This window comes from Labrys sp. LIt4, from assembly GCF_017813775.1.
GTDB lineage: Bacteria > Pseudomonadota > Alphaproteobacteria > Rhizobiales > Labraceae > Labrys > Labrys okinawensis_A.
Window position 1 is genome coordinate 1 of sequence record NZ_JAGIPY010000002.1, and the last position, 230,686, is coordinate 230,686.

At 64.4% G+C, this 230,686-nt stretch carries 200 protein-coding genes, 1 tRNA gene, 1 pseudogene, 1 riboswitch and 1 other annotated feature (1 of these 204 cut by a window edge); of the genes and pseudogenes, 121 read left to right on the plus strand and 81 right to left on the minus strand.

All coding sequences use genetic code 11. The features are described from left to right. Positions 1-199: 199 nt before the first annotated feature. Both J8I29_RS02985 and msrB read right to left on the minus strand, forming a co-directional pair. The gene (locus J8I29_RS02985) at positions 200-2,317 is read right to left on the minus strand and encodes a S9 family peptidase (RefSeq protein WP_209430590.1); all 2,118 of its coding nucleotides are present in this window, start codon (positions 2,315-2,317) and stop codon (positions 200-202) included. A 4-nt stretch (positions 2,318-2,321) separates the two neighbouring features. Next, entirely contained in the window at positions 2,322-2,729 is a 408-nt protein-coding gene (gene msrB / locus J8I29_RS02990) for a peptide-methionine (R)-S-oxide reductase MsrB (protein WP_245443319.1), read from the minus strand. Positions 2,730-3,385: 656 nt separating this feature from the next. On the opposite strand from msrB, the gene J8I29_RS02995 reads away from it, so the two are divergent. Then, a complete protein-coding gene (locus J8I29_RS02995) occupies positions 3,386-3,805 on the plus strand; it encodes a MucR family transcriptional regulator (RefSeq protein ID WP_068288823.1) in 420 nt (139 codons plus the stop codon). Positions 3,806-3,928: 123 nt separating this feature from the next. Here J8I29_RS02995 and J8I29_RS03000 read toward each other — a convergent pair whose 3' ends face one another. After that, positions 3,929-4,348, minus strand: coding sequence for a SufE family protein (locus J8I29_RS03000; RefSeq protein WP_105861732.1), 420 nt, complete (start codon positions 4,346-4,348; stop codon positions 3,929-3,931). A 41-nt stretch (positions 4,349-4,389) separates the two neighbouring features. Further along, positions 4,390-4,689, minus strand: coding sequence for a hypothetical protein (locus tag J8I29_RS03005; RefSeq protein WP_105861733.1), 300 nt, complete (start codon positions 4,687-4,689; stop codon positions 4,390-4,392). 353 nt (positions 4,690-5,042) lie between these two features. On the opposite strand from J8I29_RS03005, the gene J8I29_RS03010 reads away from it, so the two are divergent. The 5 genes from J8I29_RS03010 (at position 5,043) to J8I29_RS03030 (ending at position 8,715) form a co-directional block, all read left to right on the plus strand. Further along, a complete protein-coding gene (locus J8I29_RS03010) occupies positions 5,043-6,791 on the plus strand; it encodes a PAS domain-containing sensor histidine kinase (RefSeq protein ID WP_209430591.1) in 1,749 nt (582 codons plus the stop codon). Beyond that, positions 6,784-7,572, plus strand: a complete 789-nt coding sequence (locus tag J8I29_RS03015) for a peptidoglycan-binding protein (protein WP_209430592.1) — start codon at positions 6,784-6,786, stop codon at positions 7,570-7,572. Before J8I29_RS03010 ends, J8I29_RS03015 begins: the two co-directional genes overlap by 8 nt. Beyond that, positions 7,569-7,919, plus strand: coding sequence for a DUF1491 family protein (locus tag J8I29_RS03020; RefSeq protein ID WP_105861736.1), 351 nt, complete (start codon positions 7,569-7,571; stop codon positions 7,917-7,919). The genes J8I29_RS03015 and J8I29_RS03020 overlap by 4 nt, the downstream gene beginning before the upstream one ends. Positions 7,920-8,261: 342 nt before the next feature. Continuing rightward, positions 8,262-8,453 (plus strand): hypothetical protein, encoded by a 192-nt coding sequence (locus J8I29_RS03025; protein WP_105861737.1) that lies wholly within the window; start codon positions 8,262-8,264, stop codon positions 8,451-8,453. Between the two features lie 115 nt (positions 8,454-8,568). Next, the gene (locus J8I29_RS03030; RefSeq protein ID WP_348535984.1) at positions 8,569-8,715 is read left to right on the plus strand and encodes an ADP-ribosylglycohydrolase family protein; all 147 of its coding nucleotides are present in this window, start codon (positions 8,569-8,571) and stop codon (positions 8,713-8,715) included. Between the two features lie 101 nt (positions 8,716-8,816). Here J8I29_RS03030 and J8I29_RS03035 read toward each other — a convergent pair whose 3' ends face one another. The 3 genes from J8I29_RS03035 to J8I29_RS03045 are packed head-to-tail and all read right to left on the minus strand — an operon-like array spanning position 8,817 to position 12,141. Next, positions 8,817-9,344 carry a DUF1254 domain-containing protein gene (locus J8I29_RS03035; RefSeq protein ID WP_209430593.1) on the minus strand — a complete coding sequence of 176 codons (528 nt, stop codon included), beginning with the start codon at positions 9,342-9,344 and terminating at the stop codon, positions 8,817-8,819. Beyond that, the gene (locus tag J8I29_RS03040; protein WP_209430594.1) at positions 9,341-9,952 is read right to left on the minus strand and encodes a DUF1214 domain-containing protein; all 612 of its coding nucleotides are present in this window, start codon (positions 9,950-9,952) and stop codon (positions 9,341-9,343) included. Before J8I29_RS03040 ends, J8I29_RS03035 begins: the two co-directional genes overlap by 4 nt. Then, positions 9,949-12,141 (minus strand): PBP1A family penicillin-binding protein, encoded by a 2,193-nt coding sequence (locus tag J8I29_RS03045; RefSeq protein ID WP_209430595.1) that lies wholly within the window; start codon positions 12,139-12,141, stop codon positions 9,949-9,951. Before J8I29_RS03045 ends, J8I29_RS03040 begins: the two co-directional genes overlap by 4 nt. 214 nt (positions 12,142-12,355) lie before the next feature. Between J8I29_RS03045 and J8I29_RS03050 the strand changes: the two genes are divergently transcribed. The 3 genes from J8I29_RS03050 to J8I29_RS03060 all read left to right on the plus strand — a co-directional run bounded on the left by J8I29_RS03050 (position 12,356) and on the right by J8I29_RS03060 (position 13,938). Next, positions 12,356-12,811 carry a VOC family protein gene (locus J8I29_RS03050; RefSeq protein ID WP_245196627.1) on the plus strand — a complete coding sequence of 152 codons (456 nt, stop codon included), beginning with the start codon at positions 12,356-12,358 and terminating at the stop codon, positions 12,809-12,811. Positions 12,812-12,883: 72 nt separating this feature from the next. Further along, positions 12,884-13,363: a YcgN family cysteine cluster protein gene (locus tag J8I29_RS03055; protein ID WP_105861742.1), complete on the plus strand. Its 480-nt coding sequence runs from the start codon at positions 12,884-12,886 to the stop codon at positions 13,361-13,363. Between the two features lie 416 nt (positions 13,364-13,779). Continuing rightward, positions 13,780-13,938 carry a hypothetical protein gene (locus J8I29_RS03060; protein ID WP_181161094.1) on the plus strand — a complete coding sequence of 53 codons (159 nt, stop codon included), beginning with the start codon at positions 13,780-13,782 and terminating at the stop codon, positions 13,936-13,938. A 214-nt stretch (positions 13,939-14,152) separates the two neighbouring features. On the opposite strand, the gene J8I29_RS03065 is transcribed toward J8I29_RS03060, so the two are convergent. Both J8I29_RS03065 and J8I29_RS03070 read right to left on the minus strand, forming a co-directional pair. After that, positions 14,153-14,941, minus strand: coding sequence for a trypsin-like serine protease (locus J8I29_RS03065; protein WP_181161095.1), 789 nt, complete (start codon positions 14,939-14,941; stop codon positions 14,153-14,155). A gap of 103 nt (positions 14,942-15,044) precedes the next feature. Further along, a complete protein-coding gene (locus J8I29_RS03070; protein ID WP_105861744.1) occupies positions 15,045-15,899 on the minus strand; it encodes a trypsin-like serine protease in 855 nt (284 codons plus the stop codon). 196 nt (positions 15,900-16,095) lie between these two features. Between J8I29_RS03070 and J8I29_RS03075 the strand changes: the two genes are divergently transcribed. The 14 genes from J8I29_RS03075 to J8I29_RS03140 all read left to right on the plus strand — a co-directional run bounded on the left by J8I29_RS03075 (position 16,096) and on the right by J8I29_RS03140 (position 31,391). Beyond that, positions 16,096-16,386: a PepSY domain-containing protein gene (locus J8I29_RS03075; RefSeq protein ID WP_146126870.1), complete on the plus strand. Its 291-nt coding sequence runs from the start codon at positions 16,096-16,098 to the stop codon at positions 16,384-16,386. 10 nt (positions 16,387-16,396) lie between these two features. Beyond that, positions 16,397-17,071, plus strand: a complete 675-nt coding sequence (locus J8I29_RS03080) for a response regulator transcription factor (RefSeq protein WP_105861746.1) — start codon at positions 16,397-16,399, stop codon at positions 17,069-17,071. After that, positions 17,068-18,492 carry a sensor histidine kinase gene (locus tag J8I29_RS03085; RefSeq protein WP_209430596.1) on the plus strand — a complete coding sequence of 475 codons (1,425 nt, stop codon included), beginning with the start codon at positions 17,068-17,070 and terminating at the stop codon, positions 18,490-18,492. The genes J8I29_RS03080 and J8I29_RS03085 overlap by 4 nt, the downstream gene beginning before the upstream one ends. 271 nt (positions 18,493-18,763) lie before the next feature. Beyond that, positions 18,764-19,162, plus strand: a complete 399-nt coding sequence (locus tag J8I29_RS03090; protein WP_105861748.1) for a hypothetical protein — start codon at positions 18,764-18,766, stop codon at positions 19,160-19,162. A 209-nt stretch (positions 19,163-19,371) separates the two neighbouring features. Continuing rightward, entirely contained in the window at positions 19,372-20,499 is a 1,128-nt protein-coding gene (gene ccmI / locus J8I29_RS03095) for a c-type cytochrome biogenesis protein CcmI (protein ID WP_105861749.1), read from the plus strand. Next, a complete protein-coding gene (ccmE, locus tag J8I29_RS03100; RefSeq protein WP_105861750.1) occupies positions 20,496-20,951 on the plus strand; it encodes a cytochrome c maturation protein CcmE in 456 nt (151 codons plus the stop codon). Before ccmI ends, ccmE begins: the two co-directional genes overlap by 4 nt. Next, complete coding sequence (locus J8I29_RS03105; RefSeq protein ID WP_209430597.1) at positions 20,948-22,933, plus strand: heme lyase CcmF/NrfE family subunit; 1,986 nt, start codon at positions 20,948-20,950, stop codon at positions 22,931-22,933. The genes ccmE and J8I29_RS03105 overlap by 4 nt, the downstream gene beginning before the upstream one ends. 3 nt (positions 22,934-22,936) lie before the next feature. Further along, positions 22,937-23,395, plus strand: a complete 459-nt coding sequence (locus J8I29_RS03110) for a cytochrome c-type biogenesis protein (protein WP_209430598.1) — start codon at positions 22,937-22,939, stop codon at positions 23,393-23,395. Between the two features lie 237 nt (positions 23,396-23,632). After that, a complete protein-coding gene (locus J8I29_RS03115; RefSeq protein ID WP_245196629.1) occupies positions 23,633-25,153 on the plus strand; it encodes a Do family serine endopeptidase in 1,521 nt (506 codons plus the stop codon). Positions 25,154-25,398: 245 nt separating this feature from the next. After that, entirely contained in the window at positions 25,399-26,079 is a 681-nt protein-coding gene (locus J8I29_RS03120) for a response regulator transcription factor (protein ID WP_105861754.1), read from the plus strand. A gap of 174 nt (positions 26,080-26,253) precedes the next feature. Continuing rightward, positions 26,254-27,702: an ATP-binding protein gene (locus J8I29_RS03125; RefSeq protein WP_105861979.1), complete on the plus strand. Its 1,449-nt coding sequence runs from the start codon at positions 26,254-26,256 to the stop codon at positions 27,700-27,702. Positions 27,703-27,840: 138 nt separating this feature from the next. Next, entirely contained in the window at positions 27,841-30,738 is a 2,898-nt protein-coding gene (locus J8I29_RS03130) for a bifunctional [glutamine synthetase] adenylyltransferase/[glutamine synthetase]-adenylyl-L-tyrosine phosphorylase (RefSeq protein WP_209430599.1), read from the plus strand. Positions 30,739-30,870: 132 nt separating this feature from the next. After that, entirely contained in the window at positions 30,871-31,176 is a 306-nt protein-coding gene (gene clpS / locus J8I29_RS03135; protein WP_105861756.1) for an ATP-dependent Clp protease adapter ClpS, read from the plus strand. Next, positions 31,173-31,391 (plus strand): hypothetical protein, encoded by a 219-nt coding sequence (locus J8I29_RS03140; protein ID WP_105861757.1) that lies wholly within the window; start codon positions 31,173-31,175, stop codon positions 31,389-31,391. Before clpS ends, J8I29_RS03140 begins: the two co-directional genes overlap by 4 nt. Before the next feature lie 37 nt (positions 31,392-31,428). On the opposite strand, the gene J8I29_RS03145 is transcribed toward J8I29_RS03140, so the two are convergent. The 5 genes from J8I29_RS03145 to recQ all read right to left on the minus strand — a co-directional run bounded on the left by J8I29_RS03145 (position 31,429) and on the right by recQ (position 43,088). After that, positions 31,429-33,720, minus strand: a complete 2,292-nt coding sequence (locus J8I29_RS03145) for an ATP-binding protein (RefSeq protein ID WP_209430600.1) — start codon at positions 33,718-33,720, stop codon at positions 31,429-31,431. A 360-nt stretch (positions 33,721-34,080) separates the two neighbouring features. Continuing rightward, complete coding sequence (gene pepN / locus J8I29_RS03150) at positions 34,081-36,702, minus strand: aminopeptidase N (RefSeq protein ID WP_209430601.1); 2,622 nt, start codon at positions 36,700-36,702, stop codon at positions 34,081-34,083. A 183-nt stretch (positions 36,703-36,885) separates the two neighbouring features. Next, the gene (locus J8I29_RS03155; RefSeq protein WP_209430602.1) at positions 36,886-37,452 is read right to left on the minus strand and encodes a TetR/AcrR family transcriptional regulator; all 567 of its coding nucleotides are present in this window, start codon (positions 37,450-37,452) and stop codon (positions 36,886-36,888) included. Beyond that, positions 37,445-41,098 (minus strand): acyl-[ACP]--phospholipid O-acyltransferase, encoded by a 3,654-nt coding sequence (locus J8I29_RS03160; RefSeq protein ID WP_209430603.1) that lies wholly within the window; start codon positions 41,096-41,098, stop codon positions 37,445-37,447. Before J8I29_RS03160 ends, J8I29_RS03155 begins: the two co-directional genes overlap by 8 nt. A 178-nt stretch (positions 41,099-41,276) precedes the next feature. Continuing rightward, complete coding sequence (recQ, locus tag J8I29_RS03165; RefSeq protein WP_245196630.1) at positions 41,277-43,088, minus strand: DNA helicase RecQ; 1,812 nt, start codon at positions 43,086-43,088, stop codon at positions 41,277-41,279. Positions 43,089-43,399: 311 nt separating this feature from the next. Between recQ and J8I29_RS03170 the strand changes: the two genes are divergently transcribed. The 7 genes from J8I29_RS03170 to greA all read left to right on the plus strand — a co-directional run bounded on the left by J8I29_RS03170 (position 43,400) and on the right by greA (position 50,292). Beyond that, the gene (locus tag J8I29_RS03170) at positions 43,400-44,389 is read left to right on the plus strand and encodes a GTP-binding protein (protein WP_209430605.1); all 990 of its coding nucleotides are present in this window, start codon (positions 43,400-43,402) and stop codon (positions 44,387-44,389) included. 70 nt (positions 44,390-44,459) lie between these two features. After that, a riboswitch (cobalamin riboswitch) is annotated at positions 44,460-44,689 on the plus strand. A gap of 273 nt (positions 44,690-44,962) precedes the next feature. Then, the gene (locus J8I29_RS03175) at positions 44,963-45,937 is read left to right on the plus strand and encodes an ABC transporter substrate-binding protein (protein WP_209430914.1); all 975 of its coding nucleotides are present in this window, start codon (positions 44,963-44,965) and stop codon (positions 45,935-45,937) included. 1 nt (position 45,938) lies between these two features. Then, complete coding sequence (locus J8I29_RS03180; RefSeq protein ID WP_209430606.1) at positions 45,939-46,961, plus strand: iron ABC transporter permease; 1,023 nt, start codon at positions 45,939-45,941, stop codon at positions 46,959-46,961. Next, entirely contained in the window at positions 46,958-47,761 is an 804-nt protein-coding gene (locus tag J8I29_RS03185; RefSeq protein WP_209430607.1) for an ABC transporter ATP-binding protein, read from the plus strand. The genes J8I29_RS03180 and J8I29_RS03185 overlap by 4 nt, the downstream gene beginning before the upstream one ends. 34 nt (positions 47,762-47,795) lie before the next feature. Continuing rightward, positions 47,796-48,575 carry a methyltransferase domain-containing protein gene (locus tag J8I29_RS03190; RefSeq protein WP_348535975.1) on the plus strand — a complete coding sequence of 260 codons (780 nt, stop codon included), beginning with the start codon at positions 47,796-47,798 and terminating at the stop codon, positions 48,573-48,575. Positions 48,576-48,807: 232 nt separating this feature from the next. Then, a complete protein-coding gene (tal, locus tag J8I29_RS03195; RefSeq protein WP_209430609.1) occupies positions 48,808-49,782 on the plus strand; it encodes a transaldolase in 975 nt (324 codons plus the stop codon). A 24-nt stretch (positions 49,783-49,806) separates the two neighbouring features. Further along, positions 49,807-50,292 (plus strand): transcription elongation factor GreA, encoded by a 486-nt coding sequence (gene greA, locus J8I29_RS03200; RefSeq protein WP_209430610.1) that lies wholly within the window; start codon positions 49,807-49,809, stop codon positions 50,290-50,292. 276 nt (positions 50,293-50,568) lie between these two features. On the opposite strand, the gene bfr is transcribed toward greA, so the two are convergent. Then, complete coding sequence (gene bfr / locus J8I29_RS03205; RefSeq protein ID WP_105861768.1) at positions 50,569-51,051, minus strand: bacterioferritin; 483 nt, start codon at positions 51,049-51,051, stop codon at positions 50,569-50,571. Between the two features lie 272 nt (positions 51,052-51,323). On the opposite strand from bfr, the gene J8I29_RS03210 reads away from it, so the two are divergent. From J8I29_RS03210 to J8I29_RS03235, 6 genes are all read left to right on the plus strand, one after another. Beyond that, positions 51,324-51,593: a (2Fe-2S)-binding protein gene (locus J8I29_RS03210; RefSeq protein ID WP_105861769.1), complete on the plus strand. Its 270-nt coding sequence runs from the start codon at positions 51,324-51,326 to the stop codon at positions 51,591-51,593. Between the two features lie 145 nt (positions 51,594-51,738). Further along, entirely contained in the window at positions 51,739-52,266 is a 528-nt protein-coding gene (locus J8I29_RS03215) for an RNA polymerase sigma factor (protein ID WP_105861770.1), read from the plus strand. Then, positions 52,263-53,096, plus strand: a complete 834-nt coding sequence (locus J8I29_RS03220) for an anti-sigma factor (RefSeq protein WP_209430611.1) — start codon at positions 52,263-52,265, stop codon at positions 53,094-53,096. Before J8I29_RS03215 ends, J8I29_RS03220 begins: the two co-directional genes overlap by 4 nt. Positions 53,097-53,298: 202 nt before the next feature. Continuing rightward, the gene (locus J8I29_RS03225) at positions 53,299-54,648 is read left to right on the plus strand and encodes an NAD(P)-dependent oxidoreductase (protein WP_209430612.1); all 1,350 of its coding nucleotides are present in this window, start codon (positions 53,299-53,301) and stop codon (positions 54,646-54,648) included. A gap of 11 nt (positions 54,649-54,659) precedes the next feature. Beyond that, positions 54,660-55,979, plus strand: coding sequence for an NAD-dependent dihydropyrimidine dehydrogenase subunit PreA (preA, locus tag J8I29_RS03230; RefSeq protein WP_209430613.1), 1,320 nt, complete (start codon positions 54,660-54,662; stop codon positions 55,977-55,979). Positions 55,980-56,155: 176 nt separating this feature from the next. Further along, entirely contained in the window at positions 56,156-56,830 is a 675-nt protein-coding gene (locus tag J8I29_RS03235; protein WP_209430614.1) for a 4Fe-4S dicluster domain-containing protein, read from the plus strand. Between the two features lie 13 nt (positions 56,831-56,843). On the opposite strand, the gene phhA is transcribed toward J8I29_RS03235, so the two are convergent. From phhA to J8I29_RS03250, 3 genes are all read right to left on the minus strand, one after another. Further along, a complete protein-coding gene (gene phhA, locus J8I29_RS03240; RefSeq protein WP_245196631.1) occupies positions 56,844-57,716 on the minus strand; it encodes a phenylalanine 4-monooxygenase in 873 nt (290 codons plus the stop codon). Positions 57,717-58,042: 326 nt separating this feature from the next. Beyond that, positions 58,043-58,687, minus strand: coding sequence for an HTH-type transcriptional regulator RutR (gene rutR, locus J8I29_RS03245; RefSeq protein WP_105861775.1), 645 nt, complete (start codon positions 58,685-58,687; stop codon positions 58,043-58,045). 38 nt (positions 58,688-58,725) lie between these two features. Further along, on the minus strand, positions 58,726-59,277 hold the full coding sequence (locus J8I29_RS03250; RefSeq protein ID WP_181161097.1) for a cupin domain-containing protein: 552 nt from the start codon (positions 59,275-59,277) through the stop codon (positions 58,726-58,728). Positions 59,278-59,560: 283 nt separating this feature from the next. On the opposite strand from J8I29_RS03250, the gene J8I29_RS03255 reads away from it, so the two are divergent. Then, positions 59,561-60,886: an aspartate aminotransferase family protein gene (locus tag J8I29_RS03255; RefSeq protein ID WP_209430616.1), complete on the plus strand. Its 1,326-nt coding sequence runs from the start codon at positions 59,561-59,563 to the stop codon at positions 60,884-60,886. Between the two features lie 202 nt (positions 60,887-61,088). After that, entirely contained in the window at positions 61,089-62,585 is a 1,497-nt protein-coding gene (locus J8I29_RS03260) for a CoA-acylating methylmalonate-semialdehyde dehydrogenase (RefSeq protein ID WP_209430617.1), read from the plus strand. A 112-nt stretch (positions 62,586-62,697) separates the two neighbouring features. Here J8I29_RS03260 and J8I29_RS03265 read toward each other — a convergent pair whose 3' ends face one another. From J8I29_RS03265 to J8I29_RS03300, 8 genes are all read right to left on the minus strand, one after another. Next, positions 62,698-63,471, minus strand: a complete 774-nt coding sequence (locus tag J8I29_RS03265) for an enoyl-CoA hydratase (protein ID WP_105861779.1) — start codon at positions 63,469-63,471, stop codon at positions 62,698-62,700. A gap of 9 nt (positions 63,472-63,480) precedes the next feature. Continuing rightward, positions 63,481-64,368: a 3-hydroxyisobutyrate dehydrogenase gene (mmsB, locus tag J8I29_RS03270; protein ID WP_209430618.1), complete on the minus strand. Its 888-nt coding sequence runs from the start codon at positions 64,366-64,368 to the stop codon at positions 63,481-63,483. Positions 64,369-64,425: 57 nt separating this feature from the next. Then, positions 64,426-65,490 carry an enoyl-CoA hydratase/isomerase family protein gene (locus J8I29_RS03275; protein ID WP_209430619.1) on the minus strand — a complete coding sequence of 355 codons (1,065 nt, stop codon included), beginning with the start codon at positions 65,488-65,490 and terminating at the stop codon, positions 64,426-64,428. Continuing rightward, entirely contained in the window at positions 65,490-66,632 is a 1,143-nt protein-coding gene (locus J8I29_RS03280; protein WP_209430620.1) for an isobutyryl-CoA dehydrogenase, read from the minus strand. Before J8I29_RS03280 ends, J8I29_RS03275 begins: the two co-directional genes overlap by 1 nt. 167 nt (positions 66,633-66,799) lie before the next feature. Continuing rightward, complete coding sequence (locus tag J8I29_RS03285) at positions 66,800-68,296, minus strand: CoA-acylating methylmalonate-semialdehyde dehydrogenase (protein ID WP_209430621.1); 1,497 nt, start codon at positions 68,294-68,296, stop codon at positions 66,800-66,802. A gap of 132 nt (positions 68,297-68,428) precedes the next feature. Beyond that, positions 68,429-70,150 (minus strand): AMP-binding protein, encoded by a 1,722-nt coding sequence (locus J8I29_RS03290; protein ID WP_209430622.1) that lies wholly within the window; start codon positions 70,148-70,150, stop codon positions 68,429-68,431. A 73-nt stretch (positions 70,151-70,223) separates the two neighbouring features. Further along, positions 70,224-71,414, minus strand: a complete 1,191-nt coding sequence (locus J8I29_RS03295; protein WP_209430915.1) for an acetyl-CoA C-acyltransferase — start codon at positions 71,412-71,414, stop codon at positions 70,224-70,226. A gap of 54 nt (positions 71,415-71,468) precedes the next feature. Beyond that, the gene (locus J8I29_RS03300) at positions 71,469-72,236 is read right to left on the minus strand and encodes an SDR family NAD(P)-dependent oxidoreductase (protein ID WP_209430916.1); all 768 of its coding nucleotides are present in this window, start codon (positions 72,234-72,236) and stop codon (positions 71,469-71,471) included. 299 nt (positions 72,237-72,535) lie between these two features. Between J8I29_RS03300 and J8I29_RS03305 the strand changes: the two genes are divergently transcribed. After that, positions 72,536-73,525, plus strand: a complete 990-nt coding sequence (locus tag J8I29_RS03305; RefSeq protein WP_209430623.1) for an AraC family transcriptional regulator — start codon at positions 72,536-72,538, stop codon at positions 73,523-73,525. Between the two features lie 132 nt (positions 73,526-73,657). Then, positions 73,658-74,995 carry an APC family permease gene (locus J8I29_RS03310; protein WP_209430624.1) on the plus strand — a complete coding sequence of 446 codons (1,338 nt, stop codon included), beginning with the start codon at positions 73,658-73,660 and terminating at the stop codon, positions 74,993-74,995. 11 nt (positions 74,996-75,006) lie between these two features. On the opposite strand, the gene J8I29_RS03315 is transcribed toward J8I29_RS03310, so the two are convergent. Next, on the minus strand, positions 75,007-75,777 hold the full coding sequence (locus J8I29_RS03315) for a helix-turn-helix transcriptional regulator (RefSeq protein WP_209430625.1): 771 nt from the start codon (positions 75,775-75,777) through the stop codon (positions 75,007-75,009). Between the two features lie 95 nt (positions 75,778-75,872). Between J8I29_RS03315 and J8I29_RS03320 the strand changes: the two genes are divergently transcribed. Beyond that, complete coding sequence (locus J8I29_RS03320; RefSeq protein WP_209430626.1) at positions 75,873-77,288, plus strand: amidase; 1,416 nt, start codon at positions 75,873-75,875, stop codon at positions 77,286-77,288. Between the two features lie 93 nt (positions 77,289-77,381). On the opposite strand, the gene J8I29_RS03325 is transcribed toward J8I29_RS03320, so the two are convergent. From J8I29_RS03325 to J8I29_RS03345, 5 genes are all read right to left on the minus strand, one after another. Then, entirely contained in the window at positions 77,382-78,998 is a 1,617-nt protein-coding gene (locus tag J8I29_RS03325; protein ID WP_209430627.1) for a phosphoenolpyruvate carboxykinase, read from the minus strand. A 319-nt stretch (positions 78,999-79,317) separates the two neighbouring features. Next, the gene (locus J8I29_RS03330; protein WP_209430628.1) at positions 79,318-79,977 is read right to left on the minus strand and encodes a dihydrofolate reductase family protein; all 660 of its coding nucleotides are present in this window, start codon (positions 79,975-79,977) and stop codon (positions 79,318-79,320) included. Positions 79,978-80,127: 150 nt separating this feature from the next. After that, entirely contained in the window at positions 80,128-80,661 is a 534-nt protein-coding gene (locus tag J8I29_RS03335) for a MarR family transcriptional regulator (RefSeq protein WP_209430629.1), read from the minus strand. Positions 80,662-80,711: 50 nt separating this feature from the next. Continuing rightward, the gene (locus tag J8I29_RS03340; protein ID WP_209430630.1) at positions 80,712-81,167 is read right to left on the minus strand and encodes a hypothetical protein; all 456 of its coding nucleotides are present in this window, start codon (positions 81,165-81,167) and stop codon (positions 80,712-80,714) included. A gap of 132 nt (positions 81,168-81,299) precedes the next feature. Next, positions 81,300-81,926 (minus strand): GAD-like domain-containing protein, encoded by a 627-nt coding sequence (locus J8I29_RS03345; RefSeq protein WP_209430631.1) that lies wholly within the window; start codon positions 81,924-81,926, stop codon positions 81,300-81,302. A gap of 452 nt (positions 81,927-82,378) precedes the next feature. On the opposite strand from J8I29_RS03345, the gene J8I29_RS03350 reads away from it, so the two are divergent. From J8I29_RS03350 to J8I29_RS03385, 8 genes and pseudogenes are all read left to right on the plus strand, one after another. Then, positions 82,379-83,215 carry an ABC transporter ATP-binding protein gene (locus J8I29_RS03350; RefSeq protein ID WP_209430632.1) on the plus strand — a complete coding sequence of 279 codons (837 nt, stop codon included), beginning with the start codon at positions 82,379-82,381 and terminating at the stop codon, positions 83,213-83,215. Then, positions 83,205-84,134 carry an ABC transporter permease gene (locus J8I29_RS03355; RefSeq protein ID WP_209430633.1) on the plus strand — a complete coding sequence of 310 codons (930 nt, stop codon included), beginning with the start codon at positions 83,205-83,207 and terminating at the stop codon, positions 84,132-84,134. The genes J8I29_RS03350 and J8I29_RS03355 overlap by 11 nt, the downstream gene beginning before the upstream one ends. Positions 84,135-84,493: 359 nt before the next feature. Beyond that, positions 84,494-85,249: pseudogene (locus J8I29_RS03360) on the plus strand (ABC transporter permease); the annotation flags it as partial. 32 nt (positions 85,250-85,281) lie between these two features. Further along, positions 85,282-86,280, plus strand: a complete 999-nt coding sequence (locus tag J8I29_RS03365; protein ID WP_105861796.1) for an ABC transporter substrate-binding protein — start codon at positions 85,282-85,284, stop codon at positions 86,278-86,280. Positions 86,281-86,500: 220 nt separating this feature from the next. Continuing rightward, a complete protein-coding gene (gene hydA, locus J8I29_RS03370; protein ID WP_105861797.1) occupies positions 86,501-87,955 on the plus strand; it encodes a dihydropyrimidinase in 1,455 nt (484 codons plus the stop codon). Between the two features lie 259 nt (positions 87,956-88,214). Continuing rightward, positions 88,215-88,811, plus strand: a complete 597-nt coding sequence (locus tag J8I29_RS03375) for a DUF1349 domain-containing protein (protein ID WP_245196632.1) — start codon at positions 88,215-88,217, stop codon at positions 88,809-88,811. 18 nt (positions 88,812-88,829) lie between these two features. After that, a complete protein-coding gene (locus tag J8I29_RS03380; RefSeq protein WP_105861799.1) occupies positions 88,830-90,071 on the plus strand; it encodes a Zn-dependent hydrolase in 1,242 nt (413 codons plus the stop codon). Positions 90,072-90,263: 192 nt separating this feature from the next. Then, entirely contained in the window at positions 90,264-90,722 is a 459-nt protein-coding gene (locus tag J8I29_RS03385; protein WP_105861800.1) for a thioesterase domain-containing protein, read from the plus strand. A gap of 25 nt (positions 90,723-90,747) precedes the next feature. Here the strand turns inward: J8I29_RS03385 and J8I29_RS03390 are convergent, their stop codons facing one another. The 3 genes from J8I29_RS03390 to J8I29_RS03400 form a co-directional block, all read right to left on the minus strand. After that, on the minus strand, positions 90,748-91,536 hold the full coding sequence (locus J8I29_RS03390) for a DUF4239 domain-containing protein (protein ID WP_209430635.1): 789 nt from the start codon (positions 91,534-91,536) through the stop codon (positions 90,748-90,750). 23 nt (positions 91,537-91,559) lie between these two features. Further along, positions 91,560-92,750, minus strand: coding sequence for a M23 family metallopeptidase (locus tag J8I29_RS30245; RefSeq protein ID WP_209430636.1), 1,191 nt, complete (start codon positions 92,748-92,750; stop codon positions 91,560-91,562). Between the two features lie 153 nt (positions 92,751-92,903). Continuing rightward, the gene (locus J8I29_RS03400) at positions 92,904-93,890 is read right to left on the minus strand and encodes an aldo/keto reductase (protein WP_209430637.1); all 987 of its coding nucleotides are present in this window, start codon (positions 93,888-93,890) and stop codon (positions 92,904-92,906) included. A 144-nt stretch (positions 93,891-94,034) separates the two neighbouring features. Between J8I29_RS03400 and J8I29_RS03405 the strand changes: the two genes are divergently transcribed. Further along, on the plus strand, positions 94,035-94,952 hold the full coding sequence (locus tag J8I29_RS03405) for a LysR family transcriptional regulator (protein WP_105861803.1): 918 nt from the start codon (positions 94,035-94,037) through the stop codon (positions 94,950-94,952). 13 nt (positions 94,953-94,965) lie between these two features. Here J8I29_RS03405 and J8I29_RS03410 read toward each other — a convergent pair whose 3' ends face one another. Genes J8I29_RS03410 through J8I29_RS03420 form a run of 3 tightly spaced genes read right to left on the minus strand, consistent with a single transcriptional unit; the run spans position 94,966 to position 99,215 of the window. Continuing rightward, a complete protein-coding gene (locus J8I29_RS03410) occupies positions 94,966-95,934 on the minus strand; it encodes a threo-3-hydroxy-L-aspartate ammonia-lyase (RefSeq protein WP_209430638.1) in 969 nt (322 codons plus the stop codon). Continuing rightward, the gene (locus J8I29_RS03415) at positions 95,931-98,012 is read right to left on the minus strand and encodes a prolyl oligopeptidase family serine peptidase (protein ID WP_209430639.1); all 2,082 of its coding nucleotides are present in this window, start codon (positions 98,010-98,012) and stop codon (positions 95,931-95,933) included. Before J8I29_RS03415 ends, J8I29_RS03410 begins: the two co-directional genes overlap by 4 nt. A gap of 42 nt (positions 98,013-98,054) precedes the next feature. Further along, entirely contained in the window at positions 98,055-99,215 is a 1,161-nt protein-coding gene (locus J8I29_RS03420) for a M20 aminoacylase family protein (RefSeq protein WP_209430640.1), read from the minus strand. A 365-nt stretch (positions 99,216-99,580) separates the two neighbouring features. Between J8I29_RS03420 and pgi the strand changes: the two genes are divergently transcribed. The 3 genes from pgi (at position 99,581) to J8I29_RS03435 (ending at position 103,974) form a co-directional block, all read left to right on the plus strand. Continuing rightward, complete coding sequence (pgi, locus tag J8I29_RS03425) at positions 99,581-101,218, plus strand: glucose-6-phosphate isomerase (RefSeq protein WP_209430641.1); 1,638 nt, start codon at positions 99,581-99,583, stop codon at positions 101,216-101,218. A 1,011-nt stretch (positions 101,219-102,229) separates the two neighbouring features. Next, a complete protein-coding gene (locus J8I29_RS03430) occupies positions 102,230-102,517 on the plus strand; it encodes a hypothetical protein (protein WP_209430642.1) in 288 nt (95 codons plus the stop codon). A 371-nt stretch (positions 102,518-102,888) separates the two neighbouring features. Continuing rightward, positions 102,889-103,974, plus strand: a complete 1,086-nt coding sequence (locus J8I29_RS03435; RefSeq protein WP_209430643.1) for a dipeptidase — start codon at positions 102,889-102,891, stop codon at positions 103,972-103,974. Positions 103,975-104,199: 225 nt separating this feature from the next. Here J8I29_RS03435 and J8I29_RS03440 read toward each other — a convergent pair whose 3' ends face one another. The 15 genes from J8I29_RS03440 to J8I29_RS03510 all read right to left on the minus strand — a co-directional run bounded on the left by J8I29_RS03440 (position 104,200) and on the right by J8I29_RS03510 (position 125,014). Next, positions 104,200-104,934 (minus strand): hypothetical protein, encoded by a 735-nt coding sequence (locus J8I29_RS03440; protein ID WP_209430644.1) that lies wholly within the window; start codon positions 104,932-104,934, stop codon positions 104,200-104,202. Between the two features lie 10 nt (positions 104,935-104,944). Continuing rightward, entirely contained in the window at positions 104,945-108,241 is a 3,297-nt protein-coding gene (locus tag J8I29_RS03445; protein WP_280869769.1) for an error-prone DNA polymerase, read from the minus strand. A 107-nt stretch (positions 108,242-108,348) separates the two neighbouring features. Beyond that, positions 108,349-110,067, minus strand: coding sequence for a DNA polymerase Y family protein (locus J8I29_RS03450; RefSeq protein WP_209430646.1), 1,719 nt, complete (start codon positions 110,065-110,067; stop codon positions 108,349-108,351). After that, complete coding sequence (locus J8I29_RS03455; RefSeq protein WP_209430647.1) at positions 109,982-110,674, minus strand: ImuA protein; 693 nt, start codon at positions 110,672-110,674, stop codon at positions 109,982-109,984. Before J8I29_RS03455 ends, J8I29_RS03450 begins: the two co-directional genes overlap by 86 nt. 356 nt (positions 110,675-111,030) lie before the next feature. Then, positions 111,031-112,515: a SulP family inorganic anion transporter gene (locus J8I29_RS03460; RefSeq protein WP_209430648.1), complete on the minus strand. Its 1,485-nt coding sequence runs from the start codon at positions 112,513-112,515 to the stop codon at positions 111,031-111,033. A 69-nt stretch (positions 112,516-112,584) separates the two neighbouring features. Further along, positions 112,585-112,640: a sequence feature (sul1 is cis-regulatory element that is thought to sense ions involved in sulfur or methionine metabolism; They are found in Alphaproteobacteria), on the minus strand. Positions 112,641-112,751: 111 nt separating this feature from the next. Continuing rightward, the gene (locus J8I29_RS03465) at positions 112,752-113,696 is read right to left on the minus strand and encodes an ABC transporter permease (protein ID WP_209430649.1); all 945 of its coding nucleotides are present in this window, start codon (positions 113,694-113,696) and stop codon (positions 112,752-112,754) included. Continuing rightward, a complete protein-coding gene (locus J8I29_RS03470; protein WP_209430650.1) occupies positions 113,693-114,748 on the minus strand; it encodes an ABC transporter permease in 1,056 nt (351 codons plus the stop codon). Before J8I29_RS03470 ends, J8I29_RS03465 begins: the two co-directional genes overlap by 4 nt. After that, on the minus strand, positions 114,748-116,256 hold the full coding sequence (locus J8I29_RS03475) for an ABC transporter ATP-binding protein (RefSeq protein WP_245196633.1): 1,509 nt from the start codon (positions 116,254-116,256) through the stop codon (positions 114,748-114,750). Before J8I29_RS03475 ends, J8I29_RS03470 begins: the two co-directional genes overlap by 1 nt. Positions 116,257-116,446: 190 nt before the next feature. After that, positions 116,447-117,493, minus strand: a complete 1,047-nt coding sequence (locus J8I29_RS03480) for a BMP family protein (protein ID WP_209430651.1) — start codon at positions 117,491-117,493, stop codon at positions 116,447-116,449. Positions 117,494-117,715: 222 nt separating this feature from the next. Beyond that, the gene (locus tag J8I29_RS03485; protein WP_209430652.1) at positions 117,716-119,011 is read right to left on the minus strand and encodes an amidohydrolase family protein; all 1,296 of its coding nucleotides are present in this window, start codon (positions 119,009-119,011) and stop codon (positions 117,716-117,718) included. Positions 119,012-119,275: 264 nt separating this feature from the next. Next, entirely contained in the window at positions 119,276-120,196 is a 921-nt protein-coding gene (locus J8I29_RS03490; RefSeq protein ID WP_209430653.1) for an ABC transporter permease, read from the minus strand. Further along, complete coding sequence (locus J8I29_RS03495; RefSeq protein ID WP_209430654.1) at positions 120,196-121,263, minus strand: ABC transporter permease; 1,068 nt, start codon at positions 121,261-121,263, stop codon at positions 120,196-120,198. The genes J8I29_RS03490 and J8I29_RS03495 overlap by 1 nt, the downstream gene beginning before the upstream one ends. Then, positions 121,253-122,785, minus strand: coding sequence for an ABC transporter ATP-binding protein (locus J8I29_RS03500; RefSeq protein ID WP_209430655.1), 1,533 nt, complete (start codon positions 122,783-122,785; stop codon positions 121,253-121,255). Before J8I29_RS03500 ends, J8I29_RS03495 begins: the two co-directional genes overlap by 11 nt. 301 nt (positions 122,786-123,086) lie before the next feature. Continuing rightward, on the minus strand, positions 123,087-124,181 hold the full coding sequence (locus J8I29_RS03505) for a BMP family ABC transporter substrate-binding protein (RefSeq protein WP_209430656.1): 1,095 nt from the start codon (positions 124,179-124,181) through the stop codon (positions 123,087-123,089). A 62-nt stretch (positions 124,182-124,243) separates the two neighbouring features. Then, positions 124,244-125,014, minus strand: a complete 771-nt coding sequence (locus J8I29_RS03510) for a GntR family transcriptional regulator (RefSeq protein ID WP_105861824.1) — start codon at positions 125,012-125,014, stop codon at positions 124,244-124,246. 195 nt (positions 125,015-125,209) lie between these two features. Between J8I29_RS03510 and J8I29_RS03515 the strand changes: the two genes are divergently transcribed. The 6 genes from J8I29_RS03515 (at position 125,210) to J8I29_RS03540 (ending at position 131,428) form a co-directional block, all read left to right on the plus strand. Next, positions 125,210-126,076, plus strand: a complete 867-nt coding sequence (locus tag J8I29_RS03515; RefSeq protein WP_209430657.1) for an aromatic ring-hydroxylating dioxygenase subunit alpha — start codon at positions 125,210-125,212, stop codon at positions 126,074-126,076. A 44-nt stretch (positions 126,077-126,120) separates the two neighbouring features. After that, a complete protein-coding gene (locus J8I29_RS03520; protein WP_209430658.1) occupies positions 126,121-127,026 on the plus strand; it encodes an aromatic ring-hydroxylating dioxygenase subunit alpha in 906 nt (301 codons plus the stop codon). Positions 127,027-127,049: 23 nt separating this feature from the next. Beyond that, positions 127,050-128,816 (plus strand): Rieske 2Fe-2S domain-containing protein, encoded by a 1,767-nt coding sequence (locus J8I29_RS03525; protein ID WP_209430659.1) that lies wholly within the window; start codon positions 127,050-127,052, stop codon positions 128,814-128,816. Between the two features lie 144 nt (positions 128,817-128,960). Further along, complete coding sequence (locus J8I29_RS03530; RefSeq protein WP_105861987.1) at positions 128,961-129,608, plus strand: glutathione S-transferase; 648 nt, start codon at positions 128,961-128,963, stop codon at positions 129,606-129,608. 119 nt (positions 129,609-129,727) lie between these two features. Continuing rightward, positions 129,728-130,714: a tRNA dihydrouridine(20/20a) synthase DusA gene (dusA, locus tag J8I29_RS03535; RefSeq protein ID WP_209430660.1), complete on the plus strand. Its 987-nt coding sequence runs from the start codon at positions 129,728-129,730 to the stop codon at positions 130,712-130,714. Positions 130,715-130,825: 111 nt separating this feature from the next. Beyond that, complete coding sequence (locus J8I29_RS03540; protein WP_209430661.1) at positions 130,826-131,428, plus strand: hypothetical protein; 603 nt, start codon at positions 130,826-130,828, stop codon at positions 131,426-131,428. A gap of 89 nt (positions 131,429-131,517) precedes the next feature. Here J8I29_RS03540 and J8I29_RS03545 read toward each other — a convergent pair whose 3' ends face one another. The 3 genes from J8I29_RS03545 to cobT form a co-directional block, all read right to left on the minus strand. After that, positions 131,518-132,276 (minus strand): MBL fold metallo-hydrolase, encoded by a 759-nt coding sequence (locus J8I29_RS03545; protein WP_209430662.1) that lies wholly within the window; start codon positions 132,274-132,276, stop codon positions 131,518-131,520. A 351-nt stretch (positions 132,277-132,627) separates the two neighbouring features. Next, on the minus strand, positions 132,628-132,927 hold the full coding sequence (locus tag J8I29_RS03550) for a porin (RefSeq protein ID WP_209430663.1): 300 nt from the start codon (positions 132,925-132,927) through the stop codon (positions 132,628-132,630). Positions 132,928-133,165: 238 nt separating this feature from the next. Further along, a complete protein-coding gene (gene cobT, locus J8I29_RS03555; RefSeq protein ID WP_209430664.1) occupies positions 133,166-134,191 on the minus strand; it encodes a nicotinate-nucleotide--dimethylbenzimidazole phosphoribosyltransferase in 1,026 nt (341 codons plus the stop codon). Between the two features lie 173 nt (positions 134,192-134,364). Here cobT and cobS point away from each other — a divergent pair, with 173 nt between their 5' ends. From cobS to cml, 6 genes are all read left to right on the plus strand, one after another. Continuing rightward, on the plus strand, positions 134,365-135,171 hold the full coding sequence (gene cobS / locus J8I29_RS03560; protein WP_245196636.1) for an adenosylcobinamide-GDP ribazoletransferase: 807 nt from the start codon (positions 134,365-134,367) through the stop codon (positions 135,169-135,171). A 35-nt stretch (positions 135,172-135,206) separates the two neighbouring features. Beyond that, complete coding sequence (locus J8I29_RS03565) at positions 135,207-135,455, plus strand: DUF1289 domain-containing protein (protein WP_209430665.1); 249 nt, start codon at positions 135,207-135,209, stop codon at positions 135,453-135,455. A gap of 81 nt (positions 135,456-135,536) precedes the next feature. Next, entirely contained in the window at positions 135,537-136,322 is a 786-nt protein-coding gene (locus J8I29_RS03570) for a transporter substrate-binding domain-containing protein (protein WP_105861834.1), read from the plus strand. A gap of 44 nt (positions 136,323-136,366) precedes the next feature. Then, complete coding sequence (locus tag J8I29_RS03575) at positions 136,367-137,242, plus strand: NAD(P)-dependent oxidoreductase (protein ID WP_209430666.1); 876 nt, start codon at positions 136,367-136,369, stop codon at positions 137,240-137,242. 27 nt (positions 137,243-137,269) lie between these two features. Next, positions 137,270-137,605: a hypothetical protein gene (locus tag J8I29_RS03580; protein ID WP_209430667.1), complete on the plus strand. Its 336-nt coding sequence runs from the start codon at positions 137,270-137,272 to the stop codon at positions 137,603-137,605. A 241-nt stretch (positions 137,606-137,846) separates the two neighbouring features. Further along, positions 137,847-139,067: a CmlA/FloR family chloramphenicol efflux MFS transporter gene (cml, locus tag J8I29_RS03585; protein WP_209430668.1), complete on the plus strand. Its 1,221-nt coding sequence runs from the start codon at positions 137,847-137,849 to the stop codon at positions 139,065-139,067. A 257-nt stretch (positions 139,068-139,324) separates the two neighbouring features. Here the strand turns inward: cml and J8I29_RS03590 are convergent, their stop codons facing one another. The 6 genes from J8I29_RS03590 to moaA all read right to left on the minus strand — a co-directional run bounded on the left by J8I29_RS03590 (position 139,325) and on the right by moaA (position 144,837). After that, complete coding sequence (locus J8I29_RS03590) at positions 139,325-139,537, minus strand: hypothetical protein (RefSeq protein WP_105861838.1); 213 nt, start codon at positions 139,535-139,537, stop codon at positions 139,325-139,327. Between the two features lie 89 nt (positions 139,538-139,626). Next, on the minus strand, positions 139,627-140,412 hold the full coding sequence (locus J8I29_RS03595; RefSeq protein ID WP_209430669.1) for an enoyl-CoA hydratase-related protein: 786 nt from the start codon (positions 140,410-140,412) through the stop codon (positions 139,627-139,629). Positions 140,413-140,426: 14 nt separating this feature from the next. Further along, positions 140,427-141,356 carry a DMT family transporter gene (locus J8I29_RS03600; protein WP_209430670.1) on the minus strand — a complete coding sequence of 310 codons (930 nt, stop codon included), beginning with the start codon at positions 141,354-141,356 and terminating at the stop codon, positions 140,427-140,429. Continuing rightward, positions 141,356-142,240, minus strand: coding sequence for a DMT family transporter (locus J8I29_RS03605; protein ID WP_280869774.1), 885 nt, complete (start codon positions 142,238-142,240; stop codon positions 141,356-141,358). The genes J8I29_RS03600 and J8I29_RS03605 overlap by 1 nt, the downstream gene beginning before the upstream one ends. Positions 142,241-142,353: 113 nt before the next feature. Continuing rightward, entirely contained in the window at positions 142,354-143,484 is a 1,131-nt protein-coding gene (solA, locus tag J8I29_RS03610) for an N-methyl-L-tryptophan oxidase (protein WP_209430672.1), read from the minus strand. A gap of 345 nt (positions 143,485-143,829) precedes the next feature. Then, complete coding sequence (gene moaA, locus J8I29_RS03615) at positions 143,830-144,837, minus strand: GTP 3',8-cyclase MoaA (protein ID WP_105861843.1); 1,008 nt, start codon at positions 144,835-144,837, stop codon at positions 143,830-143,832. Between the two features lie 314 nt (positions 144,838-145,151). On the opposite strand from moaA, the gene J8I29_RS03620 reads away from it, so the two are divergent. Further along, a complete protein-coding gene (locus J8I29_RS03620) occupies positions 145,152-145,535 on the plus strand; it encodes a DUF971 domain-containing protein (RefSeq protein ID WP_245443326.1) in 384 nt (127 codons plus the stop codon). A gap of 160 nt (positions 145,536-145,695) precedes the next feature. Here the strand turns inward: J8I29_RS03620 and J8I29_RS03625 are convergent, their stop codons facing one another. Together J8I29_RS03625 and J8I29_RS03630 are read right to left on the minus strand one after the other, a co-directional pair. After that, positions 145,696-146,280 (minus strand): L,D-transpeptidase, encoded by a 585-nt coding sequence (locus J8I29_RS03625; RefSeq protein WP_209430673.1) that lies wholly within the window; start codon positions 146,278-146,280, stop codon positions 145,696-145,698. 182 nt (positions 146,281-146,462) lie between these two features. Beyond that, positions 146,463-147,206, minus strand: a complete 744-nt coding sequence (locus tag J8I29_RS03630; RefSeq protein ID WP_209430674.1) for a 3-oxoacyl-ACP reductase family protein — start codon at positions 147,204-147,206, stop codon at positions 146,463-146,465. A gap of 79 nt (positions 147,207-147,285) precedes the next feature. On the opposite strand from J8I29_RS03630, the gene J8I29_RS03635 reads away from it, so the two are divergent. Beyond that, complete coding sequence (locus J8I29_RS03635) at positions 147,286-147,618, plus strand: helix-turn-helix domain-containing protein (protein WP_209430675.1); 333 nt, start codon at positions 147,286-147,288, stop codon at positions 147,616-147,618. 101 nt (positions 147,619-147,719) lie between these two features. Beyond that, entirely contained in the window at positions 147,720-148,121 is a 402-nt protein-coding gene (locus tag J8I29_RS03640; protein WP_209430676.1) for a rhodanese-like domain-containing protein, read from the plus strand. Positions 148,122-148,233: 112 nt separating this feature from the next. On the opposite strand, the gene J8I29_RS03645 is transcribed toward J8I29_RS03640, so the two are convergent. Beyond that, complete coding sequence (locus J8I29_RS03645) at positions 148,234-149,004, minus strand: helix-turn-helix transcriptional regulator (protein ID WP_348535976.1); 771 nt, start codon at positions 149,002-149,004, stop codon at positions 148,234-148,236. A 232-nt stretch (positions 149,005-149,236) separates the two neighbouring features. On the opposite strand from J8I29_RS03645, the gene J8I29_RS03650 reads away from it, so the two are divergent. From J8I29_RS03650 to J8I29_RS03715, 14 genes are all read left to right on the plus strand, one after another. Then, positions 149,237-151,492: a marine proteobacterial sortase target protein gene (locus J8I29_RS03650; protein WP_245196638.1), complete on the plus strand. Its 2,256-nt coding sequence runs from the start codon at positions 149,237-149,239 to the stop codon at positions 151,490-151,492. Between the two features lie 74 nt (positions 151,493-151,566). After that, entirely contained in the window at positions 151,567-152,109 is a 543-nt protein-coding gene (locus tag J8I29_RS03655) for a class GN sortase (RefSeq protein ID WP_209430920.1), read from the plus strand. A 75-nt stretch (positions 152,110-152,184) separates the two neighbouring features. Continuing rightward, complete coding sequence (locus J8I29_RS03660) at positions 152,185-152,967, plus strand: DeoR/GlpR family DNA-binding transcription regulator (protein ID WP_105861850.1); 783 nt, start codon at positions 152,185-152,187, stop codon at positions 152,965-152,967. 386 nt (positions 152,968-153,353) lie between these two features. Next, on the plus strand, positions 153,354-154,862 hold the full coding sequence (locus J8I29_RS03665) for a sugar ABC transporter ATP-binding protein (RefSeq protein ID WP_209430679.1): 1,509 nt from the start codon (positions 153,354-153,356) through the stop codon (positions 154,860-154,862). Continuing rightward, positions 154,862-155,857 carry an ABC transporter permease gene (locus tag J8I29_RS03670; RefSeq protein WP_209430680.1) on the plus strand — a complete coding sequence of 332 codons (996 nt, stop codon included), beginning with the start codon at positions 154,862-154,864 and terminating at the stop codon, positions 155,855-155,857. The genes J8I29_RS03665 and J8I29_RS03670 overlap by 1 nt, the downstream gene beginning before the upstream one ends. 12 nt (positions 155,858-155,869) lie before the next feature. Further along, complete coding sequence (locus tag J8I29_RS03675) at positions 155,870-156,838, plus strand: ABC transporter permease (RefSeq protein ID WP_209430681.1); 969 nt, start codon at positions 155,870-155,872, stop codon at positions 156,836-156,838. Between the two features lie 161 nt (positions 156,839-156,999). Then, positions 157,000-158,103, plus strand: a complete 1,104-nt coding sequence (locus J8I29_RS03680) for a substrate-binding domain-containing protein (protein ID WP_105861854.1) — start codon at positions 157,000-157,002, stop codon at positions 158,101-158,103. 227 nt (positions 158,104-158,330) lie between these two features. Next, positions 158,331-159,377: an ADP-ribosylglycohydrolase family protein gene (locus tag J8I29_RS03685; protein ID WP_209430682.1), complete on the plus strand. Its 1,047-nt coding sequence runs from the start codon at positions 158,331-158,333 to the stop codon at positions 159,375-159,377. Then, the gene (locus J8I29_RS03690) at positions 159,374-160,345 is read left to right on the plus strand and encodes a PfkB family carbohydrate kinase (RefSeq protein ID WP_209430683.1); all 972 of its coding nucleotides are present in this window, start codon (positions 159,374-159,376) and stop codon (positions 160,343-160,345) included. Before J8I29_RS03685 ends, J8I29_RS03690 begins: the two co-directional genes overlap by 4 nt. A gap of 86 nt (positions 160,346-160,431) precedes the next feature. Then, positions 160,432-161,496, plus strand: coding sequence for an extracellular solute-binding protein (locus J8I29_RS03695; RefSeq protein ID WP_209430684.1), 1,065 nt, complete (start codon positions 160,432-160,434; stop codon positions 161,494-161,496). Positions 161,497-161,904: 408 nt separating this feature from the next. Then, the gene (locus J8I29_RS03700) at positions 161,905-162,672 is read left to right on the plus strand and encodes an ABC transporter permease (protein WP_245196696.1); all 768 of its coding nucleotides are present in this window, start codon (positions 161,905-161,907) and stop codon (positions 162,670-162,672) included. A gap of 9 nt (positions 162,673-162,681) precedes the next feature. Then, positions 162,682-163,461, plus strand: coding sequence for an ABC transporter permease (locus tag J8I29_RS03705; protein WP_209430685.1), 780 nt, complete (start codon positions 162,682-162,684; stop codon positions 163,459-163,461). Next, entirely contained in the window at positions 163,448-164,503 is a 1,056-nt protein-coding gene (locus J8I29_RS03710; RefSeq protein WP_209430686.1) for an ABC transporter ATP-binding protein, read from the plus strand. The genes J8I29_RS03705 and J8I29_RS03710 overlap by 14 nt, the downstream gene beginning before the upstream one ends. A gap of 2 nt (positions 164,504-164,505) precedes the next feature. Next, positions 164,506-166,743: a trehalase family glycosidase gene (locus J8I29_RS03715; protein ID WP_209430687.1), complete on the plus strand. Its 2,238-nt coding sequence runs from the start codon at positions 164,506-164,508 to the stop codon at positions 166,741-166,743. Between the two features lie 83 nt (positions 166,744-166,826). Here J8I29_RS03715 and J8I29_RS03720 read toward each other — a convergent pair whose 3' ends face one another. The 3 genes from J8I29_RS03720 to J8I29_RS03730 all read right to left on the minus strand — a co-directional run bounded on the left by J8I29_RS03720 (position 166,827) and on the right by J8I29_RS03730 (position 170,968). Further along, on the minus strand, positions 166,827-168,686 hold the full coding sequence (locus J8I29_RS03720; RefSeq protein ID WP_209430688.1) for an ABC transporter ATP-binding protein: 1,860 nt from the start codon (positions 168,684-168,686) through the stop codon (positions 166,827-166,829). A 177-nt stretch (positions 168,687-168,863) separates the two neighbouring features. Then, positions 168,864-170,153, minus strand: a complete 1,290-nt coding sequence (locus J8I29_RS03725) for a DUF4147 domain-containing protein (protein WP_209430689.1) — start codon at positions 170,151-170,153, stop codon at positions 168,864-168,866. Positions 170,154-170,344: 191 nt separating this feature from the next. Further along, positions 170,345-170,968: an ABATE domain-containing protein gene (locus J8I29_RS03730; protein WP_209430690.1), complete on the minus strand. Its 624-nt coding sequence runs from the start codon at positions 170,966-170,968 to the stop codon at positions 170,345-170,347. A 97-nt stretch (positions 170,969-171,065) separates the two neighbouring features. Between J8I29_RS03730 and J8I29_RS03735 the strand changes: the two genes are divergently transcribed. Next, positions 171,066-171,998 carry an EamA family transporter gene (locus tag J8I29_RS03735; protein WP_209430691.1) on the plus strand — a complete coding sequence of 311 codons (933 nt, stop codon included), beginning with the start codon at positions 171,066-171,068 and terminating at the stop codon, positions 171,996-171,998. 270 nt (positions 171,999-172,268) lie between these two features. Here J8I29_RS03735 and J8I29_RS03740 read toward each other — a convergent pair whose 3' ends face one another. The 3 genes from J8I29_RS03740 to J8I29_RS03750 form a co-directional block, all read right to left on the minus strand. After that, positions 172,269-172,544, minus strand: coding sequence for a hypothetical protein (locus tag J8I29_RS03740; RefSeq protein ID WP_146126877.1), 276 nt, complete (start codon positions 172,542-172,544; stop codon positions 172,269-172,271). 193 nt (positions 172,545-172,737) lie between these two features. Continuing rightward, positions 172,738-172,812, minus strand: a tRNA-Val gene (locus J8I29_RS03745). A gap of 14 nt (positions 172,813-172,826) precedes the next feature. Then, on the minus strand, positions 172,827-173,525 hold the full coding sequence (locus J8I29_RS03750) for an HAD family hydrolase (protein ID WP_105861864.1): 699 nt from the start codon (positions 173,523-173,525) through the stop codon (positions 172,827-172,829). Between the two features lie 196 nt (positions 173,526-173,721). On the opposite strand from J8I29_RS03750, the gene J8I29_RS03755 reads away from it, so the two are divergent. From J8I29_RS03755 to J8I29_RS03850, 20 genes are all read left to right on the plus strand, one after another. After that, positions 173,722-174,075 (plus strand): hypothetical protein, encoded by a 354-nt coding sequence (locus J8I29_RS03755; protein WP_105861865.1) that lies wholly within the window; start codon positions 173,722-173,724, stop codon positions 174,073-174,075. A gap of 225 nt (positions 174,076-174,300) precedes the next feature. Beyond that, a complete protein-coding gene (rpiA, locus tag J8I29_RS03760; protein WP_209430922.1) occupies positions 174,301-174,999 on the plus strand; it encodes a ribose-5-phosphate isomerase RpiA in 699 nt (232 codons plus the stop codon). A gap of 20 nt (positions 175,000-175,019) precedes the next feature. Then, the gene (locus tag J8I29_RS03765) at positions 175,020-175,661 is read left to right on the plus strand and encodes a DUF2059 domain-containing protein (protein WP_209430692.1); all 642 of its coding nucleotides are present in this window, start codon (positions 175,020-175,022) and stop codon (positions 175,659-175,661) included. Positions 175,662-175,890: 229 nt separating this feature from the next. Then, the gene (gor, locus tag J8I29_RS03770; RefSeq protein WP_209430693.1) at positions 175,891-177,261 is read left to right on the plus strand and encodes a glutathione-disulfide reductase; all 1,371 of its coding nucleotides are present in this window, start codon (positions 175,891-175,893) and stop codon (positions 177,259-177,261) included. A 116-nt stretch (positions 177,262-177,377) separates the two neighbouring features. Then, positions 177,378-178,580, plus strand: coding sequence for a tetratricopeptide repeat protein (locus J8I29_RS03775; RefSeq protein WP_209430694.1), 1,203 nt, complete (start codon positions 177,378-177,380; stop codon positions 178,578-178,580). A gap of 258 nt (positions 178,581-178,838) precedes the next feature. Further along, positions 178,839-180,224, plus strand: a complete 1,386-nt coding sequence (locus J8I29_RS03780) for a 3-deoxy-7-phosphoheptulonate synthase class II (protein WP_209430695.1) — start codon at positions 178,839-178,841, stop codon at positions 180,222-180,224. A 198-nt stretch (positions 180,225-180,422) separates the two neighbouring features. After that, positions 180,423-181,319 carry a metallophosphoesterase gene (locus tag J8I29_RS03785; RefSeq protein ID WP_209430696.1) on the plus strand — a complete coding sequence of 299 codons (897 nt, stop codon included), beginning with the start codon at positions 180,423-180,425 and terminating at the stop codon, positions 181,317-181,319. A 132-nt stretch (positions 181,320-181,451) separates the two neighbouring features. Continuing rightward, a complete protein-coding gene (locus J8I29_RS03790; RefSeq protein ID WP_209430697.1) occupies positions 181,452-182,315 on the plus strand; it encodes a metallophosphoesterase in 864 nt (287 codons plus the stop codon). Between the two features lie 72 nt (positions 182,316-182,387). After that, complete coding sequence (locus tag J8I29_RS03795; RefSeq protein WP_209430698.1) at positions 182,388-183,986, plus strand: GMC family oxidoreductase N-terminal domain-containing protein; 1,599 nt, start codon at positions 182,388-182,390, stop codon at positions 183,984-183,986. Between the two features lie 136 nt (positions 183,987-184,122). Next, positions 184,123-185,043: a polyphosphate kinase 2 gene (gene ppk2, locus J8I29_RS03800; protein ID WP_105861874.1), complete on the plus strand. Its 921-nt coding sequence runs from the start codon at positions 184,123-184,125 to the stop codon at positions 185,041-185,043. Between the two features lie 178 nt (positions 185,044-185,221). Continuing rightward, a complete protein-coding gene (locus J8I29_RS03805) occupies positions 185,222-186,418 on the plus strand; it encodes a glycine C-acetyltransferase (RefSeq protein WP_209430699.1) in 1,197 nt (398 codons plus the stop codon). 64 nt (positions 186,419-186,482) lie between these two features. Then, entirely contained in the window at positions 186,483-186,737 is a 255-nt protein-coding gene (locus tag J8I29_RS03810; protein WP_209430700.1) for a type II toxin-antitoxin system Phd/YefM family antitoxin, read from the plus strand. Continuing rightward, positions 186,737-187,150: a type II toxin-antitoxin system VapC family toxin gene (locus J8I29_RS03815; protein WP_209430923.1), complete on the plus strand. Its 414-nt coding sequence runs from the start codon at positions 186,737-186,739 to the stop codon at positions 187,148-187,150. Before J8I29_RS03810 ends, J8I29_RS03815 begins: the two co-directional genes overlap by 1 nt. Before the next feature lie 9 nt (positions 187,151-187,159). Continuing rightward, positions 187,160-188,188, plus strand: coding sequence for an L-threonine 3-dehydrogenase (gene tdh, locus J8I29_RS03820; protein ID WP_209430701.1), 1,029 nt, complete (start codon positions 187,160-187,162; stop codon positions 188,186-188,188). Positions 188,189-188,361: 173 nt separating this feature from the next. Continuing rightward, complete coding sequence (gene chvE / locus J8I29_RS03825; protein WP_209430702.1) at positions 188,362-189,426, plus strand: multiple monosaccharide ABC transporter substrate-binding protein; 1,065 nt, start codon at positions 188,362-188,364, stop codon at positions 189,424-189,426. Between the two features lie 345 nt (positions 189,427-189,771). After that, positions 189,772-190,836: a multiple monosaccharide ABC transporter substrate-binding protein gene (chvE, locus tag J8I29_RS03830; protein WP_105861880.1), complete on the plus strand. Its 1,065-nt coding sequence runs from the start codon at positions 189,772-189,774 to the stop codon at positions 190,834-190,836. Between the two features lie 79 nt (positions 190,837-190,915). Continuing rightward, positions 190,916-192,445, plus strand: a complete 1,530-nt coding sequence (gene mmsA, locus J8I29_RS03835) for a multiple monosaccharide ABC transporter ATP-binding protein (protein ID WP_105861881.1) — start codon at positions 190,916-190,918, stop codon at positions 192,443-192,445. 2 nt (positions 192,446-192,447) lie between these two features. After that, entirely contained in the window at positions 192,448-193,650 is a 1,203-nt protein-coding gene (gene mmsB / locus J8I29_RS03840) for a multiple monosaccharide ABC transporter permease (protein WP_280869775.1), read from the plus strand. 135 nt (positions 193,651-193,785) lie between these two features. Then, complete coding sequence (locus J8I29_RS03845) at positions 193,786-194,133, plus strand: diacylglycerol kinase (RefSeq protein WP_209430703.1); 348 nt, start codon at positions 193,786-193,788, stop codon at positions 194,131-194,133. 37 nt (positions 194,134-194,170) lie between these two features. After that, positions 194,171-195,907: an NAD+ synthase gene (locus J8I29_RS03850; RefSeq protein ID WP_209430704.1), complete on the plus strand. Its 1,737-nt coding sequence runs from the start codon at positions 194,171-194,173 to the stop codon at positions 195,905-195,907. Positions 195,908-195,995: 88 nt separating this feature from the next. Here the strand turns inward: J8I29_RS03850 and gcvA are convergent, their stop codons facing one another. Continuing rightward, positions 195,996-196,922, minus strand: coding sequence for a transcriptional regulator GcvA (gene gcvA, locus J8I29_RS03855; RefSeq protein WP_105861885.1), 927 nt, complete (start codon positions 196,920-196,922; stop codon positions 195,996-195,998). Positions 196,923-197,049: 127 nt separating this feature from the next. Between gcvA and J8I29_RS03860 the strand changes: the two genes are divergently transcribed. Both J8I29_RS03860 and J8I29_RS03865 read left to right on the plus strand, forming a co-directional pair. Continuing rightward, positions 197,050-197,754, plus strand: coding sequence for an SDR family oxidoreductase (locus tag J8I29_RS03860; protein ID WP_209430705.1), 705 nt, complete (start codon positions 197,050-197,052; stop codon positions 197,752-197,754). A gap of 191 nt (positions 197,755-197,945) precedes the next feature. After that, positions 197,946-198,464: a DUF2059 domain-containing protein gene (locus J8I29_RS03865; RefSeq protein ID WP_209430706.1), complete on the plus strand. Its 519-nt coding sequence runs from the start codon at positions 197,946-197,948 to the stop codon at positions 198,462-198,464. A 40-nt stretch (positions 198,465-198,504) separates the two neighbouring features. Here J8I29_RS03865 and J8I29_RS03870 read toward each other — a convergent pair whose 3' ends face one another. Together J8I29_RS03870 and J8I29_RS03875 are read right to left on the minus strand one after the other, a co-directional pair. Continuing rightward, a complete protein-coding gene (locus tag J8I29_RS03870; protein ID WP_348535977.1) occupies positions 198,505-200,466 on the minus strand; it encodes an FAD-dependent oxidoreductase in 1,962 nt (653 codons plus the stop codon). 176 nt (positions 200,467-200,642) lie between these two features. Then, positions 200,643-201,476: a MipA/OmpV family protein gene (locus tag J8I29_RS03875; protein ID WP_105861888.1), complete on the minus strand. Its 834-nt coding sequence runs from the start codon at positions 201,474-201,476 to the stop codon at positions 200,643-200,645. Positions 201,477-201,837: 361 nt separating this feature from the next. Between J8I29_RS03875 and gltX the strand changes: the two genes are divergently transcribed. From gltX to J8I29_RS03890, 3 genes are all read left to right on the plus strand, one after another. Beyond that, a complete protein-coding gene (gene gltX, locus J8I29_RS03880) occupies positions 201,838-203,166 on the plus strand; it encodes a glutamate--tRNA ligase (RefSeq protein ID WP_209430707.1) in 1,329 nt (442 codons plus the stop codon). 82 nt (positions 203,167-203,248) lie between these two features. Further along, positions 203,249-204,097 carry a hypothetical protein gene (locus J8I29_RS03885; RefSeq protein ID WP_209430708.1) on the plus strand — a complete coding sequence of 283 codons (849 nt, stop codon included), beginning with the start codon at positions 203,249-203,251 and terminating at the stop codon, positions 204,095-204,097. Positions 204,098-204,273: 176 nt separating this feature from the next. Continuing rightward, positions 204,274-204,741 (plus strand): CreA family protein, encoded by a 468-nt coding sequence (locus J8I29_RS03890; RefSeq protein ID WP_245196700.1) that lies wholly within the window; start codon positions 204,274-204,276, stop codon positions 204,739-204,741. 66 nt (positions 204,742-204,807) lie between these two features. Here the strand turns inward: J8I29_RS03890 and J8I29_RS03895 are convergent, their stop codons facing one another. Beyond that, on the minus strand, positions 204,808-205,110 hold the full coding sequence (locus tag J8I29_RS03895) for a hypothetical protein (protein ID WP_105861892.1): 303 nt from the start codon (positions 205,108-205,110) through the stop codon (positions 204,808-204,810). A 373-nt stretch (positions 205,111-205,483) separates the two neighbouring features. Here J8I29_RS03895 and cysS point away from each other — a divergent pair, with 373 nt between their 5' ends. Genes cysS through cimA form a run of 3 tightly spaced genes read left to right on the plus strand, consistent with a single transcriptional unit; the run spans position 205,484 to position 209,042 of the window. Then, the gene (gene cysS, locus J8I29_RS03900) at positions 205,484-206,926 is read left to right on the plus strand and encodes a cysteine--tRNA ligase (RefSeq protein ID WP_209430709.1); all 1,443 of its coding nucleotides are present in this window, start codon (positions 205,484-205,486) and stop codon (positions 206,924-206,926) included. Continuing rightward, positions 206,926-207,450, plus strand: coding sequence for a GNAT family N-acetyltransferase (locus J8I29_RS03905; protein ID WP_245196639.1), 525 nt, complete (start codon positions 206,926-206,928; stop codon positions 207,448-207,450). Before cysS ends, J8I29_RS03905 begins: the two co-directional genes overlap by 1 nt. Then, complete coding sequence (gene cimA, locus J8I29_RS03910) at positions 207,447-209,042, plus strand: citramalate synthase (protein WP_209430710.1); 1,596 nt, start codon at positions 207,447-207,449, stop codon at positions 209,040-209,042. The genes J8I29_RS03905 and cimA overlap by 4 nt, the downstream gene beginning before the upstream one ends. A gap of 37 nt (positions 209,043-209,079) precedes the next feature. On the opposite strand, the gene J8I29_RS03915 is transcribed toward cimA, so the two are convergent. The 3 genes from J8I29_RS03915 to J8I29_RS03925 all read right to left on the minus strand — a co-directional run bounded on the left by J8I29_RS03915 (position 209,080) and on the right by J8I29_RS03925 (position 210,933). Then, a complete protein-coding gene (locus J8I29_RS03915; RefSeq protein ID WP_209430711.1) occupies positions 209,080-209,664 on the minus strand; it encodes a YceI family protein in 585 nt (194 codons plus the stop codon). 186 nt (positions 209,665-209,850) lie between these two features. Further along, positions 209,851-210,453 (minus strand): TIGR00730 family Rossman fold protein, encoded by a 603-nt coding sequence (locus J8I29_RS03920; protein ID WP_105861896.1) that lies wholly within the window; start codon positions 210,451-210,453, stop codon positions 209,851-209,853. A 258-nt stretch (positions 210,454-210,711) separates the two neighbouring features. Continuing rightward, positions 210,712-210,933 (minus strand): hypothetical protein, encoded by a 222-nt coding sequence (locus tag J8I29_RS03925; protein ID WP_146126879.1) that lies wholly within the window; start codon positions 210,931-210,933, stop codon positions 210,712-210,714. A 193-nt stretch (positions 210,934-211,126) separates the two neighbouring features. Here J8I29_RS03925 and J8I29_RS03930 point away from each other — a divergent pair, with 193 nt between their 5' ends. The 5 genes from J8I29_RS03930 to J8I29_RS03950 all read left to right on the plus strand — a co-directional run bounded on the left by J8I29_RS03930 (position 211,127) and on the right by J8I29_RS03950 (position 223,108). Then, the gene (locus tag J8I29_RS03930) at positions 211,127-212,875 is read left to right on the plus strand and encodes a LysM peptidoglycan-binding domain-containing protein (protein WP_209430712.1); all 1,749 of its coding nucleotides are present in this window, start codon (positions 211,127-211,129) and stop codon (positions 212,873-212,875) included. Positions 212,876-213,125: 250 nt separating this feature from the next. Then, a complete protein-coding gene (locus tag J8I29_RS03935) occupies positions 213,126-215,042 on the plus strand; it encodes an ABC transporter ATP-binding protein/permease (RefSeq protein WP_209430713.1) in 1,917 nt (638 codons plus the stop codon). 197 nt (positions 215,043-215,239) lie between these two features. After that, complete coding sequence (locus tag J8I29_RS03940) at positions 215,240-216,337, plus strand: TRAP transporter substrate-binding protein (protein ID WP_105861898.1); 1,098 nt, start codon at positions 215,240-215,242, stop codon at positions 216,335-216,337. A 511-nt stretch (positions 216,338-216,848) separates the two neighbouring features. Continuing rightward, positions 216,849-218,804, plus strand: coding sequence for an autotransporter assembly complex family protein (locus tag J8I29_RS03945; protein WP_209430714.1), 1,956 nt, complete (start codon positions 216,849-216,851; stop codon positions 218,802-218,804). After that, positions 218,804-223,108: a translocation/assembly module TamB domain-containing protein gene (locus tag J8I29_RS03950; RefSeq protein ID WP_209430715.1), complete on the plus strand. Its 4,305-nt coding sequence runs from the start codon at positions 218,804-218,806 to the stop codon at positions 223,106-223,108. Before J8I29_RS03945 ends, J8I29_RS03950 begins: the two co-directional genes overlap by 1 nt. Positions 223,109-223,426: 318 nt before the next feature. On the opposite strand, the gene J8I29_RS03955 is transcribed toward J8I29_RS03950, so the two are convergent. From J8I29_RS03955 to J8I29_RS03965, 3 genes are read right to left on the minus strand one after another with little or no spacing between them, the layout of a single operon-like run. Further along, the gene (locus tag J8I29_RS03955) at positions 223,427-224,179 is read right to left on the minus strand and encodes a glucose 1-dehydrogenase (RefSeq protein ID WP_209430716.1); all 753 of its coding nucleotides are present in this window, start codon (positions 224,177-224,179) and stop codon (positions 223,427-223,429) included. Positions 224,180-224,239: 60 nt separating this feature from the next. Further along, positions 224,240-224,758 (minus strand): molybdopterin-guanine dinucleotide biosynthesis protein B, encoded by a 519-nt coding sequence (gene mobB / locus J8I29_RS03960; protein WP_209430927.1) that lies wholly within the window; start codon positions 224,756-224,758, stop codon positions 224,240-224,242. Beyond that, on the minus strand, positions 224,758-225,024 hold the full coding sequence (locus tag J8I29_RS03965) for a sulfurtransferase TusA family protein (protein ID WP_105861902.1): 267 nt from the start codon (positions 225,022-225,024) through the stop codon (positions 224,758-224,760). Before J8I29_RS03965 ends, mobB begins: the two co-directional genes overlap by 1 nt. Positions 225,025-225,233: 209 nt before the next feature. Here J8I29_RS03965 and mobA point away from each other — a divergent pair, with 209 nt between their 5' ends. The 5 genes from mobA to J8I29_RS03990 form a co-directional block, all read left to right on the plus strand. Beyond that, positions 225,234-225,854 (plus strand): molybdenum cofactor guanylyltransferase MobA, encoded by a 621-nt coding sequence (gene mobA, locus J8I29_RS03970; protein WP_209430717.1) that lies wholly within the window; start codon positions 225,234-225,236, stop codon positions 225,852-225,854. A gap of 251 nt (positions 225,855-226,105) precedes the next feature. Beyond that, entirely contained in the window at positions 226,106-227,851 is a 1,746-nt protein-coding gene (locus J8I29_RS03975) for an ABC transporter ATP-binding protein (protein WP_209430718.1), read from the plus strand. Positions 227,852-227,865: 14 nt separating this feature from the next. After that, complete coding sequence (locus J8I29_RS03980; RefSeq protein ID WP_105861905.1) at positions 227,866-228,528, plus strand: HAD-IA family hydrolase; 663 nt, start codon at positions 227,866-227,868, stop codon at positions 228,526-228,528. Between the two features lie 98 nt (positions 228,529-228,626). After that, positions 228,627-230,036, plus strand: coding sequence for an SWIM zinc finger family protein (locus tag J8I29_RS03985; protein WP_209430719.1), 1,410 nt, complete (start codon positions 228,627-228,629; stop codon positions 230,034-230,036). Positions 230,037-230,040: 4 nt separating this feature from the next. Further along, on the plus strand, positions 230,041-230,686 hold the start of the coding sequence (locus tag J8I29_RS03990) for a DUF5691 domain-containing protein (protein ID WP_209430720.1). Its footprint extends 797 nt past the window's final position; the window shows 646 of its 1,443 coding nt (coding positions 1-646); its start codon is at positions 230,041-230,043; its stop codon lies beyond the right edge, outside the window.

Genomic DNA, 230,686 nt, shown 5'->3' on the forward strand with positions numbered 1-230,686 from the left:
ATCACGCCTTGCATTACAATGCAAATTGCCGGAAATCGCCGTCCACACCGACAAAATCCGGCAAACGCGAATACTTGTCTGGCTAAAAAACTAACGCTGAATCAGCAGCTTGCGAGTTCTTCACGGACGACGATTTTATGCAAGCCGGATCGAGCCGCCCGGGCCCGGCAAAATCGTGCTTGCCGGGCCCGGCGCCAGATCACGCCGCTCCCATCTTCTGAAGGGCGAAGGCCTGGACCAGGGCCACTTCCTTCAGCCGTTCGAAGCGCCCGGAAGCCCCGCCATGGCCCGAATCCATATTGACCTTGAAGATCACCGGGTTGCCCTGGGGGTTCATCTCGCGTAGCCGCGCCACCCACTTGGCCGGTTCCCAATAGGTCACGCGCGGATCGGTCAGGCCGGCGAGGGCCAGAATCGGCGGATAGGGGCGGGTGGCCACGTTGTCGACCGGACTGTAGGAAAGAATGGTCCGGAAGGCGGCCTCGTCTTCGATCGGATTGCCCCATTCGGGCCATTCCGGCGGGGTGAGGGGCAGGCTGTCATCGAGCATGGTGGTGAGCACGTCGACGAAGGGAACCTCCGCGACGATGGCGCCGAACAGGTCGGGAGCGAGATTGGCGACGGCGCCCATCAGCATGCCGCCGGCCGAGCCGCCATGGGCGACGATCCTTTTGCGGGCGGTGAAGCCACGCTCGGCCAGGTAGCTGCCGGCCGCGATGAAGTCCTGGAAGGTGTTGGGCTTCTTGGCAAGCTTGCCTTCGCGATACCAGCGCCAGCCCTTCTCGGTGCCGCCGCGGATATGGGCGATGGCATAGACGAAGCCGCGATCCACCAACGACAGCGCATTGGTGGAAAACTGGGCCGGCATCGACAGGCCATAGGCACCATAGCCGTAGAGCAGCAGGGGAGCCGAACCGTCCAGGGCCGTTTCCTTGCGGTAGAGCAGGCTGATCGGCACGCTTTCACCATCGGCCGTCGGGGCGAAGACCCGGCGGGTGACATAGAGCGCCGGGTCGTGCCCGGACGGCACCTCCTGGCGCTTGCGCAGGACCCTCTCGCGGGAGCGCATGTCATAGTCATAGGTTTCGGCCGGCGTGGTCATCGAGGAATAGACGAAGCGGATCCGGTCGGTTTCGAATTCCATGCCGCCGTCGAGCGAGAGCGAATAGGCTTCCTCGGCAAAGTCGATGGCGTGTTCCTCGCCGCTCGACAAAGACCGGATCACGATGCGCGGCAAGCCGTCCTCGCGCTCGAGCCGGACCAGCCAGTCGGCCAGCAGCACGATGTCGAGGATATAGCGGCCCGGCTTGTGCGGAATGAGATCGCGCCAGGACATCTGAGCCGAAGTTGTCTGCACCGGCGCCGCCAGAGGCGCGGTCATGATGCGAAAATCCTCGGCATCGTCGAAATTGGTCAGGATCAGCAGCTGATCCCTCCCGTCCGGCAGCGGGCGATGCTCGATCTCATATTGCACGCCTTCCTGGCGCGCGGCGATCAGATGCACGTGGCTGTCGGCATCGTCGAGATAGATCACCCGCACTTCCGAGGTTTCATGGTCATGGATGTCGATGATCGCCAGGCGGCGCGACTGGGTCTGCGACAGGCCGACGAACATGCCGGCATCGGCCTCTTCATAGATCAGGCGGTCGGCACTGGCCGGAGTTCCCAGAAGATGCAGCCATACACTGGAGGCGCGATGGTTCTCGTCCAGCCTTACATAGTAGAAACCCGAACCGTCCGAGAGCCAGACGGCCCCACCTTCCGTATCGGAAATGGTATCGGCCAGCATTACGCCTTTCGAGGTATCGAGCAGGTGTGTCGTATGGAACTCCGAGCCGTTCTCGTCGCAGCTCCAGGCGATCAGTCGATGGTCGGGCGAGGGGGCAAAGCCGCCAAAGGCGAAGAAGCTCTTGTCCTTTGCCAGGGCGTCGCCGTCCAGAAGCAGCGCTTCCTCGCCACCGTCTCGCGGGCGCCGGCAGAACAGACGGTGCTGCCCGCCCTGTCGGAAACGCGAATAGTACTCGAACGGCCCGTCCGGTGAAGGCACCGAGGAATCGTCAGCCTTGATTCTCCCTTTGAGCTCTTCGAACAGCACCGCCCGCAGTTGCTCGCCACCAGCGAGCTGGGCGTCGGCGTAGCGATTTTCCTGCTCGAGATGGGCCCTGATGTCGGCAGGCAACGCCGAGCCGTCGCGCAGCACCTCCTGCCAATTGTCTGCCCGCAGCCAGGCATAGTCATCCTGTAACGAAATACCATGGACGACGCGTTTGACTGGCCGCTTTTCGGCAATAGGCGGCAGAATCGAAGGTGTAGTCACCGTGTCATGCCTTCTGGTCGGGTGTGAACTTCATGGCATGGCCATTGATGCAATAGCGCAGGCCCGTGGGAGGCGGGCCGTCCGGGAAGACATGGCCGAGATGGGCATCGCAGGCGGCACAGCGGATCTCGATACGGCGCATGCCGTAGGACCGGTCCTCCAACTCGACTACGGCATCCGCGCGCACGGGCTCGAAATAGCTTGGCCAACCACAACCCGAATCGAACTTCGTGTCGGACCGGAACAATTCCTCACCGCAACAGACGCAGGAATAGGTGCCCTTTTCTTTGGAGTTCCAGAACGGTCCGGTAAAAGCGCGTTCCGTGCCGCGTTCGCGGGTAATGTGGTATTGTTCTGGAGAGAGAAGCGTCCGCCATTCCGCCTCTGTTTTGTTAACTTTCTTGTTTGGCACAATTGTCTCCCAATATTTTGCCGCAAAGGGATGCTATCGAAACGATAGACATACTTTGCGACTGATTCGACGAGCCGAGCGTTTGAAGACTATTCAGTTCGTCGTAAATAGGGGGTGGGGCGACAGTTCGCAATTCAGTGTCGTGTTGAATTCCGCGGCGAGCTTGCAAATTTGCATTTGCTGTTTGTCGGGGGTGCCAATTGTCGCAAGGGAAGTCGGCCTACTTCTAGACCTTTCTCAGGGGCGCCGGATCGGTGGCCGCCGCAGCAATGCTGCGTAATGGCCTGATCATGCGTGCCTTTCTACAATTGCAGTCTGTGGTCATGCCTGAGGTGACCTATCCGCTCGTCAGTGCAGATCAGATAGTCCGATCGGGTGTTGCAGTACCCATTTGTGATAGGGGCGCGTCTTACGTAGGCGGTTGCATGTTTTCACGGCAATAATCAAATGCGGCATAGTGCAAAATTCATGCTTGTCTTGCAAAAGATCTTGATTGATAAGATTTGAGAGTTTACATCAGTGCGCAATTCGAAATTCGCGATTCCAATGTTGCGAAGCGGATGTATGGCCTGCACTGCTGTTAATGAATGGCGCGGCAGCGTAGCCGGTGGTGAACATTTAGTTAAATCAGACCAAAAAAAGAAAGTCGATTTACCATGAGCGACGGATCCAACAACACCAACTTCATCGAGCTCGCGGCGGACATCGTCTCGGCCTATGTCAGCAACAATTCGGTTGCTGCGTCGGACCTGCCCGGCTTGATCAATGAGGTCCATGGTGCTCTTCAGCGCATCACCAGCGGCGTACAGGAAGTGCCGGCCGAAGCTCCCAAGCCGGCGGTTCCGATCAAGAAGTCGGTGACGGCTGACTACATCATCTGCCTCGAGGACGGTAAGAAGTTCAAGTCCCTGAAGCGTCATCTGCGCACGCAATACAATATCTCGCCGGAGGAATACCGCGAGAAGTGGGCTCTGCCGGCCGATTATCCGATGGTCGCCCCCAACTATGCTCAGGCCCGTTCCAATCTGGCCAAGCAGATGGGCCTCGGCCAGCAGCGCCGCCGCAAGGGCCGGTAATTTCGCCACGGCGATGCCGGAACGACAACAAGAGCCGGATGCCGCGCATCCGGCTCTTGTTGTTTGAAGTATCCAGGATGTGTCGCCAGTTAAGCTTGGAGCAGGATGTTCGCGGCAGGAACGTCAGGTGGTGACCAGGACCTGGCGGGCATCGCTGCGAATGCGCTCGACGAAAGATTTCAGCCCGTTGGAACGCTGCGGCGTGAGATGTTCCTCGAGCTGCAGGTTGCGGAAGACATCGAGCGCGTCGATGGCCAGAATCTCCGAGGCGGTATGGCCGGAATAGACGGCGACCAGGATCGCCAGGAGGCCGCGCACGATGAAGGCATCGCTGTCGCACTGAAAACTGGCGTGCCCTTCTTTCCAATGGGTCACGAGCCAGACCTGGCTGACGCAGCCCTGCACCTTGTTGGCCGTCGTCCGCGCCTCGTCGGGCAGCGGCTCGAGCGTCTTGCCGAGCTCGATCAGGTACCGATAGCGGTCTTCCCAATCGTCCAGGATCTCGAAATTCTCGATGATGGCGGCGATGTCTTGCGTGCTCATCCCTCTCATATAGGGGAGATGCCGGCGAAGACAAAGCCTTCTCAGGGAATGACCGGGCGTGGCGGCGGCAGCGCGGTGAAACGCTGGGTCGCAGGTGCTGGAGCGGCGGCGCCGTCATTCGGGCCGGCCAGCAGACCGGTGAGCTGCCTCGCGCCGGCCAGGCCGGCCGCGCATTGCTGGGGACTTGCGGCACAATAGGACAAGGCGGCGCCGACGGCCCTGTCGGCCAGGGCGCCCGCCGACAGACCTGCCGAGGCCTGCTTGTCGTGCTGGGCCGGCGGCGCCGGCAGCAGCAGGGCGACCACGGCAAGCCAGAACATCATGCGCAGGATGAAGAACACGTCATCGGCTCCCGATCGATGGCTAATTCTAGCATGGGCACCAGCGACAGGAGCGTGACGGACCGCACAGCAGGCGGCAAAGTGAAGGGATGGTTAACGCCTGAGCGGGTCTTGGTGAGGAATTGTTCACCATGTTTGGCACTTGCCCCGCCAAGAGGCCTTTCCGGGCGCAGGAACGGCCTGCCAAGCCCATTCTCTTAGGGTTCGTTTAAAGGACGCCCTGCCATGGTCGACGGGTCATATAGGGAGCGCGGCCGCAGGGCCGTGCCGGGGCGTTGCGTCAGTTCGATTGGTTCATATCCGCCAAGGCATCCGTCGACCGCTTGGTCCACGGGTCGGCGAAACACGATCCCTTGACAGCGGCCCGCCATGGTGCCTTCGTCGCCATGCTGCTCGGCGCGGCGCTGTTCGGCCTGACGCTGGTGCCACCTTTCCTGGCTTTCTCAGGAGGACCGAGCCTCGGTGTCGGCGGTGTCATGGTGCTGGTCGCCGCCCTGCTCGCCATCGTCTGGCGCCTGTCCGTCACCGGTCGTCTCGACGTTGCGGCTCTGCTGACTGTCCTTGCCGTATGCGGTTTCGCCGGCATTGTCGCCCGCCACAGCGGAGGACACAGCGCCAGCGCCTATGCGCTTCTCGCTGTCGCTCCTGCCCTCCCCCTGCTGACGGGCGCACGCAACATCGTGATCCGCGCCATCGTGCTGGCCGGTGTTACCGCCATGGCGATCGCCCTGGCCGGAACGAAAATGGCGCCGCCCCCCAGCCTTGGCGCGCGCTTCCTGGATGGACTGGGCGTGGTGCTCGCCCTCGCGGCGGTCGGCGGCATCGTGCTGATGGAATTGCGGCTGCGGCGCTACGACCGTCAGCTCGTCAAGTCTGGCGAAGCTCGTTATACCCTGCTGGCGGAGAACATCAGCGACCTCGTGACCCGGCACGGCAAGCGCGGCCAGGTCGTCTACGCTTCGCCCGCCTCCCAGGCACTGTTCGGCGCCGAACCCTCCGAACTGCTCGGCCAGGGCCTGTTCGACTATGTGCATATCGCCGACCGGCCTGCTTATCTCTCCGCCCTCTCCAGCGCGGAGATGGATGGCCTTGCCTCGACGGTGGAATTCCGGCTGCGCCGCAAGGGGGAGGGGGCTCCCGTCTTCCTGTGGGTGGAAATGCGCTGCCGGCCGCTGGGCGAGGACGAGGATCGCCAGACCGTCGCCGTCATGCAGGACATCACCGATCGCAAGGCCTATGAGCACCAGCTCATCGACGCCAAGATCGAGGCCGAGAAGGCCAATGCCGCCAAGAGCCGCTTCCTGGCCACGATGAGCCATGAGTTGCGCACGCCCCTCAATGCCATCATTGGTTTTTCGGAGCTGATGCTGAACGAGGAAATGATGAAGCTGTCGGCGGAACGGCGGCATGAATATGCCGGCCTGATCCATGACAGCGGCCATCATCTCCTGTCGATGGTCAACGGCATCCTCGACATGTCGAAGATCGAGAGCGGCAGCTTCGAGCTGGTGCCCGAATCCTTCCAGCTCCGCGATCTCATCGAGAATTGCCGCAATATTCTGCTGCTTAAGGCGCAGGAGCTCGGCATCTCCCTGGAGACCGCCATCGCACCCGACATGCCGCCGATCATCGCGGACAAGCGCGCCTGCCGCCAGATCTATCTCAACCTGATGTCCAACGCGCTCAAATTCACCAAGCGCGGCGGCCATGTCACCATCGGCGCGCGCCAGGAGAAATATGGCGTCGCCCTCTTCGTCGCCGATGACGGCGTGGGCGTGGCGCGCGAGGACGTGCCGCGCCTCGGCGAAGCTTTCTTCCAGTCCACGGCCGGCAAGCCGTCCAAGGATTACGAACGGACTTATGAGGGGACGGGCCTCGGCCTCTCCGTCGTCAAGGGCCTTGCCCAGCTGCATGGCGGGCGCATGGAGGTCGACAGTCTGATCGGTCACGGCACCACCGTGACGGTGCAGCTGCCCTCCGATTGCGAGAGCGAAGCCTCGCGCCGGGCCTTTGCCAGCGGTGCCACTATTGAAACGCTGCCGGTACGGCCGGCGGTCCAAGATCATTTCATCGAAGAAGAATTGGGGAAGAAGCGTGCGTGAAGCGTTAGCCCGTTCCGATCGCGATTTTCTGCTGTCGGATAAGGTCGAAGAGGCCCCCTCGCGTTATGTCGGTATCGTCAGGGTGATCCTGCAGCGGCCTGCCGAAGTCGCGGGACTGGCGGTCATGGGCGGCCTCAGCCTTGCGATCCTGGTCAATGCCCTGGTTCTGCAAAACGGCACGCATACCTCCCCCTTCATCGCCCAGCGCGGTTCGGCTTCCTCGGCTCCCGCCGTTCCGGCGGCGCCTGGGGCGGACGTGCGCGGGGCCGGCGATAGCGCGTCCCAGGATGCGATTGCCGTGCTGCGCGACATTCAGCTCGCCTTGGCCGAGCGCGGGCTCTATGACGGCCTGGCCGACGGTGTCCTCGGGCCCAAGACCACCGCGGCGATCCGCTCCTTCCAGCAGCATAATGGCATGCCGGTCGACGGCCAGCCCAGCGCGGCGCTGCTCACCAAGATCATCGCCAGTTCCAGTCCGCTGCTCACCACCGATCCCAATGCTGCCGAAGCGCCTCCGGCTCCCCCCGTCGACCAGATCGCCGCGCTGATCAATGGCGAGCAGCCGGCCCCGGCCGGCCCACAGCCCGACAAGCGCGTGCTCGGGGTCGAAAAAGCCCTGGCCAAGCAGGGCTATGGTCCCTTGAAGGTCGACGGCTTCATGGCGAGCGACACGCGCAACGCCATCTCTCGCTTCGAGAAGGATCGCGGATTGCCGGTAACCGGTCAGATCTCGACGCGGCTGCTGCAGGAATTGGCCCGTTCCGGTACCAAGGTGGAATGAGCGCCCGGCTCAAATCCAGCCTGTTCGTGGCGGCCTATCTCCGCCGTGCCATGGCGGAAGGCGCCTTCGCCGCGCTGCGCCAGCGCGGCTCGGAGGAGGCCGGGGCCATTTTCGTCAAGATCGACCATCTCGACGGCACCGCCGCGCTATACGGCCCGGCGCCGCAATCGCTCATCACCGAGGATGACGGTGTGCGCCGTTTTGTCCGGATCACCCCGCCGGGCGCCACGCCGCTGGATGCGGAGACGCGGCTGCAGCGCGAATTCCGCTTCGATCCCGACCTTTGGGTTATCGAGGCGGAAGACCGTCAGGGCCGGCATTTTCTAGACCTCGCCGAGGAAAGCTGAACCGGGCATTGTTCGAATTGCCATTCGGCAATGTATCAAAACGTGATTCCGCAACGGGGGCCTTTGGGTGCATAGTCTGGCCCGGACGGGCGATGGTACCTTGCCGGGCGACCATACCCGAAAGACCTACGCCTATTTTGTTGGGCGCCTTTTGCCCCAAAAGGGCCAATTGGCCGTATTATCGCGGCCGGATGTGCAAAATCGCACACCGAAGTCACGCCGCAGCGACGGCGGCCGGCGTTTAGTGCGTATGTACACAGACTGTTAACTTTCCTTACCTGCTAATGACCGCAAAACGAACGGAGTTCCGATTTCTGGTGCAATCTGCTGATAGGTCCCGCCATGAGCATCGTCCTGCATTTTCCCAAAGAGCCCAAAGCCCCGCGCCCTCCGAGTGAACAGGAGGCCCGGGAGCATAGTGCAGAAATCCTGTTCTTCACCGGCGTGCGCATCGAGCGCCACGTGGAAGATGATCGTCAGTCGCCCCAGCCGCGTCGTGGCGCCGGTGGTGGCAAGCGCCATCGCAAGGCGTGAGTTTCAGCGACGAAATCGGCTGAGCCGAGGGCGTTCTCCTCGGACTTGCCATCGGTGATGCGTTGGGCATCACGCTCGAATTTTCAGGCCGCGACAGCCAGAGCCCCTGACCGATATCGTCTGCGGCGGGCCATTAGCCCTTCCGGCCGGAGCCTGGACCGACGACACCTCCATGGCGCTTTGCCTGGCGGCGAGCCTTCAGCAGCATAAACAATTCGATCCCCGGGATTGCATGAACCGTTTCGTCAATGGCTGGCGATAGGGTGTCCGGGCGCGACCGGCGAGCGCTTCGGTGACCGGGGGCGCGCTCGCGTTGTGACCTGTCCGGCAACGCCGCCGTCCTGCAGGTGCTGGCCGACAGCCTCAGCGGCAGCTCGCTGGTTCCAGCCCTCGTTCCACATCGGCTTGCTGTGTCGGCTCTGGCACGAGCGCGCGCACCACGATCAGGCCCGTCGGCTCGGGGGCCTGGAGACGCAGGGCGACCGGCAGGTCCGGACCTTGCTTGGCCCTGATCTCGGCAAGTTGCGCCAGTGTGAACAAGGTCATGTCCAGAGCGCCGTTCGCGCCAGCCCGGTCGGTCAGCGTGTAGAAATTGAGGCCTGCCGGCGTATAGAAGGACACTGAGAGAAAGCCGGCATTCAGCGGCACATGCACATGGACCGGCCCACCGGCCAGGTCGTAACGGCAGAAGGCCGTGACGATGGCCGGGTCGGGCAAGGGCAGAGGGGTCTTGTCGGCGGTCAGAATGACGAAACGCCCGAGCGGGGCGATGGCGCTCGCACGCTGGAAGCCGGTCTGCCCGCTGAGGCGGGGCAGGGCGACGATCGTGGTCAGATGCACCACAAGGCCGATGAGCAGACCCGCAAGCGTCCATAACAGCCAGCGGATCACGGTGTGCCTCCAGCCGTGCAGTCCAGCCGTTCGACCGCGGGGACGGCGATGGTCCGGCCGGCGCCGAATTCCGTGGCGAGGCCCGTCGAGACAGGGCTGTCATAAAGGCGCAGGACCAGGCTCATCGGTCCAGGGGTACTCGGCAGCCAATTGCCGGGCTGACTGTCGGGCGCCACGGTGACGCTTACCCGGCCTTCCCAGCCCCTCAGAACGGAGGAACTGGTGAAGCCGGCCCGGTTGCTGGGATTGCTTACCAGCCGGTCGGCTCGATCATAGAGGGTGAGAGTCCACCAGCGCGCTTGGGGCAGCATGGCCGAAAGGCGATAGCGGCAGGCGCCATCGAGGGCTCGGCCGGTCGAATCTTTCCGGGCGGTGAAGGCAAGGCCCTCGCCGGGGCCGAGCGGCAGGTCCCCACTACGGGCGATCCGGGCGAGGCTGTAGCGATCGGCTCCGAGAGGATCTGCAAGGGGCCAAGCCGTCCAGGGCCCGAAGCGCAGGGCGCCGAGCTGAAAATCGGACCCTGTCGCCCACCAGGTGACACCGAGCCCCAGCGCGCCCCCGAGGCCAAGGGCATAGACCAGCCCCATGATCGAGGAGAAACCTTTCATTCGATCGCCGACACCGGCGCGGGGTGGCGCATCTGGGCCGCCTGCTTAGCAGGGGGGCGATCGGCCTGCTCGACCAAGGTGGCGACATCCCGCAGGATCTGCGTGGCGTTGCGGGTGAGGACAGGCGGCGCCGCAGGAGCCGGCTGGGCTGGGTCCGCGACACCGGGCGCCGGCGGTTCCGCCTTGCCGGGCTGTTGCTGTCCCGGCGGGAAGGGGGCAACCCCGGGGATCGGCCGGATCTCCACGCCCTGATGAGCGACGGCCATCACCTGCTGCCAGGTCATGGCCGGAAGAGAACCGCCGGTCATCTCCTCGGTGGGCTGGAAATTGTCATTGCCGTACCAGACACCGCCGACAAAGTTGCCGGTGAAGCCCATGAACCAGGCGTCGCGATAGGAATTGGTGGTGCCCGTCTTGCCGGCCACCTTGATGCCGGGCAATTGGGCCCGCTTGGCCGTGCCGTTTTCGACGACGCTGTTGAGCATGCCGTTCATGTCGGCGATGACCTTGGGGTCGATGACGACCGGATCCTCGCGGGCGGGATCGAATTTCCGGAGAAGGTCGCCCTTGGCATTGCGGATCTCCAGCGCCGCATGAGGAGGCGCCTTGTGCCCGCCGGACGAGAAGACGCCATAAGCGCCGGTCATCTCCAGGAGATTGACGGCCTCCACTCCGATCGGCAAGGCCCAGGACTCCTTGAGATCCGTCTCGATGCCCATGGTTTTGGCCGTCTCGATGATCATGCGCCGGCCATCGGCGGCGCTCTTGCTGAGGGCCAGGGAAATCTTGACCGGGATGACGTTGACCGAGCGGGTGATGGCCTGTGTCAATGTGATCGGGCCGGAGAATTTGTGGCCGAAATTCTGGGGGCACCAGTTTCGGATGCAGACCGGCGAATCCACCACGATGGATTTGGGCGTGAAGCCGTTCATGAGGGCAGTGGCATAGACGAAGGGCTTGAAGGAGGAGCCGGGTTGGCGCAGGGCATCCGTGGCCCGGTTGAACTGGCTCTGGCTGTAGTCGCGCCCGCCCACCATGGCGCGCACCGCTCCGTCCGGCTCCATGATCACGATGGCGCCCTGATGCACGTTGTAGTCTTTGCCGTATTGGCGCAGATTCGATTCCAGGACGATTTCCGCGCTCGCCTGGATGACGGGATCCAGCGCCGTGCGCACCACGAACACGGATTCGTTGCCCAGGACGCCGTCATCGGCGAGATCGGCGATCTCGCCATAGGCCCAATCGAGATAGTAGTCGGGCGCCTTCTCGCGGGCCCGGTCGACCGGCGTGGCCGGGTTGCGGCGGGCACCGGAAACCTGGCCCTCGGTCATGAAGCCGGCGTCGACCAGATTGCTGAGAACCTGATTGGCGCGCCCGCGTGCTGCCGCGAGGTTGTTGGTCGGCGCGTATTTGGTCGGCGCCTTGAACAGGCCGGCCAGCATGGCGGCTTCCGCGAGGGAAACGTCGCGTACCGATTTGCCGAAATAATATTGCGCGGCCGCCTCGATGCCGAAGGCGCCGCCGCCCATATAGGCGCGGTCGAGATAGAGCTTGAGAATCTCGTCCTTGCTCAAATGCCCCTCGAGCCAGAGCGCCAGATAAGCTTCGCGGATCTTGCGTTCCAGCGTGCGCTGGTTGGAGAGGAAGAGATTCTTGGCAAGCTGCTGGGTGATCGAGGAGCCCCCCTGCACCACGCCGCTCGCCTGGCTGTTGACGGTAAGGGCGCGCAGGGTGCCGATGACATCGATGCCGAAATGATCGTAAAAGCGCCGGTCCTCGGTGGCGAGCACGGCCTTGATGACGTAATCGGGCATGTCGGCCAGCGCCACGCTGTCATTGCTGCGGATGCCGCGTTGGCCGACGAAATTGCCATAGCGATCTTCGAAGGTGACGGCGATGTCGGCGCGGCGCAGCCAGTCGTCGCCGATCTGGCGGATCGCGGGCTGCATCAGCATCAGGCCGAAGATCATACCGGCCGTGCCCAGCGTCAGTCCCTCGCAGCCGACTTCTACCAGCAGCCGGCGCCAGCCCGAGACCTGAAATCTGTTCGAGATGTCGGAGCCGCGCTCGATCCCGGCCCGTACCTTCTGCCACGACGCGTAGACGGCGTTGTCGAGCCACGAGTCCAGCCGAAGGGCGGCGCGGCTCAGGCGCTTTCGAAAGGACGGCTCTGGCTTGCGTTCAGGCACGATGAAACCAACCGATACGCGAAAGACGTCAGGACGGTCAGTCTAACCCCCGGTTGCCGATCCTGAAAGACCTGCAATTTCCCCCTCATGATTTTCCATCCGCATGGCAAACAACATAACTTCCGGAATTAATTTCTCGTCCCTGTCGGATCCGGTCGTGCTGCATCGTCCTTGGGGCAGGTCCACGAAACGTGCCCATGAGGAGGAAGAGACCATGGCTGAAATCGCCCCGCACGGCATGAACGTCCTGTCGCCGCACCTGATCTGCGACGGCGCCGCCGCCGCCATCGAATTCTACAAGAAGGCTTTTGGCGCCGAAGAGATGATCCGCCTGCCCGGACCCGACGGCAAGCTGATGCATGCCTCGATCAAGGTCTGCGGCAGTTCGGTCATGCTGGTCGACGCGAACAAGCAATGGGGCCTGCTATCGCCCAAGATGCTCAACGGCACCCCCGTGACCATCCATCTCTTCGTCGCCGATGTCGATGCGTTCGTCGCCCGCGCGGTCGACGCGGGAGCCGAGGTGGCGATGCCGGTGCAGGACATGTTCTGGGGCGACCGCTACGGCGTGATCAAGGATCCCTTCGGGCATCATTGGTCGATTGCAACCCATCAGCGCGATCTCACCGTCGAGGAAATCCAGGAAGGCATGCGCAAGATGGGCGGCTGAAGGGCCTTGCTCCGGCGGCGCAGGCCTTCACGAAGGGTGACTCGGGCCGGCTGTTCCGCTATTGCAACGGCGATGGAACAGCCCTCGAAGCCCTTCTGGAAAACCAAGCCGCTGGAGGCACTCTCGCCGGAGGAGTGGGAGAGCCTTTGCGACGGGTGCGGGCGCTGCTGCCTGGTCAAGCTGGAGGAAGAGGAAACCGGCGATACCTATTTTACCGATGTCGCCTGTTTCATGCTCGAATGCCACAGCTGCCAATGCTCCGACTACGAGCATCGCAAGCGTCATGTTCCCGATTGCGTCACGCTGACGCCCGAACTGGTGCGCACCATCGATTGGCTGCCGCCGACCTGTGCCTATCGCTTGGTCGCTGACGGCGAGGATCTCTATTGGTGGCATCCCTTGGTTTCGGGCGACCCCGATACCGTGCACCAAGCCAAGGTCTCGGTTCGCGGCAAGGTCAAGGCTGACGACAAACAGGTGGGCGAGGGCGAGTGGGAAGAGCATGTGGTGCGCTGGCCCGCGCGCGTCCCCAAGGCGGCCCGCAGACGCTGAAGCCGGTATAGTCGCCGACGTCGCGCTGCCGAGCCTGAAAGTGGGGTGAGCCAGCGCCGATCACTTGCGGCGCGGCAGGCTGACCCATTGCCGAACATCGCTGTGAAGACATTCCGGGAATTGCCCTACTCGGGCAGCATTCCAGCAACACAGCGCGATTATCTTCACTTCACTCGAAAGGAGTTGCGGGATGGAAACGCTTGTCGACATCGGCTCTGCTGCCGTGCTCATGATCCTGGCGGGCATGATCTTGCATGTTGCCCTGTCCATGCCGGTTTGAGGCCGCACAAATACTAAGTTTACTCTTTGGTAAACATATTTTGCGGCGAGAAGGCGCCTGTGCGTTTTCGCACAGAATGGATGCGTGCCTCTGTTCGAAATAGAACGTGTTGAACATCAGATTCGGGGGAAGATTGATGACACGCGCGCAACTGGTTCTCGATCGTCCCGAGCGGCTGGCTGGCTTCGGCCGGGTGAATCCCTCGGCGGCTGGCCGGCATCTCAGTTTTGCGATCTCGACTCTCTCCTTCGTCGTGATCGCCTCCTCGGCCTTGTTTCTCGCCTCGTTCTTCTAAAGCGTTTTGCGATTTGGCAGAATTGCCAGGAATCGCAAAGACGCGTCGAACCAAAAGGTTGGAGCAAACAGGCCTTTCCGTCTAAACGGGCTTTGCTCGGGAGAGTGCAATTTCTCCGAAGGCGTTTTCTTGATCGAAGAGGTATCAACTTTTCCGGAAAACGCTCCAAGCATCGCGGCGCGTTTTCTCTTTGGATGCCGAGAGCCGCCTGATTCTACTGAAAGCGCACGGGCGAGCCGGCCCTGTCGGCCATGGTCTCGATGAAGGAGCGATAGGCCGAGACTGCTGTGACGGCGGTGATCGTGCCGCAATCGCGCCCCTTGCCGCCCATCACGGCCGAGATCACCCCGACCAGCACATAGTTTCCGCCCTGGCGCTGGAACACCGGTCCACCCGAATCCCCCCGGCAGATGCCATTGTTGTTGATGGTGCGCCGGGTCGCCTTGTGGTCGATCAGAAAGAGCTGGTGGGATTTGCTGTCGATCTGGTCCAGCATGTCGAAGCGCCGTTCGCGCAGCTTGCCGGCGCTGCTGACGACGCGATCGCGGCTCATGCCGAAACCGGCAACCTGCACGTCGACGAAGCTGCCGTCATCGGCGATGCGCGAGGCCAGCGGCACCGGCACCAGCCAATCCGGAAATTCGTGCTCCACCCGGATCAGGGCGATGTCGTTGATCGCCGCCGAGGTGCCGAGCGCCGTCACATCGAATTGGGGATGGATCGCCACCTGCGTTGCCTCGGCAAAGCGGAAGCGGAACTGGGTGTCGAGGGCTCGGATGCGATAGTCGCCATGGCCGCTCAGGAAGCAGTGGGCGGCCGTGAGCACCAGCTTGCGGGAAATTACCGTGCCGCTGCATTTGGTACCGCTCGGCCCCGTGATCTGCACGACATGGCTGCGGACGCCGGTGGGATCGGTGACGTCGCGGCCGCCCTTGATCGCCAAGGCTGGCATGGTGAGGGCCACGAAGGACATGACAGCAACGGCGAGGCGGATTTTCATCATGGCTAAGCTGTAGAGCATTTCCAACCAAAACCAAATTGTTGCACGCCCTCGCCGATTCTCGGGCTTCATTGCAGGAATTTGCCGGGTTTCGAGTTTTCCAGGGTCACGGCAAGGACGCGCCCATCCGTGCCGCATTGCTACGAATCCAGGGCAGGGCGGTGCCGAGCAGGGCGACGCCCGTCATGCCGCCGCAGCCTCGCCCGCTATTGGCTCCTACGGCCGAGGCCAGCACACCCACAAGCATGCCCTCGCGCAGCACCGGACCACCCGAATCGCCCTGGCAGGCGCCGCCGACGCCGCTGCTCTCGCGCAGGCGCAATTGCACCTTCGAGATGGGTGGGGCTCCCTCCAGCGCGATCTCGCGGAGGACGCCGCCGCTCTTGCCGGCGTTCTGGGCGGTCAGGCCGAAACCGGCGACGCGGTAAACTCCTCCCGCAATCCCTGCTTCGGCGACAAGGGGAAGGGGAGCGTAGCCGGCCAGCGGCGCATCGAGCTTCACCAGAGCAAGGTCGATGGTGAAATGCCGCCTGTCATAGGCCTTGGCATCGAATTGAGGGTGGATCGCCACGCTGCCGAGCTGCGACAGCACCGGCTTGCCGGCCTGATACGTCAGCAGGCGGTAATTGGCTCCCTTGCGTACGCAATGGCCCGCCGTCAGCAGAAGGTCGGAGGCGATGACGCTGGCCGAGCAGAAACTGCCGCGATCGGAGACGATCATCACGACATGGCGGGCCATATCGGCGGCTGCCGGCGCGCCGCCGACGATGGCACGGGCCGGTTGCGCGGATAAGAGAGCCATGGCCAGTGCGAAAAGGCCGGCGACGAACGAGCGCAAGGCCCGGCGCGACGTCGGCGTCAGCATGAGCGACCGGTCGGACGCATGCGCGAGCCAGCCGCGGTCTGCCACATTGATGTGGCGCTTCTTCTGGCGAAAGGCAGGATTGAGCATTACGTTCATGCCGTGTTCAGTGGCTCTGCAGAATGATGATGGGCCGAATCGAGGGGAATTGCGGCGAAATCTAGAGCAAGGCGCGTCGGGCGGAAATGCTGCCTTGTTCCAACACCTTGTTTCGGCGCGTTTTTGGATTTTTTGCAGGAGGCGAGCTATCGCAGAACGCTATAGCAAAAGGATGAGAATGGGGCGGATATCCTCCTTGGCCATGGCCGTTGCTCTGGGACTTGGGTGGTTTGGCGCAGTGCAGCCGGCTATGGCTGCCTGCGTCAGCCTCAGCGAGGCGCGCCCGCTTGTGAAGGCTGGTACCATAGTGCCTCTTATTTCAGCATTGGGAGCGGCGCGACGTGCTGTAAAGGGAGAGATGATTGACGGGAATTTGTGTGGAGATCCGGGCAATTACCGCTATGTCGTCACATTTCTGGGGACCGATGGGCGGGTGATAAGAGCGACGATCAACGCCAAGACCGGCGAAGTCGTTGGTGTGAAGTAAAGGAATACCGATGCGACTTCTCGTGGTCGAGGACGATCAGGATCTCAACCGCCAACTCGTCAAGGCGCTTGAGGAGGCCGGCTACGCCGTTGACCGGGCTTTCGACGGTGAGGAAGGCCACTTTCTCGGCGATACCGAGCCCTATGATGCCGTGGTGCTCGATGTGGGCCTGCCCAAGCTTGACGGTATCACCGTTCTCGATCGCTGGCGCCGTTCCGGCAAGGTGATGCCGGTGCTGATCCTCACCGCCCGGGACCGCTGGTCCGACAAGGTGATGGGCTTCGATTCGGGCGCGGACGACTACGTGGCCAAGCCCTTCCACATGGAGGAAGTGCTGGCCCGCCTGCGCGCTCTGATCCGTCGCACCACCGGCCATGCCACCAACGAACTCGTCTGCGGCCCCGTTCGCCTCGACGCCCGTGCCGGCCGCGTGGTGGTCGATGGCAATCCGATCAAGCTCACCTCGCATGAATATCGGTTGCTGGCCTATCTGATGCACTATACCGGACGCGTCGTGTCGCGCACCGAACTGGTCGAACATCTCTACGACCAGGATTTCGATCGTGATTCAAACACGATCGAGGTGTTCGTCGGTCGCCTGCGCAAGAAATTGGGTGTGGACGTGATCCAGACCGTGCGCGGCATGGGCTATATCCTCACGCCGCCGGACTCCATGCGCGTATGACCACGCGTTCGCTGGCCTTCCGCCTCTTCGTCGCCGCCGCGGCCTGGGTGGTGGTGGTGCTGGTGGTGGCGGGCGTGGTGCTTTCGTCCGTCTACCAGCATGCGACCGAACGCTCCTTCGACGAACGCCTCCACGTCTATCTCAAGACCCTGGTGGCCGATATCGCCGGCGCGGATGTGGGGGATCGCACGGCGCCCGGCGCCATGGGCGAGCCGCGGTTCGAGCTGCCGCTGTCAGGCTGGTACTGGCAGATCAGTCGCCTCGACAAGCCGGCGTCCAACGGGTCCAAATCCCTGTTCGAGGCCACCCTGCCGAGCCTCGAAGACCAGAGCACGCCCGGCGAGCCCAGTGGCGTGCGCGAGGGCTATATCAAGGGCCCGGACGATCGCCGGCTGCGTGCGGTCGAGCGCCTGATCGATCTCGGGGAGGACGGGCGCTACAGGGTGACCCTGGCGGGCCCCGCCGACGAGATCGACAGTGCTATTTCCGACTTTCAATATTCGCTGCTGTGGACCTTTACCGCTCTTGGCGTCGGGCTGCTTGCCGCCATCCTGCTGCAGGTGCGCTTCGGCCTCAGGCCGCTTTCGCGCATCAGCGGCGCGCTGGCCCGCATGCGTACCGGCGAGGCAGCCAAGCTGCCGCCCGACCTGCCGGACGAGATCGTGCCTCTCGCGCGCGAGCTGGATGCGCTGGTCGATGCCAACAGGGAGGTGGTCGAGCGCGCCCGCACCCATGTCGGCAACCTCGCCCATGCCCTGAAGACGCCGCTGTCGGTCATCGCCAACGAGGCGGGCACGGCGCCGGCGAGCCCACTGGCCGAACAGGTGAGCCGGCAGGTCGCCGTAATGCGCAAGCAGATCGATCATCACCTCCAGCGTGCGCGCATCGCCGCCGCCGTCAGCGTGGTCGGAACGGTGACCGAGATCGTGCCGGTGATCGAGGGACTGGTGCGGGCCATGGAGAAGATCCATGCCGCCAAGCGCCTGAAGATCAAGGTGCAGCTCGATCCCGCGCTACGCTTTCGCGGTGAAAAGCAGGATATCGAGGAGATGACGGGTAATCTCATCGACAATGCCTGCAAATGGGCGATCGGCGAGGTGATGATCAAGGCCGAAGTGTTTCATCTCGACGGCGTCCTGTTCGCCCGCATCATCATCGACGATGACGGGCCGGGCCTGTCGCCCGAGAAGCGTGCCGAGGCGGTGCAGCGTGGCAAGCGGCTCGACGAAACCAAGCCCGGCACCGGCCTCGGCCTTGCCATCGTACAGGATCTCGTCTCGCTCTATGGCGGTCGCTTCAGTCTCGACGAGGCGCCGATCGGCGGTCTGCGGGCCATTCTCGATATTCCCGCTCTGCAGGGGGCCACGCCGTCGTCGCGTGCCCGGCCCCCCTCGCGGAGCGGAGAAGGGGCGACGGTATAGACGCCCGGCGATTCAAAGCGGGCATCGAGGCGGGATCACTTTCTCGTAACGCGTGGAACAGCAGTGCCTTGCGACACCGTGAGACGGTTGGCGCGCGGCATTTTTGCGTGTAAGGCTGCCCGCGGCACCCGCTCAAAGCGTTTTGCGATTTGACGGGAGCATCTAGAATCGCAAAGACGCTCAGGCCAATCGGTTGGATCGGCCTGAAACAGGGAGTTGGAGCAAACAGGCGTTCGTTCATGAATGCTTCTTGCTTTGGGTCAGGGGTCCTATGACAAAATCGATCGTCAAGCTGTTCGGCCTGGCTGTGGTGGCGTTGCCGCTGGCAGGATGCGGACTTACCGGCTCGACCACCCAGCCGACTGTTGCTGCCGCGCCGCCCACGCCGGCCACCAGCAATTCGCCGATCCTCGACGGCCTCGATCCGGCCGATCGTGCCCGGGCCGAGCAGGCTCGCCGCACGGCCCTGGACGGCAAGGCCAAGGTCAGCGTCGATTGGAAGAGCGACAGCAACGCCACCACTCACGGCAGCGTCGTCGCCGGCCCGCTGCAGAACCAGGGCGCGGCCCCGTGCCGGCAATATTCCCAGACCGTCTACAAGGACGGCGTGCCGGCCGTCGCCCGTTCGACGGCGTGCCGGCAGCCCGATGGCGTTTGGGTCAACAGCTGAGGCGTTTTGCGGCGGGGTGCGACGGCCAGAAATCGCGGTGACACGTCGAGACGACAAACCGGAGCAAAGAGATGTTCGGTCATGAACCCACCGTGCTCCGGCGAGATTTGGGCGGACAGGGGCGCTGTCCGCGACAAATCGGTGACAATGCGTCGCTGCGCGCCTGAAACGCCCAAATTAGGCCTTATGGCCAGCGCAAGAGACCTCGAATGCTCCTTTGGATAGCCCTGGCCGCCATGACCGGCCTTGCAGCACTGGCATTGCTGTGGCCGCTGGCGCAGCGCGGCAGCGCCGCGACGCCGCAGGCATCCGATGTCGCCATCTACAAGGACCAACTGGCCGAGATCGATCGCGATCTGGAGCGCGGGCTGATCGCCAGGAGCGAGGCACAGGCCGCCCGCATCGAGGTCTCCCGCCGCCTCATCGAGGCCGATGAGGGAGAGAAGGCGGAGAAGGGCCGGCAACCGGCCGGGCAGGCCTCCATCGGGCGGCGCAGGCTTGCCGCGGCTATCGTCCTGGTCGCAGTTCCCCTGCTCAGCCTCGGGCTCTATGCCTATCTCGGCTCGCCCTCGAGCCCCGACCAGCCTCTGGCCGCCCGCTTGGACGGCAATATCGAGAACGCCTCCCTCGATGAATTGGTGGCTCGGGTGGAAGCCAAGCTGGCGGAGAATCCGGAAGATGGCCGCGGCTGGGACTTGATGGCCCAGATCTATCTGCGCCAGCAGCGTTTCGAGGATGCCAAGCAGGCCTATGCCAATGCGCTGCGGCTGCTGGGATCGACTGCCGAGCGCGAAGCCAATTTCGGCGTCGCCATCGTCGCCGCCGCCGACCGCATGGTGACGGCGGACGCCAAGGCCGCCTTCCAGCGGGCCCTCAAGCTCGATCCCAAGGAATTCCGCTCGGCCTATTTCCTCGGCCTCGCCAAGGAGCAGGACGGCGACAAGAAGGGCGCGGTCGAGGCCTGGCAGGCCCTGATCCCCGATAATCCCAATGCCGCGGACTTTCTGAGGCAGGAAATCGCCAGGGTCGGCGGGCAGCCGCAGGCAGCCCCCGATATGGCTGCGCGCGGCCCTTCGCAGGACGATGTCAAGGCCGCCCAGGCGATGACGCCGGAGGAGCGCGGCAAAATGATCCAGGGCATGGTGTCCGGGCTGTCCGAGCGGTTAAAATCACAAGGGGGCAGCCCCGAGGAATGGATGAAGCTGATCAAGGCCTATAGCGTGCTCGGACAGGCGGACAATGCCCGTACTGCACTTGCCGATGCCCGCAAGGCCCTGGCCAATTCGCCCGACGCCATCAGGCAGATGGACGAGCTTTCGAAGGCACTGGGTTTATGACGCGCAAGGGCAGACGTCTGGCGATGATCGGCGCGGCCGGTATGGTCCTCGCGGTTGCGGTGGGCCTGGTGCTGTTCAGCCTGGGCGGCACCATGTCTTATTTCGCCGGCCCGAGCGACATCGTCGGCAAGCAGACCACGCCGGGCCAGCGCTGGCGGCTGGGCGGGCTGGTGGAGCAGGGCTCCCTGCAGCGTGGCAGCGCGTCCGAGATCTCCTTTACGGTGACCGACACCAACAAGTCGATCAAGGTCGTCTATTCGGGTATCGTGCCCGATCTCTTCCGCGAGGGGCAGGGCGTGGTGGCCGAGGGCGTGGTCGACAGCGCAGGCGTCTTCCAGGCCGATACGCTACTGGCCAAGCATGACGAGAAATACATGCCCAAGGAAGTGGCGGACGCGCTGAAGGCGCAAGGCCATTGGGAAGAGGGCGGCGCCTACGGGAAGAAGCCATGATCGTCGAAGCCGGCCATTACGCACTCGTCCTCGCGCTGACGCTCGCCGTGATTCAGTCGGTGCTGCCGCTGTGGGGCGCCCGCGCGGGCGACCTCGGCCTGATGCGCATCGGCACCAGTTCGGCCCTGTTCCAGCTTCTCTTCGTCGCCGTGGCGTTCGGCGTGCTGACCCATGCCTATATCAGCTCGGATTTCTCGCTCGCCAACGTGTTCGAGAATTCCCATTCGGCCAAGCCGCTGCTCTACAAGATTACCGGCGTGTGGGGAAACCATGAGGGCTCAATGCTGCTCTGGGTCCTCATCCTGGCCTTTTTCGGCGCTTTGGTGGCGGCTTTCGGTCGAAACCTGCCGCCGACCATGAAGGCCACCGTGCTGGCGGTGCAGGCCTGGATCAGCACGGCCTTCCTGCTCTTCATCCTGCTGACCTCCAATCCCTTCAACCGCTTGGCGCCGGCGCCGATGCAGGGGCAGGATCTCAACCCGATCCTGCAGGATATCGGCCTCGCCATCCATCCGCCGCTGCTTTATCTCGGCTATGTCGGCTTCTCCATCGCCTTTGCCTTCGCCGCCGCGGCGCTGATCGAGGGGCGCATCGATGCCGCGTGGGCACGCTGGGTACGGCCCTGGATCCTGCTGGCCTGGATCTTCCTGACGCTGGGCATCGCCATGGGTTCATACTGGGCCTATTACGAGCTGGGCTGGGGCGGCTGGTGGTTCTGGGATCCGGTCGAGAACGCCTCGCTGATGCCCTGGCTCGCCGGCACGGCCCTTCTCCACTCCGCCCTGGTGATGGAAAAGCGCAACGCCCTTAAGGTGTGGACGATCCTGCTGGCCATCCTCACCTTCTCGCTCTCCCTGCTCGGGACCTTCCTGGTGCGTTCGGGCGTGCTCACCTCCGTGCATGCATTCGCCACCGATCCCCGGCGCGGCGTGTTCATGCTGGCGATCCTGGTGCTGTTCATCGGCGGCGGCCTCAGCCTGTTTGCCTGGCGGGCTTCCGCCTTGAAGCAGGGCGGCATCTTCGCGCCGATCTCGCGCGAGGGCGCGCTGATCCTCAACAATCTCCTGCTGACGGTGAGCTGCTTTGCCGTGTTCATCGGCACGCTTTACCCGCTGGCGCTGGAGGCACTGACGGGCGGCAAGGTGTCGGTCGGTCCCCCCTTCTTCGATCTCACCTTCGGGCCGCTGATGCTCGCGGTGCTGGTGGTGATGCCGTTCGGGCCGTTCCTGGCCTGGAAGCGCGGTGACCTGGCGGGCGCCATGCAGCGCCTGGGCGCTGCGATCGGCCTCGCCATCCTGGCCGCGCTGGTGACGTTGTGGCTCAAGCAGGGCGGGCCGGTGCTGGCGCCGATCGGTGCGGGCCTCGCCTTCTTCATCATGGCGGGGGCGGTGGTCGAGATAGCCGGGCGCATCAAGCTGTTCCGCGAGCCGCTGGGATCCAGCCTGCGCCGGGCGAAGGGCCTGCCGCGTTCGGCCTTCGGCACGGCCTTCGCCCATTTCGGCGTCGGCGTGACGTTGATGGGCATCGTCGCCGCCTCGGCCTGGCAGTCGGAAACCATCGTCGCGATGAAGCCGGGTGACACCGCCACCTTCGGGCGCTTCCAGGCCACCTATGTCGGCGCGGTGCCCAAGCGCGGCTCGAACTACACGGCCACAGAGGCGAAATTCGTGATCCGTCGCGACGGTGTCGAGATCGGCCGGATTTCGTCCTCCAAGCGCTTCTACCCGGCGCGCCAGATGCCGGTGACGGAAACGGGCATCAGCACCCATGGTTTCGACCAGATCTATATCGGTCTCGGCGACAATCTGCCTGACGGCGCCATTGCGGCGCGGCTCTACGACAAGCCTCTGATCACCTTGATCTGGCTCGGTTGCCTGATCATGGCGTTCGGCGGCCTGCTATCGCTGTCGGACCGCCGCTTGCGCGTCGGAGCACCCAAGCCGGCGCGCCGGCTTGGCCAGACCATGCAGCCGGCCGAGTAGGCCATGGTGAAACGCTTCCTCCTCGCCTGTCTTTTCGGCCTCATGGTGCTGCCGGCCCTGGCGGTGCAGCCGGACGAGGTTCTGCCCGACCCGGCCCTCGAGGCGCGTGCCCGCGCGCTGTCGGCACAGTTGCGCTGCATGGTCTGCCAGAATGAATCGATCGACGATTCGAACGCCTCGCTCGCCAAGGATCTGCGCATCCTCGTGCGCGAGCGCCTGAAGGCCGGCGACAGTGACGCTGAGGTCAAGGACTTCCTGGTTGCCCGCTATGGCGATTTCATCCTCTTGAAGCCACCTCTGGAATGGCGAACGCTCGCTCTGTGGTCGGGGCCACCGGCATTGTTGCTGCTGGGCGGTATCGCCATCTTCCTGTCGACGCGGCGTCGGCAGGCTGCCTCTCCCGCACCGCTCAGTTCGGATGAGCAGGCCAGGATCGACGATATTCTGGGGCGGGACGGCTGAGGCGTTTCGGATTCAGCGACGACAGCCGCTTGCCAAGGTATCGCCATGGCGTGGAACGAGCATCGAAACATGCTCCCATGCGGGAAAAGTGCGTCTTACTAAAGAGTAATCCGGCGGAAAAAGAGCCGTAATGTTGGTCAGGGCATTGTCACCGGCAACGGCGCTGAATGGGGGCGCTGAAGCAAAGGCGACCGGCCTTTCTCAACGTAAGGCCGAGTCATTATGGAGCCTATCACGATGAATTCATCCGATCATGACATCAAGCCGAAGGCCGGCATTCTCGCCCGGCGCCGCACGCGCCTGCTGGCCGCCGTGTTCGGCCTCGGCGTCGCCGGCGCGGTTGCCGGCAACTTCGTGGTCATGCCATCCGTCACGCCGGCTTTCGCGCAGACGCAGAGCCAGGTCGCCCAACCGGGCTTTGCTGATATCGTGCAGAAGGTGCGGCCTGCCGTCGTTTCCATCAAGGTCAAGACCGAAACCAATGCCAGCGTTTCGGACGACGACAATGACGGGATGCCGGCCAATCCGTTCGAGTTCTTCTTCAATGGCCCTGGCGGCGGCAACATGCAGCCCGGCCGGCCTCGCAAGCAGTTCGGCATGGCGCTGGGCTCGGGCTTCTTCATCTCGGCTGACGGCTATGTCGTGACCAACAATCACGTCGTCGACCACGCCAAGGAAGTCGATGTCGTCACCGATGGCGGCAAGACCTATACGGCGAAGGTGATCGGCGTCGACCCGAAGACGGATCTGGCCCTGCTCAAGGTCCAGGACGATGCCGGCAAATTCCCCTTTGTCGAACTCGAAATGCAGAACGAGCCGCGCGTGGGTGATTGGGTCCTGGCGGTCGGCAATCCCTACGGCCTGGGCGGCACCGTGACCGCTGGCATCGTCTCGGCGCGTGGCCGCGATCTCAACAACTCGACCTATAACGACTTCCTGCAGATCGACGCTCCCGTCAATCGCGGCAATTCGGGCGGCCCGACCTTCGATCTCTCCGGCCGCGTGATTGGCGTGAACACGGCGATCTACTCGCCCTCCGGCGGTTCGATCGGCATCGGCTTTGCTATTCCGGCCGAGACCGTCTCGCGGGTGGTCTCGCAGCTCAAGGCGGATGGCCAGGTGACGCGTGGCTATATCGGCGTGCAGATCCAGCCGGTCACCCAGGATATCGCCGACTCGATCGGCCTGAAGAAGGCTTCGGGCGCCCTGATCGCCGACGTCACCAGGAACGGTCCTGCCGCCAAGGCCGGCCTGCAGTCGGGTGATGCCATCACGGCCGTCAACGGCAAGGAAGTCAGCGACTCCCGTGAGCTTGCCCGTGCCATCGCCGATGTGAAGCCAGGCGAGACCGCCGACCTGACCGTCTGGCGGGACGGCAAGGAGCAGAGCATCAAGGTGGAGACCAGCAAGCTGCCGGGCGACAAGCAACTTGCCGATGCGCGTTCACAGGGCGATGACGACACGGGCGGCAAGAGCTCGCTTGCGAATCTGGGCGTTGAGCTCGCGCCGGCCGCCGCCGTTGCTGGCGCCGGCAAGGCCGGTGTGGTCGTGACCGATGTCGATCCGGGTAGCCCCGCGGCCGAATCGCTGCGTCCGGGCGACGTCATCCTCGACATTGCCGGCAAGCCGGTCAGCAATGTGCGCGAGGTCCGGGAGATTCTCTCCAGCGCCAGAGCCGACTCCAAGCGTACCGTGCTGCTGCGCGTGAAGAACAATGACGGCCTGCACTTTGTCGCCCTGCCGATCGGCAAGGCCTGATCCGAGGTGAAGCACCGGTGCGGCTGCCCGTCACGGGCGGTCGCATCGGCCTTTTGGCCCGATCCTGGCCACCTCCGATCCTGTTCACTTCGGCCGGAGGGGATCGGGATTGGGGGTGCATTCTTGAAAACATCAGCGTGAATGCTGCGGGCGCGGATCATTGCGCCCTATGAGGTGACCTTGAAATGTGGCAAAGCTCGTCTCAGACGCCTTCAACTCAAAACGTGAATGAGTCTGAAACCAAAATGCGTATTCTGATCGTCGAGGACGACCGCGACGCAGCTGCCTACCTGGTCAAGGCCTTCTCGGAAGCGGGACATGTCGCGGATCATGCCGCCGATGGCTTGAGCGGCTATGCCATGGCCAAGGACGGCCCCTATGACGTGCTGATCGTCGATCGCATGCTGCCCAAGCTCGATGGCCTTTCGATGATCTCCCGCCTGCGCCTCGAAGGCACGCAGACACCGGCCCTGATCCTGTCCGCGCTGGGCGAGGTCGATGACAGGGTCAAGGGCCTGCGCGCCGGTGGCGACGACTATCTGCCCAAGCCCTATGCCTTCTCCGAACTCCTGGCTCGTGTGGAGGTGCTGTCGCGCCGGCGGCCCGGCAAAGGCGAGGAGACGGTCTATCGGGTCGGCGATCTCGAACTCGACCGCCTGTCCCATGTGGTCAAGCGGGCAGGGGAGGAGATCGACCTCCAGCCCCGCGAATTCCGGCTGCTCGAATATCTGATGAAGAATGCCGGCCAGGTGGTGACGCGCACCATGCTGCTCGAACATGTCTGGGACTACCATTTCGACCCCGGCACCAATGTCATCGACGTTCATGTGTCGCGCCTGCGCTCCAAGCTCGACAAGGGCTTCGACAAGCCGTTGCTGCACACCATTCGCGGGGCGGGGTATATGATCCGCGACAGTGCGAAATAAGTGGTCATCCCGGACAAGCGGCATCACAAGCGATGCGGCGCGGATCCGGGGCCGCAAGATTGTGATCCGGGACGGCAAGACTGTGATACGCAATATCAGCGCGATCCCGCGTCTGCGGAGCGGCATTGCATGCCGTAGCGCGCGCGGGATGACATCGTTTCGGAAAGATTGGCCGTGACCGGACTGCGGAAATTGATCCGAACCACGGCCTTCAAGCTGATGGCCGCCTATCTGCTGGTCTTCACGCTGTTCGCGGCCTCGCTGCTGGGCTATTTCTTCTGGAATGCGCAGCGTCTGCTCGGCTCGCAGATCAGCAATTCCATCAATGCCGAGATCAACAGCCTCAGTGACGAATATGCCCAGGGCGGCGTGATGCTGCTGGCCTCCACCATCGAGGCCCGTACCCGCCGGCCTGGCTCGCTGCTCTACCTGCTCACCACGCCGCAGGGGGAAGCGCTCGTCGGCAATGTCAGCGAACTGCCCGATGGCGTGCTCGACAAGCCGGGTCTCAGCAATATTCCCTACCGTCGCGACGACGGCGGCAAGGCAGGCCCGCGTACGGCGCTGGTGCGCGTTTTTGCCTTGCAGGACGGCTACAAGCTGCTGGTCGGCCTGGATCTCGACGAGCAGAGCCGCGTGCGTGCGATCATGTTCAACGCGGCGCTGTGGTCAGTCGGCCTGATCATGCTGCTGGGCGTGGCCGGCGGCTGGTTCGTGGCGCGGCGAGTGCTGCATCGCCTCGATGATATCAACGCGACCAGCCGTTCCATCATGGATGGCGACCTCGGCCGCCGCCTCAAGGTCGCCGGGACGGACGATGAATTCGACCGGCTGGCCTCGACGACCAATGCCATGCTGGATCGCATCCAGGAACTGATGGCGGGCCTCAAGGAAGTTTCCGACAACATCGCCCATGATCTCAAGACGCCGTTGACACGCCTGCGCAATCACGCCGAGGAAGCGTTGCGAACGGCGAAGGACGAGGATGCCTATCGCGCCGCGCTCGACCGTACCATCGAGGAGTCGGAGGGGCTCATCGGCACCTTCAACGCCCTCCTGATGATCGCGCGGGCGGAGGGCGGCCGTATCGACGGGGCGCTCAGCGAGTTTGACGTCGCCGAGGCCGTGCACGCGGTGGCGGAGCTCTACGAACCCGTTGCCGAGGAGAGCGGTGCCAGGATCGTGGTGGCGGCGAAGTCGCCCTTGCTGTTGCGCGGCAATCGGGAACTGGTCAGCCAGGCGCTGGCCAATCTCATCGACAATGCCCTCAAATACAGCCCCAAGGAGGAAGGCGGGCCGGCCGGCGACGTGACGATCGCGGCCGAGAAGCGCGAAGGACGCGTCATTCTCAGCGTGGCCGACCATGGCGCCGGTATTCCCCAGGCCGACCGGCAGAGGGTGCTGGAGCGCTTCGTGCGGCTGGAATCGAGCCGCACGCGCCCCGGGTCCGGCCTTGGCCTGGCGCTCGTCTCCGCCATGGTGAAGCTGCATGGCGGCACTATCCGTCTGGAGGACAACCAGCCGGGTTTGCGCGTGGTGCTGGAACTGCCCGACAGGCCTACCGAGGAGCCGACCCCATCCAAGCTCGCCCTGCGTCGCCCCGGTCTGCGTGTTCGCTCCTGAACCGAACACCCGTTTCGAGGCATGCAGGATCGTGATGCCGGCGTCCGAAGCCGGCCATTTGCGCATGCGGATCGTTTGGGCCAATGCTATCGCGAAGGAACGACACCAAGAGCGTGAAAGCAGGGCGAGGCGACGACGATGATTCCCATTGAAGACAAACGTCGCGTCAAAGCTCGCTTCGCCGATCTGGCGCAGGCGCTGGATCCGGGGGCCCAACCGGCCGTGGCCGCGGCGATGGAAGGCGGGGCGGGTCATGCCGTGCTGGCCGGGCTCGCCACCGCTTCGCCCTTCCTGTGGGGCCTGGCCCTGGCCGATCCCGCCCGCCTGGAACGCATTCTGGCAGGCACCCCCGCAGCCGTGCTCGAAGAGGCGATCGCCCGTGCCAGGGCGCAGTGCAGCGCCGCAGCCGATATGGCCGAGGCCATGCGGGCGCTGCGGCTGCTCAAGCAGGAAGCGGCCTTGCTGATCGGCATCGCCGATCTCGGCTGCGTCTGGCGCCTTGCCGAGGTCACGGCCGCCCTGACTCGCGTGGCCGATGAAAGTGCGACGCTGGCTTTGCGTTTCCTGCTGCGCGAGGCAATTGCCGCAGGCCGCTTCCTGCCGCCCGATCCTGAAAATCCCGACCGGGATTGCGGCCTCGTGGCATTGGCGATGGGCAAGCAGGGGGCGTTCGAGCTCAATTATTCATCCGATATCGACATGATCGTTCTCTACGATCCCGAAACGGCGCCCCTGCGCGACGGGCTGGAGCCGGCGCCCTTTTTCGTGCGTCTGACGCAGGGGCTGGTCAAGCTGTTGTCCGAGCGCACGGCCGATGGCTATGTCTTCCGGGTGGACCTGCGTCTGCGACCCGATCCTGGGGCCACCGCGATCGCGATCTCGCTTCCCGCCGCCTATGGCTATTATGAAAGCGTCGGGCAGAACTGGGAGCGGGCGGCGATGATCAAGGCGCGGCCCTGCGCCGGTGACATCGCGCTGGGCGAGCGCTTCCTCGCCGGGCTGGTGCCCTTCATCTGGCGGCGTCATCTCGATTATGCCGCCATTGCCGATGTGCATGCCATGAAGCGGCAGATCCACGCCCATAAGGGCCATGAGGCCATCGCCGTTGCCGGACATAATCTCAAGCTCGGTCGCGGCGGCATCCGGGAGATCGAGTTCTTCGTGCAGACCCAGCAACTCATCGCCGGCGGCCGCAATCCCGATCTGCGCGGACGCGGCACCGTCGCCATGCTCGCCGCCCTGCAGGAAGCCCGCTGGATCACGCCCGAGGCACGCGACGAACTGACGGAGGCCTATGACTTTCTGCGCGGGCTCGAGCATCGCCTGCAAATGATGGCTGACGAGCAGACCCATAGCCTGCCGGCGGAGAAACAGGCGCTCGTGGAGTTTGCCCGCTTTGCCGGTTATGCCGATGTCGAAGCCCTTTCAAAGGCGCTGATCGCCCGCCTGGAGACTGTCCAGCGGCATTATGCCCGCCTGTTCGAGGCCTCGGCGCCGCTCGCCAGCGATGTCGGCAGCCTGGTTTTCACCGGCAAGGAGAATGATCCTGAGACGCTGAAGACCCTGGAGCGCCTGGGCTATGCCTCGCCGTCGCAGGTGGCGGAGATGATCCGTGGCTGGCATCATGGGCGCTACCCCGCCATGCGCTCGGCCAAGGCGCGCGAGGATCTCACCGAGCTCACGCCCGCCTTGCTGCAGGCGCTGGCCAAGGAGGGCCGGCCCGACAAGGCTCTGTTCGTGTTCGACGGGCTGCTCGCCCGTATGCCGTCGGGCTACCAGCTCTTTTCGATCCTGCGCAACAACGCCAAGCTGTTTTCCGTGCTTGCGCGCGTGCTCGGCGTAGCGCCGCGCCTCGCCGAGGTGCTGGTGCGGCGTCCCCACGCGCTGGACGGCCTGCTCGATCATGGCGCCGAGGGAGATGACGCTCAGGCCTGGATCGATTCTCGCCTCGCCGGCGCGCTGGCGACGGGCGAGAGCTATGAGGACAAGCTCGACCTGGTGCGGATCTTCGTGCGCGAGCGCATTTTCGTGCTCGGCGCGCGCCTGCTGTCCGGGGAGCTCGATCCCCTGCTGGTCGGCGAGCAGATCACCGCCCTGGCACAGGCGGTGGTCAGGGCCTTGCTCGACCTCGTCATCGCCGAGCTGAAGCAGGCTCATGGCAGCCCGCCTGGCGCCCGCGTCGGCATCCTCGCCATGGGCAAGTTCGGCGGGCGGGAGCTGACCTCATCCTCCGATCTCGATCTGATCGTGCTCTATGACCACGATCCCGATGCCATTGAAACGGACGGGCCGCGCGCGATCGCGCCTTCCGTTTGGTTCGCCAGGCTGACCCAGAGGCTGATCGCCGCGCTCTCGGCTCCGACGGGAGAAGGGACGGCCTTCTCCGTCGACATGCGGCTGCGCCCCTCCGGGCAGAAAGGGCCGGTCGCCATCCATATCGACGGGTTCAGGGAATACCAGCTCAAGGAAGCCTGGACCTGGGAGCATATGGCGATGACGCGGGCGCGCATCGTGGCGGGGGATGCCGAATTCGGGCGGCTGATCGAGGAAACGATCGCCGGGATCCTCGCCGTCGAGCGTGAGCCCCGCAAGATTCTCACGGACGTCGCGGAGATGCGGGCCTTGCTCGAAAGCGAGAAGGGCGGGCGCGGGTCCTGGGACCTGAAGAATGCGCCGGGCGGCCTGGTGGATATCGAATTCATCGCTCAGACCCTGCAGCTCCTGCATGCGGCCGAGCATCCCGGCATGCTCGATGTCAATACCGGCAGGGCCCTCGACAAGGCTTTGGAAGCCGGAGTGCTCACCAAGACGGCGCATCGGCGTCTCCTCGAAGCCTGGCGGCTCTATACGGCTCTCTCCCAGGTGATCCGTTTTTGCGTCGGCGGCACTCTCGATCCGGACAAGACCTCCGAGAGCGGCAAGATCCTGCTCAGCCGCGTGGCCGACTGCAGCGATTTCGACGAACTCAACGCCGTCATCGGCGTGACGCAGACGCAGGTGCGGGATGTCTTCAGACAGATCGTCGGAGGGACGTAGGCCTGCTGCCCGGGGGCGCCGCCCCTTCATCCCCGCCCTCCTCCGAGCGGGCTCGATTTTACCGCCGGGACGTGGAAGAATATCGTCGATCATCGCTCCCGCCTGGGAGCCGTCATTGGGAGATTTCTGCCAATGAGTGACACCGACCTTCGCCCTCGGACGAGGACCGACCGGAAGACCCAGCGGCCGCGGCTGCACAAGGTCATCCTGGTCAATGACGACTATACGCCCCGGGAATTCGTCGTGGTCGTGCTCAAGGCCGAATTTCGCATGAACGAGTCACAGGCTTACCGCGTTATGCTTACCGCCCATCAAAGAGGCGTCTGCGTGGTGGCCGTGTTCGCGCGCGACATTGCCGAGACGAAGGCTACCCGAGCGACGGAGATGGCGCGCAGCCAGGGCTATCCCCTGTTGTTCACGACGGAGCCGGAAGAATGAGCACGCCTCGCACGACACAGTCCTATGATGCCGAGATCGCGATCATCCGCGAGAACATCCGCCAGTTGATGGAGCAGGCGGCGGCATCTTCGGGAGCCGCCAACGAGGACCTCCTGGCCGACCGCATCGCGGCCCAGGAGGCCCGGCTGGCAGCGCTGCAGCAGCAGATGGATGGCGCGCGCGGAGCCGGTGAGGGAAGCAGCGGCCAAGCCTGACCGGGTAGAAGCTGGCCGAGGCGGTTGGGCAGCGATGTCAGTGCAGCAAGGCTGCCGATGCAGCCCGTGTCGGTACGGACCGCATCAGGACAGGCGTGGCCGGTTCGACCGCCGGACGCGTCGCTTCGACCGGCAGCACCACCATGACGACGGTGCCGACGCCCAGGGAGGAGCGAATACGGATTGAGCCGCCATGCAGCTCCGCCAGCGATTTTGCGATGGAAAGGCCGAGGCCCGATCCCTTATGCGTCTTGGTGAACTGGGTCTGGACCTGCTCGAAAGGCCGGCCCAGTTTGCCGATCGCCTCCGCCGGTATGCCGATGCCTGAATCCTCGACATAGAGGGCGATCCGCTCGCCGTGCTGACGGATGCGCACGCCGATCCTGCCCCCCTCCGGCGTGAACTTGATGGCATTGGACAGAAGATTGTTCATGATCAGGCGCAGGGCGCGGCGATCGGCCTGCAGGTTGACGCCATTGCTCCAAGAGGGGTGGAGGCTGAGCTTCTTGGCTTCCGCCTCCGGGCGGATAGATCGCAGAAGATCGCCGAGCAGCCTGTCGGCCGCCACCAGTTCGCGTTGCAGCGTGACCTCGCCCGCCTCGATCTTCGACATTTCGAGGATGTCATCCACGAAGTTCAGGAGATAGCGCCCGCTGTCGTTGATGTCCTTGCAATAGCCGACATAGCGCGGCTGGCCGAGCGCGCCGAAGGTGCCGTTTTCCATCAATTCGGAAAAGCCGATGATGGCATTGAGCGGTGTGCGCAGCTCATGGCTCATATTGGCGAGGAATTCCGATTTGGCCCGGTTGGCGGACTCGGCCTTGATCTTCTCCTCGGCATATTTTTCCGCGAGCTCGGCCAATTCTTGGGTCTGGCGTTCGAGGACCTGCCGGGAACGCTTGAGGTCGGCAATCATGCCGATCAGGCTGCGCTCGCTGTCCATCAGCCGGGTCTGCTGTTCCTTCAGCGAGGTGATGTCGGTGCCGACGGAGACATAACCACCATCCTTGGTGCGCCGTTCGTTGATGGTGAGCCAGCGGCCATCCTGGAGCTGGGCTTCGAAGGTGCGCGCCCCCCGCTCGATCGGGGCGTTGGGGGACATGTTGGTGCGCACCACCGGTTGGGAGCCGGCCTCGACGATGGCGCTGTAATGGGTGCCGGGACGGACCAGGCCATCCGGCAGATTATGCAGGGCCTGGAATTTGGAATTGCAGATCACCAGGCGGTTGCCGGCGTCCCACAGGACGAAAGCTTCCGAGATGGTCTCGATGGCGTCCCGCAGGCGCAGATCCGCCCGCTTGGTGTGCTCTGCGAAGCGGCGCTCCTCGGTCTCGTCGACGACGATGCCGATCAGCCGCTTATTGCCCTGCGGGCCGTAGACCAGCTCGCCGCGCACGCGCACGAAGATCCATTCCCCATTGGCGCAGCGCATGCGGAAGCGCCGGTCGATGGCAAGCGGTGGGTCCTTGGCCAGCAACTCGGCGGAGAGGGAGCGCAAGCCGCCATCGTCGATATGAATGAGCCGATCGATGTCGCTGTGGACGAGAAGATCGTCCTGCGGCTCATAGCCGAGCAGATGGAACATCGAATCCGACCAGAACACGCGCCCGGCTTCGAGATCCCAGTCCCACAGGCCCGAACGCCCGCGGCTGAGCGCGGTTTCCAGGCGGTTGCGCACATTGTTGTAGATGTCGTCGGCCCGGCGCGCCCGCGAGGCCTGCCAGTAATAGGCGAAGCCCAGGATCAGCAGCACGCCGCCGGTCGTGGTGGTGAAGACGAGCAGACGACCGCTCAGGGCGTACCAGCCCTCCAGGATATCGTCGATCGGCCTGGCCGCGACGATGCGCAGGCTTTCGCTGGTGCCGATCGAGGCAAGCATGGCGGTGCCGCCGACCGTGACGGTCGACCGGCCGCTGACGCGATCGCCGATTGCACCGATCAGGCCGGCGACATCGCCATTGTCGTTGACCAGGCGCCCCTGCGGCGTGATCACCGCAAGAAGGGTGTGCTCGGGAGCGGTGATCGCGGCACGGGTCGGCACCCGGCCGCTCTGGGCGACGATTGCGCTCAGCTGCGCCGCGGCGGCCGAGACGATGAGATCGAGGTTGCGCCCGGCATCCTGCATGGCTTGCCGGCGGCTGTCCCGGGCCTGGATGAAGGCGGCGAGGGCAATGACGGTGAGAAAGGCGATGATCAGCAAGGGCACGGCCTTGCGCAGGATCGGTTCAAGTCCGATCAGTCGCCGATAGGTTGGACAGACCAGTGTCTTCGCAAGGCCCCGGATCCCCGGCGCGCGCAAAGACGCATGTGTCGCGTTTGCACGCGCCATTGCTTAGCCCTTCCAGCCTTATCTGAGAATTTGCGATAGGGCAGATGGTCATCACCGCCCCCGAATCGATAAGGCTATAAGAATCAACCTTCACGTGATTTGTCTAGAGTCGCCGTGAACACTTTTTTAATTATTTGTGTCCGTTTGCGGCTGAAAAGCGAAGAATTCGCGCCCGATTCAAGACAAAATCTTGATCGTTCGGCTACATCTATGGGGATGAAAACTCACCGCCACAAGATATGGTGGGATGCGGCTGCTTTTCGTCGGATGCAGCCTATGAATGCTTCCCTAGAGGCACCAGTACTCTCGATTGCAACGGTCCGCAGGAGCCGAGCCGATCGCATAGTTGCAATGATTGCTTCATGCAAGTGATCTTTGCGCGATGTCGGCAACGTCGCGCGACAATCCCGGGCGCCTTGCGATATCGCGCAAGGTCGCCGCCGCCAGGGTGCGCCTGCCCTGCTCGAGGGAGCGCCAGGTCTTGAACGCGACGAGGAGCCGGGCTGCCAATTGCGGGTTCTTCGGGTCGATGGCCAGGATGATGTCGGCAACGAAGCGATAGCCTTCGCCGTCGGGGCGATTGAACTGCGTCTGATTGGCGGAACAGAACGTGCCGATCAAGGCCCTGACGCGATTGGGATTTTGCAGGGAGAAGGCAGGATCGTGCATGAGTTCCTTGACGCGGTCCAGTGTGGCTTCGAGCGGCAGCATTGCTTGCACGCCCATCCATTTGTCGATGACCAGCGGATCGTCGTCGTAGCGTTGGCGGAAATTGCGCAGGGCCCGCTCGCCGGCCGGCGTGGCGGAAAGGGCCAGCGTGGCCAGCGCCGCCATTTCGTCGGTCATGTTGTCGGCGTTGTCGAATTGCGTTGTGGCTGCGTTGAGCGCCTGCGATGTGCCGCCGGCGCAGACCAGATCGAGTGCTCCGTTACGCAGGGAGCGTCGTCCCGCATCGGCCGCCTGGGGCGAATAGGGGCCCGGCACCGTCATGATTTCGATCGTGTGCAGCAATTCGGCCTGCAGTTCGCGGGCCAGCGTCTGCCGCAGGATCGAGCGAGCTTGATAGACCGCCTGGGGATCGACATCACTGCCGATCTCGCGGGCGATGTCGGTCTCGCTGGGCAAAGCGAGGGAGAGTGCGGTGAAGGCCGGATCGGCGGCTCCCGCGGCAAGGAGGCCGCGGACGGCCGCGATGAAGCGCGGGTCGACCGGCGTCGCCGGGTTTTTGACCAGCCGCAGCAGCAGCTTGAGTGCGTAGCTCTGGGAGGCCTGCCAGCGATTGAAGGGGTCGCTGTCGGCCTTGAGCAAAGTGAGCAGGGCCTCCTCGTCGAGCGTAACCGTGAGCTTGACCGGGGCCGAGAAGCCGCGCAACAGCGAGGGAACGGGGGCTTGGCGTACATTGCCGAACACGTAATTGCGCTCGGATTCGGCCAGGGCCACCAGACCGTCGAAGGGCTTGCCGTCGAGCGTGACGGGAAGATCGCCCTCCTCGCCGACAAGGCCGAGGCGGATCGGAAACAGCATGGGCTGCTTGTTGGGCTGCCCCGGTGTCGGCGGCAGAATCTGCTTCAGGCTGAGGTGGTAGGTGCCGGCCTGTTCGTCCCACCGTCCTTCGGCGCGGATCTCCGGCGTGCCCGACTGCTTGTACCAGAGCATGAACTGGCCGAGGTCGCGGCGGCTTGCCTCGGCGAAGCAGGTCAGGAAATCCTCGATGGTGACCGCTTGCCCGTCATGGCGCCGGAAATAGAGGTCCATGCCGGCGGCGAAGGCGTCATCGCCGATCAGGGTCTTGAGCATGCGCACGACCTCGGCGCCCTTCTCATAGACCGTGGCGGTATAGAAGTTGTTGATCTCGTTGTAGATTTCGGGGCGGACCGGATGGGCGAGGGGGCCGCCGTCCTCGGAGAATTGCTGGCTGCGCAGGAGCTTGACGTCATTGATGCGCTTGACGGGGCGCGAGCGCTGGTCGGAAGAGAATTCCTGGTCACGGAAGACCGTCAGGCCCTCCTTGAGGCAGAGCTGGAACCAGTCGCGACAGGTGATGCGGTTGCCGGTCCAGTTGTGGAAATATTCATGCGCGATAATGGCTTCAACGGCCGCGAAGTCGCTGTCCGTGGCCGTCTGGGGCAGGGCCAGCACGTATTTGTCGTTGAAGATATTGAGGCCCTTGTTCTCCATGGCGCCCATGTTGAAGTCGGACACGGCGACGATCATGAAGATATCGAGATCATATTCGCGGCCAAAGGCTTCCTCGTCCCAGCGCATGGAACGCTTGAGGGAATCCATGGCATAGGCGCAGCGATCTTCCTTGCCATGCTCGACATAGATCTCCAGCCGCACCTGTCGCCCGGAACGCGTGGTGAAGCTGTCCGCCACCATGGCGAGATCGCCGGCGACCATGGCGAAGAGGTAGGAAGGTTTCGGGAAGGGGTCGTGCCAGACGGCGTAATGGCGCCCGCCCTCCAGCGAGCCATGCTCGATCCGGTTGCCGTTGGCGAGCAGGACCGGTGCCTCCTGGAACGAGGCCTCGATCCTCGTGGTGTAGACCGCCAGCACGTCCGGCCTGTCGAGGAAATAAGTGATGCGCCGGAAGCCTTCGGCCTCGCATTGGGTGCAATAGGCCGAGTTGGAGCGGTAGAGCCCCATCAATTGGGTATTGGCAGACGGATCGAGGCGCGTCTCGATCGCCAGCGTGAAAGGCTCGGCGGGCGGCTGGTGAAGACTGAAACCATTGGGCGAAACCGAATAGGCTTCCGATGGCAGCGACACGCCGTCGAGCCAGGCCTCCTCGAAGACGAGGCTGTCGCCGTCGAGCTTCAAGGCTTCCGTTTCCGTGCTCTGCGGGTTACGTCGCAGCGTCAGGGTGGAAACGATGCGGGTCTGTGTCCGCTCGAGCCGGATGTCCAGATGCACCGTGTCGATCAGGAAGGCGGGGACCCGGTAATCGGCGAGGCGAACGGGTTCCAGGGCAGCTTCGGTCATAGGGGCTTCATTCCGGCAGGGACAATCTGAATCGTCTGTGCCTGCCATCATGGCGGATGTCCGGCCCGCGCCGCAACCCGGGCATTTTCCCATGGCGCGATATGATCCTCCATGATGTCGGGTCAATGTCGTGCCGGCCTCTTCTCCCAATCGCAAGATCGATCGGCTTTTCTCGAGACTGCCTTAGCCGACCACCGCAAGAATGGCCTTGGCCAGGTCCGGCGCGCGGTGGCGCAGCGGCCCTTGCAGCCTGCCATACAAGGTGAAGATGGCGGGCTGGGCGACGATGCCCAGCGCCATCGCCGTCAGCAGGTCGGCATCACGTTCGGGGATGTCGCCCCGGCGCATGGCGTCGGAGAAAATCGAGCGCACCGCCTCCACCACATTCTTTGCTGCTTCGTTGGGCACTTCCGCCAGATGAGTGTGCTGTGAAAGCAACAGGAAGGCGAAGAGGGCGCGATCCTCGTCGAACAAGGTGCAGAATACCTCGACGATGCGCCCGATCTTGGTGTCGAATTCGGCGTGGGCCTGATCCGCCGCGAGGATGTCACCGGCAAGCCTGGCATAGCCATCGAGGAAGAGGGAGCGCGACAGGGCATCCTTGGATGGGAAGTGGCGGTAGAGGGCAGCCTCCGCCACGCCCACGGCACCCGCGATGTCGCGGATCGAGGTCCCCGCCACGCCCTTCTGGGCAAACAGGCGCAGGGCCTCGGTCACGATCTTCGCGCGGGTCTTCGATCCGTCACGCATGGTTCCCGCCCGCTTCGTCTTGGATGGCCTTGGCCGGAGGCGGCACTTCCGGTTCGGCGGCCGTGTCGGCGAGGGCGTGGGAAGCGCCGGCGGAACGATCCGGTGCGGCAAGCGGGGCCGGCGGCGGCCGGTGGGCCTCCGGCTCGGCGCCATTGCCCTGCGCAGGAGGCGGCGCGGAGGGCTTGGGCGGATCGGGCAAGTCCGGCAGCGGGGCCGGCGGGGTGACCTTGGCCTCACCGGCGCCGGCATTGGCCTGGCGCTCCTTCAGCATCTTATTAAGGCCGACATAATCGGTCTTGCCGGTGCCCATCACCGGCATGGCGTCGATGATCATGATCTCCGAGGGGATCATCAACTCGGCGGCATGCTTGTAGCGCAGATGCGCGATCACGTCGGCGCGGTTGGCCTGCTTGTGCGGCGTGACCAGCACCAGGCGCTCGCCCTTGCGCGGATCGGGCGTGGCCAGCACGGCGACCGGGCTCTCCGGCCACAGGTCGGCAAGCATCGCCTCGACCGCGGCGAGCGAAACCATCTCGCCGCCGATCTTGGCGAAGCGCTTGGCCCGGCCCTTGATGGCGATGAAGCCCTGCGGATCGATGGTGACGATGTCGCCGGTGTCGTACCAGCCTCCTTCGGGCGCGGCGATTTCGCCGGGACGATCGGCCTTGAGATAGCCGAGCATCACGTTGGGGCCGCGCACATGCAGGCGCCCGCCTTCCTCGATGCCGGGGACCTCCTCCAGCCGCGTCTCCATGTCCGGCAGAGCCCGGCCGACGGTGCCGTTCTTATTGAACATCGGCGTGTTCAGGGCCAGTATCGGCGAGGTCTCGGTGACGCCATAGCCCTCCAGGATGCGCAGGCCGAACTTCTCGTTATAGGCCCGCCGCGTCTCTGCCTTCACAGGTTCGGCACCGGCCACGACATAGCGCAGCGAGCGGAAGTCGTAGGGATTTGCCATTTTGGCATAGCCGGCGAGGAAGGTATCCGTGCCGAACAACGCGGTGGCGTTGGTGCCGTAGATCAGCTCAGGGATGATGCGGTAGTGCAGCGGGGTCGGGTAGAGGTAGAGCCTGACGCCGTTGACCAGCGGCAGGATCATGCCGCCGGTCAGGCCGAAGGAATGGAAGACCGGCAGCGCGTTGAAGACGATGTCGCCGGGGCCGAAGTCGATGCGGGCACCGACCTGAGCGATGTTGGACAGGATGTTGCTGTGCGACAGCACCACACCCTTCGGCGCGCCCTCCGAGCCCGAGGTGAACAGGACGGCGGCGGGGGCGCCCGGGCCGGGCTTTGCATGGGCGCGCCCGGCGCCGAGGAGACCCCTCAGCTTGTCGGCGGTGCCGACCCCGGCGCGCACGTCCTCCAGCCAGACGAAGCGGACATGCGCCTCCATCGCGGCCACGACATCGCCGAGCCGGCCTTTCTCCACGAAGGCGCGGGACGACAGCACCGTCTTCACCTGCGCGGTCTTGCAGGCCGAGATCAGGTTGGCCTGGCCGGCCGAGAAGTTCAGCATGGCCGGGATACGGCCTGTCGACTGCAGGGCGAAGAAGGTGACCGCGACGGCATTGGCGTTGGGCAGGAGCACGCCGACATGCTCCCCCGGCGCGGTAAAGTCTACGAATTTGCGCCCGAGCACGTTGATGCCGATCAAGAGGCGCTTATAGGTGAGGGTGCCGCTGACCGGATCCTCCAGCACCACCCGCTTGCGGCCATATTTGTCGGCAGCCGCCACAAGGGCCCTGAAGAGATCGGTGTCGACGGAACTCGTTTTGTAGATGAGATCCGACATCACGTCGTAGAGGGCAGCGCCGGCGGCCTGGCGGCGCTTCTTGCCGCGCAGGTCCTCGTCGATGGTGAGGCGCGTGGGCTCGGTGAAGGTCACCGTCACCTTGGGGAACCAGCGGCGCGACACCTTGTTGGCGTCGAGCCTGGTGAAGGGCGTACGCTCCAGGCCGTCGATGCGCATGGGCACGATGTCGGCATGCGACTTGTCGGCGATCAGGCCGGCGCCGTCATAGACCTTCATCAGTGCGCCGGTGACGGTAAGGCGTCCCTCGGGGAAGATCACCAGGGTCTCGCCGGCCTTCACCGCATTGATCAGCCCACGCGTCGCCATCGGCTTGGTCGGGTCGAGCGGGTAGGCCCGGCAGATCTTCAGGAAGGGCTTGACCCACCAGGCCTTGGCGATGGTGTGGTCGATGGCGAATACGGGATCCTTGTCGAGCAGAGCCAGGACGAGGCCGGCATCGAGGAAGCTGACATGGTTGATCGCGATGATGCGATGGGGGGTCGGCGTCTCCAGGTTCTCGATGCCCTTGACCTCGAGCCGATAGAGCAGCCGGTAGAGCAGCAGGATGAAGTCGCGGAACCGGCTCATCGGCAGCACATAGAGCAGGACGATGCCGGCGATGATGTTGAGGATGGCGATGCCAAGGAAGGCCGTCGGGGTGGTCAGTCCGAATTGGGCCTGCAACAGGGACAGGCCGCCAGCACCCGCCACCATGAAAATGGCGGTGATGACATTGCCACCGGCGATGACGCGAGCACGTTCATCCTTGGGAGCCCAGTGCTGCACGGCGGCATAGGCGGGAACGATGAACAGACCTGCGGCAACGGCCGTCAGGATCAGCACGATCGTGGTCTGGATGCCGTTGGCGCTGGCAAGGTAGCTCGCGATGCTCAAGGGCACCTCAGAGCGCGTGGTTGCGAAGGCGATCAAGGCCACGACGAGGCAGAACACGCCCATCAGGATGCAGCCGATCGGCGAGAGCAGCAGGATGATGCGGCCGGCGGCGAGACGGGCTGCCAGGATCGAGCCGAGAGCAATGCCAATCGAGAAAGCGGTGAAGAACAGCGAGTTCACCGTATTATCGCCGCCGATGACGTCGTGGGCGAGCGAGGTCGTCAAAGACAGGATGACAATGCCGATCAGCCAGAACCAGGCGACGGCGAGGGAGCCGATCAGGAGCTTGCGGTCGTCTGCGACCAGACGAACCAGCTGATAGCTGGAGCGTACGATGTTCCAGTCCACCTTGAGGTCTGGCGCCGCTTGGCCGGTCGGTGGAATAGCGCGGGCGAACCACCAGCAGGCCACGGCGATCACGACCATGACGCCGGCCACCAGGGGGCTGGGCAGATCGGGCGCCACGATATTGGCGCCGAGCGTGCCGATCAGGATCGAAAGGAAGGTGCCGGCCTCGATCAGGCCGTTGCCGGCAGGCAATTCCTCTGGGGCGAGATGGTCGGGCAGGATGCCGTATTTGACCGGTGTGAACAGGGTACCCAGGACGCCCATCGCCAACATGCTAAAGAGCAATACGGGAACCGAATGCATTGCGAAGCCGACGGCAGCGATGGCAATGATGACGATCTCGACCAGCTTGATGCGCTGCGCCACCACGGCCTTGTCGTAGCGATCGGCCATTTGGCCCGCCAGACCGGACAGGAGCAGCCCTGGCGCCACCAGCAGGGCGCTCGCCAGCGAGACCAGGCTGTTGCTGCCTTCCATCGGGGCCGTCTGGGCTATGCCGTAAACAGCCAGGACGATGAGGGCCTGCTTGATGAAATTGTCATTGAAGGCGCTGAAGAACTGGCTCCAGAACAGGGGCCAGAAGCGGCGGGCGGACATCAGCGATGCGAGCATCGGCTTGGGTTCCTGGATGGGCGCGTGGCGGCGCGGGAGAATCGCATTTTAAGTTAGCGTTCGTTCACTAACTTAAAATATATGGTAAACCGCGTCAAGAAGAGGATGGTTTGCCGATATCGGCATGTGCGCCGTGGCACAACCGAAGGGCGATCGCCGGCTTGGCCGCGCGGGCAGATTATCCTTCACGCCGGATGACGTCCAGAAACAGGCTGCCATAGCGTTCGAGCTTGGCCTGGCCGACACCGGGCAGGGCCAGAAATTCGGACAGGCTGCCCGGGCGTTCGCTCGCCATGGCGCGGAGCGTGGTGTCGGCGAAGATCATGTAGGGCGGCACGCTCTGTTCGCGGGCGAGCCGGCTGCGCTCGGCCCGAAGGGCGGCGAACAGGGCGCCGTCGCGTTCCGACATCTCGATCTCGCCGCGCCGGGCGCGTTTTGCCTCGGTGCTCTTGCGCGGCCGGTCCCGGCGGAAGATGATCTGCCGCTCGCCCTTGAACACGGCCCGCGCCTCCTCGGCCAGGATCAGGGCGCCATGGGCCTCGTGGTCGACATTGACCAGGCCGGCCGCGGTAAGCTGGCGCAGCACCGATTGCCAGGTGCGCGCCTCGATATCCTTGCCGGCCCCGAAGACGGGCTGGTTGTCGTGGCCGAAACGCTGGACCTTCTCGGTGACTCTGCCGGTGAGCACATCGATGATGTGGGCGGCGCCGAACATCTGGCCGGTGCGGTAGATCGCAGCCATCGCCTTGACGGCGGCATCGGTGCCGTCCCAGCTCTCGACCGGCGAAAGGCAGGTATCGCAATTGCCGCAGCGGCCGGGATGGGCCTCGCCGAAATGGGCCAGGATAGCCTTGCGCCGGCATTCGACGGTTTCGCAGATGCCGAGCAGGGCGTTGAGCTTGCCGAGTTCGACCCGCTTCACCGTCTCCGGTGCGTTGCCTTCCTGGATCATGCGGCGGCGCTGGACCACGTCGGCCATGCCGTAGCTCATCCAGGCATCCGAGGGCAGGCCGTCGCGTCCGGCCCGGCCCGTCTCCTGGTAATAGGCTTCCACCGAGGCCGGAATGTCGAGATGGGCGACATAGCGCACGTCCGGCTTGTCGATGCCCATGCCGAAGGCGACGGTGGCGACCAGGCAGAGGCCTTCTTGCTCGAGGAAGGCGTCCTGGTTGGCGCTGCGAACACCGGCTTCCAGGCCGGCATGATAGGGCAAGGCGCGGATGCCTTGCTCGTTCAGCCACTGCGCCGTTTCCTCGACCTTGGCGCGCGACAGGCAATAGACGATGCCGCTATCGCCCTTGTGGCCGGCAAGGAAGGCCAGCAATTGCCGGCGGGCATTGTCTCGCTCGACGATGGCATAGCTGATATTGGGCCGGTCGAAGCTGGTGGCGAAGACTTCGGCCTCATTCAGACCGAGTCGCTCGATGATGTCGGCGCGGGTGACCGGATCGGCCGTGGCGGTGAGGGCGATGCGCGGCACGCCGGGAAAGGACGCGGCGAGGCCGCCGAGCTCGCGATATTCGGGCCGGAAGTCGTGGCCCCACTGGCTGACGCAATGGGCCTCGTCGATGGCGAAGAGCGCGATGTCGGCATCGGCGATCAGCGATTGGAAGCCTTGCGTCGCCACGCGTTCGGGGGCGACGTAGAGCAGGTCGAGCTGGCCGTCCATCAGCGAGCGGCGGACCTTGTAGGCCTCCTCGCGCGACAGCGACGAATTGAGCGCCGCGGCGCGCACGCCGGCCTGCTTGAGGGCTTCGACCTGATCGCGCATCAGAGCGATCAGCGGCGAGACCACGATGCCGACGCCGCGCCGGCACAGGGCCGGGATCTGGTAGCACAGCGATTTGCCCGCTCCCGTCGGGAACAGCACCACCGCATCGCCGCCCCCGGTGACATGGCGCACCACCGCCTCCTGCTGGCCACGAAAAGCCGCGTAGCCAAATACGCTGTTGAGGACGGCGAGAGGATCTCGGGGAGATGAGAGGGTCATGCCTGCAGGATGCGCCTTCGATGCCTGATTCCATTCCATGGCGTTCGGTGAGGCTTACCCGACCAGGCTCGTGATTCGAAAATCTCTGGCATTGGATTCCTCCGCCGCCAGGCAATTCCGGTGGAATAATCTCGTTCGTCTGAGCGAACTCCGCTTCTGAGCGAGGATGCCGGCGGCTCCTGCGACGGAACTGAAGGGCTTGCTTGCGATCCCATAAGTTATGTTATAACATTTCATATAGATGGAAACTCAGTCGACCGCCATGGCATCGACATGCCCGTTTTCGCAATGGATCAAGGAATTCCGACATCATGAAGCCCGCGCCGCAAACCCCCGTCACCGTCCTCACCGGCTATCTCGGGGCAGGCAAGACCACGCTTCTCAACCGCATCCTCACCGAAAGCCACGGCAGTAGATATGCCGTCATCGTCAACGAGTTCGGCGAAGTCGGCATCGACAATGACCTCGTCGTCGATACGGACGAGGAAATCTTCGAGATGAACAATGGCTGCATCTGCTGCACGGTGCGCGGCGATCTCATTCGCATCATCGAGGGCCTGATGCGCCGGCGCGACCGCTTCGATGCCATCCTGATCGAGACGACGGGGCTGGCCGACCCCGCGCCGGTTGCCCAGACCTTTTTCGTCGACGACGACGTGCGCGCCAAGACCCGGCTCGATTCGATCGTCACGGTGGTGGACGCCCGCCATCTGCTCGGTGAGATCGAGAAGGCGCATGAGGCCCAGGAGCAGCTCGCCTTTGCCGATACGATCCTGCTCAACAAGATCGATCTGGTTTCACAGGAGGAGCTCGAACGGGTGGTGAAGCGGATCCGACGCATCAATCCCACCGCCAGCCTCCACGAAACGCGCCGCTGCGATATTGCCCTCTACAAGGTGCTCGGCCGCGGCGCCTTCGACCTCGACCGTATCCTCGAAGCCGAGCCCGATTTCCTCGAGGGCTTCCATGAGCACGAGCATGACGACCATGTCGGCAGCTTTGCCCTCGTGTCGCGAGAGCCGCTCGACCCAGGCAAATTCATGCCCTGGCTCAACACGATCGTGCAGCAATTCGGCACCGACATGCTGCGCATGAAGGGCATCGTCGCCTTCGACGGCGATCCCCAGCGCTTCGTCGTCCAGGGCGTGCATATGCTGCTCGAAGGCGATCATCAGCGCCCCTGGAAGCCCGGGGAGGAGCGCAGGAGCCGTCTGGTCTTCATCGGCCGCAATCTGCCGAGGGAGGTAATCGAGGAGGGTTTCCTGGCCTGCCGGATACCGGTGACGGAAGACGCGGGCTGAATCGGAAGGGCAGGGGCCGGCAGAGGCTGTTGCCCGCTGCATATTCGCTTGACCGCGCCGGCAACCCCCCGGTAACTGTGGCGTCGACGGTTCCCGTCGGATGCGAGTCCGACGGGAGTAATAGGGAACACGGTCCGGCTTTCTCCAAGCCCATGCCGTGGCTGCCCCCGCAACTGTAGGCGGAGTGCCGAGCATCCTCGTGGCGCGAAGAGCGCCATGCCACTGTGGGTCACCATGGGAAGGCAGAGGCAAGGCCTGTATCCGCGAGCCAGGAAACCTGCCGTCATCTCGATCAATCCCATGTCACGGGCGGGGATGCCCGGAACAGGAGACAATGTGACGTATCTTCCCGTCGTGTCGGGCCCTCGCCCGCCTGTTCCCTCCGCTTCGCACGACCGCGCCCTCCGCCACACCAGGGCCTGAGGACCATTCGCTGTCTTCGGCCTCTGCCGGAGGCGGCTGCTCCCCCCAATCGCGAACCGAGAGAACGTCATGACCTTTTCAACGAGCAAGGCCTGGAGCAAGGCCTGCTGGTCCAGCTTCGCCGCTCTGCTTGCCACTGGCCTCGGCCTGATGCTGGGCAACGACCCGGCGGCCGCTCAAGCGACGAAATATCCCCTCAAGCTCACCAATTGCGGCCGCACCGTCACCTTCGACCAGGCGCCCCGCCGCGCCGTATCCGTTGGCCAGAGCAGCACGGAGGTGCTCTATGTGCTCGGCCTTGCCGACAAGGTCGTCGGAACGGCGGTCTGGTTCGGCCCGGTGCTGCCCGGCTATGAGGAAGCCAATGCCAGGGTTCCGCGCCTGGCCGACAATGATCCGAGCTTCGAGAGCGTGATCGCCAAGAAGCCGGACCTCGTCACGGCCCAGTTCCAATGGCATGTCGGACCCAGCGGCATCGTCGGCAAACCGCAACAGTTCGAGGAACTGGGCATTCCCACCTATGTTTCGCCTGCCGATTGCGTCGGCAAGGACAATTCGGGTGGGGGCGACGGCACGCGCGGTACCCTCTTCACCATGGATCTGGTCTATCAGGAGATCACCGAACTCGCTGAGATCTTCGACGTGCAGGAGCGTGGGGCGAAAGTCGTCGCGGACCTGAGGGCGCGCGAGGAAGCCGCCCGCCGCAAGATCGCCGCCGGCGACGGCAAGGTCTCCGCGGCCTTCTGGTTCTCGAGCGCCAAGGTCGATGTCGATCCCTATATGGCCGGCAAGAACAGCGTGCCGGGCTATATCATGTCCGTGCTCGGTGTCCGCAACGTCGTGGAGAGCGAGGAGGAATGGCCGAGCGTCGGCTGGGAGACCATTGCCAAGGCCGATCCCACCATCATCGTCGCCGGCCGGATGGACCGTCGCCGCTATCCCGCGGACGATATCGCCGTGAAGCTGAATTTCCTCGAGACGGATCCGGTGGCGAGCCTGATGCCGGCGGTCAGGCAGGGACATGTCGTGGAGATGGATGTCCAGGCCATGCAGCCGAGCATCCGCATCGTCGACGGCATCGAAATGCTCGCCGATGCGATCCAGCGTTTCGGTCTGAAGCGCTGAGATGAATCACGCTGTCACACGAATGCTGGCGATCGGATTACTGGCGCTTGCCGTGCTCGTCCTGGCGCTCTGGCTGGGCGCCGCCATCGGGGAGACGGCCATTCCGATGGATGTCGTGGCCAAGACGGCCGCCAACCGCCTGTGGAGCGCCGGTTATGCTCTCGATCGCATCGATGAAGGCATCGTGTGGAACTACAGGCTGAGCCGTGCCGTGGTGGCTGCCTGCTGCGGCGCTGCCCTGGCGCTTTCGGGTGCTGTGCTGCAGTCGCTGCTGCGCAACGTGCTGGCGGACCCCTATGTGCTCGGCATCTCGGCCGGGGCGTCGACGGGAGCGGTCGGGGTTGTCATCCTCGGCCTCGGTGCCGGCATTCTGAGCCTGCCGGCCGGTGCTTTTCTCGGCGCGCTGACGGCCTTCAGCTTCGTCGCTGTGCTGGCGATGCGCTCGGGCCGCGGCACCGGCGCGGTGATCCTGGCTGGTGTCGCCGGATCCCAGCTCTTCAATGCTCTGACCTCCTTCATCGTCACCAAGGCTGCCAATGCCGAACAGGCGCGCGGCATCATGTTCTGGCTGCTGGGCAATCTCTCGGGCGTGCGCTGGCCGGATGTCTGGCTGGCCCTGCCGGTCACGGCCGTGGGGCTGCTGGTGTGCCTGTGGCACGCTCGCGCGCTCGATGCCTTCACCTTCGGCACCGAATCGGCGGCCTCCCTCGGCATTTCCGTCCGGCGTGCCTATGTCGTGCTCGTCGGCGTCGCGGCAATGATGACGGCGGTGATGGTGAGCATCGTCGGATCCATCGGCTTTGTCGGCCTGGTGATTCCGCATGCGGCCCGGATGGTGGTGGGCGTGCGCCATGGACGCCTGCTGCCGGCCAGCGCCTTGATCGGCGCGGTGTTCATGATCATCGCCGACATTTTGTCCCGGATCATCATCCCCGGCCAGGTCCTGCCGATCGGCGTAATCACGGCCCTGGTCGGTGCGCCGGCCTTCGCTCTCATTCTCAGCCAAAGAAAGGCGACGACATGAGCCTGTCGGCGCATAAGCTGTCCTGGTCGGCAGGCGGGGCCTCGATCCTGCACGGGGTGTCGCTGGAGGTTCGTCCCGGCGAGTTGCTGGGTATCATCGGTCCCAACGGCTCGGGCAAGACCAGCCTGATGTCCCTGCTGGCAGGTATCCGCCGTCCCCAGGGTGGCGAGGTGTTGCTCTCGGGCCAGCCGCTCCACGGACTCGCCCGTCGCGAGGTCGCGCGCCGCATCGCCCTGGTCGAGCAGCAGGCGGAGACGGCCGAGCGCATCACCGCCCGCCAGGCCGTCGAACTCGGACGGACGCCGCATCTGGGCGCCTTTTCGCCCTGGTCCGGCAAGGACGACATCATCGTCGACCAGGCGCTGGAGGAGGTGGCCATGACCGGTCTCGCCGGCCGCTTGTGGCACACGCTTTCCGGCGGTGAGCGCCAGCGCCTCCACATCGCCCGTGCCCTGGCGCAGCAACCGGAGATCCTGCTTCTCGACGAGCCTACCAACCATCTCGATATCGGCCATCAGATCGGTCTGCTGCATCTGGTGCATCGCCAGAACCTTACCGTCGTGGCGGCCCTGCATGACCTCAATCATGCGGCGATGTTCTGCGACCGGGTCGCACTGATGCAGGCCGGACGGATCGAGGCGATAGGTCCTCCGGCGGAGGTGCTGACGGCGGCGCGCATCCAGTCGGTCTTCGGGGTTACCGCCGAAGTCGTCCGCGATGGCACCGGCGGCTGCTTTATCCGCTATCGGCATCCGGACCTGCCGGCACCGCGGCCGGGCTGGATCGCGGCGGCGTCGTGACACGCATCCGCCAATAGACGGGGAGAGCCTCCAGGTGACGAGCACCGACGCTGCGAATTACGATCTCAAGGAAGAGATCCGCGATTATTGGTCGAAGCGGTCGGAAACCTTCGACCGCGCCTTCGGCCACCATATTCCCGAGGGACCGGAATTCGAGGCCTGGGCCGCGGCGATCCGCGATCATCTCGGCATCGAACCGCGCCGGATTCTCGATCTTGCCTGCGGCACGGGCGAGATCACCAAACTGCTGCTGGCGCTCGGCCACGACGTGACGGCCCTGGATTTCTCCGAGGCGATGCTGGCGGTAGCCCGGCGCAAGCATGCCGGGCGACAGCGCCTGCGCTTTCGTCTGGCCGACGCCGAGAACACCATGGAGCCGGAGAACGCCTATGATGCCATCGTCTGCCGGCATCTGGTCTGGACGCTGACCGAGCCGCAGAAGGCCTTTGCCGATTGGCATCGCGTGCTGAAGCCGGGCGGCAGATTGCTATTCTTCGACGGAGACTGGGCGAAACCCACGCGGATCGGCCGGATGGCATCCGGGCTCATTGCCCTGATCGACCGGCTTGCCGGCGCAGATCCCTATTACGACGGCGCGATGAGCGAACGCCATGCCCGCATCATGGAGCGGTTGCCTTTCGGCGGGGGCTTGCGAAGCACCGATCTCCTCCCGCTCCTGCAAGAGGCCGGCTTCAAGGATGTGGTGATCTCGTCGCATCGGCCGATCGCCGCGGCCCAGAGGCGCCAGGCGGATGTCCGAAACCGGCTGCGCACCTATCTTTACCAGCGCTTCATCATCTGCTGCCGCAAATGATCTGCGGGCTGTCTCCGCCTTGCATCCCCAGGGTAACGGAACCATATCCCTCAAAGCAGCCTGGAGGACCGCCCGAGGCCCGTTCGAGGTAGCGAAACTCCACGGCGCAACATGCTTCCGCCACCCGGTGGCCGAGCAGAAAAACAAGCACGATAACTGATGACGTCGCCGGGGCTGGGGTCTATGGTCCGTGACGGGACGCTATCAAGCTCTGTGAACAAGGACGTGAGATATGGCTTCGAAACTCGAACAATTGCGCGCCATGACGGTCGTCGTCGCCGATACCGGCGATATCGACTCGATCAAGGCGCTCAAGCCGGTCGATTGCACCACCAATCCGAGCCTGCTGCTCAAGGCCGCCGAGATGCCGGCCTATGACCATTTGATCGCGGAAGCCGTGAGCTGGGGCAGCAAGCAGGGCGGCAGCAAGGAAGGCACCGTCGCAGCCATCGCCGACCGTCTTGCCGTTTCCTTTGGCGCGGAGCTGACCAAGCTCGTTCCCGGCCGCGTCTCCACCGAAGTCGACGCCGATCTATCCTTCGATACGCAGGCGACCATCGCCAAGGCGCATGCCATCATCGCCGACTACAAGTCCCGCGGAATCGAGCGCGATCGCATCCTGATCAAGATCGCCTCCACCTGGGAAGGTATCCGGGCGGCCGAAGTGCTGCAGAAGGAAGGCATCGACTGCAACCTGACCCTGCTGTTCTCCAAGGCCCAGGCCGTGGCCTGCGGCGATGCCGGCGTGTTCCTGATCTCGCCCTTCGTCGGCCGCATTCTCGACTGGCATGTGAAGAATGAGGGCCGTACCTTCACGCCGGAGGAAGATCCGGGCGTGCTTTCGGTCCGCGGCATCTACGCCGATTACAAGGCGCGCGGCATCAAGACGGTGGTGATGGGCGCTTCGTTCCGCTCCACCGGCGAGATCGAGGCGCTGGCGGGCTGCGACCGCCTGACCATCGCACCGAACCTGCTGCAGGCCCTCGACGCGGACCAGGGTACGCTGGAGCGCAAGCTGTCGCCCGACAACCACGCCTCGGCGCCGACCACCGGCAAGATCGACGAGCGTGCCTTCCGCTGGGCGATGAACGAGGATGCGATGGCGACCGAGAAGCTCGCCGAAGGTATTCGCGGCTTCGCCAAGGATCTCGGCAAGCTGCGCACGCTCATTGCCAAGCGCGTCGAGGGCACGGCCCAAGCCGCATGATTCTGGCTGCCTGACTGTCGCAACGTGAGCCGGGCTTTTACCCAGGATGGCCAGGAAGGGGAGGACGCTCAGGTCCTTCCCGAGCGGCCGATTTCGATCGAGCGCAATCTCGTGACGGCGCGAGGCCTTGCCATGATCGAGGCCGAGCTCAAACAGGCGCGTTCGCTTTTCGCCAGGGCCGAAGCGGCCGGGGATCGAATCGCCATGGGCAATGCCTCGCGCGACATTCGCTACTGGGCCGCTCGGCGCGCCTCGGCAGAACTGGTGACACCTTCCGCCGCCGATGACGGCATTCGCTTCGGCATGGCCATCACGCTGCATTATCCCGACGGGCGCGAAAGGATCTGGCGCATCGTCGGCGAAGACGAGGCCGACGCTGCCCTTGGGCGTATCAGCCACGTCTCGCCCCTGGCACGGGCGCTGTTCGGCAAGGATGTCGGGGATGTCGTCCGCGTCGGGCCGCAGGAGGCAGAGATCGTCGAGATCGACAGGACGCCGGAAGTGCCCTGATTCAGGTTTCCCACTCTTCTACCCGATCGAATTCCAGAACGGCGAATTGCGGGGCATCGAGGATGGCCAGATTACGGGCAACACGCTGGCTCTTATAAGCGCCGTAATAGAGTTCATGGACGGCGACGGCTGGGAGTGCGAATCTGCCGGACGGTGTTGTCGCAGCGGTGCCTATAGCCCGTACAGGCGCTGTGCAGGAGGCAGGGTGCCATAGTGCCGGCCAAAGAAGAATGGCGGCCATCGGCCGCCATTTTCGGATATGCGCAGGGAATGCGATTATTCCTCGGAGAAGCCGCCGAGATGGCTCTGCGAGTAGTTCTGGATGCCGAGGCGCTCGACCAGGTCGAGCTGCGTCTCCAGGAAGTCGATATGGCCTTCCTCGTCGGTCATCAGTTCCTTGAACAGGTTCTCGGAGACGAAATCCTTGACGGTGCGGCAATATTCCGCGGCTTCCTGATAGAGGGCCCGGGCCTCGCGCTCGGCGGCGAGATCGCACTCGAGAACTTCCTTCACCGTTTGGCCGATCCGCAGCGGATCGAGCGTCTGCATGTTCGGGAAGCCTTCCAGGAAGAGGATGCGGGAGGTCAGCTTGTCGGCATGCTGCATCTCCTCGATCGATTCGGCGCGCCACTTCTTGGCAAGGCCCAGCAGGCCCCAATTGTCGAAGATCCGGTAATGCAGCCAATATTGATTGATTGCGGTCAGTTCGCTCCGCAACGCCTTGTTGAGATAGTCGATGACCTTCTTGTCGCCCTTCATGAGCGTTTCTCCGTACTTGGTGGACTGAAACCACATTAGAAGAATTCTAAATTTAGGCAAGCCCCGATGGCGGCAAATTTGTCCGGGGGTATTTTGCCGGGCAGGGGGCGGTACAGGCCCATCCACGATCGCCTCAGGCGCTCCCAGTTTATTCTTGTTCTAAACTACTGATTTATAACGATTCTATTGTTGTGTCGGGCCATTGACAAGCCGGGCGCGTCCGTCCACATCACTTCCGTCACTGCCTTTGCTCGAACCCAAGATCGCTGCGAATGATCGTCTGTTCCTGCCGTGTTTTGACCGATGAGGATTTCACCAGCACGCTCGCGACCGAGCAGCCGGGCTGTCCGCGTTCGGCTGCGGAGGCTTATCGCTGCCTGGGCTGCGGACCCGAATGCGGCCGCTGCCTGATCACCGTGCGTCAGATCCTTGCCGATGCGCGCGCGGCAGCGCGCTGCCATGACTGCACCGAGGATTGTGCCCTGCGCGATATGGTCGAGGCGGCCAATACCGACGAAATCCTGCTGGATGCCGCCGAATAGGCCGTTTTGCCGGCGGCAAGACCAGACCTTCGCTGCGACGGTATTCGCATTCCTCTTTATCCCCTCTTCGTGACCCGTTTCTCACGATTGCGTTTCGCGTCAGCCGCGCCACAATAATGCCGCGCCATGTCGGCATAGGCGATTCATGCCCCAGTCAGGTGATCAGGATGTTCGAACCGGCCTAGCCGCGCATCTCGTGGCGCTGTGGCGGTTCGGGCTGGTGCTGTCGGGCAGCGGACAGTCGGCGGAGGAACTGGTCCAGGCAACCTGCTTGAGGGCACTCGAGCGCTCGCATCAGTTCATACCGGGAACCCGGCTCGACCGTTGGCTGTTCGCCATCGAGCGCTCGATCTGGCTCAACGAGGTCCGGGCGAACAAGGTTCGCAATCCCGTCGAACTCGACGAGGCGGAGGCGGCCCTGTCTTTCGACGGCGAACGGCAGTTTCAAACGAATATTCTGGCTGCTCAGGTGTTGAGACAAGTGCAGGCTTTGCCTGCAGCGCTGCGCGAAACCGTCTTTCTGGTCTATGGAGAGGGTCTCAGTTATGCCGAGGCGGCCGAGATGCTGGCCGTGCCGATCGGCACCGTCATGAGCCGTCTTGCCTCGGCCCGCCTCAGGCTCGCGCATCTGAACAGGGATACGCCGGAAGGCGCTTCGGGGGAGGCATCATGAGTGTGGAAGAGATGGGACCCGATGACGCCATCCTCGTGGCCTTCCTCGATGATGCGTTGTCGCCCGAGGAACGTGCGAGCCTGAAAACCCGTCTGGCCCGGGAACCGGAATTGAAGGCGAGGCTGGATGCCCTCGCGGGCGGCTCCCTGCCGTTCAGACAAAGCTATGACGCCCTGGCGGCGCATGCGCCGCAGGCGCGGCTCAAGGCTATTCTTGCGGCAAGCCAGGCGGCAATTCCGGCCTCGACGGCCAACGACAACCAGAAACGTTCCGGCTGGCGCGTATCGCCGGCGGCTGTGGCGGCGGCGCTCGCCTTGTTCGTTCTCGGCGCTGGCATCGGCCATTATCTGCCGCCCGGCCTCTGGCCATTTCCCTCGGGACAGCACGGTGATCATGACGGGCCGGATGCCTGGCGTTCCACCGTGGCGGAATATTGGGGGCTGACCACGTCGCAGACACTCGACTGGATGCCGAACGACGTCTCCACCGCACAGCGCGACCTTGCCGCCGCGACCCGCCGGCTCGGCTTCCCGCTGACGCCCGACAAGATCAGCCTGCCCGCCCAGGAGCTCAAGCGCGTCGAGCTCTTCCACTACGACAATGCGCCGCTCGTCGAGATTGCCTATCTGGATGAACTGACCGGGCCGCTTGCCTTCTGCATCTATGCCAACAATCCCGGCACGGTGACGCCGCCGACGCTCGAGCAGCGCAAGGGCTTCAACGTGGTGTTCTGGTCGGATGCCGAACGCTCCTACATGCTGATCGGCCATGGACCGGACGAGATCATGCAAAAGCTCGCCGCGATGCTGGCAAAGCAGATCGCGGCGTGATCGGGGGCGGGTCTGCAGGCCCGCCTGCCTTCTTGTCTCGGGCGGCGGTTCCACGCCGCTTTGAACACCAGCCCCCAAAAAACTTGCCAAGCTGGCGAGACAAGCGGATTCTTACTCTGGAGCCGTTCAAAACTGTGATTGACAGTGACTCCTTCTTTTGATCAACTGGTAAAAAATAAAGAGCCAAATACCAGAGGTTCAGATGACTGCACGATCCGACATTGCGCGGGGCCGTCTCGATTCCGCCACGCTTGCCAGCAATTTCTCAGATCTTCATCCCGCCTTCGACAGGCATGAAGCACGGGTTGCCGCCGAGCGCTGCCTGTTCTGCTATGATGCTCCCTGCGTAAAGGCCTGCCCGACTTCGATCGACATCCCGCTGTTCATCCGCGAGATCATGACGGGCAATACGGTTGGCGCGGCCCGGACCATCCTGGAATCCAACATCATGGGCGGCATGTGCGCCCGTGTCTGCCCCACCGAGACATTGTGCGAGGAAGCCTGCGTCAAGGAGACCTCCGAGGGCAGGGCGGTCGAGATCGGCAATCTGCAGCGCTATGCAACCGACGAACTCTTCGCCAAGGGCCGGCAATTGTTCAAACGCGGCGCCCCCACCGGCAAGCGTGTCGCCATAGTAGGCGCCGGCCCGGCCGGTCTCTCATGCGCCCACAAGCTGGCAACGCTTGGTCATGAAGTGGTGGTCTTCGAGGCACGCGAGAAGGCGGGCGGCCTCAACGAATATGGCATCGCCGCCTATAAGAGCACCGGCGATTTTGCCCAGGCCGAGGTCGACTACATCACCGCCATCGGCGGCATCACCATCGACTATGGCAAGCGGCTCGGGCGCGACATCGAACTCTCGGATCTTGCCAGGCAATTCGACGCCGTCTTCCTCGGCATGGGGCTGGGCGATACCAACGATCTCGGCCTGGAAGAGGGCATCGAGGGCGTGATCGACGCCGTCGATTACATCGCGGACCTCCGCCAGGCCACCAACCTCGCCGATTTGCCGGTCGGCCGCCGCATCGTGGTGATCGGCGGCGGTATGACCGCCATCGATATCGCCTCGCAGACCAAGCGCCTGGGCGCGGAAAGCGTGACCATCGCCTATCGCCGCGGGCAGCCGCAGATGAATGCCTCCGATTACGAGCAGGAGGTCGCCCAGACCGATGGCGTGCTCATCCGCCACTGGCTCAAGCCCGTGCGGCTGCACGCCGAGGATGGCAAGCTGGTGGCCGTCGAGCTCGAATATACAGTGGAACAGGATGGGCTGCTCGCGGGCACAGGCGAAACCGTCAGGCTCGAATGCGACCAGCTTTTCACGGCGATCGGCCAGTCCTTCCTGCCAGGAGAGGTGAACGGCGTGCCGCTTGCGCTGGAAAAAGGGCGGATTGCCGTCGATGCCCAGCGGCGAACCTCGGTCCCCGGCATCTGGGCCGGCGGCGATTGTGTCGCTGGCGGCAAGGATCTGACGGTGGCCGCGGTGGAGGACGGCAAGCAGGCCGCTCTCTCGATCGATCTAGCTCTGAAGTCCCAAGCGAAAGCGGCGTGAGGAGGAACGACATGGCCGATCTCAGCACCAACTTTCTGGGCATCAAGTCTCCCAACCCATTCTGGCTGGCCTCCGCGCCGCCGACTGACAAGGAATACAACGTCGTCCGCGCCTTCAAGGCGGGCTGGGGCGGCGTGGTCTGGAAGACGCTCGGCGAGCAGGGCCCGCCGGTGGTCAACGTCAATGGCCCGCGCTACGGCGCCTGGCACAGCCAGGACCGCCGCGTGATGGGCTTTAACAATATCGAGCTCATCACCGACCGGCCGCTCGAGGTCAATCTGCGCGAGATCAAGCAGGTCAAGCGCGACTGGAAGGACCGGGCGCTGATCGTCTCCCTGATGGTGCCTTGCGAAGAGAATGCGTGGAAGTCGATCCTGCCCTTCGTCGAGGACACCGAGGCCGACGGCATCGAGCTGAATTTCGGCTGTCCGCACGGCATGTCGGAGCGCGGCATGGGCTCGGCCGTCGGGCAGGTGCCCGAATATGTCGAGATGGTCGCGCGCTGGTGCAAGCAATATACCCGCATGCCGGTGATCGTGAAGCTGACGCCCAATATCACCGACGTGCGCAAGCCCGCCGAGGCGGCCAAGCGCGGCGGGGCTGACGCTGTATCGCTGATCAACACCATCAACTCCATCGTCTCGGTCGACATCGACAATATGCGCCCCTGGCCGAATACCGATGGTTTCGGCACCCATGGCGGCTATTGCGGCCCGGCGGTGAAGCCGATCGCGCTCAGCATGGTCTCGGAGATCGCCCGGGCGGAGGCGACGCGGGGTCTGCCGATCTCCGGCATCGGCGGCATCGAGACCTGGCGTGACGCCGTGGAATATATGGCGCTGGGCTGCGGCACGGTGCAGGTTTGCACCGCCGCCATGGTCTATGGCTTCAAGGTGGTGCAGGAGATGATCTCCGGCCTGTCCGACTGGATGGACGAGAAGGGCTATACCTCTGTCGACCAGTTCGTCGGCAAGGCCATTCCGCGTGTCACCGACTGGCAACACCTCAACCTCGACTATGTGGTCAAGGCCCATATCGACCAGGATGCCTGCATCAAATGCGGCCGCTGCCACATCGCCTGCGAGGATACGTCCCACCAGGCCATCACCAACATGGTCGACGGCGTGCGCAAGTTCGAGGTGATCGAGGAAGAGTGCGTCGGCTGCAATCTGTGCGCCGTGGTCTGCCCGATCGAGGACTGCATCACGCTCGAACCGGTGACCTCCGGGGTCGACAAGCGCACCGGCAGGCCGGTGGGCGGGCATCGCACCTGGAAGGAGCATCCCAACAATCCGGCCGTGCATGCCAAGGCGACCGAACCGGCGGAGTAAGGCGGGGGAAGCACGCCTCGTAGCGATATGAGGCACGGTGTGCCGATCTCCAGATCGGCATGCTGGAAAGCGAGTGTTTGCCTGCCGAGGATGCCGATCTGGAGATCGGCACACCAATCCTGTATTTATCCCGCAAGGTCATGTGGGCGAGATGCCCGTCAATCCGGGCAATCCGCGTGAAGCTAGCCGATCTTTCCCGCTATGCCGAAGCCGCCGGCCTCTCGGTGAGGGGGGCCTTTCATCCGAGGCCCGAGGACGGTGTACCGTCGCGCGACACCGAGCCCGTCGGAACGCTGGTACTGCTCGGCTGGGCCGGCGGGCGGCATTGGCCCAGCTTTGCGGCTTCGCCCGAGGCTGCGGATGGCGCGCCCCATCCATTGGATCGCTGGTCCGAGCGGGTGATCGGCGCGATGGCAAAGGAGTTCGGCGCCGCGGCCCTCTATCCCTTCGGCGGCCCGCCCTATTGGCCATTCCAGCGCTGGGCACAGCGCGGCGACAACGTCTTTGCCTCGCCGCTCGGCATGTATGTCCACCCGGTGCATGGGCTGTGGCACAGCTATCGCGGTGCCCTCTGTTTTACGCAGAGGCTGGACCTGCCCCCAAAGGAAATCCAGGCCCACCCCTGCGAGAGCTGTGCGGCCAAGCCCTGCCTGGACACCTGCCCGGTCGGCGCCTTCACGACGGCGGGTTACGATGTCGAACGCTGCGCCGCTCATGTGCGCTCCGCCGAGGGCGCGGCCTGCCGGCAAGGCGGCTGCCTCGCGCGGCGGGCCTGCCCGGTCGCTCCGAGGCAGGCTTATGGCGCCGAGGAGGCGGGCTTTTATATGAAAGCTTTCCTGGCGGCGCATTGACCGGAGGACCGCTCTATTTCAGCTTCTCCTTGGTCTTGGGAAAATCGCGCCAATAGTCGCCGCTGCCCCGGCGCAGCACGTCGTCCTCGGGCCGGATCTCGAAGGGGGACAGCGTCGGCTTCTCCCGCAATTGGGCGAACAGGGCCGGTGCGTCGATCCCCTTGAGCAGGTCGAAGAGCTCTTCGAAACGATCGATCACGAAATAGCTCGCCTGGAAATCGTCGATGTAATAGCCGGTCCTGGCAACCCTGTCGAAATCGAAGCGCAAATGATGGGCCGAGGCATCGCCGACGGCATATTTCGCCTCGCCGAAGGAGGAGACGATGCCCGCCCCATAGATGCGGATGCCCTCGGGCTTGCGGATCAGGCCGAACTCGATGGTGTACCAGTTGAGGCGGGCGAGGAATTTCACGCCCCTGTTGTCGATCGCCTCAAGGCCGATGCGGCCATATTCGTTCATGTAATCGGCATAGGCCGGATTGGTGAGCAGCGGCACATGGCCGAAGACGTCGTGAAAGATGTCGGGCTCTTCCAGATAATCGAGCTGCGCGCGCGTGCGGATAAAGGTGCCGGCCGGAAAGCGCCGGCTTGCCAGCATCTCGAAGAAGGGGCGGGAGGCGATGAGGCCGGGCACGGCTACCACCTCCCAGCCGGTGGCCCTTCGCAGCCTTTCGTTCATGCGCTCGAAATTGGGTATGCCTGTCTCATCGATACCCAGTGTCGTCAGGCCATCCAGATATTCCTGCGCGACATGGCCCTTCAGGGCCGCGAGCTGGCGCTTGAAGAGAATCGACCAGGTCTCGTGGTCTTCCCTGGTATAGCGATCCCAATCCTGCGGGATGATGCATTGCTCGATCGTCTGAGCATTCAGTATGGCGTGTCCCATCATGTCCTCCCAAAAGCGTTTTGGGATTTCTTGGAATCACCAAGAATCGCAAAGACGCGTCGGAACGAGGGGCTAGAGCAAACGCGCCTGAACGTGCTTTGCTCTAGGGGATGACCCCTCCATCCATATGGGGTGATGATAGCACGCCTGCCAGGACGACACGCAATTTCTCTGGGTTGTGTTTTGTCTCTAACGCTTTGTTCTGGCGTGTTTTATTGCCGGAAAAGCCAGCGCGGCTTTCTGAAAATTGCTCTGGCACGAAAGGCGGGCATTGGCTTGGGACATCGCAGGAATGCCGGCCCGTTCGATGTCGGCGGGAGCCGCGCTCAGCGCTCTGCCAGCACGCCGCGCAGGATCGTTTCAGTCAGCGTCTTCAGCGTTTCCTCGTAGAAGGCCTCGTCGTTGAGGTCCTTGCCGGTGAGAACGCTGATCTGCGTGGCGAAATCGGCATAATGCTGGGTGGTCGCCCAGATCATGAAGAGCAGGTGATAGGGCTCGATCGGCCGCAGCTTCCCCTCGGCGATCCAGCGCTGGATGATGACCGATTTCTGCCGGACGGTGTCGGTAAGATCCGTCGCCAGCACTTTCTTGAGATGCGGCGCGCCCTGCATGATCTCCATGGCGAAGAGACGGGAGGATTCCGGATAGAGCCGCGAGCATTTGAGCTTGTGCTCGATATAGGATGTCAGCGCCGCGACCGGGCCGCGCGTGGCATCGAGTTCCTTCAGCGGCGTGACCCAGACTTCCAGCGTGCGGGTGAGCACCGCCTCGTAGAGGGCGTCCTTGGTGCGGAAATAATAGAGGAGATTGGTCTTCGACATGCCGGCGGCTTCGGCGACCTGGTCGATACGGGTGCCGCGCAGGCCGTGTTTCGAGAAGGCCGAAAGGGCGCTGTCGAGGATCTTGTCGATATTGGCCAGGCCGAGCTTGGTCTTGTTGCGTTGCCGGCCGGCCTCTCCTCCCTCTGGCATGAGCGCTTCCTGCTTCGTTGTTCCCATTCCTTCATGGCTCAGAAGCTTGGCGGTGTGCAAGCCGATATCAGCTCACAGGGCGTGTCGCCGACATTGCGAAAACGATGAGGCTCCCGGCTGTCGAAATAATAGGCGTCGCCGGGGCCGAGCACGGCCATGTCTTCACCCACGGTAACTTCGAGCTGGCCGCGAATGATGATGCCGCATTCCTCGCCCTGGTGATGCAGCAGCACTTTGCCGGAATCGGCGCCGGGCTGGTAGCGTTCGGAGATCATCTGCAGGGCGCGCCCGCGCAGGTCCGAGCCGACCTGGCGATAGGAGACGCGCCCGCGGCCGATCTCCATCAGCTCGCCGGAGCGATAGAACACCTTGCGGCCGGGATTGGCGTCGAGGGCGAAGAATTCCGCCAGGCCGATCGGCAAGGCGTCGAGCACCCGCTTGAGCGCGCCGACGGAGGGGTTCACCGCATTCGATTCCATCAGCGAGATGGTGGCGTTGGAGATGCCGGCGCGCTTGGCGAGCTGGCGCTGCGACAATCCGCGCGCCTCGCGCACGCGCCGCAGCAGCGAACCCAAATCGACGTTCTGCATGATGGCGTCCTTCATCCAGCCCTGTTTAGAATGTTAAATATCACGAACGCTGCGGGCAATTCCACTTTGCATTCAATGTGCCGGAATTCACGAACCTAACGCTTGTTGTTGATCGTTCGTTCCGGAACAGAAACTGCGGTAGAAACGGCGCTCGAAATAGGAATGATGCTGCTGCAACAAAGAGTTGGCATAATTTCCAAATTCAAGGCAAAGCTATTGCCAGCATAATGAGCCGGGCCTCCCGCCAGCCTTCGGGACCCCGGCAGCTTCCGGAGAGATCTCGATGAACGCCCCGATCCGCGTGACCAACAACCTCGAAGCGTTCTGGATGCCGTTTACGGCTAACAGACAGTTCAAGTCCAACCCGCGCATGTTCGTCGCGGCTAAGGACATGCACTACACCACGGCCGATGGCCGTCAGGTGCTGGACGGTACGGCGGGTCTGTGGTGCTGCAATGCCGGCCATGGCCGGCCCAAGATCACCGAGGCGGTCCAGAAGCAGGTGGCTGAACTCGATTACGCGCCGGCCTTCCAGATGGGCCACCCCGCCGCCTTCGAACTCGCCTCCCGCCTGGTCCAGCTCACGCCCCAGGGCATCGATCATGTCTTCTTCGCCAATTCCGGTTCGGAAGCCGTCGACAGCGCGCTCAAGATCGCGCTCGCCTATCACCGCGCCCGCGGCGAAGGGCAGCGCTTCCGCCTGATCGGCCGCGAGCGCGGCTATCACGGCGTGGGCTTCGGCGGCATTTCGGTGGGCGGCATCGTTTCCAACCGCAAGATGTTCGGCACGCTGCTCACCGGCGTCGACCACATCCGCCACACCCATGACCTCACGCGCAATGCCTTCTCCCGCGGCCTGCCCGAGCATGGCGCCGAATATGCCGAGGATCTGGAACGGGTGATCGCCCTGCATGATCCTTCCACCATCGCGGCCGTGATCATCGAGCCGATCGCCGGCTCCACCGGCGTGCTGCTGCCGCCCAAGGGCTATCTCGAGCGCATCCGCGCCATCTGCGACAAGCACGGCATCCTCCTGATCTTTGACGAGGTCATCACCGGTTTCGGCCGTCTCGGCGCGCCCTTCGCCGCCGACTATTTCGGCGTGACCCCCGACATGATGACGGTGGCCAAGGGCATCACCTCCGGCGTGATTCCGATGGGTGCGGTCTTCGCCAAGAAGGAGATCTACGATGCCTTCATGACCGGGCCGGAGCACCTGATCGAGCTCTTCCACGGCTACACCTATTCGGCCAATCCGGTAGCCTGCGCCGCCGCGCTCGGCACGCTCGACACCTATGCCGAGGAAGGCCTGCTGACCCGCGCTGCCGATCTCGCCTCCTACTGGGAGGACGCGGTGCATTCGCTCAAGGGCCTGCCGCACGTCATCGACATCCGCAATCTCGGCCTGATCGGCGCCATCGAACTCGAGCCGATCGCCGGCCAGCCCACCAAACGCGCCTTCTCCGCCTTCCTGAAGGCCTATGAGAAGGGCCTGCTGATCCGCACCACCGGCGACATCATCGCCCTGTCGCCGCCGCTGATCATTTCCAAGGCGCAGATCGACCAACTGATCACGACGCTCGGCGACGTCTTGAAGACGCTGGATTGATGCTCTTGACCCTCCCCTGGAGGGGGAGGGTCGACGCGTAGCGTCGGGGTGGGGTGGCCTTCCCTGCTCCGACGCGATGCGTCAATTCTCGATCGCAAGATCACCCCACCCCGGACTTCGTCCGACCCTCCCCCTCCAGGGGAGGGTAAGATGTTTCGCTTCCCAAGGCGCGCAGCAAGACAGACTCCTTCAGAGGAAACCCATGGCCCGTATCGACAACCTGATCGGCGGCAAGCAGACCGCCACCACCAGCGGACGCTTCGCGCCCGTGTTCAATCCCGCCACCGGCGAGCAGAGCGGCGAACTCGGCCTGTCCTCGACCGCGGATGTCGATGCCGCCGTGCAGGCCGCCAAGAAGGCCTTCCCCGCCTGGTCGACCACGGCGCCGCTCAAGCGCGCCCGCTACATGTTCAAGTTCAAGGAACTGCTTGAAGCCAATGCCGACAGGATCGCCCAGGCGATCTCGGCCGAGCACGGCAAGACCCATTCCGACGCGCTCGGCGAGGTGCAGCGCGGCATCGAGGTCGTCGAATTCGCCTGCGGCATCCCGCATCTGCTCGCCGGCGAGTTCAGCCGCAATGTCGGCCCCGCCATCGACACCCACAATGACCGCCAGCCGCTCGGTGTCGTCGCCGGCATCACGCCCTTCAACTTCCCCGCCATGGTGCCGCTATGGATGTATCCGGTGGCGATCGCGGCCGGCAACACCTTCGTCCTCAAGCCGTCCGAGCGCGATCCCTCCGCCGCGCTGGTGGTGGCGCAGCTTCTCCTCGACACCGGCCTGCCGGAAGGCGTGCTCAACGTCGTCAATGGCGACAAGGAAGCCGTCGACGCGCTGCTGCATCATCCCGACGTCAAGGCCATCAGCTTCGTCGGCTCGACCCCGATCGCCCAGTACATCTATGCGACGGCCGCTGCCAACGGCAAGCGCTGCCAGGCTCTCGGCGGCGCCAAGAACCACATGGTGGTGATGCCGGATGCCGACATGGACCAGGCCGCCGACGCGCTGGTCTCCGCCGCCTACGGCTCGGCCGGCGAGCGCTGCATGGCCATCTCGGTGGCCGTGCCGATCGGCGACAAGACCGCCGATATCCTGGTCGAGCACCTGCTGCCGCGCATCAACAAGCTCAAGGTCGGCCCCGCCGCCGATCCGCAGGCCGAGATGGGGCCGCTGGTCACCAAGCAGCACCAGGAGAAGGTGCTCGGCTATATCGATGCCGGCGTGAAGGAAGGCGCCAAGCTGGTGGTCGACGGCCGCGGCCTCAAGCTGCAGGGCTATGAGAACGGCTATTTCGTCGGCGCCACTTTGTTCGATCACGTCAGCGAAGAGATGTCGATCTACAAGGAGGAGATCTTCGGGCCGGTGCTCTCGATGGTGCGCGCACGCGACTACGCCCATGCCACCAAGATGATCAACGACCATGAATATGGCAACGGCACCGCCATCTTCACGCGTGACGGCGATGCGGCGCGGGCCTTTGCCGACGGCATCGAGGTCGGCATGGTCGGCGTCAACGTGCCGCTGCCGGTGCCGGTGGCCTACCACTCCTTCGGCGGCTGGAAGCGCTCGCTGTTCGGCGACCACTCGATTTACGGCATGGAGGGCGTACGTTTCTACACTCGCCTGAAGACCGTGACCGCCCGCTGGCCGACCGGTATCCGCTCGGGCGTGAACCTCAACTTCCCCTCGACGAACTGAGGGGAGTCATATTCCCGGGTGCGCGGGGGCATCCTGCCCGCATCTTCCTAAACCCCGAACGCACTGTTTGCGGAGGGGAAGAGCGGGCAGGATGCCCGCGCACCCGGAGAAACTACCCCCGGTTGAACTGTGCGGGGCGCTTTTCCACGAAGGCGGCCATGCCTTCCTTCTGGTCTTCGGTCGAGAACAGGGCCTGGAAGACGCGGCGCTCGAAGGTGAGGCCGCTGGCGAGCGGCAGCTCATAGGCCTGGTTGATCGCCTCCTTCATCACCATGCTCGCCGTCAGCGACATGCTCGCGATGGTCTGCGCCGTCTTCACCGCGTCCTCGACAAGATCGGCGGCCGGAACGACGCGCGAGGCGAGGCCGCAGCGCTCGGCCTCGGCGGCGTCCATCATGCGGCCGGTCAGGCACAGTTCCATCGCCTTGGACTTGCCGATCGAGCGAACCAGCCTCTGGCTGCCGCCCATGCCGGGGATGACGCCGAGCTTGATCTCGGGCTGGCCGAATTTGGCGGTATCGGCGGCCAGGATGAAGTCACACATTAGGGCAAGCTCGCAGCCGCCACCCAAAGCATAGCCGGCTACGGCAGCGATCTTCGGCTTGCGGGAAGCCGCGAAATGGTTCCATTCCGAGAACCAGTCGCTGCTGTGCATGTCGACGAAGCTCTGGGCCTGCATCTCCTTGATGTCAGCGCCGGCGGCAAAGGCCTTGGCGGAGCCGGTGATCACCAGGCAGCCGATGGAGGGATCGGCATCCGCCGCCTGGGTGGCTGCCAGGAGTTCGCCGGCCAGCTTGCGGTTGAGCGCGTTGAGGGCCTCGGGCCGGTTAAGCGTGATCAGCAACACGCGACCGCGCTGTTCGGTGATGATGGTCTCATAGGTCATGTCTGGTCCTCAATGCTTGCCGCGCAGCAGCCGGATGATGGCGGAGAAATCCTCGGTGCCATGGCCGAGGCCGTCGAACAGGGAATAGAGCTGGGCCGCTTCGGCGCCAAGCGGTGTGTTGGCGCCCACCGCATTGGCTGCCGCCTGGGCGAGCTTGAGATCCTTGAGCATCAGCGCAGCGGCAAATCCCGGCTTGTAGTCGTTGTTGGCGGGTGAAGTCGGTACCGGCCCCGGCACCGGGCAATAGCTGGTGAGGGACCAGCATTGGCCGGAGGAGGTCGAGGCCACGTCGTAGAGCGCCTGCTGCGACAGGCCGAGCTTTTCGCCGAGCGCGAAGGCCTCGCAAACGCCGATCATCGAAATGCCGAGGATCATGTTGTTGCAGATCTTGGCGGCCTGACCGGCGCCGGGGGTGCCGCAATGCACCACGCGCTTGCCCATCACATTGAGCAGGGGCTCGGCTCGGGCAAAGGCCTCGCCGGTGCCGCCGACCATGAAGGTCAGCGTGCCGGCCTTGGCGCCGCCCACGCCGCCGGAGACGGGAGCGTCAACGGCGGCGAGCTTTCGCGCGGCGGCGATGTCATGGGCCTTGCGGGCGCTGTCGACATCGATGGTGGAGCTGTCGATCAGCAGCGTGCCATCCGGTACGAGGCTGGCCAGCTCAGACCACACCTTCAGCACATGAGCGCCAGCCGGCAGCATGGTGACCACGGCGTCGGCCTCCTTGACCGCCTCGGCGGCGGAGGAGGCAATGGTCACGCCATCGGCGCGTGCACTGTCGAGCGAGGCCTGGGACAGATCGAAGCCGCGCACCTCGTGCCCGGCCTTGACCAGATTGGCGGCCATCGGCCCACCCATATTGCCGAGACCAATGAAACCTATCTTGCTGCTGGCCATTGGGGACTCCTTTGCGAGAATGCGATCGGGATGGGTGCGGTGCGCATCAGCATGCGCTCAGGGAAACACCCGATCTGTGACCGGCTGGATCCAGGCCTCGATGTCGCGGTCATCCACTTCGGCGAGGCTCGGCGGTGACCAGCGCGGGTTGCGATCCTTGTCGATGATCGCCGCCCGCACGCCCTCGTAGAAGTCATGGCCCTGCGCCACGGCAACCGCGGCGGCGAATTCGCGCTCCAGGCATTCTTCCAGCCCGCTCGCCTCGCGGGCGAGACGGACCAGGCGGAAGGTGAGCTTGAGGCTGGTCGGTGATTTCGAAGCAATGATGTCGCGCGCCTTCATCGCGAAGGACGAGCCATCCGCGTCAAGGGCCTGCAGGATGGTTTCGACGGAGGAGCCGGCAAAGCATTGGTCGATCAGGGCGCGATGCTCGGCAAGGCGAGCGGGTTCGGGGCGTATGGCGTGCTTGCCGAGCAAGGCGCGGATGGCCTCATTGCCGGTTCCCGGCGTCAGCTGCGCCAACGCCTCGATCAGGGCGGGGATGCTGCCCAGCGGGATCTGGAGGTCGGCCAGGCCGGCATAGATCGCATCTGCCGCGCCGATGGTCTCGCCGGTGAGGGCGAGATAGGTGCCGATCTCGCCCGGCGCATGGGCGAGCAGCCAGGTGCCGCCGACATCCGGCACGAAGCCGATGCCGACTTCCGGCATGGCGATGCGGCTGCGCTCGGTGACGATGCGGTGGGCGCCATGCGCCGACAGGCCGATGCCGCCGCCCATGGTGATGCCGTCCATCACGGCCAGATAGGGCTTGGAAAAGCGGGCGATGCGGGCATTGACGCGATATTCGTCGCGCCAGAATTTCGCTCCCGTGCCGTTGGGCGTGCGCTCGCCCTCATAGAGGGCGCGGATGTCGCCGCCGGCGCACAGGCCGCGCTCGCCTTCCCCCGTCAGCAGCACGGCGGCGATGGCTGCATCCTTCTCGAAGGCGTCCAGGGCCGGCGCGATCAGATGCACCATGTCGCGGGTGAGGCTGTTCATCGCCTTGGGGCGATTGAGCCGGATGCGACCGAGCGAGCCCTTACGTTCGACGATGATTTCAGGAAGCGTTTCCACTGCTGTCATCAGCGGCTCCCCAGCAGGGCACGGGCAATGATCACACGCATGATTTCGTTGGTTCCCTCCAGAATCTGATGCACCCTGAGATCCCTGACGATCTTCTCGACGCCGTATTCGCTCAAGTAGCCATAGCCACCGTGAAGCTGCAGTGCCTGATTGGCAACCTCGAAACCGGCATCGGTGACGAAGCGCTTGGCCATGGCGCAAAAGCGCGTCGCCTCGGGGCTCTTGGCATCGAGGGCGCTCGCGGCCCGCCAGAGGAAGGTGCGCGCCACCTCCAGTTCCGTCGCCATGTCGGCAAGGCGAAACTGCAGGGCCTGGAAATCCGAGATCTTGCGTCCGAAGGCTTTTCGCTCACCCATATAGGCGATTGCCTTGTCGAGGGCGGCCTGGGCGCCGCCGAGCGAGCAGGCGGCGATGTTGAGGCGGCCGCCATCGAGCGCCGCCATGGCGATGCGAAAGCCCTGGCCTTCTTCGGCGATGCGGTTGGCCGCCGGGACCCGGACATTCTCGAATATCACCGCGCGGGTCGGCTGGGCATGCCAGCCCATCTTCTTCTCGCTCGCACCGAAGGAAAGGCCGGGCGTATCCTTGGGCACGATGAAGGTAGAGATGCCCTTGGGGCCTTCCCCTCCGGTGCGGGCCATCACGATGTAGAGATCGCTGGCACCGGCACCGGAAATGAACTGTTTCTGGCCATTGAGGATGTAGTGATCGCCGTCGCGCACGGCCCGGGTGGCGAGGGATCCGGCATCGGAACCGACGCCGGGCTCGGTGAGGCAGTAGCTGGCGATCGTCTCCATTTTCGTCATGGCCGGCAACCATTGGCTGCGCTGTTCGGGTGAGCCATAGGCGTCGACGATCCAGGCGCACATATTGTGGATCGACAGGAAGGAGGCGATGGCCGGACACCCCGACGACAAGGCTTCGAAGATCAGCGCCGCGTCGAGCCGGGTGAGGCCGGAGCCACCCACGTCCTCACGCACATAGATCGCGGCCATGCCGAGGTCTGCCGCCGCCTTGAGCGTGTCGAGGGGGAAATGCCTGTTCTGGTCCCATTCGAGGGCATGCGGGGCGATCGCCTCCGCCGCAAAGCCGGCGGCCATTTCCCGGATGGCTGTTTGTTCGTCGCTGAGTTCGAAGTCCATGGTGGTCGCCTATCTTTACCCTCCCCTCGATGGGGAGGGTCGACGCGCAGCGTCGGGGTGGGGTGATGGTCTTGACCGGTGTGGTTCCCACCCCACCCCGGCCTTTCAGGCCGACCCCTCGCACGTCCGCAGGACGTGCGGACATCGAGGGGAGGGTAGAGATTGCCTCACCGCATCGTCGGGATCGAGAAGTCGGCGCCGCTCTTGATGCCGCTCGGCCAGCGCGAGGTCACCGTCTTGGTCTTGGTATAGAAGCGGATCGAATCCGGCCCATGCTGGTTGAGGTCGCCGAAGCCCGAGCGCTTCCAGCCGCCGAAGGTGTGATAGGCGATCGGCACCGGGATCGGCACGTTGATGCCGACCATGCCGACATTGACCCTGGCGGCAAAGTCGCGGGCGGCATCGCCGTCGCGCGTGAAAATGGCGACGCCATTGCCGTAGGAATGCTTTGTCGGCAAAGCAAGTGCTTCCTCGTAGGTGTCTGCCCGCACGACGGAGAGCACCGGCCCGAAGATCTCCTCCTTGTAAATCGTCATCTCGGGCTTGACCTCGTCGAACAGGCAGCCGCCCATGAAGAAGCCGTTCTCATAGCCTTGCAGGCGGAAATTGCGGCCGTCGACGGCCAGCTTGGCGCCTTCGTTGACACCGATCTCGACATAGCGCTTGACGCGCTCCACCGCCTCGCGGGTGACCAGCGGCCCGTAATCGGCGGAGCCATCGTTGGAGGGGCCGATCTTCAGCGATTCCACCCGCGGGATCAGCCTTTCCATCAGCGCATCGCCCGTGGCCTTGGTGACGGGAACGGCGACGGAGATCGCCATGCAACGCTCGCCCGCCGAACCGTAGCCGGCGCCGATCAGGGCATCGACGACCTGGTCCATGTCGGCATCGGGCATGACGATGGCGTGGTTCTTGGCGCCGCCGAAACACTGAGCCCGCTTGCCGGTCTGGGCGGCGCGGACATAGATGTATTCGGCGATCGGGGTGGAGCCGACGAAGCCCACGGCCCGGATGTCCTCGTCGTCGAGAATCGCGTCGACCGCTTCCTTGTCGCCATTGACGACATTGAAGACGCCTGCCGGCAGGCCGGCCTCGACGAAGAGCTCGGCGATGCGGATCGGCACGGAAGGATCGCGTTCGGATGGCTTGAGGATGAAGGCGTTGCCACAGGCGAGCGCCGGCGCGCATTTCCACAGGGGGATCATCGCCGGGAAATTGAAGGGCGTGATGCCGGCGACGACGCCGAGCGGCTGGCGCAGGGAATAGACGTCGATGCCGGTGCCGGCGCTCTCGGTATATTCGCCCTTGAGCAGATGCGGCACGCCGACGGCGAATTCCACCACTTCGAGGCCGCGCTGGATGTCGCCCTTGGCATCCGGCACCGTCTTGCCGTGCTCGCTCGCCAGGAGCTCGGCCAGACTGTCATGCTCGTCACGCATCAATTCGAGGAAGCGCATCAGCACGCGGGCGCGGCGCTGCGGGTTCCACCCTGCCCAGACAAGCTGCGCCTCGCGGGCGTTCTCGACAGCCGCCCGAATTTCCGCCGTGCTGGCGAGCGCCACCTTGGCCTGCACATCCCCGGTGGTGGGATTGAACACGTCAGCAAAACGGCCGCTGGTGCCCTCGACACGCTTGCCGGCGATGAAATGTCCGATCTGTCGCATGGCTGTATCCTTTGTCGTGGTTTGAATATTTCCCGGGTGCGCGGACGTCTCGTCCGCTCTTGGAAACGTCGCGCTTACAGAAGGGAAGAGCGGACGGGACGTCCGCGCACCCGAAACGCCGTCGCCGCAACCCTATGCCCGCTTCCTCTCCGATGCCATCTCCGGGAAGTCGGTCTCGGCGAACTCGATACCCCGGAACGCACTTTGCGTATCGCCTTCCACTTCCAGCCGGCGCAGCTGCACCCGCCGGATCTTGCCGGAGATGGTCTTGGGCAGCTCGGTGACGAACTCGATGCGGCGGACGCGTTTGAAAGGGGCGAGACGCTCATTGGTATAGCGAAAGATCGACAGGGCCGTCTCCCGTGACGGTTTGGCTGCGCCGACCAGCAGCACATAGGCCTTGGGGATCGACAGGCGGATGGCATCGGCCACCGGCACAATGGCGGCCTCGGCCACCGACTCGTGTTCGATCAATACGCTTTCGAGCTCGAAGGGGCTGATGCGGTAATCGGAGGATTTGAAGACGTCGTCGGCGCGGCCGACGAAGGTGAGGTATCCTTCTTCGTCGACAAAGGCGACGTCACCGGTGCGGTACACCTCCTCTTCCAAGCCCCGCAGCTTGCCGTCGGTCCCCTGATAGCCTTGCATCAGACCGGCCGGTCTATTGCCGCCGAGCGGCAGGCAGACCTCGCCTTCCGTGGCAGGCTTGCCATCGGCATCGAGCACGCGGATGTCGTAGCCGGGGAGGGGACGGCCCATGGCGCCGACCTTGATCGGCTGTCCCGGCGAATTGGCGATCTGGGCCGTGGTTTCGGTCTGGCCATAGCCGTCGCGGATGGTCAGCCCCCAGGCGTCCCGCACCCGCTCGATCACTTCCGGATTGAGCGGCTCGCCGGCGCCACACACTTCGCGCAGCGAAACCTTGTAGGCGGCGAGATCCTCCTGGATCAGCAGCCGCCAGACGGTCGGTGGCGAGCAGAGCGTGGTGACCTCGCAGCGTTCGAGTTCGCGCAGCAGCACCTTGGCGCTGAACTGCGGCTGGTTGATCACCAGCACCGTGGCGCCGGCGTTCCAGGGCGCGAAGAACGAGCTCCAGGCGTGTTTGGCCCAGCCGGGCGACGACACGTTGAGGTGGATGTCGCCGGGCTGCAGGCCGAGCCAGTACATGGTCGAGAGCGCGCCGATCGGATAGCTGCGCTGGGAATGGCGCACCAGCTTGGGCTTGGCGGTGGTGCCGGAGGTGAAATAGAGCAGCAGCGGATCGTGCGAATGGGTCGGGCTATCCGGCGTGAAGATGGCAGGCTGGTCGAAAGCCTCGGCATAGGCGATCCAGCCGGCCTCACCCCCTGGGCCGACGACGATGCGTTTCACCTCCGGGGGCGCCACGCTCTCGCATTTGGCGAGCTGGTCGCGTTCGGCGACGATGGCGCGGGCCTTGCCGCGGTCGAAACGATCGGCGAGCTCGTCCGGGGTGAGCAGCGTCGTGGCCGGAATGAGGATCAGGCCGAGCTTGATCGCCGCCAGCGTCGTCTCCCAGATCGCGGGCACGTTGCCGAGCAGCACCAGGACGTGATCGCCGCGTTTCAGGCCCTGGGCGCGCAGGAAGTTCGCCACCTGGTTGGAGCGCCGGCTGAGCTCGGCGAAGCTGAGACGGGTCTCGGTTCCGGTGGCTGTGTCGACGATCCAAAGGGCCGTGCGGTCCCGGCTGTCGGGAGCGGTGGCGAGCTCGGCGTCGAACCAGTCCAGCGCCCAGTTGAAGCCGGCCCCGTCGGGCCAGCGGAAGCCGGCGCGGGCCGTCTCGTAGTCGGTGCGATGCTTGAGCAGAAAGTCACGAGCTTGCCGAAAATCGGGCATGAAGGTTTCCTCGCTTGCCGAGCACAATGAAAGTGCCGTTATTTTCGTTGATCGTTCAGCCGTCCTTCCTCGTTCAGACCAGCCGCTCCACCGCCATGGCCGTCGCCTCGCCGCCGCCGATGCACAGGCTGGCGACGCCGCGCTTCAGCCCATGGCTTTCGAGGGCAGCCAGCAGCGTCACCAGCACGCGCGCACCGGAAGCGCCGATCGGATGGCCGAGGGCGCAGGCACCGCCATGCACGTTGACCTTGTCCGAAGGCAGGCCGAGATCCCGCATGGCCGCCATGGTCACCACGGCGAAAGCCTCGTTGATTTCGAAAAGGTCGACTTCCTCGGCCGTCCATCCCGTGCGCTCGAACAATTTACGTATGGCGCCGATCGGGGCGGTGGCGAAGCGGTTCGGCTCCTGGGCGTGGCTGGCATGGCCGACGATGGCAGCAAGCGGCGTCAGACCGCGCTTTTCCGCCTGCGAGCGGCGCATCAGCACCAGGGCGGCGGCGCCATCGGAGATGGAGCTGGAATTGGCCGCCGTCACCGTGCCGCCCTCGCGGAAGGCCGGCTTCAGCGTCGGGATCTTGTCGGGACGAGCCTTGCCCGGCTGCTCGTCGACGCCGACGACCTGCTCGGTCTTGCCCGTGCCGACGGTCACGGGCACGATCTCGCTGTCGAAACGTCCGTCGCGAATGGCGGCCTGGGCCCGGCTCAACGATTGCAGTGCAAATTCATCCTGCGCCTGGCGGGTGAATTGATAGGCTTCGGCACAATCCTCGGCGAAGGTGCCCATCAGGCGGCCCTTCTCATAGGCATCCTCGAGCCCGTCCAGGAACATATGGTCCTTCACGCTGCCATGCCCCATGCGGTAGCCACTGCGCGCGCGGTCAAGCAGATAGGGCGCGTTGGTCATGCTCTCCATGCCGCCGGCCACCACCACGCCGGCGGTGCCGGCGGCGATCAGGTCATGGCCTAGCATGGCGGCCTGCATGCCCGAACCGCACATCTTGTTGACGGTGGTGGCGGGCGTCGAAATCGGCAGGCCCGCACCGAGGGCGGCCTGGCGGGCCGGTGCCTGGCCCTGGCCGGCGGCGAGCACGCAGCCGAACACGATTTCCTCGACCGTTTCGGCAGGCAGCCCGGCCCGGGACACCGCAGCCGAGATGGCGGCCGCGCCGAGGCGAGCCGCTGGCAGGCTGGAAAAGGCTCCCTGAAAACCGCCGAGCGGCGTACGCGCGGAACCGACGATCACGACCGGGTCATTCATCTCCAGGTCCCTTTCTGTAAAAGAAGATTTTACGCCGATTTCGGCGTTGTGTGTGGCCGATCAGCGCGGCGCCATGCGCAAGGCGCCGTCGAGCCGGATGATCTCGCCGTTGAGCATGCGGTTTTCGACGATATGGCAAACCAGGGCGGCAAACTCCTCGGGATGGCCGAGGCGGGGAGGGAAGGGAACGGTCGCACCCAGCGACGTCCTGACTTCCTCCGGCATGGCCTGCATCATCGGGGTCTCGAACACGCCGGGCGCCACCGCGACGACACGGATGCCGAAGCGGGCGAGTTCGCGCGCTGCAGGCAAAGTGAGGCTGGCGACGCCGCCCTTGGAGGCGGCATAGGCGGCCTGGCCAATCTGGCCGTCATAGGCTGCGATCGAGGCGGTATTGACGATGACGCCACGCTCGCCGTCCTCGCCCGGCGCGTTGGCAGCGATCGCCCGGGCGGCGAGACGCGTCATGTTGAAGGTGCCGACGAGATTGATCTGGATGGTACGGGCGAAGCGCTCGAGATCATGGGGACCATCACGCCCGACGATACGTTCACTGGGGGCGACGCCGGCGCAGTTGACGAGAGCGTCGAGCCTGCCGAAGGCTTCGAGGGCGGCGCCGACAGCGGCCTGTCCATCCTCGGCGCTGGCCACGTCGGTGCGCTGGAAACGTGCAGCGCTGCCGAGTGCCGCAGCGGCTTTCTCGCCGGCTTCGGCATTGAGATCGCAGAGCAGGACCCGCCCGCCGCGGCTCACCAACTCGGCTGCCGCCGCATGGCCGAGCCCGGACGCTCCACCAGTCACAAGGAAGACGCGATCTTGGATCTGCACGGCGCGGAACTCTCCCCATTCGGCACGTTGATTGCCGTTGTCGTTGGCAACGATACTACGCACGTCGGTGGTGGCTTTCGATGACCCTTCATGTTTAAAAGCGTGATCGGTTTTGCCATATCGGAGGTCATGAGCGTGGAGGGATTAGCTCGCCGGCACAATTCGTGGCTCAAGGGGCCATCATCCCCGGCCGAGCGCAGCGACTCGAGCTCTGGCCGCCGTATCCCTTTCCCGTTACCTGCGATGGTGCCCGGGATGATATTTCCCCGGCATTTTCGGCTGCGTTCGGGGCGAACTGCATGATCGGTGTCGGCTTCATCCAGGATACTCTGGATCCTCTGCGGCGAGGGGGCTTCGACCTCGGCCCGGCGCTGGATGCCGGGGGCTTCAGCGAGAGCGATCTCGATCTGCCGGAGTTTCGCCTTTCAGCCGAACAATATGGCCGCCTGTGGCTGCGCATCGCCCAGATCATGAGTTGCGAATATTTCGGCTTCGGCGCCCGGCCGATGGCGCCGGGCAGTTTCGCCATGCTCTGCCATGCGGTGATCTCCAGCCAGACGCTGGAACACGCGGTCCGGCGCAGCCTGCGCTTTCTCAATCTGGTGCTGGGGGAGCCCAAGGGTGAGCTGGTGATCGAGGACACCTCGGCCAGCGTGATCCTGCGAGAGAGTTCACCGCCCCGGCCGGCCTTTGCCTACCGCACCTATTTCCTGCTGCTGCATGGTATCGTCTGCTGGCTGGTCAAACGCCGGCTCGAGATCCGCGAACTGCATTTTCGAGGCCCCCTTCCGAAAGGCCGGGAAGACCATCGCGATTTCTTCGGCACCGCCATCCGCTTCGACCGGCCGCAGACCGTGCTGGTCTTTGACCGCGAACTGCTGTCGTTGAAGGTGCGCCAGACCGAGAAAACACTGCAGGGCTTCATCACCGGGGCGCCGGCCAACATATTGGGGCGCTATCGCTATGATCGCGGCGCCGCCGCTGCCACGCGGCGCCTGCTGCGAGACCTCCCGCCTTCCGAGTGGCCTTCCTTTACCGAGATGGCCGTGAAGCTGAACCTGTCCGAGCCAACATTGCGGCGTCATTTGGCCGGCGACGGCGAGAGTTTCTCCGAAATCAAGGAGGAGATCCGCCGCAAGCTGGCCCTGGACTGGCTGCTCCGGACGGACAAGCCGGTCGGTCAGGTCGCCGCCGATCTCGGCTATACCGAGCCCAGCGCCTTCCACCGCGCCTTCCACAAATGGGCCGGCATGAGCCCGGGCGCATTCCGCCGTTCTCGCGCGAAATGACCGCCGGGCCGCCGGTTCCGTCATAACTCCTTGGGGTTATTGTTCGATCGTCGGCATGGGCACAAGCTCCCCTGTGACAAAGAGAGAACGGCTGCCGGCAGGCCGGTGGACCGTCACCAGGGGAGAGCGGCAATGCAAGATGTGAAGTTGGATAGGGCCTTGGGCCTGTGGTCGGTGGTGTTATTCGGCCTGGCCTATATGACGCCGATGATCGTCTTCGGCACGTTCGGGCCGCTGGCGACGGCGAGCCAGGGCACCACGGCGATGTCCTATCTGCTGGCCTCCGGCGCCATCCTGCTCACTGCCCTCAGCTATGGCGTGATGTCTCGGGTCTATCCCGTGGCCGGCTCCGCCTACACCTATGCGCGCCGATCGTTGAGTTCCGGCGTCGGTTTCCTGGTCGGCTGGGCCGTGCTGCTCGATTATTTCTTCCTGCCCATGGTGATCTGGCTGATCGGCGCGGCCTATCTGTCCTCCGCCTTTCCCGCCGTGCCGACCTGGGTCTGGATCGTCGCCTTCATCCTCACCACGACCGTGATCAACATCCTCGGCATCGCCTTCGCGAGCCGGGTGAATTTCGTGCTGATGCTGGTGCAGCTCGCCGTCGTCGTCGCCTTCGTGCTGCTGGCGGCCCGCTATGTCGCCGCCGCGGACGGGGCCGGCGGCCTGGCGGCAGCGGCGCCTTTCTTCCAGGCCAATGTGCCCTTTTCCGCCTCGGTCGCGGGGGCTGCCATCGCCGCCTATTCCTTCCTCGGTTTCGATGCCGTTTCCACGCTGACGGAGGAGACCAGGGAGGCCGGGCGCACGATTCCCAAGGCCATCCTGATCGTCGCCATGGCCGGTGGCGCCATCTTCGTGGCAGCGGGCTATGTGATCCAGCTCGCCCATCCCGGCTTCGAGTTCGCCTCCGTCGATGCTGCCGGCAATGAGATCGCCCAGAAGATCGGCGGCGATTTCTTCGTCGTGATCTTCCTCGCGACGCTGGTGCTGGCGCAATTCAGCTCGGGCCTGGCCGCGCAGGCCAGTGTCGGTCGGCTGCTCTATGCCATGGGGCGCGACAACGTGCTGCCCGGCAGCCTGTTCGCCCGCCTGCATCCGAAATGGCAGACGCCCCTTGTCAACCTGCTTCTCGTCGGCCTGGTCGGGCTGGCCGCCATCTGGATGGATGTCACCACCTCCACCTCCTTCATCAATTTCGGAGCCTTCCTGGCCTTCACGGCGGTCAATCTCTCGGTGATCGCCCTCTATCTGCGCGGCCACGAAGGCGTCAGGCCGCTGGGTGCGCTGATGGGGGTGGTCCTGCCGGCCGTCGCGGCGGCCTGCGACCTCTATCTGCTCTTCAATCTCGATGCCCACGCCAAATGGCTCGGCCTGATCTGGCTGGCGCTGGGAGCGGCCTATCTGGCTTATCTGACCCGCCTGTTCAGCCAGGCGCCACCCGAGATGGATTTCGTGGAGGAGGCGGCCTGAGCAGGCGCTGGTCAGGCTGCGGTGGATTGCCCCGCCAGGAACAGGCGGAACAGCTGCCCCTGGCTCGATATCTTCAGCTTTGCGTAGATGTGGCGGCGATGCACCTTGATCGTTTCTGGGGACAGCGAGAGCACGGCGCCGATCGAGAGGCTCGAATGCCCCTTCAGGATCAGTGCCACGATTTCCCGCTCGCGAGGCGTCAGCAGGGGATGGGCGATGGCGGCCGATGGGAGCGCCTCGCCGGAGGGAGAGGGCGGCCGGGCCGTTCGCCAGTGCCTCTCCGCCAGCCGGCAGACGAGCTGGGCGACATCGCCGAACTGCTCGATCTGGCGGCGGCGGAATGGCGGGCTGGCGCCGAGGCGGCTGATCGAGAGCACGCCGACGTGCCCGTCGCCGAGATCGAGCACGAAGCCGATCTCATCGCGGATCGTGGTCGCGGCGTAATGCACCCTGTAATATTCGGACAGCCTGAAATGGTCGGGTGCCAAATCCTGCATGACGATCAGGGACGCGGCGCCGTTCCCCCGGACGGCATCATAGAACGGGTCGAGCACATAGGCGCCCGCCAGATATTGCTCGACGATGATGCCGCGATCCACGAGGTCGGACGGGTTGTGGAGATCATGCGCGCGCCCATCCGGCGTGTAGCGAAAGCCGTTCATCATCTCGAAAGGGGCGATCAGGCGCAGGACCCCCTGCAGTGCCGCGGGAAAGCCCGGCGAGCCTATGGCATCGACGGCCTGGGCGAGGAGGTGGTTCCAGCCCTGGAATGGTGGTGGCATGGCGCTCGCTCCGACCTTCTCGGACAGGCAGATGGTTCGGTTGCCAACCCTATGCGCCCGCACCGGGCCGGCAACAAGCCGGAATGGAGAAGACGATGAATATAGCCGGCATGCGATCATCCCCAACGCATCCGCTCGACCTGCCCGCCTGCGCGATTGCCGACGGCATTCTCCGCCAGCGGTTCCGGGCCGTAGACGTGGTCGCGGAAGCCCTGCGCCGGGCTGAGGCATGCCAGCCCGAATTGAATGCCTTCACAGTGCTGCGGCGCGATCGCGCGCTGGCCGCGGCCAGGCGGGCGGATGAAGCCGCCAGGGCCGGACAATGTCTGGGAGCCCTGCACGGCGTGCCTTTCGCCGCCAAGGACATGACGCCGACAGCCGGCGACCTCACCACATTGGGTTCCTGGACGAGCGGAGATCCGGTTCCCGCCGAAAGCGCCCTGTGCATCCGGCGGCTGGAGGGGGCCGGAGGCATTTTGATCGGCAAGACCACCACGCCGGAATTCGCATTTTCCAGCTTCACGCAGAGCCCGCGCTGGGGGGTGACACGCAACCCCTGGGACCCCGAACGTACGAGCGGCGGGTCCTCCGGCGGATCGGCCGTGGCCGTGGCCATGGGCGTGGTACCCATGGCGGAGGGCACCGATATGGGAGGCTCCGTACGTATCCCCGCCGCCTTCTGCGGCGTGGTGGGCTTCAAGCCGAGCCTTGGGCGCATCCCGATGACGATTCTGCCCAGCGTTTTCGACAATATCTCCCATTTCGGGCCGCTCGCCCGCAGCGTCGAAGACGCCATTGCCTTCATGGCGGCGACGGTCGGGTCGAGCGACGAGGATATCATGTCCCTGCCGCTCCCCTTCGACTTCGTGAGGGCGCGCAAGGCGGGCCTCATCGGCCGGCGTTTCGCTTTCTCGCTCGACCTCGGCTTCTATGCCGTCGAACCGGCGGTGGAGAGAGCCATTCGCGGCGCGGTGGAAGATCTTCGCGGGGCGGGCGCCGTGGTCGACGAGATCCCGATCGGCTGGAGCCGGGCTGTCGTCGATCAATGGTTCGACATCTGGTGCGTGTTCATGTCGGCCTATTTCGGAGACCGGCTCGCCGCAGGGCGTGAGCGCATGGACCCATCGGTGGTGGCGATGATGGAAAAGGGCCTCATCATGGATGCCACCTATTACAAGCGCATCGAATTGCTGCGCACCCGGATGTGGCGCGATATGGCCAAGCTGTTCGAGAGCTATGACGCCCTGCTGTGCCCGACTTGCGCCATCACGGCGCCCCCGGCAGGGCTGACCGACGACGACTTTGCCGAGAGCCTGCCGGACGGTCGCCTGAAGGGACTGGACATGACATGCCCCTTCAACCTCCTGCCGCAATGCCCGGCTCTCTCTCTCCCGATCCATCCGGCCGGGGCTCTGCCGGTCGGGCTGCAGATCGTCGGGCGGCGCTATGCGGACGAGGATGTTCTCGCCATCGCACTGGGCGCGGAAAAAATCATGGCGAGGCGGCGCTAGACCGTGAAAGCGGCGGCCCGGTGGAGCCGCCGCTTGGTAGGTCATAGCCGCATTGTTTTCCGCCGATAATCGAGTTCTTTTCGGCGCGACGGTTTAGCTGCCGAGCGCGACGCTCATGGTCGTTTCGTCGGCCGCCACCTCGAACTGTTTGAAGTTCTCGGTGAACATGCCCACCAGCCTGCGGGCCTGGTTCTCATAGGCGGCCTTGTCGGCCCAGGATTTGAAGGGATCGAGCACATGGCTCGGCACGCCCTCCACTGACGTCGGCACCTGGAAGCCGAAATGCCGGTCGGTGCGGAACTTGGCCCTGTCGAGGCTGCCGTCGAGGGCGGCATTGAGGAGGGTGCGGGTCCATTTGATCGGCATGCGGCGCCCGGTGCCGTAGGCACCGCCCGTCCAGCCGGTGTTGACGAGCCAGCAGGAGACCTGGTGCTTGTCGATCAATTCCTTCAGGAGCCGGGCATATTCGACCGGATGGCGCGGCATGAAGGGGGCGCCGAAGCAGGTCGAAAAGGTCGGCTGCGGCTCGGTCACGCCGCGTTCCGTGCCGGCGAGTTTGGCCGTGAAGCCCGAGAGGAAGTGGTAGATGGCCTGCTCAGGCGTGAGACGGGCGATGGGCGGCATCACGCCGAAGGCGTCCGCCGTCAGCATCACCACCGTTCCGGGATGGCCTGCCGCGCTGGTCGGCGAGGCATTCTCGATGAAATGCAGCGGATAGGCGGCGCGGGTGTTCTCGGTCTTGCGGCCGTCGGTGAAATCGAGCTTGCGCGTGATCGGATTGATCGAGACATTTTCGAGGACCGCCCCGAAGCGCTGGGAGGCGGCAAAGATCTGCGGCTCGGCCTGCTTGTCGAGATTGATGGTCTTGGCGTAGCAGCCGCCCTCGAAATTGAAGATGCCGTTCGGGCCCCAGCCATGCTCGTCGTCACCGATGAGCGAACGGTCGGGCGAGGCCGAAAGCGTGGTCTTGCCGGTGCCCGAGAGCCCGAAGAACAGGGCCGAAACGCTGCTGGGGCCGACATTGGCCGAGCAATGCATCGGCATCACGCCGCGTGCGGGCAGGATGTAGTTGAGATAGGAAAACACCGACTTCTTCATTTCGCCGGCATAGGCCGTGCCGCCGATCAGGACGACGCCGCGGGTGAAATCACAGGCGATCACCGTCTCCGAGCGCAGGCCGTATTTGGCCGGGTCGGCCTTGAAGCTGGGCATGTCGATGATGGTGAGGTCGGGATAGAAGCCGGCCAGTTCATCGGCGGAGGGACGGATCAGGAGGTTGCGGATGAACAGGCTGTGCCAGGCGACCTCGGTATAGACCTTGACCTTGATGCCGTTATCCTCGTCGGCGCCGGCATGCAGGTCCTGCACGAAGAGCTGCTTTTCCGTCGCGTGCCAGAGCATGTCGGCCAGCAGGGTATCGAAGGCGCCGCGTGAGATCGCGTTGTTGTTGGCCCACCAGATGCTGTCCTCGGTCTCGCGCTCGCGGACGATGTACTTGTCCTTCGGGGAACGGCCTGTGTGGCTGCCGGTGTCGACGACCAGGGCGCCGCCGGGGCTGAGCAGGCCTTCGCCGCGGCGAATCGCGACCTCGATCAGAGAGGGTTCATCGAGATTGGCGTGGAGCGCGCCGAGATTGTTGAACTGGATCGGCTCGATCTCGTCCTTGGCTCCGCCTTCCACAACATGAAGTTTCATATCACGCCTCCTCATATTTTGCCGGTCTCTGGGCTCATGGCCCGGCCCTGTTCTCGCGGGCAGCACCGCAACAATCGTTCATCGCCGCTTCGACAGGCGGCGGGGGCGGCTGCTTCCCATCCAAATGCGACCTTAGCACGGCAAACCCGTCGACGGTCATGCGAATGTTGCGGCGACATGCATCGGCGACAAAATCATGGCTGGCATCGGTATTGTTATGACAAATGACGGCAGAACGGCGCTCGCGGAAAGTTCCGCGAACGCCTCCAATCTGCCTAATACTTTGAGAGATCGTTGTGATTTCCGGCTGCACCCGCCCGGGGAGCCGAAAAACCTAGCCTTCGCGCTTCATGCGCTCGCGACGTTTGAGTTCCGCCGGGCTCGGCTCGGCCAGCTCGAAGGTGCCGATCGGCACCGGGCCGGCCGGCTCATAGGTGGCGATCACCACCCCGGTGCTCGAAACGTCGTGGCTGGTCAGTTTCAGCGCACCGGAAGGGGTGCCGGTGCCGAACAGGCGCTTGCCCTTGCCGAGCACGACCGGGAATGTCATCACGAAAAGCCGGTCGATCAGGCCGGCGGCCAGCAACTGCGGGTAGAGCGTCGTGCTGCCCTGGATCAGGATGTCGGGCCCGTCGCCTTGCTTCACTGTTTTGACGGCGTCGATACTGCCGAGGCGATGGCTATTGTGCCATTCGAAAGGCTCGCTGCCATGCGTGACCACATATTTGTTGGCGTTGGTGAAGGCCGGTCCGATCGGGTCTTCCGGCCCGACGAAAGGCCAGTGGGCCGCGAAGATCTCATAGGTCTTGCGCCCGAGCAGCAGGTCGAAGGGACCGCCGAACAGGCCACCCATCGCGGCACCCATCTTGTCGTCCCAGAAGGTGACCGTCCAGCCGCCGAACTCGAAGCCGCCCGTCGGGTCTTCCGGTGGGCCGCCAGGGGCCTGCATCACCCCATCGAGAGATTGGAATACACCGCCGATGATCTTGCGCATGATCGTCTCCTCCTGCTGATCTGCATTGGAATGCGGCCCCCGCTCGTCGCCGCATCGTTCGCTTGTCCAAGGACGGCGGGCCATGCCTGGTGCCGACATTGCGAGCGATATTTCGCCCTGCCGGCGGGACCGGCTGTTCCGGCGGCCTGGTCAGGAGCGGCCGCTGCCCCGGCCCGTATGGCGTTTCGGCGGTGATGGGGCGTCGAGCAGGGATCGGCGGTATTCGACGGCCAGTTCGGTGCTGCGCTTCAGAAAATCGGCAATGATCTCGAGCTCGTGCGCCTCGAAAGTCGACCAGAGCCCGAACATCCTCTCCTGCAGGCCGAGATAGACCGCTTTGATCGGTTCGATCGCATCTTGCCGGGCACGGACCAGGACACGTCTGCGGTCCTTGGGATCGTCGAAGCGCTCGACATAGCCGGCGGCGGTCAGACGATCGATCAGGGCGGTGACGGAGCCAGAGGTAAGCCCCGTCGCCTTGGCGAGCTCTCCGGCGGAAGCGGTCTCGTGCATGACGATCAGATCGAGGACTTCGAGGTCGGTCTGGTTGAGACCGAAACGGTCGGCGACGGTCTTGCTGGTGATCACACTCTGGGCGCCCATGGTGCGCGTCGCCCTGCCGACCTCCTCGACCAGAGCCCGATGCGAAGGCTGAGCGTTCCGGTTGTCCGGCCTCGCAGCCATTGTCCTGCCTCCTCTGCTGCCTATCGCGGACTCATAGGGAAGCAGCCGCTTCAAGCATGGGCACAAGCCAGGCCGAAGGCGGCCATGGCGGCTCCGCAGGTGACGAGGTCGAGCGGCAGGCGGCAGAAGCTGCGATGCGTCCAGCGCGTCGCCTGTTCCACGGTGATCGCAGTCGTTTCGCTTTTTTCGAAGACGAGTGCCTTGGGAATGAAGTCGAAAGCCGACCACAGGCGCATGGCGCCATGGCTGACGACGGCGATGATCAGAGCCGTCCGCACATCGGCGACGGACCAGCTCGCGACGAGTGCCGCGAGCAGCATGAGCTCGAAGGTGACATGGGCAGGGATCCAGAAGCGCCGGCGCGAAATTCCGCCGGCGCGAGGCTGAATGATGTCCGGCCGCTTGGGCCAAGCCGGATCGACGACACTGACTTCGTACCAGCCACCGCCGAAGCTCGCAAATGCCAGGCCGCAAACCAGGCCGGTGGTGACTTCGACCGCGCTCATCCGCCATCTCTCGTCTCGATCCTCATTATCTTGACAGTCAAAATACTTGATTGTCAAGATAATGAGGATCGAGGGAGACGTCGCGCGGCATGTCCGGCTTCGGCGGCCGATAGTGGCGGCGCGTAATCGCCCTCATTTCCCGGGTGATGGCGGAGAGGGCGCCAACTGCAGCAGGATGTCCTGATGGACGCTGCAATCGCCGTGGCCGATGGATTGCCGGGTCGCCTGGCCGCCGAGGACGAGAGCCGGCACGAAATAGAAACATTCTCCCGGGCCGAGTCGCCGCTCACTCATGGAGGTGTAGAGGCTGTAATAGGTCCGAGGCTCTTCCTGCAGGAAGTTCTTGAGGTCGCCGGCGAAGAAGCCGTCCATCGACCAGGTGATGGCGGCGCTGTTGCGATGATGGATGCTCAGAAAGACGACGTCGCTGGCATATTTCCAATCGGCTGGCAGCCCCTTCTCGACAGCCTTCTGCCGAAGGTCGCGGAAATAGATCAGATCGCCGAAAGCGGTGCGGGCGATCGGAATTCGCGTCGGGTCGGGTTGTTTGAGCAGGAGCCAGCGTGCCAGCATCGCTTCTTGATCGCGCGGATCGAAAAACGTGATGAAGCCGTCGCCGAAGGAACCGATACCGACCGTCTGCCAGAACTCGATCAATGTGGGGTGGGCATGCTCCTTCAGCTTGGCCGGAAGCTCGCCGAACAAGGGACGCACATCGGCGTCGGGGGGAAAATCCTTCAGGAAGGCTTGCAGGTCCATCGGTCTTTCCTGGGCGAAGCTCTGCCCATTGCTATAGAGCGCTCCCAAGAGAAGGAGCAGGGTTGCCAAGATGCGCATTGCGTGGACGGGCCCACCAGGATTGTCGGTTCGAATCTGCCGCAACGGAAATGGTTGGGCAAGGGCTGGGAGCCGCACCTTAAATCTCTTCCAAATGGGGTTGCCTATTTTTTGTCCATAAGGTCAATATTGCTGCCAGCCGCGAGGGCAATCCCGGTCGGGCCGGAGAGCGGTTGAGAGCGGGGACTGCTTCGCTTTTTTTGTTCGCCGGCGTTCCTTGCCGCGGTTTGAAATATTCCAACCGGGGCAGCGAACCGGTAACGTGATAAAATAGAGACTCCCATCGCGGTGGCACGATCATTGCTGTGAACGGGAGCGAGCAGGGCGGAACGGTTCACCGTATCCGCCGGGGACGAACCAGAGGTAGGGCCGGCATGCAGGTTGAGGGCGTGGATCGGAAGCTTGGTGCCGCGAGGGAACGAACGGCCGCCAGCGAACCCGTGATTGCGGTCGAGGATCTTTCCTTGACCTTCGATACCGGCGACGGGCCGGTCTATGCGCTCTCCAAGGTCAATCTCACCGTCAATGAAGGCGATTTCGTTTCCTTCATCGGCCCCTCCGGCTGCGGCAAGACCACTTTGCTGCGCGTCATCGCCGATCTCGAACGCCAGACCTCCGGCTCGATCAAGGTGAACGGGCTGACGCCGGAACAGGCGCGGCTCGGGCGGCATTACGGCTATGTCTTCCAGGCGCCGGCGCTCTACCCCTGGCGCACCATCGAGCGCAACGTCATGCTGCCGTTGGAAGTGATGGGATTTCCTGCCGACGAACGCAGGGAGAGGGCGGCCCGCAATCTCGAACTGGTCAATCTCAAGGGCTTCGAGAAGAAGTTTCCCTGGCAATTGTCCGGCGGCATGCAGCAGCGCGCCTCGATCGCGAGGGCGCTCTCCTTCGATCCCAAGCTGATGCTGATGGACGAGCCGTTCGGAGCGCTCGACGAGATCGTCCGCGACAAGCTCAACGACCAGCTGCTGCATCTGTGGCGGACCACCAGGAAGACGGTGGTGTTCGTCACCCATTCCATTCCCGAGGCGGTGTACCTCTCCACCAAGATCGTGGTGATGTCGCCCAGGCCCGGCCGCATCATCGACATCATCGACTGCGATTTCCCGCGCGACCGCACGCTGGACATCCGCGAGACGCCTGAATTCCTCGAAGTGGCCCACCGCGTGCGCGACGGCCTCAGGGCAGGGCACTCCTATGACGACTGAGGTGCTCGTTGCCCGTACCGCCCCCTCGCTGTGGAGCCGCCTGATGACCGGCAAGGCCGGGCCGGTGACGGTGGTCGTGCTGGCGATCTTCGCTCTGTGGTATCTTGCCTGCCTCCCGATGAACGGGGCGGCTCTGCAGCGCGTCATGCCCGATGCCGCCGCCCGCCCGCTCCTGGAGCAGTTCGTTGCCGCCATCAACCTGCCGGATGGCAACCTCGCCGCGCCGCACCAGATCATCATGGCGATGGTGCAGGGCCTGTTCTTCGAGCCGCCTCTGGGCCGGCGCAGCCTGATCTATCATGGCCTGATCACGCTTTCCTCGGCCTTGTCGGGCTTCGTGCTCGGCGCCGTGCTCGGCATCGTGCTGGCGGTGCTGATCGTGCATTACCGCTCGATGCGGCAGAGCCTGATGCCGTGGGTGATCGTCTCCCAGACCATCCCGATCCTGGCGCTGGTGCCGCTGCTGACCGCGATCACCGGCCGGCTCGGCGCGCCGATCCTGGTGCCGAAGGCCCTGATCGCCACCTATCTGTGCTTCTTCCCGGTGACGGTCGGCATGGTGAAGGGGCTGACCTCGCCGGATCTGATGCAGCTCGACCTGATGCGCACCTATGATGCTTCGAAATGGCAGACCTTCTGGAAGCTGCGCTGGCCGGCGGCGACACCCTATCTGTTCGCCAGCCTGAAGATCGCCATCGCCGGCTGCATCGTCGGCGCCATCGTTGCCGAGATGCCGACGGGCGCCCAGGGTGGGCTCGGCTCGCGCCTGTTAGCGGGCTACCAGTACAACAATCTGCGCCTGGTGCTGTGGGCGGCGCTATTTACCGCGGCACTGCTCTCGGCGGCCCTGATCGGACTGATCGGCCTGATCGAACGGCGCACGTTGGCGAGAATGGGCGTCAAAGGAGAGCAGGCATGACGGCCTTCCAATCGCGCGGATGGCTTATTGCAGCAGCGCTTATTGCTGTAAGTGCCCTTTTCCCTTTGGGCGATGGCACCGATGCCATTTCGATTCAGATGGTCAGCTCAGTCTATATCGTTGCGGTTCTCTATTTGGGGGCCAGCCTTCAGGGGAATCGCTATGGTGGATGGCTTTTTAGTTTACTTCCGCTTTCTTTTGCCGCCGTCGTTACCCTGACGATAATTGTCCACTCACCGGGCGTCGCAGGGGTGGCCAACTGGGGCCTCTGGTTGAAGGCGATTGGGTTGTGGCTTGCCGCCTGGATGCTGGTGGACATGATCGCCAATGCCGGTGATGGACGCCGCACCTCGCGCTGGCGGAACCTGGCGCCGATGATCCTGTTCGGCGCCACACTACTCCTTCTTTGGGAGTGGCTGGTCGTCGGTTTCGGCATCTCGCCCATCATCCTGCTGCCGCCGTCCGCCATCGGCCAGGCCGTGGTGGCGCAGGCCAATACGCTCGCCACCGATTTCGTCTGGACCTTCCTGCACGAAGTCCTGCTCGGCTGGCTGATCGGCTGCGGCTCGGGGTTCCTGGTGGCCTTGGTGGCCGACCGCATCCCCTTCCTGCGCCGCGGCCTGCTGCCGCTCGGCAATGTCGTCTCGGCCCTGCCCATCGTCGGCATCGCGCCGATCATGATCTGGTGGTTCACCTATGACTGGCCCTCCAAGACGGCCGTCGTGGTGGCGATGACCTTCTTTCCGATGTTGGTCAACACGGTGGCGGGCCTGGCAGCCAGCGGCGCGCTGGAGCGCGACCTGATGCGCTCCTACGGCGCCAGTTACTGGCCGACATTGGTGAATCTCCGTCTTCCCGCCGCGATGCCCTTCATCTTCAACGGCTTGAAGATCAATTCGACCCTGGCGATGATCGGCGCCATCGTCGCCGAATATTTCGACGGGCCCACCATCGGCATGGGCTTTCGCATCAACACCCAGGCGGCGCTGTCGCAGACCGACATCGTCTGGGCGGAGATCGCGGTGGCCATGGTGGCGGGCTCACTATTTTACGGCCTCATTGCCCTCGTCGAGCGGGCGGTGACGTTTTGGCATCCCTCTTACCGGCGCGCGTGACGCAGGACGAGGTTAACAGAGGAGTGGACGGAATGAAGAAGGCACTACTGGCCGGCGTCGCTTTCGCGCTCGGGCTTGGAGCGATCAGCGCGGCGCAGGCAGCCGACAAGGTCACGCTGCAGCTCAAATGGGTGGTCCAGGGGCAGTTCGCCGGTTATCTCGTGGCCAAGGACAAGGGCTTCTACAAGGAAGCCGGTCTCGATGTCACCGTGGCGCCCGGCGGCCCCGATATCGCGCCGGAAACCGTGATCGCCAACAAACAGGCCGACGTGATCGTCGACTGGATGCCCGCGGCCCTCGCTGCCCGCGAGAAGGGCGTGCCGCTGGTCAATATCGCCCAGCCCTTCAAGCGCTCCGGCCTGCAACTCACCTGCCGCAAGGAATCCGGCGTCAAGACGCCGGCCGATTTCAAGGGCAAGACGCTGGGCGTATGGTTCTACGGCAATGAATATCCCTTCAACGCCTTCATGGGCAAGCTCGGCCTCAAGCTCGACGGCTCGGCCGAAGGCGTGAAGGTGATCAAGCAGGGCTTCAATGTCGATCCGCTCCTGCAGAAGCAGGCCGACTGCATCTCCACCATGACCTACAACGAATATTGGCAGGTGATCGAGGCCGGCGTGAAGGCCGAGGACCTGACCGTCTTCAACTACACCGACCAGGGCGTGGCGGTGCTCGAAGACGGGCTTTATGTCATGGAGGATCGCCTCAAGGATCCGAAATTCGTGGAGACCATGGCCAAGTTCGTCAAGGCCTCGATGAAGGGCTGGGAGTATGCCAGGGCCCATCCGGACGAGGCGGTGAAGATCGTGCTGGACAATGATGCCTCCGGTGCGCAGACCGAGGTGCACCAGACCCATATGATCGCCGAGGTCAACAAGCTGACCGAAGGCTCCGACGGCACGCTCGATCCGGCCGCGGCGGAGGGCACCGTCAAGACGCTGCTCGGCGCCGGTGGCGACAGCCCGGCCATCACCAAGGCACCCGTGGGCGGCTGGAGCTCGGCGGTCACCGACGCAATGAAGAAGCTGTGAGACGAATGACCCTCCCCTGGAGGGGGAGGGTCGGCCTGCAAGGCCGGGGTGGGGTGGGAACCGCCGCCGAACCAATCAAGTTCTCGCATGACCCGGCTTATCGAAAGGCCTGCGCCTTTTCACCCCACCCCGACGCTAAGCGTCGACCCTCCCCCTCCAGGGGAGGGTAAAACCAGCGCCGAGGTAACAGGCGCGGCGAACTCGTTATTGGAGGACTATTATGCCGATCCTGATCCGTGGCGGTGTCGTGGTAAACCACGATCATTCCAGGCAAGCCGATGTGCTGATCGACGGCGAAACCATTTTGGCGATCGGTCCGAAGCTGTCGGCGCCGGCGGGGACCGAAATCATCGACGCCGATGGCTGCTTCGTTTTGCCGGGCGGCATCGATCCGCATACCCATCTCGAAATGCCCTTCATGGGCACCGTCTCGGCTGACGATTTCGAATCTGGTACCCGCGCCGCTCTGTCCGGCGGCACCACCATGGTGGTGGATTTCTGCTTGCCCGCGCCCGGCCAGTCGCTGCTGGCGGCCTATCAGGAATGGCGCCACAAGAGCGAAAAGGCGGTCGCCGACCATTCCTTCCACATGGCGATCACCTGGTGGGACAAACAGGTCTTCGACGAGATGGACACCGTGGTGAAGACCTACGGCATCAACACCTTCAAGCATTTCCTCGCCTATAAGGGCGCGCTGATGGTGAATGACGACGAATTGTTCCACTCCTTCAGCCGCTGCGCCGGCCTCGGCGCCCTGCCGCTGGTGCATGCCGAGAATGGCGACATCGTCTTCCGCCTGCAGCAGCACTACATCGACCAGGGCATCACCGGGCCCGAAGGCCACGCCTATTCGCGCCCGCCGGAAGTGGAAGGTGAGGCGACCAACCGCGCCATCATGATCGCCGACATGGCGGGCAGCCAGCTCTATGTCGTGCATACCTCCTGCCGCGACAGCCACGAGGCGATCGCGCGGGCCCGCGCCGCCGGCAAGCGCGTCTATGGCGAGCCGCTGATCCAGCATCTGGTGCTCGACGACAGCGAGTATCAGAACAAGGATTGGGACTACGCCGCCCGCCGGGTGATGTCGCCGCCCTTCCGCAACAAGTCCCACCAGGATTCGCTATGGGCCGGCCTCGCTTCGGGCTCGCTCCAGGTGGTGGCGACCGATCACTGCGCCTTCACGGCCGAACAGAAACGCATGGGTCTCGGCGATTTTCGCAAGATCCCCAACGGCACGGGCGGGCTCGAGGACCGCATGCCGGTGTTGTGGACCGCGGGCGTCAAGACTGGGCGCCTGACCAAGGAAGAGTTCGTGGCGGTCACCTCCACCAACATCGCCCGCATCCTCAACATCTATCCCCGCAAGGGGGCGATTGCCGTGGGCTCGGATGCCGACCTCACCATCTGGGATCCGGCCGCCACCAAGACGATCCAGGCCAAGACCCAGCTCAGCCGGGTCGAATACAATGTGTTCGAAGGCTATGAGTGCACGGGCCTGCCGATCGTTACCCTGTCGCGCGGGCGCATCGCCTGGAAGGACAAGCAGATCCAGCTTCAGAAGGGAGATGGGGCCTTCATCCAGCGCGATCCGTTCCCGGCGGCTGCCGTGGCGAACGCCACCTGGAAGGAGCTCAGCAAGCCTCGGCCGGTCTCGCGTATCGAAGTCACGCCGTAAGGAGCGCGATGGGTGCATAAAGCCCACTTCGCGAAGCGGGGAGATCGCGCACACAAGTTGTGTGCGCCTGGCCCGGCGAGCCGGGCCGGGTGGGGTGTGGCGGGCAATGCGAGACCTCTCATTGAAGAATGGCGCGACCGCGATGCAACCACGTTAGGTTCTGTGTACTGCCCGCCACACCCCATCTGTCAGTGCTCCGCACTGACATCTTCCCCACTTGGTGGAGAAGGCTTTCGTTCTGCGTTGCCGGAGATCGAGCTTGAATTTGACGCATCCCACTTCCCTCCAGCACGGAAGCTGGCTCAATGAGCCGCCGTCCTGGTCGCTGGCCGGCGACCGCCTCGACGTCGTCACTGGAGAGGCCACCGATTTCTGGCGGAAGACGCATTACGGCTTCACCCGCCACAGCGGCCATTTCTTCCACCTGGAGAGTGGCGGCGATTTCACCGCGGAACTGCGCGTTCGGGCGCGTTTCGAGACGCTCTACGATCAGGCCGGCCTGATGGTCCGGCTCGACGACGAGACTTGGCTGAAAGCCGGTATCGAATATAACGATGACGCGCCCATGCTCGGCAGCGTGCTGACGGTGGGACAATCGGATTGGGCCACCGGGCCTTTCCCGGGCGATGCCGGCGATTTCCGCCTGCGCCTCACCGTCGCAGACGGGGTATTGAGGCTGCAATATTCGACGGACGGAATAGTCTGGCCGCTGGTCAGGCTGGCGCCGTTTCCGAAGGCTGCTTCCTATCAGGTCGGCCCGATGTGCTGCACGCCTGAAAGGGCCGGCCTTGCCGTTTCCTTCTCGGATTTCCGCCTGTCGCAGCCCAACGGCAAGGCGCTTCACGATCTTTCGTAACTTCAGAAAGGCCCCACCATGCTCACCAATCTCAATATCAATCCGCAGCGCCTGTGGGACAGCCTGATGGAAACCGCCAAGTTCGGCGGCACGGCCAAGGGCGGCATCAAGCGCCTGACCCTGTCGGACGAGGACAGGAAGGTCCGCGACTGGTTCAAGGCGCAATGCGAGGCGCTCGGCTGCACGGTGAGCGTGGACGAAGTCGGCAACATGTTCGCGGTGCGCCCCGGCAGGAACAACGAGCTGCCCCCGATCGCCATGGGTTCCCATCTCGACACCCAGCCGACCGGCGGCAAGTTCGATGGCGTGCTCGGCGTGCTCGGCGCGCTGGAGGCGATGCGCACCCTGCACGAGCAGGGCTATGAGACCAATGCCCCGATCGAGATCGTCAACTGGACCAACGAGGAAGGCTCGCGCTTTGCGCCGGCCATGCTGGCCTCAGGTGTATTTGCCGGCGTGTTCACGCCCGATTATGCCTATGAGCGCCTCGACCGCGACGGCATCAGTTTCAAGGACGAGCTGGAGCGCATCGGCTATCGCGGCACCGAGAAGGCCGGCGCCCACAAGTTCCAGGCGATGTTCGAGCTTCATATCGAGCAGGGCCCGATCCTCGAGGACGAGCAGAAGATGATCGGCGTGGTCACCGGCGTGCAGGGCATGCGCTGGTACGAGGTCACGGTGACCGGGCAGGATGCCCATACTGGCGCCACGCCGATGTATCTGCGCAAGAACGCCCTGCTGGGCGCCGCCCGCATCATCGAGGCGGTCGACGCCATCGGCCAGAAGCACCAGCCCGGCGTCGCCACCGTCGGCCTGATCGAGAACAAGCCCAACAGTCGCAATGTGGTGCCGGGCGAGGTCTTCTTCACCGTCGACCTGCGCCATCCCGACGAGGAGGTGCTGGAAGTGATGGAGCAGGAATTCCGGGCCGCCCTGGAGGCCGCTCTGACGCCGATGAAGCTTGCCTATGAGGAAAAGCGCATCTGGAACTCGCCGGCGGTGAAATTCGCCCCCGAACTGATCGAATGCGTCGAGCACGGCGCCGACAAGGCGGGCTTCGCCTTCAGGCGCATGGTGTCGGGCGCAGGGCACGACGCGGCCTATATCGCCCGTGTCGCGCCGACCACCATGATCTTCGTGCCCTGCGAGGGCGGCCTCAGCCACAACGAGGCCGAATCGACCTCCTTCGACGAATGCGCGGCCGGTGCGCAGGTGCTGCTCAATGCCGTAATCGAGCACGACCGGCGGCTGGCGGGCTGAATCCGGCCGCGAGCGAGCTCATCCAGTCGACGAAGAGGTTGACCCGTCCCCATGGTGGACCGGGTGGAGCACCGATCTTCGGGCCAGCCTGCAGCGCAGCGTTTCCAGGCTGGCCCGAAGGCCAGCCTCCCAATATGCGGCTTTGGGCAATTGCACTATGAACCGCTTGTCCGCGCCTTGTTATGAAACCTGATGGAGGAGGCTGCCTTGCTGCCCGCCGAGCTTGAAGCCGACCTCCATGACAATATTCCGCTGACGCAGGCCATGCAGGTCCGGGTCCTGGAGATCGGGCCGGAGTCCGTACGCCTCGGCGCGCCGCTTTCCGCCAATATCAATCATCACCGCACGGCGTTCGGCGGCAGTCTCGCCACGCTGGCCACGCTCGCCGCCTGGTCGCTCGCTTTTCTCAAGCTCAAGAGCGCCGGGCTCGACTGCAGCCTCGTCGTCGGCTCCGTGCACATGGATTATCTGGCCCCGGTGGAGGGCGATTTCTCGGCCCGCTCCATGCTGGCGGAACCCGAAAAGTGGGAGCATGTGCTGGAGGCCTTCGCGCGCAGGGGCAAGGCCCGTATCCCCGTCCTGGCGGAGATCGATTATGGCGGCCGCTGTGCCGCACGCTTCAGGGGCGATTTCGCGGCATTGGCCCGCTGAAGCGGGCGGCCTGAATGGCGCACGGTCAATTGGCGCTGACCGCCAGGAAGGCGGTGGGCTGCACCGAGATCTGCCCCATGAACGGCCGGTCATGCGCGAGAATAACGAAATAGGCTGATGTCACCACCACCACGAAGATATGGGTGGCGAGGATCTGCATGCGGAAGACATGGTTGTTGCTGACGGCGATGGCGACGACGGTCGTCGTCGAAATGATCCAGATCGCGATCCATTGGGCCCAGCTCATGCCGGTGTGGGAGGCCGACAGCCGAAGCAGCCGCGCATGACGCACGGCCAGCAGTTGATTGACCAGCGGCTGATAGGTGGCCGGCTGCGCATTCGCTCCGCTCCGCCGCGAGAGGAGGCCGATCGTGTCGATGAGGATATCGCCGGAGCGATCGAACACCGGATTTTCGATGCGCTCTCCATTGGCCATGGCCGGCCAATCGCCGGAAACGACATGCAGCACATAGGCCTTGAGGCTGTCGCGCACGCTGGTCTGCAGATCGGCCGGAAGGCCCGAGGAAAGCAGCAGGACATTTTCGACCGCGTCGGCTTCCTGCTGGACGGCGCTGCGGGCGGCGAGGGAATCGGCCCACAGGCCCGCGGCTGAGAAGGCCACCATCAGGCCGAAGATAGTGGCGCAGACACCGACGATCGACTCACGGATTGGAAGTGGCTCGTCCGAGGCGTAACCGCCTCTGGCAATGGCGAAACGGACGAGGCCGATGACGATCCAGGTGATCGCCAGGCAGATCACCAGCACCGTTGCGAACATGACGGGCAGCGACAGCTGGTGCAGCAGAATGAACATGAGCGCTCCCCGGGAGAACGTGTCTATTGAAAATCGACGACTTGGTCGTTCAGCGGGAGCTGATTGACGTGGTCTCCACGCCAGCGTGGTTCGATCCTGGCGATCGCGCCTTGCTCGAGCTCCTCCTCGTTCCCTGGCGCCAGCACCCCCTGCCCTGAGAAGCGCGTGAGCACGAAGGGCAGGCTGTTGGCATTGAGCGGTGAGGGGCCGTCCATCAATTGGAAGTGCAGATGGGGCGCGGTGGAATTGCCGGTATTGCCGACAAGGCCGATGACCTGGCCGGCTTTGACATGATCACCCAGCTTGACCCTGAGGCTGCCGCGCTGCAGGTGGGCGTAGAAAGCGTAGGCGCCGTTGCCGATGTCTGTGACCAGCATGTTGCCGCCGATATTGGCGGGTACGATGCCGCGGGCCGGCTGGCTCGGGATCTGCTCGTCGGCCTGGTCGTAAAGATTGACCACCACGCCGTCGGCCGCTGCGTGGACTTCAGCGCCGTAGAAGGAATAGCTGGCCAGATCCTCGGCATTGCCGGTGAACAGGCGGCTGTTGGCGTCGAGCCTGATCCAGTCGATGGCGAAGCGTTCCGGCACGCGCAGGCGCCCGTTCACGGCCATGACGGCGCTGCGATGGGCAGTGACCGTATCGCAGCAGCCATCGGCGGCAACCCAGCCTGTGCCCCTCAGCGGTGGCTCGATCACCGCGGCCGGCTTGCCGATCGCCGTCGCGCCACCGGTGAAGCTGTAGCTTGCGGTGACGGGCGCATTCGCCGGCAGCGGCGTGGGCTTGCCGTCCGCGCCTGCGTTCTCGCGGAAGGCGTGGATGCGCGCGGAGACGCTCTGCGGCAGCTTGTCGTTCTCGGCAAAGCCGACATCCATGAAGACGATGGCGGTATCACCCGGCGGCAGCTGGCGATCCCTGCCGCTGTAGAGATGCATCATCTTGGCCAGCTCTCCGCCCTCAAGGGCGAACAGGATCTTGCCGGCATCGTCGATCGCCTCGACCTTGTCGAGCCGCACGAACACATTGCCGGGATTGTTGACCAGCAGCTCATAGGCGAGATGCACGCGCCCATCGGCGCCGAGAACCGGATTGGGTTCGCTGATCGGCTGCACCGTGACCGAACTCAGGATCTCATCGGGTTTGAGAGATTGGGCGATGGCGGCTGAGGCCGCCAGAAGCCCTGCAACCGCCACCAGAGGCGACTGGAAACGCATGGAAAATGCCCCGCCGGCTGCCCCGCACCGGAAGGCAGAACCTGTGGGTACAGTCCCGCATTTGCCTCAGCCCTTGTCAAGCGATCTCGATGGCTTGGCGCGTCGCGAAGGCAGCGGCCGGGCACCGTCGAACGGCGCCCGGCCGGGTCGTCTTCACCACAAATGGTGGACGAACCCGGCGATCTCACGCTGGTAAAGATTCTTCAGTGTTTCGAGCGTTGCCTGCGGGAGAGCCGGCACGTCGCTGGCCGCGGCATTTGCAGTGGCCTGGGCCGCGTTCTTGGCGCCGGGGATGACGGTGGTGACGGCATCATCGGCCAGGATCCAGGCCAGTGCGAATTGCGACATGGTCATGCCATCGGGCACCAGCGGCCGGATCTCCTCCACGGCCGCCAAGGCGACGTCATAGGGTACGCCCGAGAAGGTCTCGCCCTTGTCGAAGGCCTCGCCATTGCGGTTGTAGGCGCGATGATCGTTCGCCGCGAACTGGCTGGCCGCGCTCATCTTGCCCGTCAGCATGCCCGAGGCGAGCGGCACACGGGCGATCACCGCGACATTGCGCCTCTTCGCCTCGCGGAAGAAGAGCTCGGCCGGGCGCTGCCGGAAGATGTTGTAGATGATCTGGACGGAGACGACGCCGGGATATTCGATTGCTTTCAGCGCCTCTTCCACCTTCTCGACGGAGACACCGTAATTGCGGATCTTGCCGGCGGCCACCAGGTCATCCAAGACGCCGAACACCTCCGGCCGGTAATGGACCTCTGTCGGGGGGCAATGGAGCTGGACGAGGTCGAGGCAGTCGGTGGCGAGGTTCGTCAGCGAGCGCTCGATGAAGGCGGTGAGGTTCTGGCGGTTGTAGCCGTCGGCTGTGTGGGGCGAAAGGCGCCGCCCGGCCTTGGTCGCCACGAAGGGGCGGGGGCCAGAGCGCTCGTTCAGGACCTCGGCGATGAAACGTTCGGAGCGGCCATCGCCATAGACATCAGCGGTATCGAGGAAGGTGGTGCCGGCATCGAGCGCGGCATGGAGGGCGGCGCGGGCATCGCCATCGGGCACATCACCCCAGGAGCCGCCAATTGCCCAGGCGCCGAAGCCAATCTCCGACACGTTGCGCGCCGTCTTGCCGAACAGCCGTTCTTTCATCGTTTCATCCCTGCGTTTCGCGGCCTCCCAGAGTCAGGCTGAGCCGGCGGTTTCAGATCCGCGAGGAGGATAGGGCTTGAGCGTGCCGGCCGCTCATAGTTTAGTGTGAACAGCGATCATCGAAGCAATGAAGAAAATTCATTTATGGCGACTTTCGAGCGGACGGACCTCGGCGATTTCAACGTCTTCCTGACGATCGTCCGCCGACGCAGCTTCACCACGGCCGCCATCGAACTCGGCCTGACACCGTCTGCGGCCAGCCATGCCATGCGACGCCTCGAAGCCAGGCTCGGGGCCAAGCTGCTGAACCGCACGAGCCGGGCGGTCTCGCCGACCGATCTCGGCCTCAAATTCGCCCAGCGCCTCGAAGAAGGCTTCGATGCGATCGGCTCGGCCCTGGAGGTGCTGGAGGCGCCGGGAAATGTTCGCTTCGGCGAGTTGCGCCTCAACGTCTTCCGGGATGCCGCCCATCTCCTGATCTCGCCGGCCCTGCCGGAATTCACCCGCCAATGCCCCGATGTGCGCCTGACCGTCGCGGTGGATGACCGGCCCATTGATATCGTCGCCGAGGGCTATGATGCCGGCATGCGCTATGGCCACCATGTGCCGGAGGATATGATCGCCGTGCCGCTCACCGGGGCGCAGCGCTGGGTGGTGGTCGGTTCTCCCGCCTATTTCAGGGAGCATGCCAGGCCGCAGATCCCCGATGATCTCGCCGGCCATGTCTGCCTGCAATTGCTCCTGGGCGACAACACCGCCTATCGCTGGGATCTCGGCAGCGGCGGGGAAGCGCGCCGGCTGCGCGTGCCCGGCCTCATCACCCTCAACGATACGGCTACCACGATCACGGCCGCCAAGGCTGGGCTCGGCCTGGCCTATGTCCTGGAAGCGCGGATCGCCGAAGAACTGGAGGAAGGCAGCCTGGAGATCGTCCTTGCCGACCAGGCTTCGGACGGTGATCCCTTTCACATGTATTATTCGAGCAGGCGCCACAATCACCCGGCCTTGCGCACCCTGATCAACATCATCCGCCAGCAGAACGGCATGACCCGGCTGGCGTGAGCCAAGAGCGCGCCTATTCCGCCAGCAATTCGCAGAAGCGCTCCAGATCGACATTGCCGCCGCTGATCAGCACGCCGACACGCTTGCCGGCAAGCTCCGCCTTCATGGCACGGGCGGCAGCGAAGCCGAGGCAGCCCGTCGGCTCGATGACGAGCTTCATGCGGGTGGCGGCAAAGCGCATGCATTCGACGAGTTCCGCATCCGAGACGGTGAGGATGTCGTCGACGTCGCGCTTGATGATCGGGAAGGTATGGGATCCCAGATATTGGGTCTGGGCGCCGTCGGCGATGGTGCGGGGCGTATCGATCCGGACGATCCGGCCGGCGCGGAAGGATTGCTGGCCGTCTTTGCCGGCCTCCGGCTCGACACCGTAGAGCCGGCAGTTGGGCGAGAGGGCACGCGTTGCCAGCGCCGATCCGGCGAGCAACCCGCCACCGCCGAGACAGACGAAGAAGGCATCGAGTTCGCCGACTTCCTCGAAGAGTTCCTTGGCTGCAGTGCCCTGACCGCAGAGCACGTCCGGGTGGTCGTAGGGCGGGATCAGCGTGAGGCCCTGCTCATGGGACAGGTTTCTCCCGATCACTTCTCGATCTTCGGTATAGCGATCATAGAAGATGATCCTGCCGCCATAGCCCCTGGTGGCCTCGGCTTTCGCCTTCGGCGCGTCATGAGGCATGATGATGGTGGCGGGAATGCCGAGGATGCGGGCTGCAAGGGCGATCGCCTGGGCATGGTTGCCGGAGGAAAAGGTCACCACGCCCCGGCGTTTCTGCTCGTCGTCGAAGCGCGACAGGGCATTGAAGGCACCCCGAAACTTGAAGGCGCCCATGCGTTGCAGGTTCTCGCATTTGAAGAAGACCTGCGCGCCGAGTTCCTCGTCGAAGCTCCGCGAGGTCATCACCGGCGTGCGGTGCGCCTGGCCGCGAATGCGCTCGGCGGCGGCGGCGACATCGGCATACTCAGGCAAGGCTGGGCGGCTCATGCCTGGCTCTCCCAGCCGATCGCCTGGCGCAGGAAGGCATAGCCGAGGGCGATGAAGGACGCGCGTTCGCGGCTGTCCTTGCCATAGCCGTGGCCACCGGCCTCGGGCTCGTAAAAATGCACGCGATGGCCGAGCGCTTCCAGCTTGGCCGCCATCTTGCGGGCATGGGCAGGATGGACCCTGTCGTCACGGCGGGTGGTCGCCAGCAGGATGGGCGGATAGGAACCGGCATCGGCGACGTGATAGGCCGAGATCTTCTGCAGGAAAGCCCAGTCCTCGGGCTTGTCCGGATCGCCATATTCGTCGATCCAGCTCGTACCTGCCAGGAGCTTGGTGTAGCGCCGCATGTCGATCAAAGGGATGGTGCAGAACAGGGCGCCGAACTTTTCGGGATGGCGGGTGAGCATGTTGGCGATGAGAAGCCCGCCATTGGAGCCGCCTTCCGCCGCGATGCGCCCTGGCTGGGTGATGCCGCGGCTGACCAGGTCGGCGGCCACCGCCGCGAAATCCTCATGGGCGAGATGCTTGCCTTCGCGCCGGCCGGCCTCGTGCCAGCGGGCGCCGAACTCGCCGCCGCCTCGAATATTGGCGGTGACCGAGGTGCCGCCCCGTTCGAGCCAGAGCTTGCCGATCGAGGCGCTGTAGCTGGGCAGCACGGAAACGCCAAAGCCGCCATAGGCCGTGAGGTGAACCGGCGCTTCGCCGGTCTCGCCGGCAGGCCCGACCAGCGTATAGGGGATCTTCTCGCCGTCGGCCGAGACGGCCTCGTGCTTGACGACCTTCAGCCCCCTGCTGTCGAACGCGTCGGGGCTGCGCTTGAGGAGGAGGGGACTTTGCACCGCCTCCGGCCTGCTCACATCGAGCAGCAGCATTTGCGGCGGCGTAATCGGGTCCTGCAGCGATACCATCACTTCGCCATTGGTATCGGCCTCCTCGGCATCGAGCGACCAGGCATGAACGACGCCCGTGGAGGGCAGCACGTCGATGGTGTGCTTTCGCCATCCTTCCAGGCTGGGCGTGACGACCTCGAAACGAGGCTGGAGATTATCGAGAATCGACAGCATGAGCTGCCCCCGGTTCCAGAAAAACCCATCCAGGGTACGGCGCTCCTCAGGTTCGAACAGCACCTGGAAAGCGCGGTCGCCCGCCCGGAAGGCGGAGAGGGAAATGCCGAGAAGGGCGTCACCGGCAAAGCGGATGTCGGCCGGGGTCCAGGCTGTGCGCAGCTTCACCGCCAGCCAGTCGCCGAACACGTCCCACTGCGAATCGGCGGGCAGAGCGATCGCCTCGCCCGGACCGTTCCTGTCGCCGAGCCAGCCGCGTGTTTCGAAAAAGACGGGCTTTTCGAGGAACCAGATGCGTTCGCTGCCGCCGGTGCGGTCGATACCGGCCCAGACGGACATGGATTGGGGCTGGACCTCGAAGACGATCGCTGTCTTCAGGGGATCCTCGCCGCGCCGCCACAGGCGCACGGTGCGGGCATAGCCGGAGGTCGTCGCCATGCCTTCGCCAAGCGCGCTGGACAGCAGCAGCGTGTCGGCATCGAGCCAGGCGATGCCGCCCTTGGCTTCCGGCAATGTGAACCCGTCGGTGACGAAGCTGCGCGTCGCAAGGTCGAATTCCCGATGCACGGCCGCATCGGCACCGCCGCACGACAGGCTGAGGATGGCACGCCGGCGCTGGTGCGGTTCGAGCGACGCCCCGGCCCAGACCCAGTCTTCGCCCTCCGTCGCGGCGAGGGCGTCGAGGTCGAGCAGGATGTCCCACGCCGGTTCCGTCTGCCGGTATGAGGCGAGGGTGGTGCGGCGCCACAGGCCACGCGGATTGGCGGCATCCGTCCAGAAATTATAGACGAACTCGCCGCGCCGGCTGATGCCGGGAATGCGGTCGGGGCGATCGAGGATCGCAGCCAGGGCGTCGCGGTCGCGCTCGAAACCGGCGGTGCCGAAGCGGGCCAGCGTTCGCTGTGAACGCTCGTTGACCCAGGCGAGGGCGTCTCCGCCTTCGATATCCTCCAGCCAGAGATGGGGGTCGTCGTCGGGCGCGGCCAGAGTCGGCCGGGAGACGCGATCGGACATGCAGGACGTTCCTCGAGGTAGGGGGGCCGGGAAAGAGCGATCTCAGCCGGCGAGCCGTGTTTGCGCCAGCTGCGTCCAATAGCTGATTCCGGCGGGAATGATGGCATCGTTGAAATCATAGGCGGCATTATGCAGCCCGGCGCTGTCGCCATTGCCGATGAAGATGAAGGCGCCAGGGCGCGCCTCCAGCATGTAGGAAAAATCCTCCGCCCCCATCATCGGCGGAGCGGCGGTGTCGACGGCGGCCGAACCCGCCACCATGCGGGCAATCTCGCCGCAATAATCGGTCTGGGTGTCGTGGTTGCGCGTCACAGGATATTGGTGGCGGTAGGTGATCTTGGCTTTGGCGCCGAAGGCCTGCGCGGTCAGCGAGGCGACCTCGGTCAGGCGTTTCTCCAGTAGAGCGCGCATACCGGCAGTGAGGGCGCGGCAGGTGCCGTGCAGATGGGCGGTGGAGGGAATGACGTTGTAGGGCCCGCCCGTCTGGATCGTCGTTACAGAGACCACCGCGCTCTCGAGCGGATCGGCATTGCGCGAGACGATGCTCTGCAGGGCCGTGACGATCTGAGCGGCGACCAGCACCGGATCGATGCTCTCCTGCGGGCGGGCGGCATGGGCGCCCCGGCCGGTGATGTCGATGTCGAACGTGTCGCTGGAGGCCATGATCGGGCCGCGGCACATGGCAAAATGCCCGGGCGCCAGGCCTGGCAGATTGTGCATGCCGTAGACTTCCTCGATGGCAAAGCGCTCCATCAGTCCGTCCTCCACCATGGCCTTGCCGCCGCCGCCGCCTTCTTCGGCGGGCTGGAAGATCACCACGGCGTTTCCGCTGAAATCGCGCGTGCTGGCCAGGTTCTTGGCAGCGCCGAGCAGCATGGCGGTATGGCCGTCATGGCCGCAGGCATGCATCTTACCCGGCACGGTGGAGGCATAGTGCACGCCGCTTTCCTCCAGGATCGGCAAGGCATCCATGTCGGCCCGCATGCCGACCGTGCGCGAACCGGGGCGGCCCTTGATCACGCCGACCACGCCGGTACGGCCGATGCCCTCGACAACCTGGTCGCAGCCGAAATCACGCAGAAGACCGGCCACCAACCCGGCCGTGCGCTCGACGTCATAGAGCAACTCCGGGTGGCGATGAATGTCGCGGCGCCATTCGGTCGCCTCGGTTGCCAGAGCCTTGATGCTTTCCGAAATCGTCATATGCCTTCAGTTCCAATATTGATTTATGCCCCAAGGGCCGGTCGTCAGTTATGGTTTGGAGTTTGATGAGGTCAAAAATGGTTGGATGGGAGGAGCTAGCGCTGCCAAGACTTGCGTCTTGGCAAGCGAAGCGACGCTGCAGACGACCATTTTTCACCTCACCCCTCCGGGGCGGGGGCGCTTTTGGCCGATGAGCGCGTCGGATATCGTAGCAAGCCGGAAGGCTTGCGTCCTCATCCTCCTTCTCCTTGGCCAAAATCGCTCCCGTCAAACCCGAAACCATAATTGACGACCGGCCCTTAGCCGGGCGACAAACACAGCCCGCAGTTTGGCACGCCTTCGGACAATGAGGAAGGGAAACGGATATGGAGCATTCACAGGCCGCAAAGGTTTGGCAGGATCTCGAAGCCCACAAACAGAAACTGGCCTCGACGACGACGCGCGACCTTTTCGCCGCGGATCCCGACCGATTCGCCAAGTTCTCCTTCACGCTCGACGACGTGCTGGTGGATTTTTCCAAGAATCGCATCGCCGACGAGACGCTGTCCCTGCTGCTCCAATTGGCGCGGGCGCATTGCATCGAGACCCGCCGGGACGAGATGTTGAAGGGCGACAAGATCAACACCACCGAGGGGCGGGCGGTGCTGCACACGGCCCTGCGTGCTCCGGCGGATGCCGACATCCGGGTCGACGGCAAGAATGTCGTGCCCGACGTGCATGAGGAACTGGCGCGCTGCTACGCCTTCGCCGAGAAGATTCGCTCGGGCGAGCTGCGTGGCGCCACCGGCGACAAATTCACCGACGTGGTCAATATCGGCATTGGCGGCTCCGATCTCGGCCCCGCGATGGGCGCCCGCGCCCTCTCGCCCTATGCCGACGGCCCGCGCGCCCATTTCGTCTCCAATGTCGACGGCGCGGACATGGCGGATACCCTGTCGCGCCTCGACCCCTCGCGCACCCTGTTCCTGGTTTCGTCGAAGACCTTCACCACGATCGAGACCATGACGAACGCCCAGTCGGCGCGGCAATGGATCGCCAAATCGCTGGGCGAGACGGCGGTGGGCGACCATTTCGCGGCGATCTCCACCAATATCGTCGCGGTCGAGGCCTTCGGCATCAACAAGGACCGGATGTTCCGCTTCTGGGACTGGGTCGGCGGGCGCTATTCGATGTGGTCGGCCATCGGCCTCGGCCTGATGATCGCCGTCGGGCCGGAGAACTTCTCGGAGTTCCTGGCCGGCGGCCATGAGGTCGACCACCATTTCGCCACCACGCCGCTGGAGAAGAACATCCCGGTGCTGATGGGCCTGATCGGCATCTGGCACCGCAATTTCATGGGCTATGCCGCCCATGCGGTGCTGCCCTACGACCAGCGTCTCGGGCGCTTCCCGGCCTATCTGCAGCAGCTCGACATGGAGTCGAACGGCAAGCGCGTGCATCTCGACGGCTCGCCGGTGACCTCGGAGACCGGTCCCCTGGTCTGGGGGGAGCCCGGGACGAACGGCCAGCACGCCTTCTATCAGCTCATCCATCAGGGCACCAATGTGATCCCGGCCGACTTCCTCATCGCGGCCGAGCCGCATGAAGCCGGCATGGGCGACCATCACGCCATCCTGATGGCGAACTGCCTGGCGCAGACCGAAGCGCTCATGCATGGCCGTTCGCAGGAGGAGGCGATGGCAGTACTGAAGGCCCAGGGGCTTGACGACAAGAAGATCGCGCTTCTGGCCCCGCACAAGGAATTCCCCGGCAGCCGCCCCACCACCACCATCGCCTATCGCAAGCTCACCCCGCGCATGCTCGGCCGCCTCGTGGCGCTCTACGAGCACAAGGTGTTCACGCAAGGCGTGATCTGGGGCATCAACTCCTTCGACCAATGGGGCGTGGAGCTCGGCAAGGAACTCGCCTCGCGCCTCTTGCCGGTGGTCAAGGGCGCGACCGTCGACGGGCTCGATGCCTCGACCAAGGGACTGGTGGCGCATCTGAAGTCGCTGCGGAGCTAGAGAGAGGGGCGGGCCATCGGCCCGCCATTCCATATTAGAACAAATAGAGAACAAAATTTGACAAGGCCGCGATACTCGGATAACTTGTTGCTATGGAGTGCGCGAATATGAAATCAGTTGGGAAATTTCTGTTCTCCCTTGCTATGTCTTTTGCGACATTGAGCTGTAGTGTTCGTATTTCTAACGAATTAGGAGATAGAGTTTATGATCCAGTTGAAGGATCTTATGTTTTAGTAAGAAATTACAGTACAAAAAATATAGATTTTCTCTTTGCGGATTGTACATTCTATCTTGAAAATGGAAAGGTACTTTCTAAGCGAGTTCGTATAGAAAATCTTGCGCCAAATAAGGAAATTAAGATCCGATCGGGTTTAGGGAAGGATAGAAAAGTGGAATGTAAGCCACTGCCTTGGTATATGCAGGATAGTGTACGAATATCGAGATAGGTATTTTAAATAATAATTAATACTGAATAATGAGTATAATGTATATGAATTTTGTAATTAAGGCGAAGGTATGCTGAATCTAAGTGAAAGGATGCTGAGAATTTAAAATAGAAATGGAGAGTATTTTAAATTGAGGTCTTTAAAGGTTGAGATGCGGGAATTCATAAGGAGACGAAAATGCCGGATTGGCGTATTGCTTATAATGAAAGGCCGCTTGGTGTCGGCGTACATGGTGTCATAGAGATTTATGACGAAAACTCCGACGGTGGTACGAGGGGCTGGCAGCGGATTCGAAGCTTAATAAGAAGCCTATCGGATCCGAGAAATTTGGCGATGTCATCCAAAGCGATATCTGGGATACCGATAGGCTGCTGCATTTAAAGGAAAAAGATCGCAAGTCTCCCAACGCCTTGAAAGACTCAAAGGAAGCCACCACGGTCTATGTCGGCCCGCAAGCTGCCGTGGAGAGTGCCATGCGCGCCATGACGGCTGCTTCCAAGGCGATCGATGCGAAAAGAATTCCTTATCAATTGCCGCTTGTCGATTCTGGCCTTTCAGCGCCACCATGTTTGCCGTCATGGGCTTGAATAAACCGCCGCCGATCAGTGGCACTGCTATGGGGCAGGTCGGTGCCGGCAAGCTATTGCTGGACCCTGACGAGATTGCCGGATTTCATGGCATGATCGGTCAGGCGGAGAACCGGAATGTTCCCCTGCCGCCGATCCGCCCATCGGCCGAGATCGATGGCATCGGCAAGCAGAGCATGAATGAAGCGGCTCCCGCCAATGCGAACGCGCCTGCACAGCCGCTTTATCTGCGCATGCCGGAGATGGCGCGTAAGCTCTATCCTTAGGAAGCGTCGAGGCATAAGTGAATTGTGTTGGCTCGACCTTTGTCATTGCCGGGCTCGACCCGGCAATCCAGCGCCTTTCCAAACAGTGAAGATGGCGACCGCTGGATGCCCGGGTCAAGCCCGGGCATGACAAGGGCGGCGCTTTGGTTATTTCTCGGCGCTTCCTTAGAAGGAAGGTCATTGCTTCCCCTGATCATCTCGGACGCAACAGCACAGCGTATCGCGATGATCAGGGGACCTGTGAACAATTGCATGTGTTCCAATCACGAAGCGCTATGTCTTGATAGGCGTCAGCCGAAGTGACAGTCTGACCCGGCGCGGCGACTCGGTCGAAGGTTTCCGGTCGCCGCTTGCCTGGAAGGACATCCCCCGTGACTTCGACCGCCGAACCGTCAGCCATCGTTCCTGTCTTCGATGGCCATAATGACACGCTGCTGCATCTGGCCTCCGGCAAGGCGAAACAGGCCGAGATTGCCTTTGGCGAGGGCGACGGTTCGGGCCATATCGATCTGCCTCGGGCGCGTGCCGGCGGTTTTGCCGGCGGTTTCTTCGCCATGTTTCCGCCGCCCCAGGCCTCGACGACCAATATGGACGAGGAGATGAAGGGCGCGAGCTATGATCTGCCGCTGCCGCCCTTGCTGCCTTGGGAGAAGGCGCAGGCCTCGACCATCGGCATGCTGTCGATCATGTTGCGACTGGAGCGGGCCTTTCCCGACGATGTCGCCATCTGCCGCAGCGCCGCCGAGATCCGTGCCGCGATGGCGGCCGGCAAGATCGCGGCCGTCCTGCATATCGAGGGGGCGGAGGCGATCGATGCCGATTTCGCCAGCCTCGACGTGCTCTTCGCCGCCGGCCTGCGCTCGATCGGGCCGGTCTGGAGCCGCCCCAACATCTTCGCCCATGGCGTGCCCTTCCGCTTTCCCGCTTCGCCCGATACCGGCCCCGGCCTGACCGAGATCGGCCGCGAATTGGTGAAGCAGTGCAACCAGCGCGGCATCATGATCGACCTCTCGCATCTCAATGAGAAGGGTTTTTGGGACGTTGCCGGGTTGAGCACGGCACCGCTCGTCGCCACCCATTCCAACGTCCACGCCCTGTGCCAGTCCACGCGCAATCTCACCGACAGGCAGCTCGATGCCATCAGGGAGAGCCGCGGCGTCGTCGGCCTCAATTTCGCAACCTGCTTCCTGCGGCCGGACGGCGCCATGCGTGCGGACACCGATCTCGACGTCATGGTGCGCCATCTCGATTACCTGGTCGAACGCCTGGGCGAGGACGGCGTTGCCTTCGGATCGGACTTCGACGGCGCGGTGATCCCCGCCGCCATCGGCAGCGTCGCCGGCCTGCCGCGCCTGATCGAGAGAATGCGCGGCGCGGGATATTCTGAGGCCCTGCTGCACAAGATCGGCCATGAGAATTGGCTGTCCCTGCTGGAGCGGACGCAGGGACAGGGCTGAGATTTACAGGATTGGGCGCGAGAATCCTTCTCCCCTTGTGGGAGAAGGTGCCCCGAAGGGGCGGATGAGGGGAGATACGCGACCTTTTGGGATATGTACTGACACCCCTCATTCGGCGCTACGCGCCACCCAAGGCACTTCAATAGGAAGTGCCGGGTCCCGCAAGGGGAGAAGGAAGTTGTGTCTCATTCGTCATGGTTTCGAGGGCATAGGGCAGCATCGAACCTATCGCTTCGGAATCGTCGACGGCAAGGTGGATCCATGCCGGCACAGATCCGCCATACCGCACCGTTGGCAGAGTGGCCTCTGGCTGGTGCAGACCTCCTGGCCGAAGCGTTTGATCAGCCAGTGCAGTTCGTAGAGATCGTCGGCATCCCAGCTCGCCGGCATCAGACGCAGCATGATCCGATGGGCCATGGCGAAGCTGGCATTGTCGGGCAGCAGACCGAAGCGTTCGGCGAAACGCCTGATGTGCCTGTCCACCACGAAGACACGCCGCCGGAGCGTCGAGAAATTGAGCACTGCCGCCGCGCATTTGGCACCGATGCCATCGTAACGCTGGAGCAGTTCCATCCCGGCCTCGACCGACAGCGCGGCGAGGTGATCGAGATCGAACCGCCCCCGCTGCTCGACGATGCGACCGACCGAAGCCACCAGCTGGCTGGCTTTCTTCTCGGGATGGGTGACCGTGGCAAGCTGCTGAAGCACCACGCGGGGATCGCTCTGCCCCAGCCTGTCGAGAGGACGGAAATGCTCGCACAGGGCCTGGAAGGCTTTCTCGGAAGCGGAATCATAGGTTTCCGAGCTGATCAGCGCCTTGACGAATTGCTCTGGCGGCGTGTGTCGCCGAGTATCGCGCTGAGGGCCATAGGCGGCGAGCAGGCGCTGGCGCAGCACGGCGATGGGTTCCTCCCGGCCGAAATCGAGCCCGAGCTGGATCTGCTCCCTGATGGCAGGCATGCCCACTTCCTCAATGGAAATCCCGGCTCTTGAACAGGCTCAGCTCGAGCTGAGCCGGCGGCGGAGCTGGCTGGCCGTCCGGCATGTCGCGCAGGCGGGCGAGTTCGGCGGACAGGTCGAGCACCTCCTCGGCGATGACATGCACCACGTCGCTGGCGCGCTGCAGCCGGCCGCGTATGGCGACAAAACGGGCATTCATCACCGCGCGGCGGTTCCTCTCGAAGGTCCGCGACCACACGATGATGTTGGCGATGCCGGTCTCGTCCTCGATGGTCATGAAGACGACGCCGCTGGCGGTGCCGGGGCGCTGGCGAGTCACCACCAGGCCGGCGACGGTGACGAGGCTGTCCTGGGTGAGGGTTTTGTCGCGATGCGCCTCGTTGGTGATGGCACCGAGCTGCTGCAATTGCGGGCGCAGGAAGGAGCAGGGATGGGCCTTGAGCGACAGACCCGTCGACTGATAGTCCTCCAGCACATGCTCGCTCTGCGACATTACGGGCAGGGCGACGGCAGGTTCGGGAAACAGGGCATCGTCGAAATCGTCGGCCAGCAACGGCATATCCCGGCTCGTCCTGGTGGCGCCGATGCCGATGGTCTCGAAGCGGCGCACGGCCCAGAGCGCCTCGCGCCTGTCCAGGCCGAGAGAACGGAAGGCATCGGCCTCGGCCAGCTTCTGCATCGCCGCCAGCGGCAGGCCGCTCGCCGTGCCGAAGCGCTCCAGGCTGGAAAAGCCATTGCCGCGCCGGCCGGTCATCGCAAGGATCTCGTCCTTGTTCAGCCCGGAGACCAGCCGCATGCCCAAACGCACGGCAAAGCGATGTTTGGTGGGGTCGCTGGCCGGCTCCAGCGTGCAGTCCCATTCGCTGTAATTGACGTCGACGGGCCGGATCTCGACGCCATGTTTCTCGGCGTCCTGCACCAGCTGTGCCGGCTGGTAGAAGCCCATGGGCTGGCTGTTGAGGATGGCGGCGCAGAAGACGTCGGGGTAGTGGCATTTGATATAGGCGGAGACATAGACCAGCACGGCAAAGCTGGCGGCATGGCTTTCGGGAAAGCCATATTCGCCGAAGCCCTCGATCTGGCTGAAACAGCGTTCGGCGAAGGCCTGTTCATAGCCGCGGCGCACCATGCCGTCGATGAACATCGCCTTGTAGGTGCCGATCGTGCCGGTATGCCGGAAGGTCGCCATGGCGCGTCTCAGGCCATCGGCCTCGTCCGGCGTGAAGCCGGCAGCCCTGATGGCGATCTCCATCGCCTGTTCCTGGAAGAGGGGAACGCCGAGCGTGCGGCCGAGAACTTCGGCAAGTTCATTCTTGTCACCGCCGCGCCGCATCGGAAGATCAGGCTTTTCGAGACCATCGCGCCGCTTGAGATAGGGGTGCACCATGCCGCCCTGGATCGGGCCAGGGCGTACGATCGCCACCTCGACGACGAGATCGTAGAATTTCCGGGGCTTTAGCCGCGGCAGCATCGACATCTGCGCCCGGCTTTCGACCTGGAACACGCCGACGGAATCGGCCTTGCAGAGCATAGCGTAGGTAGCCTTGTCGTCGCGAGGCAGGGCCGCGATCGCGCCGAGATTGCGATCGTAATGGCGTTCGAGCAGGTCGAGTCCACGCCGGATGCAACTGAGCATGCCGAGCGCCAGCACGTCGACCTTCATCATGCCAACTTCATCGATGTCGTCCTTGTCCCATTCGACGAAGGTGCGGTCCGCCATGGTGGCATGGCAGACGGGCACGGTGTCGTCGAGCCTCTCGCGCGTGAGCACGAAGCCGCCGACATGCTGCGACAGATGGCGGGGAAAGCCGGTGAGGGCAGCAGTGAAATGGAGCGCCTGGCGGATCACCGGATTGTCGGGATCGAGGCCCGCCTGGCGCACCCGGCTCGGTGTCCAGGTCTGCATGCCCATGCCCCAGACCGTCTTCGACAGGGCCGCCGTCACGTCCGGCGTCAGGCCCAGCACCTTGCCGACTTCGCCCACCGCCCGCCGGGAGCGGTAATGGATCACGGTCGAGCAGATCGCGGCACGGTGGCGGCCATAGCGTTCATAGATATGCTGGATGACTTCTTCGCGCCGCTCATGCTCGAAATCAACGTCGATATCCGGCGGCTCGCCACGGTTTTCGGAGATGAAACGGGAGAACAGCAGCTCCGTTTCGGTCGGACTGACCTCGGTGATCCCCAGGCAATAGCACACGGCGCTGTTCGCCGCCGAACCGCGGCCCTGGCAGAGAATTTTGAGGGTGTTGCGAGCATGATCGACGACATCGTGCACGGTGAGAAAATAGGGCGCGAATTCCAACTTGGCGATCAGGGCTAGCTCTGCGCGAACGGCATTGACGACCTTCTCCGGGACCCCGCGGGCAAAGCGCTTCCTTGCGCCGGCCCAGGCCAGGTCTTCCAGGTGCTGCTGAGCGGTCTTGCCCGGCGGAATGGGCTCGTCGGGATATTCGTAGCGCAGCTGCCGCAGATCGAACGTGCAGGCCTCAACGATTTCGAGCGTGCGCGCCAGCGCGTCGGGGTGGTCGGCGAAGAGAGCGGCCATTTCGGCAGGCGACTTGATATGGCGTTCCTCGTTGATTTCGAGCCGCAACCCGGCTTCGGCCAAGGTGCATTTCTCGCGGATGCAGGTGAGGATGTCGGCAAGTGGCCTTTGGGCCGGCACGTGGTAGAGCACGTCGTTGATGGCGACCATCGGCGCGCCGATCTTCCCGCCCAGCGCGGCGATCAGGCCCAGGCGGCGGGGTTCGTCTCCCCTGAGGCGATGGCAGCCGGCGAGATAGACGGAGCCCGGCGCGGCCTCGGCCAGCCTGGTTGCCCGTTCGACGAAGAGGGGATCGAGCGTATCGGGCGGCAGCACGATCAGTCTCTGCCCCTCGCAGGCGGCGAGAATGGCTTCGAAGCCGAACTGGCATTCGCCTTTTGCGCGCGCCATGCGCTTGTTGTTGTCGCTGAGCAGACGGCAGAGCCGGCCATAGGCCGCGCGGTCGGTGGGATAGGCGATGGCCTCGAAGCCATCCATGGTGACGAGGCGCACACCGGGCAGATAGCGCAGGGACGGATGTTTTTTGGCCTCGCGCAGGGCCCGGACCACGCCGGCGAAGGAGTTGCGGTCGGCGATGCCGATGCCGGCCAGGCCGAGCCTCTGGGCCTGCCTCACCATGTCCTGCGGGAAGGAGGCGCCGCGCAGGAAGGAAAAATTGGTGGTGACGGCAAGCTCGGCATAGGCGGGGCTCGCGTCCTGGCCGAGCTTCGACGCAATCGCACAGCAATCGTCATTGCGAGGAACGAAGTGACGCGGCAATCCAGGCGCTATAAAGCGCGGTGTTTGCGGCTCCTGGATTGCTTCGCCCCGCCAATCGTTCGATTGGCAAGGCTCGCAATGACGGTCATTATCGGCTGTCTCATATCTCATGCCAGCAACCCTCGCAGGGACCAGCTCTGCCGGCCGTCATGGCAGAGCCAGAAGCGCTGGCCGGTCTGCGTCTCCGCGACGTAATAGTCCTGGTAGGTCGGCGCAGGCAGCAGGACGCTGCGCTCACGCGTGGCTTCGGTATCCTCGAAACGGTTGCGTTTCTGGCTCCTGGGGCTCTCGCCGTCGGGGAGGGCAGGCGCTTCCTCGCCCATCTTGCCCCAGCCATATTCCTCCTTGCCCGGCCTGTCGGGCAAGGTCGGGGCCGCCGCTTCCCACCAGGGGCCGGCGATGCGCTCCGGTCCCTGCAGCGAGGTGATGCGATGCGGGGATCCGCGCCAGCGGATATGATCCGGCAGGCCGTCCGGACGGGTGGCGAGGATCTGCAAGGGCTCGGGCTGGTCCAGGAACAAGGGCGGACGCTGACGCGAGCCATCGGCTGTCGGCCAGGCCGGCTCGGGTTCGGCGGCATCGCGTGCCTCTTCTGCAAAGGCCGGATCGTGCCGGGCGACGGGATGGAGCTGGCGTACGCTGCCGGGGCCGAGGCGCTGGCGGAGGGCGTCGATCAACTCCGCCCGGCGTTCGGCGGCATCGGTCGGCGGCGCATCCCGGCGCCCTTCCTTGAGAGACAGGCGGTTCTGGCGCTGGCCGAATTTCTCGGTGACGGTCGCGGTCAGGCTGATGGTCTCGAAACCGAAACCGGCATCGATGGCCTCGCCCAGCCGTTCCAAATCGAGCTCGACCAGCCTGGCGATATGGGCCGGATCGCGGGTGGCGGCGGCAAGGCCGATATGGATGGTGCGCACCTCGCCATCGACCCGGAACAGGCGCAGCTGCAAGGCCCGTGCGGCCACGCCGCCGGCGACGAGGGCGGGAACCAGATCCTGCATCAGGCGGGTGGCGACATGCACCACGGCCGCCTGGCTCACCACCGGCTCGAGGAGCTGGCGGCTGCGATGATAGAGCGGCGGCGGCTCGATCAGGGCGAGGACTTCCTCGCGCCGCCCCATGGCCTGGTCGAGGCGCTTGAGCAGGATCGCATCGAAACGCGCGGCGAAGGGAGCGCGCGGCTTGCCGATGAGATCCCCGATGCGGATGAAGCCGAGGCGGCGCAAGGTCTGGACGAGGTCGTCGCCAAGGCGCAGGGCGGCCAGGGGCAGATCGGCAAGAGCCGGGCCGGGATCGCCGCCCTCGGCGAGGGTGCAGCCATTCCGGGCATGGAAGCGTGAGAGGGCCCAGGCCGCGCCCGGCGTGTCGGCCAGCGCCACACGCGCGCCGAGGCGAAGATGGCGCAGGCGCTTGACGATGTCGGCGAGCAGGGCCTGTTCGCCGCCGGCCAGATGGCTGGCGCCGGTGACGTCGAGGAACAGGCCGTCGGCCCCGTCGGCCTCGCGGTAGAGGGCCACGGAAGGCGTATAGCGCATCGCCCACAGGCCGAGCCGGTGCAGGGCCCTCGCATCGGCCTCCGGCATGGCCGGCCGGGTCTGCAGGCCCGGCGCCTTGGCTCTCGCATCGGCGACCAGCCCGCCCACGGCGAGGCCTTCGATCTCGGCCGGCTTGCTGGCGGCGGCAATGCGCGGGCCGCCGGCGGCATCGACCGTCAGGACGAAGGGGTAATGGCCGTCGATCGTATCAGGCGACCTTGGCGCGTTGCTCTGGGCGACGAGAAAGCGCTGGATCGGCCAGCGTGGCAGATAGATCGAGACGATGCGAGGCATGGTCATACTCCATGAGCCAGGATCCGCTTTGCCCGTTGCGGCTGCGTTCGAGCCGAACGTGCCAGCGCCAGGCGGTGAGAAGGCCGAAACGATCGCGCGGACCTGCGGCCGCTCCGACGCGCCAGCGGGACATCGCAGCCAGGGAAGGCGTGGCCAGAGGCGGGCGCAGAAGGAAGAGGGGGCAGGGGGCGGAGGCTGCCGCGAGCTGGAGGCGGCGGCTGGTGGCGGCATCCATGCCACCGCCCGTCACGGCTGCCACCGCCGCGGCGGCGCCGGAGCGCAGGATCTCCTCCATGGCCCAGGCAGCCTCGGTCTCGTCGCCGGCCGTGACCACGATGAGCCTGGCCGGATCGAGGCCGAGGGCGTTGAGGCCATGGCCGTAGAGCCGGCCGAGGCCGGCCATGCCGCGCGGCGAGGTCACCAGCCAGACCATACCCTTGGCCTGGCGCAGGGACAGGCGGGAGGCGAGGAAGCCTAGCGCGCAGGCGTTGTCGAAAATGGTTTGCGGCGCGATTTCATGCAGGCCGTCCAAGGCGAGGCCGCCGCCCGGCAGGCGGGTGTCGATCGCCCCGATGCCGAAAGGCAGCACGCCGGCATCGGCATGCACATGATCGAGCCGGGGCAGCAGAGCGCGTAATTCCGCCAGCTTCTCGGCCCGTTGGCCGGTGGGAGAAAATCGCGATTCCGCTGGATCGCAATTTTTCTCCGGCCCCTCGTTCTGACGCGATGTCTCAATCGCAAAGCCTATCGGCTTTTCTGGGAAATGTTTTGGGACAGGAGGAGGGGCAACGCGTATCGTCATGGCTAAAGTCCGTTTCGCCCAGACTAGAACAAAACGAGAACATTTCAAGCGGACTCTTCGATCATGCGCCATTCGGCCGGGAAAGAGCCCGGCATGGTAAAGGGACTCTGTCATGGCGAGGCGGCCGAGTCCCCGATTTCAAAAGTCGGGCGAAGCGCACCTCAATGCGACGGCAAAGAGCGGGCCTGGCCTTCCTTGTCGTGCACGGCGAAGCGCTCCACCAGGGTGGCGCTGGCCTCGTTGAGGCCGACGACCTCGACCTCGCGCCCATGGCGACGCGCCTTGAGGACGATGCGGTCGAGTGCGCCAACCGCCGAGATATCCCAGAAATGCGCCGCGCCGACGTCGATGACGATGCGCTTGACGGGTTCCTGTACGTCGACGGCATCGCTGAAGGTGCCCGCCGAGGCAAAGAAGATCTGCCCTTCCACCCGATAGACGCGTTCCCTGCCGTCGGCCGAGAGGCTCGAGCGCACACGGCTGAGGCGTGAGACCTTGCCGGCGAAGAATACGCCCGACAGCAGTACGCCCACCAGCACGCCCTTGGCGAGGTCGGCCGTCGCCACCACGGTGCCGACGGTTGCCAGCATCACCACGGAGGAGGGCACGGGGTTACTGCGCAATTGCAGGAGCGAGCGCCAAGAGAAGGTATTGATCGAGACCATGATCATCACCGCCGTCAGGGCGGCGACCGGCACGATGGCGAGCAGGTCCTGCAGCGCCACCAGCAGGATCAGGAGGAAGCCCCCGGCCACCAGCGAGGATAGGCGGCCGCGGGCGCCGGAGGAGACGTTGATCACCGACTGGCCGATCATGGCGCAGCCGCCCATGCCGCCGAACAGGGCCGAGGCCATGTTGGCGATGCCCTGGCCGGCGCATTCGCGGTTCTTGTTGCTCGGCGTATCCGTCATGTCGTCGACGATCTGCGCGGTGAGCAAGGATTCGAGCAGGCCCACGGCTGCCAAAGTGAGCGCCACCGGCGTCAGGATCCGCAACGTCTCCAGCGTCAGCGGCACCTCAGGCAGGCCGAAGCTCGGCAAGGCGGAGGGAAGCTCGCCCAGATGGGCCACGGTGCGCACGTCCATCCCGAACCCCCAGGCGATGGCGGTAAGCACGGTGATTGCAACCAGGGGCGCCGGAACGGCCTTGGTCACATAGGGAAACAGATAGATGATGGCGAGGCCGAAGGCGATCAGGCCATAGGTCGCCACCGGCACATGCACGAGCTCGGGCAGCTGGGCCAGGAAGATCAGGATCGCCAGGGCGTTGACAAAGCCCGTCATCACCGACTGCGAGACGAAGCGCATCAGCCGGCCGAGCTTGAGAAAGCCGGCGATGATCTGGAAGACGCCCATCAGGATGGTGGCCGCAAAGAGATATTGCACGCCGTGGTCGCGCACGAGGCCGGTCATCAGCACGGCCGTGGAGGCGGTTGCCGCCGAGATCATGGCGGGGCGCCCGCCGGTGAAGGCGATCACGCAGGCGATCACCACGGAGGCGTAGAGGCCGACCTTGGGGTCGACGCCCGCGATCACCGAAAAGCCGATGGCTTCGGGGATCAGGGCGAGAGCCACGACGATGCCGGAAAGTACGTCGCCGCGCGGATTGGAAAACCATTCCCGGGAATAGGCAGACAATTTGTTCATGAGAAAATTCGCAAGGGACATGCGGCCATACCCGGTGAATCGGGCCGGTGGATGCTGTCACGACATTTGCGTTATCCGGCGGATCGGCGGCCGGAAGAGCCACCCGGAATTCCACCGGGTCCTTCTGAATGAGCCCCTTCTAGCGGCAAGGCGCGGACCGAGGCAAGGTGCAAGGCCGCACCGACTGCAATTTTGTTGCGGTCGGCAGCAAATCGAGCGCGGCCGCGTTTTCGCGCTCAGCGCTCCTCCTTGCGGAAGGGCTTGAGCAGGGCGGCCGGCGCCACCGCATTGCGCGACATCATCGCCATGGCGACGATGGTGAGCAGGAAGGGCAGCATCAGGAAAATCTGGTAGGGGATGTGTCCCAGCCCGACCGCCTGCAGGCGAAGCTGCAGCGCGTCGACGCAGGCAAAGAGCAGGGCGGCACCGGTGGCGCGCAGGGGATCCCAGCGCCCGAACACCACCAAAGCGATGCAGATCCAGCCGCGTCCCGAGATCACGCCGAAGGTGAAGGCGTTGAACTGGGCCATGGTGAGGAAGGCACCGCCGAGGCCCATCAGGGCACCGCCCAGGATGACGGCCTCGAAGCGGCGGGCGGTGACGCTGATGCCCGCGGAATCGGCGGCGCGCGGGTTTTCGCCGACCATGCGCAGGCCGAGGCCCCAGGGCGTGCGATAGATCAGGAAGGCGGTGATGATAACGCCGATCAGCGCGAGATAGACCAGGGCATATTGGTTGAACAGGATCGGCCCCAGTACCGGTATCTCGGCAAGGCCGGGGATCGGCACCGGCTGGAAGGCGGCGATGGTCGGCGGCGAGGCCTGCTGGCCGAACACCAGGCGATAGAAGAAATAGGCAAGGCCGGAGGCGAACAAAGTGATGCCGATGCCGGAGACATGCTGGCTGAGGCCGAGCGCCACCGTCAGCACGGCATGCAGCGCCCCGAGCAGGGCGCCGGTCGCGATGGCGGCGAGGACACCAAGCCAGGGGCTGCCGGTGAAATAGGCGGCGGTGAAACCGGTCATGGCCGAGAGCAGCATGATGCCCTCGATGCCGAGATTGAGCACGCCTGATCGTTCGGAGATCAGCTCGCCCAGCGTGGCGAAGATCAGCGGGGTGGCGATGCGCAGGGTCGCGGCGAAGAAACCGACCTGGAAGATCTGTTCGAGGACCAGGTTCATGCCGTGACCCTCTGATAGCGTAGGCGATAGGAGGTGAACAGGAGCGCGACCAGCATGGTGAGCAGCGAGGTGCCCTGGATGACGTCGGCCAGAAAGACCGGCACGCCGGTGGCGCGCGACATCGCTTCCGCGCCGGTCATTGCCGCCGCGAAGAACAGGGCGGCCGGCACCACGCCGAGCGGATTGAGGCGGGCCAGCATGGCGATCACGATGCCACTATAGCCATAGCCCGGCGACAGATCCCCCATCACCTGGAAATGCACGCCGCCGACCTCCCCGACGCCGGCCAGGCCCGCCAGCCCGCCGGAAAGCAGAGCGGTGGTGACGAGGATGGCGTTGATCTTGATGCCGCCATAGGCGGCCGCCTCGGCATTCTCGCCAGTAACGCGGATGGCGAAACCCAGCGTGGTGCGCGTGATCAGGAACCAGACAGCGGGGGCGGCCAGCAAAGCGGCCAGGACGCCCAGATGCAGGCGCGTGCCCTCGAAGAAAACGGGGAAATTGGCGCTGTCCTCGATCGGCGGCGAGATCGGATAGCCCGAGAGCGAATCCTTCCAGGGACCCTCGATGAGGGCGAGCACGCCGAGCAGGATCACCGAATTGAGGAGAAGCGAGGAGACGACGTCGTCGACCCTGAGCTTCACCCTGAGGAGGGCCGGGATCAGTGCGGCGATGCCGCCGGCCAGCGCCCCTGCCAACGCCATGGCGACGTAGGCGAGCGGCCCGGGCATCGGAAAGGCGCCGACGAAACAGCTTGCCACCGCGCCGGCCATCAACTGGCCCTCGGCGCCGATGTTCCAGAACTTGGCCCGGAAGGCGACGGCAACGGCGAGGCCGGTGAAGATCATCGGCGCCGCTTTCACCAGCGTCTCGGTGAGAGCGTAGAAATCACCGAAGGCGCCCTTCAGCATCAGCCCATAGGCCTCGAACACATTGGCCCCGGCGAGTACGATCAGGCCGCTGCACAGGACGAGCGCGACCACGACCGCCAGCACGGGCAAGGCGACATTCAGCCAGACCGGTGTGGATTGGCGGGGTTCCAGCCTGAGCATCAGTGGGCTCCCGTCATCAAGAGGCCGAGTTTCTCGATCGTGGCTTCGCCGGCCGGCAGAATGCCGGCGACCCGACCCTCATAGAGCACGGCGATGCGGTCGGAGAGGGTGAGCAATTCTTCCAGATCCTCGCTGATCACGATCAGGCCGCGGCGGCGGGCGCGCAGGTCGAGGAAGCGCTCATGCACGAAGCGGGCGGCGCCGACGTCGAGGCCGCGGGTGGGCTGGGCCACGATCAGCACCTTGGGATCGAAGGCGAGTTCGCGCGCCAGGAGGGCCTTCTGCATGTTGCCGCCGGAAAGGGAACCGGCTCTTGCCATGGGCCCGGCGCAGCGTATGTCGAAGGCCCGGATCTGCTCCTCGGCGAAGGCCTGGATGGCGCCGGGCTTGAGCAGGCCGCGCGCACTGAAAGCGGCGGTGCCGATGCGCGGCAGCACCATCGAGTCCGCGAGCGGCACGGCGGTGACCATACCCTGGGTCATGCGATCCTCGGGGATGCGGCCGAGCCCCATCTCCTGCACGCGGCGCGGGCCATAGGGCACGACCTCGGCGCCGGCGATCTTCAATGAGCCTGCCGAGGGGGAAAGCATGCCCGCGACCACGTCCGCCAGCGCCCTCTGGCCATTGCCGGTCACCCCGGCAATGCCGAGGATCTCGCCCTCGCGCACGGAAAGGGAAACGCCGGCGAGCCGCATGCCGCCATGGCGATCGGTCGAGACGTCATCGAGCGACAGGACCACGGCGCCGGGCTCGGAGGCGGGGCGTTGCGGCGGCACGATCTCCTGGCCGCACATCAGCCGCGCCATCTCGGCCGAGGAGGTCCTGGCGGGCTCGGCGATGGAGCCGACGACGCGGCCATGGCGCAGCACCACGCAGCGATCGGTGATGGCGCGCACCTCCGTGAGCTTGTGCGAGATGAAGATGATGCCGAGGCCCTCGGCCGTCATGGCGCGCAGCGCCTTGAACAGTCCTTCCGCCTCTTCGGGCGCGAGGACGGCCGTGGGTTCGTCGAGGATGAGGAGCCTTGCGCCGCGGAACAGGGCCTTGATCACTTCCAGGCGTTGCTGCTCGCCGACGGCAAGCGAGGAAACCGGCCTGTCCGGATCGAGGCGAAGATTGAACTTGGCGGCGATCTCGCCGAGGCGGGCGAGGGCGCCGGCCCGGTCAAGCCGACCGCCGCGCCCCGGCAGGCCGACCAGCAGGTTTTCGAGCACGCTGAGGCGCGGCGCGAGGTGGAAGTGCTGGTGCACCATGCCGATGCCGGCTGCAAGCGCATCGGCGGAATTGTGGATGCGCCATGTCTGTCCCTCGATCAGGATCTCGCCCTCGTCGGCCGCATAGGCGCCGAACAGGATGTTCATCAGCGTGGTCTTGCCGGCCCCGTTCTCGCCGAGCAGGCCGACGATCTCGCCCGGGCGCACCAGGAGATCGACGTCCGCATTGGCCTGCACGGCGCCGAAGCGCTTGGAGATGCCGCGCATCTCGACGAGGGGAGTGGAAAGGGGCATGGGCGAAAGGCGCACCTGGCGTTCTACCCTCCCCTAGAAGGGGAGGGTCGGACGAAGTCCGGGGTGGGATGATGGCCGGCAATGATTTTCTTCAAAACCATCAATATCGACACCGTCGTTGAGGAGCGCTGGCCACCCCACCCCGACGCTGCGCGTCGACCCTCCCCCTCCAGGGGAGGGTAAATTATGCTCAATCCGAAACGGGGGTATTCTCGTCGACGTCGACGCGGAAGGTGCCGGCGAGGATCTCCGCCTTTTTCTTCTCCACCAGGTCCTTCACCTCGGCCGGCAGCAGCTTGTCGAACTTGTGATAGGGCGCGAGCGAGGAGCCGCCCTTGGCCATGCGCGAGAAATCGCCATAGTCCTGGGCGGTGAACACGCCGGCGCGTACCATTTTGATGGCTTGCTGCACGGTCGGGTACATGTCCCAGACCGGGCCCGTGATCACGGTGTCCGGCCCCTGGTCGGATTGATCGGACATGTTGGAGATCGCATAGATCTTCTTTTCCCTGGCCGCGTCGATCACGCCGAAGCGCTCGGCGTAGATGACGTCGACGCCGCCATCGATCTGGGCGATGGCGGCTTCCTTGGCCTTGGGCGGATCGAAGAAGGAACCGATAAAGGTGACCTTCTTCTTCACCTGCGGATTGGCCTCCTTGGCGCCGGCGAAGAAGGCGTTCACCAGGCGGTTGACCTCGGGAATGCCCATGGCGGCCACGGCGCCGACGGTGTTGGACTTGGTCATCTTGCCGGCGATCAGCCCCGACAGATAGGCCGGTTCGTGGATCCAGTTGTCGAACACGCCGAAATTGGGCTCGGCCGGCCCGGCCCCGGAGCCGAACAGGAAGGCGGTCTTGGGGAACTGTTTGGCGGTGCGGCGCGACTCGCGTTCGGCGGCGAAGGCATCACCCATCACCAGCTCGTAGCCGCCCTGGGCATATTCGCGCATGACGCGGCCGAAATCCGAGGCCTGGACCTTTTCGGAGAATTTGTACTCGATATCGAGTTCCTTGACGGCCTTCTGCAGCGCGAGATGGATCTGCTTGTCCCAGGGTTCCTCGATCGGGGTGGCGAAGATGGCGGCAACCTTGAGTTTCTTGTCGGAGGCGGCGAGCGCCGGCAGCGGCAGGCCGGCAGCAACCAGGCCGGCGGCGCCCAGCCCGATGAAATGGCGGCGCGACAGGCCTGGTTCCCCTTGCGAGCTTCCCTGAAGCGGGCTGCGATCTCTGCGCGACATGTCATTCCCCTCTGTCTCGGATGAAGTTTAAAACGGTTCGAAATACGGGATGGAACGTCTGGATTGCCAAGCACTTGACGGCTCTTGCCGGAGCAATGTGCCCTGCGGCGAGAGGGCTGTCCAGATGGTCAAAATTCGGTTCGGGGGGCTGGTCTTCAGACCAGCCTGCTTCCCTCCGGCTGGCGTGGTGTTTTCAGGCTGGTCTGAAGACCAGCCCCCCATTTACCCCGCTGCCTTGGGTGCATAGCTCGCCGGATCGAGGCTGGCAGGGCGGCCTGGCAGGTCGAGCGTACTGCGCCGGGCCGGGGTCTCAGCAATCACCTTGCCGCGGCGTACCACGGCGAGGCGGGTGGGGCGCATGCGCACGGCCTCGATCGTATCGGCCGCCTGCAGGATGACGAAATCGGCATGGCAGCCTTTGGCGAGGCCATAGTCCTCCAGACCCATGACGGCAGCCGGTACCGACGTCACCGCCTCGAAGGCCCAGCGTATCGCCTCGCGGCTGGTCATCGGCACGGCATGCACCGCCATGTGCGCGACATCCAGCATGTCGGCGCCGCCGAGCCCGTACCAGGGATCCATCACACAATCCTGGCCGAGCGCCACGGGGATGCCGAGCGCCCGCATCTCGGGAATGCGCATCAGGCCGCGGCGCTTGGGATAGCCGTCGTGGCGGCCCTGCAAGGTGATGTTGATCAGCGGATTGGCGATCGCGAAGATCCCTGCCTCCAGGATCAGAGGCAGCAGCTTGGAGACGTAATAGGAATCCATCGAATGCATGGAGGTGAGATGCGAGCCGGCGGCCCGCCGGCCCAGCCCGAGGCGATGGGCCTCCGCCGCCAGCGTCTCGATATGGCGCGAATGCGGATCGTCGCTCTCGTCGCAATGCAGGTCGATCATCAGGCCGCGCTTGGCGGCGATGGCGCACAGGGCCTTCACCGAGGCGGTACCGTCCTCCATGGTGCGCTCGAAATGGGGAATGCCGCCCACCACGTCGACGCCCATGTCGAGCGCCCGCTCGAGATTCCGGGCGGCCGTGGGCGAGCGGTAATAGCCGTCCTGCGGGAAGGCGACGAGCTGCAGGTCGAGATAGGGTTTCACCCTGGCCTTGACCTCGAGCAGCGCCTCGACCGCGAGCAGACGGTCGTCGCAGATGTCGACATGGCTGCGCACGGCCAGCAGTCCCTGGCTGACGGCGAGATCGCAATAGCGCAGCGCCCGTTCGATCACCGCCTCATGGGTCAGCATGGGCTTGAGCTCGCCCCACAGCGCAATGCCTTCCAGGAGCGTGCCCGACTGGTTGAGCCGGGGAAGGCCCAGCGACAAAGTGGCGTCCATGTGGAAGTGGCAGTCGACGAAGGGGGGCGCCACCAGATGTCCGCCGGCATCGATGCGCTGGGCCGCCTCGGCCGCGATGCCCGGCTCGATCGCGGTGATGCGTCCGCCCGTTACAGCGATGTCCTGGCCGGTACGTCCGTCGGGCAGGGTGGCGTTGGTGACGATGAGGTCGAGCGACATCGGTGCGGTTCCGTTAAAGTCGTTCAGGAGGGAAGGGCGACTGCCATCATGGGCGGTTTGACGGATTCGGCCAATGAGTCAATCCGCCTTGCCCTCAATGCAGTCCACCGAAGGGGAGGCGCTCCGATTTGTCATAGCCGGGCTTGACCCGGCTATCCAGAAGCCGCACGTGCAAACCGGCAGGAAGAGCTGGATTGCCGGGTCAAGCCCGGCAATGACAAAGGTCGCGTAAAATCGAAGAAGCTTAGGTGAAGCGCCCGGCCCTCATCCCGCCGGCCTGAACGGTTTGGCCAGCGAGGCCGGGAAGTGCAGGGCCAGCATCTGGCGGTTGCGCGAGATCAGCACCAGCACCACGATGGTGGCGAGATAGGGCAGGGCCGACAGCAACTCGGAGGGCACGGCAAGGCCGAGCGCCTGGCCCTGCAATTGCAGGATGGTCATGCCGCCGAACAGCCAGGCGCCGAGCAGAACGCGCAAAGGCCGCCAGGTGGCGAAGACCACCAGGGCCAGCGAAATCCAGCCCTTGCCGGCCGTCATGTTCTCGACCCAGAGCGGCGTGTAGGCGACCGAGAGATAGGCACCAGCAAGGCCCGCCATCAAGCCGCCGAACAGCACGGCCATGTAGCGGATGCGCACCACCGGATAGCCGATCGCATGCGAGGTCTCCGGCGACTCGCCCATGGTGCGCAGGATCAGGCCGGCCTTGGTGCGATAGAGGAACCAGCTGATCGCCGCGAACAGTATAAGCGCGAGATAGACCAGCGCGTCGAAGCGGAAGAACATCGGCCCGATCACCGGAAGCTGGGAGAGCAGCGGGATGTCGAGCGGCTTCAGGGCCTCGATCGGGGCGCTGCCGAAATTGCGCCCGACAAAGGCGGAGATGCCCGAGCCGAAAATGGCGAGCGCCAGGCCGGCGGCATATTGGTTGGTGAGAAAGGTGAGGGCGAGCACGCCGAACAGCAGCGAGGCTGCGGCCCCTGCCAGCGCGCCGATCAGGATGGCGACGGGCATGGGCAGGCCCGCCATCACCGCCCAGAAGGCGAAGGCGGCGCCCATCAGCATCATGCCCTCGATGCCCAGGTTGAGGACGCCGGATTTCTCCACCACCAATTCGCCGAGGGCGGCATAGATCAGCGGCGTGGCGGCGATGATGGTGCCGGTGAAGATCGCGATGGTGAGGTCCATCAGGCATGCTCCCGCACAGGGCTGAACCGGTAGAAGATGAAGAAATCCGCGGCGAGCAGGAAGAACAGCAGGATGCCCTGGAAGATGCGGGTGAGGGAGGAGGACAGGCCGATGGTGAGCTGCACGCTTTCGCCGCCGAGGAAGAGAAGTGACATCAACAGGCCGCCGAGGACGATGCCGAAAGCGTTGAGCCGGCCGATGAAGGCGACGATGATCGCCGCAAAGCCGTAGCCGGGCGAGACCTGCGGGGACAATTGCCCGAGCGGCCCGGACAGTTCGGCCATGCCTGAAATGCCTGCGGCCGCGCCGCCGGCGAGAAGGCCGATCCACACCGCCGCGGATTCGCGGAAGCCTGCATAGCGGGCGGCGAGTGGAGCGGCGCCGCTCACCGACATCTTGTAGCCGAGGAAGCTGCGGTCGGTGAACAGCCACATCGCGATCACCCCGATCACGGTGAGGATCACAGAGGTGTTGAGGCGATAGGCATCGTCGAAGACGGGAAACATCGCGGCGGGGGGCAGCAGCGCCGTCTGCGGATAGTTGAAGCCGGCCGGGTCGCGCCAGGGGCCATGCACCAGCCAGGACAGCAGCAGGCCGGCAATATAGGTCAGCATCAAGGTGACCAGGATCTCGTTGGTGTTCATCCGCGCCCTGAGGAAGGCGGGAATCGCGGCCCAGGCCATCCCGGCCAGCGCGCCGGCCAGGATCATCAATGGCAGCAGCAGCCTGCTTTCCGGATCAGGATAGAACAGGCCGACGCCGCAGGCGGCGATCGCCCCGATGATCAATTGGCCCTCCGCGCCGATGTTCCAGACATTGGCTCGAAAGCCGATGGCGAGCCCACAGGCGATCAGGATCAGGGGCGAGGCCTTCAGGAGCCATTCCGAGACGCCGTTCATCGAGTTCAGCGGCGCGATGAAGAAGGCCTGCAGGGTCTGAAGCGGATCCTGGCCCAGCGCTAGGAACAGAATGGAGCCGACAAGCAAGGTGAGCAGGGCCGCGACCAGGGGCGCGGCGAGGCGTATGGCGGCGGACGGTTCGGGTCTTTGTTCGATCTTAAAGCGCAACGGAACCGCTCCCGCCATTCTGGCCCTCGCCACCGATCCTCGTCATGAGCAGGCCGACCTCTTCGCGATTGGTTTCCGTCCGGACGAGGGGCGGCGAGACCCGCCCCTGGCAGATCACCAGCAGCCGGTCGCAGATCTCGAAGAGCTCATCGAGTTCCTCGGAAATCACCAGCACGGCAGCGCCCGCCCGGCTGAGATCGATCAGCGTCTGGTGGATGAAGGCGGCCGCGCCGACATCGACTCCCCAGGTCGGCTGGGAGACCAGGAACAGGGTCGGCGCCAGCGCGATTTCCCGCCCCACGATGAATTTCTGCAGATTGCCGCCGGACAGGCTGCGCGCGCTCGCGCGCGGACCGTTTGCCTTGACCTTGAATGTCTCGATGACGCTGCCGGCAAAGCCCATCGCCCGCTTGCGGTCGACCAGGCCATGGCGCACCAGGTCCTTGCCATGGGCCGTGAGCACGGCGTTCTCCCACAGCGTATGCGGCGGCACGGCACCGCGGCCGAGCCTTTCCTCGGGCACGAAAGCAAAGCCGCGCCGGCGCCTGGCGGCGGCATCGAGCCGGCCGACGGCCTGCCCACCGAAACGGATGGCCTCATGCTCCGCGACTGGGCGCTCTCCGCTGAGGGCGGCGATCAGCTCGGCCTGGCCATTGCCCGAGACGCCCGCGAGGCCGACGATCTCGCCGCCATGCACGGCGAAACCGACGTCGTGGAGGGCAACGCTCCCCTTGTCTGACGGCACCGACAGGCCGCGTACCTGAAGGATCGGCTCCGCGCTGCGCGTCGAGGGCGTGACCTTCATCTCGGGCAGGGTCGATCCGACCATCAGCCGGGCCAGCTCCACCGAGGTGCTCTGCTTGGGCTTGGCGGTGCCGGTCACCCGGCCGTTGCGCAGCACGGTGGCGGAGTCGCACAGCGCCTGCACCTCGTCGAGCTTGTGGCTGATATAGAGGATGCTGCAGCCTTCGGCGGCGAGCTGGCGCAGCGTCTCGAACAGTTTCGCCACCGCCTGCGGCGTGAGAACCGAGGTCGGCTCGTCCAGGATCAGGAGCTTGGGCGTGCGCAGGAGGCAGCGCACGATTTCGACGCGCTGGCGTTCGCCGACCGAGAGGTCGTGCACCCGGCGCCAGGGATCGATCGGCATGCCATAGCGCTCCGACAGCGCCGTGATCCGCCTAGCCAGTTCTTCCAGTCGGAACGGGCCGGGAGCGCTGAGGGCGATGTTCTCGACGACGGTGACCGACTCGAACAAGGCGAAATGCTGGTAGACCATCTCGATGCCGAGGGCGCGCGAGCTTGCCGGGTCATGCGCCTCGATCAGCCTGCCGTCGCAAAGGATCTCGCCGGAATCGGCTTGGGCCGCGCCATAGATGATCTTCATAAGCGTCGACTTGCCGGCGCCGTTCTCACCCAGCACCGCGTGGATTTCCCCGGGCATGATCGAGAGCGAGATGCCGTCATTGGCAATCACGCCGGGATAGCTCTTGGTGATGTTGCGCAATTCGAGGCGCGGGGTCATGGCCGGTCCTTGAATACGGGGTGGGGGAAGGTGAGCCTGGAGCGCGCACGCTACCCAATGAGGCGCGACAAGCCTTCCCCACGAAGCTGGGGAAGGTGCCCAAACGGAGTTTGGGCGGATGGGGTGTGGCGGGCAGCGCAGAGTGCATCACAAGACGGCGCTACGGTTGCGCAAGCTTTTGATGGATTGCGACCCGGCTCGCCGCACCCCCTCCGACCCGACTTCGTCGGGCCACCTCCCCCAGCTTCGTGGGGGAGGCTTGGCGCGCCTTTCTCCGTTTGGTCAGAGCCTGGTCTACCCCTTATCCGAGCTTGCCGATCATGCCCTTGACGAACCAGTTCATGCCGCGAATGTCCGCATCCGTGGCCACCGCGCCGGCCGCAACCTTGACGGCACCGCCCTGGTCCTTGAGCTCGCCCGCATAGGGGTGGACCTTGCCCGAGCCGATATCGGCCTCCAGCTGTTTGAGCTTGGCGACGACATCGCCAGGGATGGCCTCGTTATAGGGCGCCATCTTGACCACGCCGCCGGCGAGCCCGTCCCAGCGCGCCTCGGGCTTCCAATTGCCTTCGGCTACCCCCTTGGCGGCGCGCACATAGTCGCTCGACCAGTCGAGGGTGAAGGCAGTAATCTGCTTGCCGGCCCCGAACTTCGCCATGTCGCTGGCATAGCCGATCGACCAGGCCCCGCCTTCGCCGGCGACCTGCACGCCGGTTGCGGTATCGGTCATCGAGCAGATCACGTCGCAGCCCTGCGACAGCAGGGTCTTGGCGGCCTCCTTCTCCTTGCCGGGATCGAACCAGGAATTGAGGAAGATGGCGTTGCAGGTGATTTCGGGCTTCACGCTCTGGGCGCCGAGCAGCAGCGCATTGGCCGGGCCGACGATGTCGGGGATCGGGAAGCCGCCGATGAAGCCGATCTTACCGGATTTCGTCATATGGCCGGCCGCGGCGCCGGCGACGAAGGTACCCTCGTAATATTTGGCTTCGAAGGTGCCGAGATTGGCCAGGTGCACGATGCCCGAGCAGTGCTCGAAGGCGAGCTTGGGGAAGCGCGGCGCCACCTTCTGCAGCGGCGTGCCATGCGAGAAGCTGGTGCCGAAGATCAGCTTGTTGCCCGAGGAGGCCAATTCGCGGAAGACGCGTTCGGCATCCTGCGGCATGAAGATGTTGTCGATGACGGTGATGGCGACCTTGTCGCCGAATTCCTTCTTGATCGCTTCGACGCCGAGGCTGTGCTGCTTGGTCCAGCCGATATCGGCCACGGGCGAGACGTAGACGACACCGATCTTGAGCGGCTCGTCGGCATAGGCGCGGCTCGCAAAGCTGGCGGTTCCCAGGGCAGCGCCGGCCATGCCGGAATATTGCAGGAATTTTCGCCTCGTCAGGTCGATCATGATGGCAGTCCTCTGTTGGCTCGGTGAATGCCCGGCTTGTCGCCGAGTCTGTATGGAAGTGTCTATTTCGAAGTGTGGCTGTGGCGATGCTTTGCCGCCTCACCATTGCTCTTGCGGGCGGGCTGGCGCCGAGTTTGCGAAACTTCGCCGGCTTTCGGCTCCAGATAGGGCTCCAGGGCTTCGCGGGGCGACAGCTCCGGAAAGACCTGCCGATCCATGATATAGCCCCGCACCACGCTGCGGTGATGGGTGTCGATCAGTTCCATCGCCTGTTTGAGACGGCCCTTCTCGAGCAGGTCGATCACCCGCGAATGGTCGTCGATCAGGTTGCAATAATCGAAATCGGCCGTGACCAGCGAGCGCAGCAGCGTGGTGCGGCGGACAAGCTGGGCGTGGATATCCTGCATCACCTTGTTGCGGCTGAGGCGGACGAAGATCGTGTGGAATTCCTGGCCGAGGACATCAGCCAGGGCGTCGTTGCCGGCGGCGATGGCCTGGCGCTGGCGTTCGACGTGCTGGCGCAATTCGGCCCAGCCGGCCGGGCCCAGCCGGTCGCTGAGCTGGGCCGCCACGCCCTGTTCGACCAGAGTCAGCGCGTCGTAGATTTCCAGCGCTTCCTGCATGCCGGGGCGGGCCACGAAAGCGCCGCGATTGCGCTCGATCTGGGCGAGGCCGTCATCGGCGAGCCGGATCAGGGCCTGGCGCACCACGATGCGGCTGACGTCGAAGATCTCGGCGAGCTCCCGTTCGCCGAGCTTGCAGCCGGGCACCAGCCGGTGCTCGATGATGGCCCGGGTCAGGATGTCGGCGATCGCCTGCGAGCGGCTGCTCATGCCCAATACCTCCCGCGCCGGCAGCACGGCATGTCCGAACTGCCTGCAGCATATCGGTATTCAATCTTCCCTCCGTGTCAATCAAGAATCCTTCTTTGTCGTGCAATTTTTAATTGATTGATATCCAATCCTGTGGTTCCAATGCCCGTAACGGAGCTAGGTTCATGGGGAAGAGCTAGCCGAGGGGAGGGTGCGATGAGCCAAGCAACCCTTTGTAGCGACCAAGTCCTTCTGAACGACTGGCACGTGATTGCCGATCTGGCGAACCTGATACCCGGCAAGCCCTTCCGAACCCGCCTGCTCGGTGTCGCGCTGGATATCCGCTGCGATGACGGTGCCGATTGGCGGGTTGTCCGCGAGGATGATGGCGGCCCGCTCGCTTCGACCTGCCGCTACGGCTTTCTGTGGGCGTGCCTGGGAGTGGCGGAGCGCGATATTCCGAGCGTGCCGGAGGCCGGGGAGGAGGACCGCTACCTGGTGACCGGCGGCTCGATCGCCGTCCATGCCTCCGGGCTGCGGGCCGTCGAGAACTTTCTCGACATGGGCCATCTGCCCTTCGTGCATTCGGGTACCCTGGGAGAAGAGCCTCATACGGAAGTGGCGCCCTATCATGTGCGGGTGACCGAAGCCGATGAGATCCTGGCGACCGAGTGCCGGTTCTTCCAGCCTTTTGCCTCGCCTTCCGCGCAGGGCGGCTTCCTGGTCGACTATGTCTATAAGGTGATCCGGCCCTATACGGTGGCGCTCTACAAGAGCAATTCCGTGCACAAGGAGCGTTCCGACGTGATCGTGCTGTTCGTCCAGCCGGTGGACGAGGAGAATTGCGTGGCCCATCCCCTGCTTTGCTATGTGAAGGACGGTACCGGCGAGGCCGCCATCCGCGGCTTCATGCAGTTGATCTTCGCCCAGGACAAGCCGATCCTGGAAAACCAGGTGCCCAAGCGCCTGCCGCTCGATCCGCGCGCCGAGACGCCGATCCGGGCCGATGCCGTCTCCGTCCATTATCGGCGCTGGCTCAGGGACCATGCGGTCTCCTACGGCGCCATTCCGGCGCGGCTTTGAGGCCTGGCGCCCCAAGATCCAAGAGAGATCCAAGAGGAAGAGCAATGACGCAGACACGATGCAAGGATCCGGTGACCCTCAATCTGTGGCACCCGCTCGCGGCGGTGGCCGAAACCCCCGCCGGCAGGGTCGCGGAAACCGTGCTGCTGGAGGAGAGGCTCGGCTATGCCGTCGACGAGCAGGGTGATGCCGCGGTCTGGCGGGCCCGGCCCGGCCTTCGTCACGGCGACAGCGTCGATATCGCAGGCCTGGGGAATACCCTCCCCGTCAAAATAGCCTATGGCTATGTCTGGACATCGCTCGGCACGCCGCCGGCGGAGCTCTTCCCCATCCCGGAATTCGCCGAACCCGATCGCCGCCGCCTCAATGCCGCGACCGTGGGCGTGCATGTTTCCGCTCCGCGTGCCATCGAGAACTTTCTCGACATGGGCCATTTTCCCTATGTCCATACCGACATTCTCGGCGCCGAGCCGCACACCGAGGTGAAGGAATACGACGTCGAGATCTCGGTCGAGCGCGACGAGATCCTGGCGACGCGCTGCCGCTTCTTCCAGCCGATGGCTTCCACCGTCTCGACCGGCGGGGCCGATGTCGACTATGTCTACCGCGTGCCCCACCCCTTCTGCTCGGTGCTCTACAAATCGAGCCCGATCGACGAGAGCCGGCGCGACGTCATCGCCGTCTTCCTGCAGCCGGTCGACCAGGAGCATGTCCGCGCCCACATGATGCTGTGCGTCCTCGACGACGAGAACGAGGACAAGGTGATCAAGCGATTCCAGCAGACCATCTTCGGGCAGGACAAGCCGATCCTGGAAAACCAGTTCCCCAAGCGCCTGCCGCTCGATCCCAGGGCCGAGACGCCGATCCGCGCCGACAAGTCGGCGATCGCCTATCGCCGCTGGCTCAGCCAGAAGGGCGTGACCTATGGCGTCATTCCCGCCGCGACCTGATACGCCGAATTCCGGAGACCACCATGCTCGAGACCGCCAAGACCCGCTGGCATCCCATTGCCGCGTCTCATGACCTGCCGTTCCGCCATGTCTTCCATGGCCAGCTGCTCGGCCGCGAATTCGCCGTCTGGCGTGCCGATGACGGCTACGTCAACATCTGGGAGAACCGCTGCCTGCATCGTGGCGTGCGCCTGTCGATCGGCATCAATGACGGGCGCGAGCTCAAATGCCAATACCATGGCTGGCGCTATTCCAACCGCACGGCGGGCTGCACCTATATCCCGGCCCATCCGGCCGATGCGCCGGCGCGCACCATCACCAACCGGACCTTCGCCTCGGTGGAGCGCTACGGCCTGATCTGGTCGGCCGAGGAGCCGCTCGGCGAGGTGCCGGAGATCGCCGGCCTCTCGGAAGGCAATCTCCTGGCCCTGCGCGGCATCCCGGTGAATGCGCCGCCCGAATTGGTGGCGGAGGGGCTGAAGACCCATCGCTTCCAGCCAAGCGGCGCCCTGGCGGGGGCGTCGGCCGAGACGGTGGTCGAGGCTGCCGATGGGCTGAGCATGGCGCTGCGCTCGAAGGAGGGCGAGCACTCGACCCTGGCAGTCTTTTTCGTGCAGCCGGTCGATTCCAACCGCTCCGTCATCCGCGGCGTGCTCGACGCCGTTCCGGAGGGACCCGCCCGGCTGGCGGCGCTGCGTCATCACAATGAGCTCCTGTCGAAACTGCGTGACAGGCTGGAGCGCGAGGCGGCTGCCCGGCCGGCGCCGGCGCCCCTCGAGGCGGTGATCGAGCGTGTCTCGCCCGAGCTCGCCGAGATGCCCGAACTCACCGCCCATGGCCGCAAGGCCACCATTCGCGTCGAGGTGGCACGCAAATGGCAGGCGGCCGAGGGCATTGCCGGCTTCGAACTGCGCCCGGTGAAAGGCCTGCTGCCGACATTCCAGCCCGGTGCCCATATCGACGTGCATCTGCCCAACGGCCTCATCCGCCAATATTCCATCACCAACGGCCCAGGCGAGACAGACCGCTATGTCATCGGGGTCAAGCGGGAGCGCGATTCCAAGGGGGGCTCGACCTGCCTGCACGACAGCGTGCGCGAAGGGGACGTGCTGGCGATCTCCGATCCGCGCAACAATTTCCCCCTGCGCCGCGATGCCTTGAGGACCATCTTCATCGCCGGCGGCATAGGCGTGACCCCGATGCTGGCCATGGCCCAGGCGCTGCATCACCAGGGGCTGGCGCACGAATTCCATTACTTCGCGCAGAACGAGGGACAGCTTGCCTTCCGCGACCGGCTGGAGCTGCTGAAGGCGACGCTGGTGCCGCATCTCGGCCTCGGCCCTGAGGCGACGGCGGCCAGGCTGCGCGAAATTCTCGCGATCTATGACGGCGACACGCATCTTTACCTCTGCGGCCCGGGACCGATGCTGGAGGCGGCGCGCGCCATCGCCGCCGAGCTCGGCTGGCCGGAGGAGGCGGTGCATTTCGAGTATTTCAAGAACACCAGGGAGATCGACGACTCCTCCAGCTTCGAGATCGCCCTCGCGCGCTCGAACATGACGCTGACGGTGCCGGCGGGCCGCACCATCCTCGAAGTCATGCGCGAGGCCGGCATCGACATGCCCTCCTCCTGCGAACAGGGGGCCTGCGGCACCTGCCTGTGCTCGGTCATCGAGGGCGAGCCCGATCACCAGGACGTCTATCTCACGCGGGCCGAGAAGAAATCCGGCACCAAGATCATGACCTGCGTCTCGCGTGCCAAATCCGCCCGCCTCATTCTCGATCTCTAGCGCAACGATAATTTTTGTAGCCGTCATTGCGAGCGTAGCGAAGCAATCCAGTCTCACGAGTGCGGCTAAGCCTGGATTGCTTCGCTACGCTCGCAATGACGAAACACCACTCTTTCTGCAAGACTGCAATTCTGGGATATGACCGTGATCAAGCTCTACGACTACGAACTCTCGGGCAATTGCTACAAGCTGCGCCTGCTGATGGGCATCCTCGGCATTGCCTATGAAACCGTGCCGGTCGATTTCTATCCCGGCCGCGAGCACAAGTCGGACTGGTTCCTCAGGATCAATCCGCTCGGTCAGTTGCCGGTGATCGAGGATGACGGGCTCGTGCTGCGCGACGCGCAGGCCATCCTGGTCTATCTCGCCGCCAAATATGATGCCGGGGGCAGCTGGTATCCGCAGGGCAATCCGGCCCTGCTCGGCGAGATCAGCCAGTGGCTGGCCTTCGCCGACGGCATCACGGCCACGGCCTCGGCGGCGCGGCTGCATGACGGCCTGTTCTACGAGCTGGACGTGGAGGCGGCGCGATCGGGCGCCCACCGCCTGTTCCGCATCCTCGACGAGCATCTGTGGTTCGGCGAACAGGAAGGGCGGGACTGGCTCTGCAACGCCCCTAGGCCGACCATCGCCGACATCGCCTGCTTTCCCTATGTGATGCTGTCGGAAGAGGGCGGCATTCCCCGCCAGGACTATCCGGCGATCCGCCGCTGGTCCGACAGGGTCAAGCGCATCAAGGGCTTTTCGGTGATGTCCGGCGTCTTCCCCGCCGGCCCGGCGAAGGCGGCGTGAGGAAGCCTCTGTCGATCAACTCTTTGAAAAGACAGGAAAATGCTGTAAGAGCCTCAAGCGCTTGGCAGCCGAGGCCCTCCTGACGGGCGCCGCGAGCGTAAAAGAGCAACGAAAGCAGCATGTTGGACAGAGACTTTTCCATCGCCCCGATGATGGACTGGACGGATCGTCATTGCCGGTTCTTCCATCGCATCCTTTCGGCGAAGGCCTTGCTTTATACTGAGATGGTGACCACCGGCGCCGTTATTCACGGCGACCGGCAGCGTCTGCTCGGCTTTTCCGGCGAGGAGCATCCCATCGCCGTGCAGCTCGGCGGTTCCAATCCGAAGGATCTGGCCGTCTCGGCCCGCATCTGCGCCGATTTTGGCTATGACGAGATCAATCTCAATGTCGGCTGCCCGTCCGACCGCGTGCAGGAGGGGCGGTTCGGCGCCTGCCTGATGGCGGAGCCGGAACTGGTGGGCGAGTGCGTCGCCGCCATGAAGGCCGCCGTCGACCTGCCCGTCACCGTCAAATGCCGCATCGGCATCGACGAGCAGGATCCCGAGGCCGCGCTCGACCGCATCACCGCGGCCGTGCGGGCCGCCGGCGTCGACGCCCTGATCGTGCATGCGCGCAAGGCCTGGCTGAAGGGGCTGAGCCCCAAGGAAAACCGCGACGTGCCGCCGCTGGATTATGGCCGCGTCTATCGGCTGAAGGAAGCCAATCGCGATCTCTCCATCTCGATCAATGGCGGCATCAAGGCCGTCGAGGAGTGGGGCACGCATCGGGCCCGCCTCGATGGCGTCATGGTGGGGCGCGAGGCCTATCAGAATCCCGAAATCCTGCTTGCAGTCGATCCCACGCTGTTCGGCGTGGCCGCGCCTGTCGCCGACGGTTTCGAGGCCATCGAGGCGATGGCCCCCTATATCGAGGCGCAACTGGCACAGGGTGTTCGGCTGAGCTCCATCACCCGCCACATGATCGGCCTGTTCCCCGGACGGCCGGGCGCGCGGCTCTACCGGCGCCACCTCGCCACTGAGGCGGTCAAACCGAGCGCCGGCCTCGAAGTGCTGTTCGAGGCGGCTGCGCATGTCCGTCGCGCCATGGAGGCCAAGGCCGCCTGATCAGTCCGGATCGCGCGCTGCTCCCGTCAAAGTGAATCGCCTCGTCCCGCCGCGCCGCTATGCTGCGCCACTGGGCACGCCGTTGCGTCGCGGGGGCGCGGAGTTTGCATCATGACGAAACCCTATCGGCTTGCCGGTCTGCTGGCGCTCGCTTTCCTTGTTCCGGCTCAGGCGCAGGAGGCCCCGCGCAAGATCTTTCGCGGCACGGTCGAAACGCTCGACAGCAAGGGGCTCAGCCTCAAGACCAAGGACGGCCAGAGCGTCTCGATCCATCTCACGCCTGACTGGAAGGCCCGGCTGGTGGCGCCTATCGGCGTGGAAGCCATTCATGCCGGCAGCTTCATCGGCACGGCGCAGATCCCCCAGGCGGACGGCTCCGGAAAATCGCTGGAGGTCCATGTCTTTCCGCCGGGTGTGAAGAGCGGCGAGGGCGAGCGGGACTGGGATTCCCAGCCCGGTGCGCGCATGACCAACGGCACGGTGGGGGGCGAAGTCGTCTCCACGGCGGCGGGAAGAGAGGTCACGCTCAGCTTTCCCGGCGGCAGCCGCAAGATCGTGATTCCCCCCGAGGTTCCCGTGGTGCAGTTCAATGCGGCCGAGCGGACGATCATCAAGCCGGGAATCGCGGTTTTCGTCGTGGCGCAGCCCGACGGCAAGGACTGGCGCACCAACAGCGTGGCCACCGGCCAGAACGGCGCCGCGCCGCCGATGTGACAAGAGTGGAATGCGGACATCCTGTCCGTTCTTGGAGAGGCATTGCCGGAGCAGGGCGTACAAGATGTCCGCGCTCCCAGGAAGAGCTCTTAGACTTCAATCACCATGCCGTCCTCGGCAAGGTCGAACAGAGTGCGGTCGACCTTGTCGCGATAGGCCAGCATGGTCGGCCCCATATGAGTGAGCACCACGCGCTTGGCGTTGAAATCGCCGCGGCGGGAGAGCAGGCGGTTATAGTCGAGATGCGGCGGGGTCTCCTCGATGGCGAAGCATTCGAGAAAGAGCAGGTCCGCGCCATCGGCGATCTCAGGCAGGACTTCGGTCCATTCGGTGTCGCCGGAATGGACGAAGACCTTGCCGCCGCCTTCCAGCCGGACGGCCGTGGCCGGCGCACCGCACGGATGCACCACCTCGACGGTGCGGATGGTGAAGCCCTGGGCGTCGCGCTGCGTGCCGGGCGCCATTTCCTCTACGCTCCAGGCAAAGCTCCAGGGCGTTTCCATGGTAGCGCCGGCAAACAGCGCCTCGATGGTGGTGGACAGGCGTTCGATCGTGCCCGGAGGGCCGATGATGCGCAGTGAACGGGTACGCTTGCGGACCCACTGAGCATCGAGCAGCAGGAAGGGAATGCCGCCGAAATGGTCGCCATGCAGATGGGTCAGCATGATCAGGTCGATCTGGTCGGGGTCGATGGCCATGGCGCTGAGCGCCGTCATCGTGGTCGCGCCGCAATCCAGCAGGCAGACGGTGCGGCCCTCCTGCGGATCCTCGATCTCGACCAGGCTGGCGGTGTTGAACCGTCCTCCCGATCCGAAGGCATCGCCACAGCCGATCACCGTCACGCGCATGGCAGGACCTCCTGCCGCCGGGGCGCTGCGAAATGGAGTGAGCGGAAAGAGATCTGCCTCATGCGGAAGTCTGTTCTATTTCGATAACAAGCCCCGTAGATCTGCGAGGCTTCAACCAGGAGATGCGCGTCGAGTCACCCACCGGTATGAACCGAAAAGTCCCAGAACTTCAACTCAAAGAAAGCGGGCAAAACCAGCCGGAATGAACCAGGAGTGGCCAGTTCACGAAATGCCGAAACTGTCTGTGCGAAAACGCACAAGGCGAGCGGCTCGAAACGCCGCAAGCATTTGAGATCCTATGGATTCCTCCCGGTCGAGCCGAATGGCTCGAGCGGATGGAATCTGCCTGGTTCAGAATTTGCGGGCGGTCGGCTCGACCACGATGCGGAAGGGGCCGAGATCGCTGTCGCCGCGCGCATCGACACGCCCCTTGACGGTGGAGCCGAAACCGCTCTGCTGGCCGAGGCCGCTCTGCTTCCTGAAACCGTAATCGGCGCGGAACTCGCCGCCGACCCTGATGCACATGCCGGTATCGGCCGAATAGACGAAGCCTTCGCCATATTGGCTGCAGCGGGGATCCGTTTTCTCGCCGGCAAAGCCGGGCGCCGTAAAGGCAAGTACGGCAATGGCAGCGCTGATCGTCCTGAACATGAATAGGCTCCTAAAGCGTCTTGCGATCGGATCGTTCACGGGAGATCGCAAGACGCATCGAAACAAAGTTGGAGCAAAGCAGGTATTTTCGCCGAAACATACCCGACTCTAGCAGCGACTCAGGCCTAGCGCCCGATCGTGACCACTTCGCGGCAAAGCTTTTCCGGCTCGAACACGAGATATAACGGTTTGTTACATCCAGCCGCCGCGCCGCCCCGTCTGTATCATCGGGATAAGCTCACGCCTTGTCGGTGACGCCCGCCTGCGCGAAGGTCGCCATGCCGGTATGGCAGGCAAGAGCCGCCTTGATGAGGGATACCGCCAGGGCCGCACCGGAGGCTTCGCCGAGCCGCATGTCGAGATCAAGCAGCGGTTTCTTGCCGAGCCGAGCCAGGACATCGCCATGGGCGCCCTCGGCAGAAACATGCCCCGCGATGCAATGGTCCAGCAGGGCGGGGTCCATTGCGTGAAGGATCGCTGCGGCGGCGCAGACGACATAACCGTCCAGTACCACGGGCACGCGCTGGCTGCGCGCCGCCAGAATGGCGCCGGCCATCGCCGCGATTTCACGGCCACCCAGGCGCCGCAGCACTTCGAGCGGATCCTTGAGATGGCTGCGATGAAATTCGACCGCGGCCGAGACGGCTGCAATCTTGCGGGCGAGACCGGCATCGTCGACGCCCGTGCCGCGGCCGACCCAATGGGCCGCTTCCTCGCCATAGAGCGCATGGTAGATGGCGGCAGCGATGGTGGTGTTGCCGATGCCCATCTCTCCCAGGGCCAGCAGGTCGATGCCGCCGGATACGGCCTCCATGCCGAAAGCCATGGTGGCCGCGCAGGCCTTTTCGTCGAGCGCCGCCTCGCAGGTGATGTCGCCGGTCGGGATGTCCAGCGCCAAGTCGAACACCTTGAGGCCGATGTCGAAGGTCGAGCAGATCTGGTTGATCGCGGCGCCCCCGGCTGCGAAATTCTCCAGCATCTGGCGCGTGACTTCCTGCGGGTAGGGCGAGACACCGCGGGCGACCACGCCGTGATTGCCGGCGAAGATCGCCACCAAGGGGCGCGAGACGGTGGGAGACGGCGTGGCCTGAACGCCGGCGAGCCACTCGACGATGGTTTCCAGCCGGCCGAGACTGCCCGGCGGCTTGGTCAGCTGGCCGTCGCGCTGCTTCACGCCCGCCACTGCGCTGGCGTCGAGGGCCGGCATGCCTCGGGCAAGCTCGCGGATGTCGTCGAAGGGCAGGGCGGTGCCGGCAAAAGCCATCGGGATGTTTCCAATGCAGGAGAAATGATTGGCCGCGCTTATAGACCGATGGCCACGAAGCGGAAAGGCCGCGTGACGACGGTTGCTGCCCCGGCATCGACACGAGAAGCAGTCGGGTGCAGGACATCGCGCCGTTGCCTTGAAGGTTCCTCGCATGGCATGCAGGGCCTGCCATGATGCATTCATCATTTCTCGCCAGCGTTCCTCAAGCTCTACGCTTCTGGTCGCGTCTTCCGGTGCCCGTCCTGTCCATCGAGATCGATCCGCATGGCCGGCCCGATATGGAGCGGCTGGCACCGGCGACGCCGCTGGCCGGGGCCGTGCTCGGCCTGGCGGCCGCTATCGTGCTGGTCATCGCCCATCTCGCCGGCTTGCCTGCGACGGTTGCCGCCATCTTCGCCGTCGCCGCCCTGGCGGTGATGACCGGTGCCATGCATGAGGACGGGCTTGCCGATGTCGCCGATGGCTTCGGGGGAGGCGGCACACTCGAACGAAAGCTCGAGATCATGCGTGATTCGCGCATCGGCTCGTATGGCGCGACCGCCCTGGTGCTGGCTCTCGCCGCCCGGGTGTCGCTGCTCGCCGGGCTGCTGACGGCGACGGGCAATGTCTGGCGTACGGGCCTGGTCCTGGCTGCTGCCGTCGGCACCTCCCGCATTCTGGGATTACTGCCACTGATGTTGCTGGGACCGGCGCGCCCGGATGGTGCCGGCGCTTCGGCAGGCCGGTTGACCGGCCATGCCTGGCGCTCCGGCGCCGTCCCCGCCATGGTCGCAACGGCTTTGCTGGCCTGGGCCGGAACCGGCCATTTCATGTCGGTTGTCGCACCCCTGGCGGGGCTTGCGGCGGCCTATGCTGTCACGCGGCTGGCTGAACGGCAGATTGGCGGGCAGACCGGCGATGTCTGCGGTGCTGCCGTGATGCTCGCCGAAATGGCAATCCTGGCAGGCGCCCTGGCGCCTCTGGGCTGGCATGTCTAAATTATTGATACCTCTCTAGCCGGATTGTGAATGCCATGCAGATCACCTCCACACCCTGCGTCGCCATTTGCCGCATCGATGCGGCGAGCGGCTTCTGCATCGGCTGCGGGCGCACCAGCCTGGAAATCCGGCGCTGGGTGGAGATGAGCGAGGAGGATCGCCTGGCGCTGATGGCGAGGTTGCCGGATCGTTTCGCGCAAACGCCGGCTCTGCAGGCCGCACGCGATGCTTTCGACGCCATGATGGCGGCCCGTCGGCGGACCGGCCGGCGCAATCGCGCATGAATGCCACATTTGGGGGCTGAACTCTTGGCTGGTGATTGCGCCAAATCGCCGTCCACTATGTGAAATCATCGAGGAGACGGCATGAGTCGGATCGGCGTTCTCATCCTGGCTGCTGCTTTCGCTGCCTTGGCCGGCGGCACGGTCTCGGCAAGAGAGTGGAAATCGATCCGCATCGCCACGGAAGGCGGTTACCCGCCCTTCAACCAGCTCGATGCCAAGGATCAGCCCATCGGCTTCGATGTCGATATCGCCAAGGCACTCTGCCAGAAAATGGGTGCGACCTGCAGTTTCGAAGTCCTCGACTGGGACGCCCTGATTCCGTCCCTGAACGCGGGCAAGGTCGATGCCATCGTGTCATCCATGTCGATCACGCCGGAGCGGCGGCGGCAGGTTGCCTTCACCAACCGCTATTATGATCGGCCCACGAGTTTCGTGGCCCGCAAGGACAGCAAGGTCGCAACCTGGGACGCGGCAGGACTGAAGGACAGGGTTGTCGGCGCCGTTGCCAACACCGTGCAGGCCGCCTTCCTGCAGGCGGAGATCCAGGGGGGAGGCGCCCAGATCAAGCTTTATGGCAGCCAGGACGAGGCCAATGCCGATCTCGTGACGGGCCGCCTCGATGCCGTGCTTGCCGACAAGCTTGTACTGGCCGGCTGGCTGGGCAAGCCCGAAAGCGTCTGCTGTGAGCTGAAGGCCGATGTCGACCTGGTGAAATATGCCAGGTTTTTCGGCGAAGGAGAGGGGATCGCCTTGCGCAAGAGCGATGGGGATCTTGCCGAAAAATTCAATAAGGCGATTGCCGATATCGTCGCCGATGGTACCTACAAGACAATCAACGATAAATATTTCCCCTTCTCGATCTATTGAACCCGGCGGCTGCCAGAAGCCCTCGGGATAAAGGAGTTCTCGCAATGAAAGTGGCGTTTCTCGGCCTTGGCGTGATGGGTTTTCCGATGGCGGGCCATCTGGCCGTGCGCGGTGGCCATCAGGTCACCGTCTACAACCGCACCCCCGCCAAGGCGCAGGCTTGGGTGGAAAAATACGGCAACGCCTCCGCCCCGACCCCGGCGGAAGCCGCCAGGGATGCCGACATCGTCTTTGCCTGCGTGGGCAATGACGATGATTTGCGCTCGGTGACGACAGGGCCGCAGGGCGCCTTTTCGGGCATGAAGAAGGGGGCTGTTTTTGTCGATCACACCACGGCCTCGGCCGAGGTCGCGCGCGAACTGCATGAAGCGGCCGGTACGCTCGGCCTCGGCTTCGTCGATGCGCCGGTTTCGGGCGGGCAGGCCGGCGCCGAGAACGGTGCACTCGGCGTGATGTGCGGCGGCGACGCTGATGTCTATGCCCGGGTCGAACCGGTGATCGCCCACTATGCCAAGGCTTGTCAGCTGATGGGGCCGGCCGGCGCCGGGCAGTTGACCAAGATGGTCAATCAGATCTGCATCGCCGGGCTCGTGCAGGGCCTGTCGGAAGGTATCCATTTTGCCAACAAGGCCGGGCTCGACCTCAAAAAGGTCATCGGCGTGATCTCGAAGGGGGCCGCGCAATCCTGGCAGATGGAAAATCGCTGGAAGCCGATGCAGGAAGGCAAGTTCGATTTCGGTTTCGCCGTCGACTGGATGCGCAAGGATCTGGGGATCTGCCTCGAAACCGCCCGTGCGAATGGCGCGCAGCTGCCGGTGACGGCATTGGTCGACCAGTTCTATGCCGAGGTCCAGGCCATGGGCGGCCGGCGCTGGGATACGTGCAGCCTCGTCGCCCGGCTTGAAAAGCCGCGTAATTAAGCGGGCGATGATGGGAAAGCCGCAATCATGAAGACCCTCGAGGACATGGGCTCGCCGCCGGGTTTCGATGGCGAGCCGGACTACAATGCCGAGACCGACGAGGAAGAGGGCAAGCTCTATGAAAGCCTGATGCTGGCGACGGCGTCTGGCTTCGATGAAGCCGTTGCGGCCCTGACTGCCTTCCTCCGGCGCCATGTCGGTGCCGAATTGGAGACGACCTCCGAGGATGTCGCCGGTGTGCGCAGCTGGGTGGGACGGTGCCAGACCGCGGACCAGTCGGTGGATGCGCAATTGACCGATTTCGGGGACTATCGCGGCGGTTATCTCCGCCTCATCTCCAATCTGGATGGCTCGCGATCTTGACGGGGAGAGGCGAGGCCTGACAGGAGGCTTCGCCGCCGAGGATTGTTCACCCGTCGGCATTTTGCTAAACGCCTCGTTTCATCCGTTTCACAGGAGCCGGACATGAGAGGCCTCAAATCCTCGGACCGCTAGGCCGCAACGACATGTCGATGTTGTTGCGGCGTTCTGTCCGATCCCATCCGGTTTTGCACTGAAGAGGCAGACCGCCGCCGAATGTTTTCATTTGAGCGGATGTTTCGTCATGCCTGCCAAAAACCCCGTCTGGGGCCATGCCTTGCCGTCGGCCCTGTTGCTGATGGCCCCCTTCGATATCCTTGCCTCCCTGGCCATGGATATCTATCTGCCCATCGTACCCATCATGCCGGCGACGCTGGAAACCAGCGTAGCGGTGATCCAACTGACCCTCAGCCTCTATATGGTGATGCTGGGGGCGGGGCAGATCGTCTTCGGGCCGCTGTCCGACCGCATCGGCCGCCGGCCGGTGCTGATCGGCGGTGCCGCCCTGTTCCTGCTTGCGTCTCTGGGACTTGCGGCGAGTTCAAACGCCGCTGTCTTCGTGGCCCTGCGCTTCCTGCAGGCGGCCGGCGCCTCCGCTTGCCTGGTGGCGACCTTCGCCACGGTCCGGGACGTCTATGCAGAACGTCCCGAAGGCGCCGTCATCTACAGCCTGTTCAGCGCCATGCTGGCTTTCGTGCCGGCCTTGGGGCCGATTGCCGGGGCACTCATCGCCGATCGGTTCGGCTGGCGGGCAATCTTCCTCACGCTGGGCCTGTTGATGGCCGCCGCGTTCGCCCAAGCGGCGTGGCGATGGCCCGAGACCCGACGAGAAGCAGTCGAGGTCGCTCGGCGTCCGGCCATCACGGTTCTCGCCAGCTATGCCTTCTGGACCTATACGGCGGGCTTCGGCACGGCGATGGGGAGCTTCTTCGTCTTCTTCTCCACCGCGCCGCGGGTGCTGATCGACAGGGCCGGCTATTCGCCCCTGGCCTTCAGCCTTGCCTTCGCCACGGCGGCCGTCGCCATGATGGTCGCGACCCGTTTCGTGCCTGGCCGTATCGAGCGCTGGGGACGCTTGGCCTGCCTCAGACGGGCCATGGCGACGATCCTGGCGGGGGCCGGACTGCTTGCCTTGGGTGAGACGGCGGGAGCGGCATCCTGGTGGAGCTTTCTCTCGCCGATGTGGGTGATCGCAATCGGCATCGTCCTCGCGGGCGGTGTCGCTGCCAATGGTGCGCTCCAGGGTTTCGATGACATCGCCGGCGCCGCGGTGGCGCTCTATTTCTGCGTGCAGAGCCTGCTGGTGAGCGTGGCCGGCACCTTGGCCGTCCTGGTTCTGCCGGGGGACACCGCCTGGCCGCTGGTGGCCTATGCCGCTGGCATGGCGAGCTTGGTTCTTCTGCTTGCCGGAGCAAGGCGGGAAAGGCTGTCGAGGGCTGACGTCCAGAATCCGTCTGCGGGTTGAGCATTTCGCCTGGGCCCGTCTTGTTCTCGTCACAAAGGCTTCCTATATAGCCTTTCAAGGGTGATCCGGCGGACGCGTCGGGTGCCCGATCGAAAGGTAGCCCCACCACGGATGTACTGGGGGGCGGGCCGATTGAAATGAAAGGGCCGGCGTTTCGCCTTAGGGTTTGATCCTGGCCTTTGTCGCAAGGCAACCCCGTCAGCAATGGCGGGGTTTCGTTTTTCTGGCACTGATATCTGTCTTGAGCGCCGAAGTGTTCAGTCCTTGCGAATGAGGAAGAACCAGGCGAGATAGCCGCCGACGGCCAGGGCAATGAGCAGCATCACGGTCTGCTTGGTGTCGGCGCTCAGCGCCGCGTCGCGTTGTGCTTGGGCATAGCGGCTCGCCATTTCGGGGTTGCTGCTGACATAGATTGCGGCAATCCCGAGTATGGCGACCAGCACCAGCAGGGTCCAGCGTGAACGAAACAAATCAGATCCTCAACTTCAGCCTGGTTGCATTCTCGGCTGGAATGCCGGCGATTTCACGTTAAGAAAGCGCAATTCTAGAGCGAAGTGCGTCAGCGCCCTTGAAACTGGGGCGCCCGCTTGGCCAGGAAGGCGGCCACGCCTTCGGCAAAATCATGCGAGGCGCCGGCCTTGCGCTGCAGCGCCGCTTCCAGGGCCAGCTGGGCATCGAGATCATTGTCGGCGCTGGCCAGGACCGCCTCCCGGATCATGCGGAAGGCGAGGCCGGGGCCCTGGGCGAGCCTGGCTGCAAAGGCGGCGACGTCGTCGCGGAAGCTGGCATCCTCATAGAGCTTGTAGACGAGGCCCATGCGCAGGGCTTCCTCCGCCGGCACCGCCTCGGCCGTCAGCATCAGGGCGAGCGCCCGCTTGGGACCGATCAGGCGCGGCAGCAGCCAGGTTCCCCCGGCATCGGGGATCAGAGCGATCTTGGCGAAGGCTTCCTGCAGGGTCGCCGATCGCGCCGCCAGCACGATGTCGCAGGCGAGCGCGATATTCATGGACGCGCCGACGGCCGGCCCGTTGAGCGCCGCGATGGTCGGCTTGGGCGAGTTGACGATCTGCTTGATCAGGGGATTGTAGTCCCGTTCCAGGGCAGGGCCGAGATCGATGCCGCCCTGGCTGTCGCGAGGCAGGTCCTCGGTGAGGTCCTGGCCTGAGGAGAAGGCACGCCCCTCGCCGGTGAGTACGATCACCTTGACGCCGTCGTCGGCAATTGCCGCTGCCAGGGCCGCGCGGAGTTCGGCATGGAGGCTCGCCGTGAAGGCATTGAGCTTTGTGGGCCGGTTCAATGTCAGGGTGCGTACCGGACCCGCATTCTCCACCACCAACTCGCTCATGCCGTACTCCCTATTCACACGCCTTTTTCCAGCGCGGCCTCGATGGCTCGCCGGCGCCGCATTTCGCGTCCGGCAGCATAGAGGCCGCTGAGGATGATCAATATCATGCCGGCGCCCGCCCACACATCGGGTAAATCGCCGAAGACCGCAAGCCCGGCCAGGACCGAAAGCGCGATGGCCGAATAGCGGAACGGACTGACGACCGAGACATCGGTGCCGCGATAGGCGGCGATCACCAGGGCATGTCCGCCGACCAGGCTCAGGCCGCCCAGCATCAGGAGCGAGAGGTCGGCAAGGTGGAGAGGCTGCCATTCGGATACGGCCGAGCCGGCAAAGCCGGCCAGGGAGACGATGGTCGTGGTGCCGAGCGTCACCAGCAGGGTCGGCACGCTGGCGCCGATGCGGTGGGTGACGAGATCGCGCAGCGCCGCCAGCACGGCACAGGCCAGGGTGGCCAGGACATAGAGGTTGAGGCCTTCAGTGCTCGGGCGAGCCACCAGGATCACGCCGGCGAAACAGACGAACACGGCTAGCCATCGCCTGGCATCGACCTTCTCCTTGAGCAGCAGGGCGGAAAAGGCCAGCAGCAGGATCGGCGCGATCTGGCCGATGGCGGTGGCGATGCCGAGCGAAACATAGCTGAGGCCGAGGATGGAGGCGAAGGCGACCACGCTCTCCATGCCGCCGCGAGCCGCGACCCGCCACTGCCAGATCAGGCGGAAATGGCGTTGAAGGCCGCTGGCCAGGATGAGGGCGAGCACGAAGGCCGTCGCGAAGACACCGCGAATGGCGATGACCTCGCTGACGGGCATGCGGGCGGTGGCGAGCTTGGCGACGGAATCGTTCACCACGAAGCAGGCCATGGCAGCGATCATCAGCACGATGCCGCGCTGATTGGCTCGCTGGCGACCGAGATCGGCCTCGGTGAATGCAACCGTGGTCATCAGGCGATGGCTTCCTGCCTGCGCCTCGATCTGACGAAGAGCAGGGCAAGCCCGCTTGCCACGATCATCACCATGCCGGTGATGGCGAGCCCGTTCGGCACCTCGCCCCAGACCAGGAAGCCGCCGATCACCGCCCAGACGGTGAAGCTGTAGTAATAGGGCGCCACGACCCCGGCCGGCGCCTTGCGGTAGCTCAGGAAGATCGCCATCTGGCCGAGCGTGACGATGAAGCCGGATGCCGCCATGGTCAGCCACTGGTCGAGTGAGGGCGGCATCCAGCGCTCATGGATCAGGGTGGCACAGCCGGTGGCGAGCGTCAGCAGCACGGTGGTGGTGGTCAGGACGACGAAGGTGGGAATGGTGGCCGGCGTGCCCCGGGTAAGCAGGTCCCGCGTTGCCACCATCATGGCGGTCACAAAGGCGTAGAGCGCCGCGGGCGACAGGCCCGCACCGCCGGGCTGTGCCACCAGGAGGGCTCCGAGGAAGCCGGTGCAGACCAGAGCGAGGCGGACCGCGCCGATCCGTTCACGGAAGATCACGGCCATGGCGACGATGACCAGCAGAGGCGCGGTCTGGCCGATTGCGATCGCATCGGCGATCGGCATGGCGGACAGAGCGGCCATGTAGAAGAAAGTGGCTGCCGCCTCGAGCAGGGCGCGCAGGATGGCGCGCCAATGCAGGGCGCCGCCGAGCTGGCGCATCTGCCCGGTCGCGACCAGCAGGAAGCTGCAGGACGCCAGCCCGAAGAAGCCCCGCATGAACAGGACCTGGAAGGGCTGCAAACCTTGCGCCGTGAGCTTCATCAGGCTGTCGCTGACGACGAACAATCCTGTCGCGAGAACCATCGCGACGATTCCGGACCAAGGCGACTGTGCGGGCGGCATGGAGGCGCAATCAAAAGATCACCGCCGGCAGGCAGCGGCCAATCGGGAAGGTAAGAGAATAATACTTACCTATACTTTGCCCAATGATTTGGCAAAGACAAACCGAGAGGAACTCAAGAAAAACGCTTGAGGCCGAACATGCTGAGGTCGATGCGGCTGCTGCCCATGGTGGCGAGTTCGGCCAAGGCCTCGCCGATAGCGCTGGCGAATTTGTAGCCGTGACCGGAGCAGGGCGAGGCGACGATGACCTGCTCGTGGCCGGGCAGGGTATCGATGATGAAATGCTCGTCGGGCGTCATCGTGTACATGCAGGCCTTGAGGCCGAGCAGGTCGCCATTGGCCCCAGGAATGTGCTTGGCGAGGCAGGCCCGCAATTGCTCGCGATGCCGGGGCGAGGGGACACGGCTGGGCGTGTCGGGATCATAGGGCTCGCCGCCATAATGCGGTGAGCCGAGCTTGAAGCCCGGATGCTGCCAGAGCGGAAAGCCGTAAAAATGGCCCTCGTCAGCTTCGAGCGTGAAAACCGGGAAATGGGATAGGTCGAAGAGGGAGGGCCGGGCGGGGGCGAACCAGCCGAGCGTCTGCAGCACCACCTCGGTCGACGGCTTGAGTGCGGGCACGAGGTCCCCGATCCAGGCGCCGGGCGACAAGACGAGCCTGCCGGCTTCGTAGCTGCCCTGGTCGGTCGTCACGCGCACCCCGCCGCCTGCTGTCGGCTCCCAGCCCAGCATGGCTTCGCAGCCGTGAATCTCAGCGCCGTGATGCAAAGCGAGCGCCGTATGGGCGAGGATGGCCCGCTCGGAAGCCACGAAGCCCGACTGGGGCTGGTAGAGGCCGATATGATTGCGGTCGAGCGTGAAGGGGTAACGTGCCTCGATGGCATCGCGATCGAGCAGTTCGTGCTCCAGGCCATGGGCCTGGCTGGCCTCAAGTGCCTTCTCCACGATGCCGCTGCCATCATGGGCGATGTCGAGGGCGCCGACCTCGAAGAACAAAGGCTCGCCGGTGAGCTTGCCGGTCTCGATCCACAGCTCCCGAGCTCGCTGCACCAGGGGCACATAGGCCTCGCCCTCGAAATAGGCCAGGCGCAGGATGCGCGTCAGTCCATGCGAGGAACCCATCGCATGGCCGATTTCGAATTTCTCCAGGCCGAGCACGCGCACGCCCCGCTTGGCGAGCTGATAGCAGGCGGCCGATCCCATGCCGCCGACACCGGCGACGATCACATCAAAGGTCTTGGACATTATGGGAGGCAAGTGGAAGGCAAACTGGCCGAGTCTTCAACCCCTGAGCAAAACGCGTTTAGACGAAACGCTCGTTCGCGGTCTTTCTTTGGTTCGGCCGTCATCGTGATTCCTGACGGTCTCGCCAAATTGCAAAACGCTCAGGAAGCGCTGTTCTCCTAGAGCAAAGCGCGTTCAAGCGTGAACGCTTATTTGCTCTAGCTCATTGTTCTGACGCGTCTTTGCGATTCTTGGTGACTCCGTCTAATCGCAAAACGCTATAGGACCGCCAGCATCCTGCCGGCTCTTCCTTCTCGCTGAGGTGACGTTTTCCAGGAGCCAGCAGGATGCTCGCGGTGCCAAGGCTCAGCCGCCGGTCACGCTCATATGCCGGCTGACCGCGGGTTGCTTGGTGCGCCGGTCGATGACGAAGTCATGTCCCTTGGGCTTGCGGGTGATGGCGCGATCGATGGCGGCGTTGAGAAGGTCGTTCCCCTCGGAGGCACGCAGGGGCGCGCGCAGGTCGGCGGCGTCTTCCTGGCCGAGGCACATATAGAGCGTACCGGTGCAGGTGACCCGCACGCGGTTGCAGCTCTCGCAGAAATTATGGGTCATCGGCGTGATGAAGCCGAGGCGGCCGCCGGTCTCGCGGACGCGCACATACCGGGCCGGCCCACCGGTATTATAGGGAATGTCGTCCAGCGTGTAGGTGTCGAGAAGCTGGGCGCGCAGCACCGAGAGCGGCAGATATTGATCGACCCGGTGCCCGGTCACGTCGCCCATCGGCATCACTTCGATGAAGGTGAGGTCCATGCCGCGGCCATGGGCCCATTCGATCAGCCCTACCGCTTCGTTTTCGGTCATGCCCTTGATCGCCACCGCATTGATCTTTACCGCTAGGCCTGCGGCCTGGGCCTTGTCGATGCCGTCCATGACCTTGGCGAAATCGCCCCAGCGGGTGATCGCCTTGAAGGCCGCCGGATCCAGCGTGTCGAGCGAGACATTGATGCGCTTGACGCCGCAATCCCTGAGTTCGGCGGCGTAGCGGGCGAGCTGCGAGCCATTGGTGGTCACGGTGAGCTCATCGAGCCGCCCGCTGTCGAGATGGCGCGAGATCGAGCGGAACAGCGTCATGATATCGCGCCGGACCAACGGCTCGCCGCCGGTGAAGCGCAGCTTGCGGACACCCTTGGCGATGAAGGCGCTGCACAGCCTGTCGAGTTCCTCGAGGGTGAGCAGGTCCTTCTTGGGCAGGAAGGTCATGTCCTCGGACATGCAATAGACGCAGCGAAAGTCACAGCGATCCGTCACGGAAACGCGCAGATAATTGATAGCGCGCCCGAAAGGGTCGATCATCGGCGGCATGTCCGCCATTGCATGATCATCCAGCACGTCCACACTCCCGGGGCAAAGCGCTTTTGAGCAACTATCGCGCGGCCCCAACTCATTGTTTCGATGCATCCCTGCGAGGGCGGCGAACCGCCGGATCGAAAGGCGCCTTGGGACCACGTCCCCTTTGGTATTCTTCTAAGCCGACGACAGCCCAAACACCAATGATAGTCGAGGCAAACTGCCATTATGTCGCAGAGTCCGTGCCGAACGCTTCAACGACACCGATTGGCCTTTGCGGCTTGCGCTGCATCCGCCTTCTCCTTATGTGGCGATCAGAACAAAAAAGGGAAGATGCCGTGAGCGGAGACGTCGCGAAGGCCTGGCCGACCGAATTGCGCCTGTCCAAGGACAAGAAGACCCTGACCGTGAGTTTCGACGACGGCCAGTCCCATGCGTTCAGCGCCGAGATGTTGCGCGTGATGTCGCCGAGCGCCGAGGTGCAGGGCCATAGTGCCGCCGAGCGCAAGACGGTGGGCGGCAAGATCAATGTGGCCATTCTGAGCCTTGATCCGGTCGGCAATTATGCCGTGCGCATTTCCTTCGACGACATGCACAATACCGGGCTCTATACCTGGACCTATCTGGCGGAACTCGGCCGGGAGAAGGAGAGCCGCTGGGCCTCCTATCTTTCCGACCTCAAGGAGAAGGGCCTGTCGCGCGAAAGGCCGGGGCAGCGCTGAGAGGAAGCTGAGTGTTTCCCGACTCGGGCGAGGGCTGGACGGCTCAGCAGTTCGGATCCGAGACCGCTCTGCTCGGAACGCGGTCTCCGGACCCGACCGTGGTCTGGTCCGATCGCGACGCGGCATTCCATGCCGCATCGGGCAGGGGAAGACGCGCAACTCAACCCCGGATGATCACCACCCTGGTGCCGACCTTCACCCGCTCATAGAGATCGGTGACGTCGTCATTGGTCATGCGGATGCAGCCCGACGATACGGCCTGCCCGATGGTCTGCGGCTCGTTCGAGCCATGGATGCGGTAGAGCGAGGATCCCAGATACATCGCCCGGGCACCCAGCGGGTTCTGGATGCCGCCGGCCATGTAGGCGGGCAGGTCCGGCCGGCGCTTGCGCATCTGCGGCGGCGGGGTCCAGCCCGGCCATTCGGCCTTGCGGGAGATACGGTGCACGCCGCCCCATTCGAAGCCCTTGCGGCCGACGCCAACGCCATAGCGCAGGGCCGTGCCGTCATCGAGCACGAGATAGAGCCGCCGTTCGGGCGAATTGACCACGATGGTGCCGGGCTTCTCACGGCCGCTATAGCTCACCACCTCGCGCGGGATCGGTGAGACGGCGGCGACAGCGCCGGCATTGGCGGGCTGGCGCGGGCCGCCGAACAATTTCTCGAAGATGCTGGCTGCGTTGGCCGAGCTTGAGGCGATGCCCAAGCTCGATACCAAGACCAGGCCGGTCAAAAGACGACGCATGATGAAGCCCCGAATGGTTTGATCGAAATTCTTCGATCCCACTTGAATGAACAGAGCCCCGATCTTCAGATTCTTCAACTGGTGAAAGACTGTCAGCAGGCAGTCTTCACGTGAAAATCAAGGCCTGTGTCCTCTCAACAACACTTGGCCGCGACATGCAGTGCGTATTGGCACAAGATCTCTCAAGCATTGGTACCGCCATCGATGGTATAGGCGCCTCCCGTTGCATATTGCGCCTCCGGGCTTGCCAGCCAGGCGACCAGGCCTGCGATCTGGCTGGGCTCGCCATATCTGGGGATCGCCATCGCCGCCCGAGCCTGATCGGCGCGTTCGGTGGTGGCGGGGTTCATGTCGGTATCGGTCGGGCCGGGATGGACGATGTTGACCGTGATGCCGCGTGGACCGAGATCCCGGGCCATGGACTGGCTGAGGCCAGCCAGGGCTGACTTGCTCATGACATAGAGACCGATGCCGGCGCGCCCGACCCGACCGACCAGATTGGAGCCGATAGAGATGATGCGCCCGCCTTCTCTCATATGAGCCGCGGCGGCCTGGGAGGCGACGAAGGCACCGCGCAGATTGGCGGCTATGATGTGGTCGAAATCTGCGAGGGAGACCTGTTCAATTGTGCCGCCGGTGAAGATGCCGGCATTGTTGACGAGGATGTCGAGGCGGCCGAACGTGGCGGCCGCCCGGTCGACGGCGCCGCGGACGGCATCGGCATCGGCGCTGTCGGCCTTGATCGCCAGGGCACGCTGGCCCGTGCCCCGGATCTGCTCGGCAACAGCTTCGGCGCTGTCACCGCGGCTCGCATAGGTGATCGCGACGTCGGCGCCCGATTCCGCCAGCCGCAGGGCGATGGCTGCGCCGATCCCGCGGCTTCCTCCGGTCACGATGGCTGCCTTGCCCGCCAGGGTCTTGATCATGAGGATCTCCTTGGTAAGGTATTCGCCTTACCTAGCAGCTTATCTAGGTATGATGCAAGGCTTACCTTGGAGGTTTTTCATGGCCGATCGCGAGGGCCATCCGGAGCCGGAAGAAATGCAACTCGGCAAGCTGCTTGCGGCGCTTGCCGATCCGCTGCGCAGGCGTGTGATTGCCGAACTGGCCCAGGCGCCGGACGGCACGGCGCGGCATTGCGCCTCCTTCGGCTTCGAGGTCAGCAAGGCGACGCTGACCCATCATTTCCGGGTGCTGCGCGAGGCGGGCCTGATCTGGCATTTCGATCGCGGCAACAGCCGGGCGGCCAGCCTGCGCCGGCAGGACGTCGAGGCACGCTTTCCCGGCCTGTTGGGACTGATTGCTGCGGATATCGAGGACGTGCCATGTCGTGCATGAGCTCATTCTGGCCAGATCTTGATGCTGTCTGGCAATCGCGCCAGCGGCCCGGATGAGGCGCATGGGCTATGAGGATGGCATCGACACCACAGGAGACGATCATGAGCCTCGTCAGCGCCATCCCCGCAGCACCGCCCCATCATGCCATTGCCCATTTCGAGCGCCGCCTCTCGGTCGAAACCGATTGTTCGGACGTCGCTCAGGCGCTTACCTCCGGCGAACGGGATTTCGTTCTCCTGCATGTCGTCGGTTCGCCGGAGACCTTCCGCCGCCGCCACATTCCCGGCGCGCTTCATCTGCCGCACCGGGAGATCGATGCGGCGCGCATGGCGCAATGGCCCGATGACACCTTGTTCGTGGCCTATTGCGCCGGCCCCCATTGCAATGGCGCCGACCAGGCGGCCCTCAAGCTCGCCCGGCTCGGCCGTCCGGTGAAGATCATGATCGGCGGCCTCACCGGCTGGGCCGACGAAGGCTTGGCTTTCGCGGAAAGGGAGGGGTGAGGCCATTCCCGGGACCGCCAGCATCTTCTGGCTTCTTGTTTTAACAAGCGCCGCGTTTCCAAGGGCCAGCAAGATGCTGGCGGTCCCGGGAGAAGCGATCAAATAGCCCGCTTTACGGTCCCGCCTTGAACAGGGCGAATTCCTCGGCCGTCACGCGATCGAGATGCTCGCGATAGGCATCATGGTGGCGGTGCGACGGGCCAATCCGGCCGAAGGAGAGCTGGGCCTCGCCGTCGGGGCGGATCGGCACCAGGGCGATGGCTGCCGAGACCGGCGTGAGCTGCGTACCGCGGCCGGCGCGCAGCGAGGTCAGGATACCGTACATCGCGCCCGTATGCGTCGGACGGCCGACCACCGCCACCCGGTACTGGCCGCTGATGGAGGTCACCAGATAGACATGGCCTGACTGGTTCGGCACCGAGACCTCGCCCTGCTGGTTGAAGCCGGTGTCGAGGCGCTCGGCCTCACGGAAGATCAGGCGGGAGGCGCTGTCGCTCCAGGATATTTCGGTGCGATAGGCAAACACCGCGCCGGCCTCGCCGAAGGAGGGGCGCAAAGTAAGGTAGTTGCCGGTGAGCCAGGACACTGCCGCCTTGGTGTAGGAGCCCAGATGGTCCGGCGCCGTGCCGCCGCCCGCGACGGCTATCGGGGTGGAGGCGTGGTCTGCATGGCGCAGGCTGGTGCCGAGAGCTTCCTCCAGGCGGATGACGGTGGCGAGCGTGAAGGGGCGCCGGCCGGACAGGGCTTTTTCCAGGGTCGACAGGCTGATCTTGGCTTTTTCGGCGAGAGTCTGGCGCGAGATGCGCCGGCGCGCCAGAGCCTCGCGCACCGCAAGCGTAATCTGGTGGGCTTGTTCGCCGGAAAACTCGCTGTCGGATGACACGGGGCTGGTCCTGCTGAAGCGATCACGCTGACCAGGCCTGATGACCGGCCGTCGCGCACAATCACGTACAAAACCGGACATTGCCGCAGGAGGCCACCGCCGGCAAGGCGCTTTGTGACGGAATATGCCTAACAAACGCGGTTAATGAAGCTCGTACGCACAGTCCTCGCGAGAGCAGAACGGGACCAGGCCGACTGAGGCCAGACAGCGTTCAATCGAGGACGACATGCACATGAACCAAGCAGTTGCCGGCCGCCAAACCGGCAGACGACGGCACCCTCATTCCGGTATCGGCCGCCGCGCTATGGTGGCGCTGGCCGAGCGTTTTCTCATGGTGGTGCTGATCCTTGCGACCTTTCTGCTCTTCGTTGTCGGCGCCTATGCCTCGCCTCGCGTCACCGTCGACGACGTCAAGGCGGGTTCCTTGCTGCTGCGCACCGAGGATCCAGGCAGTTATGTCGAGGCCGTCCGGACGGCCACCGACGTTCAGCTCGGCGTGAGCGGTCCGACCATTCGCGCCACCGTGACGCAGATGTTCCACAATCCGGGCAAAAGCTGGGTTGAGGGCATCTATGTCTTCCCGCTGCCCGACGGTGCCGCCGTCGACACCATGAAGATGGTGGTCGGCCAGCGCGTGGTCGTCGCCGACATCAAGGAAAAGCAGCAGGCCAAGCTGGTCTATGAGCGTGCCAAGGCCGAGGGCAAGAAGGCCGCGCTGGTTGAACAGCAGCGGCCGAACATGTTCATGAATTCGATCGCCAATATCGGCCCCGGCGACACGGTGGTGATCCAGATCGAATATCAGGAGCCGGTGCGCCAGGCCGACAACACTTTCTCCCTCCGCGTACCGCTGGTGGTGGCGCCGCGCTTCTCGCCGAGCACGGTTGGCGCCGGCTCGGCCGAGACCGTGACCTTCCAGGACAAGTCGGGCTGGGGCGCTGTCACGCCGGCTCCGGCATCGGGTCAGGTGCCGCGGGCGCCGGTGCTCGATCCGCGCGAGAATGCGCCGGTCAATCCCGTGCAGATCCGCATCGATCTCGATGCCGGCTTTGTGCTGGGCGAGGTGAAGAGCACCTTTCATCCCATCAAGATCACCGACAAGGGGCCCCGGGCCCGTCATATCGAACTGGCTTCGGGGCCGGTGCCTTCGGATCGCGATTTCGAATTGACCTGGCAGGCCCAGCCCAGCCAGACGCCCTCCGTCGGCCTGTTTCGCGAGAAGGTCGGTAGTGACGACTATCTGATCGCCTATGTCACGCCGCCCACCGCCAGATCCGCCCAGGCCGACCAGCGCCCGCGCGACGTCACCTTCGTGATCGATAATTCCGGCTCGATGGGAGGCACCTCGATCGAGCAGGCCCGGGCGAGCCTCGCCTATGCGTTGGGGCGCCTGACGCCATCGGACCGCTTCAATGTCATCCGCTTCGACGATACCTTCACCAACCTGTTCGGCGGCACGCTGCCGGCCACGTCCGAGAACATTGCGCGGGCCCAGGACTATGTCTCGCGCCTCCAGGCCGATGGCGGCACCATGATGGTGGCCCCCATGCTGGAGGCCCTCAAGGATAGCCACGAGGGCGAAAAAGGTTTCCTGCGGCAGGTGGTGTTCATCACGGACGGCGGCATCGACAATGAGCAGGACCTGTTCGACACCATAGCCTCGCATCGCGGCCGTTCGCGCGTCTTCACGGTCGGCATCGGCTCGGCACCGAACTCATATCTGATGACCCGCGCGGCCGAACTCGGCGGCGGTGCCTTCATGCAGATCGGCTCGGTCGATCAGGTGCAGGAACGCATGAAGCAACTGGTCGACAAGCTGGAAAGCCCGGCGATGACCAATATCGACATCGCTTTTTCCGGAGGCGCGGCCGATGTGACGCCGCGCATCCTGCCCGATCTCTACCATGGCGAGACCCTGGTGCTGGCGGCCAAGGTCAAGCACCTCACGGGCAGCGTCGAGGTGCGCGGCCTCATCGACGGCAAGGGCTGGTCCATCGCGCTGCCGGTTGCCGGCGCCGCGGAAGGAGCCGGCATTTCCAAGCTGTGGGCGCGCCGCAAGATCGATGATGCCGAGGTGGCGCAGACACTGCGGCAGATCGACCGGGAGGAGGCCGACAAGCGCATCCTGGCGCTTGCCCTCGATCACCATCTCGTCACCCGGCTTACCAGCCTGGTGGCCGTGGACAAGACCCCGATCCGCCCACGCGGCGTGCACCTGTCCCGTTCCGACGTGCCGCTGAACCTGCCGGCCGGCTGGGATTTCGACAAGGTCTTCGGCATCAAGGGGGAGGCTGCCGCCGACCGCGAGCAGCGCCAGGCCCTGCTGGATCTCGATGGCAGGAAGGTGCAGACGATCGACGCCTCGCGCGCCATCAGCCTGCCGCAGACTGCGACGGATGCCGAACTGCGCCTGATCATCGGCGGCCTGCTGCTTGCCGGTGGCCTCGCCTTCGGCTTCCTCACCCGTCGGCGCAGGGCACTCGCATGATCGTGCTCCCATTCCCAAGGCTCTCGCCCGCAGCGGCGGGAGCTTCCTGGTTTGCCAGGATCCGGTTGCTGGTCATGGGTGGACTGCTCTGCGCCGGCCTGGTCCTGGGTGGGCAGGGAGTTTGGATCCACGCCAAGGCCTTCCTCGCGCAGATCCTACTCAATCGGGCCTTCGATCAGTCGGTCGCCAGCGGCGCCATCGTCAAGCCCTGGTCCTGGCTGGATACCTATCCGGCCGCCCGTATCGAGGTCCCGCGTCTCGGCAAGAGCGCCGTGGCGCTGGAAGGAGCGAGCGGACAGGCGCTGGCATTCGGGCCGGCGCACGTCGCCGGCACGCCTGCGGCCGGAGAGGAGGGCACGGCCGTCTATGCCGCCCATCGCGACACGCATTTCGCCTTCCTCGGCGAGGTAAGGGTCGGGGACGAGATCAAGGTCATCCGCCGCGACGGCGTCGCCGTGCGCTATCGCGTCACCGGGCAGGATATACGTCCCTGGGACAGCTCCGGCATCGACCCCGCCGCGCCTGGCCGCCATCTCGTGCTGGCCACCTGCTGGCCGTTCGACGCCGTTACCAGGGGGCCGCTGCGCTATCTCGTCCATGCCGAACTGGCGCCATGAGGAATGAGCAAGGTCGATTGAAGTGGCGCCCACCATGATCTAGTTTGCTCAGAAAATATCCGACGGGAGCGAACTGTGAGCGAACTGAACCGCCAGAACCGGATCATCGAGATCCTGGGCAAGCGTCCCTTCCTCACGGTGCGGGACCTGCAAGGGCAATTGGGAGTCTCCGCCGCCACCATCCGGCGGGATATCGACAAACTCGACCAGACCGGCAAGGCGCAGAAGGTCTATGGCGGCATCGCGGTACTCGATGGCTCGGCGTCGCCCGGCCGCCACGCGGCCCGGCCCTATGACGAGAACCGCGATCTGGCGGTGGAAGCCAAGCAGGCGATCGCGGAAGATGCGGCAACGCTGGTGCGCGACGGTGATTCCATCATCATCCATGGTGGTTCGACCTGCTTCTATCTCGGCACCAGGCTCGCCCATCGCAATGTCCGCCTCTATACCAACTCCATGCCCTTGGTGGCCTTTCTCAGCGACCGGGGCAGTTGCAGCCTGACGGTTGCGGGAGGCGAATTGCATCGTGAGCCGGGCATTATCCACCCGACCGCGCCCGCGCCTCCCTTCTACGCCTCCAAATTCTTCCTGGGGGCGCAGGGCATCAGCCGCGACGGATTGCTGGAGTCCCATCCGCTGCTGGTGCGCACCATCATCGATCTGAGCGCCAATGCCGATCAGGTCGTCGTGCTCGCGGACAGCCGGAAATTCGCCATCCGTGCGCGCAGTGTCGCCCTGCCACTGTCCAGGGTGGGCGTCCTCATCACGGATGACGGCTTGTCGGATCGGGACGCCAAGATGCTTGAGAATGCCGGCATCAGCATCCGGGTCGTCTCCCTCGCGCCCGATACGGTTTGATTGTGTTGCCGTCGCCTGTCATGAGCGAATTCAATCGGTATGGCGCTCAGTCTATTGCATGCGCCGACGTCGCTATGCCTCCCAGCTGGCGTACCACTCTCTTTTTCGGGTTGAAAAATATAACAAAAATGCAAATTTCGCGGTAAGTGGAGTTCTCGTGGCAATGATTATTTTAGATCATAGGTGAGTTAATTATCTCACCGCGTGCTTTATCACGCTTGCTGAAAGACGATTTTTGATCTAGTTGGGCAATATGTCTTACAAAAAAGCGTGAGGAGAAGCGCGGACATGGGGGAGACGCGGGTCGGCCGGATGGCGTTCGCCACCGGGCAAGCCTTTCGGTCAGGCCTGGATCGTTCCATGGCGGCCGTCGCTCGGAGGACGTCATGACGGCCGTCGTCAGCCTCCACGACATCTCCAAATCCTTTTCCGGCGTGAAGGTGCTGCGCGACGTCAATTTCGACGTGCGCCCCGGTGAGGTCCATGCGCTGCTCGGTGAGAACGGTGCCGGCAAGTCGACCCTGATCAAGGTGATCGCCGGCGTGCATCAGCCCGATACGGGTACGCTGACGGTCGGCGGCGAGAGCGTCCGCTTCACCTCGCCACGGCACGCGCGCCGGCACGGCATCGCCACCGTCTATCAGGAACTCCTGCTGTTTCCCGAACTGACCGTGGCGGAAAACATTTTCCTGGGCAATGCACCCCGCCAAAAGTGGGGCGGGCTCGATTGGAGCGCCATGCGCCTCAAGGCACGCCAGCTCCTGGATTCCCTGGACAGCCACGATCTCGACGTGGACGCCAAGGTCGGCACACTCTCCGTCGCCAATCGCCAGCGGGTCGAGATCGCCAAGGCACTGTCGCAGGATGCACGCCTGCTGATCATGGACGAGCCGACAGCCGCGCTGGTGGAGGCCGATGTGCGTCGGCTGATGAGCGTGGTCAAGAAACTGCGCGAACGCGGCGTCGCCATCATCTATGTCTCCCACCGCATGCCCGAGATTTTCGAACTGGCGGATCGGGTCACGGTGCTGCGCGACGGCAGCTATATCGGCACGCGCGACATTTCGGAGGTGACCGAGGCCTCGCTCGTCTCGATGATGGTCGGCCGTTCGATCGAGCAGCTCTTTCCCAAGGTGGAAGCGCCGCTCGGCGAAGTCGCGCTCGAACTGCGCGATGTCAGCTTCGGGCGCAAGGTGCAGAACATTTCGCTGAGCCTGAGGGCGGGCGAGATCCTCGGCCTTGCCGGCCTGATCGGTTCGGGGCGTACGGAGCTCGCGCTGACCGTCTTCGGCATCACGCCGGCCAGTACGGGCGAGATCCTGGTCAACGGCCGCAGGGTGACCATCGACGGCCCGCGCGCGGCGCGCGACCTCGGCATCGCCTATGTGCCGGAGGATCGTGGCTCCCAGGGGCTCGTGCGGCCGATGACCATCCGCGAAAACGTCTCGATGGCGGTGCTCGACAAGATGTCGAACGGCTTCGCCATCCGCTTCGGCGATGAGATCCGCCGTTCGGTCGAGGCGATCAAGCGGCTGGGCATCCGGACCCGCGGCCCGGAGCAGGTCGTCGGCGAACTCTCCGGCGGCAACCAGCAGAAGGTCGTGCTGGCCAAGTGGCTGGAGGCCAATCCGCGCATCCTGATCATGGATGAGCCGACGCGTGGCATCGATGTCGGTGCCAAGGCCGAGATCTACGCGCTGATGGGGCGGCTGGTGCAGCAGGGCGTCGCCATCCTGATGATATCGAGCGAACTGCCGGAGGTGCTCGGCATGAGCGATCGCGTCCTCGTCATCAATGGCGGGCGCCTCGTCGCCGAATTCGACCGCGCCCAGGCGACGCCGGATGCCGTCGGCGCCGCCATGACCAACGCCCAACCCCTGCAGGGAGCGGCCTGATGGGCGAGACTGCATCCTCTTCCGTCCTCGTGCCCTCGCGCGGTTCCTTGGCGCGCCTGTTCGGCGGGCTCGGCCAGGAAATGGTGGTGCTCGGGGCGCTCGTCGTGCTGATTGCCGCCATCGGCCTCTACAATCCGCGCTTTCTCGGCTCCAGCAACCTGAACGCCATCTTCGCGGGCAATGCCTATATCGCAGTGGCCGCCATCGGCATGGCCATGGTGATCATCTCCGGCCATATCGACGTCTCGGTGGGATCGCTGATCGGCGTTCTCGCCACCATTGCCGGCACGCTGGCGACCAAGGGCTATCCGGTCTGGATCGCCTGGCTCGTGCCGGTGCTAGTGGGCATCGCCATCAACGCCTTCGTCGGCGTGCTGGTCGCCTATGCCAGCATCCCCTCCATCGTGGTCACGCTCGGCATGCTCTCGATCCTCAAGGGCGGGCTGATCCTGGCGACCAGCGGCAACTGGATCAACAATCTGCCGCCCGACTTCCTGATCGCCCAGATGAGCTGGTTCGGCGTGCGCTCGCCCATCGTCATCATGGTGGTGCTGACGGCCGCCGTCGCCTTCTGGATGCGCTATTCGGCCTTCGGGCGTTCGATCTATGCCGTCGGCGGCAATCCCGAGGCCGCCCGTGCGGCTGGCATTCCGGCCAAGCCAGTGACCGTTGCCGTCTTCGCCATTCACGGCTTCTTCGCAGGTCTGGCGGCGCTGCTCTTTGCCACGCAGCTGCAGGTGATCCAGTCGACCGTGCCTCCTGGCCTCGAGCTCACCGTCATTACCGCTGCCGTGATCGGCGGTGTCTCCATCCTCGGCGGTACCGGCACGGTGATCGGCTCCACCCTGGCGGCCATGCTGTTCGCCACCATCACCTCGGCCCTGACCTTCATGCCCTATTCCAATGTGCTGGTGTTCTGGAAACAGGCGATCGTCGGTGTGCTCATTCTCATCACCGTGCTGGCGGACATGGTCCGCCGCCATCGCATGATTTGAGGGGAGGGCACGATGAACTGGCGCTCCCTTCTGCTTCGCCACGAGACCATCCTGGCCTTGCTGCTGGTGGTCGTGCTCGTCTTCCTGGCACAATCCTCCGACAGGTTTCTCACCGTCGACAACCTCCTCAACCAGGCCCGGCTGATGACGGAGATCGGCTTGATCGCTCTGGCGATGACCTTCGTCATCGTCACCGGGGGCATTGATCTTTCCGTCGGCTCGATCGTCGGCGTAGTTGCCATCATGCTCGGCGTGCTCTGGCAGAATCTCGGCCTGCCGCTGCCGGTCGCCATCGCGCTGGCACTGGCGCTCGGCACCTTGTGCGGGGTGGTCAACGGCCTGATCATCACCATGTTCCGGGTGCCGCCCCTGATCGCCACCCTGGCCACGCTCGCCCTCTATCGCGGCCTGGCGGAGGGCATCAGCCAGGCCCGGTCCGTGCGGGGCTATCCCGACTGGTTCCTGGTGCTGGGGCAGGGGCAGGTGCTCGACGTACCGGTGCAGGTCTGGCTGCTCGTGCTGGCGGCGATCGTGGCGGCCTGCGTGCTCGGCCTGACCGTGTTCGGGCGTGCCACCTATGCCATCGGCTCCAACGAGGTCGCCGCGCGCTTCTCCGGTCTTGCGGTCGATCGCACCAAGATCCTGATCTACGGCGCCTCGGGCCTGTGCGCTGCGATGGCCGGCGTGATCTTCGTGTCGAGAGTGACGACCACACGCTCGGACATGGGGTCGGGCTGGGAGCTCGATGCCATCACGGCGGTGGTGCTCGGCGGCACCAGCATCTTCGGCGGGCGCGGCACCATCATCGGCACGGTGCTCGGCCTCGCCCTGATGCAGGCGCTGAAGAACGGTCTGCTGCTGCAGGGCTACAAGGGCGACAGCACCATCATCCTGATCGGTACGGCCCTGATCCTCACCGTGCTGCTCAGCAATCTGGTTCCCCTGCTGAGCCGCATGGCCGGCCGCAGGCGGCCGGCTTGATAAAGGCCTTCCGGGCGGGGCCTGCGCTCCCGCCCGAAGAGGATGTTCTGGCGTAAGGCGTTCAATTTCAACGATCTGGCCCTCGTTCCGGAATCGATTTCTCCGGCGGCGGGGACGGCAATGGCAGCCGGTGCAAGACCGGCGAACTGTGGAGGAAGACCATGATCCGTATATCCCTGGCTCTCGCCCTGAGCGTGTCCCTCGTGGGCCTGGCGCATGCCGCCTCGGCCTGGACCGGCGGCGACGACCTGCCCACCAATCCGCTCGCCTGCGATGCCACGCCGGCCAGCGCGACGAGCAAGCCCTATGACGGCGGTGCCGTCACCGGCGCGCCCGACCGCAAGGGCAAGCCGATCAAGGTGGTCGACGTGCCCAAGCTTATCGGCATCGGCTATTTCAACGCCACCTCCAAGGGCATTGCCGACGCGGCCAAGGAGCTCGGGAATGTCGATGCCAAGACCGACGGGCCGACCAAGGCCAATATCGACGAACAGATCACCTTCATCGACAATTACATCACTTCCGGCGTCGACGGCATTCTCTATGCCGCCAATGATCCCGTCGCGATCGCGCCAGTTTTGAAGAAGGCGCTGTCCAAGGGCATCAACGTCGTCGGCTATGACGCCAATTCCACGCCGGATTCACGCCAGTGGTTCGTCAACCAGGCCGAGTTCAACGGCATCGCCAAGGCCATGGTCGACAACATGGTCAAGGAGAGCGGCGAGGATGCGGGCGTTGCCATCGTCACCTCGACCTTCACCACGCCCAACCAGGCGCGCTGGATCGCCGAGATGGGTGCCTATGCCGCCAAGTGCCATCCCAAGCTGAAGCTCCTGGAGACGGTGGAGGCGCAGGAGGACAATGCGCTCTCCTTCTCGCAGGCGACCACGCTGATCAACAAATACGGCTCCGACCTCAAAGGCATCTTCGGCATGACCAGCGTCGCCACGCCGGCGTCGGCCGAGGCGGTGACCCAGGCCGGCCAATGCGGCAAGGTGGCCGTGATCGGGCTGGCCACACCCAATGCGATGAAACCCTATGTCGCCAAGGATTGCGTGAAATCGGTGGTACTGTGGAACCCGGTCGATCTCGGTTATGCCGCCATGCAGGTCCTGCGCGCTACGGCCGATGGTTCGCTCAAGCCCGGCGACACCAAGGTCAAGGCCGGCAAGCTCGGCGAGCTCAACGTGATCAACGGCTCCGAAGTGCTCCTCGGTTCGCCCTTCGTGTTCACCAAGGAGAATATCGACAAGTTCGATTTCTGACGGAAGACCAAGGCTGTAGGCGCCTTTTCCGAATCGGATTGTCGCCTGGGCCAGCAGCGCATGCGAAGCCGGGAGAAATCCCGGCTTTTCCTTTGACGTCGTTCCGGAATCGGTGTGGAGAAAGCAGTATCCGACTACCCGCTCGGATGCCTCTTGACAGGGGGCGAATTGCACGGGAAGATCGTTTGTACACAAACGAATTTCGGCGCTTTCTCGAAGGGGCAGCCATGGCTATTTCCGCTCAAAGCCGTGCTCGGGGGGCGCTGGTCGGCCTGGCGATCGGCGATGCCTTGGGCATGCCCACGCAATATATGCCGCGGGCTCTGGTCTCGGCACGCTATGGTATTCTCGAGCGCTTCGAACCGGCACCCGACGACAATCCGATCAGCCGCGGCATGCCGGCCGGGCGTGTGACGGATGATACCGACCAGGCCATCATCCTCGGCGAGCTTCTGGTCGAGGGCAAGGGCTATGTCGATCCCAGGCGTTTCGCCGACGAACTCCTGGCCTGGGAAACCCGCATGATCGCGGCCGGCTCGGCCGATCTCCTGGGCCCTTCCACCCGCAAGGCGCTGACGCTGATCGCCGAAGGCATGCCGACGGACGAGACCGGGCGCACCGGCGCCACCAACGGCGCGGCCATGCGCGTTGCCCCGGTCGGCATCGTCTTTCCCGCACGTCCCGTCGAGGCGCTGGTCGACGCCGTCTTCCAGTCCGGCCATGTCACTCACAACACTACCATAGGCCTCGCCGGCGCGTCGGCCGTCGCCGCGGCCGTCAGTGCTGCCGTGGACGGAGCCACTATCGATGAAGCCTTGCAGGCGGCCGTCGAGGGCGCGCGGCAGGGTGCGAAACGCGGCTTCTATTTCGCCGGCGGCGACATCGCCGCGCGGATCGGCTGGGCGATCGAGCTGGTGCGGGGCAAAAGCGAGTCCGAGGCCCTCGATCTCATCTACGACATCGTCGGAACCGGCGTCGCCACGCAGGAAGCCGTGCCCGCCGCAATGGCCATCATCTCGCTGGCGCCCGACGACCCCTGGCGCATCTGCCGCCTGTCGGCGAGCCTGGGCGGCGACTGCGATACGGTCGCCGCCATCGCTGGCGCTGTGGCCGGCGCCTGCCACGGCGTCGAAGCATTTCCCGCGCCGGTGACCGCAGCCCTCGAATCCGCCAATCCGGACCTCGATCTTATCGGCCTGGCGGACCGTCTCATCGCTCTGCGCGGCAGGGCGTCGATCCTTCCGCCGGCCGGGAAGGGAACTGCCACCGCATGAGCATGAGGCCGCCTCCCACCCGGCTCCTGTCCGTCGGCAGCGTCCTGGCCGATATCCGCCTCGACGTGCCCTGCCTGCCGCAGCGGGGCGGCGACGTACTGGGCTGCGAGGCGACGATCAGCGCGGGAGGGGGCTTCAACATTCTCGCGGCGGCTGCTCGCAACGGCCTCAAGGCCGCCTTTGCCGGGCAGCATGGCAATGGTCCCTATGGCGAGCGCATCCGTCGCGAACTGGCAGCCGAAGGCATCGAGGCCCTGATGCCGGCGAGCCGGGATGGCGACAGCGGCTTTTGCATCGTGATGGTGGAGCCCGACGGCGAGCGCACCTTCGTCACCAGCCCGGGCGTCGAAGCGCGGCCGGGGCAAAAACCGCTTCTCACTTTGCAACTGGGGCCGGCCGATGCGCTGTTCGCTTCGGGCTACGACCTTTGCTACCCGGAGCTCGGTCCGGCGATCGCCGATTGGATCGGCGGCCTGCCGGCGAGCGTCACCGTGATGATCGATCCCGGTCCCCTGGTCGCTGACATTCCCGCCGAGATCATGGCCGCGGTATTGGCGAGGGCCGATGTCTTCACCCTGAACCGACGCGAGGCCGGCCTGCTCACCGGAAGCGATGATAGGGCGGAAGCGGCCAAGCGGGTTCGCGATCGCCTGTCGCCCGGCGCATTGGTGATCCTGAGGGATGGCCCGGCCGGGTGCTTCCTGCTCGGCGGCGACATTGGGGAGCCCGGCCTGCAGGTTCCCGCGCCGGTCGTGCAGATGGTCGACGCGACCGGAGCGGGAGATGCCCATACGGGCGTGTTCCTGGCCGCGCTCGCGTCTGGCTGTCCCACTGCCGAGGCCGCAAGGCGCGCCAATGCCGCCGCTGCCCTTGCCGTCACCCGCAAGGGGCCGGCGACCGCGCCCCGCACGGACGAACTGGACGCCTTCCTTGCCGAACAGGAGGCCGAGAGGACAACAAAAGGATAGGGTGGATGCCCCGCAGGCACGAACGCCCAGCCAATGATAAGAAAATCGAGAGCAGAATGTCGCCATCGACGAAGGGAATTGGAAAGATGACATATCGGATCACGCGCCGTCATTTCACCGCCTTGGGAGCCGCGGCCGTCGCCGGCCTGTGGGCACGCCCGGGCTCTGCCCAGGCCAAGGAAATCACCGTGCTCAACTGGAAGGGCTACGGCACCGACGAGGCCTTCGCGCTCAAGGCCTTCGCCGAGCAGACCGGCATCACGGTCAAGCATGACTATTTCAACTCCGAACCGGAGATGCTGACCAAGCTGCGCACCAATCCGGGTGCCTATGACGTGGTGCTGATCAACAGCGCCCGCACCCAGCAGGCCCAGGCCGAGGGCCTGATCGACCCGGTCGACCTTGCCACCGTCGCCAATGCCAAGGATCTGGCTCCGGCCCTGAAGGACCACGCCAACCTCAAGGCCGACGGCAAGACCTATGGTCTCGCCTGGCTCTGGGGCATGAATTCCCTTGCCATGCGCCAGGGCATCAGCGCCGACAGCTGGACGATCTTCTCCGACCCCAAATATGCCGGCAAGCTCGCTTTGTTCGACGACGCCGTGACCTCCGTCGGCATCGGCGCTTTGCTCACAGGCCAGGATGCCAACGATCCCAAGGACCTCGCCAAGATCACCGAGGTGCTGAAGGCGATGAAGCCGAACGTCAAGCTGATGTGGTCGAGCGAGGACGAGTGGAACAAGGCCTTCGCCGCCAAGTCCTTCGACATCTCCGTCTACTGGTCGGGCGCGGCGGTGCGCTCCATCCGCCAGCACAAGCTGCCGGTGGAATTCATCGTGCCCAAGGAAGGCGCCATCGGCTGGCTCGACAGCCTAGCAGTGCCGACCTCCAGCACCAAGAAGGAGGATGCGCTCAAATTCCTCAACTACATGATCGATCCTACCTTCTACCTCACCTGGGCCAAGGAGGCAGGCGCCCCGGCCTCCGCCAATGAGGGAGCGATGAACAAGCTGCCGGCCGATGATCTCAACCGGCAGATTCACAAGGCCGACTACCTGCCGAAGCTGACCTTTATGGCTGCCTTGCCGGATGATCGCCGCCAGTCCTTCAACGATCTGTGGGAAGAAGTGAAGGCCTTCTACGCCAAGTAGCGGGACCTCAAGAAAGTATAGCGGATTCAAGGGTTTAGTCAGTCCTGATGAATCGGTTCGGCAGGGCTGCGGCGGGCCTCGCTCCACCGGCAGCCTCGTGGAAAAGACTCTCTCATCAAGGGCTTGGCAGCCTGGCGTGAATCAGATCGGCAGGCCCTTGTCGCCTTGGACAAGGGCTGGTCGCTACCGCCTTGCAATCGCGGGAAGGATCCATGGCGCTTGGGGCATCGCCGCTTTCAGGCTGAGCGATGCCGGCGACAAGGGGAGGGACGAGTGGAGATCGTGTCGAAAGCCGATGGCGGCAAGTCGGGCCCCCGCAGGCGCCTGGGGCAAGGCTGGACCACGGCGGCCTTGTTGACGCCGGCCTATGGCTGGCTGCTGCTGGCCGTCTTCCTGCCGCTCTGCGCCATGCTGTTCTTCAGCTTCCTGAAGAGCTCGCCGGTCCCGGGGCGGGCGCTGGTCTACACCGTCGACAACTATCTCGCCTTCATCAAGCGGCCCTATCTGTTCAACGTCGCCTGGACCTCGATCCAGATCGGGCTGTGGACCACGGGGCTGTGCGCGCTGATCGGCCTCCCCGCCGCGATCGCCCTGGCAAGGGCGACCGCCGGGCGTTCGCGGCACATCCTGTTCCTTCTCATCATCCTGCCGTTCTGGACCAACGGGCTGGTGCGCGTGTTCTCCTGGACCATGGTGCTGAGGGAAGGGGGCATTCTCGATTATGCCCTGCATTGGCTCGTGCCGGCGGCGCCCTCGGTGTCGCTGCTCTACAGCTTTCCGGCCATCATCATCGGCCTGGTCCATGCCTACCTGCCCTATATGATCCTGACCTGCTATCTCTCCGCCACGGCGATCGAGGATTCGACCATCGAGGCCGCCCGCAGTCTCGGTGCCCGCACCCCGGTGGTATTCTGGAAGATCCTGCTGCCGCTCTGCATGCCCGGCCTGATTTCCGGGTCGATCCTGATCTTCGTGCCGGTGATCGGCAGCTTCATGGAGCCCCGCATCCTGGGGGGCCGCATCGGCGTCACCATGGGTACCGTGATCGAGGACCAGTTCACCGCGGCCTTCAACTGGCCGCTGGGCGCGGCCCTGTCCTTCACCATGCTGGCGGTGGTGCTCGCGATCTTCGCCGTCTCCTCGCGCGCGCTGTCCGGCCGCGCCGCGACGCCGTAGGAGGGGATCATGATCGCACTCGGGCGCACTTTCCTCGCCGCCACCCTGATCTTCCTCTATCTGCCCATCGCGGTGATGGTGGCGATGGCCTTCAACGCCTCGCCTCTCTACACCCTGCCGATCGAGCCGACCTTCCACTGGTTCGGCGTCCTTGTCGAAAACGGGCCGCTGCTCTCGGCCACCTACAACAGCCTGATGATCGCCCTGGCGACCTCGATCATCGCCACATCAGTAGGCACGCTGGCCTCGCTCGCCCTCAATCGCCGCACCTTCCGGGGACAGTCGCTGCTCAAGGTGCTGCTGCTGCCTCCGATCGCCATTCCCTGGCTGATCACCGGCACGGCCATGCTGGTGTTCTTCTTCTGGACGGGCATTGGGCGCGGCCTGCATGCCATGCTGATCGGTCATGTCGCTCTGGCCATCCCCTATGTCGTCCTGATCGTCGGCACCGGCATGCAGACATTGCGGGCCGATCTCGAGGAGGCGGCGATGAGCCTGGGCTCGACGCCGATTCATGCCTTCTTTGCGGTGACGCTGCCTTTGCTGGCGCCGAGCATCATCGCGGCATTGCTCTTCGCCTTCGCGGTTTCGCTCGACCAATTCGTGGTCTCCTACTTCCTGGCGACGCCGGGCGTCTCCACTCTGCCGGTCGAGATCTATGCCTCGATCCGCAAGGGCTTCACGCCGGAGATCAATGCGATCTCCGCCATCTTCCTCGGCGTCTCGGCCGTTCTCGTGCTGATCTTCGCCCAATTGTCCAATCTGGGAGGCAGTCGTGATCGGCGTTGAAGTCGCTTCGATCAGCAAGGGCTACGGATCCTTGCGCGTGCTCGAGAAGGTGAGCACCGCCTTCAAGGCGGGCGAGTTCACCAGCCTGCTCGGCCCTTCCGGTTCCGGCAAGACCACGCTGCTGCGCATCATCGGCGGCTTCGTCGATCCGGACGAGGGCAGGATCCTGTTCGGCGGCGAGGATGTCACCGAGGTTGCCCTGTGGCAGCGCAAGGTCGGCATGGTGTTCCAGTCCTATGCGCTGTTTCCGCATATGAGCGTTTTCGACAATGTCATCTTCGGGCTCAACCGCCAGGGCATCCGGGGCGAGGTCGCGCGCAAGGAGGTGGGCCGGGTGCTGGAGATGGTCCATCTCACCGGCTTCGAGCAGCGCAAACCCAAGCAGCTTTCGGGCGGCCAGCAGCAGCGCGTGGCGCTCGCCCGCGCCATCGTCACCAAGCCGCGGGTACTCCTGCTGGACGAGCCCCTGTCAGCGCTCGACCGCCGCCTGCGCCAGGACATGCAGATCGAATTGCGCCGCATCCAGCGCGAGAGCGGGCTCACCACCATTTTCGTCACCCACGACCAGGAGGAGGCGCTGACCCTGTCCGATACCGTCGCCATCCTCGACGGTGGCCGCATCGTGCAGGAGGGCGCGCCGCTCGACATCTATGAGCGACCGCACACGCGTTTTGCCGCCTCCTTCCTGGGAGACGCCAATTTCTTCGAAGGCAGCGTGACAGGGGACGGCATCGCGATCGGAAGCGGTGTCATTCACACGAGCGACGGGCTTCCCAGCCCCGGCAGCAAGGTCACGGCAGCGGTGCGGCCCGAAAAGATGCGGCTTCTGGCGCCGGGAGAAAGCCCCGGCAGCGACAACGTCTTCGCCACGAGGATACGCGAGATCATCTATGCCGGCGCGGTCTCGACCTTCATTGCCGAAGGGCCCGGCGGCGGCGACATCAAGGTGCTGTCCCAGAACCGGGAGATCTCGCCGGTCTCACCCGGACAGGCCATCACGCTGGCCTGGTCGCCGGCCAATACCGTCCTGCTGCAGGCCTGACGATGCCGGTCAGCGTCAATATTCCGCTCGAACGCGCCTGGAACAGCTGGTCGTCGCGGCCGGCGGAAATGGTGTTCCTGCCGCTCGGCCTCAGGCTTACCCCGCTCGCCTTCGCGGCCAGCACCGGCAAGGCCTGCCTGTTCGAGCCGGGCGACGCCGTCACGCTGGGGCGGCACGCGCTCGACGGCTCCCTGGTGGAGCTTCAACTCTCCCACGCCGGAACGACCCTCGACTGGCGTTACGGCAAGGCCGATCCCTTCAGCCTCACCGGCAGCTGGCAGACGGCCGAGGCCGGCGAATGGGGGTTGCGCTTCTGGATCAATCTCTGCCTTTCGGCCGACGGTGGCGAGCAGGTTCGTTTCGAGGAGGCCGACGGAGCTCTGATCGTCCGTGTCGGGCATCGCTTCGCTGCCCTTGTCAGCGAGGAACCACCCGTGCAGGTGACCGGACATGTCTCGCTCGCCGAGGCGGTGCAGGATTATGAAACCCACGGCTATTTCCACACCGGGTCCCGGGCCGAGGCAGCGCCGGTCCTCGTGCTGCGCTTCAACCTGGAAATGATGCGCGACAATCGCTTCGCGCTCGCCATTGCCGACAGGCAGGATCTCGCCGTCGCCCAGGCGCGAGCCCTGCTGGCGCGGCCCGACGTGGTGCCGCCCCGACCGGACGGCGAGCCCGCCGTCGCCCTGGCGGCGCTGCGCGACGTCGTCGCCTGGAACACGGTATGGGACGGCATCAACCAGCGCCCCTATACTGCCATCAGCCGCAACTGGGACCTGGGGAAATTCGGCGGCTACGGTGTCTGGCTGAACGACCAGTTCTATGCCGCCCTGATGGCTGGCGAATTCGACGCCGGTCTCGCCCGCGACAATCTCGCCGCCGTGTTTTCCGGCGCGACGCCGCAGGGCAATCTGCCCTGCCTGCTCACCGCCAGCGACGCCTGGGTCGACCGCAGCCAGAGCCCCATCGGCGGTTTCGTGGTCTGGCAGCTCTATCTGCGCCATCGCGCCCGCGACCTGCTCGAAAATGCCTATGCCGTGCTGGCGCGCAACCACGCCTGGTGGTGGCGGGAGCGCGATCCGGGCGGGACGGGGCTCGCCTCCTTCGGCACCTCGGATGTGGGCGACGGGCTCTACAGGGGCACTCATTTCGGGGCACGCAATGAATCGGCGATGGACAATTCGCCGGTTCATGACGAGGCGCGTTACGACAAGGCCTCGCGCACGCTCGATATCTGGGATGTCGGCCTCAACAGCCTGCTGGCGCTCGATGCCGAGATGCTCGTTTTGATGGCAGCAGAACTGGGGCGCGAGGAGGAGGCGACGGCTCATGCTGCCCGCGCCGAAGCCACGAAAGCTCTTATTCGCGAGACTTTATGGGATGGCGAGCGCGGCATCTTCGCCAATCGCCGGCGTGGCGGCGGCTTCGTCAGGAGCCTGGCGCCGACCAGTTTCTATCCGCTGCTCGCGGGTGCTGCGACGCCCGGGCAGATCGAACGGCTCTGCGGGCACCTTGACGATCCCTCCGGCTTCGGCGGCGATCCGGTCATTCCCGGCGTCAGCCGTGCCGATCCCGCCTTCAAGGACAATTCCTATTGGCGCGGCCGGATCTGGCCGCCCTTCAACTATCTCGTCTATCAGGGGCTGCGCCGCCACGGGCTGGACGAGAGGGCTTCGGCCTTGGCCCGGCGCAGCTTCGCGCTGTTCCGCTCCGCCTGGGAAAGCCGCCGCATCTGCCCGGAAAACTACAATGCCGAGACCGGAGAGCCGCTCGACCAGCCCGACACCGAGCGCTTCTACAGCTGGGGCGCATTGATGGCCAAGCTCGGCATCGCCGCGGTGACAGATGTTACGCCCTGGCATGGCTGGGAAATCGGCAATCCGGGCGGGGAGGGCGAACTGGGACACTTCGCAAGCCCGCTGGGGCAGGTTCGCCTCGCCCTTTCACAGGGCCGTTTGCGCCTGATCCAGGGCGAGCGCGTTTTGCTGGAAACCGATGTGGCCGGCCGGATCTCCCGGCTTTCGATGACGGATGGTGCGATATCGCTGCGCCTACCGCCACTCGAACGGGCCTGCTTCCTGCGCTTCCCGCATCTCCATGCCGGCATGACGCCCCAGGCGAGCCTCGACGGCGAGACGCTCGCAACGTCGGAGGAGGGCGGCATCCTGGTCCACCTTCCTGCGAGCGCCAAGGCGGCCGATCTCGAGCTGCGGTGGCGTGCGCGAATCACCGGCATTTGAAACGAACGGCCTTAGGCCCCTGGATCCCTTCTCGGGGCTTGCCACTTCACCGGGGATGACGACGCATTTATCTCGGCGCCGCCTCAAGCTGCCGAACTATCTTCCAAGGCCAGGAAACCGCCGGACTGGCGGCGCCACAGCCTGGCATAGAGGCCGTCGCGCGCGATCAGTTCCTCATGCCGTCCCTGCTCGACGATACGGCCGCCATCGAGCACGATGAGGCGATCGAGTTCCGCGATCGTCGAAAGACGATGGGCAATGGCGAGCACTGTCTTGTCGTGCATCAGGCGGCGAAGCTGGCCCTGGATTGCCGCCTCGACCTCCGAATCCAGGGCGGAGGTCGCTTCGTCGAGTACCAGGATCGGGGCGTTCTTGAGCAATACGCGGGCGATGGTGATGCGCTGGCGCTGTCCGCCGGAGAGCTTCACGCCGCGCTCGCCCACGCGCGACTCGTAGCCGGCGCGGCCTTCCTGGTCACCCAGCGTCACGATGAAATCATGCGCGGCGGCCTGCCTTGCCGCATCCTCGATGGCATCCTTGTCCGCTTCCGTGCGGCCATAGGCGATATTGTCCTGGATGGAGCGGTGCAGCAGGGAATTGTCCTGCGTCACCACGCCGATATGCCGGCGCAAACTGTCCTGGCTGACGCCGGCAATGTCCTGCCCGTCGATCAGGATCCGGCCGGACTGGATGGCGTAGAGACGCAGCAGCAGGTTGACCAGCGTCGACTTGCCCGCGCCGGACGGGCCGACGATACCCACCTTCTCGCCGGGGCGGATGGTGAGCGAAAGATCCGAAAACACCGGCTGCGTGCCGCCATAGCCGAAGCGGACATGCTCGAAGACGATTTCGCCGCGTGGCACCGAGAGCGTGGCGGCGTCGGGAGCGTCGACGAGGTCATGCGGCTTGGCGATCGTCAGCATGCTCTCCTGCACGGCGCCGATATTCTCGAAGACGTCGCGGATCAGATACATCAGCCAGCCCGAGAGCTGGATCAGCCGCAGCACCAGCGTGAGGGCCGCCGCACCGGCGCCGGCCGTCATGTTGCCCTGGCTCCAGAGCAGGAGGATCATGCCGGCGATCACCGCCAGCAGCAGGCTGTTGAGCACCTGCAGGGCGAAACTGGCGCCGAGGATCAGGCGCATCAGATCGAGAAAGCTCTCGTTCCAGCGCTTGAGCGCTTCCCTGACCGCCGAGCGTTCGAGATCGGAACGGGCGAACAGCTTCACGGTGAGGATGTTGGTGTAGGAATCGACGATGCGGCCGGTGGTGGTGGAGCGGCCGAGGGAATTGGCTTCCGAGCGCTTCAGCGCTCGCGGCACGAAAAAGGAGAGCAGTGCGGCATAGGCGGCCAGCCAGCCCACGACAGGCAGCACCAGCCAGGCATCGACCGAGCCGAAGAAGCCGATGGTGACCCCGGCAAAGACCAGCGCATACCAGAGGTCGCCGATCACCGCGATGATCGCCGAGCGAATCGATTGCCCGGCCTGGATCACGCGCGCCGACAGGCGCCCGGCAAAGTCGTTCTGGAAATAAGTAAGCGAATGGCCGAGCGTATAGATGTGGTTGCGCCAGCGGATCTGGTTGGTGAGCGGCGGCACCACGATCAGATTGGTGACGGCCTGGGTCACGAAGAACAGGACCGGCCTGAGCAACAGCACCACGAACAGGGCGCCGGCGAGAAGCAGGCCGTGGTCGCGCAAGAGGGTCTGCGGCGAGCCCTTGTTCAGCAGGTCCACGAACCAGCCGACCATCAGATAGATGCCGGCCTCCACGCCGCTGAAGGCCAGCTCGATCCCCATGATGGCCAGCAGCCAGCCTTTCACAGGCTTGAGGTGGTGCCACATGAAACGCCATACCCCGGTGGGCGGCGTGTCGTGCTCGTCGAAAGCGGCGAATATATCTATGCGGCTTTCGAGAAATCGGAATAAGCGCGCAAACATCGAAAATATGACCTTGAAACAATGCTGGAATCGCTTGCGGCGACACCAAAGCAGGAGTTTCGGGTCAAATTGCGAGTCGCACCAGCCTTGTTGGCGGCCGGCAGGTGTTTCAAAAATGCGGACATCAGCGACATGCCTGCATGTCGCGATGTCCGCATCTTCCTGTCCGTACGTGCTTCAGTCCACCAGGATGACCCGGAGGTCGTTGACATTGGTGAAGGTCGGGCCGGGCGCGACGAGATCGCCGATGGCTTCGAAGAAGCCGGTCGAGTCGTTGTCGGCGAGATAGGCGGCCGGGTCGATGCCGGCCGCACGGGCCCTTGCGAGCGTGGTCTCGTCAATGATCGCACCGGCTGGGTCGGTGGCGAGGCCGCCGCCCCCATCCGTGCCGTCCGTATCCGCGGCGAGCGCGCTGATGCCGCTCTCGCCCTCGAGGGCGAGGGCCAGGGCCAGGCTGAATTCCTGGTTGGGCCCGCCGCGTCCCTTGCCGGTGATGGTCACCGTCAGTTCTCCGCCGGAGATCAGGGCGGCGCGGCGGCCGGCGGCCTTCAGCGCGCGGGCCTGCCGCGCCTGGTCTGCGGCGACCTGCCGGGCTTCGCCCTCGACATCGGCGCCGAGCACGACCGGTTCATAACCATGCTGCTCGGCGAGGCGGGTCGCGGCCGCGATCATGTCGGAGGGGGTGACGACGATGCGGAACTCGCTCTTGGCAAAGACCGGATCGCCCGGCTTGGGCGTCTCGTTGCCGGCGTCCTCGAAGAGGGCCTTGGCCGCGCCGAGAGGCGTATTGAAGCGTTCGGCAATGGCGAGAGCCTGCGCATTGCTGACGGGATCGGGTACGGTGGGGCCGGAGCCGATCACGGCGGGATCGTCGCCGGGAACGTCCGAGACGGCGAGGGTGAGCAGGCGCGCGGGATAGGCGGCCTGGGCGAGGCGGCCACCCTTGATACGTGACAGGCGCTTGCGCAGGACATTGATCTCGCCGATGGCGGCACCCGAGCGCAGCAGGTGACGGGTGATGGCGCGCTTGTCGTCCAGGGTCAGCGCGCCGGCGGGCGCCACCCAATTGGCGGAAGCGCCGCCGGAGAGCAGGACCAGCACCAGATCGTCCTCGCCGGCCGCTGCTGCAAGCGCGAGCGCGCGCTCGGCGCCATCGATGCTGCCCTGGTCCGGCACAGGGTGTCCGGCCTCGATCATCGGCAGGGTCTTGAGCGGGCGCCCATAACCATGGCGGGCCACCGCCACGCCATCGATGCGATCGGCCGGGACGCCGAGGGCAGTATAGTGGGCTTCCGCGATCTCGGCCATGCTGCCGGCCGCCTTGCCGGCGGCAAGCAGGATCAGCCGTCCCGAGGCAGGGGGAGGCGGCAGATGCTGCGGCAGGAAGGTTGCCGGATGGGACGCAGCGACCGCCCCCGTGAAAATGGCGTCGAGAGTCTGGCGGCGGGCATCGACACGGTCAGGCATTGCGTCTTCGGGCTCCCTCGCGGCAGGACGCGGATGAGAAAACGCGTCATGCTTCATGCTTGTTCATTGCATCGGTTCCTGCGCTGCCCGGCGATGAGGCAGCCGCAAGGGTGATGGCTTGCCATGTCCCTTAACCTATGGAGGCGCGGTGAGGCCAGCCCGTTGGCGGTAATTTTGGAAAGCGTCGGCGGTCAGGCGCCGGGGCTGCCTCTCTCGCGGAAGCGCCGCACGCGCATATGGGTGCCGCAGGCCTCTTCCGAACACCATTGGCGGCGTCCGCCCCGCGAGGTGTCGAGAAACAGCCAGCCGCAATTGATGCCATGGCATTCCCGCACGCCCCGGCGCCCGCTGCGGCCGGTGAGCAGGTCGGCCGCGGCGAAGGCAATGCGATGGAGGATGGCGTCGAGGGTGCCATCGTCGCGCCAGCCCCATTCGAAAATGCCGGCAGCCAGGCGCAGTTCGCGCTGATGGTTGGCGCTCTGCAGCACGCCGTCGAGACGAGCAGCATCTTCTTCGCTGCCCGTTTCGCCCATGGTTTCAGCGAGAAAGAGATTTCTCAAGGTCGTGCGCAGGGATCGGGCTCGCAGCAAGGCCGCGTCCGCCTCGGCCGGCTCGCTGTCGGCCCGTTGCCGCAGGCGGTCCGAAAGGGCCGAATCGATCAGATCGACACGCCGGGCCCAGGTGATGAGATCGCCATAGGAGACGAGCAGGTCCGGCCCCCAGCGATCGCGCCAGGCGTCGACCGTGTTGACGAAATCCAGGGCCGGATGTCCGCCGACGAGGCGGATGGTGGCAATGGTCTTGACCTGGTTCATCGCGGTACTTTCCAGCGCTGGCCCTCGGAATTCAAGCGTGCATTGTAACGATTATAATGATATATAACCGTTACACAAGATTTGCCGAGGTCCCGTTATGCCCAGCCGTACTACCTTGCTGTTCCTGGCTCTCTGCGCGATCTGGGGAACCACCTGGATCGGCATCAAGGCAGGCGTGGAGGCGGTGCCGCCCCTGCTGTTTGCCGGCACGCGCTTTACCGCGGCCGGCTTGTTGCTGCTCGGATTCGCCGCCTGGCGCGAGGGGCTGCCGCGGCTGGCGTGGCGGGATCTGCCGCGTCTCGCGGCCACCAGCCTGCTGATGATAACGCTGTGCTATGCGGCGCTGTTCTGGGGGGTGGCGCATGTCGATTCGGGTACGGCCGCCGTGCTCGAAATGTCGCTGACGCCGATAGCCCTGATGGCTTTCGCGCTCTGGCTGCGGGAAGAGAATTTCGACAGGTGGCGTTTCGGTGCCCTGCTTCTCGGCATGGCGGGGCTGGCCATCCTGTTCGGGCCGACTGCGGTTCGAAATTGGTCTGCTGCGGCGGGCGAGGGCGCGGCATGGCGCCTGGCGGGAGCGGCAGCGGTGTCGTGGGCCGCAGTGGCCTATGGCTGGGGCTCGGTGGTCGCGCGTCCCTTGCTGCGGCTCTACTCCTCGACCGTCGTGGCCGGGAGTACCACCCTCTTCGGCGGCCTGCTGCTGCTCGCCGCGTCGCTCGCCGGCGAGCCCGGAGCAATTCGGGCCTTGGCTGGGCAATGGGGCGCGGCGGCCTGGGCGGGATGGCTGTTTCTCGTGCTGTTCGGCTCGCTGATCGGCTACACCATCTACATGACGCTCCTCAGGGAGATCGGCGCCACGCGTGCGGGAACCTATGCCTTCGTATCCCCGATCATTGCCGTGCTGCTCGGCATGATCTGCTTCGGCGAACAGGTCCGCCTCCTCGACCTGCTCGGCATGGCTGTGATGCTGGCCGGGGCTGGCCTTGCCATGGCGGAGCCCAAGGCGCGGCTGAAGCCCGCCACCAATTGAGAACGGAGCGGAGAGGCCGGAAGAGAAAGGACGCAGTTGTTCACCGGGTCATGCCGGACGCATTGCGGCCTGCAGTGCTGCGAAGCAGATCCGGGATCATAAGCCGGCCGTAGCTCGTCCGCAGATGCGGGACGACCAGAGCGTGACTTGTTACGAATGGGGAGCTTTTCGGGTCAAGAACCCGTCAGAACAAGACTCCGGTGCAAGGTGCGATTCGGACAAATCGCTCCTTGCACCGGTCAACGGCTTCGCTGTCTTTCCCGGGAAAGATCAGGTGCGCCGATGATGGCGGTAGTGCCGGCGGTGATGGTGGCGATGCCGATAGCCTTCGCCACCGTGTTGACGCAGCCACCGCGGCCCGCGATGCACGCCGGGCACGCCATACCATTTGCAGCGGGCGCTGTTCGACGGCGCGTTGCAGGTCCGGTCCCTGACTGTTTGTACGAGCGAGGGATTGTCCGGCTGGGACACCGGCATGGCCGAGGATGGACCGGCGAGGGCAAAGGTGGCGCCTAGGGCGAAAGCGGCGGCAATAAGAAATCTCATGAGCCTCTCCTGTCGAAATGAAACGAAAACACGCATTTGATCGAAAACGCTCGATCAAACGCATGGGCAGGGAGAAAGTTCCTTATGGGATGGCGATGTATATCGCGGCGGATGCGCAAATTGAACCACCGCTCCGCGCCTCAAAACTGGGCGTTGAATACGGTTGTCACGTATTGGTTTTGCGGAGTCTGAATGGTGGGCGCGACAGGGATTGAACCTGTGACCCCTCCCGTGTGAAGGGAGTGCTCTCCCGCTGAGCTACGCGCCCCCGAAGGGAAGCGCCTATTTGGATAAAGCCGGCTGCGCTGTCAAGCCGGTAATCGCGTCGATTGCAGAAATCAGTTGATCGAAATGCGAAATGACGTGGGTTGCCCCCAACTGAGTGGCGGGAATGTCGGTGTAGCCGAAATCCACGCAGACCGACGGCAGCCCGGCGCGCAGGGCGGTGTCGATGTCGGTCTTGCTGTCGCCCACCATGACGGCGTGGGTAGGATCGCCGCCGGCGGCCTCGATCGAAAGGGTGAGGTGGCGCGGATCGGGCTTGAACCAGGCGAAGGCGTCGCGCCCGCAAATGGCACTGAAATAGGGGGTCAGTTTCAGGGCTTCGATCAGGCGCACGGAATGTTCGGTCACCTTGTTGGTGCATATGCCGAGCAGCCAGCCTCGCGACTTCAGCGTCTGCAAGGCTTCTTCGACACCGTCGAAGGCAACCGTCTCATCGGCCAGATGCTCGCCGTAATAGTCGAGGAAATCGCGATAGAGCACGTCCATGCGGGCCGGCTCGACCGTCTGGCCGCATTCGGCAAATCCGCGTTCCAGCAGCGCGCGGGCGCCGGCACCCAGCAGGCTCTGCGCTCTCTCGACCGGCAAGGCGGGCAGCCCTTCGCGAGCCAGGATGAAGTTCAGCGTTCCCATCAAGTCGCGGGCGCTGTCCACCAGCGTTCCGTCAAGGTCGAAGATCGCTGTCCGCGGCTGCATCATGCTGTTCTTTCCGGCTTGGTCTGGAAAATGCCATGTCTGGGTGGCAAGCGAAGAGTCGAGAATTCACGATTCGAGTTAGGACCGTATCGTCTGTGTGAATGTAACCGGGTTGGATCGCGCCTGACTAGGGCGTGTGACACGACGCCCCAGGCATTCGGGACATGCGCTCCGCCGAGGAAACGACGAGCCAGTCATCATGAAGCGTTCGCTAGGCCTTGCAGCCCTCCTTCTTACCGCCGGCCCTGCGCTCGGAGCCGACTATGTCTTCGTCGCGGCGCCGCAGAAGGACCTCAACCGCATCTACCGTGTCGACCGGCTCACCGGCGAGGTCGGGGCCTGCCAATATGGCGTCAAGGAGGACAATACCGGCGTCACCCTCTGTTTTCCGGCCGGCGAAGGGGCCGGCAAGCAGGAGCCCGGCGACTACACGCTGATCGCCTCCAGCCATGAGCGCGAGAGTTCGGTGTTCCGGGTGGAACAGCGCACCGGAACGATGAGCGTGTGCTATGTCTGGAAGGACCAGGTCATCTGTACGCCCCCCGGAAGATAGGCCAAAGCGGGCATCCGGCGCATGACGGGCTTGCCTGCCGGAGGGGCGGGGCCGATTTTCCTTGTGTCTAGCCCCTTGCTTCTCAAACTTAACTGATGCAATCGGCAGCAAAGCCGTTATAACCGCCGCCTGATCCTGGGATGGGTCGCCCGCTATGGTTTGATCTTGTCAAACGCCGAGCCATAACGGATGACACGCTCGATAACCCGAACCGCCAAGGTTGCCATGACCCCTGACGACATGAAGCGCGAAGCAGCCCGAGCCGCGCTCGCCCATGTCGAAAGCGGCATGCGGCTGGGCCTGGGCCATGGCTCGACGGCCAAGCACTTCGTCGACCTATTGGGCGAGAAGGTGCGGGGCGGGCTTGAAGTCGTCTGCGTGCCGGCCTCCGAATTCACCCACGACCAGGCCAGGGATCTCGGTATTCCCCTGACCACGCTGGACGAGACGCCCGAACTCGACCTGGCGGTCGACGGAGCCGACGAGATCGGTCCGGCTCTCGGATTGATCAAGGGCGGCGGCGGTGCGCTGCTGCGCGAGAAGATCGTCGCTTCGGCGGCTGCCTCGATGCTGGTGATCGCCGACGAATCCAAGGTGGTGCCGGTGCTCGGGCGCTTCCCGCTGCCGGTGGAGGTCATTCCCTTCGGCTTTGGTGCGACCCGGGCTGCTATCGAGCGTATTGCCGCAAAACTCGGACTTTCCGGTGAATTGCGCCTGCGCCAACAGCCCGACGGCCTTGTTTTCGTCACGGATGGCGGGCACCACATCCTAGATTGCCACTTTCAACAGATCCCCGATCCCGCTGCCCTGGCGGCGGGCCTGTCCACCATTCCCGGTGTCGTCGAACACGGATTGTTTCTCGGATTAGCCAAGGGCGCCTATGTCGCCGGCTCTTCGGGCGTCCGCTTCATCGGGCCAGCCTGATTTGTGATGGGAGTTCCATGATGCTTCGTCAACGCCATGTTTGTGGGCAGGTTCGCGTCTTGGCCGCCGCCATGGTCGCCGGACTGCTTGCAAGCGCCGCAGCGCTGCCGGCTTCGGCGCAGAATGCCACGCCGGCGCCAACGGCCGAGGTGCCGACGGGCAATGCCGCCCAGCCGACGCCGGAGCAGCTGGCGACGGCCGTGCAGTTCCTGAAGGCTTCCGGCCTGACCGTCGGCTTCGACGACATCATTCCGCAATATCTGCAGCAGGCGACCGCCATCTATACCGGCCAGCGTCCCGAACTCAGCCAGATGATCAACGAGGCGGCGATCTCGCTGGTGCCCGAATTCATGAAGAAGCGGATCGAGCTCGATAACAGCCTCGCCAAGTTCTACACCACGCGTTTCAGCGAGGACGAGCTCAAGCAGCTGATCGCTTTCTACGAAAGCCCGGTCGGCAAGAAGCTTGCCACCCAGCAGCAGATCATCCTGCGTGATTCGATGCCGGTGGTGCAGGGCTGGACGCGCGAGCTGCAGGACGGCGTGATGAAGCGGGTGCGCGAAGAGGTGGAGAAGAAGGGCGGCAAGCTCGGTCCTTCGCCGACCGAAACGTCCGGAGACGCACCGGCCGCGGCAGACAAGCCCGCCGCGCCGGCCCAATAAAATCGAATATCAGCCTTGTTCGGAAGCGGGATTGATCACATCAGTCCCGCTTCTTACGTTCAGGCGTCGCAAAGCAAGGCGCATGCACGCGTAAGCGCTTCTTTGCTCTGGTTCTTCGTTTCGACGTATCGTTGCGATTGCAGAGCGTTTCCATCTCATCGCAACACGCTTTCGCAATCCTCCCGGATGATCGCTTGCGCAGGCCGGGCAATGGCAGTCAGGCTCAACCATGTCGCAATTCGACTATGATCTGTTCGTGATCGGCGCGGGATCCGGCGGGGTGCGCGCCGCCCGCATCGCAGCCTCGCATGGGGCGCGGGTGGCCATCGCCGAGGAGTTCCGGGTCGGCGGTACCTGCGTCATTCGTGGCTGCGTGCCCAAGAAGCTCTATGTGCTGGCCAGCCGTTTCGCCGACGAATTCCGCGAGGCGGCCGGCTTCGGCTGGACCGTGCCCGAGGCCGAATTTTCCTGGCCCAAGCTCGTGGCCGCCAAGGAAGCCGAGATTACCCGGCTTGAACGGGCCTATTCGGCCAATCTGGAAAAATCATCGGTGGCGACCTTCCCGAGTCGCGCCGTGATCACTGCTCCGCATACCGTGCAGCTGGACGGCGGACGCAGCTTCACCGCCGGCCGGATCCTGATCGCAACCGGCGGGGCGCCGGTCAAGCCGAACGTACCGGGCGCCGAACTCGCCATCACCTCCAACGAGGTCTTCGACCTGCCCGCCCTGCCGGAAACGATGATCATCGTCGGCGGCGGCTATATCGCCGTCGAATTCGCCTGCCTCCTGCAGCGGCTGGGCGTGAAGGTGACCCTGGTCTATCGCGGCGAGGCGATCCTGCGCGGTTTCGACGACGATGTGCGCCGGGTGCTGACGGAGGCGATGGGCGCGGCGGGCATCGAGATCCTGATCCGCACGGATCTCAAGCGCATCGAGGCGGGCCAGGCGGGCCAGGCGGGCGGGCGGCGGGTGACCCTCACCAACGGCCAGACGCGTCATGTCGGCGAGATCATGGTGGCGACCGGGCGCAAGCCCAATACGGCGGGCCTCGGTCTCGAAACGGTCGGCGTGGAGATCAACACCGCCGGCGCCATCGCGGTCGACGACCAGTCGCGCACCACCGCACCCGGGATCTGGGCGGTCGGCGATGTCACCAATCGCATCAATCTCACCCCCGTCGCCATCCGCGAAGGCCATGCCTTTGCCGATACCGTCTTCGGCAACAAGCCTTGGCTGGCCGACCATCGCCTCGTGCCGACGGCCGTGTTCTCCACCCCGGAGATCGGCACCGTCGGCTTGAGCGAGGAAGAAGCGCGCGCCGAATGCGGCGGGGGTGTCAGCATCTTCCAGACCTCGTTCCGGGCCATGAAGGCTACCCTGTCGGGCAGCGGCGATCGTGTCTTCATGAAGCTGGTGGTCGACAAGGTGACCGACAAGATTCTCGGCGTGCATATCGTCGGCGAAGGGGCGGCCGAAATGGCGCAATTGCTGGCGATCAGCGTCAGGATGGGCGCGACAAAGGCGGATTTCGATGCCACCATGCCGCTGCATCCAAGTGCGGCCGAGGAATTGGTGACGATGCGTACGCCTGTCCGCTAAGCCGGCCTTTACCAGCCCGGCTGCAGAGTGCACGCCGTGCGATAGCGGCGATTCCCCCGCTTGGATGTCCGGCCGCTGCGCATGAGAGGGCGGCGGGCAGGCGGTTCGGGGAGGGCATGATGCGGGCTCCTGTGGTGATTTTCGGCACGCTGGCCGCTGGCATGATCGTGCTTGCGAACGCGGCCTCTGCACTCAATCTCACCCCGCCCCACGGGCGGCATGTTCCTCCCTTGCGCGCTGTGCCAGCCCAGCCCCAGGCGGAGGAAGCCGTCACCGATTGCGATCGCCTGGCGGCCAGCCCCGAGGACAGCCAGAAGGTCGTGGATGGCGTCGCCATGGAGGCGCTCGACGGCGCGCTGGCTCTGGCGCGCTGCCGGGAGGCCGTCAGCCGCTACCCTGCCGTTGCGCGCTTCCAGTTCCAGCTCGGGCGTGCCCAGGAAAAGCTCGGCAATGATGCGGCTGCCCTCGAGGCCTATCGCAAGGCGGCCGATCTCGGCAGCCTGATCGCAGCCTTCTCGGCCGGGGTGCGCGAACGCGACGGTGTCGGCGTCCCGAGCAATGACGCCGAGGCGAACCGCCTGTTCAAGCTCTGCGCCGACAAGGGCGACGCAGACTGCCTCAACTCCCTGGCCTATCAATATCAGGTCGGGCGCGGCGTGAAAGCCGATCCGGCGCAAGCCCTGGCGCTCTACAAGAAGGCGGCGGAGGCGGGACTGGCCGCCGCCAACGTCAATCTCGGCTTTCTCTATCGGGATGGCGAGGGCGTTGCCCAGGATTTGGCGGAAGCGGCCCGGCAATTCCAAGAGGCGGCCGACAAGGGCGATCCGGCGGGCGCCCGCAACCTCGCTTTGGCCTATCAGAGCGGACAGGGCGTGCCGAAGGATGGCGCCAAGGCAGTGGCGCTGTTCCAGGCCGCAGCCGACCAGGGCGACGACGATGCCCTGGTGAAGATCGCCTATGCCTATCTCAGCGGCGACGGCGTGCCCAAGGATGAAGCCAAGTCGGTCACCTATTATCGCCTTGCCGCCGATCGCGGCAATACCGACGGCATGGCCGGCCTGGCTTTCGCCTATGCCAATGGCACGGGCATCGCGGCCGACGGGAAGGCGGCAGCGCTGTGGCTGATGCGCGCGCTGGCAGCCGGCAACGAATACAGCTTCAACCAGCTCACCGACCATTGGGGCGCCTGGAGTCTGGACACCCGTGTGGAAGTACAGTCGATACTGGTCGATCGTGGCCTCTACAGCGGCAAGACCAACGGCACCCTCAATCGGGAGACCTTGAAGGCCCTCAAGGTCCTGGCGGGACGGGAGAATTGAGAGCAGGGATGCCAGCGGTCGCGGAAAAAGCCGATCTCGAGCGGCTTGGAATCGCACGCGCCTCTTGATTTGGCTAAAACGGCCTGAACATGCCCGAAAATTTCGTGAATGGGGCGAAAAGCCACGGTTTTACGCTGGTTTTCCGTCTGCCGGACGCGTATAGAACCGGCCTTCGCCGGAAAACGCCGGCCCCGTGAAAGTATCGTCGTCGTGCTGGGCGGCTATTGCCGGCTCGCCCTGAGAACAGGAAGTATACTCATGTCCGAGCGTTGGACACCGCAGAGCTGGCGTTCCAGACCCATCCAGCAGTCGCCCGTCTATCCTGACGAAAAGGCCCTCAACGACGTCGAGGCGACGCTCGCGACTTTCCCTCCGCTGGTTTTTGCCGGTGAAGCACGCAAGCTCAAGCGCCAGCTCGCCAAGGTGGCGGCCGGCGAGGCCTTCCTGCTCCAGGGCGGCGACTGCGCCGAGAGCTTCGCCGAGCACGGCGCCGACAACATCCGCGACTTCTTCCGCGTCTTCCTGCAGATGGCGGTGGTGCTCACCTTCGCCGGCTCCTCGCCGGTGGTGAAAGTCGGCCGCATCGCCGGCCAGTTCGCCAAGCCGCGCTCGGCGCCCACCGAGAAGGTCGGCGAGATCGAGCTGCCGGTCTATCGTGGCGACATCGTCAACGGCACCGAATTCACGGCCGAGGCGCGCATTCCCGATCCGCGCCGCCAGCTCGAGGCCTATCGCCAGTCGGCGGCGACGCTCAACCTGCTGCGCGCCTTCGCCACCGGCGGCTATGCCAATCTCGCCCATGTACACCAGTGGATGCTCAGCTTCGTCAAGGACTCGCCGCAGAGCTCGAAATACCAGGCCCTGGCCGAACGCATCACCGAGACGCTCGACTTCATGCGCGCCTGCGGCATCGACCCGGAATTGCATCCGGAGATGCGCATCACCGATTTCTATACCAGCCACGAGGCCCTGCTGCTCGGCTATGAGCAGGCGATGACGCGCATCGATTCCACTTCGGGCGATCCCTATGCGACCTCGGGCCACTTCATCTGGATCGGCGACCGCACGCGCCAGCTCGATCATGCCCATGTCGAGTTCTTCCGTGGCGTCAAGAATCCGATCGGCCTGAAATGCGGCCCGTCGCTCAAGCCCGACGAGCTGATCAAGCTGATCGACATCCTCAACCCCGAAAACGAGCCGGGCCGCCTGACCCTGATCGCGCGCTTCGGCCATGACAAGGTCGAGCAGCATCTGCCCGAGCTCATCCGCGCCGTGAAGCGAGAGGGCCGTTCGGTGGTGTGGTCCTGCGACCCGATGCATGGCAATACGGTGAAGGCGATGAACGGCTACAAGACTCGGCCGTTCGACCAGATCACCGGCGAGATCAAGAGCTTCTTTGCCGTGCACCAGGCCGAAGGCACCTATGCCGGCGGCCTGCATCTGGAGATGACCGGCAAGAACGTCACCGAATGCACCGGCGGGGCCCGTGCCGTGAGCGAGGCCGATCTCGCGGATCGCTACCACACCCATTGCGATCCGCGCCTCAATGCCGAGCAGGCCATCGAAGTCGCCTTCATGGTGGCGGATCTGGTCAAGAAGGAACGTTCCGGCCAAGTTAGGCCGAGTATCATCGCGGCGGAGTGACGCGCGCACTGTCATTCCATCCCGACCGGAAGATCAAGATGTGAAGAGGCGGGTCCGTTGGCCCGCCTCTTGGCTTTTCTGCCCTTCACAGCCGAGATTGCGCCGACTTTCCTTCGATCCTGCATCCATCGCCGATTTGCGCATCACATCCATGCGGCAGGGTTGCTTTGCCAAGCAACGCTAGCCCCGTGGATCCCGATGCTATCCAGACGCCGTTTCCTGCTCAAAGCCGGCCTCGCCACGCCTTTCCTGTCAGGCGGCTACGCCTTCGGCGTCGAGCCGCAGCGTCTTGTGACGACACGCTACCGAATCTCGTCCGGCAATTGGCCTTCCGGACTGGTCCTCAGGATCGCCGTGCTCGCCGACATCCACGCCATCAATCCTTGGATGAGCCCTGCCCACATCGAGCGGATTGCGCGCGCCACCAACGCCCTCGAGCCCGACATCGTGCTGCTGGCCGGCGACTACGAGGCCAGCATGCCGCTCTATGGTGTCGGCTCCTATGTCTCGATGGAGGATTGCGCCAGAGCGCTCTCGCTGCTTCGCGCGCCCCTGGGCGTGCATGCCGTGCTCGGCAATCACGATCTGGGACGGCGTGGCAAGGGTGGCGACAATGTCCGGCGCGCCTTCGCCGCGCATGGCATTCCCGTCATGGAGAATGTGGCGGTCCGGCTGGAGAAGACAGGGAGAGGCCTCTGGCTGCTCGGCTTGGGAGATCAGTGGGGAGGGATCCATCATAGGAGGCTCGACGACCTGCCGGGCACGCTAGCCCAAATGAGCGATGACTCGCCCGCGATCCTGCTCGCCCATGAACCGGACATTTTTGCCGAGCTGGCGCATCTGGATCGCGAACGCCGCATTGCCCTGACGGTCTGCGGACACACGCATGGCGGGCAGGTCAGTTTCCCGTTCTATGGCCCGAGAGGCGTGCCCTCCCGCTATGGCAGGCGTTTCGCCTATGGCCACATCGTCGAAGACAACCGCCACCTTGTCGTCTCGGGTGGCCTCGGCATGACCGGGGTGCCGGTACGTTTCGGCGTACCGCCGGAGATCGTGATGATCACGCTGGATGGCGGCGGCTCACCGGTGAGTTAGGCCGAGCACCTCGTGCTCGGCTTGCGCATGGCGATTGCGCTTTCTTTCCATCGCTCCTGCATATCGTTGCTGCTGCGGCGCCACAAAGATGCGCGAAGATTGTTTCGTTCGTTGAAATATCCACGGTTCCGCATGCTCTCCAGACGCAATTTCCTCCTCAAGGCCGGCCTTGCCACACCCCTCCTGTTCGGCGGCTATGCCTTCGGGGTCGAACCACGACGGTTGCTGGTGACGCAGTACCAAGTCGCACCGCCCCAATGGAGAAGCGGCCCGACGCTGCGCATCGCCGTGCTCGCCGACATCCATGCCATCAATCCCTGGATGACACCCGCCCATATCGAGCAGATCGCCCTCACCACCAATGCCCTCAAGCCCGACATCGTGCTGCTGGCAGGCGACTACGAGGCGGGCATGGGGCGCTTCGGTGTCGGCTCCTTCGTGCCGATGTCGGAATGCGCCAGGGCGCTCTCGGTCCTGCGCGCGCCGCTCGACGTGCATGCCGTGCTCGGCAATCACGATATCGGCTGGCATGATGGCGACAATGTCCGCCGTGCCTTCAGAGCCAACGGCATCCATGTGATGGAGAATGCGGTGCTGCGGCTCGAGAAGGACGGGCGGCCCTTCTGGCTGCTCGGCCTCGGCGACGGCAATTACGGCCTCGACGACCTGCCGGGCACGCTCGCCAAGGTAGGCGACGCCGCCCCGGCGATCCTGCTGGCGCATGAGCCGGACATCTTCGTCGACGTGCCCGATCATATTGGCCTGACGGTCTGCGGTCATACGCATGGCGGGCAGGTGGTCCTGCCCGGCATCGGAGTGATTCATGTTCCCTCGCGCTATGGCAACCGCTTTGCCTATGGCCATATCGTCGAGGGGGATCGCCACCTCGTCGTCTCGGGTGGCCTTGGCATGACGGGCCTGCCGGTGCGCTTCGGCGTGCCGCCCGAGATCGTGATGATCACCCTGGGGGCGGGGCTGCCGGCGTCCGAGGCCTAATCCGTTTGCACTCCTGCCAAAGTTGTGAAACACAACGAACTCGTCTGACAATTGGGGCGGGTTCTGATCGCAATGACTTACGACACCATCATCGTCGGCGGCGGCTCGTCTGGCTGCGTGACAGCCATGCGGCTCGTGCGCGATCTCGGCCAGCGCGTATTGATGCTGGAAGCCGGCCCCGCCCGCATGAATCCGATCATGCATATGCCGGCCGGCTACATGAAATATCTGGCCAAGGACACCTATCTCACCATGCATAGGATGGAGCGCCAGCCCCAGCTCGACGGGCGCGCGACCATCGTGCCGCAGGGGCGGGTGCTTGGCGGCGGTTCCTCGGTCAATGCCATGGTCTATATGCGCGGCCAGCCGGCCGATTATGACAATTGGGCCGACAATTACGGGGCGGAAGGCTGGCGCTATGCCGATATCCTTCCGCATTTCATCGCAATGGAAGGCAATGCCGATCTCGACACGCCGGTGCATGGCACCGCCGGTCCGCTCAAGGTCACCAGGCCGCTCTATACCTGCGAGATGACCAGGGCCTTCCTGGAAGCGCTTCCGTCTCTGGGCGAGCCGCTCAACCCCGACTTCAATTCCGGACGCCAGCGCGGCGTGGGCCTCATGCAGGGCACCATGGATCCGGCGACGAAGCGCCGCTGCTCGGCCGTGGATGCCTTCCTGCCGCTGGTGCGCGGCGACGAACGTCTGACCATCACCACCGAAGCGATCGTGACGCGCCTCGTCATCGAGGGGAACCGCTGCACGGGTGTGGACTATGTCGAGGGAGGCCGAACCCAGAGAGCGTCCGCCGCCACGGTGATCCTCGCCGCCGGCACCTATGTCACGCCCAAGCTCCTGATGCTGTCAGGCATCGGCCCGGCCGACCATCTCCTGCGCCACGGCATCAAGCCCCGGGTTGACCTGCCGGGGGTGGGAGAGAACCTGCAGGATCATTGCGAGGTGCCGGTGATCGCCGCCTCCAACGGTCGCTACGGCTATTTCGGCCAGGACAAGGGCTGGAACATGATCCGCAACGGCCTCGACTATCTCCTGCGCAAGCGGGGGCCGGTAACCACCACGGGCGTGGAGGCCTGCGTCTTCACCAATCCCGACGACCCGCAGGCCGATGCATCGCTGAAGATCTATTGCGTGCCGACTGTCTATCTCGACCGCGACATCACCGATGTCACCGCCTGCGACGGTGTGACCTTCACCACCTGCCTGCTCAGGCCGAAATCGCGAGGGACGGTGAGGCTGCGTTCGGCGGATCCGCTCGAGCCGCCGGTTGTCGACGGCGGTTTCCTCAAACATCCCGAGGATATCAGGCTGATGATCGCGGGCCTGCGTTTTGCCCGTTCCTTCCTTGACACTTCGCCGATCAAGGAGAAGATCTCCCATGAGATGCTGCCGGGTGCCGACAAGGTTTCCGACGCCGATTTGCACGCCCATTGCAAGCGTATGGTCAAGACCAACTACCACCCCGTCGGCACGGCGCGCATGGGACGGGACGATGATCCGATGGCGGTCCTCGATTCCCAGCTGCGTGTGCGCGGCGTCGAGGGCTTGCGCGTATTCGACTGCTCGGTGATGCCCGAGATCGTCAGCGCCAATACCAATGCCCCGGTGATGGCCATCGCCCATCGCGCCGTGGAGTGGCTGAAGACGGGCTGACCGCCCGGCGAGGAGCTTGCCGGACGTGTCACATAACTGAAATATTCCTGCACTACGCGCTTCACGAAAGCATGGGCCTATGGCGCCCGAGACATGCCTGGCCGATCGGAACGGCCTTCTCGCAAGGAGTATTCGCATGACGACGCCAGCGGATAGCAGACCCAATCTCGACCGTATCCGGCAAGAAATCGCCGATGGATATGATGAAGAACTCGAATTGGAGCTGGAAGAGGCACGCCTCGACCGCATTCTGGGGGATGCACCCGAGCTGGAGGAGCGCGATACGCTCGATCGCAAGATCTATTTCCGCGAGCTCTTCCGCCTGCAGCACGAACTGGTCGAGCTGCAGGACTGGATCCAGCACCACAAGCTGCGGGTGGTGGTGCTGTTCGAAGGGCGCGATTCCGCGGGCAAGGGCGGCGTGATCAAGCGCATCACCCAGCGCCTCAATCCGCGCATCTGTCGCGTGGCCGCCTTGCCGGCGCCCAACGAGCGTGAGCGCACGCAGTGGTATTTCCAGCGTTATGTCGCCCATCTGCCGGCCGGCGGCGAGATGGTGCTGTTCGACCGCAGCTGGTACAACCGGGCAGGCGTCGAGCATGTCATGGGCTTTTGCACCGATGCCGAATATGAGGAGTTCTTCCGCTCCGTGCCCGAATTCGAGCGCATGCTGGTGCGCTCGGGCATCATCCTGTTGAAATACTGGTTCTCGATCACCGACGAGGAGCAGGAATTCCGCTTCAACATGCGTATCCAGGATCCGCTCAAACAGTGGAAGCTGAGCCCGATGGACGTGGAATCGCGCCGGCGCTGGGAAGACTATACCAGGGCCAAGGAAGTGATGCTGGAACGCACCCATATTCCCGAGGCACCCTGGTGGGTGGTCGAGGCCGTGGACAAGAAGCGCGCGCGCCTCAACTGCATCAGCCATCTGCTCAGCCAGATTCCCTATGGCCAGGTCGAGCATCCGCCGGTCGTCCTGCCCGAGCGGGAGCGCCACGAGGATTATGTGCGCCATCCCGTACCCTCGGAAATGTATGTGCCGAACGTGTTCTGAAGCATTTTTGCCCCGAGTGTGGGCGACAAGGCCAGGGACGTCGCCCGTCATCGTGGCGCCTCGCTTCGCGGCCGGCCGAAGCGGGGCGCCATCCGCTTTTGGCATGATCTCATCATTTGAAGCGCGGTCGGTTTTGGCTTAGGCCTGTGAGCCCAAACAGGTACAAGGGAGCCGCCCGATGTCGCTCATCGATCATGTCAAATCCACCCTGACGGAAATCGCCAGGGACGGCTTGTGGAAGAGCGAACGCGAGATTGCCGGCCCGCAGCGCGCCCGCATCGAAGTGGCCGCCGAGGCCGGACGGCGGCCGATGCTCAATCTATGCGCCAACAACTATCTCGGCCTTGCCGACAATCCCGAGATCATCGCCACCGCCAAGCAGGCGATGGACGGCCATGGCTTCGGCATGGCCTCGGTGCGCTTCATCTGCGGCACGCAGACCCTGCATCGCGAACTCGAGCGCACCATCGCCCGTTATCTCAACAAGGACGATGCGATTCTCTTCGCCGCCTGCTTCGACGCCAATGGCGGGGTGTTCGAACCGCTGCTCGGCGCCGAGGATGCCATCGTCTCCGACAGTCTGAACCATGCTTCGATCATCGATGGCGTGCGCCTGTGCAAGGCCAAGCGCTATCGCTTCGCCAATGGCGACATGAACGATCTCGAAGTGCAGCTGCAGGCGGCCCGCGCCGACAATGCCCGCCACATCTTGATCGCGACCGACGGCGTCTTCTCGATGGACGGCTATCTCGCCGATCTGAAGACGCTTACGGAACTCGCCGGGCGCTATGGGGCGAATGTGATGGTGGATGATTGCCATGCGACCGGCTTCATCGGCCCCGAGGGGCGCGGCACGCCCGCCCGCGCCGGGGTAGAGGACAAGGTCGATATCCTCACAGGCACGCTGGGCAAGGCCCTTGGTGGAGCGATGGGCGGCTATGTCGCCGCCAGCCAGCCGATCATCGATCTCCTGCGCCAGCGCGCGCGCCCCTATCTGTTCTCCAACTCGCTGGCTCCCCCGGTCGCGGCCGGCTCGATGAAGGCGATCGAATTGGCTCAGGCCGGCGATGATCTGCGCGAGAAGCTCTTCGCCAACACCAGGCGCTTCCGTGCGGGGCTGGAGAAGGCAGGCTTCGAACTCCTGCAGGGCGAGACGCCGATCATCCCGGTGATGCTGCACGACGCGCGCCGCGCCCAGGAGATGGCCCGGGCCCTCGACGAGCGCGGCGTCTATGTCGCCGGCTTCTTCTTCCCGGTGGTGCCGAAGGGCAGGGCGCGCATCCGCACCCAGATGTCGGCCGGGCTCACGCAGGCCGATATCGATTTTGCCATCGACGCCTTTGCCGATGCCGGGAAAGCTTTGGGCGTGATCTGATCTTTTCGCGTGATTGGTGTTGCAGGATGTAGTATTGTAACTACATTTCTTGCGGAGGTATTCGATGAAACATATGAGCAGCCGCGAGTTCAATCACGACATCGGCAAAGCCAAGCGTGCCGCTGAGGAGGGGCCGCTCTTGATCACCGATCGCGGCAAGCCCGCCTTCGTGTTGTTGAAACATGAGGAATATCAGCGTCTTGTTGGGCAAGAGCCGAGCATCGTCGATCTACTCCGCCAGGACGAGCCGGAAGCGGATTTCGATTTCGAGCCCCCGCGATTGCGTGAGATCGTGCGCAGGGAGCCGGTATTCGATTGATGTTCCTGCTGGATACCCATGTCCTGTGTCAGTTGCGTCGTCCCCATCTTGCCGCGCCGAAACTTGTTGAATGGGCTCGCGCCACCGCCAAATCGAGACAATTCATCTCCGCGATTACGATGATGGAACTCGAAATTGGCGTGTTGTCGATCGAACGCTGTGATCCGGCGCAAGGCGGAATCCTCCGCAACTGGTTGGTTGGCAAGGTCGAGCCCAGCTATGACGGTCGGATTTTGCAGTTCGGATTTCGGACCGCGCAGATATGTGCACGCCTGCATGTCCCGGACCGACGTCCAGAACGTGATGCAATGATCGCGGCCACGGCCTTGGAGCATGGCCTGACCATGGTCACCCGAAACGTCGCCGATTTTAGCCCCCTCGGCGTTCCTGTCTTCAACCCCTGGCAAGCCTGAAGGCCTCCCATGAAAGCCCTCGTCAAGTCCAAGCCCGAACCCGGCCTTTGGTTCTCGGACAATGAGCCGATGCCCGAACTCGGACCCAACGACGTCCTGGTGAAGGTGCGGAAAACCGGGATTTGCGGTACCGACATCCACATCTACAAATGGGATGCCTGGGCACAGAAGACGGTGCCCGTGCCGATGATCGTCGGCCATGAATATGCCGGCGAGATCGTCGAGATCGGCTCGGCCGTGCATAGCCTCAAGATCGGCGAGCGCGTGTCCGGTGAAGGTCACGTCATCGGCATGAAGAGCCGGGCGACGCGGGCAGGGCGCTTCCATCTCGATCCCGACACGCGCGGCATCGGCGTCAACATGCCCGGCGCCTTCGCCGAATATGTGAAGGTGCCGGCCTTCAACATCGTGCCGCTGCCCGAGGAGGTCGACGACGAACTGGGCGCCATCCTCGATCCGCTCGGCAATGCCGTGCACACGGCGCTGTCCTTCGATCTCGTCGGCGAGGACGTGCTGATCACCGGCGCCGGCCCGATCGGCATCATGGCGGGGGCCGTGGCCCGCCATGCCGGCGCGCGCCATGTGGTGATCACCGACATCAACCCCGTTCGCCTGGACCTTGCCGCCAAGGTGGCTGATGTCGTGCCGGTCAATGTCGCCAAGGAAGATCTGCGCGATGTGATGAGCCGCCTGAAGATGAAGGAAGGCTTCGATGTCGGCCTGGAGATGAGCGGCGCGCCGGTGGCCTTCCAGCAGATGCTCGACGTCATGCTGATGGGCTCCAAGATCGCCATGCTGGGCATTCCTGCCACGCCCTTCGCCGTGGACTGGAACAAGATCGTCTTCAAGATGCTGACGATCAAAGGCATCTATGGCCGCGAGATGTTCGAGACCTGGCACAAGATGCTGGCCATGCTGCAGAGCGGGCTCAACATCCGCCCTGTAATCACCCATCGCCTGCCCGTCGCCGACTATCTCCAGGGCTTCGAGACGATGGCGCGGGGCGAGTGCGGCAAGATCGTGCTCGACTGGGGGTGAAAGGAGCCGACGGCGATCTTATGCCGGTCATAGCGATCCATGAGGTCCGTCCATCATCGATCGTTGACTCGCAGAGGTACTAATTTATCATTCGTCAAACCATTGCAATGAGACAATCGACGACTGCAATGACGAAAAATTGAGGTACGTAACTCATGAAATCGGGAGGCATTATGGGTTTGTTTCAAAAACTATGTCTGGCGAGCGCCCTGGCTGCCGGCGTTCTCGCGGCGCCGGCCTTGGCGCAGGACAAGGAGACCGTCGGCATCGCCATGCCGGACAAGACGGTCGAGCGCTGGATCGACGACGGCAAGAACGTCGTCAAGCAGCTCGAAGCCAAGGGGTACGGGGCCGATCTGCAATATGCCAATGGCGATATTCCCGGCCAGCTCGCCCAGATCGAGAACATGCTGACCAAGGGCGACAAGGTGCTGGTGATCGCGGCGATCGACGGCACCACCCTGGCAGATGCTCTCAAGGCGGCGGCTGCCAAGGGCGTGAAGGTCATCGCCTATGACCGTCTGATCCGCAATTCGGAGAATGTCGACTATTACGCCACCTTCGACAATTTCCAGGTCGGCGTGCTGCAGGCGCAGTCGCTGGAGACGGCTCTCGGCCTCAAGGACGGCAAGGGGCCCTTCAACATCGAGCTGTTCGGCGGCTCGCCGGACGACAACAACGCCTTCTTCTTCTACAACGGCGCCATGTCGGTCCTGCAGCCCTATATCGACAGCGGCAAGCTGGTGGTGCAGTCCAAGCAGATGGGCATGGACAAGGTCGGCACGCTGAACTGGGACGGTTCGCTCGCCCAGTCGCGCATGGACAACCTTCTCTCCGCCTTCTACACCGACAAGAAAATCGACGCCGTTCTCTCCCCGAACGACACCCTCGCCCACGGCATCATCGCCTCTCTGAAGGCGGCCGGCTACGGCTCGGGCGACAAGCCGATCCCCTTCATCTCGGGTCAGGACGCGGAAGTCGCCTCGGTCAAGGCGATCATCGCCGGCGACCAGTATTCCACCGTTTTCAAGGACACCCGTGAATTGGCAAAGGTGTCGGTCGGCATGGTCGATGCCGTGCTCTCCGGCGGCAAGCCCGAGATCAACGACACCAAGAGCTACGACAACGGCAAGAAGGTCGTGCCGACCTATCTGCTCAAGCCCGTTTTGGTCACCAAGGACAACTGGAAACAGGTGCTGGTCGACAGCGGCTACTATAAGGAAGATCAGTTGAAATAGGGGCTCGGGACATCGAACGGTAACCAGCGACCGCAACGCCGGCCGTTCGCCCTGACGGATTGACCTGCGATGACGAGACGCGCCACCGTCGCTCCTGAAGGACGGTGGCGCATCATCTGTTTGCTAATTGTAATACCAATTGACAAGCATTGGAAAGCTCTTATGAATTCTGAGCCTGACTGGAAGAGGCATCTCCAGGCGGCATAGTTATGGACGCATTCCGCCATGCCTTGGAGATGAGAAGAGATCCCATTGGGACCACTTCGATTCCCGATATCGGCTGAGGGGCTATTTTCTAGAACCGGTCCGTCCCGGACCGGGAAAACGTCAACTTGGGAGAGAGACGTGAAATTGTTCAAATCCTTGCTTTTGGCTGCCGCCTTCGGCGCGATGACCGTCGCGTCGCCGGCCCTTGCTCAGGATAAGGGGCCTGTCGGCATCGCCATGCCGACCAAGACTTCGGAGCGCTGGATCGACGACGGCAACAATGTCGTCAAGCAGCTGCAGGCCAAGGGCTATGCCACCGATCTGCAATATGCCGACGACGACATTCCCAACCAGCTCGCCCAGATCGAGAACATGCTGACCAAGGGCGACAAGGTGCTGGTGATCGCCTCGATCGACGGCACCACGCTCGCCGACGTGCTCAAGGAAGCTGCCGCCAAGGGCGTGAAGGTCATCGCCTATGACCGTCTGATCCGCAATTCGGAGAATGTCGACTATTACGCCACCTTCGACAATTTCCAGGTCGGCGTGCTGCAGGCGCAGTCGCTGGAGACGGCTCTCGGCCTCAAGGACGGCAAGGGGCCCTTCAACATCGAGCTGTTCGGCGGCTCGCCGGACGACAACAACGCCTTCTTCTTCTACAACGGCGCCATGTCGGTCCTGCAGCCCTATATCGACAGCGGCAAGCTGGTGGTGCAGTCCAAGCAGGCAGGCATGGACAAGGTCGGCACGCTGCGCTGGGACGGTTCGCTCGCCCAGTCGCGCATGGACAACCTTCTCTCCGCCTTCTACACCGACAAGAAGGTCGATGCGGTCCTGTCTCCCTATGACGGCCTGTCGCGCGGCATCATCGCCTCTCTGAAGGCGGCCGGCTACGGCTCGGGCGACAAGCCCATGCCCTTCATCTCGGGTCAGGACGCGGAAGTCGCCTCGGTCAAGGCGATCATCGCCGGCGACCAGTACTCGACGATCTACAAGGATACGCGCCAGCTCGCCAAGGTGTCGGTCGACATGGTCGATGCCGTGCTCTCCGGCGGCAAGCCCGAGATCAACGACACCAAGAGCTACGACAACGGCAAGAAGGTCGTGCCGACCTATCTGCTCAAGCCCGTTTTGGTCACCAAGGACAATTGGAAGCAGGTGCTCGTCGATGGCGGGTACTACAAGGAAGACCAGCTGAAGTAAGTGGTCGTCCTTAAACCATGTTAGGGTATCGGGCGGCTGGCACCACGGTGCCGGCCGCCCTTTTCACAGGTCATCCACTATGACAGCCATCCTGGAAATGCGGGGCATCACCAAGACCTTTCCGGGGGTCAAGGCGCTCAGCAACGTCAACCTCACGGTCAACGAGGGCGAAATTCATGGCGTGGTCGGCGAAAATGGCGCCGGCAAATCAACCCTGATGAAGGTGCTGAGCGGGGTCTATCCCTACGGCTCCTACGAAGGGGAGATCCATTTCCGCGGCCAGGAGTGCCGTTTCAAGGATATCCGCCATTCCGAAGAGCTCGGCATCATCATCATCCATCAGGAGCTTGCCCTGGTGCCGCTGCTTTCCATTGCCGAGAACATCTTCCTCGGCAATGAGCAGGCCACCGGCGGCCTGATCGATTGGCCCCTGACCTATGGCAAGACCCGCAAGGTGCTGGACAAGGTCGGGCTGAAGGAATCACCGGACACGCTCATCACCAATATCGGCGTCGGCAAGCAGCAGCTCGTCGAGATCGCCAAGGCCTTGTCGAAGGACGTCAAGCTGCTGATTCTGGACGAGCCGACGGCCAGCCTCAACGAAAGCGACAGCGATGCGCTGCTCGATCTCCTGTTGGAGTTCAAGCGGCAGGGCATTTCCTCGATCCTGATCTCGCACAAGCTCAACGAGATTTCCAAGGTCTGCGACGAGATCACCGTGATCCGCGACGGTGCCTCGATCGAGACCCTCGACTGCCGCAACGAGGCGATCAGCGAGGACCGCATCATCAAGGGCATGGTCGGGCGCGAAATGGCCGACCGCTATCCCAGCCGCCAGCCCAAGATCGGCGAGCCGGTCCTGGAGATCAAGGACTGGGTGGTGCACCATCACGAGCATTCCGACCGGCAGGTGGTCAAGGGCGTGAACTTCACGGTGCGCAAGGGCGAGGTCGTCGGCATTTCCGGCCTGATGGGCGCAGGGCGGACGGAGCTTGCCATGAGCATCTTCGGCCACTCCTACGGCCAGCGCATCAGCGGCCAGGCCCTGATGCACGGCAAGCCGGTCGATCTTTCGACCATCCAAAAGGCGCTGGACAATGGCCTGGCCTATGTCACGGAGGATCGCAAGCAGCTCGGCCTCGTCCTGGAAGAGGACATCATCAAGAACATCACGCTCAGCAACCTGGAAGGTGTGTCGAAGAATTCCGTCATCGACGACATCAAGGAATTGCGGGTGGCCAACGACTACAGGCGCAAGCTGAACATCCGCTCTCCCAACGTCTTCCAGAAGACGGTGAACCTGTCGGGTGGCAATCAGCAGAAGGTGGTGCTCTCCAAATGGCTGTTTTCCAATCCTGAATTGCTGATGCTCGACGAGCCGACGCGCGGCATCGATGTCGGTGCGAAATATGAAATCTACAGCATCATCAACGAGATGGTGAATGAAGGCAAAGCCGTGCTGATGATTTCCTCCGAGATGCCGGAACTGCTTGGCATGTGCGATCGCATCTATGTGATGAATGCGGGCCGCTTCGTAGGCGAATTCCCCGGGGCCGAGGCCACCCAAGAAAAGATCATGCGCGCCATCATGCGTGCGGAAGGACATTGACGATGACGACAAACACCATGGAAGCCCAGGCTGCTTCGCCCAAGAAATCGATCCTCGAATATATCAGCGGCAATATCCGCGACTATGGCCTGCTGATCTCGCTGATCGTCATCGTCGGCTTCTTCCAATACATGACGGAAGGACGAATGCTGGCGCCGTCCAACATCAACAACATTCCCAACCAGAACGGCTATGTCATCGTCATGGCGCTCGGCATGTTGCTGGTGATCGTGGCAGGCCATATCGACTTGTCGGTCGGCTCTGTCTGCGCCTTCACCGGTGCCGTTGCCGCGACCTTGATGGTGAAGCTCGGCTGGCATTGGGCACCGGCGGCGGTCGCCACCCTGGTGGTCGGGGCGCTGATCGGCGGCATCCAGGGCTATTTCATCGCCTATCTGCGCATTCCCTCCTTCATCGTCACCCTGGCGGGCATGCTGGTGTTTCGCGGGCTGACCTATCGCCTGCTCGGCAATACCAATGTCGGTCCGCTGCCGGCCCAGTTCAACCAGCTCAGCGCCGGCTGGATTCCGGACCCGTTCGCGGCGCCGGGTTTCTTCACCACCACTTTTGCCCTCGGCCTGATCGCCGCGGCGCTGTTCATCCTGGTGAACATCAAGGGCCGGATGACTCGGCTCAAGCATGGGGTGGAGGAAGAACCGCTGGCGATCTTCATCGGCCGCAATATCCTCATGGCGGTCGTGACCGTCTATGTCGGCTACCTCCTCGCCATGTATCGCGGCCTGCCGATGGTGTTGATCATCCTCCTGGCGCTGACGCTGCTCTATGTCTTCGTGACCACCCGCACCGTGATCGGCCGACGCATCTATGCCCTCGGCGGCAACGAAAAGGCGGCCAAGCTCTCGGGCATCAACACCGATCGCCTTATCCTGCTGACCTTCGTCAATATGGGTGCATTGGCGGCGCTGGCAGGGCTCATCGTCACCTCCCGCTTCGGCGGCATGGCGACCCCGAAGGCCGGCGACGGTTATGAGCTCGACGTCATCGCGGCCTGCTTCATCGGCGGTGCCTCGGCCTCGGGTGGCGTCGGCAAGATCACCGGGGCGGTGATCGGCGCCTTGCTGATGGGAGTGATGAATGTCGGCATGTCGATCCTCGGCCTCGGCATCGACGACCAGAAATGGATCAAGGGCCTGGTGCTGCTCTTCGCCGTCTGCCTCGACGTCTACTACAAGAAGAAGCGCTGAGAGAGGCCATATCGATGGCAGTATGCCGGCCTTCGGGCCGGCATTTTGCTGGATAGAGTCTCGATTGCAATGGCCGATTCTCCTTGGCGATTGCCGCTGCGGGGCCTTAAAACGCTGCCGTTCTCGGGAGTGGTCATGGAGCGAATCGTCAAGGCATTCTTCAATTCGGCGGCGGGTCTTGCCCATGCCGTCCGCTATGAATTGGCGGTGCGCCAGGAGGTCGTCGTCCTTGCCATCGCGGTGCCGGCGAGCTTCTTCGTCACCGAAAGCTGGTGGAAGCGCCTTGCCCTGATCGGCGTCATCCTGCTGGTGCTGATGGTGGAGTTGCTCAACACCGCCATCGAGGCACTGTCCGACCATGTCACGCCCGACCGCCACCCCCATATCCGTATCGTCAAGGATCTCGGTTCGGCGGCCGTGTTCACGGCGCTGACCCTGGCGGGGCTGACCTGGATTCTCGCGCTGGCCGAAAGGCTGGTGTAAGGATGGCGGATCGTTTTCCATTCGCCGTTGAAGTGACATGAGCACCGATATTCTGCGCATTGCCGTCGCCCAGCTCAAACCGACGCTCGGCGACATCGCCGGCAATCTTGCCAAGGCCCGCGCTGCCAGGGCGAACGCGCGCGATCAGGGTGCCGACCTCGTGCTGTTCACCGAACTCTTCCTTTCCGGCTATCTGCCCGAGGATCTGGTGCTGAAGCCTGCCTATCAGGATGCCTGCCGCGCCGCCCTGGAAGATTTCGCCCGCGATACGGCCGATGGCGGGCCGGCTGCCCTGGTCGGTCTGCCCTGGCGCGAGAAGGATAAGCTGCACAACGCGGTGGCGCTGGTGGACAAGGGCGTCATCGCTGCCGTCCGCTTCAAGAACGACCTTCCCAATTACGGCGTGTTCGACGAGAAGCGCGTGTTCCAGCCGGGGCCCTTGCCGGGCCCGATCGCTTTTCGTGGCGTGCGCCTGGGCGTGCCGATCTGCGAGGACATCTGGGGGCATGACGTGGTGGAATGCCTGGCCGAGACCGGTGCCGAAATCCTGCTGGTGCCCAATGGCTCGCCCTATCACCGCGACAAATCGGATATCCGTCTCAACGTCGCGGTGGCGCGCGTCGCCGAATCGGGCCTGCCTCTGCTTTATGCCAACGAGGTCGGCGGCCAGGACGAGGTGATCTTCGACGGCGCCTCCTTCGCCCTCAACGCCGATCATCGCCTGGCAGTGCAATTGCCGGCCTTCCGGGAAGCCGTCGTCACCACCACCTGGCGGCGCGGGGCGCAGGGCTGGACGTGTGAGCCAGGCACGGTCGAACCGGTGGAGGAGGGCGAGCAAGCCGATTACCAGGCCTGCGTCCTGGGGCTGCGCGATTATGTCGACAAGAATGGTTTTCCCGGCGTGGTGCTGGGTTTGTCGGGCGGTGTCGATTCCGCCCTGGTGGCGGCCATGGCTGTGGACGCGCTCGGACCCGAGCGGGTGCATTGCGTGATGTTGCCCTATCGTTTCACCTCCAAGGAATCCCTGAAGGACGCCTTCGAATGCGCCACGGCGCTCGGCGTGCGTTATGACGTCGTGCCGATCGAGGCCCCGGTGAACGGATTGGAGAGCGTGCTCGAGCCGCTGTTCAAGGGCCAACCCCGCGGCATTGCCGAGGAGAACATGCAGAGCCGCACCCGCGGCACCATCCTGATGTCGATCTCCAACAAGTTCGGCGCCATGGTGGTGACCACCGGCAACAAGTCGGAGATGTCGGTCGGCTATTGTACGCTCTATGGCGACATGAATGGCGGTTTCAACCCGATCAAGGACCTTTACAAGACCGAGGTCTATCGCCTGTGCGAACTGCGCAACCGCTGGAAACCGGTGGATGCCAAGGGGCCGGCCGGGGTGGTGATCCCGCAGAACATCCTGACCAAGGCGCCGTCCGCTGAACTGCGCGAGAACCAGAAGGACCAGGATTCGCTGCCGCCCTATGACGTGCTCGATGATATCCTGCGCTGCCTCGTCGAAAGTGAAATGCGGGTCGCCGAGATCGTGGCGCGGGGCCATGACGAGGAAACCGTGCGCAAGGTCGAGCGTCTGCTCTACCTTGCTGAGTACAAGCGCCGCCAGGCCGCTCCCGGTGTGAAGGTGACCGAAAAGAATTTCGGCCGCGACCGCCGTTATCCGATCACCAACCGGTTCCGGGACGGCAACAAGCCCGCCTTCGTGCCCGATGCCGCGCTCTATCGGGTCTCCTCCACCGCGAGCGCGGATGCGGTGGATTTCTGAGCGCCAGAGCAAAGCGCGTTTAGACGGAAACGCTGTTTTGCTCCAGCTCTTTGGTTCGAAGCGTCTTTGCGATTCCTGGTAGTTCCGTCTAATCGCAAAACGCTTTAGGGGCGTCCGCCCGTGCTTCCGCCTCAGCCGTCGCGATGAGCCAGCGCCGGACTGCGTCCGTCGGTTCGGGATGGCGCTGCCGGCGCGGCAGTACGACGTAGAAATCATGGCTGCCGGACATTTCGGCAGCCACCGGCTGGATCAGCCTGCCGCTGGCGAGATCGCCGGCGACGAGGAAGCGGCTGGCGAGCGCGATGCCCTGGCCGGCAGCGGCCGCCTCGATCGCCAGTCCCGTCTGATTGAAGCGCATCCGCCGCGGTTGGATGAGCGGCTTCAGCCCCAGCGCCTGTTCGAGAAACTCGGGCCACAGATTATGGGTATCGTGCAGGAGGGTATGGCTCGGGATCTCGGCCGGTTCGATGCCATTCGTCCCGGCCGGCAGCAAGGCAGGGGCGCAGACGGCGATCACCTGCTGCGCAAACAGGCGGTCGACCACCAGCCCCGGCCCGAAGGGCAGCCGCCCCTGCCGCACCGCGATGTCGACGCCGTCGCTTTGGAAATTCGACAGGCTCTCATTGGCCAGAATGCGCAACTCGACGAGCGGGTGCTGGGCTACGAATTGCGGCAGCCTGGGGATCAGCCATTTGGTCGCGAAGCTCGGCGTGACGCTGATCGTCAGCCTGGCAGGCTCGGGGCGCAGTCCCAGCGTCGCTTCGGCGACGAGTTCGAAAGCCCGGCGGATATTGGGCAGATACCCCTGCCCGGCATGGGTGAGGGCAAGCCCACGAGGCAGGCGTTCGAACAGCTTCACCCCGAGATCGGCCTCCAGCGCTCGGATATGCTGAGCGACGGCGCCCTGGGTCACGTTCAGCTCCTCGGCGGCGAGGCGGAAGTTCAGATGGCGCGCAGCAGCTTCGAAGGCGCGCAGGGCCTTAAGTGGAGGGAGGCGAGGCAAGGCGTCCGGCATGCAGTAGTTTTTCTACAGGGCCAGAACAACTATTCTGGCTCGAATGAAGCTGATTTGTCGGTATATCAGGAAGACAGACCCTTTGTCGCGGTCTTGCACCGCTTCGGAATATGGAAGGACGAATTCAATGGCAGCAGAAAAAGTAGCGATCGTTACCGCCGGCGGCAGCGGCATGGGAGCAGCGGCCGCAAGGCGCCTGGCCAAGGATGGCTATAAGGTCGCCATTCTTTCCTCCTCCGGCAAGGGCGAGGCCATCGCCCAGGAATTGGGCGGCCTCGGTGTCACCGGCTCCAACCAGTCCAACGAGGACCTGCAGCGCCTCACCGATCTGACGCTCGGGCGTTGGGGGCGTGTCGACGTACTGGTCAACAGTGCCGGCCATGGCCCGCGCGCGCCGCTTTTGGAGATCACCGATGAGCAATGGCACACGGGGCTCGATGTCTATCTGATGAACGTGATCAGGGCCACCCGCCTGGTGGCGCCGGCAATGATCCGGCAAAAGAGCGGCGCCATCATCAACATCTCGACGGCCTGGGCCTTCGAACCGACGGCGATGTTCCCGACCTCGGCCGTGTTCCGCGCCGGGCTTGCCGCCTATGCCAAGCTCTTCGCCGATCAGCATGCCGCCGACAATGTGCGCATGAACAACGTGCTGCCGGGCTGGATCGACAGCCTGCCGGCCACGGAGGAACGCCGCGACAGCGTACCGATGGGCCGCTACGGCACCAGCGAGGAGATCGCGGCCACGATCGCTTTTCTCGCCTCGGAGGGCGCCGGCTACATCACCGGCCAGAACATCCGGGTCGATGGCGGGCTGATGCGCTCGCTCTGAGGCCGATCGGAGGCCTTTCGTCCAATGGCGGTAAGGCGGGCAACGCATCCATTTGAGTGAGGGCGCGGCATCTTGTCTGCCCCCGCAACTGGCCTATCCTGTCTGAGGGCACTCTGAGGGATGGATCAGTCATGCTTGGACGAATGCTGTTTGCTGCTGCCGCCCTGGTCGGCTTGCTGACGACCGGGGCGATGGCCGACGACCAGGGGCGATTGGCGCTCGCGCGCCAGGTCGTGGAGGCCATGCACGCCACCGATACGATGCGGCAGGCCCTGCCCCTGATGATGGCGAACATGAAGCCGATGCTGGATCGGCAACCTGGCACGACCGAGAAATTCCGCGACCTGTTCATGGCGCGGTTCCTGGAAAAGGCGAATACCGAACTCGACCAGTTCGCCGGTGAAATCGCGCAGATCTATGCCCAGCAATTTTCCGAGGAAGATCTGAAGAATTTGATCGCCTTTTATGAAAGCCCGACCGGAAAGAACCTGGTTTCCAAGCAAGCGATCCTCATCGCCGCATCCAGCGCCGCAGGGCGGCAATGGGGCATGAAGGTCGCCGGCGAAGCGCTGCAACAATATGCCGATGAATTGGCCAAGGCCCAGGCGTCGGACGGGGCCGTTCCATTCCCCGCGACGCCGGCTGCGCCAGACGCGGGTCCCCCGCCTGTCGTGACTCCCCCGAAGCCTTCTGCCGCTCAGCCGGGGTGATCGGCCCGGCGGCGCCTGATCATGGCTGCGGGAGATATCTTCAGATCGCCCAGCCCGCCTTCAGTCCCTCCAGCACGGCTTCCTCGGCCGTGCGGGGAGTCAGGCAGTCGCCGATGACATGGACCTCGGCGGGCAGGCCCTCCAGCTCGGCTTCCAGGGCATTGACGGCCTCATGGCCGAGCGACGTCACCAGCGTGTCGATGCCGTCGACGATGATCGGCTCGCGACCGGTGACATGGGCGAGATAGACGGTCTGACCGTCGACGCCGTAGAGATCGGCATAGGGTATGACCTCGATGCCGAGATCGTGCAGCACGCCGGCCCAGTGGTCGCGCACATAGGCCTGGATGCGCTGGCCCGGCATGTAGCCGTTGACGGCGAGGCGGACCTTGCAGCCGGCCCGCGCCAGCTTCTCGGCGACGCCCATGCCGATCCAATCGCAGCGCCAGTCCGCCACCAGCACGGAGCTGCCGATATTGGCCTCCTCGCGCAGCACCTGCCAGGCATCGACGACATGCGCGGTCTCGGCGCCGGGCAATTCGGGATGGCGCGGCGTGGCGCCGGTGGCGATGATGACCACGTCGGGACGCTCGCGCTCGACCAGGGCGCGGTCGACCCTGCTGTTCTTCACCACGGTGACGCCGGCGAGTTCGGCCTCGCGGGTAAGATTGGTGACGATGCCGCCGAACTCCATGCGCCGCGGCAGCAATTGCGCCAGCAGAGCCTGGCCGCCGAGCCGGCCCGACGCCTCATAGAGCGTGACGTCATGGCCGCGCGAGGCGGCGATACTGGCGGCCTTCATGCCGGCCGGGCCACCGCCCGCCACCAAGACCTTCTTTACCGTAGCCGCCGGCAACACCTTGCCGTAGCGCAGCTCGCGCCCGGTCTCGGGATGCTGGATGCAGGATATGGGCACGCCGAGCTGGAAATGGCCGATACAGGCCTGGTTGCAGGCTATGCAGGCGCGGATGTCGTCGAAGCGGCCCTGTTCGGCCTTGGCAGGCATGTCGGGGTCGCAGATCAGCGCGCGCGTCATGCCGACCATGTCGGCCTCACCCTTGGCGATCAGCTGTTCGGCATCCTGGGGCTGGTTGACGCGCCCGGCATAGAAGACCGGGGTTTTCACCCTGCGCTTCACGGCCGCCGCCGATGGTGCGCCATAGGCGCTGGAAAAGGCCATGGCCGGGGCGATGTGCACGGCGCCGCCGAAGCTGGCGGAGGAGCCGACCGTCAGGTTGAAGTAGTCGAAGCTGCCGTCGAGCGTGGTGAGCACCTCTGCCACTTCCTCGGCGGTGAGGCCGTTGAGGTCGCTGTCCTCGGAGGAAAAGCGCAGGCCGACCACGAAATCCGGCCCGGTCCTGGCGCGGATGGCGGCAAGGCTCTCGCGGATGAAGCGCAGCCGGTTTTCGAGCGAGCCGCCATAGGCATCCTCGCGTAGATTGACGCGGGGATTGACGAATTGCGAGGGCAGGTAGCCGTGGCTGCCGACGATCTCCACACCGTCGAGCCCGGCCGCTTCCAGCCGGCGTGCAGCCTCGCCATAGCCCTCGACGATCTCGCCGATCATCGCCGCGCTCATGGCCCGCGGCATGACGTGGAAGCGCTGGTTAGGCACGGCGGAGGGCGCGTAGGCGACGGGGGCGGTGCCTTCGGCCGTCTCCATGATCTCGCGGCCGGGATGGAAGAGCTGCCCGAACACCGCGGCCCCCTCGGCATGGCAGACTTCGGCAAGGCGCCGGTAGCCGGGGATGCAGTCGTCGCTGGTCGCCATCAGGAGATGGGAGGTGTAGCGCGCCGTCTCGTGCACGCCGGCGACCTGCAGCACGATCAGCCCGACGCCGCCCTGCGCGCGCGCGCGCTGATAGGCGATCAGCGCGTCATTTGGCACGAAGGCGGTGGGCAGGGTGGTGTCGTGCCCGGTCGACATGATGCGGTTCTTGATGCGCAGATTGCGGATCGTGAACGGCGAATAGAGGTGGGGGAGGGCGGCGGACTGGCTCACGGTGCCTCGCAGGAACTGGACCCGTACTGGGTGCACGGGGGCGATCCTGCAATCAACATGGCCGATTGTCGCGAGGGCGCACCGGTCATCCCGCGCGGGCGCTTTTCTCCTCAGGCGCTCCCGCTTCTGCGGAGCAGCATTGCCTGTTGCGCCGCATGCGGGATGACTGGCCAGCCTCAGAGATTGAAGTCGAAGCGATAACTCGCCGAGATGCCGATCAGCAGCTGATCCTTGGAGCCGCGTTCCTTCACCAGGCTCGAACTCGCGGCGGGGCCGGTAAGGCGGCTATATTCGGCAAAGGCGCTGGTGGTGATCTTGTCCGTGGTTTTCCAGGTCACCGCGCCGCCGACGCCGACCGACTTCAACCCACCGCCGGGCGAATAGGGGCTGAGGCCCGAAGCGAGCGATTCCTGCAGGTTCACGCCGTAATAGGCGTCGAAATAGCTGTGCGAGGCCAAGGAGAGGCGGGGACCGCCGGAAAGCCGCCAATCCGGGGCTATGTCATAAAACGCGTCCGCGGCGAGATCGGCGACGAGACCATGATGCGAACGGATGCCGTGCCGCAATTCGGCGCGCAAGCGCAGCCATTCCGTCGGATAGATATCGGCGAAGATGCCGAGTTCGCCGCCCCAGCGCACCGGCTTGAGGCCCTTGAGATCGTCGTCGGTGGAGCCGTCACGCTCGAACAGGATCTTGCCGACCGGGCCGATTCGCAGGAAGCCGTTGTCGAGCAGGCCCACGCCCGGATTGTCGTTGCGCGAGGTGAAGGCCGGTCCCTTGCCCTGGCGGGATAGTGAGATGATCGGCGAGGGCAGGAAGCTGAAATCCTTGGCGCCCTCATATTTGGGGCCCATGGCGGCGGTCGCGCCGAGTTCCAGAGACCAGCCGCCGGCAATGTAGTTGTCCCAGAATCCGGTCGGTGTGTAGGAAGAGGACTGGGCCAGTGCCGGCGTCGCCAGAACGGCTAGAACTCCTGCCGCAACGGCAGTCTTCAGGGAGGTACGCAACATCACTCTATTCCCATTTCCGGTCGCGGCAGGAGCGGCCGCGAACTTGGCCGCACAATGCCTTCGAGGTGACAACAAACAATGAATGCTGGCATGAATAATCAACGAATTCCCTAACGTCATGTTTTGGATGCCGAGGGCATCGTCAGTTTCGTGATGCCCATTGTGAAGGCATTCACTGAGTGGCGATGATCAGCCGGAAAAGGAGTCTATGAGCCGGCTGCGATTGATTATCGTGTCCCTTATAAACACGATGGCGATTTTGTGGCCAGCAAAAATGGCACGAGCCTGTTCATAATCTCTCCTTCAAAAGGAAGGGCGCGCGGTATAGGACAGGCCATATTTCCAATTTCGAAAGCCCGTCATGCCGCCCGTCGTTCGCTTTGCGCCATCTCCCACCGGCTATATCCATATCGGCAATATCCGCACCGCTTTGCTGAACTGGTGTGTGGCCAAGCGCGCGGGCGGGCGCTTCATCCTGCGCTATGACGACACCGACACCGCCCGCTCGCGCCAGGAATATGCCGAAGCCATTGCGGTGGATCTCGCCTGGCTCGGCATGGTGCCGGACGTGCAGGCCCGCCAGTCGGAACGCATGGCGCTCTATGATGCCGCGGCCGCCCGCCTGCGCGAGGCCGGCCGGCTCTATCCCTGCTACGAGACCGAGGAGGAGCTGGAGCGCCGGCGCACCTTGCAGAAGGCACGCGGCCTGCCGCCGGTCTATGACCGGGCGGCCCTGCGCCTGACGGCGGAGCAGAAGGCGGCGATGGAGGCCGAGGGCCGCCGGCCGCATTGGCGTTTCCTGCTCAACCACCGCATCGTCGAATGGCAGGACGGCGTGCGGGGGCCCGCGCATGTCGACACCGCCTCGCTGTCCGATCCGGTACTGATCCGCGCCGATGGCGGCTATCTCTATACGCTGCCCTCCGTGGTCGACGACATCGACCTCGGCGTCACCCACATCATCCGCGGCGAGGATCACGTCACCAACACCGCGGTGCAGATCGAGATCTTCGAGGCGCTGGGCGGCAGCGTGCCGGCTTTCGCTCACCACAACCTGCTCACCACGGTGAGCGGCGAGGGACTGTCCAAGCGCAGCGGCGCGCTGTCGATCGGCTCGCTGCGCGAGGCCGGCTTCGAGCCGATGGCGGTGGCGAGCCTTGCTGTGCTGACCGGTACGGCTGAGGCTGTCAGGCCGATCGCGACTTTGCAGGACCTGGCTGCGCTCGTCGACCTCTCCCGAATCTCGCGGGCGCCGGCGCGGTTCGATCCGGCCGAGATCGAGACCCTCAACGCCAAGCTGCTGCATGAGACGGCCTATGCGGATGTCTCGCAGCGGCTCTCGGCCCTCGGCGTCGGGGGCGGCGAGGCGTTCTGGCTCGCCGTGCGCAGCAATCTCGTCAGGCTCGCGGATGCGAAGACCTGGTGGGATGTGGTGAGGGGACCGGTCGCCAAGGGCGAACAGGATCGGGAATTCCTCCGCCGTGCCGCCTCTCTGCTTCCGGCCGAGCCCTGGGACGAGAACACCTGGGGCGCCTGGACACAGGCCGTGAAGGACGCCACCGGCGCCAAGGGCAAGGCCCTGTTCATGCCGCTGCGCCAGGCGCTGACCGGCCTCGACCACGGTCCCGAACTCAAGGCGCTGCTGCCGTTGATCGGCCGCGAGCGGGCGCTGGCGCGGCTTAGCGCTTGAAGGAGCTCCGAAGGCCTAGTTCACCAAGGTGTCTCGACCAGTCGAGCGCTGACGGGCTAATTTGCCTGTTTTGGAGGTGAAAATGACAGGTCTTCTGCCCAACACTGCCACCAATCCCCAGCCCGGCACCATCGCAAGGCCGACGATCGTCAGCAATCGGGTGCAGCCACCCGCGCAATGCAGCGACAATCGTGCCAAACTGGCCAACCTCCGCAATCTCATCGCCGCTGCCGAGCGGGAATATCGCGAGATGACCATCGAGCTGGATCGCTTGGACGATGAAGGCCGGATCTGGCTGGTCGTGGACCTGATCCACAAGACCGCCTTGGCTTCGCTGGATCTGGGGGCGGCGATCATGCAGGTCGCGGGGCTCAAGACAGGCGACGCGGCGCGGGCTCTCGCGGACGGCACCCAGACCGTCAGCGACACCTTCATCGGTACGTCGGGCGTGCTGGACGGATCGGTCTCGGGCAAGGATTTCGCGCGAACCATGGCCCAGCGGGCGCTGACCCATGCCAAGCCTGGCACGGCCGGTCAGGCCCTGGCCAAAGGGCAGGCGGATATTGCCCTGGGCTCCTGGTCGAGCATCGACAACATCACGGGTGCGCAGGGGCGTAGCGCCGCCAATTCCCGTGCGGCCGAAGCAGGCGTGGAATTGGCCGCCGGGCTGATCCAGCGTAGCGCCGATACGCTCGATGCGGGCACGGCGGGTGGCAGTCCCGTTGCCAAGAGGGTCGGCGCAGCGGCGCAGATCGCCAAGGCGATGGCCAGCTACAATCGCGAGCTCGAGGGTGCCTTCAACCGTCGGCTGGAGATATCGAGCGGCCTGATGGCGACCAAGGCAACCATGCAGGCCACGCTGCAACGCGCCATGGCTCGTTATCGCAGGGACGCAGCCGAACTGGAGAGGCTGCTCCAGGCCTGCATCTGAGGCCTCTGATGAAGATTGGGGCACGCGATGTCCCAAGCGGCCCATACCGGGCTTGGCGCCATGGTCCTGGCGCCTCTGGCGCATCGTCGGCTTCCATCCCATATGGAGTGCCTATGAGGAGAGCCTGTATGCTGCGTCAATTCTGCCTCGGCCTTGCCGCCCTTGGCCTTGCCTTCATGGCGCCGGTGACGTCCAAGGCCCAGGAGCCCGACCTGATCTTCCGCAAATCGACGGTATGGAAGTTCCTGACTCCGGACGACAAGCTTGCCGTCTACGGCATCGACGATCCCGATGTCGAGGGGGTCGCCTGCCACTTCACCGTGCCGGAGAAGGGCGGTCTGAAGGGCATGTTCGGGGTGGCGGAGGAGGTGTCCGACGTCTCCCTTGCCTGCCGCCAGGTCGGGCCGATCAAATTCAAGGAAAAATTCGAGCAGGGCGCCCTGGTCTATCGCCAGTCCCGCTCGCTGTTCTTCAAGAAGATGCAGGTGGTGCGCGGCTGCGACGCCAAGCGCAATGTGCTGGTCTATCTGGTCTACACCGACAAGCTGATCGAGGGGTCTCCGAAGAACTCGACCTCCTCGGTGCCGGTGATGCCCTGGGCCGGCGAGCCGCCCCAGAAATGTGCGGATTTCGTCACGGACTGAGGGCGGGACCCGGCAGTACCGTCGCCCGCATCCTCATTCCCGCAAGTGTCCACGCCTCGCGGGTGATCACTTCTCGCAGGTGATCACCACGGCGTGCGGCTGAGCGGCAGCGGCGACCTGCGTCGGCGCGTTGATGGCGCCCGTGATGTCGGTTTCGGTCTGGCGGCGGAAGGCGACGGCCTTGGCATAGCCGTTGGCGACACACCATTCGCTGGCGATCGGCTGGCCGCAGGGAGCGCCGCTTTCCAGGCAGGTATCGACGCCATAGCCATCGTCGGCATTGACGACGAAGGAGGCCACGTTCTGGGCGGAGGCGGGGCTGGCGAAGGCCAGGCAAGCCGCGATGAAGGAGAGGGTACGCAGGTTCATCGAAATCACACATGTGAACGGGGACTGCCCCGTTCGGATAGCGGAGCCTGCCTATCATCGCTGTGCGTTTTTAAACATACGTAAATCTGCGTGTTTAATTTTTGGCGAAACTCTGTTGCCTGGGTGCATCACTCCGGCACCGGAGGAGGGGGCGGGATCTTGCTCCATCATTCGATCGAGCCGCTGGAAGCGGTGTGTCGTCCTTTTCTCGCGCGGCTTGACAACGCTGGCCGCATGGCACATTGCTCCGGCCATGACAAAGACGGCCATCCTTTCGCGGATTATTTGCAGCTAGCAGACACGCTGGCTGGCGCCGTCATTCGCCCAAAATCTTGAGCGCAGGACGCCCCCGGCCAGCCGAGGTGGGGAACTCATGGTTATCAGGCTCTACGATACCCGTACGCGCGCCAAGGTCGATTTCACGCCGATCGATCCCGATCGGGTGCGTATGTATGTCTGCGGCCCGACCGTCTACGACTTTGCCCATATCGGCAATGCCCGGCCGATCATCGTCTTCGACCTGCTGTTCCGCCTGCTGCGTCACGTCTATGGCGCGGAACACGTCAGCTATGCGCGCAACATCACCGACGTCGACGACAAGATCAACGAGCGCGCGGCCGAGCGCGGCATCACCATCCGTGAACTGACCAACGGCACGCTCGCACAGTTCCATCGCGACATCCGGGAGCTCGGCGTGCTGATGCCCGATCAGGTCAACCAGCCGGGACGGCCGCCGCAGATGGTCGAGCCGCGCGCGACCGATCATATCGAGGAGATGAAGGCCATCATCGAGCGCCTGGTGGCGCGCGGTGTCGCCTATGTCGCCGAAGAACATGTGCTGTTCTCCGTGCATGCCATGGAGAAGCTCGCGACAGTACCGCGCTATGGCGCGCTTGCCCGCCGCTCGCTCGACGAGATGCTGGCCGGTGCCCGGGTCGACGTCGCGCCGTATAAACGCGACGCCATGGATTTCGTGCTGTGGAAGCCCTCGCATGGCAATCAGCCCGGCTGGCCGAGCCCCTTGGGCATCGCCACACCCGGCCGCCCGGGCTGGCATATCGAGTGCTCGGCCATGTCGATGGCCACGCTGCTCACCCCCTATGGCGGCGGCATCGGCTGCGACGACCCGGCCCGCAACGTCTTCGACATCCACGGCGGCGGCATCGATCTCGTCTTCCCGCACCACGAGAACGAGATCGCCCAGAGCTGCTGCGCCTTCGGCACGCCGGTGATGGCCAATATCTGGATGCATAATGGCTTCCTGCAGGTCGAGAGCGAGAAGATGTCGAAGAGCCTCGGCAACTTCATCACCATTCGCGAATTGCTCGGCAGCGACCGCTTCGGTGGGCGCGCTTGGCATGGCGACGTGCTGCGGCTCGCCATGCTGCGTACGCACTACCGCCAGCCGATCGATTGGACCCTGCAGGCCTTGAACGAGGCCCAGCAGACCCTGCTGCGCTGGTATGAGGACGCGCCGGCGGGCGGAAGCGTCGATGCCGGCGTGATCGAAGCGCTGTCGGACGATCTCAACACGCCGGCCATGCTGGCGCGTCTGCACCAGATCGCCGATCCGGCCAACCGGGCGGCGACGCTCGCCTTTCTGGGCTTCAGCAACGATGCGGCCGCCCTGAAGGGGGACACCCATGTCAGCGAAGGCCTGAGGCTTGAGGTCGAGGCGCTGCTATCAGCCCGCAAGGTGGCGCGTGCCGAGAAGAACTGGCCGGAGTCGGATCGCATCCGCGACGAGCTCGCCCGGCTGAACATCGCCGTCAAGGACAACAAGGACGGCACCACCAGCTGGGAGGTCAAGCTCTGATGGCCAAGTCGACGTCGAATCCCGCGATGCCCAAACCGGGGCTGCGCCCCTTCCTGCCCGCCGATGCGCCGATTCTGGCCGAGATCTTCCGCGCCAGTATTCACGAATTGACGGGCGAGGACTATTCCGAAAGCCAGCAGGAGGCCTGGGCCGAAGCCGCCGAGGACGAAGAAGCCTGGACCAAGCGGCTGGCCGGCTGCCTGACCATCGTGGCGACGGTCGGCGGCTCGCCGGTCGGCTTCATCGCGCTGAAAGGCAAGGACTTGGTCGATCTGCTCTACGTGCATCCCGCGGTTGCCGGGCAGGGCGTGGCCTCGACGCTCTATAGCGCCATCGAGCAGCTCGCCAAGGCCCGCGGCGCCACCCAGCTGACCGTGGATGCCAGCGACACCGCCCGTGACTTTTTCCAAAGGCAGGGTTTCGTGCCCCAGCAGCGCAACACCGTATCGCGCGGCGACGAATGGCTCGGCAACACCACCATGAAGAAGGCGCTTGCGGCTCCGCCCGATGCGACCCGGCAATGACGCGCGATCGGCTCTATCTCTTCGATACCACCCTGCGTGACGGGGTCCAGACCACGGGCGTCGACTTTTCCCTCGCCGACAAGCAGGCGATCGCCCGCCTGCTCGACGATCTCGGTGTCGACTATGTCGAGGGCGGCTATCCCGGTGCCAATCCGCTCGACACGCAGTTCTTCAGCCAGCCGAACGGCCTCAAGGCGAAGTTCACCGCCTTCGGCATGACCAAGCGGGCGGGGCGCTCGGCTGCCAATGACCCCGGTGTTGCGGGCCTCCTCGATGCGCAGGCGGATGCGATCTGCTTCGTGGCCAAGAGCTGGGATCACCAGGTCCGCATGGCGCTGGGCATCAGCCTGGAAGAGAACCTCGATTCGATCCGCGACAGCGTCGCCACCGCCAAGGAGCGCGGCCGCGAAGTGCTTGTCGACTGCGAGCATTTCTTCGACGGCTACAAGGCCAATCCCGATTATGCGCTCGCCTGCGCCCGCACGGCTTACGAGGCCGGCGCGCGCTGGGTGGTGCTCTGCGATACCAATGGCGGCACCCTGCCGCATGAGGTGGAGCGCATCGTTGGCGAAGTGGTCGAGACGATCCCGGGCAGCCATCTCGGCATCCATGCCCACAATGACACCGAGCAGGCCGTTGCCAATTCGCTGGCGGCTGTCAGGGCGGGCGTGCGCCAGATCCAGGGCACGCTGAACGGGCTCGGCGAGCGCTGCGGCAATGCCAATCTCACCTCGCTGATCCCGACGCTCCTGCTCAAGCCTGCTTATGCCGAGCGCTTCGAGATCGGGGTGGATGCGGCCAGGCTGGAGAATCTCACGCGCATCTCGCGCAAGCTCGACGAGCTGCTCAACCGCATGCCCGACCATCATGCGCCCTATGTCGGCTCCTCGGCCTTCGCCACCAAGGCCGGCATCCATGCCTCGGCGGTGATGAAGGATCCGTCGACCTATGAGCATGTGCCCCCCGAGAGCGTGGGCAACCGGCGCAAATTGCTGGTCTCGGACCAGGCCGGCAAGTCGAACATCCTGGCTGAACTGGAACGCCTGGGCCTGGCCATCGACAAGGACGATCCCCGTCTGTCGCGTCTCCTCGGCGCGCTGAAGGACAAGGAAGCGCAGGGCTATGCCTATGAGGGGGCGGACGCTTCCTTCTTCCTCCTGGCCAAGCGCATCCTCGGCAGCGTGCCCGAGTTCTTCTTCGTCGAGCGCTTCAGCGTCAATGTCGAGCGGCGCTGGAACGAGCGCGGCGAACTCGGCGTGTTCTCCGAGGCGATCGTCAAGGTCAAGGTCGGGGCCGAGGAGCTGATCTCGGCGGCCGAGGGGCATGGCCCGGTGAATGCCCTGGATACGGCGCTGCGCAAGGATCTGGGCAAATACCAGTCGGTCATCGAGGACCTGAAGCTGATCGACTACAAGGTGCGTGTCTTCCAGGGCGGCACCGATGCGGTGACCCGGGTGCTCATCGAATTCCAGGACGCCGGCGGCGACCGCTGGGCCACGGTCGGCGTCTCCGACAACATCATCGACGCCTCGTTCCAGGCGCTGGTGGATTCGATGACCTACAAGCTGCTCAAGGCCGGCGCGGAGGTGTGAAGAGAGAGTGTCGACCTGGAAGTCGACACTCTCTCGTTCAGCGCCGGATCGCCTCGGCGTTGATATCGATGCGCACCACGTCACCGATCAGCGGTATGAAGGCCTTCATGCCGAAATCCGAGCGCCGGATGGTCGTGGTTGCCGTGAAGCCGGCGACCACGCGGTTGTTGCGCAACGGATCTGGCGCGATGCGATTGAAGGTGGTTCGCAGCGTTACCGGCTTGGAGATCCCGAGCAGCGTCAGCTCTCCGCTGAGATCGGCGCTGCGCGGGCCTCGGCGCTTCACCTTCGTGGTCCGGAAGGTGAGTGTCTGATGACGAGTGATGTCGAAGAACTCGCTCGACTTCAGATCTTCGTCGCGTGAAGGTATTCCGGTATCGACGCTCGAGGCTTCGATCGTCGCCTCGACCAGGCTCTGCTCGGGATGCGCCTCATCGAGCGTGAGCACGCCCTTCAACTGGCGGAAACTGCCCGTGACGGTGGAATAGCCGAGATGGTCGATATGGAAGACCGTCTGGGTATGGTCGGGATCGAGATCGTAGAGATCGCCTGCCGAGGCGGCAGAGGAGAGCCCGGCGCTGCAAAGCAGCGCCGCGACAGTCACCTGGAAAGACCGCTTCATTGTCTCGCTCATGCCCCCGGCTTGGAAAAACGCGAGGCATGAACACTTGAGGGGGCGGTCCTATTCGATCGCGCCCCTCGCTAGAGCAAAGTGCGATTTCTCCGAAACCCACTTTGCTCTCTAATTCCGACACGTTTTCTTAATCGAAAAGTCTATCAACTTTTCTGGAAAACGCTCAAGGCGGCGTCAGAGCGTCTCTGGAGCGACGTTCATCGCCATTTCTGCTCGAGAAATCTTCTCGATCGCGGCCGTGATCATCGGCACGACCTCTTCGGGCGTGTTGGCCACCAGCACGTCGACGGCGGTCTCGGGCCGGATGAAGCCTTCCTCGCGCATGTGGTCGAGAATGTCGAGGAACCGCGTCCAGAAGCCGTCGATATTGACCAGCACGATCGGCTTCTTGTGCTGGCCGAGCTGGGCCCAGGTGAGCTGCTCGACCAGTTCCTCCAGGGTGCCGACGCCGCCGGGAAGAGCGACGAAGGCGTCGGCCCGCTCGAACATCAGGCGCTTGCGCTCATGCATGTCCTTGGTGACGATGAGTTCCTCGACCTCGGTGAGCATGCGCTCGCGCCGCTGCAGGAAGGTGGGAATGATGCCGGTGACCTGGCCGCCATTCTCGATGACGGCACGAGCGACCGTGCCCATCAGGCCGACATTGCCGCCGCCATAGACGAGGCGGATGCCGCCGGCCGCCATGTCCCGGCCGAGGCGCTCGGCGCCGGCGACATATTCGGGACGGGTGCCATTGCTGGAGCCGCAATAGACGCAAATCGAACGAAGCTTTGTCATGCCCCCGGTTTCGCACTGCGGCAGGGGCGGGGTCAAGTTGCTTTGCCGTGCGTGCCTACGATGGTACTCAGAGGCGGCTTCGAAGACATGCCCATCTGAAGCAAACTTGGCGAAGCAGGGGGGGAAGGCCCTGGAATCGATCGGACGAGATCCTTGTCGTCTCGGGCGTCACAGAGCCGGCGGAGATCGGGCCGATGTTAAAAAGCAAGGCTCGTCCGGATCGTGGTGAACAGAAGGTCTTGCCAGCGAGGCTCATCGTCAGGTCAGGATCAGGCAGGCCGCCGAGGCGTTGCGCACGATGAGAATGCGCATGGCCTTGGATTTGACGTGCGTTCGCGCCTCCGTTTGGCCGGCTTGCAATGGTAGGGTCGCATAAAGGATGACAAGGCAAAGAGCAGATACGAACAGCGCCGCTCGTTTTATGAAGCCTTCCATCTCTGCCTGGTTCGATGAAGAATATCGTGCATTCTTGGTTTTCATCACAATTCTGCGGCAATGGCGCTGCAGTCCGGTGAGACCGGCGCCTGGCGGAGATGATACGGTTGCAGGTGAAGTAAACCGGCGCGATACTTTGTTTGTCCGACATCTTGGCGGCGCGGCCTTTCGTCTTGCGGGCAGAGCCGGTAAGTAGAATTAGATGGAACGATGCGCGTTCTTGCATCGGGAGTAGAAGATGGCTGTAGGCTGGAAGAGTCTGGCTGGAATAGTGGGTGCTGCGAGCGTTGTCAGCGTCGGTACGCTATACAGCGTGCTGGTGCGCGAGCCTGCCCGGTCGCCGTCGCCAACGGGCGGCGACAGCAAGCCGGCGGTCACCGCCAATCCTCCTGCCGACACGGCACAAAAACCGGCACCGACCGGCGATCAGGCGGCCGACAAGCCGGGATCGAGCGCTTCGCAGGCTTCCAAGACGGCCGGGGGCAATCCCGGGGCGGCCAAGACCGAACCGGCGAAGAGTGCGGAGGCCGGAGCCCAGATGGCCAAGCCCGATCTAGGGAAGCCTGATTCCGGCAAGGCCAACGTGGCCCAGCCCGAGGTAGCCAAGACCGAAGCCGCCAAACCCCAGCCGCCCAAGGCCGAGGCGCCGGCGCCGGATGCGGCCAAGGGCCAGATTGCTCCGACCTTCGACATTGCCCGCATCGAACCGGCCGGCGGTGCGGTGATTGCCGGGCGGGCCGCCTCCGGCGCCACGGTGGAATTGCTGCGCAACGGCAATCCCTATGCCCGCGTCGTCGCCGATATCAATGGAACCTGGGCGATCACGCCGCCGGCCCTGCCCAAGGGCCCCTGTGAACTGACCCTGCGCACCACCTCGCCGGACGGGAAGATAACCTTGTCCGAGCAGACCCTCTCCGTTCGCGTTCCCGAAAAGCCGGGCGAAGAGGTGGTGGTCGTGCTCAACACGCCCGACCAGCCTTCCAAGGTGCTGACCGATGCGGCGCAGCCGCCAAGCAAGGCGCCCGAGCCGCCGGCAACGCCATCCCCGGCCGGAGAGACGGCATCTGCCGAGGCGGACAAGGCGTCCTCGCGGGCCAATGTCTCGATCCGGACCGTCGAGGCGGATGAGATGGGCCGCTTCTTCGTAACGGGCCGGGCCGAGCCGGGCGCCGCCCTGCGCATCTATCTCAACGACACGCTGGTGACCGGTGTGACGGCTGCCAAAGACGGTACCTTCGGCATGACCATCGAAAAGGGCATGCAGCCGGGCAATTATCGGGTCCGCGTCGACGATGTCGCCGCTGGAAACGGGCAGGTGCTGACACGGGCCGAAGTGCCGTTCGCCATGATCGACAAGGCGCCCGCAGCCTCGGCTCCCGCCGTGGTGGCGGCGATCGCGACCCCGTCGCGTCCGGCGGGCAGCCCTGGTGGCCAACCGGCTGCGACGCCGCCCCAGGGGGCGACCACGCCCTCTGCCGCGGCGTCCGGAGCCGCCACTCCGACCCCGGATAAACCGGCCTCTGGCGAACCGACCCCCGGCGGCAAGCCGCAGCCCGCTGCGGCATCGGCGCCGGCCCAGGGAACCTCTCCGGCAGCCGCACCCGGCTCGCCGACAACGGCCACCACGGAAACCGCGTCGACGCCGGCGCAGGCGGAAATCGCGCCGCCGGCGTCCGGTAACGCCACGGCACCCAGGTCCGCCACGACGCCAGCGGCCTCCAATCCCGGGACGCCTGCGACAGCACCGGTGCAGACCAGCGAGGCCAAGCCGGCCCAGCCGTCACCGCCGCCCTCGGTGGCGGTAATCCCCGAGATCCGCACCACGACCATCGTGCAGGGCGACAATCTCTGGCGGATTTCACGCAAGGTCTATGGCCAGGGCATCCGCTATACCTGGATCTACGACGCCAACACCGATCAGATCCGCAATCCCAATTTGATCTATCCGGGGCAGATCTTCGTCATGCCGGAAAAGAAAGCACCTTGAGCCGAGCCGGCCGCGGATCTGGTTCGGGGCCGGGCAAGCCGAGATTTCGGTGCAGGACGCTTGCGGTCACGGCAATCCGAACTTAACTACGCAACGTCATCGAGAGCAAAGCGCGTTCATGCCCGGGCGCTTTTTGCTCTGACTTTGTTTCGACGCGTCTTTGCGATTCGAGGCGATTTCGTCAAATCGCAAAACGCTTTGGAAAACTCTTGATGCCGGCGTTCTCCGCTCGCCGGCCGAAAGTCCGTTCATGCCTTCCGCCGACCCTTCCGCCGCTCCCAAGCGCGTCAGCGCCGACCAGGGGGCCTTTCTCCAGACCATGAAGCATTTGTGGCCCTATATGTGGCCACAGGACCGCGCGGACCTGCGGATGCGGGTGATCTGGGCCTTCGTGCTCTTGCTGCTCACCAAGCTCATCACCCTGGTCGTGCCCTATACGCTGAAATGGGCGACCGACGGGCTGGCAGCCATCGGCGGCGGCCGTGAGCTCACCGGCCATACGCTGGCGGTGATGCTGGCCGCCGTGCCGCTCACCATGCTGGTGGCCTATGGCGTCGCGCGGATCCTGATGACCGCGATCTCGCAGTGGAAGGATGGGCTGTTCGCCGCCGTGTTCATGTATGCGGTGCGGCGGCTGGCGATCGAGACCTTCGAGCACATTCACAATCTCAGCCTGCGCTATCATCTCGAGCGTAAGACGGGCGGCCTTTCGCGCGTGATCGACCGCGGGCGCACCGGCATCGAGAACATCGTCCGTTTCGCCACCATCAACATTCTGCCGACCATCGTGGAGCTGGCGCTCTACCTGGTCATGCTGGTGCTGCAGTTCGACTGGCGCTACGCGCTGATCGTGCTGGTCACCACAGCTGTCTATGTCTGGTTCACCATCAAGGCGACCGAGTGGCGCATCTCGATCCGCCGCGAGATGAACGATTCCGACACCGACGCCAACCAGAAGGCGATCGACAGCCTGCTCAACTACGAGACAGTCAAATATTTCTCCAATGAGGAGCGCGAACTCGCCCGCTACGACAGGGCGATGGCGTCCTACGAGCAGTCGGCGATCCGGACCTATATCACCCTGACCTGGCTCAATATCGGCCAGGGCGTCATCTTCATGGCGGGCATGCTGGCTTCGCTGCTCCTGGCGGGCCTGGGCGTCTATCACGGCGTCAACACCGTCGGCGATATCGCCTTGCTCAACGTGATGTGGCTACAGCTCGCCACGCCCTTGAACTTCCTCGGCTTTGCCTATCGCGAGATCAAGCAGGGCATCACCGATATCGAGACCATGTTCGAACTGCTCGACAAGGATGCCGAGGTGAAGGACCGGCCGGGCGCCCAGCCGCTCGAGGTGCGCGAGGGCCGCGTGACCTTCGAGAATGTGGTGTTCAGTTACGACCCGGACCGGCCGATTCTGCAGGGACTTTCCTTCGACGTGCCGGCGGGCCGCACGGTAGCGATCGTCGGGCCCTCCGGCGCCGGCAAATCGACCATCTCGCGCCTGCTGTTCCGCTTCTACGACGTCAATGGCGGGCGCGTGCTGATCGATGGCCAGGACGTGCGCGAGGTCACCCAGAAATCGCTGCGAGCCGCCATTGGCATGGTGCCGCAGGATACCGTGCTGTTCAACGACACCATCCGCTATAACATCCGCTATGGCCGCTGGGACGCGACCGATGCCGAAGTGGAGGAGGCAGCGCGGCTTGCCCAGATCGATACTTTCATCCGGCGCATGCCCAAGGGCTATGAAACGGAAGTCGGTGAACGCGGCCTGAAATTGTCAGGCGGCGAGAAGCAGCGCGTCGCCATCGCCCGCACCATCTTGAAGGGACCGCCGGTGCTGGTGCTGGACGAGGCGACCTCGGCCCTCGACAGCTACACCGAAATGGAGATCCAGGCCGCGCTCGAGCGCATTTCGGAGAACCGCACCACGCTGGTGATCGCCCATCGTCTCTCGACGGTGGTGAACGCCGACGAGATCATCGTGCTCGACAAGGGCGTGATCGTCGAGCGCGGCAATCATGAGGAATTGCTGGCTCAGGGCGGGGTCTATGCCGGCATGTGGAACCGCCAGCGCGAGGCCGACGAAGCGCGCGAGAAGCTCCAGCGTACCCAGGACGATGCCTCGCCGGCTGCCGATTATCGTGACGCGTTGGCGGGGTGAATTGTCGTGCCGAGCGTAGCGCAACGCGCGGTGTTGCGCTGCGGAAATGAGACATCGGATATCATGGCGAGATCGACAAAACGGTAGGGCTCGGTATCGCCCCAGTTCAGCCCCGGTTCATCTTGTACGCTGCTTACTCGCCCGGGCTGGGTGCTCGGGGCGTATTGCCCTTCGTCTTGCGTTACAGGAAGCTCTTCATGTCGACCCGACGCCGTTTTCTCGCTGGAGCTGCCGCCGCCGGCGCCACCATGCTTGCCGCTCCCGCTCTGTCGCAGAACCTGATCGAATGGCGGATGGTGACGGCATGGCCGAAGGGCCTGCCGGGAGCGGGCACCGGGGCGCAACGCCTTGCCGACCGGATCGGCGTACTCACCCAAGGCCAGCTCACCATCAAGCTCTATGCGGCCGGCGAACTGGTGCCGGGGGACCAGAACATGGCGGCGGTGATGTCGGGCGAGGCGGAGATGTCGCATGACATGTCGGCCTATTATCTTTCCAAGTCACCCGCCTTCGCCTTCTTTTCCGCCATTCCCTTCGGCCTGATCGCCCAGGAATTCGATGCCTGGCTCTATGCCGGCGGGGGCCGGGCGCTATGGGACGAGTTGGGCGGGCAGTTCGGCATCAAGGCCTTTGCGGCCGGCAACACCGGTGCGCGCCTCGGCGGCTGGTTCCGGCGGGAGATCAACGCGGTCTCCGATCTCAGGGGCTTGCGCTTCCGCATCGGCGGCCTGGCCGGCCAAGCTCTCGCCAAGCTCGGCGTTCAGCAGATGCTGATGCCCGGCTCCCAGATCCTGCCCAAACTCCAGGCCGAGGAACTGGATGCGGCCGAGTTCATGGGGCCGGTCAACGATCTCAGCTTCGGTTTCCAGAATGCCGCCAGGTTCTGCTATTGGCCCGGGTTCCAGGAGCCCTGTGCGGCGCTGCAGCTCCAGGTCAACCGCGCCAAATTCGACGAATTGCCGGCAACGCACAAAGTGGCGATCGAGGTCGCCTGCGCCGAGGAAAATGCGCGCTCTCTAGCCGAATATGGCGCGCGCGCGCCGGCGGCAATCGCCCAGGCGGTGACGCAGCAGGGCGTCGTTCTCAAGCAATTCCCCGACGAGGTGTTTCAGGCCTTCGGCACGGCCAGTGGCCAGGTGCTGAACGAGATCATCGAAAATGGCGACGAGTTCACGCGCCGCCTCGCGGCCTCCTATTTCGGCTTCCGCCAGCAGACCCTGTTGTGGACGCGTATTGGCGACCAGGGATACGCCAATATGCGCTTGTTGGCCTACGACTATCCCAAAGGGAGCTGACCCCTTTCCTTGTCCGATCCTGGGAGAAGGGGCTTGCATCCCGGCCAATTCCCGCTCGCGTTTTGGAGCGGAGCGCCGAATTGGAGAGAGGCGTGCCTTACAGCGATAGTTTTTACCATTTGTATACGATTGGTATGACGTAAAGTTATTATCTTGCCGATTGTCAGAATGCCTTCGAAGTTTTTGCTAGAAGTTCTGTAGAAAAATCTCTCCCAATTACCTTTGAATGCAAATATGCGCCGCGCAGTGAAAATTCACTACCTAAGTATATGAGAAATGTTCAAACTTTGTAGAATGTCCCGACGGATCAGTTTAGTTGCGCGATATGATTGATTGTGCGGTTAACTGTTTATTCATGATGATATACGGTGGTGGGTTGATCGGAAGAGGTCATTTGGCGTAAGGTTCACCTCCGGGGCGGCGCCCTCGTATCGGGGTTTGGTGGGGGCGCTGGTCTATGGCGTGGGGCGATCGACAAGCGATGAGGGGGCTCAGCAGGCTTGAAAGCCTGATGCCGGCGCGCCAGCGTCTGGCCAAGGGGCTGGCCCTGTCGGTGGCCGTCGCGGCGCTCATTGCCGGGGCGAAGCCCCAGCCCGCCGAGGCATTCAAGCTCTTCGGCTACAATTTCTTCGGATCGGACGAGAAGCCGGTTTCGCCTGATGCCCAGACCTACAAGATCGAGGTGGTGATCGCGGGCGGGGACAAGGATATCAAGTCCGCGGTCGAGGGAGCATCTTCCCTCTATAGCGGCAAGGACGAGACGCCGCCGCCGAGCACGCCCGCCTTCCTCTCCAAGGCGCGTACCGAATATGATCGCATTCTCGGCACGCTCTATGCGAATGCACGCTACGGCGCCTCGATCTCGATCCTGGTCAACGGGCGCAGGCTCGAGGACATTCCCGTCGACGCCACCTTGCCGCATCCGGTCCCGGTGGTGATCAACGTCAACCCCGGTCCCGTCTTCACCTTCGGCCGGATCAGGATGGAGAACAGGGCGCCGCACAGCCCGATCGACGACATTCCCAAGACCAAGACGCCCGAGCGTCTCGGCCTCGAGCCCGGCCATCAGGCCAATTCGGACATCGTCCTGTCGGCGGAGCAGGCGATGATCGACGCCTGGCGGCGTCAGGGCTACCCCAAGGCTAAGGCCCTGCCGCGCGTGATCACCGCCGACCACGTCAACCACAAGCTCGATGTCACGCTGGCGGTCGAGCCGGGCCGTCTGGCCCATTATGGGCGCATGACCGTCGATGGCACCAAGGATATGAATCCGGCCTTCGTGGCGCGCCAGACCGGGCTTCGGCCCGGCGATCAATACGATCCGGCCGAGATCGAACTGGCCAAGCGCCGGCTGCAACGCCTGCAGGTGTTCTCCACCACCAGCATCGTGGAGGGCGATGCCATCGCGGCCGACAGCACGATGCCGCTGATGGTCACCGTCTCGGAGCGCCCGCTGCACGTCTTCGGGGCCGGTGCGGAATATTCCACGACCGACGGCATCGGCCTCAACGGCTATTGGGAGCACCGCAATTTGTTCGGGGAGGCCGAGCGCCTGCGCTTCGATGCCACCGTGGCGGGAATCGATTCGACCGATCCGACCAAATTCACCTATTCCGGCGGCGTGACCTTCGTGAAGCCGGGGATCTTCGACCCCTTCACGGACCTCACGGCGCAGTTGCTGGCCAAGCGCGAGGTCTACGATCCCTATTCGCAGAACACCTTCCGCGCGCGGGTCGGGCTCGCCCATGAGTTTTCCGAGCAGTTGACCGGCAAGATCGCGGTGAACGGGGAGTATGACCAGGTCGAGGACTTCTACGGCAAGCGCAATCTCCTGCTGTTCAGTCTTCCCGGCGAACTCGCCTACGACACCACCGACGACAAGCTCGAGCCGACGCGCGGCTATCGCCTGAAGGGCGCGCTCGAACCGTTCTACGAAGCCAAGTTCGGCAATTTCGGTGCGGTGACCCGTATCGACGGCTCGGCCTATTTCTCCTTCGATGCAATGGGGCGCTATGTGCTGGCCGGCCGGGTTGCGGTCGGCTCTGTCGTCGGGGCGCCCGCCGACGAATTGCCCGGCGATCGCATGTTCTATGCGGGCGGCGGCGGCTCGGTACGCGGCTATGATTTCCGCAGCCTCGGCCCCAAGCTCGACAATGGGTTCGTCGTGGGCGGCCGCTCCCTGTTGGAGGGCTCGCTCGAAATGCGCATCAAGGTGACCGACAGCATCGGCATCGTTCCCTTCGTCGATGCCGGCAGCGCCTTCTCCAGCGCCTATCCGTCCTTCGACGAGGACATTAAAATCGGCGCCGGCATCGGCCTGCGCTATTATACCAGCCTCGGGGCGATCCGCGTCGATATTGCCAGGGGTCTCACGCCCGTGAAGGGCTTCGTCATCGAGGATGGCAAGGTCAAGAAGAAGAACACGCCGCCTTTCGCCCTTTATATCGGACTGGGGGAGAGCTTCTGATGCGGCGCCGGATCATTCTCTTCACGGCTGTCGCGATCGTGGCCGTGCCGCTCGGCCTGAGGGCGCTGGCGCCGGCACGGGCCGATGATGCCAGCGACAAGTCCTGGTTCATCACCTATGTCGAGGACACCATCTCGACGCCCGACCAGAAGATCTCTCTCGGGCAGATCGATGGCGCCCTGTCATCGGATGTGAGGATCTCGTCCATCACCATCGCCGACCGTCAAGGCGTGTGGCTGACCATCAAGGACGCGCATCTGGTCTGGAGCCGGCTCGCTCTGATGAGCAAGAAGCTCGATGTCGACCTCCTGGAAGCCGGCTCGATCGAGATCACCCGCAAGCCCAATCCGCCCCAGGGCGTGCAGCCGGCGGCGAGCGACGGCGGCTTCTCCCTGCCCGAACTGCCGGTCTCGGTGAAGCTTGGCAAGCTTGCCGTACCCGTCGTCAAGCTCTCGGCTGCCCTGGCCGGCGAGGATACGGTATTCGATGTCGGCGGCAATGCTCTGCTGGCAGATGGCAAGCTGCATTCGGAATTGCTGATCAAGCGCACGCAGCCGGCCGGTGGCGATCTGACGTTCACCGCCGATTTCGACAATGCCACCAAGCAATTGGGCCTCAATCTTTCGCTGCAGGAACCACATGGCGGCTTCCTGAGCAGCATGCTGAAGGTGCCCGGCCAGCCGCCGCTCGGTTTCACGGTCGTGGGTTCCGGGCCGCTCGACAATTTCGCCGCCGACATCGCCCTCTCGGCCGACGGCAACAAGCTGTTCGGCGGCAAGGCAACGCTTGCCCAGGGCGCGAACGGGGTTACCTTCAAGGCCGATCTCGGGGGCAATCTGGAACGGCTCGTCGATCCGGCCTATGCCGATTTCGTCCGCGGCCAGTCTGCCCTTTCGATCGAAGGCGGCCAGGCCGCGGGCGGTGGCTATGAGCTCGAGCATGCCACCGTCAAATCCGGCGTGCTGGACCTCGCTTTGTCGGGTGCGCTTTCCCCCGACGCCTTTCCAACCAGGCTCAAGCTGGACGGCAAATTCGGTGCCGAGGATGGCCACGACATCTTGTTGCCGGGTGGCAATGCCCGCATCAAGGGGATGACCCTGGCGGCCCAGTTCGGCGATGGCGGCTGGACCGCGAATTTCGATCTGCAGAAGCTGGCCGCCGGGACGGTCGCCGCCGAGAGCGCCACCATCAAGGCCGGCGGTGACGCCCAGAACCTGGCCGATCCGCAAAAACGCAGCCTCACCTTCAAGGTAGACGGGCGAGGCGACAAGCTCAGTTCGTCCGATGCAGGCCTTGCCAAGGCGCTCGGCAGCAGTCTCGGCCTCACCGCGGCCGGCAAGTGGCAGGCGGGGCAGCCGGTGGTGGTCGACGGCGTGCGCCTGGCGGCGAATGCTTTCCAGGCCGGCTTCACGGGCGTCGTCGGCAGCAAGATGAGCGGCATCTACTCGCTGGCCACGCCCGACATCTCGGTATTCTCCGGCCTGGCAGGGCGCGAATTGCGCGGCAAGGCCGACCTCACCGCCAAGGGCGACGTCGCTCTGGCCGGTGGCGGTCTCGCGCTTACCTTCGAGGGCAAGGCCAGCGACATCGTGCTTGGCGATCCGCGCCTCGATGCCGTGCTCAAGGGAGCGACCGATCTGAGGGGCGGCGTCCGGCGCGATACCGCAGGCCTGCACTTCGACAAGGTCACCCTCGGCAACCCGCAGTTCAACGCCTCGGCCGATGGCCTCTATGGCGCGAAGGCGATAGATTTCAAGGCGGCGGCCAGCCTCTCCGACATCAAGCTGGTGACGGACCGTGCTTCCGGTGCGGTGGAGGTGACTGCGAGCCTGAAGGGAAGTGCCGAGAAGCCGGACGTCGTCGCCGACCTCACGGCGCCCAGGCTCATGCTGCAGGGCAAGCCGTTCACCGACGGCAAGGCCAATTTCACCGGCAGCGTCGCCGGACCGGCCGTCAATGGCGTTTTCTCGCTCGCCGGCCTGCTCGACCGTATGCCCGTGAAGGCGGGGGCGACGATCGCCACGCTGCCGGACGGAACGCACCAGATCAACGGCCTGCATGTCGGCGCCGGCGCAGCCCAGCTCGCGGGCGATCTGGCCGTGGCCCCGAGCGGGCGCGCGAGCGGCCGGCTCAATGCCGCGATCCCGGACATGGCGGCGATCGCGCCGCTCCTGCTCGTCAAGGCATCGGGTTCGCTCACCGCCGATATCGGCCTCTCGGTCGACGGCACCAAGCAGAATGCCGCGATCAAGGCGCAAGCGAAGGCGCTCAAGGTCGAAGCCAACAGCATCGGCTCCGCCACGATCGATCTGACCGGTCGGGATCTCACCGGCGTACCTGCACTCGAGGGCACGCTCAACGCGGCCAATGTCCAGGCCGGTTCCTTCATCCTCAGCCAGTTGCAGGCTACCGCCAAGTCGGAAGGTGAGAACGCCACCGCGTTCCAGCTGCAGGGCACCATGCCGAAGGGCAAGCTCGCGCTTGCGGGCGCGGTGAAGCCGGCCGGCGACGGGCTCGATGCCCGGCTCGACAAGCTCGACGTCTCGCAGCAGGGCATCTCCGCTTCCTTGCAGTCGCCCGTCACCATCGCTAGCCGCAAGAGCGGGGTCACCATACCCAAGGCCGTGCTCAGGATCGGGCAAGGCGGTGTCGTGTCCGTCGACGGCAAGGTCGGCGAGACCCTGGCGATGAATATCGTCGTCGGTCAATTGCCGCTGTCGCTCGCCAATATCGCGTCGCCCGGTCTCGGCGCCACGGGCACGCTGTCGGCCAATGTGAAGCTTTCCGGCAAGCCTGCCGATCCGGCGGCGGAGTTCGACGTGAAGGGCAGCGGCCTCAGCGTCGCCGCCGCCAAGGGATTCGGCATCCCGGCCCTGCAGCTCGCCGCCAATGGCCGGTACGCAGGCAAGGCCGTCACCATCGGCAATGCCAGCCTGACGGGAGCGGGGGGGCTGTCAGTCACCGCGCGCGGCCATGTGCCCTTGCAGGGATCGGGCCTTTCCGTCGACGTGCAGGCCTCGGCGCCGCTCGCTTTGGCCAATGGTGCCCTGCGCGATCGCGGCGGGCGCGCCACCGGTACGCTCACCCTCAATGCCAAGGCGGGCGGATCGATCTCGGCTCCGGCCGTATCCGGCCAGGCGGTGATCGCCGGCGGCACGGTGACCGATCCCGAGACCGGCATGAAGCTGACGGGGATCGGCAGCACCATCCGCTTCGACCGCGACCGGGCGACCATCGCCCAGTTCACCGCGACGACCCAGGGGGGCGGCACGATCGGCGTCACCGGTTCAGTCGGCTTGAAGCCGGATTTCGCCGCCGACCTGAAGATCACGGCCCGCAACGCCAAGCTCACCGACGGCAATCTGGCGACGGCGATCGTCTCCAGCGACATCACGGTGCGAGGCCCCTTGATGGCGAGACCGGTCATCGGTGGCCGCATCGACATTCAGCGTGCCGAGATCACCATTCCCGAGCGCTTTGCCGCCAATGCGGCCATGCTCGGCGTCAGGCATCTCAAGCCGCCGCGAGAGGTGACCCAGACCCTGGCGAAGGCGAAGGAAACCGCGGCAGCCGGCAAGCCCAGGAAGGGCAAGGCCGCTTCCGGTCCCAATGTGGTGCTCGACCTGACCATCGATGCGCCCGCCCGCATCTTCGTGCGCGGCCGCGGCATCGATGCCGAACTCGGCGGGCAGATGGCGCTGAAGGGGTCGGTCGCCGCCATATCGCCGGTGGGTTTTCTGGAGATGCGCCGCGGTTCGCTCGACGTCATCGGCCAGCACATCGTGTTCGATAGCGGCAAGGTGACCCTGGTCGGCGATCTCGATCCCAATATCGATTTCGTCGCCTCCACCCGCAGCAGCGCGATCACGGTGACGGTGCGGGTGACGGGGCGCGCGTCCGATCCGCAGATCGTGCTCTCCTCGGTGCCCCAGCTGCCGCAGGACGAGGTGATGGCCCGCTTCCTGTTCGGCCGCAGCATCCAGGACCTCTCGCCCCTGCAGCTTGCCCAGCTCGCCACCGCCGTGGCCCAGCTCGCCGGCGGCCCCTCCGGTCCCGGCCTGCTCGACAGCATCCGCAAGTCGACCGGCCTCGACAATCTCGGCGTGGTCACCGATTCGAGCGGCAATGCGGCCGTGCAGGCCGGCACCTATATCGGCGACAAGATCTATCTGGGCGTGACCTCGGGCGTGGGCGGCCAGACCGACGCTACCATCAATCTCGATGTCACCAGGAACCTCAAGCTGCGCGGCCAGGCCGGTACCGAAGGCTCAAAGGGCGGCATCTACTACGAACGCGAATATTGAGGCGGAATTTCCTCTTTTCCAATCATGCGGTTGGAGTGTTTCCGTCCCCGCCGGCGCGCGACACTGCGGCGAGCAGCATACAAAGGTATGATTGTTGGGGAGTGGGCAAGATCCTATGATCGCGGCGCTTCTTTGGAAATGGAAGCTGGAGGCCCGGGTCTTTAATCAGACAGCCCCCCAGCCCTAAGCCGGGCCTCCCATTTTCCCAGCCTTTCGGCCCTCTATCATATAGGGGCAAGCGCTTCTCAGCTCTTCGAACTGAGAGATCTGGTCTCTTGCAACGCTGATCGACAAGTCGATCGACCTTCCTAAAAGGCGTCAGCGGCCGCCTGCAACGCGCAGGATCGAGCCGGTGACATAGCTCGCAGCGTCCGACAACAGATAGAGCGTCGCATCGGCGATCTCTTCGGCGGTGCCGATGCGCTGCATCGGAATGCTCGGCCTGATGCGTTCCACACGCCCGGCGTCGCCTGTGCTGCGGGCATGGATCTCGGTGTCGACCATGCCGGGCTGGATGGCGTTGACGCGAACGCCCTCGGTGGCGAGCTCCCGGGCAAGACCATAGGTCAGCCCGTCGATCGCCGCCTTGGATGCGGCGTACCAGACATATTCGCCCGGCGAGCCCAAGGTGGCCGCGGCGGACGACATGTTGACGATGGCCCCGCCCAGGCCGCCCAGCCGGGTCGAAAGCCGCCTGGCCGCCTCACGCGCCACCAGGATGGCGCCGGTGACGTTGACGTCGATCGTCTCGCGGATGATGGCCGGGTCGGTGTCGGCGAGCCGCCCGGATTTGCCGGTGATGCCGGCATTGTTGACTAGATGGGTCAGCCTGCCGAAATCGTCGGCCGCCGCGAACAGGGCCGCGATGTCGTCTTCCCTGGCCATGTCCCCGGCACGGGCCAGCACGCGTGCCCCGGCAAGGCGGGCGGCCTGCGCCACGGCTTCGGCCGCGGCATGGTCGCTGCGATAGTTGATGACGAGGTCGTAGCCGGCTTGGGCAGCCTTGAGCGAAATGGCGGCACCGATGCCGCGGCTTCCGCCGGTGACGAGGAGGAGAGGGCGCTGCGACATGGAAAACTCCCGGCAATGATCGGCCTTGGCTGGCTGAAGGGATGGATGTGATTTGATCGGTCAGAGAGCTGAGACGTCTCCCCGTTCGATGGGTACGGCCTCGCGGATCACCCATTCCGCAATTCCCTCGATATCGTCGAGCTCGAAGCGCGGCATCGGGAAGGGGCCGGGTGCGTCCGTGGCGATAGCGCGAATATAGGGATCGCCGGGATAGATGTAATCCTTGTCGGTCGCCGTGCGATGCACCTCGATCTTGGGATGCGGATCGCTCTTGAAGCCTTCGACGATCACGAGGTCGACCGGCGACAATCGCCGGAGGAGCTCGGCGAGGGGAGGCTCGGGAGCGCCGCGTAGTTCATGCATCAGGGCGAAACGATGGGCGGAGGCGACCAGCACTTCCCGGGCGCCCGATTCACGATGGATGTAGGAATCCTTGCCCGGCTTGTCGACATCGAAGGCGTGGTGGGCATGCTTGATGGTCGACACCGTCAGCCCGCGCTGGAGCAGGGCCGGAATCAGGGCGGCAATCAGGGTCGTCTTGCCGGCGCCGCTCCAGCCCGACAGCCCCATCAGCCGCATCATGGCGCCGGCCCCTTGCGAATATGGTGCGCCGTGAAGCCCTGCTCCTCGCTGCGCCCTTCATAGATGTCGCCGGTTTCACGCGCCAGATTGGGCAAGTCGATCGCAGCCATCGGATCGGTGCATTCGAGGACGAGGCGTTCGCCGGGCGCCAGGCGCGCCAGCTCCTTCTGCGCCCGCAGCACGGGCAACGGGCATTTGAGGCCGCGCAGATCGATGCGCAGGGCCGGATCGGTCGCCGAGGGCGAGGTCGGATGAGCGGACATATCTCCGCTCTAGCGAGCCGGAGGCTGGCATACAACCATTCTGCGTCGTCGCGACGCATTCTCCCCCTTCACCTCCGCAGAAATCAGGATACGTCGCTTGGGAGCTTGCTCCAAACGGTGTCGGCGTGGAACATCCCCGGGGCGGCGGTCCGGTGATCCTCGACCGTCATCGATCGTGGCAAGGCGAGGCAGCGTCGTTGAACCAGGACATGCAGAAGACAGAGAGCGCCGTCATGGGTGTGATTCTCGCCGGCGGCCTGTCGCGCCGCATGGGAGGTGGCGACAAAGGGCTGTCCCTTCTGGACGGGCGGACGATCCTCGAGCGCATCGCCGCGCGCCTGCGCCCGCAAGTGGCGGCTCTGTTTCTCAATGCCAATGGCGACGCCCGGCGCTTCAAAGCGCTGGGCCTTTCCATCCTGCCGGATGGCGTGCCGGATTTCCCGGGGCCGCTGGCCGGTGTGCTCGCCGGTCTCGATCATGCCGCGCAGGCGGGTTTCGACGAGGTGGCCGTGGTGCCTTGCGACGCGCCCTTCCTGCCGGCAGACCTCGTCACCAGACTGCGGGCCGGCACGCAGGCGGGGAGGGGCGCCGTGGCCGTTTCCGCCGGCCGGCGCCATCCGACCGCGGCGCTCTGGCCGGTTCATCTGCGCACCGCCCTGCGTAAGGCCCTGGTCGAGGAGGATCAGCGCCGGGTCGAAACCTTCCTTCGCCGGCACGATTTCGCCGAGGTGGTTTGGCCGGCCGAGCCCTTCGACCCCTTTGCCAATGTCAACGATCCCGGCGGCATGGCGGAGGCGGAGGCCCTCCTCGCGCATTTTCCGGCTGCCTGACCATCCGACCAGCCCGAAGGCATACCAATGCCCCCCATCTGGCCTTAATTCCGCGCCGATGATAGAAGCGCGGCAATTGCCAGTGCGTCTTGCGATTTGACGGCCTTCCGGAAAGCGCAAAGACGCATCGAAATCCGTAGGATACCAAACATTTGCAGAGCTTCCGGCAATGCCCATGAAAGGGGTTCGCCGGAAACTCCGCCCCAGGAGTTGCCGCCATTTCCACTGAGGCTCAGAACGCTGTCCGCGCCATGCCGTTGCTGCGGCGCCTGTTCTCCGACGAAGGAAGCAAGCATACCCGCGCCTATGGCGTGGCGATCGCTGCTGGCGCTATCGAAGCATCGATGGGAGGGCTGGTGGCCTGGTTGATCGGCCCCGTCATCCGCGCCATGTGGGACAAGCAGAGCATGGGGCAGATCGTAGGCTTTGCCCTGATGGTCGTCGTGGTCTTCCTGGTCCGTGGCGCGGCTGCCTATACCAAGGACACGGTGCTCGCCCGCATCGGCAACTCCATCATCGCCAGCGTGCAGCAGCGGCTGTTCGATCATGTCGTCAAGCAGGATATGGCCTACTTTACTGCGCGCCATTCCACCGAAATGGTGGCCTCGAATACTTTCGTGGCCAATTCCTCGCGTATCGCCTCCAATCTTCTGGTCACCTCGATTTCCAACGTGCTCCAGGTCGGAGCGCTGATCGCCGTGATGATCATGCGCGATCCGTTGCTGGCCCTGTCCGCCCTCGTGGTGATGCCGCCCGCCGTGCTCGGCATCCGCTATATCACCAAGCGAATCCGGCGTGTGGTGAAGCGGCAATATCAGAGCACCGCGCAGATCACCGGCATCATCCAGGAAACCTCGCAGGGGATCCGGGTGGTCAAGTCCTTCGGCATGGAGCAGGCCATGCGGGCCCGCATGGCAGCCGGGGTGGCCGAAGCCCAGGCTGCGGCCAACAAGATGGCGGGTCTCGGCAATCGCTCGGGCCCGATCATGGAGACCATGGCCGGCTTTGCCGTTGCGGCGGTCATCGTCTATGGCGGCTGGCGTATCACCGCCGGCCAACTCACCGTCGACGAGCTGATCTCGTTCCTGTTCGCCTTCCTCACTGCCTATGCGCCGTCCAAGGCGCTTGCCCGCGTCAATGTCGACCTGAATGCCGCCGTCGCCGGCGTGAGCATGTTTTACGACATCATCGATCAGCCGGCGCGGGAGGGGGCGGGCGAGAGCAAGAAGCCCTCTTTCGTCAACAAGGGTGGCCATATCGTCTTCGATCACGTGAGCTTCGGCTACAAGCAGGACGAGCCTGTGCTCAACGATCTGTCCCTGGTCGCCGAAGCCGGCAAGACGACCGCTCTGGTCGGTCCCTCCGGCGGGGGCAAGTCGACCGTTCTCAACCTGATCCTGCGTTTCTATGAACCGGGAGCAGGCACGATCCGCATCGACGAGCAGGATATCGCGTCGGTATCCGTGGCCAGCCTGCGCAGCGCCATGGCCTATGTCGGCCAGGACGTCTTCCTGTTTGCCGGCACCATCCGGGAGAATATCGCCTTCGGGCGGCCGGGCGCCTCGCAGGAGGCGATCGAGGCGGCGGCCAAAGCCGCCCATGCCCATGACTTCATCGTGGATTTCGACCGGGAATACGACACCGAAGTCGGCGAGCGCGGCCTGCAGCTTTCCGGCGGCCAGCGTGCCCGCATCGCGATCGCACGCGCCATCCTGCGCGATGCCTCGATCATCCTCCTGGACGAGGCCACCGCCGCGCTCGACTCGCAATCCGAGCAGGCCGTCCAGAATGCTCTCGACGATCTGTGCGCCGGGCGCACCGTCGTGGTGATCGCCCACCGGCTGCAGACCATCCAGGAAGCCGACAAGATCTGCGTGATCGATGCCGGCCGGCTGGTCGAAGAGGGCAGCCATGAGGAACTGCTCGCCAGGGCAGGGCGCTATGCCGCCCTCCATGCCGTGCAGTTCCGTGACGAGCCCCAGCTCCTGCCTATCTGAAAAGGTTTTGTTCCGTGAAATCCGTTGCTCTCTTCGATCTCGACGGCACTTTGGTCGATGCCGATCATCTGCATTACGAGGCCTGGCGCGAGATGGTGGCGCCGCACGGGATCGAGCTTTCCCTCGACACTTATGTCTCCGAGATCATGGGCCAGCCAAACAGCCTGCTCGCCAGGAACTTCCTGAAGGATCTCGACGAGGACGTCGCCCTCAAGCTCGTCGATGAAAAGGAGGCGATGTTCCGCAGCCTCTTCGTCGGGCTGAAGCCGGCGAAGGGACTGACAGATTTTCTCGACTGGCTGGAAAAGAACGGGGTGCCGGTCGGCGTCGTCACCAATGCGCCGCGGGACAATGCGGAGCATCAGCTGGTCAATCTGGGCCTGGTGGAACGTTTCCCGACCGTGGTGATCGGCGCCGAAGTTGCCAATCCCAAGCCCCATCCCGATCCCTACCTCGTCGGCCTGGAACGCCTGCAGGGACGGGCCGCTTCCAGCCTGGCCTTCGAGGATTCGCGCTCGGGCATCACCGCCGGCAGGGCAGCGGGCCTTGCGGTGATCGGTCTTGCCACCAGCATGAGCGAAGAAGCGTTGCTGGCCGCGGGGGTGGAACTGGCGATTGCCGATTATGAGGATCCGCGCCTCCGGCCCTTCGCGGCAGCCCGGCTCGGTATCGCCTGATGGCACCGGTGACCTGAATTCCCCTTGCCTGCCGGATTCCTCTGCGTAAGCTTTCCTCGATTCGAGAGCGTTGATCGCGGTGCTGAAGCGGAAGCTGCATGACTCTCACACTCGCAAAGGTTGAGGAGCTTGCACCCGATCAAGGCTCGATCGATGCTGCCCGTAAATTGCTGAAGCCCTCGCTCTGGCCCACCATTGCCCAGGACGGGCAGGCCTTGATCTGGGGGGAATGCCAGGGGTCGGGGTCGCTGCCCTATCGTGTCGTCGTCTCGGAAGTCGATCTCGCCTACAAATGCAGCTGTCCCAGCCGTAAATTTCCCTGCAAGCACACACTCGCCTTGATGTGGATGCGGGCAGACGGCAAGTCCTTCGGCACGGCCGAACGACCCGACTGGGTGGCCGAATGGTTGTCCCGCCGCCGCCCGTCAAGTGGTGCCCGACCGGCAGCCCTGCCGGCAGAAGACAAGCCAAGAGCCTCGCTCCAAGCAGCGCCGGTCGAAGAGGAGGTGCCGGACCCCAAGGCGCTGGCCCGGGCCGCGGCTCAACGCGAGCGCCTGCGCCAGGAGCGCGAAGCCTCGGTCCTCGCCGGGCTCGACGACCTCGATCGCTGGCTCCAGGATCAGGTCGAGCGCGGCCTTGCCGCCTTTCAGGGCATGGCCGTCGATCAATGCCGCTTGCTGGCGCGGCGCCTCATCGACGCCAAGGCTCATGGCCTTGCCGCCCGGGTCGAGCAGTTGCCGGCGGGTCTTTTCGCCATGCCGGATGAGGAACGCGGCGACTTTCTGGTACAGCGGCTCGGGGAACTCTTCCTCATCGCCGAGGCCTATCGTCGCCAGGCCGGCCTGCCGCCGGCGCTTGCAGCCGATGTTCGCCTCGCGGTTGGCTGGACCATGACCAAGGAGGCCCTGTTCGCCGATCCCGACGCGCTTCGGCAGCGCGGCCGCTGGATGGTGTTGGCGACCGTCAATGAAGTTCAGCCCGACAAGCTCCGGCGGCTCGAAACCTGGTTTGGCCGTGTCGATGGCGGGGAAGGACCGCGCTTTGCCCTGATGGTCGATTTCATCCCTGTTTCTGTCGGCAATACCGGTACGGTCTATGCGCCGGGAGAGTGTCTCGAGGCGGAAATGCTGTTCTATCCTTCGTCCGTGCCGCTGCGGGCCATCATCGCCGAGCAGGCGGGCCGCATGGAGAGGATCGAGGCCTGGCAACCGCCGGCCGACGATCTGCCGGCCGCGATCGAGGATTATGAGGCGCATTTGGCCCGCAAACCCTGGCTCGGCGATTGGCCGATCGCGGCGCGTGATGCCGTCGTCGTGCGGATGCCGGGAGGTGCCGTACTCGCCACCCTGCAAGGCGATATGGCACTTCCGCTTCGAGCCGGCCCGGGTGACGACGCTCTCGAGGCCCTGGCCGGAATCGCCTGCAGCGCCGTCTTCGGTATCTGGGATGGCCACCGCCTCGAGTTGAAACTCGCCGAGACGCCGCTCGGGCGCTGGATCGCAGGATAGGATGATGCTCGACGCCGCCTCTGTCGAAGCCTTGATGCGCAGTTTCCTGCTCGGCACCGGGCGGCAGCCCGTGCCGATTGCCAAGGCTTTTGACGGCCTTCTCGCCGCCGGGGCCGAGAAGGCCGAACTGCAAGCGCTCGCCCTGCTGGGGCAGCATCGGCGCTTTCTCAGGCGTTGGGCACGGCGGGTGGAGATCAGAGGGCCGGCGTTCGAGGATGGCAGAGCACTGCCGCCGCCGGCTGCCCGGTCGCTCATGGTCTCGCTCCTGTCGGGCAAGAATGGCAGCGTCGACGACACCCTCGCTTATGCCGTCGCCGATGCGCTCGACCGTCGCAAGATGAAGATTCACCCCTTCGATCTGCCGCGTCTCGATGCTTTTGTGCGCCTCCATGCCGATAGCCTCGGTACCAGTGCCCTGGCCTGGGTCGCCAGGAATGCGGCTGCCGAGGAGGGGAACGAGGACAATCCCTATTCTTTCGTTGAAAAAATCGATGTCTCGAATTGGCAGCAGGGCTGGCCGAGCCAGAAGGCAGGCTTCATCCGCGAGCAACGGCGCATCGACGCCGGAAAGGCCCGGGACCTGGTCATAGCCGCCTTTGCCTCCGAACGCGCCCCCGTGCGTGCCAGCCTGGTGAAAGCCCTGGCGGTCG

Bases quoted from the DNA above. Each gene is read 5' to 3' on its own strand.
- J8I29_RS02995 (WP_068288823.1), top strand. From the start codon at position 3,386: ATGAGCGACGGATCCAACAACACCAACTTCATCGAGCTCGCGGCGGAC.
- J8I29_RS03000 (WP_105861732.1), bottom strand. From the start codon at position 4,348: ATGAGCACGCAAGACATCGCCGCCATCATCGAGAATTTCGAGATCCTG.
- J8I29_RS03020 (WP_105861736.1), top strand. From the start codon at position 7,569: ATGAGCGCCCGGCTCAAATCCAGCCTGTTCGTGGCGGCCTATCTCCGC.
- J8I29_RS03025 (WP_105861737.1), top strand. From the start codon at position 8,262: ATGAGCATCGTCCTGCATTTTCCCAAAGAGCCCAAAGCCCCGCGCCCT.
- J8I29_RS03040 (WP_209430594.1), bottom strand. From the start codon at position 9,952: ATGAAAGGTTTCTCCTCGATCATGGGGCTGGTCTATGCCCTTGGCCTC.
- J8I29_RS03050 (WP_245196627.1), top strand. From the start codon at position 12,356: ATGGCTGAAATCGCCCCGCACGGCATGAACGTCCTGTCGCCGCACCTG.
- J8I29_RS03055 (WP_105861742.1), top strand. From the start codon at position 12,884: ATGGAACAGCCCTCGAAGCCCTTCTGGAAAACCAAGCCGCTGGAGGCA.
- J8I29_RS03060 (WP_181161094.1), top strand. From the start codon at position 13,780: ATGACACGCGCGCAACTGGTTCTCGATCGTCCCGAGCGGCTGGCTGGC.
- J8I29_RS03065 (WP_181161095.1), bottom strand. From the start codon at position 14,941: ATGATGAAAATCCGCCTCGCCGTTGCTGTCATGTCCTTCGTGGCCCTC.
- J8I29_RS03070 (WP_105861744.1), bottom strand. From the start codon at position 15,899: ATGAACGTAATGCTCAATCCTGCCTTTCGCCAGAAGAAGCGCCACATC.
- J8I29_RS03080 (WP_105861746.1), top strand. From the start codon at position 16,397: ATGCGACTTCTCGTGGTCGAGGACGATCAGGATCTCAACCGCCAACTC.
- J8I29_RS03085 (WP_209430596.1), top strand. From the start codon at position 17,068: ATGACCACGCGTTCGCTGGCCTTCCGCCTCTTCGTCGCCGCCGCGGCC.
- J8I29_RS03090 (WP_105861748.1), top strand. From the start codon at position 18,764: ATGACAAAATCGATCGTCAAGCTGTTCGGCCTGGCTGTGGTGGCGTTG.
- ccmI (WP_105861749.1), top strand. From the start codon at position 19,372: ATGCTCCTTTGGATAGCCCTGGCCGCCATGACCGGCCTTGCAGCACTG.
- ccmE (WP_105861750.1), top strand. From the start codon at position 20,496: ATGACGCGCAAGGGCAGACGTCTGGCGATGATCGGCGCGGCCGGTATG.
- J8I29_RS03105 (WP_209430597.1), top strand. From the start codon at position 20,948: ATGATCGTCGAAGCCGGCCATTACGCACTCGTCCTCGCGCTGACGCTC.
- J8I29_RS03110 (WP_209430598.1), top strand. From the start codon at position 22,937: ATGGTGAAACGCTTCCTCCTCGCCTGTCTTTTCGGCCTCATGGTGCTG.
- J8I29_RS03115 (WP_245196629.1), top strand. From the start codon at position 23,633: ATGAATTCATCCGATCATGACATCAAGCCGAAGGCCGGCATTCTCGCC.
- J8I29_RS03120 (WP_105861754.1), top strand. From the start codon at position 25,399: ATGCGTATTCTGATCGTCGAGGACGACCGCGACGCAGCTGCCTACCTG.
- J8I29_RS03130 (WP_209430599.1), top strand. From the start codon at position 27,841: ATGATTCCCATTGAAGACAAACGTCGCGTCAAAGCTCGCTTCGCCGAT.
- clpS (WP_105861756.1), top strand. From the start codon at position 30,871: ATGAGTGACACCGACCTTCGCCCTCGGACGAGGACCGACCGGAAGACC.
- J8I29_RS03140 (WP_105861757.1), top strand. From the start codon at position 31,173: ATGAGCACGCCTCGCACGACACAGTCCTATGATGCCGAGATCGCGATC.
- J8I29_RS03145 (WP_209430600.1), bottom strand. From the start codon at position 33,720: ATGGCGCGTGCAAACGCGACACATGCGTCTTTGCGCGCGCCGGGGATC.
- pepN (WP_209430601.1), bottom strand. From the start codon at position 36,702: ATGACCGAAGCTGCCCTGGAACCCGTTCGCCTCGCCGATTACCGGGTC.
- J8I29_RS03155 (WP_209430602.1), bottom strand. From the start codon at position 37,452: ATGCGTGACGGATCGAAGACCCGCGCGAAGATCGTGACCGAGGCCCTG.
- J8I29_RS03160 (WP_209430603.1), bottom strand. From the start codon at position 41,098: ATGCTCGCATCGCTGATGTCCGCCCGCCGCTTCTGGCCCCTGTTCTGG.
- recQ (WP_245196630.1), bottom strand. From the start codon at position 43,088: ATGACCCTCTCATCTCCCCGAGATCCTCTCGCCGTCCTCAACAGCGTA.
- J8I29_RS03170 (WP_209430605.1), top strand. From the start codon at position 43,400: ATGAAGCCCGCGCCGCAAACCCCCGTCACCGTCCTCACCGGCTATCTC.
- J8I29_RS03175 (WP_209430914.1), top strand. From the start codon at position 44,963: ATGCTGGGCAACGACCCGGCGGCCGCTCAAGCGACGAAATATCCCCTC.
- J8I29_RS03180 (WP_209430606.1), top strand. From the start codon at position 45,939: ATGAATCACGCTGTCACACGAATGCTGGCGATCGGATTACTGGCGCTT.
- J8I29_RS03185 (WP_209430607.1), top strand. From the start codon at position 46,958: ATGAGCCTGTCGGCGCATAAGCTGTCCTGGTCGGCAGGCGGGGCCTCG.
- tal (WP_209430609.1), top strand. From the start codon at position 48,808: ATGGCTTCGAAACTCGAACAATTGCGCGCCATGACGGTCGTCGTCGCC.
- bfr (WP_105861768.1), bottom strand. From the start codon at position 51,051: ATGAAGGGCGACAAGAAGGTCATCGACTATCTCAACAAGGCGTTGCGG.
- J8I29_RS03210 (WP_105861769.1), top strand. From the start codon at position 51,324: ATGATCGTCTGTTCCTGCCGTGTTTTGACCGATGAGGATTTCACCAGC.
- J8I29_RS03215 (WP_105861770.1), top strand. From the start codon at position 51,739: ATGCCCCAGTCAGGTGATCAGGATGTTCGAACCGGCCTAGCCGCGCAT.
- J8I29_RS03220 (WP_209430611.1), top strand. From the start codon at position 52,263: ATGAGTGTGGAAGAGATGGGACCCGATGACGCCATCCTCGTGGCCTTC.
- J8I29_RS03225 (WP_209430612.1), top strand. From the start codon at position 53,299: ATGACTGCACGATCCGACATTGCGCGGGGCCGTCTCGATTCCGCCACG.
- preA (WP_209430613.1), top strand. From the start codon at position 54,660: ATGGCCGATCTCAGCACCAACTTTCTGGGCATCAAGTCTCCCAACCCA.
- phhA (WP_245196631.1), bottom strand. From the start codon at position 57,716: ATGGGACACGCCATACTGAATGCTCAGACGATCGAGCAATGCATCATC.
- rutR (WP_105861775.1), bottom strand. From the start codon at position 58,687: ATGCCAGAGGGAGGAGAGGCCGGCCGGCAACGCAACAAGACCAAGCTC.
- J8I29_RS03250 (WP_181161097.1), bottom strand. From the start codon at position 59,277: ATGCAGAACGTCGATTTGGGTTCGCTGCTGCGGCGCGTGCGCGAGGCG.
- J8I29_RS03255 (WP_209430616.1), top strand. From the start codon at position 59,561: ATGAACGCCCCGATCCGCGTGACCAACAACCTCGAAGCGTTCTGGATG.
- J8I29_RS03260 (WP_209430617.1), top strand. From the start codon at position 61,089: ATGGCCCGTATCGACAACCTGATCGGCGGCAAGCAGACCGCCACCACC.
- J8I29_RS03265 (WP_105861779.1), bottom strand. From the start codon at position 63,471: ATGACCTATGAGACCATCATCACCGAACAGCGCGGTCGCGTGTTGCTG.
- mmsB (WP_209430618.1), bottom strand. From the start codon at position 64,368: ATGGCCAGCAGCAAGATAGGTTTCATTGGTCTCGGCAATATGGGTGGG.
- J8I29_RS03275 (WP_209430619.1), bottom strand. From the start codon at position 65,490: ATGACAGCAGTGGAAACGCTTCCTGAAATCATCGTCGAACGTAAGGGC.
- J8I29_RS03280 (WP_209430620.1), bottom strand. From the start codon at position 66,632: ATGGACTTCGAACTCAGCGACGAACAAACAGCCATCCGGGAAATGGCC.
- J8I29_RS03285 (WP_209430621.1), bottom strand. From the start codon at position 68,296: ATGCGACAGATCGGACATTTCATCGCCGGCAAGCGTGTCGAGGGCACC.
- J8I29_RS03290 (WP_209430622.1), bottom strand. From the start codon at position 70,150: ATGCCCGATTTTCGGCAAGCTCGTGACTTTCTGCTCAAGCATCGCACC.
- J8I29_RS03305 (WP_209430623.1), top strand. From the start codon at position 72,536: ATGATCGGTGTCGGCTTCATCCAGGATACTCTGGATCCTCTGCGGCGA.
- J8I29_RS03310 (WP_209430624.1), top strand. From the start codon at position 73,658: ATGCAAGATGTGAAGTTGGATAGGGCCTTGGGCCTGTGGTCGGTGGTG.
- J8I29_RS03315 (WP_209430625.1), bottom strand. From the start codon at position 75,777: ATGCCACCACCATTCCAGGGCTGGAACCACCTCCTCGCCCAGGCCGTC.
- J8I29_RS03320 (WP_209430626.1), top strand. From the start codon at position 75,873: ATGAATATAGCCGGCATGCGATCATCCCCAACGCATCCGCTCGACCTG.
- J8I29_RS03325 (WP_209430627.1), bottom strand. From the start codon at position 78,998: ATGAGGAGGCGTGATATGAAACTTCATGTTGTGGAAGGCGGAGCCAAG.
- J8I29_RS03330 (WP_209430628.1), bottom strand. From the start codon at position 79,977: ATGCGCAAGATCATCGGCGGTGTATTCCAATCTCTCGATGGGGTGATG.
- J8I29_RS03335 (WP_209430629.1), bottom strand. From the start codon at position 80,661: ATGGCTGCGAGGCCGGACAACCGGAACGCTCAGCCTTCGCATCGGGCT.
- J8I29_RS03340 (WP_209430630.1), bottom strand. From the start codon at position 81,167: ATGAGCGCGGTCGAAGTCACCACCGGCCTGGTTTGCGGCCTGGCATTT.
- J8I29_RS03345 (WP_209430631.1), bottom strand. From the start codon at position 81,926: ATGGACCTGCAAGCCTTCCTGAAGGATTTTCCCCCCGACGCCGATGTG.
- J8I29_RS03350 (WP_209430632.1), top strand. From the start codon at position 82,379: ATGCAGGTTGAGGGCGTGGATCGGAAGCTTGGTGCCGCGAGGGAACGA.
- J8I29_RS03355 (WP_209430633.1), top strand. From the start codon at position 83,205: ATGACGACTGAGGTGCTCGTTGCCCGTACCGCCCCCTCGCTGTGGAGC.
- J8I29_RS03365 (WP_105861796.1), top strand. From the start codon at position 85,282: ATGAAGAAGGCACTACTGGCCGGCGTCGCTTTCGCGCTCGGGCTTGGA.
- hydA (WP_105861797.1), top strand. From the start codon at position 86,501: ATGCCGATCCTGATCCGTGGCGGTGTCGTGGTAAACCACGATCATTCC.
- J8I29_RS03380 (WP_105861799.1), top strand. From the start codon at position 88,830: ATGCTCACCAATCTCAATATCAATCCGCAGCGCCTGTGGGACAGCCTG.
- J8I29_RS03385 (WP_105861800.1), top strand. From the start codon at position 90,264: ATGGAGGAGGCTGCCTTGCTGCCCGCCGAGCTTGAAGCCGACCTCCAT.
- J8I29_RS03390 (WP_209430635.1), bottom strand. From the start codon at position 91,536: ATGTTCATTCTGCTGCACCAGCTGTCGCTGCCCGTCATGTTCGCAACG.
- J8I29_RS30245 (WP_209430636.1), bottom strand. From the start codon at position 92,750: ATGCGTTTCCAGTCGCCTCTGGTGGCGGTTGCAGGGCTTCTGGCGGCC.
- J8I29_RS03400 (WP_209430637.1), bottom strand. From the start codon at position 93,890: ATGAAAGAACGGCTGTTCGGCAAGACGGCGCGCAACGTGTCGGAGATT.
- J8I29_RS03405 (WP_105861803.1), top strand. From the start codon at position 94,035: ATGGCGACTTTCGAGCGGACGGACCTCGGCGATTTCAACGTCTTCCTG.
- J8I29_RS03410 (WP_209430638.1), bottom strand. From the start codon at position 95,934: ATGAGCCGCCCAGCCTTGCCTGAGTATGCCGATGTCGCCGCCGCCGCC.
- J8I29_RS03415 (WP_209430639.1), bottom strand. From the start codon at position 98,012: ATGTCCGATCGCGTCTCCCGGCCGACTCTGGCCGCGCCCGACGACGAC.
- J8I29_RS03420 (WP_209430640.1), bottom strand. From the start codon at position 99,215: ATGACGATTTCGGAAAGCATCAAGGCTCTGGCAACCGAGGCGACCGAA.
- pgi (WP_209430641.1), top strand. From the start codon at position 99,581: ATGGAGCATTCACAGGCCGCAAAGGTTTGGCAGGATCTCGAAGCCCAC.
- J8I29_RS03430 (WP_209430642.1), top strand. From the start codon at position 102,230: ATGTTTGCCGTCATGGGCTTGAATAAACCGCCGCCGATCAGTGGCACT.
- J8I29_RS03440 (WP_209430644.1), bottom strand. From the start codon at position 104,934: ATGCCTGCCATCAGGGAGCAGATCCAGCTCGGGCTCGATTTCGGCCGG.
- J8I29_RS03450 (WP_209430646.1), bottom strand. From the start codon at position 110,067: ATGCCTCGCATCGTCTCGATCTATCTGCCACGCTGGCCGATCCAGCGC.
- J8I29_RS03460 (WP_209430648.1), bottom strand. From the start codon at position 112,515: ATGAACAAATTGTCTGCCTATTCCCGGGAATGGTTTTCCAATCCGCGC.
- J8I29_RS03465 (WP_209430649.1), bottom strand. From the start codon at position 113,696: ATGAACCTGGTCCTCGAACAGATCTTCCAGGTCGGTTTCTTCGCCGCG.
- J8I29_RS03470 (WP_209430650.1), bottom strand. From the start codon at position 114,748: ATGCTCAGGCTGGAACCCCGCCAATCCACACCGGTCTGGCTGAATGTC.
- J8I29_RS03475 (WP_245196633.1), bottom strand. From the start codon at position 116,256: ATGCCCCTTTCCACTCCCCTCGTCGAGATGCGCGGCATCTCCAAGCGC.
- J8I29_RS03480 (WP_209430651.1), bottom strand. From the start codon at position 117,493: ATGTCGCGCAGAGATCGCAGCCCGCTTCAGGGAAGCTCGCAAGGGGAA.
- J8I29_RS03485 (WP_209430652.1), bottom strand. From the start codon at position 119,011: ATGTCGCTCGACCTCATCGTCACCAACGCCACCCTGCCCGACGGACGT.
- J8I29_RS03490 (WP_209430653.1), bottom strand. From the start codon at position 120,196: ATGGACCTCACCATCGCGATCTTCACCGGCACCATCATCGCCGCCACG.
- J8I29_RS03500 (WP_209430655.1), bottom strand. From the start codon at position 122,785: ATGACCCCGCGCCTCGAATTGCGCAACATCACCAAGAGCTATCCCGGC.
- J8I29_RS03505 (WP_209430656.1), bottom strand. From the start codon at position 124,181: ATGATCGACCTGACGAGGCGAAAATTCCTGCAATATTCCGGCATGGCC.
- J8I29_RS03510 (WP_105861824.1), bottom strand. From the start codon at position 125,014: ATGAGCAGCCGCTCGCAGGCGATCGCCGACATCCTGACCCGGGCCATC.
- J8I29_RS03515 (WP_209430657.1), top strand. From the start codon at position 125,210: ATGAGCCAAGCAACCCTTTGTAGCGACCAAGTCCTTCTGAACGACTGG.
- J8I29_RS03520 (WP_209430658.1), top strand. From the start codon at position 126,121: ATGACGCAGACACGATGCAAGGATCCGGTGACCCTCAATCTGTGGCAC.
- J8I29_RS03525 (WP_209430659.1), top strand. From the start codon at position 127,050: ATGCTCGAGACCGCCAAGACCCGCTGGCATCCCATTGCCGCGTCTCAT.
- dusA (WP_209430660.1), top strand. From the start codon at position 129,728: ATGTTGGACAGAGACTTTTCCATCGCCCCGATGATGGACTGGACGGAT.
- J8I29_RS03540 (WP_209430661.1), top strand. From the start codon at position 130,826: ATGACGAAACCCTATCGGCTTGCCGGTCTGCTGGCGCTCGCTTTCCTT.
- J8I29_RS03545 (WP_209430662.1), bottom strand. From the start codon at position 132,276: ATGCGCGTGACGGTGATCGGCTGTGGCGATGCCTTCGGATCGGGAGGA.
- J8I29_RS03550 (WP_209430663.1), bottom strand. From the start codon at position 132,927: ATGTTCAGGACGATCAGCGCTGCCATTGCCGTACTTGCCTTTACGGCG.
- cobT (WP_209430664.1), bottom strand. From the start codon at position 134,191: ATGGCTTTTGCCGGCACCGCCCTGCCCTTCGACGACATCCGCGAGCTT.
- cobS (WP_245196636.1), top strand. From the start codon at position 134,365: ATGATGCATTCATCATTTCTCGCCAGCGTTCCTCAAGCTCTACGCTTC.
- J8I29_RS03565 (WP_209430665.1), top strand. From the start codon at position 135,207: ATGCAGATCACCTCCACACCCTGCGTCGCCATTTGCCGCATCGATGCG.
- J8I29_RS03570 (WP_105861834.1), top strand. From the start codon at position 135,537: ATGAGTCGGATCGGCGTTCTCATCCTGGCTGCTGCTTTCGCTGCCTTG.
- J8I29_RS03575 (WP_209430666.1), top strand. From the start codon at position 136,367: ATGAAAGTGGCGTTTCTCGGCCTTGGCGTGATGGGTTTTCCGATGGCG.
- J8I29_RS03580 (WP_209430667.1), top strand. From the start codon at position 137,270: ATGAAGACCCTCGAGGACATGGGCTCGCCGCCGGGTTTCGATGGCGAG.
- cml (WP_209430668.1), top strand. From the start codon at position 137,847: ATGCCTGCCAAAAACCCCGTCTGGGGCCATGCCTTGCCGTCGGCCCTG.
- J8I29_RS03595 (WP_209430669.1), bottom strand. From the start codon at position 140,412: ATGAGCGAGTTGGTGGTGGAGAATGCGGGTCCGGTACGCACCCTGACA.
- J8I29_RS03600 (WP_209430670.1), bottom strand. From the start codon at position 141,356: ATGACCACGGTTGCATTCACCGAGGCCGATCTCGGTCGCCAGCGAGCC.
- J8I29_RS03605 (WP_280869774.1), bottom strand. From the start codon at position 142,240: ATGCCGCCCGCACAGTCGCCTTGGTCCGGAATCGTCGCGATGGTTCTC.
- solA (WP_209430672.1), bottom strand. From the start codon at position 143,484: ATGTCCAAGACCTTTGATGTGATCGTCGCCGGTGTCGGCGGCATGGGA.
- moaA (WP_105861843.1), bottom strand. From the start codon at position 144,837: ATGGCGGACATGCCGCCGATGATCGACCCTTTCGGGCGCGCTATCAAT.
- J8I29_RS03625 (WP_209430673.1), bottom strand. From the start codon at position 146,280: ATGCGTCGTCTTTTGACCGGCCTGGTCTTGGTATCGAGCTTGGGCATC.
- J8I29_RS03630 (WP_209430674.1), bottom strand. From the start codon at position 147,206: ATGATCAAGACCCTGGCGGGCAAGGCAGCCATCGTGACCGGAGGAAGC.
- J8I29_RS03635 (WP_209430675.1), top strand. From the start codon at position 147,286: ATGGCCGATCGCGAGGGCCATCCGGAGCCGGAAGAAATGCAACTCGGC.
- J8I29_RS03640 (WP_209430676.1), top strand. From the start codon at position 147,720: ATGAGCCTCGTCAGCGCCATCCCCGCAGCACCGCCCCATCATGCCATT.
- J8I29_RS03650 (WP_245196638.1), top strand. From the start codon at position 149,237: ATGAACCAAGCAGTTGCCGGCCGCCAAACCGGCAGACGACGGCACCCT.
- J8I29_RS03655 (WP_209430920.1), top strand. From the start codon at position 151,567: ATGGGTGGACTGCTCTGCGCCGGCCTGGTCCTGGGTGGGCAGGGAGTT.
- J8I29_RS03665 (WP_209430679.1), top strand. From the start codon at position 153,354: ATGACGGCCGTCGTCAGCCTCCACGACATCTCCAAATCCTTTTCCGGC.
- J8I29_RS03670 (WP_209430680.1), top strand. From the start codon at position 154,862: ATGGGCGAGACTGCATCCTCTTCCGTCCTCGTGCCCTCGCGCGGTTCC.
- J8I29_RS03675 (WP_209430681.1), top strand. From the start codon at position 155,870: ATGAACTGGCGCTCCCTTCTGCTTCGCCACGAGACCATCCTGGCCTTG.
- J8I29_RS03680 (WP_105861854.1), top strand. From the start codon at position 157,000: ATGATCCGTATATCCCTGGCTCTCGCCCTGAGCGTGTCCCTCGTGGGC.
- J8I29_RS03685 (WP_209430682.1), top strand. From the start codon at position 158,331: ATGGCTATTTCCGCTCAAAGCCGTGCTCGGGGGGCGCTGGTCGGCCTG.
- J8I29_RS03690 (WP_209430683.1), top strand. From the start codon at position 159,374: ATGAGCATGAGGCCGCCTCCCACCCGGCTCCTGTCCGTCGGCAGCGTC.
- J8I29_RS03695 (WP_209430684.1), top strand. From the start codon at position 160,432: ATGACATATCGGATCACGCGCCGTCATTTCACCGCCTTGGGAGCCGCG.
- J8I29_RS03700 (WP_245196696.1), top strand. From the start codon at position 161,905: ATGCTGTTCTTCAGCTTCCTGAAGAGCTCGCCGGTCCCGGGGCGGGCG.
- J8I29_RS03705 (WP_209430685.1), top strand. From the start codon at position 162,682: ATGATCGCACTCGGGCGCACTTTCCTCGCCGCCACCCTGATCTTCCTC.
- J8I29_RS03715 (WP_209430687.1), top strand. From the start codon at position 164,506: ATGCCGGTCAGCGTCAATATTCCGCTCGAACGCGCCTGGAACAGCTGG.
- J8I29_RS03720 (WP_209430688.1), bottom strand. From the start codon at position 168,686: ATGTTTGCGCGCTTATTCCGATTTCTCGAAAGCCGCATAGATATATTC.
- J8I29_RS03725 (WP_209430689.1), bottom strand. From the start codon at position 170,153: ATGCCTGACCGTGTCGATGCCCGCCGCCAGACTCTCGACGCCATTTTC.
- J8I29_RS03730 (WP_209430690.1), bottom strand. From the start codon at position 170,968: ATGAACCAGGTCAAGACCATTGCCACCATCCGCCTCGTCGGCGGACAT.
- J8I29_RS03735 (WP_209430691.1), top strand. From the start codon at position 171,066: ATGCCCAGCCGTACTACCTTGCTGTTCCTGGCTCTCTGCGCGATCTGG.
- J8I29_RS03740 (WP_146126877.1), bottom strand. From the start codon at position 172,544: ATGAGATTTCTTATTGCCGCCGCTTTCGCCCTAGGCGCCACCTTTGCC.
- J8I29_RS03750 (WP_105861864.1), bottom strand. From the start codon at position 173,525: ATGATGCAGCCGCGGACAGCGATCTTCGACCTTGACGGAACGCTGGTG.
- J8I29_RS03755 (WP_105861865.1), top strand. From the start codon at position 173,722: ATGAAGCGTTCGCTAGGCCTTGCAGCCCTCCTTCTTACCGCCGGCCCT.
- rpiA (WP_209430922.1), top strand. From the start codon at position 174,301: ATGACCCCTGACGACATGAAGCGCGAAGCAGCCCGAGCCGCGCTCGCC.
- J8I29_RS03765 (WP_209430692.1), top strand. From the start codon at position 175,020: ATGCTTCGTCAACGCCATGTTTGTGGGCAGGTTCGCGTCTTGGCCGCC.
- gor (WP_209430693.1), top strand. From the start codon at position 175,891: ATGTCGCAATTCGACTATGATCTGTTCGTGATCGGCGCGGGATCCGGC.
- J8I29_RS03775 (WP_209430694.1), top strand. From the start codon at position 177,378: ATGATGCGGGCTCCTGTGGTGATTTTCGGCACGCTGGCCGCTGGCATG.
- J8I29_RS03780 (WP_209430695.1), top strand. From the start codon at position 178,839: ATGTCCGAGCGTTGGACACCGCAGAGCTGGCGTTCCAGACCCATCCAG.
- J8I29_RS03785 (WP_209430696.1), top strand. From the start codon at position 180,423: ATGCTATCCAGACGCCGTTTCCTGCTCAAAGCCGGCCTCGCCACGCCT.
- J8I29_RS03790 (WP_209430697.1), top strand. From the start codon at position 181,452: ATGCTCTCCAGACGCAATTTCCTCCTCAAGGCCGGCCTTGCCACACCC.
- J8I29_RS03795 (WP_209430698.1), top strand. From the start codon at position 182,388: ATGACTTACGACACCATCATCGTCGGCGGCGGCTCGTCTGGCTGCGTG.
- ppk2 (WP_105861874.1), top strand. From the start codon at position 184,123: ATGACGACGCCAGCGGATAGCAGACCCAATCTCGACCGTATCCGGCAA.
- J8I29_RS03805 (WP_209430699.1), top strand. From the start codon at position 185,222: ATGTCGCTCATCGATCATGTCAAATCCACCCTGACGGAAATCGCCAGG.
- J8I29_RS03810 (WP_209430700.1), top strand. From the start codon at position 186,483: ATGAAACATATGAGCAGCCGCGAGTTCAATCACGACATCGGCAAAGCC.
- J8I29_RS03815 (WP_209430923.1), top strand. From the start codon at position 186,737: ATGTTCCTGCTGGATACCCATGTCCTGTGTCAGTTGCGTCGTCCCCAT.
- tdh (WP_209430701.1), top strand. From the start codon at position 187,160: ATGAAAGCCCTCGTCAAGTCCAAGCCCGAACCCGGCCTTTGGTTCTCG.
- chvE (WP_209430702.1), top strand. From the start codon at position 188,362: ATGGGTTTGTTTCAAAAACTATGTCTGGCGAGCGCCCTGGCTGCCGGC.
- mmsA (WP_105861881.1), top strand. From the start codon at position 190,916: ATGACAGCCATCCTGGAAATGCGGGGCATCACCAAGACCTTTCCGGGG.
- mmsB (WP_280869775.1), top strand. From the start codon at position 192,448: ATGACGACAAACACCATGGAAGCCCAGGCTGCTTCGCCCAAGAAATCG.
- J8I29_RS03845 (WP_209430703.1), top strand. From the start codon at position 193,786: ATGGAGCGAATCGTCAAGGCATTCTTCAATTCGGCGGCGGGTCTTGCC.
- J8I29_RS03850 (WP_209430704.1), top strand. From the start codon at position 194,171: ATGAGCACCGATATTCTGCGCATTGCCGTCGCCCAGCTCAAACCGACG.
- gcvA (WP_105861885.1), bottom strand. From the start codon at position 196,922: ATGCCGGACGCCTTGCCTCGCCTCCCTCCACTTAAGGCCCTGCGCGCC.
- J8I29_RS03860 (WP_209430705.1), top strand. From the start codon at position 197,050: ATGGCAGCAGAAAAAGTAGCGATCGTTACCGCCGGCGGCAGCGGCATG.
- J8I29_RS03865 (WP_209430706.1), top strand. From the start codon at position 197,946: ATGGCCGACGACCAGGGGCGATTGGCGCTCGCGCGCCAGGTCGTGGAG.
- J8I29_RS03875 (WP_105861888.1), bottom strand. From the start codon at position 201,476: ATGTTGCGTACCTCCCTGAAGACTGCCGTTGCGGCAGGAGTTCTAGCC.
- gltX (WP_209430707.1), top strand. From the start codon at position 201,838: ATGCCGCCCGTCGTTCGCTTTGCGCCATCTCCCACCGGCTATATCCAT.
- J8I29_RS03885 (WP_209430708.1), top strand. From the start codon at position 203,249: ATGACAGGTCTTCTGCCCAACACTGCCACCAATCCCCAGCCCGGCACC.
- J8I29_RS03890 (WP_245196700.1), top strand. From the start codon at position 204,274: ATGGCGCCGGTGACGTCCAAGGCCCAGGAGCCCGACCTGATCTTCCGC.
- J8I29_RS03895 (WP_105861892.1), bottom strand. From the start codon at position 205,110: ATGAACCTGCGTACCCTCTCCTTCATCGCGGCTTGCCTGGCCTTCGCC.
- cysS (WP_209430709.1), top strand. From the start codon at position 205,484: ATGGTTATCAGGCTCTACGATACCCGTACGCGCGCCAAGGTCGATTTC.
- J8I29_RS03905 (WP_245196639.1), top strand. From the start codon at position 206,926: ATGGCCAAGTCGACGTCGAATCCCGCGATGCCCAAACCGGGGCTGCGC.
- cimA (WP_209430710.1), top strand. From the start codon at position 207,447: ATGACGCGCGATCGGCTCTATCTCTTCGATACCACCCTGCGTGACGGG.
- J8I29_RS03915 (WP_209430711.1), bottom strand. From the start codon at position 209,664: ATGAAGCGGTCTTTCCAGGTGACTGTCGCGGCGCTGCTTTGCAGCGCC.
- J8I29_RS03920 (WP_105861896.1), bottom strand. From the start codon at position 210,453: ATGACAAAGCTTCGTTCGATTTGCGTCTATTGCGGCTCCAGCAATGGC.
- J8I29_RS03925 (WP_146126879.1), bottom strand. From the start codon at position 210,933: ATGAAAACCAAGAATGCACGATATTCTTCATCGAACCAGGCAGAGATG.
- J8I29_RS03930 (WP_209430712.1), top strand. From the start codon at position 211,127: ATGGCTGTAGGCTGGAAGAGTCTGGCTGGAATAGTGGGTGCTGCGAGC.
- J8I29_RS03935 (WP_209430713.1), top strand. From the start codon at position 213,126: ATGCCTTCCGCCGACCCTTCCGCCGCTCCCAAGCGCGTCAGCGCCGAC.
- J8I29_RS03940 (WP_105861898.1), top strand. From the start codon at position 215,240: ATGTCGACCCGACGCCGTTTTCTCGCTGGAGCTGCCGCCGCCGGCGCC.
- J8I29_RS03945 (WP_209430714.1), top strand. From the start codon at position 216,849: ATGCCGGCGCGCCAGCGTCTGGCCAAGGGGCTGGCCCTGTCGGTGGCC.
- J8I29_RS03950 (WP_209430715.1), top strand. From the start codon at position 218,804: ATGCGGCGCCGGATCATTCTCTTCACGGCTGTCGCGATCGTGGCCGTG.
- J8I29_RS03955 (WP_209430716.1), bottom strand. From the start codon at position 224,179: ATGTCGCAGCGCCCTCTCCTCCTCGTCACCGGCGGAAGCCGCGGCATC.
- mobB (WP_209430927.1), bottom strand. From the start codon at position 224,758: ATGCGGCTGATGGGGCTGTCGGGCTGGAGCGGCGCCGGCAAGACGACC.
- J8I29_RS03965 (WP_105861902.1), bottom strand. From the start codon at position 225,024: ATGTCCGCTCATCCGACCTCGCCCTCGGCGACCGATCCGGCCCTGCGC.
- mobA (WP_209430717.1), top strand. From the start codon at position 225,234: ATGCAGAAGACAGAGAGCGCCGTCATGGGTGTGATTCTCGCCGGCGGC.
- J8I29_RS03975 (WP_209430718.1), top strand. From the start codon at position 226,106: ATGCCGTTGCTGCGGCGCCTGTTCTCCGACGAAGGAAGCAAGCATACC.
- J8I29_RS03985 (WP_209430719.1), top strand. From the start codon at position 228,627: ATGACTCTCACACTCGCAAAGGTTGAGGAGCTTGCACCCGATCAAGGC.